The sequence below is a fragment of the Rodentibacter sp. JRC1 genome (assembly GCF_020521555.1).
In the GTDB taxonomy this organism is placed as follows: Bacteria; Pseudomonadota; Gammaproteobacteria; order Enterobacterales; family Pasteurellaceae; genus Rodentibacter; species Rodentibacter abscessus.
In genome coordinates, this window is sequence record NZ_BPWA01000001.1 from 346,030 (window position 1) to 576,715 (window position 230,686).

Below are 230,686 nucleotides of genomic sequence, written 5' to 3' on the forward strand. Positions count from 1 at the left end.
AACGAATTAATCGAAGAGTTTAATATCGGACATATCCGCGACAGCCTAGGGCAATCGCTTTCCGGTGGTGAACGCCGCCGTGTCGAAATTGCACGAGCACTTGCCGCTAATCCGAAATTTATTTTATTAGATGAGCCTTTTGCCGGCGTTGACCCGATTTCCGTTACCGACATAAAAAAAATCATTACCGATTTACGCAATCGTGGACTGGGCGTTCTCATTACAGACCACAATGTGCGTGAAACCTTAGACGTATGTGAACGCGCTTATATCGTAGGTGAAGGTAAAATTATTGCAACAGGCACACCGGAACAAGTAATGAACGATGAACACGTAAAACGTGTATATCTGGGTGAACAATTTAGATTATAGTTATGAAATTTTCAGAACTTCTACGCCCTGAGGATATTCGTCAAGGCGTCAGCTTCTCAAGTAAAAAACGTTTATTTGAATCCATTTCTGCCCTTATTATGGAGCGGCTACAATGTGATAAAGCGGAACAGGCCTGCTTTGAATGTTTATTTAATCGAGAGAAATTAGGCAATTCGGGTTTGGGAAACGGCGTGGCTATGCCAAAAGCGAAACTTCCGGAAGGCGCAATTACGAAAGCATTCGCGGTTTTTATGCAACTGGATATGCCGATTGAATACGATGCACCGGATGGAAAAGCGGTGGATTTGATTTTTGCCGTTTTTGTGCCTGACAATCAATGCCAAATTTATATTCCTATACTTTCTAAGCTAACAGAAAAATTAACGGATAAAAATTTCGTTAAGCAATTACGTTCTGCTCAAAGTGCGGGTGAAATTTGGCAAGTTTTTGAAATTGCCGATCAAGCTGAAGAAGCGGATTCTTCAGTCGAAAATGACATATAATAACTGCGCTTTTTATGGAAATCATTATTATCAGCGGCCGCTCCGGAGCAGGAAAATCTGTCGCATTACGTGTATTAGAAGATATGGGTTACTATTGTGTTGATAACCTTCCGCTCGATCTTTTGCCTCAACTGACTAAAATTTTAGCTCAAACACAAACGACAGTAGCAATCAGCCTTGATATTCGCAATTTGCCGGAATCTTCTCACTCATTGGAGCATATTCTTACGAATATCCAGCAACATTATTCCACTAAAATTATTTTTTTAGAGGCAGATCGCAGCACCCTCATTCGCCGTTATAGTGATTCACGCCGCTTACATCCCCTTTCCGTTAAAGATTTCTCTCTTGAAGCGGCGATTGATGCTGAATATCAACAGCTTGAACCGCTTATTCAGCACGCAAATTTCATTATTGATACGACAACGCTTTCAACTCACGCACTTGCCGAACGCTTACGTGAATTTTTACACGGCAATAGTGAAAGAGAATTAAAAATTATCGTTGAATCTTTCGGCTTTAAATATGGGATTCCTCTTGATGCCGACTATGTATTTGACGTGCGTTTCTTACCTAATCCGCACTGGAATCCTGAACTCCGCCCTATGACAGGATTAGATGAACCTGTTGCACGTTTTTTAAGTAGTTATAACGAAGTGAATGATTTTATTTACCGCACACGTAACTATATCGAAACTTGGTTGCCAATGTTGGAGCAGAATAACCGCAGCTATTTAACCATTGCCGTTGGTTGTACCGGTGGAAAACACCGTTCCGTTTATATTGCCCAACAGCTTGGTGAATACTTTCAAGCGAAAGGGAAAAATGTGAAAATTCAGCATAAATCCCTAGAAAAAAATAAGCACAAATAAGTCAAAAAGTGCGGTGAAAAAATACCGTTTTTTATCGGTATTATGCATCACTTGCACAAAAGGCTGTTTTTAATTCAAATGTAGGGTGCGTTAGGCTTGCCGTAACGCACCAAACTTGGGTCTAACGGTGCGTTACGCCTTTGGCTAACACACCCTACTCTGGTTTTGTGCAACTGATACATAATACCAGTTTTTATCACCGCACTTTTGCTACACCATAAATTGCTCAAAAATCTGTTCAAAATACGCTAATAAAACCTTTTTTCCACCGATTTCTTCTCCATTCCAAGCCTGCAATAAAATATCCGGTGAAAATTGATTACCCGCCTGCTCTGCTAAAGGAAGATAGCTAATATGCCAAGGCTCGCGACCAATTTTTTTATTTCCGGACATTTGCATAAATGGCAAAGCAAAATCAAAGTGTGGTAGGTATTCCGTAAGAAATTCGCTTAACTCGAAAAAATAGCCGCCCTTTTCATATTCCCAAGGTTCAAGTTGTAAGGACTGCCCTTGTGGTAATAAATCAGGATCAAAAATATCAATTTCCGTTCCCCAATGATGACGGCTCGCTCCCGGTAATGCCGACCAGCGCAAAATAGCTTGACATTTTTGCCAATCATTTAATTGTGTCAAATCTATTGGATTACCTTCATCATCATGAACTTTACGTAGTCCATTAAATTTGTTATTCCAAATAAACCGTTGGCGTTCAAAATCACGAAAACTACTTGCCGGTTGTAAATTAAAACCGTTTTTGACCGCACATTGTTGTAAAGCTTGAAAAGCATTCAATGCGGCTATTTGTAAGAAATGATTAGGTGAATGAGGTGCGGGCAAATGAACGAGATGCTCCCGAGACTTCCCACAAAGCATTTCCGCAGTTAATTTCATCTTATCTATCCAATAAATTGACTAACATTTGATGATAAATCTGACCGCACTTGCCTAAATCATCCAAGCTAACACACTCATTTACCTTATGAATCGTGGTATTCAACGGACCAAATTCCACCACCTCCGCCCCCATTAGAGCAATAAAACGTCCATCGGAAGTTCCACCGCCGGTATCCGGTTTTGGGCAAATATGAGCGATTTGTTCAATAGCTTGAGTAACGGCATTAAGTAATTTTCCCGGTTTGGTTAAAAACGGTTTGCCTGAAAGCCACCATTCAAGACGATATTTTAAGCCGTGCCGTTCAAGCATTTGTACAACTTTTTGCTTAATCATTTCATCCGTTAGCTCTGTGCTATAACGCAAATTAAATTGCACGTAAAGCTCACCGGGGATCACATTGTTGCTGCCCGTTCCTGCTTTTATATTAGCAATTTGTAAACCCGTCGGCGGGAAAAATTCGTTGCCTTGATCCCATTGATAACGAGTAAGTGCGGTCAAAAATTCAAGAGATTTATGCACCGGGTTTTCCGCCAAATGCGGATAAGCCACGTGTCCTTGTACGCCTTCAATATACAGATTACCGGTAATCGAACCGCGGCGGCCATTTTTTACCACATCCCCTAATTTTTTCGAGCTTGAAGGTTCACCCACCATACAATAGGTGATCTTCTCTCCACGCGCCATTAAGGTTTCCACCACGCGAACCGTACCGTCTTTTGCTGCCGCTTCTTCATCAGAAGTGATTAATAACGCAATCGTGCCTTGATGATCCGGGTTGGCTTTCACGTATTCCTCTGCCGCTACAATCATTGCCGCAAGCGATCCTTTCATATCCGCAGCACCGCGACCGTAAAGCATATCCTCAACAATACTAGCCTCAAATGGCGGGAACTTCCATTGACTTTCATCACCTATCGGCACAACGTCCGTATGCCCGGCAAAGGCAATGACAGGCTCACCATGCCCGTGTTTCGCCCATAAATTTAGCGTGTTATTAAAAGGCATCCATTCGATCTGAAAACCGAGCTTTTCCAAACGATCTGCAATCAATTGCTGACAACCTTCATCATTCGGACTAATTGATGGACGGCGAATTAAATCTTGTGCTAAAGAAATGACGTTTTCTTTCATAAAAACTCCTGAAAAAATCGGTATTATGTATCAGTCGCACAAAGAGAGTTTTATATTCAATATTTATTGAGGATAAGGTGCGTTGAAGCACCATTTCATCTATTGGTGCGTTACGGCTTCGCCTCCCCCTACACTGATTTGTGCAAATGCAACATAATATAGGAAAAATCACTGCATTTTATGCAAAAGCGGCTTGATATTCTTTTTCATTAAAACCGATCAATGCTTTGCCTTCTTGCAGAATAATCGGACGTTTGATTAAGGTCGGATTTTCTAAGAGTACCGAAAGTGCGGTCGATTTTGACAATGTTTTTTTGATTTCTTCGTCTAAATTTCGCCACGTTGTACTACGTTTATTAACCAAGTTTTCCCAACCGAATTGCGCTTCCGCTTGTTGTAAAAAAGTTTCTTCCAAACCATCAACACGATAATCGTGAAGTTTGTGTTCAATATTGTTATTCTCAAGCCATTTCAAGGCTTTTTTCACGGTGTCGCAGTTTTTAATGCCGTAAACGGTAATCATAAAATCTCCTAAATAAAAATCCTCCGCCTTCTCAGACAGAGGATTTTAACCATAACATTAAATCATCGCAATGAATTAGCCTAATAACTTGTTGATACGTTTAATAAAGGCAACAGGATTTTCTAAAGCTCCGCGTTCCGCAAGCATTGCCTGTTCAAGCAATAATTCGATCCAATCGGCAAATTGTGCTTCATCTGCAATATCCGCCGTTTTTTTCACTAAGTGATGTTCCGGGTTGAGTTCAAAAGTATATTTCACTTCCGGTACAGGCTGACCGGCTGCTGCGAAAAGTTTTGCCATTTGCGTGGTCATTTGATCATTATCGGTAGAAACCACTGCCGGTGTATCGGTTAAATTATGAGTTAAACGCACCTCTTTCACGCGATCACCCAGCAAGGTTTTTACACGTTCGATAAAGCTGCCAAAAGCCTCGTCTTGCTCTTTTTGAGCCTCGGATTCTTTATCTGCCAAATCTCCTAAGTCCAAATTCGCTTTTGTGATACTTTGTAAGGTTTTGCCGTCAAATTCGGTTAAATAGCTCAACATCCATTCATCAATACGGTCTGATAATAGCAGCACCTCAATATCTTTTTTATTAAACAATTCCAAATGCGGGCTATTTTTCGCCGCTACATAACTATCGGCGGTAATGTAATAAATCGCTTTTTGCCCTTCTTTCATACGGGAAACATAATCTTCCAGAGATACGGTTTGCTCACTGCTGTCGTTGTGGGTTGAAGCAAAACGTAATAATTTAGCAACCGTTTCTTTGTTACCGAAATCTTCGGCCGGGCCTTCTTTTAGCACTAAACCGAACTCTTTCCAGAACTGTTGATATTTTTCCGCATCGTCTTTTGCCAATTTTTCGAGCATTTGTAACGAACGTTTCGTTAATGCTTTGCGCAATGCCGCCGTTACTTTGTTATCTTGCAAAATTTCACGTGAGACATTTAACGGCAAATCATTGCTATCAATCAATCCGCGCATAAAACGTAAATAATTCGGCATAAATTGTTCCGCATCATCCATAATAAAGACACGCTGAACATAAAGTTTTAAGCCGTGTTTATGATCGCGATTGAATAAATCCCAAGGCGCTTTGCTCGGCACATAAAGCAGGCTGGTATATTCTTGATTGCCTTCCACTTTGTTGTGCGCCCATAATAACGGATCTGCAAAATCGTGGCTTAAATGTTTGTAAAATTCTTTGTATTCCTCATCGGAAATATCATTTTTACTACGTGTCCAAAGGGCTTCGGATTTATTAATTTTTTCCCATTTTTCACCGCTTTCTTTCCCTTCTTCATCATATTCTTTTGTGAGCATCTCCACAGGAAGCCCGATATGATCGGAATATTTACCGATAATCTCACGTAAACGCCATTCGTTTAAAAACTCTTTTTCATCTTCGCGTAAATGCAAAATTACATCGGTTCCGCGAGATTTTTTCTCAATATCCGCAACCGAGTAATCACCTTCCCCGACAGACTCCCAAATCACGGCGTTATCTGCGGCTTCTCCCGCTGCACGGGTTTTTACGGTAACTTTATCCGCCACAATAAAAGCGGAATAAAAACCGACACCGAATTGACCGATAAGCTGGCTATCTTTCGCTTGATCTTGTCCAAGTGCGGTCAAAAATTCTTTCGTTCCCGATTTTGCGATAGTCCCCAAGTGATCAATCACTTGCTCGCGAGTCATACCGATACCGTTATCGCTGATGGTTATCGTCCCTTTTTCGCTATCAAAACTGATACGCACACGCAGTTCACCGTCATTTTCATAAAGCGCCGGATTAGACAATGCTTTAAAACGAAGTTTATCCGCCGCATCGGAGGCGTTGGAGATCAGTTCGCGCAAGAAAATTTCTTTATTGGAATATAAAGAATGAATCATTAATTGGAGAAGCTGTTTCACTTCAGACTGAAAGCCACGGGTTTCTTGATTTTTTGACATAGTTTTTCCTTTATAAAATGAAATAAGTTAAAGTTGAACGCCACAAATATAAGAATAAAAACCGTATTTTCAAGGGGCAATTTCAATGTTCAAATTAATACGGGAGAAAAATTCAAAGTGCGGTTAAATTTCATGAAATTTCGGTATTATGCAGCAGTTGCACAAAAAGAATTTTTGTGAAATCTGATATGATGTATCAGTTGCTACTCAAATTAAATATTGGAGATAAAATTCTCTTTTTGCGAATGATACATAATAATGTGAAATTCGACCGCACTTTTAGAGATAAGTTATACCTCCCCCGTATAGCCTAACTCTTTTGATATCTCCAACGCCGTTTTTTTGATTTCATTGAGGAAAAAATCAATACCGATTTTTCTCAATTTATAAATCGACATAGAAACGGAAACAGCGTATTCCACCTGATGAAAAGAATCAAATATCGGGCAAGCGATACAAACTACCCCCATTTCATTCTCCTCTTTATCCATTGCAAATTTATTTTGTCGAATATTTTCTAATTCCACTTCCATTTCATCTAATTGCGTGATGGTATTTCTCGTCAGTTGTTGAATAATGTTTTGGTGGGTTTGCCAATAGTATGATAAATAGCCCTCTTTTTTAGGATAAGCCAAATAAAGTTTTCCCATTGCCGAACAATAAAGCGGTATGTGCTGGCCGATGTAAGCTCTTGTTTTAAGCATTCCGTGAGTAGGTTCTAACTTATAAATCATAATGGCTTTATCGTCTTCTCTTTGAGAAAAATTAATGGTTTCGCCTAAAGTCAGATTAAGTTGCTCCAAATAAGGGGATACCACATTAATAATATTCATTGAAGTCAATATTTTTTGCCCGATACTGAGACATTTTATACTTAACCGATAGCTTCCCGCCGTAGATGCAGGCTTTACATAGCCTTCACTTTGTAGTCCCTGTAAAAGGCGGTGAACGGTACTTTTGTTCAAGCCTGAAATCTCGGCTAATTTCGCTAACGGGCAACCGTTAGGAAAATCACTTAGCATATCTAATAATCGGAGCCCTCTGATAAGACTTTGATTACCGCTTGATTTTTCTTCTGCCATAGTTTTTCCTTTCTTATAAATCATTCTATTTCATAATATGAAATATTTTCTCATAAAAATGAGATATTAGTCACAAAAGTAAAAATTAATTTATATCATATTGATTTTAAATTAATTTTATCTTTTCTCTCAAATTGACTTAGCCTATAAACAACCGTATATTATGAAACAGAGTTTTATAATATGGAACAAGAGGTATTAGATGAGAGTTTCTTACAACGATTTAAAAGATGAGTTCAAACGGGTTTTACTTGCTCGTAATGTGCGTGAAGAGATTGCGGAAGAATGCGCTGCCGTATTTGCTGATACGACACAGGCTGGGGCGTATTCTCACGGCGTAAATCGCTTTCCACGTTTTATTCAGCAACTGGAAAACGGCGATATTGTGCCGGAAGCACAACCGACCAAAGTACTTTCCCTAGGTGCAATCGAGCAATGGGACGCACATCAAGCTATCGGAAATTTAACAGCGAAGAAAATGATGGATCGTGCGATGGAACTCGCCTCTCAAAATGGGATCGGTGTCGTGGCATTACGCAATGCCAATCACTGGATGCGTGGCGGCTCTTACGGTTGGCAAGCTGCGGAAAAAGGTTATATCGGTATTTGTTGGACAAATGCCCTTGCGGTTATGCCGCCTTGGGGTGCGAAAGAATGCCGTATCGGCACAAACCCGTTAATTATCGCTGTGCCGACTAATCCGATCACTATGGTAGATATGTCTTGCTCAATGTATTCCTACGGCATGTTGGAAGTACACCGTCTGCAAGGTCGCCAAACTTTTGTCGATGCCGGTTTTGATGACGAAGGAAAGCCAACCCGCGATCCGGCAACCGTAGAAAGAAACCGCCGTTTAATGCCAATGGGTTTCTGGAAAGGTTCCGGCTTGTCGATTGTATTAGATATGATTGCCACACTCCTTTCTAACGGTGAATCTACCGTTGCCGTTACGGAGGACAAAGATGATGAATACTGCGTTTCTCAAGTATTCATTGCCATTGAAGTTGATCGTTTAATTGATGGCAAAACCAAAGATGAAAAACTCAATCGCATTATGGAGTATGTGAAAACGGCAGAGCGTGCCGATCCCAATATAGAAGTGCGTTTACCGGGTCATGAATTTACTCAAATTCTTGCCGATAACAAAGCTAATGGCATTCCGGTGGATGATACCGTTTGGGCAAAACTCAAATCACTTTAAAGTGCGGTCTTTTTTCTAAAAGTTTTTTAGGAGGGGCTTATGATTTTCGGTCATATTTCTCATATCGTAGCAAATCGCTACCCAAAAACGATTTTCGCCGCTTTGGATTATCTGAAGCGGATGGATTTTAACCGAATGGAAGCAGGTCGTTATCCGTTCAAAGGTAAATCCTACGTGCAGGTTCTTAATCTAGAAACACTTCCCGAAGAGGTATCGCTCCCCGAAGTACATCGTCAATATATCGATGTGCAATATTGGCATTCAGGGACAGAAAGAATGGCGGTTGCAACGGATTTAGGTCATCATCAAATTGCCGAGCCTTATGATGTAACACGGGATATTCTATTTTATAAGGCTGTCGAGAATGAGCAAGAACTGATATGCCATGCAGGTAATTTTGCCATATTTTTTCCGGAAGATGCACATCGTAGTGCCTGTAAGCAAAATGAAATTTCCGCTATTCGCAAAGTGGTTGTCAAGGTGGCACTTGATGACTTGGAGGAGGAATGATGAAAGGTTTTGCTCAATTTGTTGGAAAAATACTGGAAATGCTGGTCGTTTTAATTTTATCCGTGATGGCGATTTTGGTTTTTCTGAATGTCGTGTTGCGATATGGATTTAACAGCAGCATTAATGTAACGGAAGAAGTTTCCCGTTATATGTTCGTATGGCTCACTTTTTTAGCAGCAGTATTGGCATTCGGTGATAACCAACACGTCAATGTCACCATTTTAACGAATAAGATATCTCAAAATGGGCGCAATTTATTAGGTATTTTTACAGATAGCTTAATGCTCTATTGCTGCTATTTAATCACTGACGGTAGCTGGATTCAGTACCAATTAAACCTTATCAATTTTGCCCCGATTTCAGGTTTACCTCAGGGCATTACCTACTTTGCCGGTGTCATTGCAGGTAGCTTAATCGGCATATTATTAATCGCTCGTGTTGTATCAAGAATCACCCTTATAACAAAAGGAGAGAAAGCATGATCGTTGTTATTTTCCTCTCTGTCCTACTTGGTGCCATTATCTTGGGTATTCCGGTGGCATTTTCACTGTTAATTTGCGGTATTGCATTAATGCTGCAACTTGACTTATTTGACTCTCAGATTTTAGCGCAACACTTAATTAGCGGTGCCGATAGCTTTTCATTGATGGCGATTCCTTTCTTTATTCTTGCCGGTGAAATTATGAATGAAGGCGGATTGTCAAAACGTATTATCGACTTACCGATGAAATTGGTAGGACATAAACGCGGCGGTTTAGGCTTTGTTGCGATTATCGCCGCAATGATTATGGCAAGCCTTTCAGGATCAGCGGTTGCCGATACGGCGGCGGTGGCGGCGATGTTATTACCGATGATGAAAACCACAGGTTATCCCGTTGATAAATCCGCCGGTTTAATTGGAACGGCGGGTATTATCGCCCCGATTATTCCTCCCTCTATTCCCTTTATCGTATTTGGCGTAGCAAGCGGTGTCTCTATAACAAAACTTTTCTTAGCCGGTATTTTTCCCGGTTTGATGATGGGGATTGCATTAGCTTCGCTTTGGTGGTGGCAAGCAAAACGCTTAAATTTAATGACATTCTCAAAAGCAACCAAAGAAGAATTGTGTGTTTCTTTTAAAAATAGCATTTGGGCATTACTGCTGCCGGTCATTATCATCGGGGGATTCCGTTCCGGAATATTTACTCCAACGGAAGCCGGCGTTGTTGCGGCATTTTATGCCTTGATTATTTCGTTGTTTGTTTATCGTGAGCTCAAAATTAAAGACTTATACAAAGTGATCCTTGCCGCAGGCAAAACAACGGCAGTCGTGATGTTTTTAGTAGCAGCGGCTAATGTAACCGGTTGGTTGATTACCATTGCGGAATTACCGCAAATGATGACGGAATTTTTAGAGCCGTTAATTGACAATCAAACCTTATTGTTAGCGGTGATTATGATTTCGGTGTTTATTATCGGTATGGTGATGGATTTAACGCCAACCGTGCTAATCCTTACTCCGGTATTAATGCCGTTAATTGAAGAAGCCGGAATCGATCCTGTTTATTTCGGTGTGTTATTCATCCTAAACACCTCAATCGGTTTAATTACGCCACCGGTGGGGAATGTATTAAATGTGATTACCGGTGTTTCAAAACTCCCCTTTGATCAGGCGGCAAAAGGCATTCTTCCTTATATGGGTATGATGCTTACCCTACTCGGTTTGTTCATCCTCTTTCCATCATTAATTTTAGTTCCACTTCAGTGGATGTTGTAAAGATCACTTATTTTTAATAACGCTTAATTCAGGAGCACATTATGAAATGTTTTAAAATGAAATGCTTAACCGCTTTAATTGCCGGTATGACAATGTTTAGTATCTCTACCGCTTCAGCGGAAATCAATCTACGATTTGGCTATGAAGCGCCTCGTAGTGATACTCAACATATCGCCGCCAAAAAATTTAATGAATTATTGGCAGACAAAACAAAAGGTGAAGTAAAACTAAAACTCTTCCCTGATAGTACGCTAGGCAATGCACAAACAATGATTGCCGGTGTTCGTGGTGGTACGATTGATCTCGAAATGTCTGGCTCACCTAACTTCACCGGATTGGTTCAAGAACTCAATGTAATTGACATTCCGTTTATTTTTAAAGATCGTGAACACGTTTATAAAGTATTAGACGGCGAAATCGGACAAGGCTTACTAAAATCGTTGGAAGAAAAAGGGCTTAAAGGATTAGCTTTTTGGGATGTGGGATTCCGTGCTTTCTCTAACTCTAAACACACGATGACAAAACCGGAAGATGTGAAAGGGCTAAAGGTTCGTACCAATCAAAATCCAATGTATATCGAAGCCTTCTCTCTTTTAGGGGCGAACCCGGTTCCAATGCCATTGGCAGAGCTTTACACCGCATTAGAAACACGGGCAGTTGATGCACAAGAACATCCGATTGGTATCTTTTGGTCTTCAAAATTATACGAAGTACAAAAATATCTCACGCTAAGCAATCACGGCTATACCCCGTTAATTGTTGTGATGAATAAAACAAAATTTGATTCGCTTTCCCCTACACTTCAGCAAGCTATTTTAGATGCAGCCAAAGAAGCCGGGAAATTTCAACGGGATCTCAACGTGAAAAACGAGCAAGAAATAATTACCAAGTTACGTAAAGAAGGCGTCGAAGTAATGGAAGCCATTGATTCTGAGCCATTTAAGGCGATTATCGAAGAAAAAGTACGCAAATCTTACATCGAAAAACATGGCGATACATTAGTCCGTAAAATTGATGAATTAGCCAAATAATATCGTAGCGGTCAACTGTGGTTGACTGCTTTCATTTTCATTCGAGGTTTTATGAATTATTACTTAGGCATTGATTGCGGTGGAACATTTATCAAAGCCGCATTATTTGATAATACCGGAAAATTGTATGGTATAGCCCGCCAAAATGTTCCCGTTATTAGTGAGCAATCCGGCTATGCCGAGCGGGATCCGGAAATGTTATGGCAAACCACTGCACAGGTAGTACGAGAAGCTATTGCGAAAAGTAATATTGCGTCAAAACACATCAAAGCGGTTGGAATTTCCGCACAAGGAAAAGGTGCGTTTTTTTTAGATAAACAAAACCGCCCTTTAGGACGGGCTATTTTATCTTCCGATCAACGTGCACTCGAAATCGTCAAAAAATGGCAGGCAGAGCATATTCCTGAACAACTTTATCCGATTACCCGACAAACCTTATGGACAGGGCATCCTGTGTCAATTCTCCGTTGGGTGAAAGAAAATGAGCCTCAACGCTATGATCGAATCGGTTCGGTTTTAATGTCTCACGACTACTTACGATTTTGTCTAACCGGACAGCTATTTTGTGAAGAAACCAATATCTCAGAATCAAATATCTACAACATTGAAACTGAAAAATATGATATTCATCTTGCAGAATTACTTGGAATAGCAGAAGTTTTCGATAAATTTCCACCGATAATAAAATCCGGAGAAATTGCGGGCTATATCACCAAACAAGCGGCGGAAATCACCGGATTAACCGAAGGAACTGCCGTTGTCGGCGGCTTATTTGATGTAGTTTCGACCGCACTTTGCGCTAATTTGGATGACGAAAAAAAATTGAATGTCGTACTTGGAACTTGGTCTGTGGTAAGCGGTATTACCGATCGTATTGATTCAAACCAATCAATCCCTTTTGTTTATGGTCGTTATGTCGAAAAAAACAAATTTATCGTTCACGAGGCCAGCCCTACTTCATCAGGCAATTTAGAATGGTTTTTAAATCGCTTTAAACATTTGGATTATGAGACGATTAATCAAGGTATTGATACTTTAGAACCTGCCAAAAGTTCTGTCTTGTTTGTTCCTTTTCTTTATGGCTCTAATGCCGGATTGGGTATGCAAGCGGGCTTTTACGGCTTGCAATCTTATCATACGGAAATCCATCTACTGCAAGCGGTTTATGAGGGCGTACTCTTCAGCCTTATGTATCATTTAGAGAAAATGAAACATCGTTTCCCCAATGCAAATATACTTAGAGTTACCGGCGGGCCAACCAAATCTAACGTATGGATGCAAATGCTGACAGATTTAACCGGTATGAAATTAGAAATTCCGGCGGTAGAAGAAACGGGGTGTTTAGGCGCAGCATTAGTTGCAATGGAGGCAATAGAAAAAAGTATAGATAAAAATACGATTTTAAATTCAGGTATGCGTACTATTATTCCTAATGAAAATAATTTCAATGCTTACCAAGAAAAATATCAACGCTATTTAAAATTTATTCAAGCCCTAAAAACTTTGATTTAGGATTTCAGCTGAAAAACCAACCGTATTTAGTTTAATCAATCAAATTCGGTTGGTTTCCCAATGAAAATCAGTTTTCCTTTACATTTTCGACATAAATATTCGGCTTTTTCCTTTAAAATGCGCTGATGACGGCGAACGGTTAATAAATGTGTTTGGCAAGAACAACGATATTCAAAGGTTTTTCCTTGCACATTTTGCACATCAAATTGATGGCAAGTATCTGCCGGTAAATGAAAAACCTGATTCATTAATGCTTTCCATTCCGCTCCGTGCGGTTTCACCCGTCCGAACATCTGATACACGATCAAATGTGCGAATTCGTGCGGTACAACCTGTCGAATAAATTCCTCGCTATTTTCCAACAACAAAGTGCGGTTAAATTTCACTTCATTTTTTTGTAGATAGGCAACGCCCGCTTTCACGCCTCGTAAATCATAACTCACCACGGGCATCAAAAATTCACGCTTAAAATAATCTTCCGCAAGACGTAATGATTCCGCAAGTTTTCGCTGAACCTGCATTTTTAAATGTCGAAACTGCGTCTGTGATGAAAGCATAAATTCCTAAAAAAACAAAAACCGCCAAAATAGCGGTTTTTATAGTGAATTAAATTAAGCTACAAGCCGAAGACGGTACAAACAGTACAGCGAGGCGCAACAATGCGGTAAACATTTTTAAATTTAATTCACTATAAGAAAATAATTACTTCAAACCTGCTGCGGCACGTAATTCTTCTGCACGATCCACTTTTTCCCATGGAAATTGTTCACGTCCGAAGTGTCCGTAAGCCGCCGTTTCACGGTAAATCGGTTGAATTAAATTCAACATTTTTATTAAACCGTAAGGGCGTAAATCAAAAAACTCACGAACTAAAGCCACCAACAATTCGTTGCTCACTTTACCTGTTCCGAAAGTTTCCACCATAATGGAAGTAGGTTCTGCCACACCGATTGCATAAGAAAGTTGGATTTCACAACGATCTGCCAAACCTGCCGCCACAATATTTTTCGCCACATAACGGGCTGCATAAGCGGCCGAACGGTCAACTTTTGACGGATCTTTACCTGAGAACGCGCCCCCACCGTGACGTGCGGCACCACCATAAGTATCAACAATAATTTTACGTCCGGTTAGACCGCAATCTCCCATTGGCCCGCCAATCACGAAACGACCTGTCGGATTAATAAAATATTTTGTTTCTTTTGAAAGCCATTCACTTGGCAAGATAGGTTTGATGATTTCTTCCATCACGCCTTCATGAAGATCTTTTTGATTAATTTCTTCCGAATGTTGGGTTGAAAGCACCACCGCATCCACACCGACAATTTTATTGTCTTCGTATTTTAATGTTACCTGACTTTTCGCATCAGGACGCAACCACGCCAATTTACCGCTTTTACGCACTTCCGCTTGTTTTTGCATTAAACGATGAGCATAGGTAATGGCAGCCGGCATTAATACATCGGTTTCATTGGTTGCGTAACCAAACATAATACCTTGGTCACCCGCACCTTGATCGAGCGGATTGTCACGATCCACACCTTGATTAATATCCGCAGACTGTTTGCCGATAGCATTTAACACGGCACAAGAATGTCCATCAAAGCCCATATCGGAATGTTCATAACCAATATCGCAAATCACTTTACGGGTTAAATTTTCAATATCCACCCAAGCCGATGTGGTGATTTCACCGCCCACCAAAGCCATACCGGTTTTCACATAAGTTTCACAGGCAACACGGGCTTTAGGATCTTGTTTTAGGATTTCATCAAGTACCGCATCGGAAATTTGATCGGCAATTTTATCCGGATGTCCTTCTGACACGGATTCTGAAGTAAATAAATAGCTTGACATAAATTCTCTCTTTCCATTTAGATGTATTGACGTATAGACGGCTATAATACGTATTTTCGCTCAATATGCAAGCACTATTATGAGGTAGTGTTTAACCAATTTTTTAAAATTTGCTCGCCATATTCCGACATATAAGATTCCGGGTGAAACTGCACGCCATAAATCGGCAAATATTTATGCTGCATTGCCATTACCACATTTTCATCACAAACGGCGGTAATTTCTAACACTTTGGGAAAATCTTCCGCTTGCACCGCCCAAGAATGGTATAACCCGATTTCAAATTGCATCGGCAATCCCAAAAATAGCGAAGAATTTGACCGCACTTTTAAACAATGTTTTTGTCCGTGACGAACTCCAGCCAAGTTATAAAGTGTGCCGCCGAAAAATTCACACAAGGTTTGATGCCCTAAACAAACACCGAGAATGGATTTTTGCCGATGATATTTTTCCAACATAGTAAATAATTGCGGATAAGCTCTTGGTACATCCGGGCCGGGAGAAATTAAAATATGCGTGAAAAATTCAGGCGTGCTTGCTTGCAAATCTTCAACATTCAACACCTCAAAAAGCACTTGAAGACGGCGAATAAGATCCACTAAATTGAAAGTAAAAGAATCGTGATTATTAATAATGAGTAATTTCATAACCGCTTGGCTTTCGTTATAATCGGGCAATTTTACGCTATAGTGAATTAAATTCAAATGGATATAACGTCGCGGCCGAAGACAATACAAACCGTACAACAAAGCAAAGCCACGCAATAAACATTTTTAAATTTAATCCACTATCAATTAGAAATAACACAATGCAACATTTTATTGAAAAAGCCAACCGCTACGGCGCACAACGCACACCTTTTTTCTTTTTGATTGATTTTGAACGGGAAAAACCACGCATTTTTCCTTTAGAAAAAGCCGCCTCACAAGGGATTTTTTTCAATATCTTAGGCAACACGAATACGGCGGAACAAAAAAACTTTCCGCAAAAATTTATTCATATCGACAAAAAACCGATTTCACTTGCAGATTATCAACAGGGATTTGAACTTGTTCAACAAGCATTGCAACAAGGTAATTCCTATTTATTAAACCTAACCTACCCGACTGAAATTTCAGGTAATTTCACGCTTGAGCGACTTTTTTATCAAACCCATGCGCCTTATAAATTATGGCTGAAAAATCAATTCGTATGCTTTTCTCCCGAATGCTTCGTGCATATTCACGCCAATAAAATTGCCACTTATCCAATGAAAGGGACAATTAACGCACGCTTACCCAATGCGGAAAATAGGTTATTGAATGATGAAAAGGAGAAACGTGAACATTACACGATTGTCGATCTAATGCGTAATGATCTCGCTATGGTGGCGAAAAACATTCAGGTAACAAAGTTTCGCTATGTGGATCGCATTCAAACACAAAAAAATACAATATTACAAACCAGTTCCGAGATCTACGGTGAATTAGAAGACAACTGGCAAGAAAAAGTGGGAGATATACTGGCGATATTATTACCGGCTGGCTCTATCAGCGGTGCGCCGAAAGAAAAAACCGTGCAAATTATTCAACAAGCGGAAAAGCAAGCACGTGGTTATTACACCGGCGTTTTTGGTCTTTTTGATGGAAAAACCCTACAAAGTGCGGTTGCAATTCGATTTATTTCTCAACGCAATGATAAATTTTATTTTCACAGTGGCGGCGGTATTACTATCCATAGCCGTTTAGAAGAGGAATATCAAGAGTTGCTCGAAAAAGTCTATTTACCTATTAAGGAAAATTAATGTTTCCGTTATTTGAAACCTTAGCCATCGAAAACGGCAAAATTCAAAATATCGACTACCACCAAACACGTTATGAACGCAGCCTACACCAATTTTATGGCAAAAGTGCGGTCAATATTTTTCCACTTTTTGATTTAATCCAACCGCCCGAACATTTGCGAAATAAACTGATACGTTGCCGTATTGATTACAATGACAAAGCCACCGTCGTTCAATATTTTGAATACGCACGAAAAATCTACCGCACTTTCCAACCCGTAATTTGTGATGAAATTGAATATGGCTTGAAATACGCTAATCGAGACTTACTCAATACACTATTTGCGCAACGAGGAGATTGTGATGAGATTATGATTATCAAAAACGGAAAAGTGACGGACTGTTCTATCGGAAATTTAGTTTTCCGCCAAAGTAATCAATGGTTTACACCTGATACTCCTTTATTACAAGGTACTCAGCGAGAAAAATTACTTCGTGAAGGAAAAATTCAACAAGCCACAATTTATGTGCGGGATATTAAAAAATTTGATGAAATCAGGCTGATTAACGCAATGAATGGTTTATAAAAATAATCCTATCACAAACCATCGTGGGGTGAGCAACCGATTGCCCACCGATGATTATAATCACCCCTTATAGGGTGACGTTAGGCGAAGCCGTAACGCACCATTAACAAGGTTTGGTGTAATGATGAAATGATACTTTACACAAAGCTCAACGCATCCTACCCAAATAAATATCGGATATAAAATTCTCTTTGTGCGGCTGATACATAATAATGTTTAATTCGCTGTGATAAACCAACAATTATGAATTTGCTTATTACGTTCAAAATCTAATGGCAAGGTTTTGTGAGAAATTTCAACCGCACTTAACCCCAATTCTTCCAATGCGGCAAAATCCATTTTGAATCCCCGTTTATTGTTGGAGAACACAATCGTTCCGTCTGTACGCAAAATACGTTTTAAATTACGCATTAGTTTGATGTGATCTCGTTGCACATCCCAGCTTTCTTCCATTCGTTTAGAATTGGAAAAGGTGGGCGGATCAACAAAAATTAAATCAAACTGACGATCACACTTTTCCAACCATTGCAAACAATCCGCTTGAATCAATTTATGTGCTTTACCTTCCACATCATTCAAAATAAGATTTTGTTCCGCCCAATTGAGATAGGTTTTCGACATATCAACCGTTGTGGTTGATTTCGCCCCGCCTAATGCTGCGTGAACGGTCGCCGAACCGGTGTAAGCAAACAGATTTAAAAAATCCTTACCTTTCGCTAACTCACCTACCATTTTTCTGGTGAGCCTGTGATCCAAAAATAATCCCGTATCTAAATAATCCGTCAGATTCACCCAAAGCTGTGCGCCATATTCATTCACATAGAAATACTCCCCTTTATTAGCGAGTTTTTCATATTGATTCGTGCCTTTTTGTTTTTGGCGAACTTTTAAAATTAATTTATTCGTCTCCACATTCGTTACCTGCAATGTGGCGGTAACGGCATCCAATAAACGCTGACGGGCTTTATTTTCATCAATATTTTTCGGCGCAGCATATTCTTGCACGACAATATGATCACCATAACGATCCACCGCCAAATTATATTCCGGCAAATCGGCATCATACAAACGGTAAGCATCTAAACCTTGCTGCTTCGCCCATTTTTCGATTTTCTTGATATTTTTCTGTAAACGATTGGCAAAATCCACTGCAACATCTAAAGTGCGGTTAAATTCAAGGGCATTTTCGACCGCACTTTCCTCTTTCTGACGTGCTGAAATTTGATAATTTTTCTGAACACAATCAAGCGGACCATTTTTCGCCTTGAACTGGCGGGCCGCACGCATTCGTAAGCAATCAAGCAATGTGGATTCGCTGCTGAAAATAGAGGCGTTCCAACCACCGAACTGTTTTTTCAAACGTTGCCCAAAAATAGAGTAAAGGGCAATCAATGCAGGTGTTGTGCCTAAACGTTCGCCATAAGGCGGATTACAAATCACCGTTCCCACTTCATTCGGAGCTGGGTTTTCTAGGGCTGCGACATCGCCTTGTTGCCATTTAATTAAATGGGCGACTCCGGCATTTTGAGCGTTTCGTTGCGCCTTTTTCAAGACACGATGCTCAAGATCGAAACCATAAAAGTGCGGTTGAATTTCCCTTTGTTTTTCCTTCGCAGTACTTATCGCTTCCTCTTTTACTTTTTCCCAAGCCGCTTGGTTATGCCCTTTCCAAAAATCAAAGCCCCAGTGTAAACGGTATAGTTGCGGTGCGATTTTCGCCTCCATTTGTGCCGCTTCAATTAACAATGTTCCGGAACCACACATTGGATCAACCAATGGCGTGCCCTGTTTCCACTCGGAACGCAAAACTATTGCGGCAGCCAACGTTTCCCGCAATGGCGCTTGACCGGTATCCTCACGATAACCGCGCATATGTAAGGCTTCACCGCTCAAATCTAAGGAAATCACTAATTCCTCACGATTTAAATAGGCGTGAATACGCACATCCGGCTGCATTTTATCAACACTTGGGCGCGCTTTTCCTTGACGTTCAAAGTAATCGACAATGCCGTCTTTCACCCGCATTGCGCCAAACTGAGTATGACGAATTTCTTGGTTCGTGCCGTTAAAATCCACAAAAAACGTTACTCGCTCATCAAATTGAGCCAACCAATTAAAGCCCGAAACCGCCGCATAAAGATCTAAATCGCTGTAAATTTTGGTTTCAATTAAAGGTAACAAAATACGTGAAGCCAAACGTGACCAAAGTAATGTTCGGTAAAGGGTCTCATCATCTGCGTGAAAATGCACGCCGCCTTGCACGACTTTTGCATCTTGCGCACCAAGTTCGGTCAGTTCAACTTTTAGCAGTTCCTCAAAGCCACGAGAGGTGGTGGCAAATAATTGTTTCATTGAAATTCTCGGTAGGAAAAAATTGGGCGGATTATAGCATAAAGGTGAAATATCAGTTTACATAAAAAATGGTGGGATCTCCCACCATTGTTGTTACTTTATAAATCACTTACTCAAACACTGTGCATAGCTATCTGCTGTTGCCTGTAAGAAGTTTACATAGGCGTTTTCGCCGAGCGTTACGCTATCGCCTATCGGATCTAATCGTCCGACATTCACTTTTGTACTTTGAGCAAGGGATTCAATCACTTTTGGCGTGAATTGCGGTTCTGCAAATAAGCAGTTTACCCGGTGTTCTTCAATTTCTTCTTTAATATGCGCAATGGTTTTCGCCCCCGGTGCAACCAGTGGGTTAATGGTGAAATAGCCGGTTTGTTTCAACCCGTATGCGTCATTAAAATAGCCGTAAGCATCGTGGAAAACAAAAAATCCTTTATCCGCAAATGGAGCAAGTTGAGCCTTAATTTTATCGCTTTGAATTTCTAAAGTGCGGTTGAAATTATCAAGATTTTTGGCTATGAGTTCTTTCTTATCAGGAAATTGTGTCGTGAGTTTATCCGCTACTTTTTGCGCGACAATTCGACTAATCGCCGGAGAATACCAAACGTGCCAGTTAGTCGTTAGCCCTTCGTGGTGATCATGGTCATGGTCGTGATCATGCTCCCCTTTATTCTCATCTTTATGGCTATGTTTATGATTGTGCTCTCCCTCTTCGTGCGAATGTTCGTGATGGGCTTTGCCAAGTAATGGTTCGATGCCTTCAAGATCTGCAATGGTGATCACTTTTTTACGATCAATTTGATTGATCGGTTTGTCCAAAAATGAATCCACATCTTCACCAATCCACAGCACTAAATCCGCCGATTTTACTTTTTGAATATCGGATAATTTTAAACTGTAATCGTGCGGGGAAGCACCGGGTGGAACAAGCACTTGAGTGTCGGTAACGCCATTCGCAATCGAAGAAGCAATAAAGCCAAGCGGTTTAACGGATGCCAATACATCAGCATTGGCAAACATTGGAAAAGCTAAAAGTGCGGTTGAAATCGCGCTAATTTTTAACGATATTTTCATTTTGTCTCCTTTGTTGTTAATAATAATTCTCAAATAGGCGGTAAATCCTACATTTTTTAAAGCAAATTGCAATCATTTTATGCAAAAAAAAAAAGCAACTTTCGTTGCCTTTATGGAAATCTTTATTTTTTCAGTAACTTATCAATGACACGAGAAACCGCAAAAAAGCCGAAGGTTGCTGTTATCATTGTTGCCGCACCAAATCCGTTTGCGCAATTCATCGTAGCAGAAACGGCACATCCTTCCTCCGTTTTAGGAAAAATCAACGGTTGGGTGGAAAAAACAGCCTCTACACCGAACTTACGCTGTGGGTTTTGGGTAAAATTAAAATTCTTACGCAAAATTGACCGCACTTTGGCAAGTAAAGGGTCTTGAATGGTTTTGCTCAAATCTGCAATTTGAATTTGAGTAGGATCCGTTTGCCCCCCTGCGCCTCCTACGGTGATAATTTTGGTTTTATTCCGTTTACAATAAGCAATCATCGCTGCTTTGGTTTTCACATTATCAATGGCATCAATTACGTAATCATAGCCACGGTTAAGATAATCCGCTTGGTTATCCGGTGAAATAAAATCATCAATAATATTGACGATACATTCCGGGTTAATCAATTTCACACGTTCTGCCATTACTTCCGTTTTGAGTTTACCGATATTGCCGCTTAATGCCGGTAGCTGGCGGTTGATATTGGTAACACAAATATCATCCATATCAATCAATGTGAGCTGTCCAACGCCTGAACGCGCTAAGGCTTCAACTACCCACGATCCCACACCGCCAATACCGATCACACAGATGTGCGCTTGGCGAAGTCGGTTCAGTCCCTCGGGCGTATAAAGCCGCCCGATACCGCCGAAACGTTGTTCGTAATTATCCACTCTCGCCATTAATTCAGCACCCAAACACGTCCATAATGTTTTGAAAGACCGGCAATATGCCCCGCTTGTTCACCAATACCGCGATATAAATCAAAATGGTGTCCGTTTACAGCGCCCCCTACATCTAATGCCACCATTAAATGTAATTTATGTGAACCTTTCCACTTGCCATCGTCATCAATATCCGGCACTTCAACCAACAAAACGGAGCCTGATGGAATCAGATTACGATCCGAAGCTACTGCCGCCATTGGTACTAATGGTACACCGGCAGAGCCTTTTACTTTTCCGCTCGGATCATTTTTAAAGAACACATAGGACGGATTACGTTCCAACAAACTTTGTACTCGCGACGGGTTCGCATTTCCCCAGTCGCGGATAGCTTGAATGGACATTTTCTCTTTCGGGATTTCACCGTCTTCAACAAGTAAACGCCCTACCGCTTGATATTTGAAACCGTTTTGTCCCGCATAAGCAAAATAATTCAAATTGCCACTACCTAAATCAACATAACCGCTCCCTTGTACACCAAGCAAGAAGTTATCAAGCATTGAATCACTATAAGCAAGCTCTAGCCCTTTCCCTTCCAATGCGCCCGCATAGATCTGCGCACGAGAGAAACGTTTATTTGCCGGCATTGCATAAATAGGGTGTTGGAATTTCCCTTGCGGAGAACGGCGTGCATGAATAACCGGTGAATAATACCCTGTCATCAACACGTTTTGATAACCGTCAAATCCTTTCATAATTTGTGGCGAAATACCATATTGCGCCAGCTCACTCATATTAGCACCGGAAAGTACCCAATTCGTGATTTTAGAATAGTTGTTATAAAAACGATCAGAAAGTCGGCTTGAATAGGTTTTTACATTAGAAAGTTGGGTTAAAAAATCGCCCTGATTAATGACCGCACTTTGATTTTCTACGAAAGAAACGGGAGATAAAAGACTTTGTTGATAGCTGCGACCGTCATATTTTGCACCAAATTTTTGGGGATCATCGCCTGTCGGAGTAAGAATAGATGAACCCGCTTTGTTTGGCGAAGTACCACAAGCAGTCAAAATTGAAGTCACCGCTAAAACTAAAAATACTTTGAAACCGAGATTGTGACAAAATTTCATTCCTTTAATTCCTGAATAAAACGAAGAGTTACAAAGGCGCATACGCTATCAAAAAATACTCAAAACCTCTAGCACTATTTCCTGATAACGTTTAATTTATGTGCGTTTTGTTCATTTTGTTGACAAATGAAAAGCAAAGTTTTGTTTAATACTTGCAAAAATTTTTTAAGCAGGTATATTGTGCACCATCAGACGCGGGGTGGAGCAGCTTGGTAGCTCGTCGGGCTCATAACCCGAAGGCCGTCGGTTCAAATCCGGCCCCCGCAACCAAATTCTAAAGCATCGATTTTTTATCGGTGCTTTTTCTTTATCCGGCACATTAAAAAGCATTCCCCCTAGTGGAAAATGCTTTTTTCTTATTTAATTGAAATATGTACGGTAATTTCTTCTCTATCGTGATACAGCTGTTTCGCTTGAATATCAAAATGAAGATTATTTTTCGCCAATTTATCCGATAGCATTTCCAGACATTGCGTAACCTCTTGATAACGTTTTTTCATCGGCAATTTTAAGTTGAAAATGGTCTCACGACACCAACCGTTGACTAGCCATTTTCCTATTAAATTCGCAATTCGGTTCGGTTGTTCCACCATATCACAGACAAGCCAATCAATACGCTTTCGCTTTGGCGGATGAAATTTAAATCCGTCTTCCGCACAATGTTCGATTCGTCCGGTATCATGCAGGCTCGCAGCCATTTTGCCATGATCTACCGCATACACAAACAAGCCTCGTTTAACCAGTTGATAAGTCCAACCTCCGGGGCAAGCGCCGAGATCAACCGCAACCATATTTTCATTTAGGCGTTTACTTTCTTCTTTACGCGGAATAAAAGTTAAAATCGCTTCTTCTAATTTAAGCGTAGAACGGCTTGGTGCTTCTGATGGAAACTTTAAACGAGGAATACCCATAAAATATTCGGAATGATTATTCGTATAAGAATAGCCGACATAGCAACAATTCGGTTTCACAAAAAAACAATGTAAAAATTGACCGCACTTTTGTGTCGGTTTGGCGGCAAGCCAGCCCTGCTTTTTCAGCGCTTGACGCAATGGTACGGTAAATTTTCGACAAAATGTAGAAAGTGATTTTGATTCGTTGGTATCTGCCGTTTCAACAAAAAGTTCGATGGATTGGTTAAAATTCACTTGGTGTGATAACTGTTCAAACGCTGCAATAATCGGGCTAATTCGATCGATTGGATCTAAATTCTCCAATAAATCGGATACCACCAGCATTTGACGGGCAAAGATCAGTTGGTTAAAGGGAATTTCGCGTGCTAAACGATCCGCTTCATCCGGTTGATAACATTCAAAAATCACATAACCCGAATTTTCTTGCACTCGTGCAAAACCAAATATGCCTAATGCCGTCGCACGATCAGTAATTTCGGCAACGACTTCTTTTTCAAACCCTGAACGACAATATAGTGCTAATTTATTCATCTTCTTTTTTTATTGCTGTAATAATCCAACGGCGAAATGCTTGAATTTGTTCATCATCAAGGCGATCAAGTTGATTCACCACATAAAAAGATTTAGGATCCGGCAGACCCGTTTCCAATACAATTTGTAATGTGCTTTGTTCAATTTCTTGTAACGCAAGTAAACGATTCGCAAGAACAATCCCTTGCCCGTGAATTGCCGCCTGTAATGCCATAAAAGTGTGGCTAAATAATGGACCCTGCTGAATATTTAATTCATCCAATGCCAAATAATCCGCCATTGCACGCCAATTATCACGGGTATGAGTATGAATCAGTATATGATGTTTTAAATCCTCTTTACTGCGAATCGGATTCTTAGCCAATAATTCCGGCGAAGCCAAAATCAGTAAATTCTCTTTTCCCAAGCAATCAACCTGCAAATTTTGCCAATCTCCTTTGCCATAATAAATGGCAAGATCAATTTCCTTATTCAGCAATCCCTCATCTTGATCAACGCCCTTTAAGCGAACTTCAACTTCGGGGTGAAGCCGATTAAACTCACTCAAATGAGGAACAAGCCATTGAATACCAAAGGTTTGCGGCACGCTAATGGTTAAATGCGGATCGTTTTTTAAAGTTAATAATCGATCTGTTGCTTCGTTTAATTTACGCAGAATTTTATTAATATCTGCGAAGTAGATTTTGCCGAACTCCGTTAATTCTAAAGCACGATTTTTACGCTTAAATAATTCTACGCCTAAAAAATCTTCTAATAGTTTAATTTGGTGACTCACTGCTGCCTGCGTAACAAAAAGTTCATCAGCCGCTTTTGTGAAGCTTAAATGTCGTGCGGCAGATTCAAAAGACTTCAGTGAATTCAAGGGAGGCAAACGTTTATACATAATTCTTCCCAAATGTAATTTTTTCATCTATAATACATAGGATTCTATTCGGATTAGTTTTTCTAATCTGTCAAATAAGAAAACATCATTTGTTCTTGTTTTCTCTACTCCCTATAATGCCCTCATACTTAACAGTTGGTAATTCCTTACTAGTTAATGAGTTTCGGACTTAAGTATGATGTTGTGTTTGCATATAGTTCGGGAAACCGAACTTGAGTAACAATTAGTTACTCGTTTACTTCCTGTATATTTAGACCTTTTTGGTTAAACGCCGCTCTTCTTGAGGGGCGTTTTTTTTGGCTTGATCTTAACATATCCCCTTTTTCTTTTCCTCTTTAACTTTAAAAACTTTTGAATAACTGCTGTTTTTTTCTAAGAAATCTCAAAAAATTTCCGCTTTAAGGTTTTAATGCTTCAAATAATGGTGTAGATTAAATCTCATTTTTATAGAACATTGCACTTAAGGGAAACAAGATGAAAGACTTAGATTGGAATAACCTCGGTTTTAGTTATATAAAAACAGACTATCGTTTTATCGCCCATTGGAAAGAGGGTAAATGGGATGAAGGCAAACTCACGACTGACAACACTCTACATATTCACGAAGGCTCAACCGCCCTTCATTACGGTCAACAATGTTTTGAAGGTTTAAAGGCCTATCGCTGTAAAGATGGCTCTATCAACCTATTCCGTCCGGATCAAAATGCCAAACGTATGCAACGTACTTCTGCCCGTCTTTTAATGCCACAAGTCCCCACCGAACTATTCGTGCGCGCTTGTAAAGAAGTGGTGAAAGCTAACGAAGAATGGTTAGGTCCCTATGGCTCCGGCGCTACCTTATATTTACGTCCGTTCTTAATCGGTGTCGGTGAAAATATCGGTGTGAAAACCGCACCGGAGTTTATTTTCTCTGTATTCTGTTGTCCGGTTGGTGCTTATTTCAAAGGCGGACTTGCCCCTTCTAACTTTATTACAACCGAATACGACCGCGCAGCACCAATGGGAACAGGCGGTGTAAAAGTAGGCGGTAACTATGCGGCAAGTCTTCTTCCACACGAGTTGGCCGCAGAGCAAGGCACTCCGGAACGTAAATTTGCCGATGCCATTTACCTTGATCCGAAAACCCACACTAAAATTGAAGAAGTGGGTGCGGCAAATTTCTTCGGTATAACCAAAGATAACAAATTTATCACACCGGTATCCGAATCAATTTTACCAAGTATTACAAAATACTCCTTACTTCATATTGCTAAAACACGCTTAGGAATGGAAGCTATTGAAGGAGATGTGTATATCGATCAATTAGATCAATTTGCAGAAGCAGGCGCATGCGGTACTGCGGCGGTTATTACTCCTGTTGGCGGTATTCAGCACAAGGGCAATTTCCACGTGTTCTATTCCGAAACTGAAGTCGGTCCGATCACCCGCAAACTTTATAATGAACTAACCGGTATTCAATTCGGTGATATTGAAGCACCGGAAGGTTGGATTGTTAAAGTAGAATAGTTTTTAAGTGTTAAAAAAGTGCGGTCGAAATGATCTGCCCCCAAAAGTTGGACAAAATAAACCAACTTAGTCAGGGGCAGATTTTATGACCAAATACAATCAAACATTCAAACAACAAGCCATCGATTTTTATCTTAAAAATCACTTAGATATTTCACTTACAAAAAAACAATTTCAACTTTCCGACACCACCTTAAGACGTTGGATTACCCAATATCAACATTCAGGCAATGCAGGGCTTGCCCTATTGCCCGGCAAACGCATTTATTCCGCTGAATTTAAATATCAAGTCATCCTTGCCGTTCAAAAAGGGGATTTCTCTGCAAGGCAAGCGACAATCCATTTCGGCATAAGTAATTCAGGTCTTATCAGCCAATGGTTGAAAGCCTTTGAAAAAGACGGTATAAACGGTTTACACCCCAAACCGAAAGGAAGACCGACAATGTCCCCGAAAAAACCAAAATACGCCAAAATGCCACCGCCGCCGAAGACCGAAGAAGACCGCTTACGGTTAAGGATTTTGGAGCTTGAAGCGGAGGTGGCATTTCTAAAAAAGTTGGACGAAGTGATGCGGGAGGAAGAAGCCGAACGGCGGCGATTATCCAAAGATTGAGAGGGACGTTTCCGCTTAACATCTTGCTTTCATTGGCAAATTTGTCTCGTAGTGTGTTTTTCTATCATTTAAAGCCGAAGGCGGATAAAAATACCGCACTTAAAGCGGAAATCAGGCGGATTAAAGCAGAAAATCCGGCGTATGGTTATCGCCGAGTAAGTGCGTTATTGAAAGGCGTTAATCACAAACGGGTACAACACTTAATCCAACAAATGGGGCTACAGGTGAAGGGCAAAAAAGCGAGAAAGTACGCCGCCTATCGCGGTGAAATCGGAAACATCGCCCCAAACCGCTTACAACGGGATTTCACCACAACCCGACCAAACGAAAAATGGCTTACCGACATCACGGAAATCAAAGCCAAAGACGGCAGTAAATGTTACGTCTCACCGATTTTAGACTGCTTCAACTCGGAAATCATCAGCGTTGCTATCAGTCGAAGCCCGAATTGGCAACAAGTGAAAGTAATGTTGCAACAAGCGGTCGAAAAATTACCCAAAGAGGCGAAGCCGATACTGCATTCGGACCAAGGTTGGCAATATCAAATGTGTGCGTATCAACGCATCTTACAAGAAAACGGCATAGTGCAGAGTATGTCAAGAAAGGGAAACTGCCTAGATAATGCGATGATGGAGAGCTTTTTCGGGCGGATGAAAACGGAATGTATCTATGGTAAGCATTTTGACAATGCCGAGGAGGTTGCACAAGCGGTGAGGGAGTATATACGGTATTACAATGAGGAACGAATACAATTAAAATTAAACGGCTTGAGCCCGATACAATATCGAACTCAAACCATTTGTTAAATGGTCTAACTTTTTGGGGTCAGATCAAAATTGACCGCTCTTAACACTATCTTTCGTTATGAATTTCCAAATTCGTTGCATCCTTTTCACGCTTTTTCTTTGCCGAATCATTACGTTGAAAAGCGATGTTATCAAGATATTCCGGTGTAATATCACCCGTAATATATTCTCCGGTGAAAACGGAACAATCAAAACCTTGAATTCTTGGGTTTTCTTCTTGTACCGATTCAGTGAGCGCACTGAGATCTTGGAAAATAAGTTTATCCACGCCGATTAATTTGGCAATTTCGTCCACATTTCGACCATGAGCAATGAGTTCATCCTTGGTTGGCATATCAATGCCATATACGTTCGGATAACGAATCTCCGGTGCGGCTGAGGCAAAATAAATTTTCTTCGCTCCGGCAGCACGTGCCATTTCTACAATTTGTTCCGAAGTCGTGCCTCGCACGATAGAATCGTCCACCAACAAGACATTTTTTCCTTTAAACTCCGCTTTAATGGTATTCAATTTACGGCGAACGGAACTAATACGCTGTGCTTGCCCCGGCATAATGAAGGTTCGTCCCACATAACGGTTTTTTACAAAACCTTGGCGATAAGGTTTGTTAAGCACATTGGCGATTTGCAATGCAATATCCGTTGAGGTTTCAGGTACGGGAATAACCACATCAATATTATCTAATTCATCTTGCCATTCACGGGCGATTTTTTGTCCTAAACGCTCCCCCATATGAACGCGTGCCGCATAAACGGAAACGCCGTCCATAATGGAATCCGGACGGGCAAAATAGACGTATTCAAAAATACAAGGATTTAAGACCGCACTTTCTGCACATTGCTGCGCATAAAGTCTGCCGCCAAATGTTACATAAACGGCTTCTCCCGGTGCGACATCTCTTACGAAATCAAAGCCTGCAACATCCAACGCCACCGTTTCTGAAGCAAACATATAATCGGTTTTGCCGTTTTCTTCACGCTTACCTAATACTAAAGGGCGTATGCCGAACGGATCCCGAAATGCGACCATACCATGCCCGATAATCATCGCTAAACAAGCATACGCACCACGCACATCTTTATGAGTTTTGCTTACAGCATAGAAAATATCTTGAGGATCAAGATGATCTTGTGGAATGTTATCAAGATGATTGGCAAAAATGTTGAGCAGTAATTCGGAATCAGAATTGGTGTTGACATGGCGACGTGCGGTTTTAAACACTTTTTCCTTTAATTCACCGGAATTGGTTAAGTTACCGTTATGCACCAAAGTAACTCCATAAGGCGAATTTACATAAAACGGTTGTGCTTCCGATACGCTTGAACTGCCTGCGGTAGGATAACGTACGTGCCCCATTCCCGCATTACCTTGTAAACGCAACATATGCTCTTGTCTAAAAATATCACTCACTAAACCATTGGCTTTGCGTAAGCGAAAACGATTTTCGTCATCCACCGTGACAATTCCTGCGGCATCCTGCCCTCGATGCTGTAATAACGTTAATGCTGCATAAATAGATTCATTAACCGGACTTTGGCTAACAATGCCGACAATACCACACATTTCATGATCCTTATTGATTAAGTGTTGAATTTAAGAAACTGGAACTCTCTTGAAGCTGTTGGAAAAACCATTCAATGATAAAGCCGAAATGTGGAATCAATTTTGATGTTTTCCACCAATCGGATTGCTCAAAATTCGTAAAGGTATCCAAGAAAAATAAGATCGCGGCAACAATCAATACACCGCGTAGTAAACCAAATGCCGCCCCCAATACACGATCGGTGCCGCTTAACCCTGTTTTATCCACTAACTGTGCGATAACAAAATTCACTATCCCTCCCACAATCAGTGTGAGAATAAACAAAATACCGATTGCCGTCCCGTTACGCACATATATGGAGTCAATTTGAGTTAAATAAGTTGCAAGATAAGGGTAAAATTGACTTGCCACAATAAAGGCAACGACCCAACTGGCAAGTGATAACACTTCGCGTACGAAGCCACGTAACAAACTGACAAGAATAGAAAAAGCGATAATGCCAATAATAATGTAATCGATCATTAAAAAATCTCTCAATAAAAAGAGCCGCATAAAGCAGCCGAAGGGTATTCTACAAAAATAAAGTAAAAAAGAAAACGTTTGCGTAAACTAAATTTCTTGCCAAAACGTGCGATCCAATCGCCGCTCCGCTTTCCTTAAGACTTCCGCCAAATGTTGATATGTCGGTTTGCCCTGTACGATTGGTAAGGGCTCATGAATTTCTTTTAGATATTCACAAATATCGTAAAACCAAACCGCACTTTGCGCACCTAAAGGCGATATTGCCCGCTTTCCCAGCCAATATAGACCTTGAAAAGGAATAAGCAAGGCAAAAAGTGCGGTCAAAACCGCAAGAGAAAATGCTACTACATCCTGCTTTGCATAAAGTTGCTGCCACACTACGGCAAATACCGCAATTAGCGGCATTGTTTTTTGTGCAAAACGTGTAACCTTTATAATTCGATTTTCAGGAAAAATAATCCCTAACTTTGCCTCTTTCGGCCAAGTATCAAGATAAATTTGACCTTTTTTAAAAATAGAAAAAACAGACATAAAAAACACTCCTAAAAAACTCGGCGCTTATCATACTCTTGTTCACCAAAAGTTTCTATCTCATTAAATTGATTAAATTTTAACCTCTTTCAATTGAGGTTTGATTTTTCTTTAACAAGTGAATTTATTTTATCGCATAAAAGGTGTATTCTATGCCCCACTTATTCAGTTTGTTCGCCAAGTTCATTACGGCGAACAAATTTCTATTAACTTCAATCTTACAATAGGTTTCTTATGTCAAAACTTGTTCTTATCCTTAATTGTGGTAGCTCATCACTAAAATTCTCAATCCTTGATCCTATTTCAGGCGATGAAAAATTATCGGGTTTAGCCGAGGCGTTCTATTTGCCTGAAGCCCGTATTAAATGGAAATTGCACGGTGAAAAAGGACAAGCTGACTTAGGTGCGGGTGCTGCTCACACAGAAGCATTAAACTTCATTGTTGAAAACATTTTTACTAAAGATCCTGAATTACAAAATAGTATTTCCGCTATTGGTCATCGTGTTGTGCACGGTGGTGAAAAATTCACAAAATCAGTGCTTATCACCGATGAAGTCTTAAAAGGCATTGAAGATGCAGTTCAATTTGCCCCGTTACACAACCCTGCTCACTTAATCGGTATTCGTGAAGCATTCAAATTATTCCCGGCATTAAAAGACAAAAATGTTGCCGTATTTGATACCGCTTTCCATCAAACGATGCCTGAAGAAGCTTTCTTATACGCACTACCGTACTCGTTTTATAAAGAACATGGCGTTCGTCGCTATGGCGCGCACGGAACCAGCCATTATTATGTAAGCCGTGAAGCGGCAAAACGCTTAAATGTAGCAGAAGATAAAGTAAATGTAATTACTTGCCACTTAGGTAACGGCGGTTCTATTTCTGCAATTCGTCATGGTGAGTGTATTGATACGTCAATGGGTTTAACGCCATTGGAAGGTTTGGTTATGGGTACGCGTTCCGGTGATATTGATCCGGCAATTATGTTCTATATGCATAAAACTTTAGGTATGTCCGTAGATGAAATCGAAACTACATTAACCAAAAAATCCGGTCTTTTAGGTTTAACCGAAGTAACCAGCGACTGTCGCTATGCGGAAGATAACTATGATAAGGAAGTTCCGGCAAAACGTGCCTTAGACGTATATTGTTACCGTTTAGCAAAATACATCGGTTCTTATATGGCGGTTATCGGTGAACGTTTAGATGCTATCGTATTTACCGGCGGTATCGGCGAAAATTCTGCTCACGTACGTGAAATCACATTAAATCACTTAAAACTTTTCGGTTATCAAATCGATGAAGAGCGTAATCTTGCCGCACGTTTCGGTAATGAAGGCGTAATCACTAAAGATGGTTCTCCGATTGCAATGGTAATCCCAACCAACGAAGAATTAGTGATCGCACAAGATACTGCAAAACTTTGTTTCTAATTTTATAAACAAACTGCCGAAAAGTTCGGCAGTTTTTCTTTTTTCATAACTCAATCAATTAAGGTTTATTATGTCCCGTACAATTATCCTTATCCCAGTTAGTGCCGGCGTTGGTTTAACCAGTGTAAGTCTTGGTCTCATTCAATCACTTGAACAAAAAGGCGCGAAAGTCGGTTTTATGAAACCTATTTCTCAACCCAATTCCGGTGAAGATCAATTAGATCGCACGACCTCTATTGTTCGCTCCAGTACCACACTTGAGACGGCGGAGCCGTTTATGTTAAGCGTGGCTGAATCATTAATCGGTCAGAACCAATCTGATGTATTGTTAGAAAAAATCGTTGAAAATCATCAACAACTTTCTAAAAATAACGAAATTGTTGTAGTAGAAGGATTAATTCCAACCCGCAAACACGGCTATGCAAACAGCATTAACTATGAAATCGCACAAGCATTAGATGCGGAAATTGTGTTAGTTGCCGCACCGTCAACAGAAACACCGGCAGAGTTAAAAGAACGAGTGGAAGCAGCTGCTTCATTATTTGGCGGTAAACATAACCCTAACCTACTCGGTGTTGTAGTCAATAAATTCAATGCACCGATTGATGAATCAGGTCGCACCCGTCCGGATTTAACGGAAATCTTCGATTCTTTCCAACACAGTCATAATAGTAAATCGGAATTAACCAAATTATTTTCAAATAGTGCTATTAAGCTGCTTGCCTGTGTGCCATGGTCAGCGGATCTCATCGCAACCCGAGCAATCGATTTAGTCAAACATTTAGGTGCAACAATTATTAATGAAGGCGATATCAACCGCCGTATTCGTGGAATCACTTTTTGTGCGAGAAGTCTGCCAAATATGGTAGAACACTTCCGTGCAGGGAGCTTATTAGTGGTATCGGCAGATCGTCCTGATGCGATTGTAGCTGCTGCACTGGCAGCCTCAAACGGTGTCGAAATCGGTGGTATGCTCTTAACCGGCGGCTATAAAATTGACGCACAAATCAACAAACTTTGCCAACACGTATTTGAAACGACTAAATTGCCAATCTTCCGTATTGAAGGTAATACATGGCAAACCGCATTAAATCTACAAAGTTTCAATCTTGAAGTACCGGTTGATGATAAAGAACGTATCGAAAATATTAAAGACTATATGAGCCAACAATTCGATACTCAATTTATTGAGGGCTTAGTTGCCGCTTCGACACGTTTACGCCGTTTATCGCCACCGGCGTTCCGTTTCCAATTAACCGAGTTGGCTCGTGCTGCGAAAAAACGTATCGTTTTACCTGAAGGTGATGAACCTCGCACAATCAAAGCAGCCGTGCTTTGTGCGGAACGTGGTATTGCCGAATGTGTCTTATTGGCCGATCCTGCCTCCGTTCAACGCGTTGCCGAAGCACAAGGCGTTCAGTTAGGTAAAGGTATCACTATCATCAATCCTGCTGATGTGCGTGAAAATTATGTCGATCGTTTAGTTGAACTCCGCAAAGCAAAAGGTATGACTGAAACGGCGGCACGTGAACAGCTGGAAGATACCGTTGTGCTTGGCACGATGATGTTGGAAGCAAATGAAGTGGATGGTTTAGTGTCCGGTGCAGTTCACACCACCGCCAATACGATTCGCCCACCAATGCAAATTATCAAAACTGCACCGGGTAGCTCCATTGTTTCTTCTATCTTCTTTATGTTGCTACCGGATCAAGTTCTTGTGTATGGCGACTGTGCGGTAAATCCTGATCCAACGGCAGAACAATTAGCTGAAATCGCTATTCAATCCGCCGATTCGGCAAAAGCATTCGGTATCGATCCGAAAGTTGCGATGATCTCTTACTCCACCGGTACATCAGGTAGCGGTGCAGATGTAGAAAAAGTCAAAGAAGCAACACGTCTTGCGAAAGAAAAACGCCCGGATTTACTCATTGACGGTCCTTTACAATACGATGCAGCCGTAATGGAAGATGTGGCTCGCTCTAAAGCACCAAACTCCCCTGTGGCGGGTAAGGCAACCGTATTCGTATTCCCTGATTTAAATACCGGTAACACTACTTACAAAGCGGTTCAACGTTCCGCTGACTTAGTGTCTATCGGTCCAATGTTGCAAGGTATGCGTAAACCGGTGAACGATTTATCCCGTGGTGCGCTGGTCGACGATATTGTGTACACGATTGCATTAACAGCAATTCAGGCGACACAAGCATAATTTAAAACTCATATGAAAACGACCGCTCTTCTTAAGTGCGGTCGTTTTTTATAATAATTTTTAAGCTTCAATCGATTTCAACAATGTTAAAAGTTGTAAACCTATCTCTCTACGCCAGCCAAGCAATAAATCCGGTAATTTATCTTGCGGTTCATTATGTAGCCAAACCCACTTTATAAGCTCCTCTAAACTCCGTTTGCTTGCTAAAATCTCTAATGTTAAACCTTGTGGTGTTAATTCATAAGCTTTTTCCTGCAACAAACGAATCGCTTTTTTATAACGAGAATCCTCCACCACACGTACAATTCGTTTCGGATAATCATAAGGAGAAACACGACGTGCCTGCGCTAAAAGTTGTAAAATTTTTTTACCACGCACACGCACTTCGTTATTTGTTAGTCCGATTTCAAGCATTTCCGATGTATTGCGGGGGTTGTATTTGGCGACTTTCCATAAATGCTCTGATTTCACCACATAAGACAGTGCTAAATCACGTGTTATTGCTACTTCTTGTCGCCATTGAGCAAGAATTTTCAAACGAGCAAGTTCTAATGGATTTAATTTCCAAGCATTTGGAATATCCAAATAAGCCTTGTCAGCCTCATTTTTTTGTAGCCTAGTTGCTTTTGCTAAGGCTAATTCACAATCAGAATGAACCGCATTCACCCAAGGTGTTTCTGCCAGTTCTTTCAGTAAACAATGGTAAAGCGGTAACAAATACCAAACATCACCGGCGGCATAATGTAGCTGTATATCAGACAAAGGGCGTTTAATCCAATTTGTTCTGGTTGCGCCTTTATCCACCTCAACATTCAAATATTGCAATGCCAGTTTTGCTAATCCGACTGAATTTCCCAATCCAAGAAAACGCGCCATAATTTGCGTATCCATCATAGGTTGAGGCAACTGATCAAATTCTTGTAAAAATACCTGTAAATCCTCGCTACAAGAATGAAGGATTTTTAACACATTAGAATCTGCCAATAATGCGACAAAAGGGGAAAAATCAGTGATATTTAAAGGATCAATAAGGGAAATATGTTCACCATCATAAAGCTGAATAAGACCGAGCTTTGGGAAATAGGTAGAAACTCGTACAAATTCAGTATCTAAAGCGACCGCACTTTGTTGACGAGCCAAACGACAAGTTTCCTCCAGTGCTTGGTCTGTCGTGATCAGTGAAAAGTGCGGTTGATTTTGGCTTTCTTTTATCATGATATTATCTCTTAAACTAAAGAACAAAAATGGGATATCACTATCCCATTATTTTTCAATGATAGATTTAATGCGCCGACCGCTTAGCCATTTCTTCATCGCGTAATACACGGCGTAAAATTTTACCTACATTTGTTTTTGGCAATTCATCACGAAATTCAATTTCTTTTGGTACTTTATAGCCGGTTAAATGCTGACGGCAATGTTGACGAAGCTCATCACGCGTTAGACTTTCATCTTTTTTTACGACAAAAATCTTAATTGTTTCACCTGAAACTTCGTTTGGCATACCGATTGCGACCGCTTCCGCTACTTTATAATTAAGCATAACTACATCTTCAATTTCATTCGGATAAACGTTAAAACCGGAAACCAAAATCATATCTTTTTTGCGATCTACAATGCGTAGGCTATAAGATTCATCCATAATGACAATATCGCCCGTCGCCATCCAACCGTCTTTCAAAACTTCACCGGTCGCCTCAGGACGTTGCCAATACCCTTGCATCACCTGCTCACCTTTTACCCATAATTCGCCCGGCTCACCGATTTGTGCTTCAGAACCATCATCTTTAATAATCTTAATATCCGTATTCGGTACAGGTACACCGATGGTGCCGTTATGCTTGACGACATTTATCGGGCAAGCTGCAATCAGAGGGGAGCATTCCGTCATACCATAACCTTCGATAATATTACAGCCGGTTAAATCATGCCAACGAGTCGCAACCGATTGTTGAATCGCCATTCCCCCGCCGACAGAAAGTTTTAATACGGAAAAATCCACTTCTTTGAAATTTTCATTATTCAATAAAGCATTAAACAACGTATTAACACCGGTAATTGCCTCAAATCGATATTTTTTCAACTCTTTCACAAAGCTATCAATATCACGCGGATTCGTAATTAAAATAGCAGTTACACCAAGTTCAAGGAAAAGTAAACAGTTCACCGTTAAAGCGAAAACGTGGTAAAGCGGCAAGGCTAAAACAGCGAAACGCATTCTTGAGTGATCACCAATAAAAGGTTCGGCAATCCATTTGGCTTGGAAAACATTAGTAATAATATTGCCATGAGAAAGCATTGCACCTTTGGCAACCCCGGTTGTCCCCCCCGTATATTGCAGAAATGCTAAGTCGTTACGCGAAACTTCAGGACGAACATATTGACGATATTTACCAATGCTTAACACTTCACGAAAAGTAACAGCGTGCGGTAATTTATACTTAGGTACTAATTTTTTAATGTATTTCACTATAAAATTAACCAAAGTACGTTTACCAAAAGACAGTTGATCGCCCATTCGGGTTAAAATAACGTGTTTAACATTCGTATTGAACACGATTTTTTCAAGCGTCGAAGCAAAATTAGAAACCACAACAATAGCTACCGCACCACTATCTTGCAATTGATGTTCAAGCTCACGCGGGGTGTAAAGCGGATTGACATTCACCGCGATCAGCCCGGCGCGTAAAATGCCAAAAAGTGCAATAGGATATTGCAATAAATTCGGCATCATTAATGCAACGCGATCACCACGTTTCAATTTAAATTCATTCTGCAAATAAGCCGCAAAAGCACGACTGCGTTCTTCTAATTTACGAAAAGTGAGGACTTGTCCCATATTGATATATGCCGGACGATCGGGGTGTTCACGCACCGCTTTGTCAAACATATCTAAAATTGATTCGTATTTTGACGTATCCAGAACTTTTTCCACACCTTCCGGATAATTTTGAAACCAAATTTTTTCCATTTGTTAGCCTTGTTATGTTGGAAAATCAGCAGCGGATTTTATCATTTAATTCAAATAATAGCGAATTTCAGGCTTATCATACCAACGATGACGCCATCGCCAAAATCCCCAATCGTCCCATTCATCTATCGGATAATAATAGCTTTTGGTTAGTCGCCAAAGACGATAGTTCTCAGTCTGAATAACAGGATAAATATACTCCGCTTGCTCAATTTTACCCCGTGCTTTTCCTGATAATTTACCACCCAATGTGATATAACGATCTTTAAGATTTTCAGGATCGATAAAGCCATCAAAATAAGCGATAAAACGCCCGTCAGACTGAGATTCTATTAAGGGCTGACCTGAATAATTAGAAATCGGTAAGCTTAATACTTCAATCTTTGTTTTATTCGGTAGAATTTCAGATTGAATAATTTTTCCACCTAAGCGCACCGTTTTACAATGGCAGTCTAAATCTTGAGAGGAAATATCCTTATAACTTGTAATAGAAAATCGTTCCTTCTCCAATCCTTTAGGCGGAGTAACGCAACCGATTAATAAGAATGAAAGTGCGGTCAAAAATAACATTATTTTTCCTTTCATTTTGATTCTCCTCTTTATATAAAAAACTATTCTCTCCCCGGAAGCTTCTTCCATGTCACTTCGTTACGTAAATAAGTCGGTTCAATTTCTAAAGCGGAAATAGTTTTATGTTGTAAATAATCTATTCTTGCCAGTTCTAACATATATAAAGCATTCGGCAATTCAATATCACTGCCGAGTAGCTGTTTTTCCATAAATTGGGAATAAGCATTCCAACCTGTGCCGACTCTAAAAATGCTTTTATCCGTCAATTGAGCAATCGCTCGCTCCGGCGTGCAGACCTGTTCAGCAATCACTTCCTGCCATTGAAAAAACTCACCGAAATCCGACCGCACTTTTTCCCGCATTAATAGAGAAAAATACACTTCATTCATTCTTGCATCAATCGCAGCAGCAACATTTTCTATATTATGTAATTCAAAAGCCGCTTGAGCCATAGCAGTTAAATTGGAAACAGGGATCACAGGTAAATCCGCCCCAAAAGCTAAACCTTGAGCAATTCCTGCCCCAACACGTACTCCGGTAAAACTCCCCGGGCCACGACCAAAAGCAAGCACATCCACCTGATTAAGCCGAATGCCGGAATTTACCAAAATTTCATCAATCATCGGCAAAATGCGTTTCGTATGGGTACGCTGTGCCAATTCATTTAGATGTGTTTTTTCACCATTATGTAATAAAGCAACGGAACAAGCTTCCGTTGAAGTATCTAAGGCGAGTAAAGTTAAATTTGTCATTTATTTTCTCAATCACTTGTTTTGTAAGAATTGTATCACTTTGTTGAGATCGCGAGTACGTTTGGAATTAGGCAAACTTTTTAAAAAAGTTTCGCCATAGCTTCTCATCACTAAACGATTATCACAAATAATCACAACACCACGATCGGTCACATCACGAATAAGCCGACCAACACCTTGTTTTAGCGCAATTACGGCTTCCGGAATTTGAATATCATTAAAAGGATCCCCTCCCTGTAAACGACAATCTTCAATACGTGCTTTCAGTAAAGGTTCATCCGGTGCGGTAAAGGGGAGTTTGTCAATAATGACGAGTGAAAGCGCATCGCCACGCACGTCTACGCCTTCCCAAAAACTTGAAGTCGCCACCAATACGCTGTGAGATTCTTGTGTAAACTGCTCTAATAATTTTCCTTTTGAAGTTTCACCTTGCAAAAGTACGGATAATTCACTGTTCTCCCGAAAATATTCGGCTAAACCACGCATCATTGAATAAGAAGTACAAAGTACGAAACATCGCCCTTGATTCGTTTCAATTACCGGCAAAAGCATTTTACCAAGAGATTTTAAAGTATGGCTCTGATTTGTATTTGGTAAATAACGTGGCACGCAAAGTAATGATTGCTCAGAATAATTAAAGGGACTCTGTAAAATTTTCTGTGTTGCATTTTTAATACCAAGGCGTTGGCAGAAATGGTTAAAACTACCTCCCACTTCTAGTGTTGCCGAAGTAAAAATCCAAGCTGCTTCTTTCGTTGATAATTGTTCCCCAAATTTATCCGCAACGGTCAATGGTGTAATGTGCAAACCGAATTGACGTCCATTCGCTTCAAACCAGTAACAGTAACCGACAATATTAGTATCTGCCAAGCGTTTTAATTGATTTTTAATTGATTCTACACGTTCAAAAATACTATCAAGCATTTGTGAACGACCGAGCGCCGATTTAATCACTTCAGAAAGAAAATCAATTTTTTCTTGCAACAATTCAAAGGCTTTTTTGACCGCACTTTGGGAATACAATTCTCGCCAATTTCCTCTCACATTATTTCCTTCTCCCAATAGAAGACGAAAATCTTGCACTACTTTTAATAAAGTATCAGAGATAGCGCCAAGTTGTTGTAAATCTTTTAATTCTGTACGGTAAACAATATTGATATCTTTACATAAATCAAAAAGTTGACGAGATGTAAGGGATTGACCAAAATACTGGCTGGCAATATCCGGTAGCTGATGTGCTTCATCAAAAATAATCACTTCAGCATTGGGAATCAATTCACCGAAACCGCTCTCTTTCACCGCCATATCTGCAAAGAATAAGTGGTGATTGACAACCACGAGATCGGCACTTAATGCCTTTTTACGGGCATTTGCCACATAGCATTCGCTATAATTAGGGCAATCTGTTCCTAAACAACTCTCTATCGTGCTGGTAAGTTGCGGAATAATGGGACTATCTTCGGCTAATTCAATACATTCGGTAAAATCACCGGTTTTCGTACTGTTATTCCATTTACGTATTTTACTTAAATCTGCCAAAACAGATTTATCGCCAAGCACACCTTGAGCAATAACTTGATCTAAACGTTCTAGGCAAAGATAATTTGCGCGCCCTTTTAATAAAGCGATTTTACCTGGGAAGTTAAGTGCTTTTTTAATTGCCGGCAAATCCCGATTAAATAATTGATCTTGAAGATTTTTAGAACCGGTAGAAATGATCGTTTTCTTACCGAATACCAATGCAGGTGCAAGATAAGCGAAAGTTTTTCCCGTGCCGGTTCCGGCTTCTACAACTAAAGTGGATTTCTGTGCAATCGTTTCACCCACAGCTAATGCCATTTCCAGCTGTTCTGCACGTGGTCGAAAACCGTTGATAGCCCGACTTAACGTTCCCTCATTGGAAAATATCACACTAATCTCATTTTGCATTTTGGTTTAATATTGAAACTAAAAATAGGTGAAAGTGTAACAAATTCTAGAGGACTATTGAATAAAATAACAGTAAAAATAAGGGGAAAATCAACCGCACTTTTATACGTTCGTTCGTGTTGATGTTTTAGAAGGGATTGATTAAAAATAAATAGGATAGATACATCAGAATTGGGCTTCACTCCCGGTCAGTAACTCAAAAAACCTGCAAAAGTAAGTAAGCCAAAATTTAGTCGTGAAATAACAAAACCCCTTGAACTCTACCAGTCCAAGGGGCTTGATATGTTTGAACCCGGCGGTGCCCTACTCTCACATGGGGAAACCCCACACTACCATCGGCATTACGGCTTTTCACTTCTGAGTTCGGTATGGGGTCAGGTGGAACCTCCGCACTATCGCCGCCGGGATAATCCTTCGATAACTGCTTCTTTCTCTTTAAACAATTGGTCACAAGCCGAAAAATCTTCTCCAAAATCTCTCTTATCTTTCTCATTCAGTCAGTTCGCTTCAAAAACACTTGAGCGTTGTATAGTTAAGCCTCTCGGGCAATTAGTATGGGTTAGCTCAATATCTCACAATACTTACACACCCCACCTATCTACGTCTTAGTCTTAAACAACCCTTACTCTCTTATAGAGTGGGAGAACTCATCTTAAGGCAAGTTTCGTGCTTAGATGCTTTCAGCACTTATCTCTTCCGCACTTAGCTACTCGGCAATGCATCTGGCGATACAACCGAAACACCAGTGGTGCGTCCACTCCGGTCCTCTCGTACTAGGAGCAGCCCCTCTCAATTCTCCTACGCCCACGGCAGATAGGGACCGAACTGTCTCACGACGTTCTAAACCCAGCTCGCGTACCACTTTAAATGGCGAACAGCCATACCCTTGGGACCTACTTCAGCCCCAGGATGTGATGAGCCGACATCGAGGTGCCAAACACCGCCGTCGATATGAACTCTTGGGCGGTATCAGCCTGTTATCCCCGGAGTACCTTTTATCCGTTGAGCGATGGCCCTTCCATGCAGAACCACCGGATCACTATGACCTACTTTCGTACCTGCTCGACTTGTCCGTCTCGCAGTTAAGCTTGCTTATACCATTGCACTAACCTGACGATGTCCGACCGTCATTAGCAAACCTTCGTGCTCCTCCGTTACTCTTTGGGAGGAGACCGCCCCAGTCAAACTACCCACCAGACACTGTCCGAGTACCCGTTACAGGCACTTCGTTAGAACATCAAACGTTAAAGGGTGGTATTTCAAGGATGGCTCCACGATAACTGGCGTTACCGCTTCAAAGCCTCCCACCTATCCTACACATCAAAATTCAAGGTTCAGTGTCAAGCTATAGTAAAGGTTCACGGGGTCTTTCCGTCTAGCCGCGGGTACACCGCATCTTCACGGCGATTTCAATTTCACTGAGTCTCGGGTGGAGACAGCCTGGCCATCATTATGCCATTCGTGCAGGTCGGAACTTACCCGACAAGGAATTTCGCTACCTTAGGACCGTTATAGTTACGGCCGCCGTTTACTGGGGCTTCGATCAGGTGCTTCTCAAACGATTACACCATCAATTAACCTTCCAGCACCGGGCAGGCATCACACCCTATACGTCCACTTTCGTGTTTGCAGAGTGCTGTGTTTTTAATAAACAGTTGCAGCCAGCTGGTATCTTCGACCGGTTCACCCTTCGTGAGTTAATCACTACAAGCTACGCCGGCGCACCTTCTCCCGAAGTTACGGTGCTATTTTGCCTAGTTCCTTCACCCGAGTTCTCTCAAGCGCCTGAGTATTCTCTACCTGACCACCTGTGTCGGTTTTCAGTACGGTTTAGTAAAGCCTGAAGCTTAGTGGCTTTTCCTGGAAGTGTGGTATCGGCAACTTCTTGTCCGTAGACAATCGTCATCACGCCTCAGTGTTATGGTGTTCCGGATTTGCCTAAAACACCCACCTATACGCTTAAACAGGCATATCCAACAGCCTGCTTGCCTAACCTGCTCCGTCCCCACATCGCAGCTTTACCAAGTACGGGAATATTAACCCGTTTCCCATCGACTACGCTTTTCAGCCTCGCCTTAGGGGCCGACTCACCCTGCCCCGATTAACGTTGGACAGGAAACCTTGGTCTTCCGGCGAACGGGTTTTTCACCCGTTTTATCGTTACTTATGTCAGCATTCGCACTTGTGATACGTCCAGCAAACCTCTCGATTCACCTTCATCCGCTTACACAACGCTCCCCTACCCAACAGAATTAATCCTGATGCCGCAGCTTCGGTGCTATATTTGAGCCCCGTTACATCTTCCGCGCAGGCCGACTCGACTAGTGAGCTATTACGCTTTCTTTAAATGATGGCTGCTTCTAAGCCAACATCCTAGCTGTCTAAGCCTTCCCACTTCGTTTCCCACTTAATATAAACTTTGGGACCTTAGCTGGCGGTCTGGGTTGTTTCCCTCTCCACGACGGACGTTAGCACCCGCCGTGTGTCTCCTGAGTATCACTCTTCGGTATTCGTAGTTTGCATCGGGTTGGTAAGCCGGGATGGCCCCCTAGCCGAAACAGTGCTCTACCCCCGAAGGTGTCCGCTCAAGGCTCTACCTAAATAGATTTCGGGGAGAACCAGCTATCTCCCGGTTTGATTGGCCTTTCACCCCCAGCCACAAGTCATCCGCTAATTTTTCAACATTAGTCGGTTCGGTCCTCCAGTTAGTGTTACCCAACCTTCAACCTGCCCATGGCTAGATCACCGGGTTTCGGGTCTATACCTTGCAACTAAAACGCCCAGTTAAGACTCGGTTTCCCTTCGGCTCCCCTATGCGGTTAACCTCGCTACAAAATATAAGTCGCTGACCCATTATACAAAAGGTACGCAGTCACCCTTTCAGGCTCCCACTGCTTGTACGTACAAGGTTTCAGGTTCTATTTCACTCCCCTCGCCGGGGTTCTTTTCGCCTTTCCTTCACAGTACTGGTTCACTATCGGTCAATCAGGAGTATTTAGCCTTGGAGGATGGTCCCCCCTTCTTCAGACAGGATATCACGTGTCCCGCCCTACTTGTTGTCAGCCTAGTACCACAATGCACCATTCGAATACGGGACTATCACCCTGTTTCGTTCAACTTCCCAGTCGATTCTTCTTAATACACTGCTATCACTGACGGCTACTCCGCTTTCGCTCGCCGCTACTCACGGAATCTCGGTTGATTTCTTTTCCTCGGGGTACTTAGATGTTTCAGTTCTCCCGGTTTGCCTTGCTTAACTATAGATTCATTAAGCAATAGTAGATTCTTCATCTACTGGGTTTCCCCATTCGGATATCTCGGGTTAAACGCTTCTTATCAACTCACCCAAGCTTTTCGCAGATTTGCACGTCCTTCTTCGCCTCTGATTGCCAAGGCATCCACCTTGTACGCTTAGTCACTTAACTATACAACCTCAAGTGCTTTCAATACCAAACACTTTAGCTGTTATTTAATCTAACTAAACACTCGATTGCTTTTGTTCAATCAAGATTTTTATTACTCAGACTTTCTTCTATCCGCTTTCGCAGACTTAAAAAAATCTCTCAGTTTTCAGCTTGTTTCCAATTTGTTAAAGAACAGTCAGATAATCTTTTTCAGTTATCATCGTTAAATAAACTTAAAGGAAAGATAATAAATATAAGACAGGATAAGATAAACTTAGGTAAAAACCTGTATCGCCTACTTATTTTTCTCTTTATCCTTATTATCCTTGCTCTCTTTTCTTTCGGATTTCCAGCAAAACAATTTACTTAACGATGATAAGTGGTGGAGATAAGCGGGATCGAACCGCTGACCTCCTGCGTGCAAGGCAGGCGCTCTCCCAGCTGAGCTATATCCCCTTTCATCATTTGCTCATAACGGTGTAGAGATACCACACCCGCTTATGAACCTTTTCCATTACACCTTTTCACTCACTCTCAGAGTGGTGGGTCTGAGTGGACTTGAACCACCGACCTCACCCTTATCAGGGGTGCGCTCTAACCACCTGAGCTACAGACCCAAGGGTAATGCGATTTTCTGTGCTCTCTTGTCTACAATCTATCAGCCAATCTGTGTGAACACTTGTTATCGCTCGTCTCTAACTAAGGAGGTGATCCAACCGCAGGTTCCCCTACGGTTACCTTGTTACGACTTCACCCCAGTCATGAATCATACCGTGGTAAACGCCCCCCTCGCGGTTAAGCTATCTACTTCTGGTACAACCCACTCCCATGGTGTGACGGGCGGTGTGTACAAGGCCCGGGAACGTATTCACCGCAACATTCTGATTTGCGATTACTAGCGATTCCGACTTCATGGAGTCGAGTTGCAGACTCCAATCCGGACTTAGACGTACTTTCTGAGATTCGCTCCGCATCGCTGCTTCGCTTCCCTCTGTATACGCCATTGTAGCACGTGTGTAGCCCTACTCGTAAGGGCCATGATGACTTGACGTCATCCCCACCTTCCTCCGGTTTATCACCGGCAGTCTCCTTTGAGTTCCCGTCCAAAACGCTGGCAACAAAGGATAAGGGTTGCGCTCGTTGCGGGACTTAACCCAACATTTCACAACACGAGCTGACGACAGCCATGCAGCACCTGTCTCTCAGTTCCCTAAGGCACTCCAATATCTCTATCGGATTCTGAGGATGTCAAGAGTAGGTAAGGTTCTTCGCGTTGCATCGAATTAAACCACATGCTCCACCGCTTGTGCGGGCCCCCGTCAATTCATTTGAGTTTTAACCTTGCGGCCGTACTCCCCAGGCGGTCGATTTATCACGTTAGCTACGGGCGCCAGAGTTAAACCCCAACCCCCAAATCGACAGCGTTTACAGCGTGGACTACCAGGGTATCTAATCCTGTTTGCTCCCCACGCTTTCGCACATGAGCGTCAGTACATCCCCAAGGGGCTGCCTTCGCCTTCGGTATTCCTCCACATCTCTACGCATTTCACCGCTACACGTGGAATTCTACCCCTCCCTAAAGTACTCTAGCTACCCAGTATGAAATGCAATTCCCAGGTTAAGCCCGGGGATTTCACACCTCACTTAAATAGCCGCCTGCGTGCCCTTTACGCCCAGTTATTCCGATTAACGCTCGCACCCCCCGTATTACCGCGGCTGCTGGCACGGAGTTAGCCGGTGCTTCTTCTGTGAATAACGTCAATTAATAAGGGTATTAACCTCATTACCTTCCTCATCACCGAAAGAACTTTACAACCCGAAGGCCTTCTTCATTCACGCGGCATGGCTGCGTCAGGGTTCCCCCCATTGCGCAATATTCCCCACTGCTGCCTCCCGTAGGAGTCCGGGCCGTGTCTCAGTCCCGGTGTGGCTGGCCATCCTCTCAGACCAGCTAGAGATCGACGGCTTGGTAGGCCTTTACCCCACCAACTACCTAATCCCACTTGGGCTCATCCCATGGCAAGAGCTTTACGCCCCCTTTTATCTCCCGATATTATGCGGTATTAGCTACCGTTTCCAGTAGTTATCCCCCTCCATAGGCCAGATTCCCAAGCATTACTCACCCGTCCGCCACTCTCTCGAAAAAAAGCAAGCTCTCTTCCGATACCGTTCGACTTGCATGTGTTAAGCCTGCCGCCAGCGTTCAATCTGAGCCATGATCAAACTCTTCAATTCAAAAGTTCAATCGCTCAATAAATACTGACTAAAAATTATTTACCTTTAAAAGTAAAGTAAAAATGAATCTCAAGTTAAGCACTTATTAAGACTTCAAAATTAAAATTTATTTTAAACAAGTCAATCAACAAGTGCCCACACAGATTGTCTGATACATTGTTAAAGAGCAATCCGCCAACCTTAAGCCGAACACTCAACTCAAAATAAGGCGAAAATAAAACGACGCACTGCAATTTTAAACATTTCACAACAGTGCGTCGTTGTGTGGTGCGCATTATAGGGATTTTACAATCCTTTGCAACTCTTTTTTGTAAAAAAATTTAATTTTTTTGTTATTTGTTTAAATATTAGGCAGGTCGATTTGTTTTTAGACAAAAATCAGGATAAATTTAAGTTGTCAGGCTATCAAAAATTAAGGAAATGATATGAATTTTAAAAAAATGATTGGTTTCGGTGTCGCAGGAAATTTTGCCGGACATTTAGAACAAGCGGGCGAAGCGAGCGATTTTATCGCTATAAAAACAGTAAATACCATTCAGCCTAAAGCGATTTTTCCATTCTATGTTCCTAGCGAAAACGCCGGCTTTCTTTCTGTTTATCCACTTAGCCATCAATATATCCGTTTTCCTGAAGGGGCTGATAACTTGCAGATTGAACCGGAAATTGCGCTTGTTTGTGATCTACAGTATAAGGAAGGAAAAGTTTCAACCCTCATTCCTCGTTACTTCTCTGCTTATAATGATTGCTCCATTCGCCGTCCTAATGCTAAAAAGATTTGTGAAAAGAAAAACTGGGGGAGAGAATCTAAAGGTATTTCAACCAATTTCTTGCCAATAACCTCCTTTAGTAAAGGGAGTGATATAGATCGTTACCACATTGCAAGTTTTCACAAGCGTGATGGAAAAATGAACACTTACGGTGTAGATAGCCCTGCTGCAGAGTACAGTTATTTTCATCAGGAATTACTGGATTGGATTATAGATCGTATGAATAATCAACCGGATGAAGGCCCGATGAATCATATTGCATCATTACTTGAAACAGCAAATTATCCAACCCAAGCAATCATCAGCATTGGTGCAACACGCTACACGCCATTCGGTGAAACACACTTTTTACAACCGGGCGATACCGCTATTGTTGTCGTGTATGACGGCACGAAATATCAAGCGAAACAAATTGAAGAAATGGCACGTACCGAGCGATTTCCGCAAGATATTTCAACATTAATTCAACAAGTTATTTAATTCAAGTGCGGTCAAAAAATGCAATGTTTTTTGACCGCACTATTTTTTCCGAAGTGAAACTTCTCCGCCATTGAAGGTTTTCAATACATTTTCAGAAAAGAGTAGCAAATAACCATTCGAATCAATACCCTGTTCAATCCCTGAAATCACGCCTTGCTCCGTAATAACATTTACCTCGTTGTTAAAGAAGGCATTACGCGCCTGCCACGCTTGTTGAAATTTGTCATCAATGCCCTCTTTCTCAAAACGTTCCAATCGTGCATAAAGATGCCGTATCAATTTTGGAAATAAGATTTGGCGATCAACATTAGGATCAACTTTGCACAATTCCGCGTAAGGTTGGTTAATTTCAGTTTGCGCCGGTAATGACACATTAATTCCTACACCAACCACCAAATTTAACAATCCGTTTTTATGATTAGAAATTTCGATCAAAATGCCACTCAGCTTTTTTCCGTCCAACAAAACATCATTCGGCCATTTTACTTGCGCACCAAGCGTTTCAGCAATTGCCAATCCTACAGCAAGGCTTAACCCTTCAATGGATTTTTGAGATTCTAAAGCCCAATAAAAGCTAAAAATCATTTGTCCGGCAAAGGGGGAAAGCCATTGACGTCCGCGCCGTCCCCGTCCCAATGTTTGATATTCTGCAAGACAAAGATCGCCTTTTTTTAACCGAGGAATATTTTGCAAAACCCATTCATTTGTCGAAGAAATAATGGGTTGATAATGCACTTGATACGGAAAAAGTGCGGTTGAAATTTGCATTGAATCCAATAAAGCTAATTGCGGCACTAAACGATAACACCCCGCACATTCTTCTATTTGTATTCCTTGAACGCGAAATTGTACCAAGTCATTTTCAATATTTTGTGAAAATATTGCCAATTCCGACCGCACTTTCGGCTGACAATCAGCCAAATAATTTAGTAGTGGTAAATTCATCTTTTTCTCCTGACGAAAACGTTTGCAAATATAGCATAAAATCGAAAATTTTCGTTTTCAAAACGAAGTTAAATCTGTATAATCCCGCCGCAATATTTTTTATCATAACTTTAACAGCGAGAATATTGCGATGCTTAGAATCAAACAAGAAGCCCTTACTTTTGACGACGTATTGCTCGTCCCTGCACATTCTACTGTGCTTCCGAATACAGCAGATCTTTCAACTCAACTTACTAAAGAAATTCGTTTAAATATTCCAATGCTTTCCGCTGCGATGGATACCGTAACGGAAGCCAAGTTAGCCATTTCTCTTGCGCAAGAAGGCGGAATCGGTTTTATTCACAAAAATATGACCATTGAACGCCAAGCGGATCGCGTTCGAAAAGTGAAAAAATTTGAAAGCGGTATTGTTTCTGAACCGGTTACCGTTTCACCGGATTTAACCCTTGCAGAACTGGCTGAATTAGTCAAGAAAAACGGCTTTGCCGGCTACCCTGTTGTCGATACCGAAAACAACTTAATAGGTATCATCACCGGTCGCGATACCCGCTTCGTAAGAGATTTAAACAAAACCGTTTCTCAAGTAATGACGAAAAAAGATCGCTTAGTTACCGTGAAAGAAAGCGCAAATCGTGAAACTATTTTAGGGCTAATGCATGAACACCGTGTAGAAAAAGTCCTTATGGTAGATGATAGCTTCAAGTTAAAAGGAATGATCACCGTTAAAGACTTCCAAAAAGCGGAACAAAAACCCAATGCTTGTAAAGATGAATTCGGTCGTTTACGTGTTGGTGCGGCTGTTGGAGCCGGCCCGGGTAACGAAGAGCGTATCGATGCACTGGTTAAAGCTGGTGTGGACGTTCTTCTAATCGACTCTTCTCACGGTCATTCCGAGGGGGTGTTACAACGCGTGCGTGAAACCCGTGCTAAATATCCTAACTTACCGATCGTGGCCGGCAATGTTGCAACGGCTGAAGGCGCGATAGCCCTTGCTGACGCAGGCGCAAGTGCGGTGAAAGTCGGTATCGGTCCCGGTTCAATTTGCACAACCCGTATCGTAACCGGTGTGGGTGTACCGCAAATCACTGCTATTGCAGATGCCGCAGAAGCATTAAAAGATCGTGGTATTCCTGTGATTGCTGATGGAGGAATCCGTTTCTCCGGAGATATAGCCAAAGCCATTGTCGCAGGCGCAAGCTGTGTGATGGTAGGTTCAATGTTCGCTGGAACAGAAGAAGCACCGGGCGAAATCGAACTCTATCAAGGGCGAGCATTCAAATCTTATCGTGGAATGGGTTCACTTGGCGCGATGGCCAAAGGCTCATCAGATCGCTATTTCCAATCCGATAACGCCGCCGATAAACTCGTACCGGAAGGCATTGAAGGACGTATTCCATATAAAGGCTATCTTAAAGAGATCATTCACCAACAAATGGGCGGATTGCGTTCTTGTATGGGCTTAACTGGCTGCCCAACCATTGAAGATTTACGCACCAAAGCAGAATTTGTGCGAATTTCGGGGGCAGGCATTAAAGAAAGCCACGTTCACGACGTAACCATCACCAAAGAAGCCCCGAATTATAGAATGGGTTAACAGTGGGAGTTTTCCAGTTTCTTAAAGTGCGGTTGAGTTTTACTATGTTGTTGAAGAAACCCAACTACTTTATTCAGGATAAATAATCTATGAAAAAATTAGCATTCCTCATAGTCTGCCTTTTCCTATCAGCTTGTGCTAATGACTGGTCTTCAAGTGGTGTACCTGATATATACGAAGGTCAATCACAAGAAAGTGTGCTAAAAGTATTGCAAAAAAATAACTGGATTATTAAAAAACAGCATACTGATGAAAACGGTGATCTATATTTAATTGCTCAGGGTAAACCAACAGAACAATTTGCAGAACTTTTTGGAGCAAACTGCCGTCAGGGTTCATTTGTGATTTTAAAAAAAGAAGGATTACAAGTTCTTGAAACATCAGCCTGCCAAGAAGTAAAAAAATAGTTTAAATTAATAGAGAATTTTATGAACAATATCCATAACCACAAAATCCTTATCCTCGACTTCGGTTCCCAATATACCCAACTTATCGCACGCCGAGTGCGTGAAATCGGGGTCTATTGCGAACTTTGGGCGTGGGACGTTACGGAAGAACAAATCCGTGAATTTAATCCAATAGGGATTATCCTTTCAGGTGGACCTGAAAGCACCACCGAAGAAAATAGCCCACGTGCGCCGGAATATGTCTTTAATGCGGGCGTGCCGGTGCTGGGTATCTGCTATGGTATGCAAACAATGGCAATGCAATTAGGTGGTTTAACAGAAACTTCGGATCACCGAGAATTCGGTTACGCTTCCGTTTCTTTAGAAAATTCGACCGCACTTTTTGCCAATCTTAACGATAATTTGACCGCTTGTGAGCCTAAATTAGACGTTTGGATGAGCCACGGCGATAAAGTAACCCGTTTGCCAGAAGGTTTTGCCATTACAGGCGTTACGCCAACTTGCCCGATTGCGGCAATGTCGGACGAAAGTCGCCATTTTTACGGCGTACAGTTCCACCCTGAAGTTACTCACACCAAGAGCGGTCTAGAATTGCTGAGAAATTTCGTGGTCGGCATTTGTGGCTGCGAAACCAAATGGACGGCAGAAAATATTATCGAAGATGCCGTGGCTCGCATCAAAGCACAGGTAGGCGATGATGAAGTGATTTTAGGCTTATCGGGCGGCGTAGATTCCTCCGTTGTCGCCCTCTTATTACACCGAGCGCTTGGCAAAAATTTACATTGTGTTTTTGTTGACAATGGTTTACTTCGCTTAAATGAAGGCGATCAGGTAATGGAAATGTTTGGCAATAAATTTGGCTTGAATATTACTCGAGTCAATGCGGAAGATCGTTTCCTATCCGAATTAGCAGGCGTGGACGAACCCGAAGCCAAACGCAAAATTATCGGCAAAGTATTTGTCGATGTATTCGATGACGAATCGAAAAAACATCCGAATGTTAAATGGTTGGCTCAGGGTACAATCTATCCTGATGTGATTGAATCTGCCGCCAGCAAAACCGGCAAAGCGCATGTAATAAAATCACACCATAATGTAGGCGGTCTCCCTGATTATATGAAACTCGGTTTAGTCGAGCCATTACGTGAATTATTCAAAGATGAGGTGCGTAAAATTGGTTTAGCCCTAGGATTACCAGCAGAAATGATCAATCGCCACCCATTCCCCGGTCCGGGCTTAGGCGTGAGAGTCTTAGGTGAGGTGAAAAAGGAATATTGTGATTTACTTCGCCGTGCCGATGCGATTTTTATGGAAGAACTTCACAATGCCGATTGGTATTACAAAGTCAGCCAAGCCTTCACTGTATTCCTACCCGTGAAATCCGTAGGGGTGATGGGAGATGGTCGTAAATATGACTGGGTAGTCTCACTTCGTGCAGTCGAAACCATTGATTTTATGACCGCTCACTGGGCTCACCTGCCTTATGATTTACTCGGCAAGATCTCCAACCGTATCATCAATGAAATCAATGGTATTTCTCGTGTGGTATATGATGTCTCAGGTAAGCCGCCAGCAACGATTGAGTGGGAATAAAAAACCCGCTTTTCAATGATGTTCAATTCATTTCAAAAATAGCCAAAAGCCCTGTGATGACAGGGCTTTTCTATTTCACTTCATATCAGTTCAATTTCGTCAGTTATTTTGACTGATATTATAAGATGTGATATTGAAAAAAGAGCGGTCAATAAAAAACATTATTTTTATCGACCGCTCTTTTTAACTAAACATTCACCGGTTTTACTATCTCGCTTGGGTAACAACCCAGAATTTTGAGATAGTTACTATAATTTTTGAGTTCATTTAGGGCATCTTGCGTATCCGGATGATGAATATTTGCCTCGATTTCAAGATAAAACATTTCCTCCCAAGGTTTTCCGTAAATCGGGCGAGATTCAAGTTTCGTCATATTGATTTGGTGTTTTTTGAATACGAGTAATGCATCAACCAAAGAACCGACTTGTTGTGATGTTGTCATCAACAAGAGGGTTTTCGTATGAATTTGCGGTGAAACTTCTCTCGGCTCTTTTGCTATAACGATAAAACGGGTGATATTATTTTCCTGATTAGCAATATCCGTTTTCAATACGCTTAAACCATATAGCTTTCCGCCATCTTCATTGCCTAATGCTGCGATATTTGGTTTATTCAAGCTTGAAACCAGTTGCATAGCATGGGAGCTACTTTCACAGTATTCAATATGAACTCGCTCTAACCCTTGAATAAATCGACTACATTGTTGAATTACCTGTGGATGACTATATAGGGTATCAATTTGGCTTAAATCCGTTTGTTCATTCACTAATACACAATGTTTAATCGGGTAGGCTAGCTCCCCCACCAGTGATAGCTCAGTGTGCTGTAGCAGATCATAAACCTCATTAATTGCACCTGAAGTCGTGTTTTCCAGCGGTAGAACACCAAAATCGGCTTCACCGTTCTGAACTTTGTCAAAGACCTGTTCAAAAGATTGACAACCCAGTTCTACAAATTGTTTTTGATAACGAGCCGCATAATTACGAGCCGCCAAATTAGAGTAGGAACCACGCTTACCCAAAAAGGCGATATGTAAATTACGACTGCGCGCTTCATTCAATTTATTTTGTAAATATACCTGTTGAGTCAGCACGGAATCTTCAATAATCTTTTGGAAAATTGACGTAATATATTGCGGTTCAAGCTGATAGTTTTCATTTTCAGAAAATTGTATTAACTCTTGCAGAAGTTGCTGTTCACGCACAGTATCACGCAAGGCTTTCCGGCTGACTTCTTTACTCCTTACAACATCAAAAGCCAAACGATGGCGCTCAGAAAGCAATTTCAATAAACTACGATCAATTTGTGTAATTTGTCGGCGAATTTCTGATAGTTCCAAAGCCATACCTATCCTTATTTGAAGATTACCGCATCTTTAGGATCATATTTAGAAGCATCAAGCGGTGCTTTTTGTGAATTTTTCCAAATGTATTTTGCTAATACTTCGGCATCAATAAAGCCGGTATTTAAGAATGTTGGATTTTTGGTCACCATAGGATAACCGTCTCCCCCCGCCGCATTATAGCTTGGTAAAGAAATACGATAAGTTTTATTTAAATCCAATGGCTTGCCTTGAATCTTAACATTTTCTATCTTCTTCGCTTGTTGATTTACAACCATTGAGATACCGGAATATTGGGCATAAGCACCTGAATCTACTTCCTTTAATGCCACGACATTTAAGTAATCCAGTAATTCTTTCCCGGTCAAATCCACATAACTCACAATATTACCAAATGGATGAACCTTTAAAATATCACGGTAAGTAACTTTCCCCGGCTGAATTGAATCACGGATACCGCCTGAATTCATAATTCCTACATCAGCGCCTGCACGCTCGCGTTGTGCTTCAGCAATCAAATGACCAAGATTCGTTTGTTTAAAACGAATAACCGTACGATCTCCTTCAAGTTTGCCTTTTAATTCACCCAATTCACGACCGAGTAGCTCATTCCCTTTATTTTGATAAACTTTTAAGAGTTTTTCAATTTCAGGATCTTGAGGAATCTCTTCACCATAAAGCACATACTCCGTTTTACCATCTTCTTTAGTGACTTTTTTCTTTAAGTTAACCGGAATAAGTTCATATTTAACGAGTGTTAATTCACTATTTTTAAATTCAAAATCTGCACGCCCTATATATTTACCCCATTCATAGGCTTGCATAATCCAAGTGCCATTTTGAAAATCCGGTTTACAAGATTGAGTAGGTTTGTAATCTTTTATCCAAACGCCTTTTTCGTCTACACAAACCGCATCATGACTATGACCGCCAATGATCATATCAAATGCGCCTTTGTCTAAATTACGGGCAAGAGAAACATCTCCCGGTGCATTAGAACCATGTTGAGCATCATAATAATAGCCCATATGGGTTAAAGCGATTTTTATATCAGGTTTCTCGTTTTCATTTAATAATTTTAGGGTTTCTTTTGCCGATTCTGTTGGATCTTTAAAGATGACATTATTGGTATATTCGGGATTACCTAGTTTTGCCGTATCTTCGGTAGTTAAACCTACAACCGCTATTTTCAAACCTTGCTTATCAAAAATAGTATAAGGTTTAACAAGCGGTTGATTCGTTTTCTTGTTAATCACATTAGCGGATAAAAATGGGAATTTCGCCCAAGATTCCTGCATCGCAAGCATTTGCAGAGGATTGTCAAATTCGTGATTCCCTAATACTGTTGCCTCATAACCCATTGCATTCATTGCTTGAATGTCCGGTTCGGCATTTTGCATATCAGATTCAGGTACACCGGTATTAAAATCTCCTGCATTTAATAAAAGTACCGCTCCGCCATTTTTTTCAACTTCCGTTTTTACTCTATTGATGATTGTTTTTTGTGCAGGGAAACCATATTCACCTTTATTATTCGGCCAAAAATGTCCGTGCGTATCATTGGTGTGAAGAACTGTAAAATAATAGGTTTTATCTTTCTCATACGCCATTGCTACAGAAGTCGCAAGAACTAAAGGTAAAATAGTAAATAATTTTTTCATAAAAAACTCATTCCAAATAAACCGCTCTTTTTAAGCGCTATTAACAAAATAAAAAAGCTATACTTCTTTTGGAAATATAGCTTTTTAACTGAAAGCAACTAAATCAGCACCTGAACAGGTGAAACATACCCTTGAGGTACTTGTTTCTTATCTTCAAAGGTAACAAATTCCCAAGCATTTTGATTTGCAAGTACCGCCCGAAGTAATTTATTATTTAAGCCGTGACCTGACTTATATGCTTTGAAATCACCGATAATGTTATAACCCGCCATATAAAGATCACCTATCGCATCCAACATTTTATGGCGAACCAACTCATCTTTAAAACGCAGCCCTTCTTCATTTAGAATACGATAATCATCCAATACGATAGCATTATCCAAGCTACCACCTAACGCCAATCCTTGAGATTGAAGATATTCAATATCCTTCATAAAACCAAAAGTTCTGGCACGACTAATTTGATGAACGAATGCTTGCGCAGAAAAATCCATCACATAATTACGCACATTTTTTCCAATTGCGGGATGTTCAAAGTCAATTGTGAAATCTAAACGAAAGCCGTTATAAGGTTTGAATTCCGCCCATTTGTCGCCATCTTCTACACGAACATTTTGCTTAATACGAATAAATTTCTTCGCTGCATTTTGTTCCTCAATACCGGCATCTAACAATAAATAGATGAATGGGCTGGCACTACCGTCCATAATCGGAATTTCAGGCGCATCAACTTCAACAATAATATTATCAATACCAAGACCTGCTAATGCGGCGTTTAAGTGTTCAACAGTTGAAACACGCACACCTTGCTCATTAACAAGTGCGGTACAAAGCATCGTATCACGAACAGATTCTGCATTAGCCGGGAAAGTAACCGGAGGATTCAAATCCGTACGACAATAAATCACACCGGTATTCGGCATAGCAGGGCGTAATGTTAAAGTTACTTTTTTACCGCTATGTAAACCAACACCCGTTACTTTAATACTTTGTTTTAATGTTCTTTGTTTAATCATAATTTTTGCCTTATTACAAAGTAACAAAATTAATTGTTATTTATCGTCTTTATTCATTGCGTTTGGATCGAATCTTTGAAAAGAAGATAAGCGATCCGTAATCGGTTTTTCCAATTCGCTACGATAAGCCTCTTTAGGTTGTTGTTCTTGAGGATACGAAGAACGAATCGGCTCACGTTTAAATTCTTGCGTTCTTAATGAAATCGTCTGTCCATTTTCATTCGTTGGTAAATGGGTCGGATGTAATTCTTCAACCTTCTTTTGCACTTGAATAGATTCATTTGCAGCTATCTCACCTAAACCTGTTGCAACAATTGTTACACGGATTTCATCGCTCATTTCAGGTACCAATGTCGTACCGACAACAATAGTTGCGTCCTCAGAAGCAAAACTGTGAATTGTTTCACCTACAACATTAAATTCCTCAAACCCAATATCAAAACCACCGGTAATATTAATCAAAATGCCTTTTGCATTACTCAGATCAACTTTTTCTAATAAATCATTACGAACCGCAATTCTGGCAGCCTCTTCCGCTCTACCCTCACCGGCTGCACCAATCGCAGAACCGAAACCAATCATAGCTTGCCCCATCTCAGACATTACGGTTCTTACATCAGCAAAGTCCACATTAATCATTCCCGGAGAGGTGATCATATCGGAAATCCCCATTACGGAGTTACGTAGCACATCGTTCGCAGCAGCAAAGGCATCAATTAATGTTGCATTTTTAGGGAGAACTTTTTGAATTTGCTGATTAGGAATAATGATCATCGAATCAACATATTGTGATAAATCCTTGATGCCTAACTCAGCGAACTGCATACGTTTTTTACCTTCGAAAGCGAACGGTTTTGTTACAACTGCAACAGTTAAAATACCCAATTCTTTTGCGACTTTAGCCACAACCGGAGCCGCGCCGGTACCCGTACCGCCACCCATGCCGGCAGCAATAAAGACCATATCTGCGCCTTCAAGCATTTTACGGATTTCTTCTTGATCATCTTCAGCCGCTTTACGACCTACGTTAGGATTCGCGCCAGCCCCAAGACCTTTTGTTGTTGCCCCACCAATTTGCACGGTTTGTTGAACTTGGCTTTTACGTAACGCTTGCGCATCCGTGTTCACCGCATAGAAAATGATCTTTCCATGCTCCTCGCTGCTAAGCGTATTCTCACTTAGAAAAGTACCGCCAAGATCTTGCTTAATCATATTGGCAACCATATGGTTAACGGCATTACCGCCACCACCGCCAACGCCGACGACCTTAATCAGCGCGCCTGACTGCTCTTCAAAATCACCGTAATCTGGGTATAACATTTGCTGTTCTCCGTTCTGCTAATACTCTGCTAGCACGTTAATAAAGATAAATTGCTCGTATTGTAGATGAAAATCCAAAATAATCAAAATTCCGACCGCACTTTATTCGCAATTTTTTTAATTCCCGACCAAATTGTGCCGAAAATACTTCCATCAGAATAATTATCACCGCCGATAAGTTCATCATCACTATTACTATGGCTGTACTGTAATAACCCGACCACCGTCGAATATTGCGGACGATTCACGTAATCTGTCAAACCGGTGATATTTAATGGGCTACCTACTCTCACTTGGCAACCGAATACATCCATTGCGCACTCTTTTAAATCTTCAATTTGCGCACCACCTCCGGTAATCACCACACCGGCAATTAATTCGAATTTAATATGCTTACTTTCTAAATCTGCCTTTAACTGATCTAATTCGTCTTTTACAACGCCAAGAAGTTCCGTATAACGGGCTGAAGTGATTAAAGATAAATCACTCTTTGTCAAAGAACGGGGTGCTCGCCCGCCAATGCCGGCAACTTCAATTTTTTTATCACCTTGTAAACGAGCCGGATAGACTGCACTGGCATAATTCACTTTAACCCGTTCGGCTTCTGCACGGGAAATAGTGCAAGCATGGGCGATATCGTTAGTCACAATATTTCCGGCGTAAGGAATAACTTTACTAAAACGCAATGCACCGTTGGTGAATACCATCACATTCATCGTGCCTGCGCCAAAATCAATCAAGCATACACCAAGATCTTTTTCATCTTCGGTTAATACGGAATGCGTTGCCGCAAAACCGGAAAACACCACTTTATCGACCTGTAAACCACAACGCTCAACTGCTTTTTTCAGGTTATTTTGCCAATCTTGATGACAAGCGATTAAATGCACGTGTGCATTTAAACGTACGCCCTGTAAACCGAGGGGATTTTTAATATTTAATTGGCGATCTACGGCATATTCTTGCGGTATCACATGCAATAAAGAAACGCCTTCCGGTAATTTAATCGTACTTGCGTTATGTAAGGCAGAATCAATTTCGTCTTGTGTCACTTCCGTCTCACCAATGGGTACAAATCCGCTTTCATTTAAACTTTGAATGTGTTCACCGGTAATCGCCAAAGTAACACTCATAATTTGACAATCCGCCATAGACTCGGCTGATTCAATGGCTCGCTGAATCGAATTGACAACCGCATCCAAATCCGTAATGCTTCCGCGATCAATACCTTTTGAAGGGCAACTCCCCACTCCAAGCACATTTACCACACCGTCAGGCAATACCTCACCAACAACGGCAACAACTTTTGATGTTCCGACTTCAAGCCCGACAATTGCTTTTGTTTCAACCAATTTTGCCATTTCTTTATTACGCCCCAAATTTATTTATCTGCCATTCCGACTGCCGCACCCGCCGCATATCGTAAATCTACATAATCAATTCGTTTACCTTCCGGCACTTCAATTTGCGGATAGATTATTGCAAAACGTTCGAGTTTAGACTTCCATTCTCCACGGCCCAGTTTCAGTACTATATCATTATCAAGTATAACTTGCCACGCACCGCGTTCATCAATTGTAATGCCTTTTACGCTTAAATTTTTCGCTTTAAAATCAGCATAAATTCGATTCCAAGCCTCAAGCACTTTTAAGCTTTGATAATCCGGCCCACCTAAATAAGGTAATACCTTATTTTTCAGACGCTCCATCGGTAATTGAAAAACCGTTCCGTCTTTGGTTACAAATTCCGTTTTATTCCAAATCGCCACCGGCATATATTCTGTCAACCAAATACTTAAACGGTTCGGCCAAACCTTACGAACCACTGCACCTTTAACCCAAGGTAAGGTTTCGAGCTGTTCTTGAATCGCCTTGACATCTTGTCCCCAAAATCCTTTCAGTGTTCCCATTTTTAACAGCACATCTTGTACATCGGTATAATCGGTAAATTCTGTTTTACCGACTAAGGCATAGGCACTTATAGGCTTCGTATCTAAACTTTCTAACCAATTTTGCCAATTTGAATAAACAAAATACCCTAATCCAACGCACAATAGCGCAACCGATAAGCGAAGAAAGAACTTAAACTTTGATTCACCATATCGAAGATTTTGCGTACCTTTGCGTTTCAGCACATTCATTACGCACTTAACTCCAGAATTTTAACCACGAGTTGTTCAAAAGAAATGCCGACTGTTGCCGCTGATTTAGGAAATAAACTGTGACCGGTCATTCCCGGATTGGTATTCACTTCAACTAAACGGAAATCACCTTTCGCATCACACATGACATCAATACGACTCCAGCCACGACACCCCACCGCATCATAAGCTCGTTTAACCAATAAGGCTAATTCTTGCTCACGTTCCAAAGTCAATCCGGCAGGGCAAAAATATTGCGTATTATCAGAAATATATTTTGCCTCATAGTCGTAAAATTCGCCTTCCGGTACGATACGGATTGCAGGTAACACTTGATTATCCAACACAGGTACGGTTAATTCATCGCCGGCAAGCCATTCTTCAATCAAAATCGTACGATCAAATTTAAGGGCAAATTCGACCGCACTTTTTAACTCTTCCACGGTCTTCACTTTCGTTAATCCCACGCTAGAACCTTCCAAAGAGGGTTTAACCATTAATGGTAAGCCTAATTTATCAACCACGGCTTGTGGATCTAACTCTGCAAATGTTTCACGCGTAACGACTTCCATCTCTGCAACAGGCAAGCCAAAAGCTTTCCATAGCATTTTAGTTCGCATTTTATCCATAGTTAACGCTGAAGCCATTACGCCGCAACCGGTATAAGGTAAGCCGATTTGTTCCAGTAATCCTTGCATTGTACCGTCTTCGCCACCACGCCCATGCAAGATATTGAATACCCGATCAAAGCCGTCTTTTTTCAAATTCGCCACATCATATACTTTCGGATCAATCGGGTGAGCGTTATATCCTTGATTGACCAATGCTTCTAATACGGCTTTACCGGAATTTAAAGAAACTTCACGTTCCGCCGAAGTTCCGCCTAATAACACAGCAATTTTTTCTTGTTTCAAATTCATTTTTATTTCTGTCTCTGATTTTTTACTATTTAATTTTTCCAAGATTCCGCTAAACCGCGAGAAATTTTGCTTACGCTACCCGCACCCTGTGCAAGAATTAAATCGCCGTCTTGGACAATTTGGTCAAGCACTTCGCCTAATTGTGCCGTATCCGATACTAAAATAGGATCAACTTTACCAAGATTACGAATCGAACGACATAAGGCTTTACTATCCGCCCCTACTATTGGCATTTCACCTGCGGCATAAACATCCAGCATAACAAGCGCATCCACTTGAGAAAGCACTTGAACAAAATCATCAAATAAATCTCTTGTACGTGAATAGCGATGGGGTTGGAAAATCATCACAATACGTTTATCCCTCCAGCCTTCACGTGCGGCTTTAATTGTCACACCCACTTCTGTCGGATGATGACCATAATCATCCACTAAACGCACTTTTCCGTTCGGACGAATAAATTCCCCGAGTTGATCAAAACGGCGACCGGCACCTTGGAAATCCGCAAGGGCTTCTAGAATAGCCTCATTGGCGATGCCCTCTTCTTTTGCCACCGCAAGTGCTGCCGTTGCGTTAAGCGCATTATGTCTACCCGGCACATTGAGCAACACATTGATTCGCTCACCATTCGGGCAAATCACCGTGTAATGACCTTGAAAACCGGTTTGTTCATAATCTTCAATACGATAATCCGCATTTTCACTGAAACCGTAAGTAATAACTTGACGTCCAACTTGAGGTATGAGTTCCATCAATACCGGATCATCTGCACACATTACAGCCAGTCCATAAAACGGCAAATTATGCAAAAACTTTACATAAGTCGCCTTCATTTTTTCAAAATCACCTTCATAGGTATCCATATGATCCGGTTCCATATTGGTTACCACAGAAACCATCGGTTGTAAATGAAGGAAAGACGCATCGCTTTCATCCGCTTCCGCAATAAGATAACGACTTGCCCCCAAATGCGCATTCTTACCGGCTGATTTGACCAACCCGCCATTAACAAAAGTAGGATCTAACTTCGCTTGGGTATAGATCATAGAAATCATTGCCGTTGTAGTCGTTTTGCCATGAGTTCCCGCCACAGCGATGCCATGACGAAAACGCATAATTTCAGCCAGCATTTGTGCACGTTGAATAACCGGAATGCGTTTTTGTTTTGCTGCGATTAATTCTTGATTATCCTTATGAATCGCACTGGAGACTACAACCACGCTAGCGCCTTCAATATTCTCCGCTGTGTGACCGATAAAAATCTTCGCTCCGGCTTGCGCAAGACGCTGTGTTACCACGCCATCGGCAATATCCGAACCTGAAATTTTATAACCTTCGTTTAAAAGAATTTCTGCGATGCCGCTCATACCGGCCCCACCGATACCGATAAAATGAATTTGTTGTACGCGGCGCATTTCAGGGATAATTTTTCTAATTTCTTCGTGAGAATGTTTCATTTTCTTTTCCTTTTGGGAAGACATTACCGCTCAAAGTGCGGTCAAAAAATCCAAAGAATTTCGGTATTATGTATCAGTCGCACAATAAGAGGATTCTATATCCAATATTTATTTGAGTAGGGTGCATTGAGCTTTGCGTAACTCATCATTTCATCTATTGGTGCGTTACGGCTTCGCCTAGCGACACCCTACAATGGTTTGTGCAATTGCTACATAATAATGAGGAGTTTTATCTTATTTTGCATTTTCAATAATCACGTCAGCGACACGTTGCGCCGCCAACGGCATCGACATTTCCTTAGCCTTTATTGCCATTTGCAACAGATCGTCACGTGTAAAATTCCGTAGATAATTAATTAAAATTTCCGGTGTTAAATCCGCTTGCTCAATAATTTTAGCCGCACCGACACTCTCTAAATATTTTGCATTAAGATACTGCTGTCGATCTTTATGTTGGAAGGGTACAAAAATTGCCGGTGTCCCCACTGCTGCAAGTTCACATACTGTTAATGCCCCTGAACGGCAAATCACAATATCCGCCCAAGCATAGGCTTCCGCCATATCATCAATAAATTCCGTAATTTTTACCTGTGAAGCCTTGTCTGCATAAAGTGCGGTTACATTTTCTACCGAACCTTTGCCTACTTGGTGGCGAACTTCCAACTTATCGGTTAATTGTGCGACAACCTTCGGTAAGGTTTGGTTCAATACTCTCGCACCTTGGCTCCCGCCCACAACCAATACACGTAATTTTTCGCCACGATTTGCAAACCGAGTTTCAGGCGGCTGTATTTGAAACAAATCTTGACGGACGGGATTTCCCACCACTTCGGCATCGGCAAAGGCATTCGGAAAGGCTTGCAACACGCGTGTTGCGATCTTTGCCAACCATTTATTGGTTAAACCGGCAATGGCATTTTGTTCATGCAAAATAATCGGAATGCCGCAAAGTTTTGCCGCGACACCGCCCGGACCGGAAACATAACCTCCCATACCAAGCACCGCATTAGGCTTTTCTTCTTGGATAATTTTTTTTGCTTGAAATATGGCGCGCAAAATCGCAAAAGGCGCGGCTAACAAGGTTTTAATCCCTTTACCGCGCAAACCCGAAATTTGAATAAAGCGGATCGGAATACCATGCTTAGGCACAAGTTGGGCTTCCATTCGATCTTTCGTCCCAAGCCAACAAATTTCCCAACCTTGCTTCTGTAAGGTTTGGGCAACGGCAATCGCAGGGAAAACGTGTCCACCGGTTCCCCCTGCCATCACTAATAATTTTTTCTGTTTATTCATTTTTATTCCTAATCATCACGCAAACGCGCTTGCCCACCACGTTGCAAACGGTTTTCATGGTCAATGCGTAATAAAATACCGATGGTAGCCGACATAATAATGATACTTGATCCACCATAACTGACGAGAGGAAAAGTCAGTCCTTTTGTCGGAAGCATTCCAAGCGCCATACCTAAATTGACAAAACCTTGGAAAAAAATCCAAAAACTAATGCCTAATGCAAAAAATCCACGGAAACGTTGTTCTAATAGTAAAGATTCACGTCCGATTTTTAAGGCTCGGAAAATCAATAATCCGAGCAATACGATAACCACAAAAATACCGATAAAACCGAACTCTTCACCAATGATTGCCATAATGAAGTCAGTATGCGCTTCCGGTAAATAATCTAACTTTTGAATAGAGTTTCCTAATCCTTCACCTGTGATTTCGCCACGTCCGAATGCCATCAATGAGTTAGTCAACTGGAAACCTGTGCCGTAAGGATCTTTGAAAGGCTCTAAAAAACCGGTAAAACGTTTTAAACGATAAGATGCCGAAAGCACCAACCAGACAAATAGCAGCGCACCGGTACCGATTAAACCGATAAATTGCCAAAAATTCGCCCCTACGATAAAAAGCATACCGAAGGTGATAACAAATAATACCACCGTACTTCCGAGATCCGGTTGATATAACAAAAATATCCCCATCGTCCCCATGACAATGAAAGGTTTAAACGCACTGAGTTTATTTGAGCGTACTTCATCATAGCGGCGGGTAAAATAGCTTGATAAAAAACAGGTAAGGGCCAATTTTGCAAATTCCGCCGGCTGAAAATTAAGCACACCGAGAGAAATCCAACGTTTTGCTCCGTTCACGGAAGAACCGATAATTAAGACGGTAAACAATAAAGCAATGGCTAAAAAGAAAATTTTAACGTGCCACTTTTCCCACTGTTGGGTGGGAATTTGCATGGTGAAATAGCAGGTTATCAGTGAAAAAAACACATAAACGGCATCACGCTTTGCGAAATAAAAAGGATCATTAAATAATCGCGAGCTGTAAGGAATTGAAGCTGAAGTAACAGCGATCAAGCCAACCATCAATAAGATTACGAAAAGCCAGAACAACGCGCGGTCGTACAATAATCCCTGCGGCGTGATTCTGGTCCAACTATCAAAGTTTTGTTTAATTTTCCGAATAAATTCCATTGCGCTATGTGATTAACTTAGTTTCGCTAAACGAGTAAATTCTTCCCCGCGTTTTTCAAAAGAAGTGAATTGATCAAGGCTTGCACAAGCAGGCGATAATAATACCATATCGCCGGATTTTAGCGTCGGGCGTAAAAACTCAACCGCCTGTTCCATTGTTTCAAATAAATGACTTTGTGTTGAAAGCTCGGCTAGTTGTACCCCATCACGACCAAAACAATAACAAATAATATGAGAATGATTAATAAGCTTGGCTAATTCAGAAAAATCAGCCCCTTTACCATCACCGCCAAGTAATAAATGAAGTTTACCTTCCACATATAATAATCCGGCAAGCGCTGCAACCGTACTCCCCACATTTGTCGCTTTAGAATCATTAATCCAACGCACTCCATTGGCTTGATGAGCTAATTGAAAGCGATGATCTAAACCTTTAAATTGACGAAGAACCTGACGAATCGCTTCTAAATTAACGCCAACCGCTTGCGCCAATGCGGTTGCCGCAAGAATATTCATATAATTATGACAACCTACAAGTGCCGCTTCATCACAAGGCAAGATCAGTTCATCTTTTGCCATTAAATACTGTTTATTGTTTTCTGTTTTAAGCCAATAATCCGTATTATGCTCGGCAAAAGAAAGGGATTGTTCGGCTTGATTTTCACCTTCACCGAAGGTGAATTTATCTTCATTATTTACAACGGCAATCTCCGCATTGTGATAAACACGCAATTTAGCTTGGCGATAAGCCTCCAAATCCGCATAGCGATCCATATGATCTTCCGTCACATTTAACACGGTTGCGGCAGCCGCTTTTAAACTGTAGGTGGTTTCAAGTTGAAAGCTGGAAAGCTCTAATACATAGAGATCACAATCCTCATTCAGCAAAGATAATGCCGGAATACCGATGTTTCCGCCGATCCCCACGTTAATTCCTGCCGCTTTTGCCATTTCATACACAAGTGTTGTCACCGTACTTTTACCATTAGAACCGGTAATTGCCACGATAGGTTTCGTTGCCGCCCGACAAAATAATTCAATATCGCCGATCACCTCGACACCGGCTGAAAGTGCGGTCTGAATTTCGGGTGTTTTGACGGCAAGCCCCGGACTAATCACGATAATGTCGCTTTCAAGTAACCATTGCTGATTGAGGTTGCCGGTGTGAAGTGGAATGTTTTTAGGAAGTTTATCTGCTCCACTAGGATTTTTACGGGTATCAATAACACGAAGCACTGCACCTTGGGATTGAAGATAATCAATACAAGATAACCCTGTTTTACCCAGTCCGATAATGGTGATAGATTTATTTTGATATAAGGTTTTCATTCTACTTCTTATTTTTAAATTTATTTATATTAAACTTCACCGATGAGGCGTTACCTGCTACGGGCTAAGCGGCTCACCTTCCGAAAAATGAAGCCGATTATCGGCATTAACGTAATTTCAGCGTGACTAATCCCATCAATACCAGCACTAGTGAAATAATCCAAAACCGAATAATCACTCTTGGTTCCGGCCACCCTTTTAATTCAAAATGGTGGTGAATGGGCGCCATACGGAAAATACGCTGCTTACGGAGCTTATAAGATCCTACCTGTAAAATTACCGATAAAGCCTCAATCACGAACACGCCGCCCATAATAACAAGTAAAAATTCTTGGCGAACCAAGATAGCAACAGTACCTAAAGCTCCTCCTAATGCCAATGAACCTACATCTCCCATAAATACCTGTGCCGGATAGGTATTAAACCATAAGAAACCTAACCCTGCGCCCACAATCGCAGTGCAGAATACGACAACTTCCGAACTGTATTTAATATAAGGAATATGTAAATATTCGGCAAAATTCACGTTACCTGTCGCCCAAGCAATCAAAGCGAATGCGGCGGCGACTAATGCCGTCGGCATAATCGCCAAACCGTCTAAACCATCAGTAAGATTTACCGCGTTGCCTGTTCCCACAATCACAAAATAGGCCAATACGATGTAGAACAAGCCTAATTGCGGCATAATGTCTTTGAAAAACGGTACAACTAAGCGGGTCGCATCAGTATCGTGACCGAGCCAATACAACCAAACAATCGCAATAAGTGCAACAACCGACATCCAGAAATATTTCCAACGCGCAATCAATCCATCCGTATTTTTACGGGTAATTTTGCGATAGTCATCGACAAAACCAATAGCTCCATAACCAAATAATACAAATAAGCACACCCAGATATAAGGGTTGGCTAAATTCGCCCACAATAATGTACTGATTCCAATAGCGAAAAGAATCATCACACCGCCCATTGTCGGCGTACCTTTTTTGGCAAAATGGCTTTCCGGACCATCGTTCCGTACTTCCTGACCGAATTTCAGGATTTGCAAACGTTTAATTACCTTCGGACCAATCCAAAGTGAAATCAGCAAAGCAGTCAATAACGCTAAGATTGCGCGAACAGTAATATAAGAAATCGCATTGAATACGGTTTCATAGCGAACAAGAAATTCAGCAAGCCAAACTAACATCTCATTTTATCCTTTAATGAATAAATCACATCTTCCATTTTCATCGAACGTGAGCCTTTTCCTAGTACCACGACCTGTTTATTTTGCTGTAATTGCGCTTCTATAACAGGGAGTAAAAAATCAACCATCTCATTTTTATCAGTGAAGTGTTTACCTGAAACAGCCTCGGAAATGACCGCACTTTCAGTGCCAAAGGAACATACCAAATCCAAATTAGCCGTTTTGGCATGCTGTCCTACTTTGCGATGTATATCCAAAGAATTTTCGCCCAGCTCTTTCATATCGCCCACGCAAAGAATACGATATGCCTGATAATCTTTTAGCACATCAATCGCTGCATTTAACGAATCCATATTGGCATTGTAAGTATCATCTAACAATAATAAATTGTCATTGATTTGAATTGGGAATAATCGACCTTTTACTAATGAAGGTTGTTCCAGTCCGGCTTTTACGTCAGCTAACGTTGCTCCCACATTCATTGCAAGTGCGGTCGCAGCCAAGGCATTTTTCACGTTATGTTCACCGAGATACGGCAAACTCATTTCAATTTCGCCTTGCGGTGAAACAAGCGTAAAATGTGATCCCTGTACGTAATATTGAATATTTTTGGCGAAATAATCTTTACCATTAAAGTATTGAATAGTATGTTCGCCGATTTCCTTTTGCCAAACATCAATATGATTATGCTCGGCATTAATAATTGCCACACCATTTGGCGTTAAACCACGATAGATCTCACCTTTTGCTCGAACAACGCCTTCTAAAGAACCGAAACCTTCCAAATGTGCCGGTGCAATATTATTAATTAAAGCGGTATCCGGTTGTGCTAATTTTGTTGTGTAATCAATTTCACCTTGATGGTTTGCTCCCAACTCAATCACCGCAAAACGATGTTTTTCATTCAAACGTAATAGAGTAAGCGGCACGCCGATGTCATTATTGAAATTTCCATTGGTAAAAAGTACGGCTTCGGCATTGCCTGCTGTTTGCTGTAAAATACCGGCGGTCATTTCTTTTACCGTGGTTTTACCTGAAGAACCGGTCATTGCCACAGTAAGAGGATTAATTCTTTCACGTAACCATTTAGCCAAATGCCCCAAAGCTAAGCGTGTATTCGCCACCACTAATTGCGGAACACGGATATTCATATCAGGTTGTTGAACGACTAAAGCAACCGCACCTTGTGCTACTGCTTGATGAAGATATTGGTGTGCATCAAATGTTTCGCCTTTTAAAGCAAAAAACAAATGATTCGGAATAGATTGACGTGTATCGGTATTGATATTTTTAGCAACAACCGCTCCATCTCCGATTAATTCGGCAGAGAGAATTTGAGCAAGTTGTTGCGTAGTTAAATTAATCATCGGTTAATCAAATTAAGTTTATTGTTCCAGGTATAATTCCGCAGTGACCAGATCGGAAAAATACTGGGTTTTATCACCGGTAATCTGATACTCTTCGTGACCTTTTCCGGCAATGAGAATCACATCGTTTTCCGATGCACCTTTGATCGCAAATCCAATAGCTTCGTCACGATCAGGAATTAACCCCACTTTATCCATATTGCTAAAACCTGCAACAATATCGGCTTCAATTTTGTCCGGATCTTCCGTACGCGGATTATCTTTGGTGACAATAATCATATCAGCAAATTGTTCCGCAACTTTTGCCATTAACGGACGTTTACCCGTATCTCGATCGCCACCACAGCCGAAAACACACCATAGTTTGCCGCTGCAATGCTCACGTGCGGCAACAAGGGCTTTTTCTAACGCATCCGGTGTATGTGCGTAATCAACAATAACGGAGGGTTTTCCATTTACTTTTATAATGTCCATTCTTCCTTTAACTCCTCTTAGTTGTGAAACACTATTGACTAATTTATTTAACGGATAACCTAATGCAAGTAATGTTGCAACTACCAACAATAGATTACTCACGTTAAATGCGCCGATCAACGGACTATTCAACACTCCATTTCCCCAACTTGACGCAAAATGAATAATAGCACCTTTGTCGATAAAATGAACTGAAATTGCTTTTATCCATCTTTCGGAATTCGATTGAAAATTTGCATTACAGCTTACGGCAATGCCGTTTGGTAGCGCTTCCAACCATTGCTGACCAATCGGATCATCCGCATTTAAAATTTTTAAATCAGTATTTAGCTCAAAGAAAAAACGTTTTTTGGCTTGAGCATATGCTTCCATCGTGCCGTGGTAATCCAAGTGATCGCGGCTTAAATTCGTAAAAATTGCCGCTTTGAAGTCTAAGGCTTCAACACGATGCTGCACTAAGCCGTGAGACGAAACCTCAATCGCTGCAAAATCCGCTCCGTTATGAACAAAATCGGCAAGTGAAGATTGAATCTCAATAGCCGAACCCGTCGTATTCTTCGCGTCTTTCATTTGTCCGAACAAACCGTTTCCAATGGTTCCCATCACAGCAGATTTATGCCCTAAATATTGCATCCATTGAGCAAGCAACTGAGAAACCGTTGTTTTTCCATTTGTACCCGTCACCCCAACAAGGGTTAATTTTTTAGAAGGTGAATCATAAAACTTATCTGCAATTTTTGATAAGTCGGCCGATAAATTATAGTAACGGATTACCGGTTTTTGTTGTCGATACTCTACATTTAAATGTTGATCAAACAAATCTGTTTCCGCAATAACCGCACTTGCACCGGATAAAATCGCTTGTTCAATAAAGCCTGTCGCATCAATTTGATGACCTTTTACTGCAATAAAAAGATCGCCCGCTTTCACTTTACGGCTATCAAGTACCAATTCATTAATCTTAAGATCCGCCGGAAGTGACGGTAAATTAAAAAGTGCGGTCAAAAAATCTTTAGATTTTGAACGTTGACTTTGCAAACGGTGTCGCAAGGCATAACAATCACCTTGAGCGATTGTGTATAATTTTTTCATTATTTTTCCTTAATTCACCTGTTCGGTTTTATTTTGTTTCAATTTATTCGGCGTAATACGCACAGTACGTCTTGCTGTTTTCTCCGTGGGTTCGGCATCCGGTGCAATGCCGTTCGCCCGTAGTGCGTAACCCATAATGCTGGAAAATACCGGTGCGGATACCGCTCCACCGTAATATTGTCCTGCCTTCGGATCATTAATCAAAATCACAAGAGCATAACGGGGATCACTAATCGGTGCGACACCCGCAGTGAACGCCACATATTTATTTACATAACGACCATTTTCGATTTTGCGTGCCGTACCGGTTTTCACCCCGACACGATAGCCTTCAACCATCGCCCGTTTATTTTTGATCGCCACTTTCTCCAATATATTCACAATTTCTTTTGTTGTTTTTTCTGAGAATACCCGCTGACCGATTACCGGTGGATCAACTTTCGTAATAGAAAGCGGACGATAGATCCCAAAACTCCCCAAGGTTGCATAAGCACGCGCCATTTGCAACGGTGTTGCCGTAATACCATAACCATAAGACACCGTTGCGCGATCAATATCCGCCCAGCGTTTACGGTTTGCATTTAAGATACCGGCTTGTTCGCCGACTAATCCGAGATCCGTTGCTTTGCCTAAACCCGCCGCTTGATAAGTATCCATGAGCGCGCTTGGCGGCATCCGTAACGCAAGACGGCTTACCCCACGGTTACTGGAATTAATCAAAATTTCATCTAAAGTTTGTTGCGGGCGTGGCGCAACATCCATAATTTCTTTGCCGCTCACGGTGAAAGAACCCGTATTGATAATTTCATTACGTTTGGCTACACCACGTTGAAGTGCGGTCAAAACGACAAAAGGTTTTACTGTAGAACCCGGCTCAAATACGTCGGTGATGGCGCGATTACGCATTAATTCTGCTTTTACACCCACACGATTATTAGGGTTATAAGAGGGTGCATTCGCCATAGCCAACACTTCGCCTGTACGAATATCGACAAGAACCGCCGTGCCTGATTCGGCTTTATTCTCCGTTACGGCTTTTTTAATTTCACGATACACCATAGATTGCAGTTTTTCATCAATACTCAAAGTAACATCTTGGGCATCATATTTTTTTTGATCGGCAATATGCTCAACAACATTTCCACGTTTATCTTTACGGACTAAACGTGCACCATCTCTCCCGACCAACATCGTATTAAAGCTTTTCTCAATACCTTCAATACCGTTCCCGTCAATATCCGTATAACCGATCAAATGTGCGGTTTCTTCCACACGAGGATAAAAACGGCGGGGCTCGTTTTCTAAACTAATTCCCTTAATTTTGAGTTCTTTCACATATTGTGCTTTGCCCGATTCAACTTGACGTGCCAAGTACAAGAAACCCGATTTTGGATTTTTCTCAATTTTTTTGACAAGTTCGCTATAGCTTAAATCCAACACCTCGGCAAGCGCTTTAATACGTTCTTTATCATTCAAAGAACCCTCTTTAAGAATACGTTTCGGATCAGCAACAACGGCACTCATCGGCACACTAACCGATAATAACTGACCATTCCGATCCAAAATAGAACCACGAACAGAAAGAATCTCGTCTTTTCGCAATGAGCGTTTATCCGCCTCACCGGATAAAACATCCGAATTTACAGACTGAACATAGGCTGCACGTGCCACCAATGCTCCTAAGCCCAAGAAAATCAAACTTGCGGCAATAATATAGCGTCCACGTAAGAAACATTTTTCAAACACCATTTTAGGTTTATTCGGTTTTACTGCCGCAACCGGTGTCGAAAGTTTTCTAATCGTCTTTTTCGCTTTATTTGATTTTTTGGGCGAATTGAACCTAACCATTTGTTCTATCTCAATTTATTTTCAACCTATTCCAAAATAACGACTTCTTGATCGCTATCTATTCTTTTCATTTTTAATGTACCAATCGCAATGGATTCTACCCTTGTGCTATCGCCTTCTGTGGCCTCTTGCAACTGGAGATTACGATATTCATCTTGTAATGCTTGGTACTGCAAAACCAACTGACCGTTCTCAGAAACCAACCCTCGGGTTTGATGCGTCACCCAAATTGTTGCCATAGCAGAAATTAAAATCAGTAATAGCAACAACACTACTAATTTATTTGATGAAAATAAATCTTCGACCAAAAGATGTTGTAAAGGATAACGCTCACTATTCTCTAACATTTTTCACCTTAACTTATTCTTTCCGCAATACGTAACACCGCACTTCTTGAACGAGGATTAGCTTGAATTTCCGCTTCTGACGGTTGAACCGCTTTGCCAATAGTTTTTAACTTTTGATTACGCTGAATTTGATCTTCACGCAATGGTAAACCTTTTGGAATCGTCTCACCTTTACTTTGTTTTTTCATAAAATGTTTTACCATTCTGTCTTCTAAAGAATGAAAACTAATAATGGATAGACGCCCTTCCGGCGCTAACATATCCAAAGCTGCATTCAATACGCTTTCCAATTCATCCAACTCCGAATTGATAAAAATGCGAATAGCTTGGAAACTACGGGTAGCAGGATGTTTATGTTTATCTTTGAAAGGCACGGACTGTGAAATCAGTTCGGCTAATTGCACGGTCCGTGATAAACATTCTTCACCATTTTTGACCGCACTTTTATTGTATTCTACAATCGCCGTTGCGATACGTTTAGCAAAACGCTCCTCACCAAACGTTTTTAACACCCAAGCCAAATCATCGACCGAAACTTGTTTTAGCCATTCCTCTGCAGAAATCCCCTGCGTTGTATCCATACGCATATCAAGCGGACCATCTTTCATAAAACTAAAGCCACGTTCAGCTTCATCAAGTTGTGGAGATGACACGCCGAGATCAAGCAAAATTCCATCAATTTTCCCAACTAAATCTAAATTTTCACAAATCTCAGGAATATGGGAAAAACTATTATGTTCAATTTGAAAACGAGGATCTTGAATTGTTTTTGCTTCGGCAATTGCCCGAGGATCACGATCGATGGCGATTAACCGACCATTTTGAGAGAGCTTTGAAAGAATAAGACGAGAATGACCACCACGCCCAAAAGTACCATCAATATAAATTCCATTTTCTTTCAACGCTAAACCGTTCACTGCTTCATTAAGTAAAACAGTAATGTGCTCCGGTGAAGAAAAAGAATTTTGCGTAGTCATAATCATTAATAGAAATAGGTCAAAGGGAAAGATAATGCGGTGCAAGCACCGCTTATCCTGCTAGTGCTGCTGTTCTTTTTCTAATTTTTAAGATTAGAATGACAGCATATTTAAGTTTGTATCCATCGCAAATTCAGCCGTTGCCGCAACTGCGATGTCTTCATCAATTTGAGCGCTCCATTCGGTATCGCTCCAAATTTCAAATTTATTTAATTGTCCAACCAACATTAATCCTTTTTCTAATTTTGCGTGTTGGCGTAATGGACCACTCAATAAGATACGTCCTTGCGCATCCATCTCACATTCAGTGGCATAACCAAGCATTACGCGTTGCAAACGGCGTTGGTTAGGATCAAAGTTAGAAAGCGAAAGAAGTTTTTCCTCAACTTTTTCCCATTCATCTAAAGGATAAAGCAATAAACAAGGCTGGCGAATATCAACAGTACAAACCATTTGTCCTTGATTTTTTTCAATGATTTCAGCGCGATAGCGGGTTGGAATCGCAACCCGCCCCTTAGAATCTAAATTTACCGCTGCTGCACCACGAAACATTTTATATTTTAATACCTTTAAAAATTAAAATTTTTGGAAAAATCACCACAAAAAACCACTTTTTACCACTTCAGGCTAGTTTATCGGTTGTAAGACAAAGTTGCAAGTTATTCCAATATAAAGTTTGGTAAATTTTAGGAAACAAAAAACCGTTCAAGCTTTCACTTAAACGGTTTAATTATTTTTGAATGAATTATGCGTTTGTGGTATTTACATAAGCTTCTTCATCACGATCACCTAAAGGTTTTAACAAAGTGAAGAATAACAGGATACAAACTATCGTTGTTGCGAAACCTAAATATACCGATAACTGATAATCCAAGCTAAATCCGATTTTATTGTAATATAGGTACGTTGCGCAAACCGTTGTAATAAACCATGCAGGGATAGATGCAACCCAGTGGAATTTACGATAGCGATATAAATATGCCGCTGCAGTCCATAACATCACCATTGCAGTCATTTGATTCGCCCAAGTGAAGTAACGCCATAACATACTAAAGTCAATAGTTGAAACAAAATAACCAAGTACGAACAATGGTACGGCGATCAACAAACGTTTTGAAAGCGAACGTTGATCAATATTGAAAATTTCCGCCAATTGCAAACGTGCCGCTCGGAATGCAGTATCGCCCGATGTAATAGGAAGAACAACCACACCTAACACTGCGAAAATACCGCCAATGAATCCTAAGAAGTGTAATGAGCTATCATATACCACCTTAGACGGAGAACCGGCTGAAATCGCATCTTGTAATGCTTGTGGATTTTCATAGAATGCCAATCCTACCATACACCATACTAAAGCGATTACCCCTTCGGTAATCATCGCACCGTAGAAAATAAAGCGACCTTCACTTTCATTTTCCGCACAACGTGCCATTAGTGGTGTTTGTGTTGCATGGAAACCGGATAACGCCCCACAAGAAATCGTTAAAAACAATAATGGCCAAATAGGTACATCGCCTTTAACTTGGAAATTCTGTGTAAACTTAGCCCAAGTTAAACCCTCACCGTCCGAATTGATCGTACGGAAAAATTCGATCGGGTCCGCAACATGTAAATGAGCCGAAACCAAACCGTACACCATACCGATAGACATAAAGAGCAATAATGCACCAAAGAGCGGATAAATTCGACCGATAATTTTATCAATCGGTAGCAAGGTCGCAAGAATGTAGTAGGCGAAGATAATAATTGTCCATACCGAAACAACCGTCGCTTTATCCATTCCCCACACTTTTACGCCGCCGGCTTCAACCGCTTGATGAACAGCTTCTGCATCACCAAGTTGTAATGCACCTTGAGAAGCCCCCAGTACATCCATTGTAATCGTCCCCATCAGCTGTGCCGGGCTTGCTACGAATACAACACCAACTAATAATAGAAGCACTAATGCAAGGACATTAATGAAAACTTTAACCGGACGACCTAAGAATTTACCGGCAAGATAAGGCATTGTCGCACCACCATGACGAATACTTAACATACCGCAGAAATAGTCGTGTACCGCACCGGCAAAAATACAACCGATCACAATCCAAAGCATCGCAACCGGTCCGTATAACGCACCAAGAATAGGGCCGAAAATCGGGCCCGTTCCCGCAATATTTAAGAGCTGAATTAACCAAATTTTGGTTTTGGACATCGGCATGTAATCTACGCCATCATTGATTTGATAAGCGGGAGTTTGGCGTTTAGGATTAATAACAAAAATTTTTTCGATAATTTTTCCATAAATAAAATAGCCTAAAATCAAAATGGCTACACAGAAGAAAAACCACAACATAAAGCACCTCAGGAATAGTAAGTTGTATTGCTTAAAAACACGCTAAAGTAAGCGCGCGCTATTTTATGCTAAGTTCCCATAAACAAAAAATTTAATTTATATAATTTTCACAATTTTGTGATGAATATCACATTTCCTATATATCGATTTTGAATACAATAGGAACTTATAAAAACTTCACTCAATAAGGATTAAAAATGGCACTCATCCGTTGTCCCGAATGCCGTAAAAAAGTGAGCAATCACGCGGAGCATTGTCCTAACTGTGGCTTTTCTTTTAAACAGGAAGATTTGGAAATCTACAAACAGAAATTAGAAGAACGGCGTTTACATAATGCAGAAATAAATCGAAAAAGCACAAAACTTCAATTAATTTGGTTTTGTATTTTTGCTTTGTTTATCGGTGTGGCTAGTTATATTACTCAGGGATAGAAAATGGGTTGCTCTCGCAACCCAAGTAAATTTTGACCGCACTTTATGCTTTTCTCATATCTAATCGCTCAAAAGCAAGCACCTTATTTTCAAGTTTACGCAATAATAAAGTGGCAATTCCGGTGATCACCAAATAAATACCGCCGGCAATACCATAAATTGTTAACGCATCATATTCTGTACCATAAAGCTGGCGCGCATAGCCCATAATATCCATAATCGTAATGGTTGATGCTAAGGCCGTACCTTTAAATACTAAAATAATTTCATTACTGTAAGAAGGTAAAGCACGTTTCAATGCATAAGGAATCAAAATTTTTAAGGTTTGTACACGACTTAAACCGAGTGCCGCACAACCTTCCCATTGACCTTTCGGAATTGCTTTCACCGCACCGTGAAATAATTGTGTGGAATACGCCGCACTATTTAAAGCTAAAGCAAGTGCCGCACAAAACCACGCATTAGAAAAAATATGCCAAAAAGGGCTATTTACTATCCATTCAAACTGTCCTGGACCGGCATAAATCAAGAAAAATTGCACAAGTAACGGGGTACCGGTAAATAAAGTAAGGTATAAATTGACCGCACTTTTCACCCACACATTTTCCATTGAAAGTAAAAATGTCAAAAATAGTGCTAAGAAAAAGGCAATCAATAATGAAACAACCGTAAGTAATAAACTGGTCGGAATACCTTGCGCAATCACTAATAAATAGTCTTGAAACATTATTTCACTCCTCTTTCAAAGCGAGTAAAACGCAACTCTAAACGACGAATACCGGCTTGGCTAATCAATGTAACGGCCAAATAAATTAATGCGGCAATTCCGTACCAAGTGAATGGTTGATGTGTATTGGTATTAATTAACTGTGCCTGACGCATTAAATCGTCCACACCAATAAGAGAAATCAATGCAGTATCTTTTAACAAAACTAACCATTGGTTACTTAACCCGGGTAAAGCATGACGCCAAACTTGCGGCATAATAATGTGTGTAAAAGTATAACCTCTGCTCAACCCTAAAGCCGCACCGGATTCCCATTGCCCTTTTGGAATTGCTTGGATCGCACCGCGCAATGTCTGTGAGGCATAAGCGGCGAAAATTAACGACAATGCAAATACACCACAGCCAAAAGCACCAAATTCAATATATTCACCGGTGAGCATTTCCACCACTTCGGTAGAACCGAAGTACACAAGTAGCACGACTAAAATTTCAGGTAATCCACGCAATAATGCAACAAATACTGCCACCGGTTTACCAACAAAACGGTTTGCTTCCAATAAAGCAAATAGCACGCTAAATAGCAAGCCTACGATTAAAGAACATACTGCAAGCCCTAAAGTCATTAGGGCTGCAGAAAACATCAAAGAAAGAAAATCAGCAAACATAGATTATTTAGTCATCCATTTATCATAGATTTTTTGATATTCACCATTTGCTTTGATGGCGGCCAAACCGCTATTGAAACTTACTGCCAAATCTTTTGCGGATTTATTCATTGCTATACCTAAACCGTTACCAAAATACTTTTTATTAGTCACTTTCTCACCGACAAATTGAATTTCCGGTTCTTTATTGATCATATCCGCAAGCACTGCCGTATCACCAAAAATAATATCAATACGACCATTTTTTAAATCTAAAATGGCATCCTGTAAACTAGCGTAAGGTTTAGGGGTATATTGCTTCGTTTCAGCCACGGTATATTGTTGGAAAGTCGTGCCGTTTTGCACACCGATATTTTTAGCAGTTTCTAAAGTCGCTTTACCTTTTAATGCAACATAACTTGCGGTACTGTCATAGTAAGCATCGGAGAACAACACTTGTTTTGCACGGGCTTCGGTAATATCCATTGCAGAAATTGCCGCATCAAAACGTTTTGCCTTTAAGCTTGGGATCAGTGAATCAAAAGATTCACCTTTAAACTTACAATCTGCCTGAATTTCTTTACAAATCGCTTTTGCGATATCAACATCAAAACCGACAATTTCACCTTTTTCATTGGTAAATTCAAAAGGCGGATAACTTGGTTCCATCGCAAAAGTAATATCCTGAGCGTTTGCGACGACGGTAGAGCCTAATAATACTGCGCTTAAAAGTAATTTTTTCATAGTATTTCCTTAATTCTTAGTGAGAGAGATATTGTTTAAATTGTTCGGTTTTCGGATGTTCAAAACATTCGGCCGATCCCATTTCCACGATCTTACCCTGTTCCATATACACCACTTTAGTCGCCACTTTTTGAGCCACATTCACCTCGTGGGTTACAATCACCTGCGTAATGCCGGTTTCTTGTAATTCTTTAATGATATCAACCACTTGAGCGGTAATTTCCGGATCTAACGCTGCCGTAGGTTCATCAAATAACAATACTTGCGGTTTCATCATTAACGCACGGGCAATTGCGACACGTTGTTGCTGACCACCGGATAAATGCAATGGGAAACGATCGGCATATTCTTCCAAACGTAAACGTTTTAGTAACTCCATTGCATCTTTCTTTGCTGTCGCTTCATTTGTACTAAATACTTTCATTGGCGCTTCAATAAGATTTTCGATTACTGTGAGATGAGGCCAAAGATTATATTGTTGAAACACCATTCCTACATCTTGGCGTAACTGGCGAATCGCTTTCGGGTTTGTTGTTGCTTTAGATAAATCAAATGCATTATTAGCGATGCTTAACTCACCGGAAGTAGGGACTTCCAATAAATTTAACGTGCGAATTAACGTACTTTTACCGGCTCCACTTGGACCAAGCAACACAACGGTATCCCCTTCTTCAGCTTCCAAATTGATATCAAATAATGCCTGGGAAGCACCATAAAAAAAATTCAAATTTTTAACACGAATAGCCATTTTCATTCTCTTATCTTACAAAGTGAAGAAATATTACGTTTTTATGCATATTTATGCAAGCATAAAAAATAAAAAATCCCAAATTTTTTTGGGATTTTCAAAAAACTTTACTAGAAATGACCGCACTTTATGCGTTTTTTGCCATTTCAAACTCAATTAACATCATTAAAATATGGATCACTTTAATGTGAATTTCTTGAATACGATCTGCATAACGAAAATGAGGTACACGAATTTCAACATCAGCTAAACCCGCCATTTTGCCACCGTCTTTACCGGTCATCGCAATCACTTTCATCCCTTTTGCTCTTGCCGCCTCAATCGCATTCAATACGTTTTTAGAATTGCCCGAAGTAGATAAACCGAACAATACATCACCTTTTTGTCCTACGGCTTCAACATAACGTGAAAACACATAATCGTAGCCGAAATCATTACTGACGCAACTTAAATGGCTCACATCAGAAATCGCAATTGCCGGATAACCGGGACGATTTTCACGATAACGTCCGGTCAATTCCTCTGCAAAATGCATCGCATCACAGTGAGACCCCCCATTTCCACAGGAAAGCACTTTGCCCCCTTGTTTAAAACTCTCCGAAATTAATAATGCCGCTTGCTGAATTAATTTAATGTTATTTTCATCTGAAATAAATTTATTTAATACATCTTGTGCTTCCACAAGCTCTGCTTTGATTTGATCCAAGTACATTTTTGCTCCTTTTAGAAATGAGAAAATCTTGCGGCATTGTATAGCAGATAGCCCGCTTTATCTAGCAATAATACAAATTCTAGGGTTTCCATATCTCAATCACTTTTTTTCGTGAGCAGGATCGCAAAATTTATCCGGAATATTTTGAAAACTGACCGCACTTTTCTAGACTTTCCGTGGTTTTTATTCGGAGAAATATGATGAAATTACGACATACCATTTTAACTTTATTTATCAGTCTAAGCACTTATGCCAACGTTGATGTTATGCTACTGCAAAATTATGACAATCAGTCTGTTGAAGGCTGGGTAATGTCGGAAAAATTAGACGGTGTACGAGGATATTGGGATGGAAAACAACTTTTAACCCGCCAAAATCAACGACTTTCCCCACCGGTTTATTTTATAAAAAACTTTCCCCCTTTTGCCATAGACGGTGAGCTTTTTAGCGAACGCAATCATTTTGAAGAAATCACCTCCATCGCAAAATCTTTCAAAGGTGAACGCTGGGAAAAGCTCAGACTTTATGTATTTGATGTTCCTAATGCAGAAGGAAATTTATTTGAACGACTAAATATATTGAAAACCTATTTAACCGAACACCCTACACCTTATATTCAAATTATCGAACAAATTCCCGTGCGAGATAAATCCCATTTATATGAATTTTTGGCTGAGGTAGAAAGCAAGCAAGGTGAAGGGGTCGTAGTTAGAAATCCGAATGCACCTTACGAACGAAAACGAAGTTCGCAAATACTCAAACTTAAAACCGCCCATGATGAAGAATGCATCGTCATCGCACACCATAAAGGCAAAGGGCAATTTGAAAACGTAATGGGTTCATTAACCTGTAAAAACGAGCGAGGCGAATTTAGGATCGGTTCAGGCTTTAATCTTAATGAGCGTGAAAACCCACCACCAATCGGCTCAACCATTACTTATAAATATCGTGGATTAACAAATTCCGGCAAACCACGTTTTGCGACTTATTGGCGGGAAAAAAGTAAGGGTGAAAATAAAGGCAGGTGATAAAACCCGCCTATTCATTATCCGCTCATTAGCCGTGGTAACGTCCCACGCCTAGTTCGTCTTCCTTTCTTGTGCGATTCATCACTTCCTGTGGTGATTGTGCAATACGGAGACCCATTTCATCTTCGGTGCGCACCACTTCTCCACGTAAAGAGTTCGTGTACACATCCGTGATTTTCACATCCACAAACTTACCAATCATTTCCGGTGAACCTTGAAAATTCACGATACGGTTCGTTTCCGTTCTACCGGTTAATTCCATCAGGTCTTTTTTAGACGGTCCCTCTACCAACACGCGTTGCTCCGTCCCCAACATACGGCGGCTGAATTGTGCCGCTTGTTGATTGATTCGTTCTTGCAACACATATAAGCGTTGTTTTTTCTCTTCTTCCGTTACGTCATCCGGCATATCTGCCGCCGGCGTGCCGGGACGCGCCGAGTAAACAAAACTAAAGCTCATATCGAAATTTACTTGAGCAATTAAATTCATCGTTTGCTCGAAATCTTCTGCGGTTTCCCCCGGAAAGCCCACGATAAAATCAGAGCTAATCTGAATATCAGGACGGGCTGCACGTAATTTACGAATAATCGATTTATATTCCAACGCGGTATGCCCTCGTTTCATCATCGTAAGAATACGATCAGACCCCGCTTGCACAGGTAAATGTAAGAAACTGACCAATTCCGGCGTATCGCGATATACGTCAATAATATCATCGGTAAATTCAATCGGATGACTGGTGGTGAAGCGTAAACGATCAATACCATCAATTGATGCCACTAAACGAAGTAATTCGGCAAAACTACAAATTTGCCCGTCATGAGTCGGTCCACGGTATGCGTTTACATTTTGACCAAGTAAATTGACTTCCCGCACGCCTTGTTCGGCAAGTTGTGCGATCTCAAATAACACATCATCCACCGGGCGGCTTACCTCTTCACCTCGGGTATAAGGCACGACACAGAAAGTACAATACTTGTTACAGCCTTCCATAATGGAGACAAATGCGGTAGGGCCTTCCGCTCGAGGTTCCGGTAAGCGGTCAAATTTTTCAATCTCAGGGAAACTAACATCCACCACCGAACTTTTACCGCCACGGATTTGATTAATCATCTCAGGCAAACGGTGTAAGGTTTGCGGCCCAAAGATAATATCGACATAAGGTGCACGACGGCGAATATGTTCGCCCTCCTGTGATGCCACACAACCACCCACGCCAATCACTAAATTCGGATTATTTTGCTTTAATTCTTTCCAACGACCTAATTGGTGGAATACTTTCTCTTGCGCTTTTTCACGAATGGAGCAGGTATTCAACAACAACACATCCGCCTCTTCCGGTGTTTCCGTTAATTCAAGTCCGTGAGTGCTCAATAATAAGTCCGCCATTTTTGATGAATCATATTCATTCATCTGGCAGCCCCAAGTTTTAATATGTAATTTCTGTGTCATCTTTTTACAATTATCAATTTATCCAATAAAAACGGTCGGCTATTGTACAGATTTCTCCCTATTCTTACCAGTCAAAAATTCAGAAGAAGCCGACTAACGCTCGTTTGGTGAGGTTTAAATAATATCAATGAAATAGCGATTTCTGATAGCGTAATTTCATATCGCCATTTTATTTTTAATCATCGCTTAACCTTACACTACTCTACTCACAATATTTCCATCCGCTACTTTTGTGGTGAGCAATTCGCCTTGTTGTATATCTTTTACGCTAGTGATTGCTTTTCCTTGGGAATTTTCTGTAACAGAATAACCACGAGCCATCACTTTTAATGGGCTTAATCCGTCTAGTTTTCCGCATAATCCCGCCAATTTATTTTGACGTTCGGTAAGTTGACGATTTGTACTGAAATTTAACCGCACTTTAAGTTGTTCCAACTGTTGTTGGTGACGTTGAATACGATAAGGCAGCGGATTTTGTCGTAATCGAATGGAAAGTGCGGTTAATTTTTGCTGCGTTTTTTCAAACTGACGTTGTATGGCAAATTGCAAACGTTGAGCGAGCCGCTCATTTTTTTCCCGTTGAATATGTAACTGATTTTGCGGATGTTGATTTTGTAAACGCAAAACAAGTTGTTTTAATCGCTGCTCTTTTTGTGTAAATAAACGATCAAATGCCATCGCTAAACGTTGCTGTTGATGGTTCAGTTGTTGTAACAGTTCATCTTGATTTCGACTAACTAACTCCGCAGCGGCAGAGGGTGTCGGCGCACGAAGGTCCGCAACAAAATCGGCAATGGTAACATCCGTTTCATGCCCAACGGCACTGATAATCGGTAAAACGGAACGAAAAATCGCCAGAGCCACCTCTTCTTCGTTAAAACACCAAAGATCCTCCAGTGATCCGCCGCCACGCCCGACAATAAGCACATCAACTTCTTGTCGTACATTTGCCAATTCAATCATTCGAACAATTTCTTGCACCGCTTCTTTGCCTTGTACGGCAGTGGGATAAATCACCACTTTTAAGCTCGGATCTCGGCGTGCCAAAATATGTAAAATATCTTGCAATGCCGCACCGGTCGAGGAGGTAACGATTCCCACGGCTTTACTAAAGTGCGGTAGCTTTTTCTTGAGATTTTGAGCAAATAAACCTTCAGCCGCAAGCTTCATTTTCAATGCTTCGAATTGCTGCTGTAATAAACCTTCACCGGCAGGGTGCATAGATTCAATAATTAATTGATAATCCCCCCGTGGCTCATACAAACTCACGTTCGCACGAACCAGCACTTGCATACCATTTTGCGGACGAAACGCCACACGCAAGTTTTTCATACGGAACATCGCACAGCGCACCTGTGCATTTTCATCTTTTAAAGTAAGATACCAATGCCCGGAAACAGGCTGTGTGAAATTAGAAATCTCACCGGTCAGCCAAATCTGCGAGAAATTGCCCTCTAAGATTTGACGGGCCGCGCTATTGAGTTGGGAAACGGAATAAATATTTTCTGACATAATTTGTTACGATTAAATACTTAGCAATCAATCTTCAGCATAAAGGAAGTTACTCCACCAACACCCAACCGTCATCAAGCCAGTTGCAAATGGAATCCAGCAACAACGCCATCACCGTTTCGGGATCTTCCGCGTCATTGACTAAATCGGTTAAAAATGCCCAGTCCAACGCCTCGCCATCGGCTAAACGTTTCAATATTTCCGTTTCAATAAGATTCAATTCATCCAACCATTCGCCATTGGCATAAATTCGGAGCGGATTTTCCGTGTAAAGCAATTTGCAGTTATTATCTTGGGAAAGCAATGCGCCTTCTTCTAAAACCGACCGCACTTCATCAGGCTCACTGATTTCGTCAGACACCAACAATTCATATCGGCGAGAACTCACCGCACTTGCCACTGCTTGTTTAAACAGAGTGTCAAAAGCCTCGGAATGAGCAAGTTTATCCAGTAATTGTTGTTTCATTGCGCGGATATCTTCATCGGCGAGTTTGCCGGTTCGTTGTTCCGATTGAGTTAAACGAAGCGGTAAATCAAACTCACTTAAATTTAAATCAGGATCTTGATAACAAAAACCTTTACTGATACCGTCAATCAACTGGCTCAAATTCGGATAACGCAAACCAAAAGAAAAAGTCAAACAATCATTTTCAGCTATGCCGTAATGCGCCATTCGAGCTGGAATATAGAGAATATCGCCCGGATTCATCACCTCATCAATGACTAATTCTCCCATATCATCAAAAATTCGGATCGGCTGATTCGGTTTAAATTCCGTGCTTGGATCACACCATTTGCCTAACTGCCAACGCCGTTGACCATAGCCCTGCACAAGAAAAACATCATACTCATCGTAATGCTTACCCACAGAACCGCCTTTTGGTGCGTAAGACACCATAATATCATCACGTTGCCACTGAGGGATAAAGCCAAACTTATTCCAAAGTAACCCTAATTCCGGCGACCACTGCTCCATATTTTGAACAAGTACCGACCATTTTTCCGGCAATTTTTGAAAATCTTTTTCTGTAAAAGGACTAAAAAAGACTTTCCAATCATCTTCCGTATAAGTTTTCACTAAACGTGCGGTAACATCTTCGTTTTGTGCCAATTCAATAATATCTTGAGGTTCAAATTGCCCGATAATTTCCGGTAAGCCATTACGAATAATCAGCGGCTTTTTCTGCCAATAATCACGCAGAAAAATTTCAGGTGTAATGTGTTCGGGTAAGCAAAAATCGCTATGTGAAAGTGCGGTCATTTTTTCTCTCCTTTTTCCTTGGCGGCTTGTTCTGCGGCACGCTTACGGCGAATTTCTTTCGGATCAGCCAGTAACGGACGATAAATTTCAATGCGATCGCCCTCTTTTAACACATCGGTTAATTTTGCCGGACGGCTGAAGATCCCCACTTTATTTTCTCGCAGATCAATGTCTATAAATTGTTGCAAAATGCCTGATTGTAAAATTGCCGTTTGCACCATTGTGCCTTCATCTACTTTGAAAGATTTTAAATAATAGCTTTCCGGCAGAGCATAGGCGATTTGAATATTAATCTGATTCATCATCATTTCTTCATACCAAAATTTTGGGCTATTATAGCGAAAAAATACGGTAAGTTTTAACGATAGTGAATTAAATTAAAAAACATCTGCTGTATTGCTACGCCTCGCCGTACTATTTGTACTGTCTTCGGTTTGCGGCTTTGTATCCGTTTTTTAATTTAATTCACTATAAATAAGGGAAACACAATGAATTGGGTATTTTTCGCCGTAGGTTCTGCCTTTTTTGCAGGCTTAACGGCAATTTTAGGGAAGCTCGGCGTGGAAGGTATGAACAGCAACCTTGCTACATTTATTCGTACGATTGTGGTTTTATTGGTTACCGCAGGTATTATTTCCGCCCGAAACGAATGGCAACTGCCTCAACATATTGCGGCAAAGCCCTTTACCTTTCTGATTTTATCAGGCATTGCCACGGGGCTATCTTGGCTTTGCTATTATCGCGCCCTGCAACTTGCCCCGGCATCTTGGGTTGCCCCCATTGATAAACTCAGCGTTGTTATCGCCATTATTTTAGGGGTTGCCATTTTAGGCGAGCCGTTGAGTTTGAAATTAGTGATAGGAAGTCTATTGATTCTATCCGGTGTATTGGTTTTGGCGTTATAGATTGAGAATTTATCGCTTTTTCGCTACAATACGCCACTATTTTTAACATCATCACGCACTATGTCAAAAATTAAACTCATCGTAGGATTAGGCAATCCCGGCGATAAATATGCGGAAACACGCCATAATGCCGGAGAATGGTTAGTCGAGCGTTTAGCACGTCGTTTCAATGTTTCATTAACTCCCGAAAATAAATTCTTCGGCAAAACCGCCCGCACTTCAGTAAACGGTAACGAAGTTCGTTTGCTTGTGCCGACAACATTTATGAATTTAAGCGGTAAAGCGGTGGCGGCGTTAGCCGGATTTTATCGTATTAAGCCGGAAGAAATTCTGGTGGTTCACGATGAATTGGATTTACCGCCCGGCACGGCAAAACTTAAACAAAGCGGTGGACATGGCGGGCATAACGGCTTGAAAGACATTGTGGCGCAACTCGGCAATAATAACAATTTCTACCGCTTACGCTTAGGTATCGGACATCCGGGGCATCGTGATTTGGTCTCAGGTTATGTATTAAATAAACCGTCTCCGACAGAGCGTGAAGCACTTGAAAAAGCCTTGGATGAAGCGGTCGATTGCGTAGAATTAATTTTCAAAGACGGTATGGTCAAAGCCACCAATCGTTTAAACGGTTTTAAAATTTAAAAGTGCGGTCATTCTTACGACCGTTTTATTCAAATATAAGGAAAAATTATGGGATTTAAATGTGGTATCGTGGGCCTACCGAATGTGGGCAAATCCACTCTCTTTAACGCACTCACCAAAGCCGGCATTGAGGCGGCAAACTATCCTTTCTGTACTATCGAACCCAATACCGGCGTTGTACCAATGCCAGATCCGCGTTTAGATGCCTTGGCTGAAATCGTAAAACCGGAGCGTGTATTACCGACAACGATGGAATTTGTGGATATCGCCGGTTTGGTCGCAGGGGCAAGTAAAGGTGAAGGTTTGGGCAACAAATTCCTCGCCAATATTCGTGAAACGGATGCAATCGGTCACGTTGTGCGTTGTTTTGAAAATGATGATATCGTACACGTTGCAGGCAAAATCGATCCTTTAAGCGACATTGAAACGATCAATACCGAATTGGCTCTTGCCGATTTAGACAGCTGCGAACGTGCAATCCAACGCTTACAAAAACGTGCTAAAGGTGGCGATAAAGAGGCAAAATTCGAGCTTTCGGTAATGGAAAAAATTTTACCGGTGCTTTCAGAAGCCGGAATGATTCGTTCGGTTCCGCTTGATAAAGAAGAATTGCTGGCGATTAAAAGCTATAACTTCTTAACGCTGAAACCAACAATGTATATCGCCAATGTGAACGAAGACGGTTTCGAAAACAATCCCTACCTTGATAAAGTACGTGAATTCGCCGAAAAAGAAGGTTCTGTTGTAGTGCCTGTCTGTGCCGCCATTGAAGCGGAAATCGCAGAATTAGACGATGAAGAAAAAACCGAATTTTTACAAGACTTAGGCATTGATGAACCGGGCTTAAACCGTGTAATTCGTGCAGGTTATGCCTTACTAAACCTGCAAACTTACTTTACCGCCGGTGTAAAAGAAGTTCGCGCGTGGACGGTTTCCGTCGGCGCCACCGCACCGAAAGCCGCAGCCGTCATTCACACCGACTTTGAAAAAGGCTTTATCCGTGCAGAAGTGATCGCTTATGAGGATTTCATCCAATTTAAAGGTGAAAACGGGGCAAAAGAAGCCGGCAAATGGCGTTTAGAGGGAAAAGATTATATCGTGCAAGACGGCGATGTGATGCACTTCCGTTTTAATGTATAAAACATCTCAAAAACCGACCGCACTTTTTAAGTGCGGTATTTTTTAAATAAGAGAAAGAAAATATGTCGAACATCACGATTTTAGACGGTGGTATGGGGCGTGAATTAGCTCGCCGTAAAGCCCCTTTTCAACAGCCGGAATGGTCTGCTCTCGCCCTGTACCAGAAACCGACTACCGTTCAGCAAGTGCATGAAGATTTTATAAAAAACGGCGCACGGGTGATTACCACCAACAGCTATGCCGTAGTCCCCTTTCATATTGGCGAGCAACGCTTTCAAGCCGATGGAAAAATGCTTGCCGAGCTTGCCGGTCGCTTAGCAAAAAGTGCGGTCGAAAATAGCGAAGTTTCCGATGTAAAAATTGCCGGCTCAATCCCTCCCTTATTCGGTTCTTATCGTTTTGATTTATATGAACCGAAACGTGTACAAGAAGTCGCACAGCCGATTATTAACGGGCTTTCGCCTTATGTAGATTTTTGGTTGTGCGAAACCCAAAGCTCGGCAACCGAACCGCAAGCCATTAAACCCTTATTACCCAAAGATAATCGCCCGTTGTGGGTTTCTTTCACCCTTGAAGATGATGAACCGATGGATGTGCCAAGTTTACGTTCCGGTGAAACGGTAAAAAGTGCGGTCGAAAAAATGATCGAATTAGGTGTAGAAGCCATCTTATTTAACTGCTGCCAACCTGAAGTGATTCAACAAGCATTGAAGGTTACGCTGGAAACCTTGAAAATAAATCAGGCGACAGAAATCCGTATAGGTGCTTACGCCAATGCTTTTCCTCCGCAACCTAAAGACGCAACGGCAAACGATGGGTTAGATGAAATTCGTGACGATCTCAATCCGCAGCAATACCTCTTTTGGGCTGAAAAATGGTTGGAAAATGGAGCGACTATTATAGGCGGTTGTTGTGGAATAGGCCCTGAGCATATTAAGGCTTTAGCAGAAAAATTTAACTAAAATGACAATCAAATGATGCAAACACTAGAACAAATCAAAACGGCGATCATCTCCGATCCTGAAAATGCTTCCTTCACTTCCCGTGGTATTAAACCGCTTTTTTCCGCGCCTCCCATCGCACGGATCAACATTGTCGGGCAAGCTCCCGGTTTAAAAGCGGAGCAAACCCGCCTTTATTGGAACGACAAAAGCGGGGATCGTTTGCGTGAATGGCTCGGAGTTGATCGTGAGACTTTCTATCATTCTGACTTATTCGCTGTTATTCCAATGGACTTTTACTATCCCGGAAAAGGAAAATCCGGCGATCTCCCGCCACGTAAGGGCTTTGCTGAAAAATGGCATCCGCAGATTTTAGCAAATTTACCGAATATTGAACTCACAATCTTAATCGGGCAATATGCACAAAAATATTACTTACCGCACAATACCTTGAATGTAACGGATACGGTAAAAAATTATCACGAATTTCTACCGCACTTTTTACCTCTCGTTCACCCTTCCCCACGTAATCAACTTTGGTTAAAGAAAAATCCATGGTTTGAAAAAGACGTTATACCCATACTACAACAACTCATAAAAGAAATCTTATAGTGAAGTAAACAGTTTTCAGGAAAGCATTATGTCAAACAAAAAAATCGGCTTACTATCATTAACTGCATTGGTATTAAGTTCTATGATTGGCTCCGGTATCTTTAGCTTGCCACAAAATATGGCTGAAGTTGCAGGTGCCGAAGCCTTGATTATCGGTTGGATCATTACCGGCGTAGGAATTATTTTTCTCGGTCTCTCGTTCTTTTTTATTTCCCGCTTGCGTCCTGAATTGGACGGTGGCATTTACACTTATGCACGTGAAGGCTTTGGTGAACTGATGGGCTTTATGTCCGCTTGGGGATATTGGTTATGCGCGACTATCGGTATCGTAGGGTATTTAGTGGTTGCCTTTGAAGGCTTAGGAATGTTTACGGATAGTGAAAGTGCGGTCATTTTCGGACAAGGAAATACGTTTTCCTCTTTTGTGGGTGCTTCCATTATTGTATGGCTCGTGCATATTTTAATTGCCAAAGGCGTAAAAGAAGCCGCCACGGTCAATCTTATCGCCACCTTTGTAAAAGTATTTCCTCTCATACTATTCATTTTGCTTGCTTTGTGGTATTTCAACCCCGAAACCTTTAATCACGATGTAAAAGCCACGGCATTAAACAATAGCGTGACGGATCAAGTAAAAAATACGATGTTAATTACCCTATGGGTATTTACCGGTGTGGAAGGTGCGGCAGTATTATCGGCACATGCGAAAAAACGCTCGGATGTAGGGCTTGCCACAGTATTAGGCATTTTAATCGCTTTAGCACTCTATGTCGCTATCACCGTACTTTCTCTGGGGATTTTACCCCGTGAAACCATCTCTGCGATGTCAAATCCGTCTATGGCAGGCTTATTGGAAACAATGATCGGTGGCAGCGGTAAAGTGATTATTACCGCCTGCTTAATTGTCTCCGTACTTGCCTCATACATTAGTTGGACGATGTTTTCAACCGAAGTGCCTTATCGCGGAGCAAAAAACGGTGCATTTCCCCAAATCTTCGACAAACTCAATAAAAACGGTACACCAATCAATTCCCTTTTCTTTACCGGTTTTGTGGTGCAATTTTGTTTAGTTTTAGTATTCCTCACAGGAAAAAGCTATAACGCATTATTGCTTATTTCCACCTCAATGATCCTAGTCCCTTACTTCCTCATTGGGGCTTATTTATTCAAACTGGCGATACGACAAAATGCGGCTTGGTATATCAAACTTACCGGCTTTATGGCATCAGTTTACGGCTTATGGATTTTATATGCGGCAGGATTGGGGTATTTGTTGCTTTCCGTATTGTTATATGTGCCGGGAATTATGCTTTTTCTTTACTCCCGCTATCAATATCAAGGCGGAAAACTTAATCTAACAGGTTGGGAAAAAATCATTTTATTTATCATTGCCTTGCTGTTTATTTGGGCAATCTATGATGTATTCGCAAGTGTAACTTTGGGATAATACTAAAAAGTGCGGTCAAAAATCCTTGTGTTTTTGACCGCTCATTCTTTTGATACGAATCAATTCTTCATCGTTTTTCCATTTTTGAAAACCTTGCCTATGCTATAATTCATCGCCTTATCAATGATCATTAAGGAATATTTATGCAACAAACACCGGTGACGATAAAATCGCCAAACCGTGATGTAATGAGTAAAAATACCATTATCTTTATTGCAGATGCGGCACTTTTCTTCATTTTACTTGCAATACTCCCTTTTGAATCGGCAGCCAATAAAGGCTTAGCACTGCTCGCTTTCGTTGCGATTTTATGGTTAACGGAAGCCGTAAACGTAACGATCACCGCACTTTTTGTCCCTATTCTATCCGTGCTACTTGGATTAGTGAATAGTCGCCAAGCCTTAGTTGCGTTTGCAGATCCTACGATATTTCTTTTCTTCGGTGGTTTTGCCATTGCAACCGCTTTGAATATACAAAAAATAGATCAAATGATTGCCAATAAGATTATGCAACTGGCAAAAGGTCGTTTATTTCTGGCGGTGCTTTATCTTTTTGTCGCAACGGCGTTTCTTTCAATGTGGATGAGTAATACGGCAACCGCCGCAATGATGATTCCGCTTTCAATGACTATCTTAAGCCAGCTTGATCGAAACAAAGAGCGTAATACCTATATTTTCGTGCTACTTGGTATTGCTTATAGCGCCACCATCGGAGGTATGGGAACGCTTGTAGGCAGCCCGCCAAATGCTATTGCCGCTTCTCAGCTACATTTAGATTTTGCCGATTGGTTGAAATACGGTACACCGGTGATGAGTCTCCTATTTCCATTTGTTATCGGTTGGCTCTATATCATCTTTAAACCAAAGTTAAACTTACATTTTGATGCGGAATTCGCCAAAATCAAAATGAATAAAAAACGCGTTCTAACTCTCATTATTTTCTTTATTACGGCATTTTTATGGGTTTTCGGCGGTTACATTAATCCGTTTCTCTCAACACTATTAGGGCTTCCAACTACTATCGGTAACTTTGACAGTATGGTCGCACTAACCGCAGCGATTGCTATTTGTGTTACCGGCATTGCCAGTTGGAAAGAAATCCAAGAAAACACGGAATGGGGCGTATTATTCCTATTCGGCGGCGGCTTAACATTAAGTGCCGTGTTGGAAAGCTCGGGTGCAAGTAAAATTATGGCTGAAGGGATCGTGTTTATCATTGAAGGCGGTCATTACTATGTAATGGCATTAATTGTTGCGGCGTTTATTGTGATTCTTACGGAATTTACCTCAAACACTGCAAGTGCCGCCCTCCTTGTACCGATTTTTATATCCATCGCTCACGCATTAAATATGCCGCCATTAGGTTTTGCTCTCACTATCGGTCTTGGCGCATCTTGTGCGTTTATGATGCCGGTAGGCACACCGCCGAATGCCATTGTGTATGCAACCGGAAATGTAAAACATTCGGATATGATCCGCGTGGGCAAATACATTGACTTAACCTGTATATTTATTATCGCAACAATTGCGTATATTTTCTGGATGTAAATCTTTTTTAAACGCAAAGTGCGGTCAAAAATCACGATATTATGCATCAGTTGCACAAAGAGAATGTTATCTCCAATATTTCTTGGTGTAGGGTGCGTTAGGCAAAGCTGTAACGCACCGTTTCGTCATTAAATCTTGTTACTTGGTGCGTTACTTTGCCTAACGCACCCTACGTATGGATTAAAAACAGCCTTTTGTGCGATTGCTACATAACACCGTTCTTTTTGACCGCACTTTCTTTTCGAGTCACTATGGCAAACGATTGCCTTTGTAGAAATTTTACGTATAATTCGCGCTTTCCTGCTAACTAAGGTTCCATTATGAATAATCAACTTCTTTACTCTGTTGAAGACAAACCGCCTTTTGGGCTCAGTTTGTTGCTTGCCGCACAACATTTGTTAGCGGCTCTTGGCGGTATTATTGCCGTGCCTTTAGTGATTGGTAATGTGTTAAAACTGCCAACCGAAGATACCATTACATTAGTCAATGCCGCCCTGTTAATTTCCGGCGTGGTGACCATAATTCAATGTCGTGGTTTGGGGCCGATTGGTATCCGTTTACCAAGCGTGATGGGTACAAGTTTCACCTTTGTCGCTGCGGCATTAGCCATCGGTTTTAGTGAGCACGGTGTCGCTGGGATTTTAGGCGCTTCGTTAGTGGGATCTTTGGTGATGATTATCGGTAGTTTCTTTATGCCGTATATTCGCAAACTTTTCCCACCTGTGGTAACCGGTACCGTAGTAATGATGATCGGTTTAAGCCTCATTCCCGTTGCCGTGGATTGGTTTGCAGGCGGGCAAAGAGGTGACGCCAATTATGCAACTCCTGAAAATTTAATGATGGCAAGTTTCGTATTAGTCATTGTTGTGGTACTGGTGCAATAGGGAAAAGGAATTTTCTCTGCTGCGGCGATTGTTATCGGAATGATGACAGGTTATTTGCTTTGTCTCCTTCTCGGTTGGGTAAATTTTGATGGCGTAACAAACGCACAAACTTTTGCTGTTCCACAACCATTACATTTCGGTCTAGCCTTCCCAATCTCCGGAATTATCGGAATGTCAATTGCTTACTTAGTAACCATTGTGGAATCAAGTGGTAATTTCCTTGCTTTAGGTAACGCAACCAATACCGAAATTACCGGTAAACATTTACGTGGCGGAGTGCTAGCAGACGGTTTGGGCTCTGCACTTGCCGCCATTATGTCCACAACACCATTCTCTTCTTTCTCGCAAAATATCGGTGTTATTTCCTTAACCGGTGTAGCAAGCCGCCACGTGGTTGCTCTCACGGGAGTATTACTCGCACTAGCTGGGTTATTCCCCGTATTCGGTGCATTAATCGTTTCCATTCCATTGCCGGTGCTTGGTGGAGCGGGTTTGATGATGTTTGCAATGATTATCGCGGCCGGTATTCAAATGCTGGATAAAGTTGAACGCAGTAAACGCAATGGCTTAATTATCGCCATTTCTATCGGTTGTGGCTTGGCAGTTACAACCCGTCCGGAACTCCTTGATAAATTACCGCACTTTTTTAAAGAAGTTCTCGGTTCCGGTATCACTGTCGGTTCATTATTTGCCTTAATTTTGAACCTCATCTTGCCGGAGGATAAAAACACGGCAAAAGAATAAACGAAAAAGAAAAACACGCTGTAATGCGTGTTTTTTAGTTTTATACCACCGGCTTTTGTCGATAAAAAATCAACCCCGGTAACGCAAGTCCAAAAACCAATGCACCAAGAATAAATGTGGTATTTAGAAAAGCATTCATCATTTGCTCCAATAATTCGTCGGAATAACCATAATGATGAATTTGCACAAGCGAAATCATCGCTTTATAAGCATGAACACCAGGGATCATTGGAATAATCGCAGCTACGGTAAATGCTTTAGGATGTGCTAAATAATAATGAGATAAGCGCACACCGATAAAACCGACAACACAAGAAGCAAAAAAGGTCGAAAATACAATCGGCACATCCATATGTAATAAGAGCGTACGTGTAACATGTCCTAGTGCGCCCAATATCGCACAGTATTTTAGGGCTTTTTGAGGAACATTAAACACCAAAGCGAATCCGACAGCCGGAATTGCAGCAAAAAACATATCATCAAGTAAACTCAGTAAGAATATCATCCTATTGCCCCCAAGTTGTAATATGTAATACCCCCAATGCCAGTACAATACCAAGACAAGCACCAAAGGTTAAAATAGTGGCAATAGTCCAACGTCCTACGCCCATATTGACATATCCCTTCAAAATATCCGCCAAAGAATTAATTAACGGAAATCCCGGTACGAGTAACAATACACTGGATGCCAATGCTATTTGAGGCTCGTTTCCCCAACTATATTTTAGGCTTATACCGGAAATTAGAGAGGCAACAAATGCAGTGATAGAAAACACGATAAACGGATTATAATGACGTTTTGAAAATTCCTGACGAACAAACATAGCCACAGCCGAAGCCACAAAAGTTATCAGGCAAATCAACCAATCACCTCCTGATAAATGCGCGAATGAAGCACAAGACAAACCAATCATAAAAATCACTAAAGTGCGGTCATATTTTAGAGGTTTTAAGTTATCCAGTTTCTTTTGGGCGATATCCAAATCGTATAATTTATGTTCTACGGCAATAACAATACGCTGAACATCCGTAACCATCTGCATATTAATACCTTTATCCGTATTTTTACGTGCCGTAGTAATACAGTGTTGATCCGATAATGTCGTGATCACGATCGCATTTGCCGAAAGTGCACATTCCACACTTTCTACACCAAGTGCGGTTCCCAAACGTTGTGCCATTTGCACGACCAGACTACTTTCTGCGCCATGCTGTAACAATAACAATGCCGTTTGCACACAAGCCCGTGTAACGGCACGTTGATACTCGTGTTCCATATTCTTATATCCGATTAAAAACTAGCGGTAAAATTTTACCTCTTCCATTTAAAAACATTTCAAAAACAAACCGCACTTATGATCCAAATCAAAAGTGCGGTTAAATTTTTTCGTGTTTTTTAGATTAAAGTTTCACGACTTTCGCTTGCTTAATCATATTATCTGCTACTTCTAAAATCGTAATTTGCAAACCTTCGATTTCGCAAACCGTGCCTTCATCGGGAATTTCTTCTAAATGTTCGAGAATCAAACCGTTAAAAGTTCGGGCATCTTCCGTATCTAATTCCCAACCGAACATTTTGTTTAGATCACGTAGATTTGCCGAACCATCAATAATGATTGAACCGTCAGATTGTTGCGTAACTTCTTCATCAATGGTTGGCGCAGTGGAAGTCGTAAACTCCCCCACGATTTCTTCCAAAATATCTTCTAATGTCACCAAACCTTTGATGTCACCGTATTCATCCACCACTAAGCCGATACGCTCTTTGTTGGAGCGGAAGTTCGCAAGCTGAGTTTTTAACGGCGTACCTTCCGGAATAAAATACACTTCATCCGCCGCTCGAATTAACGTTTCCTTAGTAAATTCATTTTTTTCCAACAATAAACGGAATGCTTCACGCACACGCAAGATACCGAGTACTTGTTCATCAAGGCTGCTTTTATAAAGCACCACACGATTATGAGCGGCGTGATTAAGCTGGCGCATAATCGCTTTCCAATCATCATCAATATCAATACCACCGATTTCATTGCGTGGAACCATAATATCATCTACCGTTACTGTTTCCATATCAAGAATAGAAAGCAACATTTGCGGGTGCTGTTCATCCGGTGTGGCTTCTCCGGCTTCCGTCACAATGCTTCTTAATTCTTCACGGCTAATCACTTGTTTTTGCATATCCGGCTTTAAACCGACAAGGCGCATAAGAGATTTGGTAAAAATATTCATTAGCCACACGACAGGATAGAAAACTTTTAACAAGATTGCCAAAATATGGCTTGAAAATAAGCTTACTTTTTCCGGATGCATTGCCGCGACGGTCTTTGGAAAGATCTCGGAAAATACCAACATAATAAAGGTAAGTAGTCCTGTTGCAATCGCCACACCGGCATCACCATATAAGCGCATACCTATCATCGTTGCAATGGCAGAGGCACTAATATTCACAAGGTTATTAAAAATAAGGATAAAACTTAGCAGGGTATCGGGGTTCTCAAGCAATTTTTCGGCTTTTTTAGCCCCTTTGTTACCTTGTGCGGAAAGAAAACGTAAGCGATATTTATTAAGAGAAAGCAGCCCTGTTTCCGAACCGGAAAAATATGCAGAGAGAATTAAACAAATGATGAGAGTAATAAATAAACTACTAAGGGGGATACTATCCAAGGGGAAATCCTTTTGTTGATTAATCATAACCCGTAGGACACGCTAAATATTTGTGCCTGAAACTTTGCTTCAATCAGCCTACGGAACATTTAGTGTCAGCGATTGATAACGGTATCTCCGCTACAATATAAAATCATCTGACGATAAAGGCGAACATATCGGTTCGCCCTTATTTTAAATCAATCGACTACCGAAATAAGCAATCGTGAGTAAGATAATACCTGAAATAGAGTAAATAATCATCCTTTTTCCGCGCCATCCGAGTTTCCAATGGCCGAAAAGAGCAATACCAAACACAAGCCAAGCCAGAAATGAAAAGATGCCTTTGTGAATATTTTCCACGGTTAATACATTCATAGAATGATAAATGCCTGAAATTAAGGTTAAAGTCAGCAACAATTCTCCCGTTGCAAATAAATGGGAAAAATGACGCTCCACGGTCATTAATGAGGGTATCACCGCTGAAAAGGCGGTTTTTTTGGCTTTGAGACTACGATCAATCCAAGCTATCTGAATCGCATAAAGGGTTGCGATAACACAAACGGAATAGGTAAAAATCGACAAACCGATGTGAAACAACATCGCCGAATCTTGATTTAACAATCGGATAAGATGGCTTGGCATAAATGTCGCCAAAATAAGATTAAGAACGGAAAAGGAAAATACAATCGGCAATAAAAACCAAATCGAATTAACGATCAACATTGCCAACACCGCCAACGCCGCAATGCTCACACTCATCAATGAACTGATTTCCACAAGGGTAAAGGTGTGTAATTCCGCCAGTTCCCGCAACGAAGGATAAAGACTTGCCGCGTGAAAAATAATACCTGTAAGTGCGGTCAAAAAAAACGGCATTTTTCTCGGACGGTATTGGGCTTTATCTGCGGAATTAAGTAACGGCAGAATCATTAAAACGCTCGCCAAATAAAAAAGTATCGAAAAAATAGCAAACCACATAATTCATTCTCGCTTATTAGGAATAATTCGTATTTTACCGTTCTCATCAATGATTCGCTATAAATTTATTTGAAATGATGAAAAACGCCCAAAATTCGGTATAATCACGACAATTTTTTTGAATAAAAAACAGGATTTTATTATGTTTGAGAATCTTTCCGATCGCCTCTCAAAAACACTACGCAATATTACAGGTAAAGGTCGCCTGACTGAAGATAATATTAAAGATACGCTGCGTGAAGTGCGTATGGCATTACTGGAAGCGGATGTGGCATTACCGGTGGTTCGCGAATTTATCGCTAAAGTGAAAGAAAGTGCCCTAGGCGAAGAAGTCAACAAAAGTTTAACACCGGGGCAAGAATTCTTAAAAATCGTTCAACGTGAACTTGAAAAAGCCATGGGCGAATCCAACGAAAGTTTAAACCTTGCCACTCAACCGCCGGCGGTGATCCTAATGGCCGGTTTACAAGGGGCGGGGAAAACGACCAGCGTTGGAAAGCTTGCAAAATTCTTACGCGAACGTCATAAAAAGAAAGTATTGGTCGTATCGGCGGACGTGTACCGCCCAGCCGCTATCAAACAACTTGAAACCTTAGCACAATCCGTGGGTGTCGATTTTTTCCCGTCTGATGTAAAACAAAATCCGGTAGATATTGCCAAAGCAGCCCTTGCCGATGCAAAACTTAAATTCTACGATGTACTCATTGTGGATACTGCCGGTCGCTTACATGTTGACAGCGAAATGATGGAGGAAATTAAACAAATCCATATGGCATTGACCCCGATTGAAACACTATTCACCGTAGATGCTATGACAGGTCAAGATGCGGCAAATACAGCCAAAGCCTTCAATGAAGCTTTACCACTAACCGGCGTTATTCTAACCAAAGTAGATGGTGATGCACGTGGCGGGGCGGCATTATCGATTCGTCAAATCACCGGTAAACCGATTAAATTCTTAGGGGTTGGCGAGAAAACCGAAGCCCTTGAGCCATTCCATCCGGATCGTGTAGCCTCCCGTATTCTTGGTATGGGTGATGTACTGTCGCTTATTGAAGATCTTGAGCGTTCAGTTGATCGCGAAAAAGCGGAAAAGATGGCACAAAAATTCAAAAAAGGGGATGCTTTTACTTTAGATGATTTCCGTGAACAACTTGTCGAAATGAAAAAAATGGGCGGTATGATGTCTATGTTGGAAAAACTGCCCGGCGCAAAAAATTTACCGGATCACGTAAAAAATCAAGTAGATGACAAAATGTTCATAAAAATGGAAGCCATTATAAATTCTATGACGCTAAGAGAGCGCGCCAATCCGGAGATCATCAAAGGCTCTCGCCGGCGCCGTATTGCATTAGGCTCCGGCACACAAGTGCAAGATGTGAACAAATTACTCAAACAATTTGATGAAATGCAAAGAATGATGAAAAAAATGCGTAAAGGCGGTATGTCAAAAATGATGCGTGGAATGCAAGGCTTAATGGGCGGCGGTATGGGCGGTCTCGGCAAACTAGGGGGAATGTTTAAACGCTAAAAACAATAAAGTGCGATCAGGAAAATCAAAATTTTTTCGGAATCATGTAACAGTAACACAATCTATTATTTTTGAATAACGTAAACCGTGTTCCTGCATCATGCAAGTGACGAATAATACCGAATTTTTGACCGCACTTTTTACTATTAGACGAAAGTCGAACTATAGTAAAAAAACTCTCATAAAAATTTTTAGTTGGCAGTAAAAAAGCACCTATTAGGTGCTTTTTTTGATTCTTATTTTTTACTGGAATGTAACCCTTTTTTCTCTAATCCACGGTAGATTAATTGCTGCTGTACGATAGTAATTAAGTTAGATACTAACCAATAAAGTACCAGTCCCGCCGGGAACCAAAGGAAGAAAAACATAAAGATCAACGGCATAAAATTCATCACTTTTTGTTGCATCGGATCAGCCACCGGTGTCGGCGACATTTTCTGCAACAAGTACATAGAAATCCCCATTAAGATCGGCAGAATATAATACGGATCTTGTGCGGATAAATCTTGAATCCAACCAAAGAACGGAGCATGGCGAAGTTCAACCGCTTCCATAAACGTCCAGTACAATGCGATGAAAATCGGCATTTGGAGAAGAATCGGTAGACAACCGCCTAATGGATTTACTTTTTCTTCTTTATAAAGTTTCATCATTTCTTGGCTCATACGTTGGCGATCGTCACCGAAACGTTCACGCATTTCCTGCATTTTCGGTTGCAACATGCGCATCTTCGCCATAGAAGTATATTGTGCTTTCGTCAATGGATATAAAATGGCTTTCACCACAATAGTCACACAGATAATCGCCAAGCCCCAGTTAGATACGATACCTTGAATAAAGGTCAATAACCAGAACAACGGCTTCGCAATAAACCAAGCCCAACCATAATCAACAGTTAAATCCAAGTGATTTGCCACTTTTGCCATTTCATTCTGAAGTTTTGGCCCTGTCCATAAAGTGCTGGAAATTGTTTCTTGTGCACCGGATGGAATTGTTACGACTGAACCACGATAACCTATGGAAGCAACATTATTTTTGCTATCTGTAATCGTATAAAATTGATTATCGACATCTTGATTCGGAATCCATGCAGACACAAAATAGTGTTGCAGCACAGCCACCCAACCTGCTTTGGTGTTAATTGAAAGATTTGCATCTTTCATATCGGAAAAGCTGTATTTTTTGTAGTTGGTTTCAGAGGAAGAATAGGCTCCACCGGTATAAGTCGGCATCGCTACGTTACCGGAGCTTTCTACAAGTGTATGTTTTAACTGACCATAAGGCTCGACTTCAATCGCTTCGCCACTTTGGTTATTGATTTTGTAATCCACTCCCACATCATAGCTACCACGTTTTAAAACAAATACTTTTTGATAGGTCACACCGTCTTTTTCAAAGATTAACGGCACGGAAAGCGAATCCTGACCTTCCGCCAGTTTAAAGCTATCGCCTTCAATTTGATATTGCGCACGACCTGATTTCGTATCAATACCATTTTTACCAATCAAACCGCTTTGCGCAATATATACGTGTTCCGGAGAATCTTTTAACAACACAAAAGGCGTTTTAGAATCTAATTCCGAATCATATTTTAACAATTCGGAACTCACCACATCACCGCCCAATGTATCCACTTTCAAGCGGAAAACATCATTTTCTAAGGTGATAAGGCGACCTTTAACTTGTGAATTAGTCGCAATTTGAGCGGATGAAGAAGAACTTGCAGGGACATCTGAAGTCATTGAAACCGTTTGTTCAGCTACCGGCGGTGGAGGATTTTTATCCATTTGCCATTGCTGATAAACAAGGAAAGAAATAAAAATTAGTGCTAACACTAACAGGCTACGTCTTGAGTCCATTATTTTTTCTCATCATTATTATTAATCTTCGGCGGAACGGGATCGAATCCACCGGCATTCAAAGGGTGACATTTTAATACACGTTTTAATGTAAGCCAACCACCTTTTAGCGCACCGTGTGTTTTTAACGCCTCAATGCCATAACACGAACAACTTGGTACAAATCGACAACGAGGACCAATTAGAGGACTAATGGTAACCTGATAAACACGAATTAAGCCAATTAAGATTTTTGCGCCAAACGAACGTGTCGCATCCATAATTTTTCCAGTGTCTGATAAAAAGTTGCATTATCGAGCCTACCAATTCCCCCTTTTGCCACAAAAACAAAATCATAAGCGGGAAGATGATGTTGCGATAAACGAAAACTTTCACGCACCAAACGCTTTATTCTATTGCGATCATGCGCACGTTTTAAATGTTTTTTGGCAACGGTCAAACCTAAGCGGGGGTGCTCAAGATTATTTTTTCGGGCTAGTATAGTGATTTCAGGGGTGCTGGCTCGAAGCGGCTGTTCGAAGACATATTTGAATTGGGAGGGAGTCAACAAACGCAACTCCCTAGGAAAGTTTAGCTTAACCACTGAGTACAGCGATTATGCAGATAAACTTTTACGACCTTTAGCACGACGACGAGCTAAAACTTGACGGCCGTTTTTTGTTGCCATACGGGCACGAAAACCGTGAGTACGGCTACGTTTTAATACAGAAGGTTGAAATGTACGTTTCATTGTAATCTACCTAAGTCAGAAATGTTTTAGTGTTTTGAATCCAAAACAAGAGTTATAAAAATAGAGCGCGATTTTACTTATAAATCAGGCTTACGTCAAACAAAGAAACGGATTTTTGTAAAACAAATTTCCATTCCTTTAAAAATCGGGGCGATTATACGGATTTCAGGCAAAATCTCAAGCCACCTTTTTTGTTTTGTGTTTTTTCTTTTTCGACGGAAGATTTTTTCCCGAGATTATTGTAAAATTCACGGAAATTTTTAACCGCACTTTAAACAACAATATTACAAGCAAAAATAACTAAGGATAATTTATCGTGAGCCTTTCCAATCTTTGGCAAGATTGCCTTTCTCAATTACAAGATCAAGTTTCCGCTACCGATTTAAGTACTTGGCTGCGCCCTTTACAGGCGGATATTATCTCTAACGATCAAATTATCCTTTATGCCTCCAATATGTTTGTAAAAGGATGGGTTGAAACCCATTATTTAGCGCAAATTCATCAAATTTGCCAAGCGCTTGCGCAAAACCCCAATTTACAGATTATTTTAAAAGAAGGGGTGAAGCCTACGCCTAAATCAGCTCCTATTTCACCGACAATATCTCAATCGATAGAAAGTGCGGTCAATTTTGAGCCTAAAATTGAAAAAGCGTTGAAATTTGAATCTCATCTCAACACCAAACATTTATTTGAAAATTTTGTAGAAGGTAAATCAAACCAACTTGCGCGTGCAGTAGGGCAAAAACTGGCGCAAGCGCCGGGTGAAGCCGCCGCAAACCCGTTCTTTTTATATGGTGGAACAGGCTTAGGTAAAACCCACTTATTGCATGCTATCGGTAACGGTATTTTAGCGAACAAACCCAATGCTCGCGTTCTTTATATTCACGCCAACAATTTTATGCAGCATATGGTAAAGGCGATGCGCGATAACAATATGGAACAATTTAAAAAATTTTACCGTTCCTTAGACGCATTGCTTGTCGATGACATTCAATTTTTTGCTGAGAAAGAAAAAACCCAAGAAGAATTTTTCCATATTTTCAATAACTTATTTGAGACCGGTCGGCAAATTATTTTAACTTCTGATCGCTATCCCAAAGAAATCGAAAAAATTGAAGAACGTTTAAAATCACGCTTCGGCTGGGGATTAACCACTGCCATTGAACCACCTGATTTAGAAACGCGCGTTGCTATTTTGTTGAAAAAAGCCGAAGAACATCAAATGTATTTACCGGAAGAAGTGGCATTTTTCATAGCACAGCGCTTACGCACCAATGTACGTGAGCTTGAAGGTGCGCTCAATCGGGTAAAAGCAATGCAGGATTTCAGAGGCGGTGAAATCAATATTGATTTTGTGCGTGAAACCTTAAAAGATATTCTTGCTTTACAAGAGCGCTTGGTCACTATTGACAACATTCAAAAAACCGTGGCGGAATATTATCGAATCAAGGTATCGGATTTAAAATCCAAAAGTCGTCAGCGTTCTGTTACACGTCCACGTCAAATCGCAATGGCGCTCGCCAAAGAACTGACAAACCGCAGTTTGCCTGAAATCGGACGGGCATTTGATCGGGATCACACAACAGTTCTCAACGCTTGCCGTGAAGTTCCCAAATTCCGTGAAAAAGATAACAGTATTCAAGAAGATTGGGCGAATTTAATTCGTACCTTATCTGCATAAGGAGCCATCATGCAATTTAATATTTCAAGAGAAAATCTATTAAAACCTTTACAGCAAGTTTGTGGCGTATTAAGCAGTCGCCCGAATATTCCTGTGCTAAACAACGTATTACTCCATATCGAAGACAATCAATTAACGATCACCGGCACGGATTTAGAAGTTGAACTTTCCAGCCAAACACAGCTTTCTTCTTCCTCTGCAAATGGCACTTTCACTATTCCGGCAAAAAAATTCCTTGATATTTGTCGCACCTTATCGGATGAATTTGAAATTACCGTTACTTTTGAAGAAGACCGTGCAATTATACAATCCGGAAGAAGTAAATTTAACCTCACAACCCTACCGGCGGAGGAATATCCGAATTTAACCGATTGGCAATCGGAAGTAGATTTTGCCTTACCGCAAAATACATTACGCCGTTTGATAGAAGCCACCCAATTTTCTATGGCTAACCAAGATGCGCGTTATTTCTTAAACGGTATGAAATTTGAAACGGAAGGCAACTTACTTCGCACCGTAGCGACTGATGGGCACCGTCTCGCCGTTTGTACTATTCCGCTGGAGCAAGAATTACAAAATCACGCCGTCATTTTGCCGCGGAAAGGGGTTTTGGAACTAAACCGTCTATTAGAAAGCAGTGATGAACCCGCACGTTTACAAATCGGCACAAATAACCTTCGTATTCACCTCAATCACATTGTTTTTACCTCAAAACTCATTGATGGTCGTTTCCCTGATTATCGCCGCGTACTACCACGTAATGCGACCAAAATCGTAGAAGGCAATTGGGAATCATTAAAACAAGCTTTTGTTCGAGCCTCAATTCTTTCTAATGAACGCGTTCGTAGCGTTCGCTTAAATTTAAGTGAAAACCAACTAAAAATAACCGCCTCGAACCCTGAGCACGAAGTCGCAGAAGAAATTGTCGATGTCGCCTACTCCGGTGAGGAATTAGAAGTCGGTTTCAACGTCACTTACATTTTAGATGTATTAAACGCATTAAAATGCCAACAAGTACGTATTCGCTTAACGGATGCCTCATCAAGCTGCTTAATTGAAAATTGTGAAGATAGCAGCAGCGAATACGTGATAATGCCAATGCGTCTGTAAGATGGCTATTACCCGCTTATTTGTTGAAAAATTTAGAAATCTAAATGCCGTGGATCTGGAATTGGATCACGGCTTTAACTTTTTGATGGGAAATAACGGCAGCGGAAAAACCAGCCTACTTGAAGCGATTTTTTATTTAGGCCACGGGCGCTCTTTTAAAAGTGCGGTCACAAATCGCATTATTTCTTACAATGAACCTCACTTTACGCTTTTCGGACAAATTCAAGAAGGGCAGCACCAATGGTCAGTCGGGTTACAGAAGCTACGACAAGGAAATACCCTCGTAAAAATCAATGGTGAAGACGGCAATAAAATCGCTGATCTTGCTCATTTGCTTCCTATGCAGCTCATCACCCCGGAAGGTTTAACATTATTAAACGGCGGCCCAAGTTATCGCCGAGCCTTTCTAGATTGGGGATTATTTCACCATCATACCCACTTCCATTCCGCTTGGAGCAACCTGAATCGTTTGTTAAAACAACGAAATGCAGCCCTGAATCAGCTTCAACCTTATGAAGCGATAAAAGTGTGGGATATTGAATTGGCAAAACTTGCACATCAAGTCAGTGATTGGCGGACCGAATATGCCGAAGCATTACGTCCGGAAATAGAACAAACTTGTCGGTTATTTTTACCCGAGTTAGAAATTAACGTAAGTTTTCATCAAGGTTGGGATAAAAATATCGAATACGGCGATTTACTTCTCCAAAATTTTGAACGTGATAAAGCCTTAGGTTATACCTTTTCCGGTCCCCAAAAATCCGATTTTCGTTTTAAAGCCAACGGATTGCCGGTCGAAGATGTCCTTTCACGCGGTCAATTAAAATTGCTAATGTGCGCCTTACGCCTTGCCCAAGGGGAGCATTTAATGAAAGAAAAACAGCGTTCTTGCATTTTCTTAATTGATGACTTCGCTTCCGAGTTGGATCAATTCAAACGCGCCCTACTTGCAGAACGCTTACAACAAAGTAATTCGCAAGTGTTTGTAACCGCCATCACCCAAAGACAACTAAAAGAAATGCAAATGAAAACATCGGGATTATTTGAGGTGAAAGAGGGCGTAATTAGTCCATTGGCAAAATGAAAATAATTTCATTATGCCGGTAGGGGCGGCCCCTGTGTCCGTCCCCACAACATTTTGTATAAGGCTGCATAATACTGGAAAAAATTGACCGCACTTTTTATTAAACATTTAGAAAGAACTTTCTTAATCCACTATTTCGTTAATCTCATTACAACAAAAGATCGTACAAATGAAAAAACCGCCAAGAAAATTCAAGGCGGTTTTATTTCAATGCTTTTAAACACTAATCTTCATACTCTTCCAACCATTTTAATAAAATGGCTTCAAGAATCGCTTCATTAGATTTTTGCGGATCATCATCAAAACCTTCCAATTCGCAAATCCATTGATGTAAATCCGTAAAACGAACCGTTTTCGGATCAAGTTCCGGATTACGATCATATAATTCTTCTGCGATAAGTTGTGCTTCGGTCCACTTCATTAATGTGCCGCCTCATTTGCATGGTTAAGATTATATTTTGGAATTTCCACGACCAGATCTTCATCGCCGACAACACATTGGCAAGAAAGGCGACTGTCCATTTCTAACCCCCAAGCCTTATCTAGCATATCTTCTTCTTGATCGCTTGTGTCATTTAAAGAATCAAAACCCTCGCGGATAATGACATGACAAGTGGTACAGGCGCAAGAACCGTCACAAGCGTGATGAATTTCTACACCGGCATTATGCGCCACCTCAAGTAGGTTATCACCTGCAGCGGCATCCACCACCATACCTTCCGGACAAAATTCTTCATTTGGTAAAAAAATAACTTTTGGCATAATACTTTCCTCAAAATAATTTAAAATTTGACCGCACTTTACGGTTTCTCAATTTCTGTGACATTCTTACCGGCAAGAGCTTTATTAATTGACGCATTCATTCTGCGTGCAGCAAATTCCTGTGTCGCCGCATCCAATGCTTTAATTCCTTGTGTAATCGCATCACGATCCGAACCTTGTTTTACTTCTATGAGTTGCTTTAATATCGCTTCAATATGATGAAATTCTTCCGTGCTAAGCAATTCTGCACCATCTGCTTGTAAGGCAACAATAACACTTTCAATCACTCTTTCGGCTTCTACACGCTGTTCTGCAAGTTCACGTGCTTGTAAATCTTCTTGCGCATTATCAAAAGAAGATTTAATCATTGCCGTCACTTCTTCGTCTGTCAAACCATAAGAAGGTTTAATTTGAATAGAAGCCTGCACTTTGGTTGATTTTTCCATTGCCGTAACACTTAACAAACCGTCTGCATCCACTTGATAAGTCACACGAATATGTGCCGCACCGGCTGCCATCGGTGGAATGCCGCGTAAAGTAAAACGACCTAAAGAGCGGCAATCCCCAACAAGCTCCCTTTCGCCCTGTACGACGTGAACGGTCATTGCGGTTTGACCGTCTTTGAAAGTAGTAAATTCTTGCGCGCGGGCAACAGGAATTGTGGTATTACGAGGAATAATTTTTTCCACTAATCCGCCCATCGTTTCAATACCTAAGGACAGCGGCACGACATCAAGCAATAGCATATCGGCTTCCGTTTTATTGCCCACCAAAATATCCGCCTGAATCGCCGCCCCAAGCGCAACCACTTTATCCGGATCAATGGAAGTCAATGGTGTCTTACCAAAAAACTCGCCCACCTGTTCACGGACATAAGGTACACGTGTCGAACCGCCAACCATTACGACTTCCTGCACTTCATCAGCCTCTACATTGGCATCTTTTAAAGCGCGACGACAAATCAGTAACGAGCGTTTCACAAGCCCGTGAATTAATTCATTGAATTGTTCGCGCGTAAGCACAAGCGAAAAATCTAACCAAGAAATGACCGCACTTTCCGCATTACTCAAGGCTATCTTGGCTTGATTCGCAAGCGTTAAAAGCTCACGCTGTTGATTCGCATTTTGTGGTTGAAATTGGGTTTGCTGCGACACCCAATCCGCAATTAAATGATCGAAATCATCACCGCCTAATGCGGTATCTCCGGCGGTTGCCAATACTTCAAATACACCTTTGGATAAACGTAAAATAGAAATATCAAAAGTACCGCCACCTAAATCATATACGGCGATCACCCCTTCTTGTCCGCTATCTAAGCCGTAAGCGACAGCGGCTGCCGTAGGTTCATTCAACAAGCGTAATACGTTTAAACCGGCTAAACGGGCTGCATCTTTGGTGCTTTGACGCTGTGCATCATCGAAATACGCCGGTACGGTGATCACCACACCGGAAAGTTCGCCCCCTAAACGCTGCTCGGCGATATGATTTAAACGTGTAAGAATGTCTGCAGAAACTTCTATCGGACTTTTTTTCCCCTGTGCAGTCACAACTAACGGTAAGCCGTTTTCACTTGCTCTAAATTCGTAGGGAAGTGATGAATAACGAGCCTGTACATCGGCAAGACTACGACCGATCAAACGCTTTACCGAGATAATCGTATTTTTTGGGTCGGAAGAGGCATAAGCAAAGGCTTCTGCGCCGACTTGTCTTTGATTTTCACCGTAATACACCACTGAAGGAACAAGGCTACGCTCCAGTTCATCATTTAAGATCATCGCTTGGCCGCTACGCACTGCCGCTACAAGGGAATTAGTTGTTCCTAAATCGATCCCTACCGCTAAACGGTGCTGATGCGGTGCGGCAGTTTGCCCGGGTTCTGCAATTTGTAATAATGCCATAATATTTCTTTTCTATTTCATTGGTTATGCGACAGAATATGCCATTTCAAATTTTTCTTTCTCTGCAAAAGAAGCGTTATAGTGGGTTTCAATATTCACTTCTCGTTTTTGTCGTTGGTCAATTGCCATGCTTTTATCTTCTGCTAAATCAGGTGTAAACACAAAAACCTGATTGCCATCTAGTTGTCTTACATCCTCTTGCCAACCTTGCCAAAATAGCCCTTGATAGAAGGCTTCAAGATCGCCGTTTAATGCCCAAGCCAAAAATTCCGTATAGGTGAAATTTAAGTTATGCCAATTTAAATCTTTCGGTGAAAAATAATAAATTTTTCCGAAATGTTCACCTAATGAGCCGCCATTCAATGCAAAATAACCACCGATGACATCATCGGCAACCAATAAATATTTTGGTTTTTCACCCGATTTACTGAAGGACTTACTAAAATTCCAATCCATTAAGCCACGAGGTAATTTAAAACTACCTGAACCTAAAATCCGCAGCCACCCATAATGAATTAAAATACCACCGGTTTCATAAATCACCGCCCCCATTGGAGAGGAAGTCGGCATTTGCATGGTAAAAAGTTCACGCTCGGCACTGGACTGATCTTTTTTGATGACCAGACAATCATTCCGCGCCAACTCAATCCATTGGGAAAGGGTTGGCCAGACGGAATGTTCGGAATCGGTTAGTTGTTCGAGAGTTTGCATAATTTATAAACTATATCGTAAAACATAGAAAATTTTCGCTACCATGGTATCAATCGCAAAAAGAGAATTTTATATCTAATATTTATTGGTGCGTTACGGCTTCGCCTAACAGCACCTATAATGATTTGTGCGACTGTTACATAATAATGAAAATTTTAACCGCACTTTAAAGCTCAAAAAAATGCTCTTCTATGCGTTCGATTTCTTCTGTTAGTTTACGTGTAAAACGTAATTTATCACATAATTGAGCAGCCAATCGCCATTGTTGCATTTGGAGATTTTCAGAAAGTGCGGTTAATAATTTCTGCGTTTCTAATTTGATTTCTTTTGCAAAAACAGTTAACGCCTGCTCATTTTTTTGCGTTTCAAATTCTTCTAATTGTTCCCGCCATTGTAACTGTTGCATTAAAAACGCCACATCTTGCGTGCTTTTTTGCTCAAGATCTTGTTGTTCTCCTATATTTAGCGCAATAATCGCTTCAGCACGCAAAATCGGATCTTTTAACGTTTTTAAGGCATCATTCACTTCAGTCGATTTCTGCATTGCAATACGTTGTTCCACAGCACTTGCAGAGGCAAAATTATCAGGGTGCAACGTCTTTTGCAGTTCAAGATAACGTGCATTTAAGGTTTGCGTATCGAGTTGAAAATCAACGGGTAAATCAAAAATTTCAAAAGGATTGAACATGATATATCACCTTAAACGTGAAAACTTTCACCGCAACCGCAAGATTCTTTAACATTCGGGTTATTATATTTAAAGCCTTCATTTAACCCTTCCTTTACATAATCCAGCTCAATGCCATTAAGATAAACCAAACTTTTGGGATCTACGATGACCTTTACACCATGTTGTTCAAACACTTGATCTTCATCATTTAGCACATCAACAAACTCCAAAACGTATGCTAAGCCCGAGCAACCCGAAGTTTTTACTCCTAGACGTAAACCAATGCCTTTACCACGATTATCCAAAAAAGCTTTTACACGCTGTGCGGCTTTTTCTGTTAATGTAATGCTCATACTTCCCCTACGATCAGTAAAAGTGCGGTCATTTTTACCGCACTTTTTGTTGTATTATTCGCCTTGTTTCGCTTTGTAATCCGCAATTGCCGCTTTGATTGCATCTTCCGCTAAAATTGAGCAATGCACTTTTACCGGCGGCAATTCTAATTCTTCGGCAATTTGGCTATTTTTGATTGCGCCCGCTTCTTCTAAGGATTTACCTTTTACCCATTCGGTAATCAGTGAACTTGAAGCGATAGCGGAGCCGCAACCGTAAGTCTTGAATTTAGCATCTTCGATGATGCCGCTATCGTTTACTTTGATTTGTAACTGCATTACGTCACCACAGGCCGGCGCCCCCACCATTCCAGTACCGACAGAACTATCTTTTTTATCCAACGATCCGACATTACGTGGATTTTCATAATGATCAATTACTTTTTCACTATAAGCCATTTTAACTTTCCTTTACTTAAATGATTAAAAATGCTGCCGATAATATCGGTATATCGGCGGCAATGAAACTCTTAATGTGCAGACCATTCAATGGTACTTAGATCTACACCTTCTTTAAACATATCCCATAACGGAGACAAAGCGCGTAATTTTTCTACCGCACCTTTCACCAAGCTGACGGTGTAATCGATTTCTTCTTCCGTAGTATAACGACCAAGGGTGAAACGAATCGAACTGTGTGCCAATTCATCATTTAAGCCTAGTGCGCGCAATACATAAGAGGGTTCAAGACTCGCTGACGTACAAGCCGAACCTGAAGATACGGCAATATCACGCAGTGCCATCATTAAGGATTCGCCCTCTACGTAGTTAAAACTGATGTTGAGATTGTTATCTAAGCGATGTTCCATCGAACCGTTAACATAGGTTTCTTCAATATCTTTTAAGCCGTTGTATAAACGGTCACGAAGTGCCTTTAAACGTGGCATTTCGGTTGCCATTTCTTCTTTTGCAATGCGATATGCTTCACCCATACCCACAATTTGATGCACCGGCAATGTGCCTGAACGCATACCACGTTCATGACCACCACCATGAATGATCGCTTCTAAACGTACACGTGGTTTACGACGAACATATAATGCGCCGATACCCTTCGGCCCATAAAGTTTGTGACTGGACATAGAAAGTAAATCTACCGGTAATTCCGCTAAATTAATTGCGATTTTACCCACCGCTTGTGTTGCATCAACGTGAAAAATCGTTTTGTTTGCACGACAAAGTTCACCAATGGCTTTAATGTCTTGCACCACGCCGATTTCATTATTAGCATGCATAATCGATGCCACAATAGTATCCGGACGAAGTGCCGCTTTGAATTTTTCCAAATCAATTAAACCGTCAGACTCCGGTTCTAAATAAGTTACTTCAAAACCTTCTCGTTCTAACTGACGACAAGTATCAAGCACCGCTTTATGTTCGGTTTTACAAGTGATGATATGCTTGCCTTTGGTTTGATAAAAATGCGCGGCGCCTTTAATTGCCAAGTTATCGGATTCTGTTGCGCCGGATGTGAATACGATTTCTCGGGAATCCGCACCAATTAAATCGGCAATTTGATTACGCGCAATATCCACAGCTTCTTCTGCTTGCCAACCAAATTTATGAGAACGGGATGCCGGATTACCGAATGTACCGTCAATGGTTAAAAATTCCATCATTTTTTTCGCAACACGTTCGTCCACCGGGCAGGTTGCCGCATAATCCAGATAAATAGGTAATTTCATTTTCACTCCTAACAAATCATTAAAAATTTAACCGCACTTTTTGTTGCACAGCTACTTTCCTTTATTGATTCAATAAATTTTCAAAATCACTATGAGATTCAAGCTTCACATTACGCTTATTAACTAACTCTGCTAACGTAATCTCATTTAAAAAACTTTCAATACGGTTGCTTAATTCTTCCCAAAGCGCATGGGTTAAGCACTCCGTGCCATTTTGGCAATTACCACGCCCTAAACACTTAGTCACGTGAATATTTTCGTTTACTGCCGAAATAACCATTCCGACAGAAATTTGGTCACAAGCTAAACCGAGCTGATAACCGCCACCCGGGCCACGAACACTTTTTACTAAACCGCATCGACGTAATTTAGCAAAAAGTTGTTCTAAATAAGATAGTGAAATATTTTGGCGCTCAGAAATATCTGCAAGACTCACCGGCCCATTAATCGCATTTAATGCGATATCTAAAATCGCGGTTACTGCATAACGCCCTTTTGAGGTAAGTTTCATAAAGTTTCCTTAAAAAAGTTGCGCCAATGTTTACATATCAGACTAAAATAGTCAACTATCCATATTGGGCAAATTAAGCTGTTTTTCAACCGAACTTAACATTCCACGTAAAATATTCAGCTCGTTTTTTTCAACATTCGAACGCAAATATAAACGCCTTAATTTCTGCATAACACCTTGATTTTGAATGAATCCAAGAGATTTATAAACCTGCTCCGTATGCGTAAAAAAATATTCCATTTCTTGCGATGTCGCATAATGATTTTCGGCATTATTAATTTCACCAATCAAAGAAAACGGTATTACATTATTTTCTTTCGTTAATAATCCCATTCTTAATTCATAACAAATTAATTGGACTGCCATCGCCAAATTTAATGATGAATAATCGGGATTTGCCGGAATCGTAAGGTGATAATGACATTTGAGCAATTCGTCATTATGTAATCCTACACGTTCACGTCCGAAAACAATTGCAACATTTCCTTTATGAGTCGCGACTTTTTCACCACATCTACGCGGTTCAATCAAAGTATTTTGCAGATGACGTAAACGTGCGCTCGTACCAATCACTAATGAACAATCGGCTATTGCTTCATCAAAGCTAGAAACGATATGTGCGGATCTCACAACATCTTCCGCTCCGGCAGAAAGCGCTATAGATTGCTCGTCTACCAATTTTGGTGAAACTAAATAGAGTTGGGAAAACCCCATCGTCTTCATCGCACGCGCAGCAGAACCAATATTCCCGCTGTGTGAAGTTTCCACAAGAACAACTCGGATATGCTCGAACATAAGTTTCATTATCTGACCTAAAATTGCGGGCATTTTATCATAATAGCCTTAATTTAAGGTCAAGAATTTTCTTATTTTAAAAATAAAGATTATTTATTGATAACAAGCAGCTACGGAAAAAATGAAATATTTGAATTTCAGACGATTACGTATTCAGAACACATCTATGAACAAAATAAACTAAGTTTAAAGCAGATATTTTGAAATAAATATTAAGAACTACCGGAATTGAATAACTGGATTGTACCTTGAAAGACTGGCGATAACTGCCACTAGAAAAACTGTTTAGAAAGAAGATTAGGAATATCTATGAAACCTTACCGCCACTCTACCGCCAGTTCGCTCTAAGTGGTGGGTCGTGAAGGATTCGAACCTTCGACCAACGGATTAAAAGTCCGCTGCTCTACCGACTGAGCTAACGACCCATATCGTTTTGATGATGGCGCGTATAATACTGATTTTATTTTCTGATGCAAGAAGAATTTACGTTTTTATTAATTAATTGAGCGAATTACAAACAATTTAATTACGCGACATTCGATAATAGTTCAAAAATAAAGCAGCATTCATCTCTAAACGCTGCTTTAGTAATAAAATCCAAAAAGTTTAAAATTAGTATGCTAATACCGCACGACGGTTTTTAGAGTATGCCGCTTCATCATGACCTAATACAGCTGGTTTTTCTTCTCCATAAGAAACGGTTGATACTTTGCTACCTTCTACACCTTTACCTGCTAAGAAAGATTTAACTGCATCAGCACGACGTTGACCTAAAGCGATGTTGTATTCCGGTGTACCACGTTCGTCAGTGTTACCTTCAACAACAACTTTAGATGCAGGCGTTGCATTTAAGTATGCTGCATGTGCATCTAAGATTTGCACATATTCACCTTCGATGTTGTATTTGTCAAAACCGAAATATACGGTGTTGTAACGTTGTTGAAGATCTTCAACAGAGTAACCACCGAAAGTTTGACCGTTATTATTTGCACCGTTACCGGCCGCATCGTTGCTAGAAGAACTACATGCTGCCAATGCAGCTACAGAACCTGCAACTAATAATGATTTAATAAATTTGTTCATTAGATTCTCCTAATTACATTTTTTACTTAGTTAAGTACGGCGACCAAGCCGGAAATTTAACTTGACCACTACTTCCTGGAAGACTCGCCTTAAAGCGACCATCTGCGGAAACCAATTGTAGCACCTTTCCTAAACCTTGGGTAGAACTATAAATAATCATAATACCGTTAGGTGAAATGCTCGGACTTTCACCAAGGAAAGAGGTACTTAAAACTTCAGAGGCTCCGGTTGAAAGATCTTGTTTTACTACGTTATTATTACCATTAATCATAACAAGCGTTCTCCCATCAGCACTAATTTGCGCGCTACCACGCCCACCAATCGGAGTTACATCACCTCCATTGGCACTCATACGATAAATTTGAGGTGAACCGTTTCTATCTGAAGTAAACAAAATTGAGTTTCCGTCAGGAGACCATGAAGGCTCGGTATTATTACCGGCTCCTCGGGTTAATTGTGTCGGTGTTCCGCCATTTGCACCCATCACATAAATATTCAATGTTCCATCTTGTGATGAAGCAAAAGCCAAACGCGAACCGTCCGGAGAAAAAGCCGGAGCGCCATTATGGCCAGGGAATGACGCAACAACTTTACGCGCACCGGAACCTAAATCTTGCACGACTAACTGCGATTTTCTATTTTCAAATGATACGTAAGCTAAACGTTTGCCATCCGGTGACCACGCCGGCGACATAATAGGTTGAGAACTACGATTCACTACAAATTGGTTATAACCGTCATAATCCGCAACACGAACTTCATAAGGTTGTGAACCACCGTTTTTTTGTACCACATAAGCAATACGAGTTCTAAAAGCACCACGAATACCGGTTAATTTTTCAAAAACCTCATCACTTACAGTATGAGCACCGTAGCGTAACCATTTGTTGGTTACTACATAGCTGTTCTGGGCCAATATCGCTCCTGCCGTACCTGATGCCCCAACCGTATCAACAAGCTGGTAAGAAATATTATAGCCGCTACCGGTTGCCGTTATCTGTCCCACGACAACAGCATCAATCCCCAATGCAGTCCAAGCCTCAGGATTGACTTCAGAGGCTGAAGTTGGTCTTTGAGGCATTTGACTTACTGAGATAGGGTTAAATTTACCGCTATTGCGTAAATCATCAGAAACTATCTTGGCAATATCTTCCGGTGCAGTACCGGCAAACGGCACGACAGCAATTGGGCGAGCACCGTCAACCCCTTCATCAATCACAATGCGAACCTCATCTTCCGCAGAGGCATAACTTACGACAGCAAATACAACCGCAAACACGCCTATAAGCTTTTTAATTAATTTCATTTTGTTCCCTTTGAGTAAACTCATTGATTATTTCAAACCCATTATTTAATATCAAAATCAATAATCGGGGCTTTATACTTATTGTACACAGCATCAGATGGCGCAGCAGGAACTTTTTTTGTTCTTGCAACCGCACTTAATGCAGCAGTACAAATATCTTCCGGTCCAGATATTTTCTGATAACCTAGAATCGTGCCATCACGACCTAACTGAATTTTAATATGACACACTTTACCGGCAAAGCTAGGATCTTTTAAGAAACGACGTTGAATTTCTTTTTTAATCACACCGGCATATTGATCACCGACTTTACCGCCATCACCGGCACCTAATCCGGCTCCACGACCTTGAGAGCCCCCCTTGTTAGTATTACCGCCTTTAGCGGCACTACCACCACCGATATCACCGCCATTCAAGAAATTATCCAATGCCGCTTGATCCGCTTTACGCTTTGCAGCAGCTTCCGCTTTGACTTTTGCCTCGGCTGCTGCCTTTGCTTCAGCGACCGCTTTAGCTTTGGCTGCGGCCTCTGCTTTAGCCTTCGCTTCCGCTTCTTTTGCTTTAACCTCAGCCGCTCTTGCTTTCGCTTCCGCCTCGGCTTTTACTTTTTCTTCAGCTTGTTTCTTCGCTTTCTGAGCGGCTTCTGCTGCTTTCGCTTTTGCTTCTTCCTCTGCTTTTTGGGCGGCAGCCGCCAAACGTTTAGCTTCCGCCTCGGCTTTCAACTTCGCCGCTTCAGCTTCTTGCTTCGCTTTGGCTTCTTCAGCACGTTTCTGCTTTTCCAACATTTCTTGGCGGGCAATCTCTTGCTGTTTTTGTTTTTCTGCGATCTCTTGTTTTTGACGCTCAATTTCTTTTTGTCGTTGAAGTTCCTGTTGGCGTTTTAATTCTTCTTGCCGGAGAATATCCTCTTGCTTCACCGGTTTTTCCTCGACAACAGGTTCCGGCATTTTCTGTTTATCCGTTTGACCTTTTTTCTGTTGCTGAATTCGTCCCCATTCTTGCGCCGCATTTCCGGTATCAACCATAACGGCCCCCAAGGCATCGCCATCGCCTTCACCACCGCCCATAATTTCAACGGTTTGATAGAAAGAACTCCAAATCAACAACCCAAACAGAGCAAGGTGCATAAAAATCGAAATGACAAACGCATTCACACCCTTTTTTTGTCGATTATTCTGCACGTTTTTCCTACTCCACTAAATCGGATTTGTCATTAAACCAACGGATTTAATGCCTGCCAAATGAAGTAAATTCAATGCTTTTATCACTTCTTCATAAGGCACTTCTTTTGCTCCTCCAACAAGGAACATCGTATTATTGTCTTTATCAAACGCTTGCTTTGACAACTGTGTCACCATTTCTTCCGTTAAACCATCTTGGCGTTCACCACCAATGGAAAGTGCATATTGCCCAACCCCGGAGACCTCTAAAATAACCGGCGTTTTATCCTCATTTGACACATTTTGACTTTGTACCGAATCAGGTAATTCAACTTGAACACTTTGACTGATGATAGGTGCCGTTGCCATAAAAATAAGTACAAGTACGAGCAATACATCTAAAAACGGTACAATATTGATTTCAGATTTAATTTCTTTACGTGAGCGACGAGCCATATTTTCCTCTAAAACTTCACTAAAAATGACCGCACTTTACATAAAGTGCGGTTAATTCTCCGGTTATTTTTAATGAGAATGCGGTGCTTTACCAAAGGCTTGACGATGTAAAATCGTGGTAAATTCATCAATAAAATTACCATAATTTTGTTCAATAGCATTCACTCGTAAACTTAAGCGGTTATAAGCCATTACTGCAGGAATCGCTGCAAACAAACCAATTGCCGTTGCAATTAACGCTTCTGCAATGCCCGGTGCAACCATCTGTAAAGTTGCTTGTTTCGCTCCACTTAATGCCATAAATGCGTGCATAATCCCCCACACCGTACCAAATAAACCGATATAGGGGCTTACCGAGGCAACGGTTGCCAAAAATGGAACTCGGTTTTCAAGACTTTCTATTTCACGGTTCATTGCAAGGTTCATCGCACGTGTCGTTCCTTTAATAATCGCTTCAGGCGCATCCGCATTCACTTGTTTTAAACGTGAAAATTCTTTAAATCCTACAAAGAAAATCTGTTCACTTCCGGTTAACACATCACGGCGATTTGATAAACCTTCATATAATTTATTGAGATCTTCACCGGACCAAAAACGATCTTCAAAAGTATTTGCTTCTTTTAAGGCAGCGGTTAACACGCGGCTACGTTGAATAATAATAGTCCAAGAAATAATTGAGAATAAAATTAAAATCACAATTACAAGTTGGACAACAATACTTGCTTTTAGAAAAAGATCTAAAAAGTTCAATTCTGCAGTCATTACCTACTCCGAGAAAGGTTACATATTGTTTGAAAAAGCGGCTTTTATTTCAGCCGGAATCGCTATCGGTTTCATTTTACCCAGATCAACATAGGCTACTTTAACAGTAGCCTTTGATAGAATTACTGTCTCTCGCAGTAGTCGTTGCTCAAAAAGAATCGTTGCCCCTTTTATTGCGCTGACTTCTGTTTCAACAATAAGGTAGTCATCCAGTTTTGCCGGAACGCAATAATCAATCGCCATCGTTTTGACAACAAATGCCGCTTGTTGTTCCTGCAATAATTTTTGTTGAGAAAACGCTTGTTTTCGCAGATATTCCGTTCTTGCCCGCTCATAAAAATGCAAGTAGCGCGCGTGATAAACCACTCCACCTGCATCCGTATCCTCGTAATAAACCCGTATCGGGAAACAAAAAATCTTTGAATCCACCTTGTTTTCCTTCTTCAACAGTCCGAAGTTGCGTATTCTAGAATCAGTTTTTACTCTACGCAAGCACTTTCAAATCAACGCAATTTACTAATTATAAATAATGCTCAACAATCGCAAATAAAAATGCTAAATAGCCTAAATAAGGAAAAAATATTAACTGCCAAAAAGTGCGGTTAATTTTAAAGCCGATTCCATGAATCCATAAAATAACCAATCCCCATAAAATGAAGAGTATGAGAAATGGATTTGCCGTTCTTAATTGAGTAGAAAACTGATTGAAATTAAAGAAAAAAACAAGCGTTAATACAATCGCCAGAATAAATGAAAGGGTTCTTAATGAACCCTTATTTACATATTGATAGAGAGACTGAATCATTATTCGTCAAATTTCCCTAAATTATCTTTGTTTGTTGTAACTTTTATGCTGGCAAAAATTGCAGCTAAAACACCCACTACCCAAATTGCGTATAACATATCATATCTCCTTTAGTATAATGAGTTTTTGTTTTCTTCCACAAAGTTTTCATCCAAACGACCAAACATTTTGATGTATGACCAAATGGTGTAAGCTAGAGAAATCGTTACGAATACAAGCGCTAACCCAAGCATTAAGGTTAAGGTTAATTCGCTTGATGTTGCATCCCACATTAACAAACTCTGTTCCGGATGTGAGCTTGAAGGCATCACGAATGGGAACATTGAAACCGCTGCGGTGATGATCACGCCCGCCATCGTCAATGATGAGAAGAGGAAGGCAAAACCACAACGATTTGCTTTTGATGCAGCTACATTTAACAATGCGCCAACCACAGCTAATGCCGGGAAAATCCATAAAATCGGCATTTCATTAAAGTTTCTGAACCATGCACCGATTTCAACCGCAACTTCTTTCCCCATTGGAGAAGAAGGTGCCAAATGATCAATCTCACTAGTTACAATATAACCTTCTTTGAAATATAACCATACGCCTGCTAGCACAAATGCAATCAAGGTAACAAATGCACCGATTTGAGTAATAGCGCGTGCGCGGTCTCTTAATTCGGCAGTAGTCTTCATTTGTAACCAGTTTGCACCGTGAGTAACAAGCATTGCTAGGCTAATCACACCACATAATAATGCAAATGGATTTAATAATGCGAAGAATGAACCGGTATAAGTGATTTGTGCAATCTCATTAAATTCAAACGGAACACCTTGCAATAAGTTACCAAAAGCGACCCCGAATACCAATGCAGGCACAAAACCACCGGCAAATAATCCCCAATCCCATACTGCTCGCCAAGTCGGGTTATCAATTTTCGCGCGATATTCAAAACCGATTGGACGGAAGAATAAAGCAGCTAAAACCAGCACTAAAGCAATATAGAAACCGGAGAAAGATACCGCATAAACAATCGGCCATGCGGCAAACACCGCACCACCTGCCGTTAACAACCAAACTTGGTTACCATCCCAGTGCGGTGCAATCGAGTTAATCATAATACGGCGTTCTACCTCTTTTTTACCGGCAACAGGTAAAAGTGCGGTCACCCCCATATCAAATCCGTCAGTTACAGAAAAACCGATCAGCAATACAATAACCAACACCCACCAAATAAAACGTAGAAATTCATAATCAATCATAATTCGTCTCCTGCTTATTTAGATGATTGTTCAAAATAGTATTTGCCGGTTTTCAATGAGCTTGGACCTAAACGCGCATACTTAAACATCAAATACATTTCAGCAATAATAAATGCTAAATAAAGCACACAAATTAAACCGATAGAGAACCAAAGATCACCTACACCTAAATTTGATGCGGACACTCCTACCGGTAATACCTCATAAATCGCCCATGGTTGACGACCGTATTCAGCCAGGAACCAACCGCATTCAATCGCAATCCAAGGTAACGGTAACCCCCATATTAGCGCTTTTAACAATAATGGACTTTGGGTTACTTTATCACGCAAGTTCTGAACAAAAGCGCCAAACGCTAATAATACGATTAAACCACCAGCCGCAACCATCGCACGGAATGCCCAGAAGTTAGGACCTACGTTTGGAATGGTATCACGTGCCGCCTGTTTGATTTGTTCTTCTGTCGCATCAACTACCTTATCGGTATAACGTTTTAACAATAAACCGAAACCTAAGTCTTTTTTCACTTCTTCAAATTTTGCTTTTGTTTCAGGGTTTACTTGACCTGATTCTTTTTTCTCTGCTTTTAATTGGGTGAAAAGATCGTAAGCAACAATACCGTTACGAACACGGGTTTCATTTACTGCTTGGAGATCTTTTAGACCGACAATTTCTTTATCAAAAGAACGGGTTGCAACAATACCACCAACCGCAGGAACTTGAATAGCGAACTCATTACGCATTTCGGCTGAATTCGGTAATGCAACAACATTAAATGCTGCCGGAGCAGGATGAGTTTCAAATTCAGCTTCCATTGCAGCCAATTTTACAGGTTGTGCTTTACCGATATCATAACCGGACTCATCACCAAGAATTAACACCGCAATAGATGCGATGAAACCCCAAGTTGCTGCAATCGAAAAAGAACGCTTTGCAAAACCAAGATCGCGACCTTTTAACAAATAGAATGAACTAATTGCTAATACGAAGAATGCACCGGTTACGTAACCCGCAGAAAGTGTATGTAAGAATTTACTTTGCGCAACCGGATTTAACCATAAATCCATAAAACTGGTCATTTCCATACGTACGGTTTCAAAGTTGAATTCTGATGCAACAGGATTTTGCATCCAACCGTTTGCGACTAAAATCCACATCGCAGAAAGGTTAGAACCAAATGCGACACAATAAGTTGCAAGTAAATGTTTACCCTTGGTTAAACGATCCCAACCAAAGAAGAACAAACCTACAAAAGTGGATTCTAAGAAGAATGCGAGTAACGCTTCAATGGCTAATGGCGCACCGAAAATATCACCTACATAATGAGAATAATAAGACCAGTTAGTACCGAATTGGAATTCCATAATAATACCGGTCGTCACACCAAGGGCAAAGTTAATACCAAATAACTTACCCCAAAATTTTGTCATATCTTTATAAACTTCTTTACCTGTCACGACATAGGTTGTTTCCATAATCACTAAAATAAAGGATAAACCTAATGTTAGAGGTACAAAAATGAAGTGATATAACGCAGTTAAAGCAAACTGCAAGCGAGAAAGTTCAACAACGTCTAACATCTCAACCTCTTGTAAAAATTACAAGTCATTCACTATGATTAATAAAGGTTTCCCTTAAATAACCACCCCCAAGTACCTAATCGGCTCATTTAAACAGATTAAGTAAACACTGAATCATCACACAACAAAAAATCCTTTTGAAATGATCAAAATGATGAATTATGAAGCTGATAACTCAAGAACGCCGCTATTTTACTACTAATCATAAGGATAAAAAATACAAAAAACGTTATCTGGATCACATTTTTGACATAAACTACCAAATAACTCACGTGAGTTATATAACTATAAATTGATACAGATCAATTTCATAAATTTTACCGATAAAATCACCCACTCAGAAAAATACAAGCAATGATCTCTAGACATTTAGAGTATATTTTGTTATCTTCCCTCAGATTTTATTTGGAGAATAATCACTAAAGGATTCCACAATGAAAAAAATTTCGCTTATTTTAACCGCACTTTTTTCTACGATATCGTTCTCCGTCATTGCTACACCGCAAACAAATAAAGAAATATTACCTGAGCAGTGTGCACAACTATTTAAAGAAACGGAAACATTGATTGCTCAAGCAGAAAAACAACCGGGAACTCACCCTCAAGTAAGTAAAATCAAAAACAAGCTTAATCAAAGTAAAAAGCAAATTCTTGAAATGGAACTCGCAACTCAGTTAAAAAGTTGTAATATCGGTCTAGCAAAACTAAACAATATGAAGAATTATCTAGAGGAAACTAACTAAAATTAGCTTTTAAAGATCAAATAAAAAAGAGTTATTTGAGGATATGATCTAATTTTATTGAGATTTGCAAACAAGCAAGATAGTCTTTGAGAACAATTGTTCAGAGTTTATCATCTTGAGTTTATATTAAGGGAAGCGTTTCTAGGCATAGGCGTTTCCCTTTTTTGAGGGGCTTATCGGATCAAATCTCTGAGGCGATACCTAGAGGTTTATCAATAAGTTAAAAACCTGTCAATTGACAGGTTTTCTTTTTTAAAATGCGCTAAAAACTAACCGCACTTTTTAATTTTTTAAGTGCATTCGTTTCAAGCTGGCGAATCCGTTCTGCAGACACATTATATTTTGCCGCTAATTCATGCAATGTCGCTTTGTTATCGTCTAACCAACGGGCTTTGATAATATCTTGGCTGCGGGCGTCCAAACTTTGCAATGCGATACCTAGTTGCTCGGTAGCCTGACTTTCAAAGTTTTCATCTTCAAGTTCTGCGGCAAAGTTAGAACTTTTATCTTCCAAATAAAGTGATGGGGAATAGCTTTCCGTTTCACTATTATCCGTTGGCAAATCAAAAGCAACATCAGCACCGGTCATACGGGATTCCATTTCAAGTACATCTTCTTTAGAAACCCCTAACTCATTTGCCACCATATCCACTTCGTTTTCATTAAACCAGCCCAAACGTTGTTTGGTTTTACGTAGATTAAAGAATAATTTACGTTGCGCCTTAGTTGTTGCAACTTTCACAATACGCCAGTTACGAAGTACATATTCGTGAATCTCTGCCTTAATCCAATGCACCGCAAATGAAACCAAACGCACACCCACTTCAGGGTTAAAACGTTTTACAGCTTTCATTAAACCGATATTACCTTCTTGAATTAAATCCGCTTGCGGCAAACCATAGCCGGAATAGCCACGAGCTACGTGAATCACAAAACGAAGATGAGATAGGACTAACTTTTTCGCAGCCTCAATATCACCCTGGTAATATAAACGCTCTGCCAATTCCTTTTCTTCCTCTGCAGTCAGCATCGGATACTCATTTGCCGCACGAATATAACCTTCGATACTACCTTGAGGAATCAACATCATTTGTGCTTCTTTATCCATTCTTTTCCTTCTTTTATTCCGGTGAATACCAATCAATAAACTTGGCTCAGTTATAACATAATAAGCCATTTTATTGAATCAATTTGTTTAATAAGACAGATTTTACCGATTAAAAGTTCGATTTTATTGATTATTTTTTAATACACTCAAGATTTAGCACCAGATCATCATTGATAACATTGAAAAGCAGATCAATATTCGGATGTTTACCCGGATTTACTTTTGCTTCCTCCACATATTCCGCAAACCATTCAAGCCCTTGCCGTGCCGAAGTGCGGTCTAATTTTCCGTTAAATTTTTGGGAAAGCGCATAGTAAAGGCGCAACGAGCCAAGTTTACCCGTAACAGCAGGAATATGATGAATGACTTCATCCCCTTGCTTTACATTTAAGCCGTTTAAATGATCAATGGTTGGTAAGGTTTCTAAAATTTCTTTGAAATTCATCTACTTTCCTTATATAGAATAGTTTTTATTTCAACAATTATAACATAGGTTTCCTGTATAGCCCGTTAGAAATAAAAAAGCGATCGCTTTTTCATTCGAAAAAAACGACCGCATTTTTTTATTATCGTGGATAGGCTAAATTACATCATTCCGCCCATACCACCCATGCCGCCCATTCCAGCGCCAAGGTCTGCTTTTTCATCTTTCGGAAGCTCCGTTACCATACATTCGGTGGTAATCATTAAGCCTGCTACAGAGGCTGCGAATTGTAATGCAGAGCGCGTTACTTTAGTTGGATCTAAAATACCCATTTCGATCATATCGCCATATTGCTCGGAACCTGCGTTATAACCGAAATTGCCTTCGCCATTTTTCACTGCACTTGCAACTACTGAAGCTTCTTCACCCGCATTAGCTACGATCTGACGAAGAGGGGCTTCCATTGCACGTAAAGCGAGCTTGATACCTACATTTTGCTCTTCATTATCGCCTTTTAATTCAGTAGCAACTTTAGTTGCAGCACGGATTAATGCCACACCACCACCAGCAACGATACCTTCTTCCACAGCCGCACGGGTTGCGTGTAAAGCATCATCTACACGGTCTTTTTTCTCTTTCATTTCAACTTCAGTTGCTGCACCTACTTTGATTACAGCAACGCCACCTGCCAATTTAGCTACGCGCTCTTGCAATTTTTCTTTGTCATAATCAGAAGTCGATTCTTCAATTTGTTGACGAATTTGTGTAACACGTCCTTTGATTTGTGCTTCATCACCAACACCGTCAATAATTGTGGTATTGTCTTTATTGATCACAACACGTTTTGCTTGCCCCAAATCTTCAAGGGTGGCTTTTTCTAATTCCATTCCGATTTCTTCGGAAATCACCGTACCTGCGGTTAAAATCGCAATATCTTGCAACATTGCTTTACGACGATCACCAAAGCCCGGTGCTTTAACGGCTGCCACTTTAACGATACCACGCATTGTATTAACCACTAAAGTCGCTAATGCTTCGCCTTCTACATCTTCTGCGATGATTAATAATGGTTTGCCCGCTTTCGCAACGCCTTCTAATACAGGTAATAATTCACGAATATTAGAGATTTTTTTGTCCACTAATAAAATAAATGGATTATCTAATTCAACTGTGCCGGTTTCTGGTTTATTGATGAAGTAAGGTGATAAATAGCCACGGTCAAACTGCATACCTTCAACCACATCAAGCTCATCGTCTAAACCTGTACCGTCTTCAACAGTAATCACACCTTCTTTGCCTACTTTTTCCATCGCTTGAGCAATTAATTTACCTACAACTTCATCGGAATTTGCAGAAATTGTTCCCACTTGTTCGATTTCTTTTGATGTTTCACAAGGTTTAGAAAGATTTTTAAGCTCAGAAACGACCGCACTTACCGCTTTATCAATACCACGTTTTAAATCCATCGGGTTCATACCGGCGGCAACGGCTTTTAAGCCTTCACTTACGATAGCTTGAGCTAACACGGTCGCAGTTGTTGTACCGTCACCTGCGGCATCATTGGCTTTAGAGGCAACCTCTTTCACCATTTGTGCGCCCATATTTTCAAATTTATCTTCTAACTCGATTTCACGTGCAACAGAGACCCCATCTTTAGTAATGGTTGGAGCCCCGAAAGATTTATCTAAAATTACATTACGCCCTTTTGGTCCCAAAGTAACTTTCACCGCATCCGCTAAAATATTTACGCCGTTTAACATTTTTGCACGTGCATCATTGCCAAATTTTACATCTTTTGCTGCCATTTTTATTTCCTTAATAATTATCTATCTAATGAAAAGTGCGGTCATTTTTTACCGCATTTTTAATAATGAACGAGGATTATTCCACAATAGCCAAAATATCAGACTCAGAAATAATCAACACTTCTTCACCGTCAATTTTCTCGGTTTTTGCGCCGTAACCTTCGTTGAAAATGACCATATCTCCCACCTTAACATCTAAAGGTTGTACCGTACCATTTTCAAGAATACGACCTTTACCCACCGCAAGCACTTTCGCACGGGTAGATTTAGTGGCAGCGGAACCTGTCAATACAATACCACCGGCTGATTTGGTTTCAACTTCTTCACGTTTAATGATCACACGATCATGTAATGGACGAATAGTCATTGTTAGTTTCCTTCTAAAAATTAAAATGCCCCCCTTATATAAGGCGAAAAATTTCACTTTCAAGGGAAAAATAAAAAAATTTTTGACCTAAAAAAACTAATCCGAAAAATGAAAATATGTCTTGATAGCAATCTTCAAAATGTGATCTTTATCATTTTTTTTATTTTTAAAATTTCTATAATGACCACAAGTTTATTAACCCAAATAGGTGACCAAAATGACTCAATTTAGAAAAGAAGTGGATTTACTTGGCGAACGTGATGTACCTGCTGATGCTTACTGGGGTATCCACACATTAAGAGCGGTTGAAAATTTCAATATTTCTAAAGTAACGATTTCTGATGTTCCGGAATTTGTACGTGGTATGGTGATGGTGAAAAAAGCAACCGCACTTGCAAATGGTGAATTAGGCGCAATTCCGACAGACATTGCCAAAGCAATTGTTTCAGCTTGTGATGAAATCCTAACGACCGGCAAATGCTTGGATCAATTCCCTTCCGATGTCTATCAAGGTGGTGCCGGCACTTCCGTAAATATGAATACGAATGAAGTCGTGGCTAATCTTGCGCTTGAAAAAATAGGCCATAAGAAAGGCGAATATGATGTTATTAATCCGATGGATCATGTAAACGCCAGTCAATCAACGAACGATGCCTACCCGACCGGTTTCCGCATTGCGGTTTATAACAGTATTTTAAAACTGATTGATAAAATCCGATATTTACGAGACGGCTTCGATACCAAAGCAACAGAATTTGCCAAAATCTTAAAAATGGGACGAACCCAATTACAAGATGCCGTACCGATGACTGTGGGGCAAGAATTTAAAGCCTTCGCCGTATTACTTGAGGAAGAAGAACGCAACTTAAAACGTACCGCCGAATTATTGCTTGAAGTAAACTTAGGCGCAACTGCAATCGGTACGGGCTTAAATACCCCGCAAGGTTATACCCAATTAGTGGTTAAACATCTTGCAGAGGTAACAGGTTTACCTTGCGTACCGGCGGAAAACTTAATTGAAGCGACTTCCGATTGCGGTGCTTATGTAATGGTTCACGGTGCATTAAAACGCACTGCGGTGAAACTTTCTAAAGTATGTAATGACTTACGCTTACTTTCTTCCGGCCCTCGTGCAGGTTTGAAAGAAATTAATCTTCCTGAATTACAAGCCGGTTCTTCCATTATGCCTGCAAAAGTTAACCCGGTTGTGCCGGAAGTGGTAAACCAAGTATGCTTTAAAGTAATAGGTAACGATACAACCATCACCTTTGCTTCTGAAGCGGGTCAACTACAATTAAACGTAATGGAGCCGGTGATCGGGCAAGCGATGTTCGAGTCTATCGAAATCTTAGCCAATGCCTGCGTAAACTTGCGTGATAAATGCGTGGACGGCATCACCGTAAACAAAGAAATCTGTGAAAATTACGTTTTCAATTCAATCGGAATCGTCACTTATTTAAATCCTTTCATCGGTCACCACAATGGCGACCTTGTCGGTAAAATTTGTGCTGAAACCGGTAAAGGCGTACGTGAAGTCGTGTTAGAAAAAGGCTTGCTCACGGCAGAACAGTTAGACGATATTCTTTCTGTGGAAAACCTAATGAACCCGACCTACAAAGCGAAATTAAATAAATAATTCGCTTAATTAACTTCCATTAAGTGCGGTTAAAATTCTCGGTATTTTATGTAGCACTTGCACAAAACATTGTAGGGTGTGTTGGGCGAAGATAGAAAGGTGCGTTACGCCTACGGCTAACGCACCCTACACCCAATAAATATTGGATATAAAATTTTCTCTGTGCAACTGCTACATAATACCGGAAATTCTTTATAAATTTTGACCGCACTTTTCTTATTATCCTCAAGAAATAGCATTTTCGCTATTCACTTCGCCGTTTTTTCCTATAAATCTAACTTCCGGTTGTAAATAGACCCCGAACTTTTCCGCAACGGTTTTACGAATATGATGAGCAAGTTTTATCACATCATTTCCTGTCGCATTTGCTTTATTGATGAGTACAAGGGCTTGATTTTCATGCACGGCGGCACCACCGATTTGAAAGCCTTTAAGATTACATTGGTCAATCAGCCAGCCTGCTGCAAGTTTTACCGAGCCGTCAGGTTGTGAAAAGTGCGGTAGATTTTCGACCTGTTTTTGAATCCCAGCAAATTGTGCGGCACTCACTACCGGATTTTTAAAAAAACTACCGGCATTACCAAATTCATCGGGATTAGGCAATTTACTTTGACGAATTTGACAAACTTCATCAAACACTTGTTTTGCCGTTACGCTTTGCGGATCAAAATTAACAAGCGAACCGTATTTCAACACCGGCCGCCAATTTTTCTTCAATTTCAACCCTACGGCTGTAATCACATATCCCTGCTGATAGCGATGTTTAAAAATACTTTCCCGATAACCGAATTCACATTCTTCCGCGTTTAATCGGAATAATGTAGAAGTGGTTAAATCCAACACTTCCACATAATCACACACATCCTTAAATTCCACACCGTATGCGCCGATATTTTGAATCGGAGCGGAACCCACACACCCCGGGATTAAAGCAAGATTTTCCAATCCATAAATACCTTGCGCTAAAGACCATTTCACGAGATTATGCCAATTTTCACCACCATTGATATGGAGATAGTGAAAATGCTCATCGTGCTTATGTTTGATACCGAATAGACGATTGAGAATCACCACACCGTCAAAATCTTCTAAAAACAGCATATTGCTGCCTTGCCCTAAAAAGAGGATAGGCAAATTTTTCGACTTAGCACACTGCCATACTTGTTGAATTTGTTCGATACTGTGCGCTTCAATAATTTCTCGTGCGTAAACGGGAATATGAAATGTATGAAAAGGTTGTAAACTTTGCATCTAATTGTCCTAAAATAAAGTGTGTGGCAGGGTGATTTTTACCTGTGTACCGCCTTGTTTAAGGGGTCTGATCGTTAGCTCGGCATTTAGCCGATTGCTGCGTTCAGTCATAATATTTAAGCCATAATGCCCTTCCGGCTCATCTAAACTTGGAATACCGATACCATCATCTTGGATCGAAATTTCATATTCACCTTCGGCATTTATTTTTGCATTAATTTCAATAAGACTTCCCTTTGAATGTTTAATCGCATTCAGTGTCGCCTCACGCACAATTTGCAGCACATGTACAAGTTGAGGCGGATTCAAACTTTGTGAGGGCAACCGACAATTTACCCGCATTTCCATTGTAGTTTGCGAGCGTAAGGAATCAATCACTTGCTCCAATGCCTGTTGCAAATTCGCTTCTTGCACGGTTAAACGGAAAGTGGCTAAAAGTTCCCGTAATTGTGCATATCCACCGGAAAGCGCTTGTTCAAAATCAGCAATAATAGTAAGACTTTTTTGTTTAGCCGATTCATCACTTTGCTTTAAATTATGCTTGAGTAAGGTAAGTTGAATTTGTAAAAATGACAATACTTGTGCCAAAGAATCATGCAATTCCCGTGCAATAATCGATCGCTCTTCCATTAATAAAAGCTGCTCTTGTTGTCGCTGATTTTTATAGAAATACAGCGCACGGGCTAACATTTGAGCTAAATTTTGCATCATTCGCGGATCGGGACAAGGTAAACCGGCTTGCCACGAAAGCACGCCTAAAGCTTCGTTTTCGATTTTCAGTTCTTCTATTTGTAAACTTTGGTAAGGTTGCTTTTCACCAAAGTTTACATTCCAATGTTCCGCACCTAAAATGCTAAGTTCGATATAACGCAAATGCTCGCTGACTCGTATGTGATTGAGTAGCTGACTGAGGGTTTTATCATTAATCTCGTTTATAGTTAGTAACTGAGAGCTTTGATAAAGGGTCGTTAAAGAGCGGTTGCTTTGACGTAACTTTTGAGTTTGTTCATTCACAGAATCTTCAAGACGAGAATAAAGTTTACCCAACTCTGTCGCCATTTGTGTGAACACACGTGCTAACGTACCAAGCTCGTTATCATTTTTGGTATCAAGGGGGATATGGTTAAATTGACGCATTTGCACTTGCATACTGGCGCGTGTAAGTAACTTCAACGGCTTTACCACTTCGCGTTGCGTAAACCAAATTACATAGGACACCATCCCTACAATAAGCAGCATAGAAAAACAAAGCACGGATAAAGCAAAAATCCACTTTTGTTCACTAAAACGTTGTAATTCAAAAACAAAATGATCTACTTCATTGACATAATCGGCAATATTTTCGCTGTATTGTTCAATGTTATTTTGCCGTACAAAATCAGCCATTACCGCCCAACGTTCGAGTAAAACCTGATAGGATTGCTTTACAACATCCGGTGTAAAAAATTGATACTGAATATCCATTAAACTTGAGGAATGAAGGCTTTTTTCATAAAACTGCAAATTTTTCTCGACCGTATCAGGATGGTTATCCATTAGATGTAACAAACGATAACTTTGCATACGCAGAGAACCGGAAATGTTAATGGCTTCCGCATCGGATTTATTACTTGCCATAATCGCCAAACTTAGCGAACTGATGATCCCTGCTGCTGCAATAATAAAAAAAAGATATTTTGCAATCTTGATAGAAACGGAATGTGTTGTTTGCACAACCTTGCCTCAATAAGAAAAGAACGGCGGTTAGTTTAACATGAAAGTGCGGTCGATTTTAAATAAGAAATCCGCCTTATTTCCACAAGACGGACTCAAAAATTACGCCAAAATCAACCGCACTTTATTCCACGGTTACCGCTTTTGCAAGGTTACGTGGTTGATCCACGTCAGTGCCTTTAATTAATGCAACATGATAAGCCAGTAATTGCATTGGTACCGTATAGAAGATCGGCGCAACGATTTCATTCACTTTCGGCATAGTGATGATTTTCATCCCTTCCGTTTCGCTAAAACCGGCATCGTTATCGGCAAATACATATAATTGACCGCCACGGGCGCGCACTTCTTCAATATTGGATTTGACTTTTTCCAACAAATCATTGGTCGGCGCAACTACGATAACCGGCATATCCGCATCAATTAATGCCAACGGACCGTGTTTTAATTCACCGGCGGCATAGGCTTCTGCGTGAATGTAGGAGATCTCTTTTAATTTTAAAGAGGCTTCCATCGCAATCGGATAGTATTCCCCTCGACCTAAAAATAAAGCGTGATGTTTTTCAGCAAAGTCTTCCGCAAGCGCTTCGATTTCTTTATCAAAAGCCAGTCCTTTTTCAACATCAGCCGGAAGAGAATGCAATGCTTTAACAATCTCTTTTTCTTTTTCATCCGAAATATTGCCGTTGAGTTTACCGATTGCCGTAACCAACATCAGCATTGCGGCTAACTGCGTGGTGAAGGCTTTTGTGGATGCTACGCCAATTTCAACGCCGGCACGTGTCATAAATGCGAGATCGGATTCACGAACAAGGGAAGAACCCGCCACGTTACAAATTGTCATTGCAGCCATATAGCCTTTTTCTTTCGCCAAACGAAGGGCGGCTAATGTGTCCGCCGTTTCACCGGATTGAGAAAGCGTAAGCAATAAACTATTCGGTCGGGTAACAAATTTACGATAACGAAATTCAGAAGCGATTTCCACATCACAGCTCACACCGGCAAGGGCTTCAAACCAATAACGAGCCGCCATTCCTGAATTATATGATGTACCGCAAGCGACAATTTGAACATGCTGTACTTTTTCTAAAATTTCTTTCGCCCCGTTGCCGATTGATTCGACAATCACATTATTGTGATTAATACGCCCTTCCATGGTATTGATCAGTGCGGTCGGTTGTTCATAAATTTCTTTTTGCATAAAGTGGCGGAATTTGCCTTTTTCAGCCGCATCATTTTCAAGATTTGACTCATGGGTTTCACGCTCTACTTTATTGCCATTGGTGTCATAAATATCCACCGTGCGGCGAGTTATTTCCGCAATATCCCCCTCTTCTAAGAAAATGAAACGGCGGGTAACGCTTAATAATGCAAGTTGATCCGAGGCTAAGAAATTTTCACCGATACCTAAACCTATCACCAGCGGACTGCCTGAACGCGCCGCCACAAGGTGTTCGGGATGATGGCGATCCATCACGACCATACCATATGCACCTGTAAGCTGTTTCACTACTTTTTGAACCGCCTCTAATAAAGAATCCGTGCTACGCATTTCCCATTCCACAAGATGAGCGATAACTTCCGTATCCGTTTGTGAAAGAAATACATAACCGCGGGATTTTAATAAATCACGTAATTCTTCGTGATTTTCGATAATCCCGTTGTGTACCACGGCAAAATTACCTGAAATGTGAGGATGCGCATTAGCTTCGGAAGGTTCACCATGGGTTGCCCAACGGGTGTGTGCGATACCCGTTCCGCCAATTAACGGTTTTTCAGCCACGGCTTCGTCCAATGCCTTAACTTTACCTAAACAACGCACACGCTGTAATTCATTTTGTTGATTTACCACAGCCACACCTGCAGAATCGTAACCACGATACTCTAAACGATGTAATCCGCTAATTAAAATTTCTGCTACATCACGCTGCGCGACTGCGCCAACAATACCACACATAAGTTTTCCTCGTTAATTTATAAATAAAAAATGATTGTCGTTTTGACCGCACTTTATACACAAAGCACTTCGACACCTTGCACCGAAATGGCTTGTTTATCTTGTTCCGACAGCCCTTTATCTGTTATCAATACATCAATTTGCTGCCAAGTTAATTCTAGATTCGGCATTTTTCTACCTATTTTCTGGGATTCAACCATAACGATAACCTCCCGCGATACTTCTGCCATCACTTGGCTTAAACCGACCAATTCATTGAAAGTTGTTGTACCTCGCGCCAAATCAATGCCATCCGCGCCAATAAAAAGTTGGTCAAAATCATAAGATCGCAGCACTTGCTCCGCCACTTTACCTTGAAAAGATTCTGAACGGGTATCCCACGTTCCTCCTGTCATTAACAGTGTAGGTTCATTCTCTAAAGCACGAAGCTCCGTTGCCACCGAAAGGGAATTCGTCATCACAATCAATCCCTGCTTACGATTAAGTTGTTTAATCAGTGCAGTAGTGGTACTGCCGCTATCCACAATGATTCGATTGTGATCACGAATACGCTCTGCCGCGGCCCTAGCTATGACTTGCTTTCGTTCCGAAAGTTCATCATTTTCGCTTTCATCAATAATTTCTTTCGGCATTAAAATGGCACCACCATATTTACGCAGCAAAAAACCGCTTGTTTCTAAGGCGGTAAGATCTTTACGAATAGTAACTTCTGAGGTTTCAAACAAATGAACAAGTTGTTCTACACTCACCTCCCCCTGTTGTTGAAGAAGTTGCATAATCGTGTGACGACGCTGTTGTGTATTGCGAGGGTGATGATTTCGTTTCATTTGGCTACCCTAGATAACTTACGATTTAAATTTCGGTTCGAAAGTTTATAAAAGTGCGGTTATTTTGTAAAGGGAATTTTAGACGACAAAAAAACCCTGCCACATAGCAGGGTTCATCATCAATAATAAATTAATTATTTGATCGCATCTTTTAATGCTTTACCTGATACGAATGCAGGTACTTTAGATGCCGCAATTTTGATCTCCGCACCGGTTTGTGGGTTACGACCGGTACGTGCTGCACGTTGATTTACTTTGAATGTACCGAAACCGATTAATTGTACCGGCTCGCCTTTTTTAAGGCTTGCAGTGATCGCCTCTAAAGTTGCTTCTAACGCTGCCTTAGCTTGTTTTTTATTTAGCTCTGCAGCCGTTGCAATTGCATCAATTAAATCTGTCTTGTTCATAACTTGTACCTTTTTGTTAATTTAATCCATTTCTTTGATCAAGCTCGCTGCCAAAGCATTTTCCTAGGCAACAGCTGGCGATGAGGATAATCCAACTTTTAATGAAATAAAAGCACGATTTTCAAATTTTGTGATAAATCTCACTTTATTGGTCGATTTTTACACCAATATTGGATATCCCCTCAGTCCTAATTTCGTTTTTTAGATCAAGAATCAGTTCAATATCACGTTTTTCACATTCCTTTAACAAACGATAAATTTGCCATTGCACGTCTAATTCCGTCTGAATATCCTCGCTTTCTTTTAGTTCGGCTTCGGAAAAATCACGGCAGTTTTCTGTTTCTAATAATGCAGTCACCGTTCCTAAAGAAATTCGACTAATTTCGACCGCTCTTTCTAAAGTTTCGCCTGCAATAATGGCATGTACCGTTTCGACTAAGGCTTTGCAAGCATCGAGCGCAGGAATTATGCCGAAAGTATCGTGTTCATTCACATTAGGAATAATGTTCTCTAATTTTTCCAACTGATTTTCAAAATTAATTTTCGCATCTTTTATCGTTAAATATTCCCAGACAAGATTAAGAACATTTTGATAAATTTTTGCCGCCGCTTCTTGCTTGGTGATTTGACAAAATAATTTAAAATTAGGCATCATACGTTCGCATAACGCAGTCATAAAAGTGAGATGTTGCCAACTTTCAAGATTTTCTAAACGCTTATGAATGGGATTTCTCATCGCCTTTCCTTATTTATGATAAGCTTTGGAATATTCGTGAATCGCATCAACAAAGATTTTCGGTGCGCTTTCCGGCACATCTTGATGAATACCATGACCAAGGTTAAATACGTGGCCGCTTCCTTCCCCAAAATCGGCTAAAATCGACCGCACTTCTTGTTGAATACGTTCTGTCGGTGCATAAAGCACGCTCGGATCCATATTGCCTTGTAAGGCAACCTTATCACCGACTCGAGCCTTCGCGTCAGCAAGGTTTACCGTCCAATCTAAACCAATGGCATCACAGCCCGTATTGGCGATGGCTTCCAACCACAAACCGCCACCTTTGGTAAATAAAGTGATCGGCACCGGGCGACCTTCATTCTCACGAATCAATCCCTCTACGATTTTATGCATATACTGAAGGGAAAAATCCAAATATTCACGATGTCCCAATACACCGCCCCAAGTATCAAAAATCATCACCGATTGCGCACCGGCTTTGATTTGCGCATTAAGATAGAGAGTGACAGCCTCAGCCAACTTATTAAGCAATAAATGAAGTGTTTGCGGCTCCGCATACATCATTTTTTTGATTTTGCCGAAAGTTTTACTTGAACCGCCTTCCACCATATAGGTAGCCAATGTCCACGGGCTACCGGAAAAACCGATAAGCGGTACTTCACCTTTCAATTCTTGACGAATCGTACGTACGGCATTCATCACGTATTGCAATTCTTGTTCCGGATCCGGAATGGGTAAATTTTCTACCGCACTTTTATTTTCAATCGGACGGGCAAATTTCGGCCCCTCGCCGACACCAAAACTCAAGCCTAATCCCATCGCATCAGGAATCGTTAAAATATCAGAAAATAAAATTGCCGCATCCAACTCATAGCGGCGCAAAGGTTGTAAGGTAACTTCGCAAGCCAGTTCTGCGTTACGACAAAGCGACATAAAATCGCCGGCTTGTGCACGGGTTGCTTTATATTCCGGCAAGTAACGCCCTGCTTGACGCATCATCCACACCGGTGTGTAATCAACCGGTTGACGTAATAAGGCTTTTAAATAACGATCATTTTTCAACACTGACATTTGGGCTTCCTTTTTGGTTATTTTCCACTTGTTTTGTTTTACTTTCTGCCTCGCAGAGTTCAAGCGTAGCATGAATTAATTTGCGTGCGATAGTACCCGTTGGGGGTAATTCTGGCAAGGGTTGTTTGTAAGAAAACCACTGTGCATCGTGAATTTCCGCTTCTTGTAAACGGATTTCACCGCTTTCGTAATCTGCTAAAAAACCTACCATTTGAGAATTAGGAAACGCCCAAGGCTGACTGCCGAAATAACGAATATTTTTGACCTGAACCCCCGTCTCTTCCAATACCTCTCGGCGAACGGTTTGTTCAAAGGTTTCGCCCGCTTCCACAAAACCGGCAAGGGTAGTATACATTCCACCGTTCGGGTGATAATGGCGTTTGTGATTGGCAAGTAAAATTTCCGTCCCTCGGCGCACTGCAACAATAATCGAAGGACAAATCACAGGATAGCTGCGATAACCGCAATTCGTACACTGCACGGCAAGTTCGTCTTCCGTTTGCTTGGTTTGATGACCGCACTTTCCACAGAATTTGTGTGTTTTAAAAAAATGATTGATTTCTACGCCACGATTCAATAAATAAAATTTTTCTTCAGGTAATGAAAGTTGATCGCGTAACCCGACATAATCCCGTTGATCATTATCCTGTTCTTCCACAAGCCATAGTTTTTGCCCCTCCCACTCGCCAATCACCATACCTTTTAAATCCTCAATACCTAAGGATTGTGCCGTCCCCAAAGGTAATTCTCCATTTATTAGATGAAGGTTGGAAGCCTTAGTAAATAACCAATAACCGATATCCGAGGCGTTAATCATCTTCATAAAATCTTCTCCAAAAACGACCGCACTTTACGATCTGTATTCACACAAAGGACTATTATAGACCGATTACTCCAATGGCTTTCAAAAAGTTTAGAATAATTAAACATAAAGTGCGGTTAAAAATAGAAATTGTTCCGAATGTTTTGCTATCTTTTCTAATGAGGCGTAAATTAGTGTGAGTTAAAATCAATAAGGATAATCTGATTATGAAAATACATTCCCCGCCCTCACTTTATCATCGCGCGATTATCTTTATGATTTCCGCTTATTTCAGCATTACCCTAATGAATGTGTTTGTGAAAACGGCATCCGATACTATTCCCGCCAGTGAAACGCTCTTTTCACGCTTTCTAATCGGTTTGTTGTTCTTACTGCCTTTTATGATTAAAGACCGAGATTTCAAAGTGGAAATAAGTCAGTGGAAGTTCTTGGTGTTACGAAATTTGGCAGGTGTAGTCAGTATGTTGATTAATTTCTATGTGGTAAAATTTTTACCGCTCTCGATCGCCGTTTTGCTGATGAATACTTCCGCGCTGTTTATTCCGGTTTTACTCCTCTTTTTCCATCAAAAAACACCGCTTAATGTGTTAGCACTTAGTTTGATGGGGTTTGTAGGCGTATCCATTATTTTACTTACCAATCAAAATGATTCTTTTGAGCCGATCTACGTATTAATCGGTTTAAGCGGTGCTATATTGGCGGCGATGGCGTTTATTAGTTTGCAAGAGCTGAATAAACATAATTCCCCCAAAAATATTGTGTTTTACTTCCATTTAATCGGTACTTTATTGCTCCCCTTATTCTTTTTCCCGCAGTGGAAAATGCCGAATCTATATGAATTAGGGCTTCTTCTCTTTGTCGGTGGATTCGGGCTCATATTCCAACTGCTTTTGACCCGTGCATTCAAATACGCACCGGCAAATGTGATTACACCTTTTGCGTTTACAGGCGTAATTTTCTCCAGTCTATTTGACTGGCTTATTTGGAAACACATTCCAAACCTTTATTTTTGGATTGGAGCTGTGGTGATTATCCTTTCAGTCAGTTTATTGGCAAAAGTGCGGTCAAAAAAATGTTAGTTTTTCGATATTAGTACCCTACGCCCGATAAAAATTCTCCTTATGCAGCTGCCACATAATACTGTCGTTTTTTGCATATTGGCTTTCCAACCCCTGTTGTTAAACATAACTATCCCTTTGGGTAATTGCTTATAGAAATTAAGGTTATAGGACTGATAACAGCCTCATCATTCACAAAAAAACCACCCTTTCGGGTGGTTTTGCTTTTTGTTTATTTTAATCTAGGCGACCGAATCGTCCGTTGCGAACATCATTGAAGGCATCAATAATTTGCTCTTTGGTATTCATCACAAAGGGACCATAACCTACAACAGGTTCATTAAGGGGTTCACCGGTTAACATCAACAATTTTGCTTCATTGTTTGCTTCAATCAACACATCCGCCTCACCACGCTCGAAAGTAACTAACTCACCTCGGCGGGCAATGGCATTTTCCCCCACTTGGATCGTGCCGTCCAATACCAAAATAATCACATTATGGCTTGCCGGAACACGGAATTTGTGAGTGGTATTGGTATTCATTGTGATATCCCACATATTAATCGGGCTGAAAGTGCTTGCTGCACCTTTGACATCAAGCAATTCCCCTGCAATCACCCGTACAGAACCCGCATTATTCGGTAACGCCACCACCGGAATATCTGCCGATTTGATCGCTTGATATTTTGGCGTTGTCATTTTATCTTTCGCCGGTAAATTCACCCAGAGTTGCACCATTTCAAATAAACCGCCCTCTTTTGCGAATTTTTCAGAGTGCATTTCTTCGTGCATAACACCGGAACCTGCGGTCATCCATTGCACATCGCCCGCGCAGATTGTTCCGCCACCGCCATGCGAATCACGGTGCGAGACTTCACCTTGATACGCAATGGTAACGGTTTCAAAACCACGATGCGGATGCTCTTCCACACCACGCAAATCAAATTCGGAATTATCACGGCGACCACCTTGGAAAAATTTCGGCGGGTTGTAATCCATTAAAAGGAACGGATCTAAATTTTTGTCTTTGTCATGATAGCTAAACATTGAAGATACGTGGAAGCCATTACCTACCCAGTGTTTTTCCGGTGAAGTGAAAACATTTGCAACTTTTTTCATATAAAACTCTTTAATTTATTGTTAGAACCTATCATTCCGTTGATGGAAGGCATTATACTCTTGCTAAAATGTAGATAAATAACAGATTAATTAAAAAATATTTTACTTATAGTAAACAATAAACTTATCTCATAGATGTTTTATAACTAAAACATCTAACTCATAAATAAATCGTCTTGTTTTTTCTTGGAATTGATTTTTATAATCCAACCATTGCAAAACAACAGCTTACTTAGGAATTCTAACAATGAAAAAATCATTTTTTTCGACCGCACTTTTAGCCACAGGGTTAGCACTTTCAACGCTTGCCAATGCTGGGGAAATAACCGATCGCGTGGAAAAAACCAAAACATTATTAGTGGGAACGGAAGGGACTTATGCTCCGTTCACATTCCACGATAAAGACGGTAGACTGACCGGCTTTGATGTAGAAATCATTGAAAAAGTCGCACAAAAATTAGATTGGAAAGTAGAATTTAAAGAAACAGCGTGGGATGGAATGTACGCCGGTTTAAATGCAAAACGTTTTGATGTCATCGCAAACCAAACCAATCCTAGCCCGGAGCGTTTAAAAAAATATGATTATTCCGCACCTTATAACTATTCCGCCGGCGTTATCGTTACGAAAGCAGACAATAACGGTATTAACCGTTTTTCGGATTTAAAAGGTAAAAAATCAGCTCAATCCGCAACCAGTAACTGGAGCAAAGAAGCCCGAGAAAATGGAGCGATCATTGTAACAGTCGATAGCCTTGCACAAAACCTTGAGGCGGTGAAACAAGGGCGAGTTGATGCCACGGTAAACGATAAATTAGCCGTGCTTGATTATTTCAAAAAACAACCGAATGCCGGTTTAAAAATTGCCGTAGAAAGTGATAAAAAAATCCCTACCGGCTTTGCATTTTTAAAGGGTGAAGAACCGTTGATTGCAAAAGTAAATCAAGCTCTTGAGGAATTGCGCCAAGAGGGTACATTAAAACAACTTTCAATTAAATGGTTCGGCGATGACATTACTCAATAACTTGTTAGCCAATCTTCCCTTTATGACCACAGAACGGGCTGATTATGTTATCAGCTCGTTTTGGCCTATGTTGGAAGCGGCAATTTTATATACCATTCCCCTTGCGGTCATTTCCTTTTCTTTCGGCTTACTGATTGCTGTCATTGTTGCGGTGATCTGTACTTTGCCACAACCTAGCCTTCCCACAAAAATATTGCAAACCATTTGTCGCGCCTACATTTCCCTTATTCGCGGCACGCCAATGTTGGTGCAAATTTTTATTATCTTTTATGGCTTACCTGAAGTCGGCATTACACTTGATCCTTTCCCAACCGCCATCATTGCTTTTTCTATCAACATCGGCGCCTATGCGGCGGAAACCGTGCGTGCTGCGATTCTCGCTATTCCAAAAGGACAATGGGAAGCCTCTTATGCTATCGGAATGAACTATCGACAAGCTTTCGTGCGTACCATTATGCCGCAAGCTTTACGTATTTCCGTGCCTTCTTTATCTAACACCTTTATCAGTACGGTAAAAGATACTTCCCTCGCCTCATTGGTTTGGATTGCAGAATTGTTCCGCGTAGCGCAAAACATTACCGCCGAAAACTATGAGTTTATTCTAATTTATAGTGAAGCCGCACTGATTTATTGGGCGTTCTGTTTCATTCTAGCGATTGCGCAAACACGTTTGGAAAAGCGTCTTTCCCGCCATTTATAAGGAATCGTCTATGTTAAAAGTGACTAATATTCATAAGAATTTCAGCGGAAATCAGATACTGAAAGGGATTGATTTTGAAATCAATAAAGGAGAAGTTGTCGCAATTTTAGGTCCTTCCGGTTCAGGAAAAACGACCTTTTTACGTTGTTTAAATCTATTAGAACGACCTGAACAAGGCATATTGGAATTTACCGATGGGAGTTTACACATTGATTTTAGTAAGAAAATCACTAAAACCAGTGAACTTAAATTACGCCGCCGTTCTTCTATGGTTTTCCAACAATATAATTTATTTCCCCACCGTACCGCCCTTGAAAATGTGATGGAAGGAATGGTGACAGTGCAAAAACAACCTAAAGCGCAAGCTCGTGAAAAGAGTCTCACACTATTAGAAAAAGTCGGGCTAAAAACCAAAGCGGAATTATTTCCGTCTCAACTCTCAGGTGGTCAACAGCAACGCATAGGCATTGCGCGTGCGCTTGCGGTTCAACCCGATTTAATTTTGTTGGATGAACCTACTTCGGCACTTGATCCGGAATTAGTAGGAGAAGTTCTACAAGCACTCAAATTGCTCGCACAAGAAGGTTGGACGATGATTATCGTTACCCATGAATTGAATTTTGCCAAAGAGGTGGCGGATCGTGTAATTTTGATGGCGGATGGCAATATTGTAGAACAAAACAGCGCAGAACAATTTTTTACCAATCCTCAAAAAGAACGTACCAAACAGTTTTTATTACAAGCAAAAATCCCCATAGATTTGGATTATTGTATTTAGCAAAAAACACAATAAAAAGTGCGGTCAATTTTATTGATTTTCTATCAATAGGTTAAGCTCCCAAATATGGCTTTATCTTGGTAGAATAAACCGATAGTAAGGAAAAAACTTAATGCAAATATTAAATAAAATTGACCGGTTCTTGATCTACCCGCCTAAATGGAAAGGATCAAAATCACTAGGCTATATGCTTGAATTTCTTTTTTTCGGTATTAAAGAAGCAAGAGCTTGTTTATTCGCAGGGTTATTTTTCATTGCGATGTTTTGTGTTCCGAAAGCCGGTATTTTCGGTATACCACGCTATGATGTTCTACTCATTTTTGCAGTTTTAGTACAAGCTTTAATGTTTTATTTCAAACTGGAAACTTTAAATGAAATCAAATCTATCACGCTTTTTCATCTAATCGGTTTTCTATTAGAAATATTTAAAACATCAGCTGCAATAAAATCTTGGGCATATCCTGATTTTGCCTATACTAAAATTCTCAATGTACCTCTATTCACCGGTTTTATGTATGCGGCTGTCGGAAGCTATATTATTCAAGCTTGGCGATTGTTTGATATTAAAATACACAGCCACCCTCCTTATTGGCTTGCTACACTAACGGCAACCCTTATCTATATTAATTTCTTTACCCATCACTATATCGGTGATTATCGTTGGTATATTGCCGCTTTCGCACTCGGTCTTTATGCACGTACCAGCGTCTCTTTTGTTCCTTACTATACTCGCAGGAAAATGCCTTTATTACTTGCTTTTTTCTTGATCGGTTTTTTCATTTGGTTGGCTGAAAATTTAGGAACGATAGCAGGCATTTGGCAATACCCGAATCAAATCGGTGCTTGGTCGATGGTGCATATCAGTAAATGGAGTGCTTGGTCTTTATTAGTGATGATGACCTTTGTTATCGTAGCAAATCTTAAGCACATAAAAAATACTATTGCTGTTTCAAAAGATTAAGACTTGCTCATCAAACCTTATAGTGAATTAAATTAAAGTCATAGCAGACAAAATGATTGATATTTTCGGTATTATGTAGCAGCTGTATAAGACTAAAAAACATACAATAATGCCACTTTTAAAACGATAAAAGGATAGTAAACGCTATCCTTTTGTTCAAACTACATTATTTACTTTTGAAAAATATCCTGAATTAAATATAGAAAAGGCGATAAATAGATTAGAAGGGTTATTTAAAGAACTCAAATAAAAACTGAGCACTCATCAAGGTTTAACAAAGCGACATAAGATAATGTTTATAAACGATTTTCTTAATAAAAAGAGTTGGTGATTATTAAAAAATAATAAGAAACAATACTTTTGTTTACTATACCTTCAACGTTCATTTTCACTCTCAGTCAGTAACTCAAAAAACCTGCAAAAGTAAGTAAGCCAAAATTTAGTCGTGAAATAACAAAACCCCTTGAACTCTACCAGTCCAAGGGGCTTGATATGTTTGAACCCGGCGGTGCCCTACTCTCACATGGGGAAACCCCACACTACCATCGGCATTACGGCTTTTCACTTCTGAGTTCGGTATGGGGTCAGGTGGAACCTCCGCACTATCGCCGCCGGGATAATCCTTCGATAACTGCTTCTTTCTCTTTAAACAATTGGTCACAAGCCGAAAAATCTTCTCCAAAATCTCTCTTATCTTTCTCATTCAGTCAGTTCGCTTCAAAAACACTTGAGCGTTGTATAGTTAAGCCTCTCGGGCAATTAGTATGGGTTAGCTCAATATCTCACAATACTTACACACCCCACCTATCTACGTCTTAGTCTTAAACAACCCTTACTCTCTTATAGAGTGGGAGAACTCATCTTAAGGCAAGTTTCGTGCTTAGATGCTTTCAGCACTTATCTCTTCCGCACTTAGCTACTCGGCAATGCATCTGGCGATACAACCGAAACACCAGTGGTGCGTCCACTCCGGTCCTCTCGTACTAGGAGCAGCCCCTCTCAATTCTCCTACGCCCACGGCAGATAGGGACCGAACTGTCTCACGACGTTCTAAACCCAGCTCGCGTACCACTTTAAATGGCGAACAGCCATACCCTTGGGACCTACTTCAGCCCCAGGATGTGATGAGCCGACATCGAGGTGCCAAACACCGCCGTCGATATGAACTCTTGGGCGGTATCAGCCTGTTATCCCCGGAGTACCTTTTATCCGTTGAGCGATGGCCCTTCCATGCAGAACCACCGGATCACTATGACCTACTTTCGTACCTGCTCGACTTGTCCGTCTCGCAGTTAAGCTTGCTTATACCATTGCACTAACCTGACGATGTCCGACCGTCATTAGCAAACCTTCGTGCTCCTCCGTTACTCTTTGGGAGGAGACCGCCCCAGTCAAACTACCCACCAGACACTGTCCGAGTACCCGTTACAGGCACTTCGTTAGAACATCAAACGTTAAAGGGTGGTATTTCAAGGATGGCTCCACGATAACTGGCGTTACCGCTTCAAAGCCTCCCACCTATCCTACACATCAAAATTCAAGGTTCAGTGTCAAGCTATAGTAAAGGTTCACGGGGTCTTTCCGTCTAGCCGCGGGTACACCGCATCTTCACGGCGATTTCAATTTCACTGAGTCTCGGGTGGAGACAGCCTGGCCATCATTATGCCATTCGTGCAGGTCGGAACTTACCCGACAAGGAATTTCGCTACCTTAGGACCGTTATAGTTACGGCCGCCGTTTACTGGGGCTTCGATCAGGTGCTTCTCAAACGATTACACCATCAATTAACCTTCCAGCACCGGGCAGGCATCACACCCTATACGTCCACTTTCGTGTTTGCAGAGTGCTGTGTTTTTAATAAACAGTTGCAGCCAGCTGGTATCTTCGACCGGTTCACCCTTCGTGAGTTAATCACTACAAGCTACGCCGGCGCACCTTCTCCCGAAGTTACGGTGCTATTTTGCCTAGTTCCTTCACCCGAGTTCTCTCAAGCGCCTGAGTATTCTCTACCTGACCACCTGTGTCGGTTTTCAGTACGGTTTAGTAAAGCCTGAAGCTTAGTGGCTTTTCCTGGAAGTGTGGTATCGGCAACTTCTTGTCCGTAGACAATCGTCATCACGCCTCAGTGTTATGGTGTTCCGGATTTGCCTAAAACACCCACCTATACGCTTAAACAGGCATATCCAACAGCCTGCTTGCCTAACCTGCTCCGTCCCCACATCGCAGCTTTACCAAGTACGGGAATATTAACCCGTTTCCCATCGACTACGCTTTTCAGCCTCGCCTTAGGGGCCGACTCACCCTGCCCCGATTAACGTTGGACAGGAAACCTTGGTCTTCCGGCGAACGGGTTTTTCACCCGTTTTATCGTTACTTATGTCAGCATTCGCACTTGTGATACGTCCAGCAAACCTCTCGATTCACCTTCATCCGCTTACACAACGCTCCCCTACCCAACAGAATTAATCCTGATGCCGCAGCTTCGGTGCTATATTTGAGCCCCGTTACATCTTCCGCGCAGGCCGACTCGACTAGTGAGCTATTACGCTTTCTTTAAATGATGGCTGCTTCTAAGCCAACATCCTAGCTGTCTAAGCCTTCCCACTTCGTTTCCCACTTAATATAAACTTTGGGACCTTAGCTGGCGGTCTGGGTTGTTTCCCTCTCCACGACGGACGTTAGCACCCGCCGTGTGTCTCCTGAGTATCACTCTTCGGTATTCGTAGTTTGCATCGGGTTGGTAAGCCGGGATGGCCCCCTAGCCGAAACAGTGCTCTACCCCCGAAGGTGTCCGCTCAAGGCTCTACCTAAATAGATTTCGGGGAGAACCAGCTATCTCCCGGTTTGATTGGCCTTTCACCCCCAGCCACAAGTCATCCGCTAATTTTTCAACATTAGTCGGTTCGGTCCTCCAGTTAGTGTTACCCAACCTTCAACCTGCCCATGGCTAGATCACCGGGTTTCGGGTCTATACCTTGCAACTAAAACGCCCAGTTAAGACTCGGTTTCCCTTCGGCTCCCCTATGCGGTTAACCTCGCTACAAAATATAAGTCGCTGACCCATTATACAAAAGGTACGCAGTCACCCTTTCAGGCTCCCACTGCTTGTACGTACAAGGTTTCAGGTTCTATTTCACTCCCCTCGCCGGGGTTCTTTTCGCCTTTCCTTCACAGTACTGGTTCACTATCGGTCAATCAGGAGTATTTAGCCTTGGAGGATGGTCCCCCCTTCTTCAGACAGGATATCACGTGTCCCGCCCTACTTATTGTCAGCCTAGTACCACAATGCACCATTCGAATACGGGACTATCACCCTGTTTCGTTCAACTTCCCAGTCGATTCTTCTTAATACACTGCTATCACTGACGGCTACTCCGCTTTCGCTCGCCGCTACTCACGGAATCTCGGTTGATTTCTTTTCCTCGGGGTACTTAGATGTTTCAGTTCTCCCGGTTTGCCTTGCTTAACTATAGATTCATTAAGCAATAGTAGATTCTTCATCTACTGGGTTTCCCCATTCGGATATCTCGGGTTAAACGCTTCTTATCAACTCACCCAAGCTTTTCGCAGATTTGCACGTCCTTCTTCGCCTCTGATTGCCAAGGCATCCACCTTGTACGCTTAGTCACTTAACTATACAACCTCAAGTGCTTTCAATACCAAACACTTTAGCTGTTATTTAATCTAACTAAACACTCGATTGCTTTTGTTCAATCAAGATTTTTATTACTCAGACTTTCTTCTATCCGCTTTCGCAGACTTAAAAAAATCTCTCAGTTTTCAGCTTGTTTCCAATTTGTTAAAGAACAGTCAGATAATCTTTTTCAGTTATCATCGTTAAATAAACTTAAAGGAAAGATAATAAATATAAGACAGGATAAGATAAACTTAGGTAAAAACCTGTATCGCCTACTTATTTTTCTCTTTATCCTTATTATCCTTGCTCTCTTTTCTTTCGGATTTCCAGCAAAACAATTTACTTAACGATGATAAGTGGTGGAGATAAGCGGGATCGAACCGCTGACCTCCTGCGTGCAAGGCAGGCGCTCTCCCAGCTGAGCTATATCCCCTTTCATCATTTGCTCATAACGGTGTAGAGATACCACACCCGCTTATGAACCTTTTCCATTACACCTTTTCACTCACTCTCAGAGTGGTGGGTCTGAGTGGACTTGAACCACCGACCTCACCCTTATCAGGGGTGCGCTCTAACCACCTGAGCTACAGACCCAAGGGTAATGCGATTTTCTGTGCTCTCTTGTCTACAATCTATCAGCCAATCTGTGTGAACACTTGTTATCGCTCGTCTCTAACTAAGGAGGTGATCCAACCGCAGGTTCCCCTACGGTTACCTTGTTACGACTTCACCCCAGTCATGAATCATACCGTGGTAAACGCCCCCCTCGCGGTTAAGCTATCTACTTCTGGTACAACCCACTCCCATGGTGTGACGGGCGGTGTGTACAAGGCCCGGGAACGTATTCACCGCAACATTCTGATTTGCGATTACTAGCGATTCCGACTTCATGGAGTCGAGTTGCAGACTCCAATCCGGACTTAGACGTACTTTCTGAGATTCGCTCCGCATCGCTGCTTCGCTTCCCTCTGTATACGCCATTGTAGCACGTGTGTAGCCCTACTCGTAAGGGCCATGATGACTTGACGTCATCCCCACCTTCCTCCGGTTTATCACCGGCAGTCTCCTTTGAGTTCCCGTCCAAAACGCTGGCAACAAAGGATAAGGGTTGCGCTCGTTGCGGGACTTAACCCAACATTTCACAACACGAGCTGACGACAGCCATGCAGCACCTGTCTCTCAGTTCCCTAAGGCACTCCAATATCTCTATCGGATTCTGAGGATGTCAAGAGTAGGTAAGGTTCTTCGCGTTGCATCGAATTAAACCACATGCTCCACCGCTTGTGCGGGCCCCCGTCAATTCATTTGAGTTTTAACCTTGCGGCCGTACTCCCCAGGCGGTCGATTTATCACGTTAGCTACGGGCGCCAGAGTTAAACCCCAACCCCCAAATCGACAGCGTTTACAGCGTGGACTACCAGGGTATCTAATCCTGTTTGCTCCCCACGCTTTCGCACATGAGCGTCAGTACATCCCCAAGGGGCTGCCTTCGCCTTCGGTATTCCTCCACATCTCTACGCATTTCACCGCTACACGTGGAATTCTACCCCTCCCTAAAGTACTCTAGCTACCCAGTATGAAATGCAATTCCCAGGTTAAGCCCGGGGATTTCACACCTCACTTAAATAGCCGCCTGCGTGCCCTTTACGCCCAGTTATTCCGATTAACGCTCGCACCCCCCGTATTACCGCGGCTGCTGGCACGGAGTTAGCCGGTGCTTCTTCTGTGAATAACGTCAATTAATAAGGGTATTAACCTCATTACCTTCCTCATCACCGAAAGAACTTTACAACCCGAAGGCCTTCTTCATTCACGCGGCATGGCTGCGTCAGGGTTCCCCCCATTGCGCAATATTCCCCACTGCTGCCTCCCGTAGGAGTCCGGGCCGTGTCTCAGTCCCGGTGTGGCTGGCCATCCTCTCAGACCAGCTAGAGATCGACGGCTTGGTAGGCCTTTACCCCACCAACTACCTAATCCCACTTGGGCTCATCCCATGGCAAGAGCTTTACGCCCCCTTTTATCTCCCGATATTATGCGGTATTAGCTACCGTTTCCAGTAGTTATCCCCCTCCATAGGCCAGATTCCCAAGCATTACTCACCCGTCCGCCACTCTCTCGAAAAAAAGCAAGCTCTCTTCCGATACCGTTCGACTTGCATGTGTTAAGCCTGCCGCCAGCGTTCAATCTGAGCCATGATCAAACTCTTCAATTCAAAAGTTCAATCGCTCAATAAATACTGACTAAAAATTATTTACCTTTAAAAGTAAAGTAAAAATGAATCTCAAGTTAAGCACTTATTAAGACTTCAAAATTAAAATTTATTTTAAACAAGTCAATCAACAAGTGCCCACACAGATTGTCTGATACATTGTTAAAGAGCAAAAAATTGGTCGGCGAGATAGGATTTGAACCTACGACCCACTGGTCCCAAACCAGTTGCGCTACCAAGCTGCGCTACTCGCCGATATAACATCACAAAAGATGGGGTGGCTAATGGGATTCGAACCCACGACAACTGGAATCACAATCCAGGGCTCTACCAACTGAGCTATAGCCACCATAAATTTCGTTTTCATTTTGCACTGACCTGGCGCGCTCGACAAGATTCGAACTTGCGACCTTTGGCTCCGGAGGCCAACGCTCTATCCAACTGAGCTACGAACGCGTTGCTGCGTCGTTGCGGGGCGTATATTAATGATTTCAAAATATCTTGTCTAGCACTTTTTTGTAATTTTTTTTTAAGAGATAATTTTTTGCTCAATTTGTATAGATTTTATAAATATTCTAGATTTGATAAAAAGAAAAAGGAGAACCTTATTCCCCCTTTTCACTACCTTTTATCACTTTGTGCGTTTTGCTCTTCTTCTTACACGCCTTACCCAACGAGTAATTCGCCACGCTCTTGTAATAGAATAAACATAAAGGAAGAAAAGAATGAAGAACCCAATAAACATCGCCCATTCATTTACATAATAAACCTCACCGAGAATACCAATCATCGCACAAACGGCTGAAACAAAAGTGATCAAAACAAACGCCTGACGAGAAGTCAAACCCGCACGCACCATTAGGTGATGAACATGCAAACGATCCGGACGGAACGGACTTTTACCTTTACGTAAACGGCGATAAATAATCGCCACCATATCAATCAAAGGGATTGCAATAATCCAAAGTGCAGTCACAGGGTTCATAGGATGCCCTTTCCCTTGTGTACTCAGTAACAAAATCCAAATAATGGTAAAACCAATCAACGTACTACCTGCATCCCCCATAAATACTTTATATTTCGGTCCGAACGGAATCCCCAAATTCAACATTAAATAAGGCAACATTGCGGCAATCAATGCGAAACTCCAATACGCCATATCCATTTGGCCGTCACGAAACATCAAAAGACCAATTGCAGCAAAAGAGACGCAGGATAAGCCGCCCAGCAGCCCATCGATTCCATCAATCATATTGAAGGCGTTAATAATCGCAATAGTTGCAAATACGGTGATGATCAAACCGATCGATCCTAATGTTAATTGAAACGGCCCCAGAATTTGCCCTAAATGATCAAGATAAACGTTTCCCAGATCGATCATCAAAATCGCCAATACCGCTTGAATCCCCGCACGTAAAAACGGGCTGATATCAAAACGATCATCCAAAATACCGATAGCAAGTAATACGAAAATACTAAACAAATATAAATAAGGAAGACGAAGTTGATCCCATTCCATTAGGTAATAGCAAAAATTTCCCATAAAAAGCGATACGCCTCCAATAAGAGGTATCGCCCCTGAATGACGTTTACGATAATTCGGTTTATCCACCAAACCGATTCGGTTTGCAATCGGGCGCATAACAATCAATGTGAGAAATGCGCCTAGAAAAGTAACAATAAGACTTAATAACATATGTTGACCTTCAACTTTTTTGCAAAGCATAGCATAAGGAAAATTTAGCAAGAAAGATATTTTTAACAAAGCCTGCATTTTTCAGTACAATAACCGCATTTTTTACACTTAAGGAAAAACAATGACAAATTCAACCGCACTTTTTTCCCGTGCTCAAGAAATTATCCCCGGTGGTGTAAACTCTCCGGTTCGCGCTTTCAAAGGTGTAGGCGGCACGCCTGTTTTCATTCAAAAAGCACAAGGTGCTTATATCTATGATGCCGATAACAAAAAGTACATTGATTATGTCGGCTCTTGGGGGCCAATGATTCTAGGACACAATCACCCGGCTATTCTAAACGCCGTACTTAAAACCGCAGAAAACGGTTTAAGTTTCGGTGCACCTACTCCATTAGAAATTGAGCTCGCAGAACTTGTATGCGAGCTTGTTCCTTCCATTGAAATGGTGCGAATGGTAAGTTCCGGCACGGAAGCGACAATGACGGCAATTCGTTTGGCAAGAGGTTATACCCAACGGGATAAAATCCTCAAATTTGAAGGCTGTTACCACGGACATTCGGATTCACTTTTAGTAAAAGCCGGTTCCGGAGCATTAACCCTTGGGCAACCTAGCTCTCCGGGTGTACCGGAAGATTTTGCCAAACACACCCTTACCGCAGAATACAATAATTTAGATTCCGTCAAAGCCTTGTTTGAACAGTTTCCGAATGACATCGCCTGTGTGATCATCGAACCCGTTGCCGGTAATATGAACTGCATTCCGCCTAAAGAAGGCTTTTTGCAAGGATTGCGTGAACTTTGCGATCAATACGGTGCACTTTTTATTATTGATGAAGTTATGACAGGTTTCCGTGTAGCCCTTGCAGGCGCACAGTCTTATTATGGCGTTACTCCGGATCTGACAACCCTTGGCAAAGTGATCGGAGGCGGTATGCCTGTGGGAGCGGTGGGCGGAAAAAAATCCGTGATGGAATACCTTGCTCCGACCGGTCCGGTTTACCAAGCCGGAACGCTTTCAGGCAACCCTATCGCAATGGCAGCCGGTATCGCCTGTTTAACCGAACTCAAACAAGCCGGTAACGAACAACAATTATCAGCCAAAACCGCCAAGCTTGCCGAAGGCCTTAAATCCCTCGCAAAAAAACACGATATTCCGTTGTGCGTACAATATGTAGGTGGAATGTTCGGGATATTCTTCACCGAACAGGAAAAAGTGGAAACCTACCAAGATGTGATGAAATGTGATGTACAAGCCTTCAATCTATTCTTCCATAAAATGCTGGAAAAGGGTGTGTATCTCGCTCCAAGTGCTTTTGAGGCAGGTTTTATGTCCCTCGCTCATTCCGATGAAGATATTGACCGCACTTTAGCGGTAGCCGATATCGTGTTTGGTGAGATGAAATAATATGATGCGTAAGGACGCTATACCGGCGTCCTATAATTTTATCTCATTGATATTGTTGCAATTCTTATCAGTGAATGCCAATTATAGTATCTCTACCCTCATTAAAATAATACCTTGCGCAACAGCGACATAATTCCCCAAAAATTAACCGCACTTTTTATCGTTTAACAGAACCTAAATAAATAGCAAACAAGGTTAAAGCCGCCCCCAGCCATTGCCAAGTGTTGATAGCTTTATGCAAATAAAAATAATCAATCAGCAATGCCGCTACAGGCTCAGTCAACAACAATAACCCTGTTAATCCCAAAGAGAGCAAGGGAATGGCATAAGCTATCATTCCCCAAGCGACACATTGCATCACCGCACCATAAATCACAATCAATCCCCAATCAGCCCAAGTTGTCGGGTAAAGACTCATTGGGTTAAAGATTAACGAAGGAACAATCAAAACCACCGCACCGCTCAAGCTAATAATTAGCATTAAAGGAAATAAAGCGGTGGGTTCTTCTTGGTGGACATTTTTTATCATTACCATTGAGCCCGCCAACATTACAGCTGAGGCAAAACCAATCACAATGCCGTAAATGCCATCAATATTGTGTTGCAATTCCTCACCGGCAATTAAGCCTACGCCCACCACAGCAAGAAGCAAGCTTAATAACTGTAATTTACTTTGTCGTTCTGAAAAGAACACAAATCCTATCGTGGCAAGACAAAAAATTTGTAAGCTATTCAGTAGTGTTGAAATGCCCGGTCCTACTGCATAAATACTTTCGTGCCAAAAGGCAAGATCAAAAGCAAGAAAAATACCGGAAAGTGCGGCATAAAAAATCGCTTTTTTACTTTTAGGAAACTGCTGGCTTTTTAATTTCATCAAAAACCAGAAAATTCCCGCAGCAATAAATAACCGCCAAAAAGCAATTGCATAACCGCCAACCGGTACGAACTTAACAATCAGACTACCTAAACCGAATAAAACACAGCCTACTACTAAAATTGAGGCGGCATAAGATTGTCGTTCCATTAAATAAACTCCATCCATAAAGGTAGGCAGACCGTAATAAATAGCAGAATAAATAAGCTATTAATACTTAATGCCCATTTTTTAATGCTATGCAACACTAAAATTGCGGCAATCATAAAATGACAAATAAAATAGATCCCATAAGCAAAAAGACTTTCAAAATCGACCGCACTTTCTAAATCGTTTATGAGTAAGAAAACAAAAATCACCAAAGCATTTACAGCAAGCAATGTAATCATTGCCAAAGGCAGTAATGCGATAAATCCTTGCAAACGACTGCACGCAATAACCAGCATTAAATTAGCAAGTATCACACCGGCTAAAATAAGAGCAGCAGGGTTATATGCAGCAAATGAGGGCAACGGTAACAAACTCAATGAAAGGAAATAACTCAACATCCCCAATCCTGTTACTAAAGTTGCCATCAATAAAAAACTATTACGGATCTTTTCTTCCTTCGGCTGTTTGCAAATAAAATAGACTACTGATAAACCGCACACGCTCATTACAGTCTCAAACATATCCTTATAATTCGGCAAAAGACTGATAATGAGCCATATGACCCAATATAAAGCAAAGGCTGAATTTACCTTTATCAACCGTCCACGTTGCCCCGGACAAATCTCGCCTTTATAAAATACGAGTAAGGCAATCAACTGTGCCGTTAATACGCCAAAACTTAAATGAGAAATCGCTTTAGATTGCGATGATAAAGAAAACATAAAAATATCGACAGTAAGTACCATTCCAACTGAAAACAGCGAAAGCAGTATTGCAAGAGATTTTGAAGATTGTTCTGACATAATGATGAAAGTCGGAAAAAAATAATGCGTCATTATGCTAAAAATCCGCCTGCTTTTGAAGTAGAATGAGTGCAATTTCAACCGCACTTTATATATAGGAACATCAATGTTACTCAGCATCTTATACATTATAGGTATAACTGCCGAAGGAATGACCGGTGCATTAGCCGCCGGTAGGGAAAAAATGGATATTTTCGGCGTGATAATCATCGCTTCCGTCACGGCTATCGGGGGCGGTTCTGTGCGTGATGTATTATTGGGGCATTACCCCCTTGGCTGGGTAAAACACCCTGAATATTTCTTAATTGTCGCAAGTGCCGCAGTCATCACCGTTTACGTTGCCCCTTTCATTAATCACTTTATGCGCTACTTCCGTACGATTTTCTTAGTGTTAGATGCCATGGGGTTGGTGGTTTTTTCCATCATTGGAGCGCAAATCGCCTTAGATATGGGACATGGTATCACCATCGTTTGCATAGCCGGTTGTATCACCGGTGCGTTCGGTGGCGTATTACGCGACATGCTCTGCAATCGTATTCCACTCGTATTCCAGAAAGAACTTTATGCAAGTGTTTCCTTATTCGCCACACTCACTTATTTAGGTTTAACCTCACTTCAAATAGAGCATACGCTTTCCGTATTAATTACCTTAATCAGCAGCTTCACCCTACGATTGCTCGCCATCCGCTTTGAATGGGGTTTACCGGTATTTAACTACCAAGAACTCAGCCCGGATCAACAGGATAAATTACCGAAGAAAACGAAATAAAAAAGACAATGTACCATAGCACAAAGATTGAAAACGTATTTTTGGTAAAACCTCTCCCAATATCGTCTTTACCTGCTATTTGACTAACCGCTCAATAGCAGATTGAACAATCGGGATTCCTTGTTTGTAGCGTTCAATAAACTGCTGATAGCCTTCCGTTATTGCTTTTTCAGGGTAAACCAGCTTCATTTCCACTTGGTTAAAAATACATTTATCTAAATATTCTTCTAAAGAATAATGGTTGGTTTTCATCAAAAAATTGGCTAACAATGCAATCCCCCACGCCCCACCATTTGAAGCCGTATTCATCGTAGCAAGGGGAATATTCAGCGCAGAAGATAAAATTTGCTGAGCAATATTTTCTGTTTTAAAGATACCGCCATGTCCTAAAATGCGTGTAATACTCACTTTTTCCTGCTGTAATAAAATATCCATTCCTAATTTCATTGCACCAAATGCAGTGTAAAGATGAACCCGCATAAAATTTGCCAAATTAAATTTAGCATTGGTCGGGTGTAAAAATATCGGACAACCTTCAGATAATCCCACATTATGTTCACCGGAATAGAAACCGTAAGAAAGTAAACCGCCACATTCAGAATCCCCTTGTAATGCTTGTAAGAAAAGCGTTTCATAAAGTTCTTCGGTACAAATTCTTACGCCAAACGTCTGCAAACATTCTCCTAAGAGACTCACCCAAGCATTAATATCGGACGTGCAGTTTTGTGCATGTGCCATTGCGACCAATTTTCCTGAAGGTGTCGTAACAATATCCAGTTCAGGATAAACCTTTGACAATGCCTTTTCTAACACGATCATTGCAAAAGCTGAGGTACCGGCAGAAATATTACCGGTTTTTTCTCTTAAACAATTTGTTGCAACCATTCCCGTTCCGGCATCACCCTCAGGCGGACAAAATATAACACCGGATTGTAAATTGCCGGTAGGATCAAGTAATGCTGCACCAAGTGCGGTCAATTTTCCTGCCGGTTTTCCTGCAATTTTAACTTGAGGCAAAATGTCTTGTATTTTCCAAGCATAGTTTTTATGTCGAATTAATTGATTAAACCGATTTATCATTTCTTGATCATACCGGTTTTCTTCCACATTAATCGGAAACATTCCTGAGACATCACCAATCCCTAAAACTTTTTCTCCTGTTAATTTCCAATGAACATAACCTGCCAAAGTGGTTAAATAATCCAGCTTTTCCAAATGAGGCTCTTGATTTAATACTGCTTGATACAAATGAGCGATACTCCAACGTTGTGGAATCGGATATTGAAAAAGATTTGTTAATGTTTGTGCCGCCAACGAAGTAATATTATTACGCCAAGTTCTAAACGGAACCAGTTGATTTCCTTGCGAATCAAATGCTAAATAGCCATGCATCATTCCGCTAATCCCAATCGCTTGAGCCTGCTTGATTAGCGTGCGATATTTTTCTTTTACCGTCATTTGCAGATCATAAAAAGCGGCTTGAAGCGTTGACCAAATTTCTTGTTGATGATACGTCCAAATATTATTGATTAAGCGATTTTCCCAATCTGCACCGCCTGTCGCCAAAATTGCCCCTTCTTGATCAATCAATACAGCCTTCACCCGAGTAGAACCCAATTCAATACCAATGATAATATTTCCCGATTCGATTAAAATTTTTTCATTTTGCATTTTCTAACTTCCTATTTTAATAAACGATATTTTTGTAAAAAGATAAATAAAATCAATAAACCGCCCCATAGTATCATTGTCATATAGCTACTGACGCCTAGCATATTTAAGCCGCTTTCAATAATCTGTAACAATACCAATGCGATTAATATACCAACTAATTTACCTTTACCTCCATCAGGATCTACCCCGCCAAGTACCGCCGCTAAAATAGAAATAAGTAAATAAGAATCGCCATAAGATGCTTTTGCCGAATTGAGTTTTGACATCATTAAAATAGCGGCAAAAATACATAATAATGAGGAAATAATATAAACACTCATAATCACTTTTGAAGTATTGATACCGGAATAAAATGTCGCTTTTTCATTATTTCCAATAAAATAAACCGCTTTACCTAAAGTTGTTTTTTCCAATATAAACCAAATAAATAATGCTAATATCAAAAAGATAATCAATGGAATCGGTATAAAAAACAAATTACCAGAACTAATCTCAAGAAAACCGCTAGGAAAATTGGCAATAGTTGTTCCATTCGTTAATAAAATATTTAAACCGTTAATTAATGTCATTGTTCCCAATGTCGCAAGTATCGGCGAAACACGAATTATCGAAATAAGTCCGCCATTAACCAATCCGATAAAGACCGCACATAAAATACTTAACCCAATGCCTATTACCCAATAACTCAGACTATCTTGTTTCATAAAATAAGCAATAATTAAAGCACAGGCATTCATTGTTGCAATAATGGATAAATTAATCCCCCCGGTTAACATCGTTATCGCCATTGCTAATGTTAAAATACCTAAGATAGCAATTTGTGATGCCATAGACTGGAAATTATCAATTGACCAGAACACATCGGGAATTAAGAGGCTAAATATTGAAATAGCCAATAAAAATAATGAGCAGAGATATTTTATTGTATTATTAGAATGTTGTTTCATCTATTCCCCCTATTTATTCCGATACTGAGAAAATGCGGTAATACTAATACTCCAAATGATAATACAGCCGGTAACAACCATTTGCCAATAAGAAGATATATTCAATAAATTAAGCCCATTCTGAATTAACGCTAATAATATTACACCCATGATTGTGCCGGATAACGTTCCCTTTCCGCCGGATAAATTAGTTCCCCCTAATACTACAGCAGCTAAAACCGTTAATTCATAGCCCAATAAAGAATCCGGGGCAACCGATTGTACCGTATAAGATTGCACGACACCGGCAAGTCCCGACATTAATCCCATATATCCATATACAAAAAGATGTAAACGAAATAGATTAAATCCGATTCTTGATGCGGCCTCTTTATTTCCTCCCAATGCATAAATTTTTCTTCCAATAGTGAGTTTATTCGTAATTATTGCTGTTAATAACACTGCCACTAATGCGACCATTACCTGAAAAGACAAACCGTATTCCACACCGTCAGAACTAAGTTGTTTAAAAATGATGAGTTCTTGTTGAAACCAGTCCGGAAAATCATATAACCAAGTTCCTTTTGTAATATATAATAATCCGCCATAGAAAATATTTAATGTTGAAATTGTGATAATAATAGACGGAACATTTAGCTTATAAACAATCACAGCATTAATCATTCCTAACAATATGCCGACAATAATTGAGATAGTGAATACACCTATTAAACCCACATCATATTGTTGAATAATAGAAATCATGACATATTGTGCAATAATCGTCATTGCCGGAAAGGAGATATCAATCCCTCCGGAAATTAATACCACAAATAACCCACAAGCTAAAATCATTAATAGGGAATAGTTATTGAGCACATCATAAATATTTTCGATAGATAAAAAATGTTGTGTGAATATACTTAAAAACACGCCTAAAATAATGAGTGTTATAAATAATATTCGGTTATTCTGATTTTTCATACACAAGCTCCTCAATTTCCTGTTCGGTACAACTTGAAGGTATAAACTCAGCGGCAATAGTGCCTTTTTTCATCACTAATATTCGATGGCTATAATAATAGGCTTCTTCAATTTCATCGGTTACAAAAATGACAGAAATACCTTTCTTGGCAAGTGAATGAACTATTTGGAAAATTCCTTCTTTATTTGCAATATCAACACCAATGGTGGGAGAATCCAGAATCATAATTTGTGGATCGCCGGCTAACCACTTAGCAATCGAAACCCGTTGTGCATTACCACCTGATAATGTATTAACAGGTAAATCAAGATCCGCTGCTTTTATTTTTAAGGCATCGATCAATGTAGAACTCAACTGTCGTGCTTTTTTCCCCGACATAACCCCGGCAGAATTTGCAATATTCTTAAATACCGTTGAAATCATATTGTGGTGAATAGATTCCTGCATAATCAGCCCGATATTCATTCGATCTTCAGAAACATAGGCAATTCCCTTTCCTATTGCCTCCCGATTTGAATGGAGTGTAATCTTCTTTCCGTTTAAATAAATTTCACCGCTTGTCGGTTGAGTAATGCCGAATAAACTTAAGCATAATTCTGTTCTCCCTGCGCCCAATAAACCCACTAATGAGAGAATTTCACCTTTTCTAAGGGCAAAATTGATATGTTGATATTGCTGATTCAAACAGAGGTCTTTCACTTCAAGCACCGTCGGGATTTGTGAAAAATCCGCCAAATTTAACCGCTCTTTATTAATTTCTATTCCCGTCATAAGAAAAGCTAAGTGTTTTTCAGTCATTCCTTTAATAGGATATTTCCCGATCATATTGCCGTCTTTGAGTACCAATACCGTGTCAGAGACCTTCATCACTTCTTTCAACCGATGGCTCACAAAAATAATGCTAATCCCCTTACTTTTTAAGTGAACGACAATATTTAGTAGATGATTTACCTCCTTTGCCGTCAAAGATGCTGTGGGTTCATCCATAATGAGTAGTTTTGCGTTTTGAGCCAATGCCCGACAAATCGCAACCAACTGCTGTTTAGCGACTGATAAATTTTCGACTATATCGTCCAAATTTAGATCTGCATTGATACGGTCAATCGCTTGTTTCGCAATCAGATAAACCCTTTTTTGATCTACCCAACCAAAGCGGCGATAATCCCCCATTGCAATATTTTCGGCAACGGTCAAATTTGGAAATAATGATAAATCCTGATAAATGACTTGAATGCCCCTAGCAACGGATTCTTCGGGCGTTAGTTTTTGATAAGGGATTGCACCAATGATAATTTCCGCCCCGCTATCCGGTTGGTAAACACCGGATAAAATTTTAATCAAGGTGGATTTACCACAGCCATTTTGACCGGCGATACAAAGCGCTTCGCCATAATTGAGAGAAAGCTCCACCTGATTTAAGGCTTTGACACCATTGAAGGTTTTATTGATATTTCGCATTGAAATAAAAGGCATAGCACCTCCGAAAATAGAATAGTGGCATATGGGTTCATACAGAACCCATATTGATGAGTATTAATAGAGGCTATCAATATTTTCTTTAGTAACTTTAAGCACGTTATGGAATTGGAGTAATTTTTTCTCCCTATCTACTTTCGCTTTACCGATATTCGGAATCACTAAACCTTCTTCAATTTTTTCGTCGTTTAACACTTTTGCAGCAACGCTAGCCAAAGCATAGCCTGCATTGGCAGGATCATAGGTAATACCCATTGTAATATTACCGCTTTTAATTAAAGAAGCAGCCTGTGAAGGAATCATCATTCCGAATACATTCAATTTACCTTTTAAACGTTTTTCCTTAACCGCCAAACCGGCACCAATAGGGCCTTGAGAGCCAAAAGAGACCACCGCTTTCAAATCTGAATGAGCTTTAACTAAATCAATCGTAGTTCTTCGGGCATCATTAATATTTTCGGCGACAGGCATTCGACTGGTAACTTCAAACATATCGGGATAGTGTTCTTTTTGGTATTTCACAAAAAGATCCGCCCATAAATTATGTTGAGGAACCGTCAAACTCCCGACATAAATCACATAACCGCCCTTTCCTCCCAAGGCTTTTGCCACTTCTTCCACATAATCTGCAGCAAACCGAGCATTATCAATGATTTCTATATCCCAATCTGCACTAGGTTGCCCTACCGACTCATTGGTTAAAACAACAATGCCATTTTGCTTAGCTTTTTTTAACACGGGTTCTAAAGCACTCGCATCATTAGGTACAATCGAAATGGCACTCACTTTTTTGGCGATTAAATCCTCAATTAATTTAACCTGCTGCGGCGCATCCGTATTCGACGGCCCAACCTGATAGGCATTGATATTATTGTCTTTGCCTGCTTGAATAACACCTTCCGCCATACGATTAAACCAAGGCATACCGTCAATCTTAGAAATATTGACAATATCTCCGGCGAGTGCCGAACCGCAGAAAATCAAACTAAAAAGACCGGAAAGTAAAAAACCTTTAACTTTTTGCGTTTTCATAAGATTATCCTCATAAAAAATAGATGATAGTTCTCACCTTAATTTAATTCACTATAATTAAGGCTGAAGAAATCTTAACGCTTTCATCATAAAAAAATAGGTAACTTTCCGTTAAGGATATGGAAAAATCCGCTATGAAAAATGAAATGAGATCCCGATCACATTTCGGATTTACGATTTTGTTCGCTTGCTCTGAATTGAGAAGGAGAAAGAGCGGTATGTTTTTTGAAAATTTTTGAAAAGTAGAGAGAATCCTCATAACCTAAGGATTTAGCGATTTTATGTATCGGTAAATTAGAAAAATAAAGGAGTTTTTTCGCTTCACTGATGCGCTGTTGTTCCCGCCATTGAATTAAACCGATCCCCAGAGAAGATTTAAATAAATGTGAAAGACGCGATTCGGATAAAAATACTTTTTGAGCAAAAAAACCTACACTCCTATCCTGAGATAAATCTTCTAAGATTAAATCACAAACCATTAATATTCTGCTATCAATAGGGGATAGCTCTTTCAGGTTTTCCATTGCGACACATTTCATCAACAAATATTCCAATAATCCGGAAGCAATTTCTTGTTTTAATATGTCATTAAATTCCAGTTCATGGGCGATCTTCGTGAAAAGTTGGCTGATTTCTTGAAAATGTCTCATTTCATCAACAAAGAGGTGACCTATATTTTCACGCTTATTTGCCCAATTAAGCCATTTCAACCACGTGGGTTTAGGATGAAAATAAATCCATTTAAAATGCCAATATTGTGATTCCGGCTGCCGATAATAATGGTGTAGGGTATTAGGTTGAAAAAGTAGTATTTGCCCTCGTTGCACAGAGAAAAAATGCTTACCATCAAACACACAGCCTTTACCAAAAGTGGTTAATTGAAGCATATAGCCTTTCATTCCTTCCGGAAATTCAACGGCAAAGTCCAAGTAATTTCCTTTTTCAATTTGAGTAATACCCGACAACACACCTAATTCGGCTAAATCAATCTCATTGATTCTCATGCTCCAACCTTTTACATATTGGCTATATATCAAAAGCGTTATTGTACCGATAACATTGGATAAGCCTTGATGAAATCAGGGAGGCGATAGGCTTTGTTGAAAATTAACGTGTAATTGCTGCGATCATTATTTACCGAAACGGTTTCCGGAATGGGTTCATCTAATCCAAAACGCCACGGATAATTACCTATACGGGTGATTAAATACTCATTACTCACTTCAAAAGGCCCTTCGTAAGTTTTGCCGTCAATCGTGACGATTTTATACTCTATCGGTAAATTTACCGAACCATAAACGGTTTTCCAAAAGAAATAAGGCGAAGCGGTCGGATTCAAAATTGAGCGATTTGTCCCCTCTTTTTGTTCAAGTTCAATTATCTTGCCATCTGCAAGTTGTAATTTGTGATTCCCCGGTTCTAGTATTACTTTTTGCGTTTGATGGGCTGCAAGGGTAATTTCTTTATCATCTAGTTTGAAGCTAATCGCCTGATCGGTCGGATTATCCGCATACACAATATTTTTGTCATACCAAGCAACCAAATCTTCCGCTTCAAAAGGAAAATATTTTGCAACTATATCGACCACAAAATTTCGTTTGCCATCATCCGCATTATCAGCCGTTGCTGACGTTTGCATAAAAGCAATCCCCACTAAAGCAGCAATAATGATAAATAAAGAAAGTAGTTTTTTCATAAAATTCTCCTAAAAGTAACCGCATTTTATTACATTATTATGTAGGGTGTCGTTAGGCGAAGCCGTAACGCACCAATAGAGGGTTTAATGAATGGTGCGTTACGCAAAGCTCAACGCTCCCTCCCCAAATAAATTATGCACTCACCAATATTATATCGTTATTTTCTTACGGTATAATCGCCCTCACACACCCATTTATAGGTGGTAAGCGCTTCCAATCCCATCGGGCCGCGTGCATGAAGTTTTTGCGTACTCACCGCAACTTCAGCACCTAAACCGAATTGTCCGCCATCGGTAAAGCGCGTACTGGCGTTTACATAAATCGCTGCCGCATCCACTTGATTTACAAATTGACGGGCTAAGGTTTGCGAAGCGGTTAAAATACTTTCGGAATGCTGAGTACCATATTCACGAATGTGCGCAATCGCTGCGTGAATATCTTCCACAATCACCACATTCAAATCAAGCGATCCCCATTCCTCGCCTAATTGCCGTTCGGTTACCTCGCTCACCACCGCCCCTGCTTGTTTTAAGATGTCAAGTGCGGTTGATTTTGCGTGATATTTCACGTTTTTCGGCGCAAGGTGCGCAGCCAATTTAGGCAGGAATGTTTCCGCAATCGTTCGTTGCACTAATAAGGTTTCCAATGTATTACAAGTGCTTGGGCGTTGGGTTTTCGCATTGTCGATCACCAAAAGCGCCTGATTTTGATCCGCACTTTGTTCTACAAAGGTATGACAAACACCTACTCCGCCGATAATCACCGGAATAGTGGAATGTTGTTTACAAAGTTCATGCAAACCTGCACCACCACGCGGAATTATCATATCCACATAGCGATCCAGTTTTAATAATTGCATAACAAGATCCCTATTCGGATCGGTAATGGCTTGTACGGCAAATTTTGGTAAGCCCGCCAGCTCCAAGGCATTTTGCACCACATCTACTAAAATTTTATTAGAACATCGGGTTTCTTTACCGCCACGTAAAATCACCGCATTACCGGTTTTTAAACAAAGGCTCGCCACATCAATGGTCACATTCGGACGTGCTTCATAAATCGTGCCGATCACTCCAATCGGTGTACGTACACGCTCAATTTTCAACCCGCTATCCAACGTACCACCGTCCATAATCTTACCTACGGGATCAGCAAGAGAAATTACATGACGAACATCATCAGCAATACCTTGCAAACGTTCAGGCGTAAGCAAAAGGCGATCAATCAACGCCTCAGATAAGCCGTTTTGCTTTGCAAGTGCAATGTCTTTGGCATTTTCCTGCAAAATACGCTCTGCTTGTTGCTCCAACTGCTCCGCAATAATGTCCAAAGCACGGTTTTTTTGCGCCGTATTTAATTGTGCCAGAATAAATGCTGCTGCTTTGGCCTGTTTCCCTATTTGTTCTAACATACCTTTTTATCCGCCTTTATTTGTGAAAAAGAAATGCCACGTAGCTTATCGTAAAAATAAGGAAGGTGGAATGGTTAAGATCAAGGATTTAGAAAATCCTTTTAAAATGAAATGCGGTTATTTGCCTTAATAAGCAAAAGTGCGGTCAAAATCAAGGGTGTTTTAATAAGAATTTCAGGTCAGTGCCTCTGTTTTCAATGAGCTCTCTCGATGTTTTCTTGCGAAGAATAATATTATCTAAGGATAAAAACTTTTACACCGGACAAATGCTATCTATATCTAATTTCGCATCAAATTCTTTTTGTAAACGCTGCAATTTTTTATCTTGTTGTAAAGCGTTGCGTGCTTGTTCGCGTAATTCTTGGTAAACCTGTTTGCGAAGATCTATTGGTGTGATGATATTCCGATCATCCAATTGGATTTCAATGTTAATCGGGGTTTCATAAAGACGCTCAAGAGAGTCTGCCAATTCTTTTATGCTGCGGCTTTGGTGTAAATGATTTTTTTCAGAATGCAGCCCTAGGGTGATTTTATTTTCCGTTTTATCAAGTAAGAAGCTATTTAACGCCAATTCTTTAGAAAAACCGCTAATGCCGGAACGTTCAATAATATCCGTCCATTCATCACGTTCTTGTGTGATCGCAATAATGCGTGCGTTCAGCTCCGGTGTCATTTCATTTAAGATGGCTTGTTTAATGTCGGAAGGGCGAACCGCTTGTTCTACTTTTGCAAGTTCAGGATTACTCCATTCCCAGCGATAGGTTTCCGCATCTAAGATTTCCTGATCTTCTTGTTCCCGTTCAGAATTGTCCTCCATTGTATTCTCTAGGGTTTGGATATTTTGCGATTCCAGCGATGCTATTTGCGTTGCGGTTGAAGCGGTTTTCTTCGGTGGAGTCATTTCACGCACGGGAAGTGCGGTCATTTTTCGCTGAGTTTTTTGTTCGTCTAATTCTTGTACCCGATGCAATGCCTCCGCCACTGCATTATTTACTTCTTGTTGATGGGCTTGACGTTCGCTCGCTTCAATTTGATTAAGCTGTTTTAAGGCATCTAAAGCTGCGAACCCGGCAAGATTGAGATCTTGATTTTTGGAAGAAATAGAGTGAGCAGACTTCGCCCCGTAAGTGGATTTGATATTTTGCGACAACACCGGCACATCAACATAATTGCCTTGATTTTCGACCGCACTTTTTTCCGTGCGTGATGGATTTTCAGCGATATTCGTCTTTGGTGCTGCCGTAAGGAACTTTGGGTGAAACGCCAATGCCCTCAATAATGTCATTTCTGCGCCCGTACGGTAATTTGGTGCGGCACTCAATTCTTTTCTGCCGGCAACAATCACCTGATAGAAGAATTGCACATCTTCCGGTGCGATATGTTTTGCAAGAAATGTTAAATGTTCATTTTCACTGCCGGTATTTTTCGGCAACAATTGCATTAAGGCGATTTGATGGAGTTTTTCCGCGACTTCCGATAGTAATTCGTCCCAATCACCGGCTTTTTCAGATACGTTTTGAAGAGTTTTCATCAAGCGTTCACCGTTGCCTTGATGTAGTGCATAGATGATCTCAATGGCATGACTATCATCCAGTAAACCTAACATTGCATTGACAACATTCATTGTGACTTGACGATCCCCCATCGCAATGGCTTGATCCGTTAAACTTAAACTATCACGAAGACTGCCTTGTGCCGCTTTGGCTAATTTATCTAACGCCAAAGGTTCAAAATCAATGTTTTCTTGGGTGAGAATATGGGCAAGATGTTGTGAAATTTGCGCTTCATCTAGGGCTTTAAGATGAAATTGCATACAACGGGATAAAATCGTAACCGGCAATTTTTGCGGATCAGTGGTGGCAAGCAAAAATTTGACGTATTCCGGCGGTTCTTCCAAGGTTTTAAGTAACGCATTAAAAGAATGGCGCGATAACATATGCACTTCATCAATTAAATACACTTTAAAACGCCCTACTACCGGCTTGTACTGTACGTTATCCAACAGCTCGCGCGTATCTTCCACTTTTGTGCGTGAAGCCGCATCAATCTCAATGAGATCAATAAACGAACCTTGCTCAATAGCTTTACAGTTTTCACACTCACCGCAAGGATGATCCGTAATGCCGTTTTTAATACAATTCAAACCTTTGGCAAATAAGCGTGCAATGGAGGTTTTCCCCACACCGCGCGTACCGGAAAATAGATAAGCGTGATGCAACCGTTGTGCTTTTAAGCCATTAGAAAGTGCGGCGAGAATATGTCCTTGCCCCACCACATTTTCAAAGGTTTGAGGTCGCCATTTTCGGGCTAAAACTTGGTAGCTCATTTACTGTTATTAATGACCTTCAAAATTAACTAAAGTATAACAATTCACACCGAGATCGGTTAAACGTTTTTCTCCACCGAGTTCAGGCAAATTAATCACAAATGCGGCATGATTCACTTTTCCGCCTAAACGTTCAACCAATTTTACGGTTGCTTCAACCGTGCCGCCGGTTGCCAATAAATCATCAATGATTAAGACATTATCACCGGAAGAAATTGCATCTGTATGCATTTCCAGCGTGTCTTCACCGTATTCTAATTGATACGATTGAGAAATGGTTTCACGTGGTAATTTTTTCGGTTTACGCACTAATTCAAAAGGCAATCCCAAAGCAAGGGCAACCGGTGCGCCAAAAATAAAACCGCGAGATTCCGTGCCAAGCACTTTGGTGATATTTTTATCACGGTGCTGCTCCACAATCAAATCAACCGCCGCTTTAAACGCCGCCGGCACTTCTAACAAGGTGGTGATATCTCGGAAAATAATCCCTTCTTTCGGGTAATTAGGAATAGATTTAATAGAAGATTTAATAAGTTCAAGTTGTGTATTCATAAATTAGCTCAACAACCAAAGGCAAAATCAAGATTTTTTAGAGTGGCATTCTATCACAAAATAAGAGGGAAAATGGAAGATTCTGAGGGGGAAAATTGTGATGGGGATTTTTGCTGATCCCTATAACTTGAAAAAAGAATCAAAAGCTATACGGGGACCCCTTGCTAAGCATCTTTATAGACCAAAAAACTTAACAAATTGACCGCACTTTAAGTAAAAAAATCCCCTAAGGAGAACCTTAGGGGATTTGGTTTAACAAATATTAAGTGAAAAATTAGATAATGCTTATACCTTGTTGGATATAAACGATTTCATCATTTACTTCGCCAGTTTTACCGTAGTAAGTATATTTATCATACACTACACCGTCTTTTACGATATCGGTTCCGGTTTTTTGCCATACGTTCCAGTTTGCTTGTGCTGGAAGTCCACTATCTTTAAACTCGGTAAGACCATTGCTACCAACCTTGGCTGTATTGCCGTTATTCCCGAAGTCAACGGTATCACCGGCATCACCTTTAATATAAAGCTCAGTAATGTTATCACCGGTACGTTGTAAATCCGCTAACGTCAAGGCAACTTTCTGATTACCTGTACCGCCGGTGACTGCACGCATATCAATGGTTTCAAAGTTCAATACTTGGCTCATATCAAGTTTGAGATCAGCACCTTGTAAGAAGAAAGTATCATTACCCTCACCACCATCAATCGCACCATAACCGGTATTGATCTGTTTACCAGTTACAGTAACGCTGTCATCACCGCCCCCCATGTTAATCTTGACATTGTCAGCTGCTGATTTCGCAATAGTGTTAACGATTAAGTCGTCATTTCCATCACCAAAATTGAAGGTTCCGCCTTTCAACCAAGATTTAATACTGACAGTATCTCGCCCACTTCCGAAAGTAAACGTTCCATCAGTATCAATATCTCTACCAACTTCTACAAGGTTGTCACCATCACCTAAATTAAAGGTTTGTTTTTGACCTGCAATAGTACTAATACTTCCTTTAACAGAAATAATGTCATCTCCGGCTCCTGAGGTGAAAGTGGTTGCTTTTACAAGATCTGTTCCACCGGATGCACCGAAACCGACACGCAATTCGTTGTTACCCTCACCTAAATCAATAGTTTTAGCACCATCATAAGTACCGTCAACTTGAACGGAGTCATTACCTGCACCACCATAGATTTTAGAAGTAGAAGCATTAACGACATTGCCACCAACGTAAAGAATGTTAGTATCTCCGGCTTTATCATCAGCTTGACCTAAATCAAAGGTATAACCACCAATCACTAAGCCATTAGCAATAGAGATTCGGTCATTACCAGCCCCCATTGTAATTTTACCATTATGCATTGATTGAGCAGTACCACGGAATTGCACGCTATCATCTCCCGTACCGGTATCAAGATTAAATTGATCATTACCAACAGCACCAAATGATCCGTTATATATGCCCATATTTCCAAATGGCTTATAGTCTAAACCAACAATAATCGTATCATTGCCATCTGTGGTGACGAATCCTCCATTATCTCCTGTTGTGGTAAGTTGTCTTAGATTACCTAATCCTGATGATGTAGAATCATCAAAACCACCATCCTGTGCTATCGCATATTTCTTACTTGGATCTGGACCAATTTCCTTATTCATATTGGTAAATAAATTACGCAATACACTTACTTTACTTTCAGAAATGTTACCTGCCGCATCCGTAACACGCAATTCTAATGCACCCGCTTTAAAACGGTTGAAATTAGTTAATTGCAATGCGTATTTACCATCTCCATTAGCAGTTACTTTTTCCCAATTGCTAGTGCCTGAACCCGTTGCATAGCGATACTCAACGGTGGCCCCCACTTCGGATAAGCCGGTCGGTGCAAAAACAACTTCACCGCTAGTAATGTCAAATTTTTCAACAGACATTTGCTCGACTAAAGAGTCCAAACGGAAATCAAATGTACCTTTGCCACCCGTTGATAGTTCATCACCGTTTTTATCTTCAACGACGACTTTGTAGCGATAGCCTTGGCTATAAGTATCCGTTAGAACGTTGTCGCCTTTCGGTGTCATGGTATAAGTTAATCCATCTGAAGATACCGTCATATCACCGGTTACATCGGTTTTACCAAATTCGGTTTGAGCTGCATTAACATCAGAACTATCAGATAAAGTATAACGATAAACTTTCACAGTTTGTCCTGAAGTTGGAGCTTTATCAAGCGTAAATTCCAACACTGCGGCTTTATCATTGGTTAAGCCTGTGGCCAAGCTGGTCGCTTGAGATAAATCTGCTGCATTAGCCACATCACCAACATATTTCGCATCACCATCTTGGTAAAAATCACTATACTGATAAGTACCATCCACAAGCGGTTCATCGGTTAAATTATCTTTCAATTTAATTGATGTTACTTGAGGAGTTGATGCAGTGTAATCAATATCTTCTGCCGCAACGTTCGCTGCCGAAGAACCGGCTGCTTTTACTTCATATTCTTTAGTTGAAGAATAATTCGTAACTTCACCCGCACCAACATTAACAGACCAACTACCATCAGCCCCAACAGCAACTGTTTTCGTTACTATCGCAGCAGCCCCCTTTTCAGCGATTGTAACAGTAATATCACCGCTGATATCTTTACTTGTACCGCGGATAATAAAGCCTGCGGCTGCTTCTGCAGGGCTAATTTGCGCATAAACATCTCCAGCCCCTGTGCCATCATCAGTAACATTAGCACCTTGACTATCGCCTGCAATTTCAGTGATGTCGATGGTTGGTTTATTTTCTACCGGATTATTTTCTGCAGTAGCTGTATCTTCCGCCGTATTACCCGCCGGATCTTTCGCTGTTGCCGTTACTTCCGAACCGTCTTTCACTTCTGTCGCCGGAATCGTGACTTTACCCGTAGCTGGGTCAACTACAACATTCGCCGGTTTATCATCCGATACCCAGTTGCCGTTGTCATCTTTCTTCACTGTGAATTCTTTCTCCGGACTACCATCTTCCGGTTGGTATTTAATGGTTACCGGGTCGTCACCTTTCGGCTCTACCGTGACCGAACCATCCGTTTGCGCTTCCGCATCCGGCGCTGTCGGGGCGGTTTGATCTACCTTGAATGGGACTTCCGCACTTTCTTTACTGGATTGCCCTTCCGGCGTCGTCACTTTTGCAGTCACTTTGTAATCACCATCTGTTGCAACCTCGGCTGTAGGGATTGTTACCGATACTTTACCTGCGGTTTCTTCATCAGAGGTTACTGTATGGGTTACCGGTGTTGTTGAACCGTCCGGTTTCGTTACCGTGACTGTAACCGTATCACCTGCTTTGGTATTTTTCGGTAAGGTCACTTCCGCCGGTACGCCGCCATCAGACTCCGCTTCACCTTTGTTAATGAAACCATCTGTCGCTTCCGGAACCGTTACTTTCGGTGCACCTTTTTCTGTAGTGTTGTCGTTGTCATCATCGTCCGCATCACCGTCTCCGTCTACATCGCCCGGTACTCGTGGAGTGCTTGGGTTGTTGCCTGCGTTCGCCGTATCTTTCGACTCATTACCCGCCGGATCTTTCGCCGTTGCCGTTACTTCCGAACCGTCTTTCACTTCCGTTGCCGGAATCGTGACTTTACCCGTAGCCGGGTCAATCACAACATTTTCAGGTTTATCCTCTGATACCCAGTTGTCACCATCTTTCTTCACTGTGAATTCTTTCTCCGGACTACCATCTTCCGGTTGGTATTTAATGGTTACCGGGTCGTCACCTTTCGGCTCTACCGTGACCGAACCATCCGTTTGTGCTTCCGCATCCGGCGCTGTCGGGGCGGTTTGATCTACCTTGAATGGAACTTCCGCACTTTCTTTGCTGGATTGCCCTTCCGGTGTCGTCACTTTTGCAGTCACTTTGTAATCACCATCTGTTGCAACATCGGCTGTAGGGATTGTCACCGATACTTTACCTGCGGTTTCTTCATCAGGCGTTACTACATGTGGGATTTCAACTGTTGTGTTATCCGGTTTCGTTACCGTGACTGTAACCGTATCACCTGCTTTGGTATTTTTCGGTAAGGTCACTTCCGCCGGTACGCCGCCATCAGACTCCGCTTCACCTTTGTTAATGAAACCATCTGTCGCTTCCGGAACCGTTACTTTCGGTGCACCTTTTTCTGTAGTGTTGTCGTTGTCATCATCGTCCGCATCACCGTCTCCGTCTACATCGCCCGGTACGCGTGGAGTGCTTGGGTTGTTGCCTGCGTTCGCCGTATCTTTCGACTCATTACCCGCCGGATCTTTCGCTGTTGCCGTCACTTCCGAACCGTCTTTCACTTCCGTTGCCGGAATCGTAACTTTACCCGTAGCCGGGTCAATCACAACATTTTCAGGTTTATCCTCTGATACCCAGTTGTCACCATCTTTCTTCACGGTGAACTCTTTTTCTTCACCTGTCGTTTCATCCGTGTATTTAATGGTAACCGGGTTCTCATCTTTCGGTACTACCGTGACCGAACCATCCGCTTGCGCTTCCGCATCCGGCGCTGTCGGGGCGGTTTGATCTACCTTGAATGGGACTTCCGCACTTTCTTTGCTGGATTGCCCTTCCGGTGTCGTCACTTTTGCAGTCACTTTGTAATCACCATCTGTTGCAACATCGGCCGTAGGGATTGTCACCGATACTTTACCTGCGGTTTCTTCATCAGGCGTTACTACATGTGGTATTTCAACTGTTGTGTTATCCGGTTTCGTTACCGTGACTGTAACCGTATCACCTGCTTTGGTATTTTTCGGTAAGGTCACTTCCGCCGGTACGCCGCCATCAGACTCTGCTTCATCTTTGTTAATGAAACCATCTGCCGCTTCCGGAACCGTTACTTTCGGTGCACCTTTTTCTGTAGTGTTGTCGTTGTCATCATCGTCCGCATCACCGTCTCCGTCTACATCGCCCGGTACGCGTGGAGTGCTTGGGTTGTTACCTGCGTTCGCCGTATCTTTCGACTCATTACCTGCCGGATCTTTCGCCGTTGCCGTTACTTCCGAACCGTCTTTCACTTCTGTCGCCGGAATCGTAACTTTACCCGTAGCCGGGTCAACTACAACATTCGCCGGTTTATCATCCGATACCCAGTTGCCGTTGTCATCTTTCTTCACGGTGAACTCTTTTTCTTCACCTGTCGTTTCATCCGTGTATTTAATGGTAACCGGATTCTCATCTTTCGGTACTACCGTGACCGAACCATCCGCTTGCGCTTCCGCATCCGGCGCTGTCGGGGCGGTTTGATCTACCTTGAATGGGACTTCCGCACTTTCTTTGCTGGATTGCCCTTCCGGTGTCGTCACTTTTGACGTCACTTTGTAATCGCCATCTGTTACAACATCGGCTGTCGGGATTGTCACCGACACTTTACCTGCGGTTTCTTCATCAGGGGTTACTGTATGGGTTACCGGTGTTGTTGAACCGTCCGGTTTCGTTACCGTGACTGTAACCGTATCACCTGCTTTGGTATTTTTCGGTAAGGTCACTTCCGCCGGTACGCCGCCATCAGACTCCGCTTCACCTTTGTTAATGAAACCATCTGCCGCTTCCGGAACCGTTACTTTCGGTGCACCTTTTTCTGTGGTGTTGTCGTTGTCATCATCGTCCGCATCACCGTCTCCGTCTACATCGCCCGGTACGCGTGGAGTGCTTGGGTTGTTACCTGCGTTCGCCGTATCTTTCGACTCATTACCCGCCGGATCTTTCGCCGTTGCCGTTACTTCCGAACCGTCTTTCACTTCCGTTGCCGGAATCGTGACTTTACCCGTAGCCGGGTCAACTACAACATTCGCCGGTTTATCATCCGATACCCAGTTGCCGTTGTCATCTTTCTTCACTGTGAATTCTTTCTCCGGACTACCATCTTCCGGTTGGTATTTAATGGTTACCGGGTCGTCACCTTTCGGCTCCACCGTGACCGAACCATCCGCTTGCGCTTCCGCATCCGGCGCTGTCGGGGCGGTTTGATCTACCTTGAATGGAACTTCCGCACTTTCTTTGCTGGATTGCCCTTCCGGTGTCGTCACTTTTGCAGTCACTTTGTAATCACCATCTGTTGCAACATCGGCTGTAGGGATTGTCACCGACACTTTACCTGCTCTTTCTTCATCAGGCGTTACTACATGTGGGATTTCAACTGTTGTGTTATCCGGTTTCGTTACCGTGACTGTAACCGTATCACCTGCTTTGGTATTTTTCGGTAAGGTCACTTCCGCCGGTACGCCGCCATCAGACTCCGCTTCACCTTTGTTAATGAAACCATCTGTCGCTTCCGGAACCGTTACTTTCGGTGCACCTTTTTCTGTGGTGTTGTCGTTGTCATCATCGTCTGCATCACCGTCTCCGTCTACATCGCCCGGTACGCGTGGAGTGCTTGGGTTGTTGCCTGCGTTCGCCGTATCTTTCGACTCATTACCCGCCGGATCTTTCGCTGTTGCCGTCACTTCCGAACCGTCTTTCACTTCTGTCGCCGGAATCGTAACTTTACCCGTAGCCGGGTCAACTACAACATTCGCCGGTTTATCATCCGATACCCAGTTGCCGTTGTCATCTTTCTTCACTGTGAATTCTTTCTCCGGACTACCATCTTCCGGTTGGTATTTAATGGTTACCGGGTCGTCACCTTTCGGCTCTACCGTGACCGAACCATCCGTTTGCGCTTCCGCATCCGGCGCTGTCGGGGCGGTTTGATCTACCTTGAATGGGACTTCCGCACTTTCTTTGCTGGATTGCCCTTCCGGCGTCGTCACTTTTGCAGTCACTTTGTAATCACCATCTGTTGCAACATCGGCTGTAGGGATTGTCACCGACACTTTACCTGCGGTTTCTTCATCAGGGGTTACTACATGTGAGACCTCAACTGTTGTGTTATCCGGTTTCGTTACCGTGACTGTAACCGTATCACCTGCTTTGGTATTTTTCGGTAAGGTCACTTCCGCCGGTACGCCGCCATCAGACTCCGCTTCACCTTTGTTAATGAAACCATCTGTCGCTTCCGGAATCGTCACTTTCGGTGCACCTTTTTCTGTGGTGTTGTCGTTGTCATCATCGTCCGCATCACCGTCTCCGTCTACATCGCCCGGTACGCGTGGAGTGCTTGGGTTGTTGCCTGCGTTCGCCGTATCTTTCGACTCATTACCCGCCGGATCTTTCGCTGTTGCCGTCACTTCCGAACCGTCTTTCACTTCTGTCGCCGGAATCGTAACTTTACCCGTAGCCGGGTCAACTACAACATTCGCCGGTTTATCATCCGATACCCAGTTGCCGTTGTCATCTTTCTTCACTGTGAATTCTTTCTCCGGACTACCATCTTCCGGTTGGTATTTAATGGTTACCGGGTCGTCACCTTTCGGCTCTACCGTGACCGAACCATCCGTTTGCGCTTCCGCATCCGGCGCTGTCGGGGCGGTTTGATCTACCTTGAATGGGACTTCCGCACTTTCTTTGCTGGATTGCCCTTCCGGCGTCGTCACTTTTGCAGTCACTTTGTAATCACCATCTGTTGCAACATCGGCTGTAGGGATTGTCACCGACACTTTACCTGCGGTTTCTTCATCAGGGGTTACTACATGTGAGACCTCAACTGTTGTGTTATCCGGTTTCGTTACCGTGACTGTAACCGTATCACCTGCTTTGGTATTTTTCGGTAAGGTCACTTCCGCCGGTACGCCGCCATCAGACTCCGCTTCACCTTTGTTAATGAAACCATCTGTCGCTTCCGGAATCGTCACTTTCGGTGCACCTTTTTCTGTGGTGTTGTCGTTGTCATCATCGTCCGCATCACCGTCTCCGTCTACATCGCCCGGTACGCGTGGAGTGCTTGGGTTGTTGCCTGCGTTCGCCGTATCTTTCGACTCATTACCCGCCGGATCTTTCGCTGTTGCCGTCACTTCCGAACCGTCTTTCACTTCTGTCGCCGGAATCGTAACTTTACCCGTAGCCGGGTCAACTACAACATTCGCCGGTTTATCATCCGATACCCAGTTGCCGTTGTCATCTTTCTTCACTGTGAATTCTTTCTCCGGACTACCATCTTCCGGTTGGTATTTAATGGTTACCGGGTCGTCACCTTTCGGCTCTACCGTGACCGAACCATCCGTTTGCGCTTCCGCATCCGGCGCTGTCGGGGCGGTTTGATCTACCTTGAATGGGACTTCCGCACTTTCTTTGCTGGATTGCCCTTCCGGCGTCGTCACTTTTGCAGTCACTTTGTAATCACCATCTGTTGCAACATCGGCTGTAGGGATTGTCACCGACACTTTACCTGCGGTTTCTTCATCAGGGGTTACTACATGTGAGACCTCAACTGTTGTGTTATCCGGTTTCGTTACCGTGACTGTAACCGTATCACCTGCTTTGGTATTTTTCGGTAAGGTCACTTCCGCCGGTACGCCGCCATCAGACTCCGCTTCACCTTTGTTAATGAAACCATCTGTCGCTTCCGGAAGCGTCACTTTCGGTGCACCTTTTTCTGTGGTGTTATCGTTGTCATCATCGTCCGTATCACCGTCTCCGTCTACATCGCCCGGTACGCGTGGAGTGCTTGGGTTATTACCTGCCGTTACCGTATCCGCATCCGCTTTGTTACCTTTTTCATCGGTACCCGTCGCTTCAACTTTCGAGTTATCTTTTACTTTATCAGCCGGAATAGTAAAGGTGCCATCCGGATTTACAACAACATTAGGATCAGTTGATGTCCAATTACCATCGCTATCTTTTTCAACTGTCGCGGTTTTCTCATTGCCGTCTTCATCAATGTATTTGATGTCAACTTTGGTATTGTCCGCTCCCGGTGTGACTTTTACCGAACCATCATCTTCTGCTTTTAATACAGGTTTATCTGCTTTTGTATCCTGCGGTTGTGGTTGTGGCTCCGGCTGCGGTTGTGGCTCCGGCTGCGGTTGTGGCTCCGGCTGCGGTTCGACAGGATTTGAACCGGCTGTTACTTCATCGCTTGCTTTATTTCCGGCATTGTCCGTCCCTTCAGCGGTGACTTTTGAACCATCTTTCACTTTATCTGCAGGAATAGTGAAAGTATCATCATTGACAATCACATTCGGATCATCCGATGTCCATTTACCATCGCTATCTTTTTTCACGATAGCGGTATGCTCCTTACCAGCTTCATCAGTATATTTAATCTCAACTGTGGTATTGTCCGCTCCCGGTGTGACTTTTACCGAACCGTCATTTTCCGCTTTTAATTTCGGGCTATCCGCTGTGGTGTCTTTATTTTCATTATTTTTGCTACCGCTTCCGCCACCATTGTTCGCCGCAATCGCAATGCCTGCTGCAAGGGGAACAAGCGCAAGTAACCACCATGGGTTAAATGCCCAAAATGCACCGGCTAAATCTTCACCGCCTAATGCTTGTGGTGCGGCAACTTCTTCCGCCAACATACTGACCGCTTCCGATTTTAAGCCCGATTCCGGTACGTAAGCGTAGATACCACCGTTTTCGTGTTGTCCGACAACTAGGTTCGTGGTCTCTTCGCTGTTTTCATCACCATAATAGTTTTTGATGATGACATCTTCGCTCATATCACCGTCTTCTAGGAAAATTTTCAGATCTTTTCCTTCACGTTTGGCTATGATATTTTGCGGTGCAAGACCGGTTTGATCGTTAATTAATTGGTAATTTGATTTATCTCTGGCTTCGATGATCAGTGCCTCACCCTGATTAATTTGATGGCTGGCAATCACTTTTTTCGCACTTAATACTTTTAATGTAGTTGACATAAGCTATTCTCTCTTCAATTATTTTTCACCGTAAACGGTAATCTCTACACGACGGTTAGGTAAATTACATTGATTTTTTGCCGCACCGGTTAATGCCGAACAATTCGTTACCACCGGTTCTTTTTTACCAAAGCCGATAGCTTTGACAGGTGCGCTAATACCGGCTTGTTGTAACTGTTGTTTCACGCTATTTGCACGTTTTTCAGATAGGGTTTGGTTGTAGCTGTCAGAACCTAAATTATCGGTGTGACCGCCAACCATAATGTGAGAAACCTTTAAGGTTTTTACTTGTTCTATAAAGTTTTCTAATTTTTCTCTGCCGGCCGGAAGAATATCGTTGTAACCGAATTTGTTGAAAGCAAATAAGGCGTTGCTATCTACTGCTATCGCTGCAATCACGACCGGTGGTTGGCAATTATTCGCCATTGGAACACGTGATAAGGTTTGGTTTTCTTTCGGTAAGTTTGCAATTTCTTGCTCGGCAACCGAAGGCTCTACTCGTTCTAAGTAAGGTTGTCCGTTAGCACTTTGCGACACTCTTACGTAAGCGATGTCGCCCACCGGTAAGGTGTAGCTTGCACCTTGGCTTCGATTTCCGAATTTTTGATTTGAACTAAAAGATGTACTAAATAAATGTTTATCCGCGCAAACAGCCACCGCACTATATGCTTTTGGAAGCAATGATGCTTGATAATCGCCATCAACATAGATATTGGTTGCCGCACCTTGAAAATCATCTTGACGATAAAAGACCGCTAAGGCTTGATTTTCCCCGAGTTGGGTTTCCAATTTCGTTTGACTAAAATTGCTCCATACTTCTAATGGTTGATTAGCATCACGGGCACAACCGCTTAGCGCTAATACAATACCGACTCCTAATAATGTTTTTTTCATACATAAACCTCTTTATTTTATGATTCAATCCGATACCGACTTCCCTTGTTATGTGAATAAAACCCGATAATAAGGAAAATTCGTATGTAAAAGATCTAATAAATATCAGTCACTTGAGTTTAATGAAAAACAAAAAAACCCAAGGTTAACGGTTTTTAATAAATAAAAACCGTTAACCTTGGGTTTTAGCTGATAAGAAGAAAGATTTACGCTATAACTGTGCTGTGCTGTGCTGTGCTGTGCTGTGCTGTGCTGTGCTGTGCTGTGCTGTGCTGTGCTGTGCTGTGCTGTGCTGTGCTGTGCTGTGCTGTGCTGTGCTGTGCTGTGCTGTGCTGTGCTGTGCTGTGCTGTGCTGTGCTGTGCTGTGCTGTGCTGTGCTGTGCTGTGCTGTGCTGTGCTGTGCTGTGCTGTGCTGTGCTGTGCTGTGCTGTGCTGTGCTGTGCTGTGCTGTGCTGTGCTGTGCTGTGCTGTGCTGTGCTGTGCTGTGCTGTGCTGTGCTGTGCTGTGCTGTGCTGTGCTGTGCTGTGCTCATCAGTGTATGTTTCATGTTCCTAAAATAAAAGCTTTTTTTAATATAACCGATAAGTAAAAAATACTTTCTTTTTAATAAACCTGAAAATAAGCTTTTCAGCTTTTTCAGTATCAAAATTTTTATAAAAAATGACCGCACTTTACATAATGCGACGGGATTGAGTATAGGTCCTTGCCCAATAGTTTTCGTTTAAAGAGCTAATGGTTACCCCTTGGCTTGAGCTGGCGTGCATAAATCGGTTGTTACCAATATAAACCCCCACATGGTTATTACCACGGAAGAACACCAAATCACCTTTCTTTAATTCTTGTTTGCCGATTTTACGTCCTAAATGCCGTTGTTCTGCTGTAGAACGCGGCAATTCAATACCATACGCCGACCAAAAGGCAGTTTGCATAAATGCCGAACAATCAATACCACGTTTATTGGTTCCGCCCATTCGATAACGCGTACCAACCCATTCATTGTAAACTCCGGCAAGTGCCTTATCACCGATTAAACCGCTTTGAGGGCGATTTGTCCGGAGTTTATGATGGTGATTAGGCTCCCCTCTTTCTAATTTGCTGCGGAATTCAACATCATCACTCTCTGAAATTCTGCCGTTTTGAGCATAATTCATATTACTTGAACAAGCAGTTGCGAGAGTTACCAATCCAACAATCATTAAAATTCGTTTTAACATATTGAAAATAAAAAAATACCAAAAAGAAAAAGCAGAGGATTAAGTCTTTTGAAGACTATCAAATATAAGAACAAATTGCTAATTAAAATTGAACTTTTATGAAAATTTGTGATAAACCTCTCAAAAAAGAAGGCAACACAGAATGCGTTACCTTTTTAATCATTAAAACTTTATTATTTTTTCTTTGCTTTCGCATTCGGAAGATCTGTCACCGAACCTTCAAAGACTTCCGCAGCCAAACCAACAGATTCATGTAAAGTTGGGTGAGCATGGATAGTTAATGCAATGTCTTCCGCATCACATCCCATTTCAATCGCAAGACCGATTTCACCTAATAATTCACCGCCGTTTGCACCGACAATTGCTCCACCGAGAATACGATGAGTATCTTTGTCGAAGATTAATTTGGTCATACCTTCTGAACATTCGGAGGCAATCGCACGACCGGAAGCCGCCCATGGGAATTTGGCAACTTCATAATTTAATCCTTCTTGTTTACATTCTTTTTCGGTTTTACCCACCCATGCTACTTCCGGCTCGGTATAAGCGATTGATGGAATGACTTTCGGATCAAAATAGTGTTTTTGTCCTGCAATCACTTCTGCCGCAACGTGACCTTCGTGAACCCCTTTATGTGCTAACATCGGCTGACCGACAATATCGCCGATGGCGAAAATATGCGGCACGTTAGTACGCATTTGTTTATCAACGTGAATAAAACCGCGTTCGTCCACTTCTACACCTGCTTTGCCCGCATCAATTAATTTTCCGTTCGGTACACGACCGATCGCTACTAATACCGCATCATAACGTTTGGTATCGTTACAGGCTTTGCCTTCCATTGAAACATAGATACCATCGTCTTTTGCTTCAACCGCAGTAACTTTCGTTTCAAGCATGAGTTTGAATTTTTTCTCGATTTGTTTAGTGTAGATTGCCACCATATCTTTATCCGCCGCCGGAATAACTTGGTCAAACATTTCTACAACCTCAATCTCAGAACCTAATGCGTGGTAAACCGTTCCCATTTCTAACCCAATGATACCGCCGCCCATAATGAGGAGTTTCTTCGGCACTTCTTTTAATTTAAGGGCATCGGTTGAATTCCAAATGCGAGGGTCTTCATGTGGAATAAAGGGTAATTCGATCGGGCGGGAACCCGCTGCAATAATTGCATTATCAAATTTAATAGTGGTCGGGTTGCCATCACGATCACGTGCAACCAATGTGTTTGGATCGGCAAATGTCGCTAAACCTTCAACAACGGTAACTTTACGTTGTTTCGCCATACCGGCGAGACCGCCCGTTAATTTTGCAACAACCGCATCTTTACCTGCACGCACTTGGTCTAAATCAATTTTAGGCTCACTAAAATAAATCCCGTTTTTCTCAGCGTGTTTTGCTTCTTCGATCACTTTTGCAACATGTAATAATGCTTTAGACGGAATACAACCTACATTCAAGCACACACCACCAAGCGTTGAATAACGTTCAACAAGAACCGTTTCCAATCCTAAATCCGCACAACGAAATGCTGCTGAATAACCTGCCGGGCCTGCACCAAGTACAACGACTTGGGTTTTAATTTCTTTGCTCATTTTTACCTCGTAAAAACGTTGAAATTATTGACCGCTCTTTGAGCGATCAGGAGAAAGTGAAAAACGCCCCTCAATCGAGAGGCGTTACGATTACATAATTAAACGGCGTAAATCAGCCAATACAGAACCGATATAGCTAATGAAACGTGCGCCATCCGCCCCATCAATAACTCGGTGGTCGAAAGATAATGACATTGGGAGAATTAAGCGAGGCGTAAATTCTTTACCGTTCCACACCGGTTCCATCGCAGATTTAGATACACCTAAAATAGCGACTTCAGGCGCATTGACGATTGGCGCAAAGTGAGTCGTACCAATACCGCCAAGGCTGGAAATCGTGAAACAACCGCCTTGCATATCGGATGCCGTTAGCTTACCTTCACGTGCTTTTTTCGATACTTCCATTAATTCGCGAGAAAGCTCGATAATGCCTTTTTTATTCACATTTTTGAATACCGGTACGACTAAGCCGTTTGGCGTATCCACCGCCACGCCGATATTAATGTATTTTTTCAGAATTAAACGTTGCGCATCTTCTGTAATCGAACTATTGAAACGTGGGTACGCTTCTAATGCCTTAGCTACCGCTTTCATAATAAACACAACCGGTGTGATTTTCACGCCAAGTTTTTGTTTTTCCGCTAATACGTTTTGTTCTTTACGGAATGCTTCTAAATCCGTAATGTCGGCTTTATCAAAATGCGTTACGTGTGGAATCATCACCCAGTTACGATGTAAATTCGCACCGGAAATTTTATTGATACGGCTTAATTCAACTTCTTCAATTTCACCGAATTTACTGAAGTCGACTTTCGGCCATGGTAATAAACCTAAGCCTGCGCCATTCGCCACACCACTACCGGCAGCTGCAACCGTTGCGCCGCTTTCGTAAGCTTTCACTGCGGTTTTAACGTAAGCCTCAAGATCTTCTTTAACGATACGACCCTTGCGCCCCGTACCTTTTACTCTGTCTAAATTCACACCGAATTCACGGGCTAAGCGACGAATCACCGGGGTTGCGTGCGCATAACCCGCACTTGCCACAACCTGTTCTTGGCTTAAACCGGAAACATTACCGCTTTGTGCCGGTTGTGCTGCCGAAGTAGGCTCAGCTTGTACAGGTGCAGCCGCTTGAGCAACCGGAGCGGCAGGTGCAGAACCTGCGACTTCAAAACGCATAATTAATGAACCTGTTGATACTTTATCACCTGATTTCACTAAGATTTCTTTTACCACGCCGGCAAACGGTGCAGGTACTTCCATTGAAGCTTTATCACCTTCAACGGTGATTAAAGATTGTTCTTCCGAAACCGTATCCCCCACCGCAACCATAATATCGGTTACGTTAACTTCGTCTCCACCGATATCCGGTACATTCACATCTTTAATCGCAGTAACCGTAGAAGCCGGAGCCGCTGTTGTTTCTTGAGCCGGAGCTGAAGCTGTAGATGCTGAGCCTGCAACTTCAAATTTCATGATTAATTTACCGGTGGTGACTTTATCACCGACATTAATTAAAATTTCCTTCACCACACCTGCGATTGGAGCCGGTACTTCCATGGAAGCTTTGTCACCTTCCACATTGATGATAGATTGATCCACTTCAACAGAATCACCAACTTTCACCATAATTTCCGTTACGTTGACTTCGTCAGAACCGATATCCGGTACATTGACTTCAACAACACTTGCAACCGTTGGTGCAGCTGTCGATTCAGTTTTTGGCTCAGCCTGAACCGGTGCTTCGGCCGCCGCTGAATCTAAAACGAGCATTGGAGTGCCGGTAGTAACTTTATCACCTACTTTAACTAATACTTCTTTCACAACACCTGCTTCCGGTGCTGGAACTTCCATAGAAGCCTTGTCACCTTCTACATTGATAATGCTTTGATCCACAGAAATGGTATCACCCACTTTTACCATTACTTCTGTTACGGTAACTTCATCGCTACCGATATCAGGAATTTGAATTTGTTTTGACATTTTTTGTTCCTTAATAAAGTGCGGTCAAATTTACAGGCGTTTTTGACCGCAGTTTCCATCAATTACGCATAAAGCGGATTGATTCGATCGATATTCAAACCGAATTTTGCAATGGCATCCGCCACAACCTGATTTGTTACCGTACCTTCTTTTGCCAATTGAGAAAGTGCGGCAACCACAACATAACGAGCATCCACTTCAAAATGTTCACGTAAGTTTGCGCGGCTGTCCGAACGACCGAAACCATCCGTACCAAGCACGTGGTAGTGTTTGGTCGGTACAAATGCACGGATTTGATCCGCATAAGATTTGATATAGTCGGTTGCAGCAACTGTCGGTAAATCAGCTAAGATTTGCGCAACATAAGGGATTCGTTGTTCTGTTGTTGGGTGTAATAAGTTCCAACGTGCAACATCATGACCTTCACGTGCTAATTCATTAAATGACGGAGCAGAGAATACATCGGAAGTAACGCCGTAATCATTTGCAAGAATTTGTGCCGCTTCACGAACGTGGCGCATAATCGCCCCTGAACTTAACAATTGAACGTGACCTTTGCCTTTTCCTTCAACCGTTTCAAATTTGTATAGACCTTTACGGATACCTTCTTCCGCACCCTCCGGCATTGCCGGTTGATCCATGACTTCGTTCAATGTGGTCATATAGTAGAACACATCTTCTTGTTTTTCACCGTACATACGGTTGATACCGTCTTGCATAATCACTGCAACTTCAAATGCAAATGCCGGATCGTAAGTGATACAGTTTGGAATCACGCCCGCTTGAATATGGCTGTGACCGTCTTCGTGTTGTAAACCCTCACCATTTAATGTTGTACGACCTGAAGTACCGCCAATCATAAAGCCACGTGCCAGTTGATCACCTGCCGCCCACATCATATCGCCTACACGTTGAAAACCGAACATTGAGTAATAGATAAAGAATGGGATCATCGGTTGGTTATTAACGGAATAGGAATTAGCCGCAGCCAACCAAGAAGCGGTTGCCCCCAACTCATTGATACCTTCCTGTAATACTTGACCGTCTTTTGCTTCACGATAGTAAGCCACTAAATCACGATCCGAAGGTACATAGTTTTGACCATACGGGTTATAAATACCGATTTGACGGAATAATCCTTCCATACCGAAAGTACGGGCTTCATCGGCAATGATTGGCACGATCGTTTTACCTATATCTTTATTTTTCAATAAAACATTTAATGCACGGGTAAATGCCATCGTCGTTGAAATACCACGCGGTTGCTCTTCAAGTAAGGCTTTAAATTCCTCTAATGCAGGGACTTTGTACTCTACGTCAAATTTAGCTTTACGGGCAGGAACATAGCCGTTTAATGCTTGACGGTGACCGTGCAAATAATTGTACTCTTCAGAACCTTCAGGGAATTTAATATATTCAAGGTTTTCAACTTGCTCATCGGTTAATGGCAATTGGAAATAATCACGGAAACCTTTAAGGCTGTCATAAGACATTTTTTTAGATTGGTGAGCGGTATTTTTACTTTCCGCCTCAGGGATTTTATAGCCTTTCACTTGTTGCGCTAAAATAACAACCGGTTTAGTTGCTTTCTGTGCTTTTGCGTATGCGGCATAAAGTTTTTCGGCATCATGCGCACCACGGCGTAACGCCCAAATTTCATCATCCGTCATATCGGCAACTAATGCGGCAGTTTCAGGATAACGACCGAAGAAATGTTCACGCACATAAGCACCGTCTTTTGATTTGAAAGTTAAATAGTCGCCATCAACCACTTCCATCATCAATTGTGTCAATTTACCGGACGTATCTTTGGCGAATAACTTATCCCAGTTACCGCCCCACAATACTTTAATCACTTCCCAACCGGCACCGGTGAATAAACCTTCTAATTCTTGAACGATCTTACCGTTACCATTTACCGGACCGTCTAAACGTTGAAGATTACAGCTTACCGTAAAGATTAAATTGTCCAACCCTTCACGTGCAGCAAAGGTTAATGCGCCTTTGGATTCGATCTCATCCATTTCACCGTCACCAAGGAAAGCGTAAACTTTTTGATCTTTGGTATCTTTTAAGCCGCGATTATCTAAATATTTTAAGAAACGGGCTTGATAAATCGCATTAACCGGGCCTAAACCCATTGAAACCGTTGAGAATTGCCAAAACTCAGGCATTAATTTAGGGTGAGGATAAGAAGACAAACCATCGACAAAGGCTTCTTGACGGAAATTATCCAATTGTTCTTCCGTTAAACGACCTTCCAAAAATGCACGTGCATACATACCCGGTGCAGCATGACCTTGGAAGAAAATTAAATCGCCGCCGTTTTTCTCAGTCGCCGCTTTAAAAAAGTGGTTGTAGCACACTTCATACATCGTTGCCGCAGATTGGAAAGTAGAAATGTGACCACCTAAGTCAAGATCTTTCTTCTGACTACGTAAAACCATCGCAATCGCATTCCAACGAACGGCAGAACGAATACGGCGTTCAATCGCGTGATCACCGGGGTAAGCCGGTTGTTCGGAGACCGGAATGGTATTCACATAATCTGTAGTTACGCCTGTTGGTAACGAAACACCGTTGGTACGCGCCTGACCGATTACCTGTTCAATAATGTATTGCGCACGTTCAACGCCTTCTTCACGAATCAAAGAATCCAATGATTGTAACCAATCTTGAGTTTCGATTGGATCCACGTCATTTTTTAAAATCTCAGACATAGGTTTTCCTTATCTGTTATCAAGTGAAAGTTAGTTTAGCCGAAAGCCAAACGCGAATATTAGAAATGCTTGCCTTAATTTTACAAACATTTAACAAATCTTGTAAATTTTAGAAGATTTTTTTAAATAAAGATAGTGAATTTTCGTCAAACAACGTTTTTTCTCCGTTTTCTTTTTATGCAATTTGAAGGAAAGTGCGGTCGTTTTTCAAAAAGTTTTCATCGGGTAATCTGAGTAATAAGTAAAAGATTGCATTCATATAAGGATTACTCTAAAGTCTACTCATTATTTCTTTAATAAAAGGACAGATAAATGAACTCCACTTTTCGAACCCTTTCTCAACATAAACGCATTGCGCTTGTCGCCCATGACAATTGCAAACAAAGCCTGATTCAATGGACACAAAAACACGAAGCTACTCTTGCTCCTCATCAACTTTATGCTACGGGTACTACCGGACATTTACTGGCTCGTAAAACAAACCTAACCATTCACCCATTATTAAGCGGACCAATGGGAGGAGACCAACAACTTGGCGGACTTATTGCAGAAAAGAAAATCGATATGATGATTTTCTTCTGGGATCCAATGAATGCCGCCCCACACGATCCCGATGTGAAAGCATTAATGCGTATTGCAACCGTGTGGAATATTCCCGTTGCCATCAATCAAACTTCTGCGGATTTTTTACTTACCTCCGCTTTGTTTGCACAAAACGTAGAAATTGAAATTCCCGATTATGAAGGGTATTTAAAAGAACGCTTGGGCTAAAATTTCAGTAAATAATTCACTATTTTTTGACCGCACTTAAACTTAAAAAGTAAAAGGAGATAAATCACTTTATCTCCCTCTTTTACTGAAAATAACGAACCGAATCAATGTGGCATTGCGGCACTCATTAACAACATAAAAATAATACCTTGAACCTGTTCTTCCGGTACGACATTACCATTTAATTTCAATTCACCATTTTCAAGTACAAGTTTCATACTCACTGATTTTTCACTATTCACAACAACGCCGTTATTTGCCCCTTCTGCGGCAAACTCTTCTATTTTCGCATTAAGATTTGCTTTCTCTTGCTCCGGTACAAACTTCGCAAGAAGATTTTCAGCCGTGGCTTTATTCAACCAAACTTCTACCGCAAAATCTTTAAATTGTTTGTAAAGATTGCCACGCATTAAATCAAAGGTTGGTTTTTGCGCAAGGGCAATATTTAAGTCTAAAGATAATTTACCTTGCTCATCGGAAATTGAAATCGGATTGAACTTCACCTGCGGTTGATTATCAAAAATCGCCTTGCCATGCTCTGCAAACCAAGTTTCTAAAATTTGATTAACGGCATTTGCATTATTGTCTTTCACTGTTTTCAAAATGTTCACAAATGCGTCCATAAGTGCATTCAAAGCATTGCCTTCAATATGATTAAGCTCAAAATTATAAACCACCTTACCTAACGATTTATCATTAATCATCATTGAATCCGTTGAACGAGCCTCTTTTATACTAACGAAATCACCGTCAAGGCTGACGTCCAATTCATCTTTTACACCTTTCTCAACGAAAGAAAAAGGAACACCCTGTTGATCTAAAATGTTCATAACTATACTTTCAATGGAGGAGGTTCCTTTTCCGGTATAAATGTATGCCCATTTAGTCGGCTCAAAAGTGCTATTAGATTGGATGCCTTTCCATTGAATTTGCACTGATTTTGAGTTATTTTGACTTGATCTGATTTTACTATCATCAACAAAATTCACACTAAGTTCATCAGCAGTTAAATAAGAAGAACCCGAAAGATCTTTATTCACATCAAAATCAACGTTCATTTTTGACCACGTCAATTTATTGTTTGATTCTTGTTCGGATACTTCCCCTGCCGCCAATGACACACTTCCTTTCGTGCTTAAACCATAACCGGTAGAAGCCTGATATTGAATCGGCTTATCGGATTTTGTTACATCAAACAATGGTTGTGTTGTTTCATTTTTTGCAATAGCCCCCTCCGCTGAAAACATTACCGGTACAAGATTAAATTTAGCCAGTTGGTTAAGTGGCAAAGGCCCGTGGTAAAGTTTGGTTGAAAATGGAATCGTCCATTGTTTTTGTTCTTGCGGAAGTGAAATGACAATTTCATCTTCTATTTGAGAGCTAAACAAACCGCGTTCAAATTGTTTATTTTTAAATGTGACATGAAAAAAATCCGACACATTTAATGGTTTGAAACGTTGGTTTGTCAGGTCAATTTGGCGTTTATATTCAGTTTCTGCCGTTTGACCGGTAAACCACGCCCCACCAATCCAAGCAGCGCCAAGCACGGCAACCACGCTAATCACGACTTTTGATTTTTTCATAACTTATCCTTTTACCTATAAAAATTGCTCACAATTCTACCGCACTTTTCAGATTTCACCATCTTTTATCAAAATTTTTACAGACTACTCTTGAAGTTTATCGGTTCGTACTTATCTTGCAAAAGCAAGGACGGAAATGACCGCACTTTAAAGAAAGAAAATAAAATTTTTTAAAACTTTCTCTTGAAATGCAAAAGAATATCCACATCTTACAGTTCGTAGCGAATTACACTGATTTTTAAAATTTTACTTAGGAGTAACAAAATGGGAAAAATTATTGGTATTGACTTAGGTACAACCAACTCTTGTGTAGCGGTAATGGACGGTGATAAACCTCGCGTTATTGAAAATGCGGAAGGTGATCGCACAACTCCATCAATTATTGCTTATACAAACGATAACGAAACTTTAGTCGGTCAACCGGCAAAACGCCAAGCGGTAACCAATCCGAAAAATACATTATTTGCGATTAAACGTTTAATCGGTCGTCGTTTTGAAGATGAAGAAGTAAAACGTGATATCGACATTATGCCGTTTGAAATCGCACGTGCAGACAATGGTGATGCCTGGGTAAACGTAAAAGGCGACAAACTTGCCCCACCTCAAATTTCTGCCGAAGTGTTGAAAAAAATGAAGAAAACCGCAGAAGATTTCTTAGGTGAACCGGTTACCGAAGCTGTCATCACCGTGCCGGCGTACTTCAATGATGCGCAACGTCAGGCAACTAAAGATGCCGGTCGTATCGCAGGCTTAGAGGTAAAACGTATCATCAACGAACCGACCGCTGCCGCATTGGCTTACGGCTTGGATAAAGGTCAAGGCAATAAAACTATCGCTGTATATGACTTAGGGGGCGGTACGTTCGACTTATCTATTATCGAAATTGATGAAGTGGGCGGAGAAAAAACCTTTGAAGTATTAGCAACCAATGGTGATACCCACTTAGGTGGTGAAGACTTCGATACCCGCGTAATCAATTACTTAGTAGATGAGTTCAAAAAAGAGCAAGGCGTAGATTTACGTAACGATCCGTTAGCAATGCAACGCTTAAAAGAAGCAGCGGAAAAAGCGAAAATCGAGCTTTCTTCTTCACAACAAACCGATGTGAATCTTCCTTACATCACCGCCGATGCAACAGGGCCTAAACACTTAAATATCAAATTAACCCGTGCAAAATTAGAATCGTTAGTTGAAGATTTAGTAGCGAAATCACTTGAGCCGGTTCGCATCGCATTAAAAGATGCAGGTTTAAGCCCGTCCGAAATTGATGATGTCATCTTAGTGGGCGGTCAAACCCGTATGCCTCTTGTACAACAAGAAGTAGAAAAATTCTTCGGCAAAGCACCTCGTAAAGATGTAAACCCTGATGAAGCGGTCGCTATCGGTGCTGCGGTACAAGGCGGTGTATTAGCCGGTGATGTAAAAGACGTATTATTGTTAGACGTAACGCCATTATCACTTGGTATCGAAACCATGGGCGGTGTGATGACCACCTTAATTGAGAAAAACACCACGATTCCGACCAAAAAATCGCAAGTGTTCTCAACCGCGGAAGATAACCAAAGTGCCGTAACTATTCACGTGTTACAAGGTGAGCGTAAACAAGCATCCGCTAACAAATCTTTGGGTCAATTCAATCTTGAAGGTATTAACCCAGCTCCACGCGGTATGCCGCAAATTGAAGTTACCTTTGATATTGATGCGGACGGTATTATCCACGTATCTGCGAAAGATAAAGGTACAGGCAAAGAGCAACAAATCACCATCAAAGCTTCTTCCGGTTTAAGCGATGATGAAATTCAACAAATGGTACGTGATGCAGAAGCGAATGCTGAAGCGGATCGTAAATTTGAAGAATTAGTCCAAGCTCGTAACCAAGCGGATCACTTGGTACACAGCACTCGTAAACAACTAGAAGAAGCCGGTGATAAAGTGCCTGCGGCAGATCGCAGTGCTATCGAAAGTGCATTAAGCGATTTAGAAACGGCTGCAAAAGGCGAAGATAAAGCGGTAATCGAAACGAAAATCCAAGCCCTTGCAGAAGCAGCACAAAAACTCCTTCAAACGGCACAACCACAAGGAGAACAAACTCAAAGCAACAACAAACCGAATGATGATGTTGTTGATGCAGAGTTTGAAGAAGTGAAAGATAAATAATCTTTCTAAAAAGTGCGGTCATTTTTAACCGCACTTTTAGCTAAAGGGCGGTAACGCCCTTTTAGCGTATATAAGGAAAAATGATGATTTTAATCAATAAAAAGTGGGAGAAGTGTGTTCTTACTCCTTTTGCCGTATTATCTATGTCTGGTTTTATGTCTTTTGTAATGATGTGGATAATGAAAGGCTTTTTCGACGGTTTTATAGAGACTTGGTTGCATAATTGGGCAACTGCTTTTCTAGTCGCTCTACCGTCTGCATTTATCATTCCGAAATATGCAATAAAACTTGCAGTAAAAGTATTCAAAATAAAATTTATAGATGATAAGAATTAGTTATGGCAAAACAAGATTACTATGAACTTCTCTGTCTCTCAAAAGGTGCGGACGAAAAAGAAATCAAACGTGCTTATAAAAAGCTCGCGATGAAATATCACCCGGATCGCACCCAAGGTGATAAAGAGAAAGAAGAAAAATTTAAAGAAATTCAGGAAGCCTATGAAGTCCTAAGCGATAAAGAAAAACGAGCAGCTTACGATCAATACGGTCATGCCGCCTTTGAACAAGGTGGCTTTGGCGGTGGAGGGTTCGGTGGCGGATTTGGCGGCGCAGATTTCGGTGATATGTTCGGTGATATCTTCGGTGATATTTTCGGAGGTGGCGGTCGTTCACGCCAACGTGTCGTTCGTGGCGAAGATTTACGTTATGACATTGAAATCACTTTAGAAGAGGCGGTAAAAGGCACAACCAAAGATATCCAAATTAACACCCTTGCCCATTGCGATAGCTGTGACGGTACAGGTGCAGAAAAAGGTTCTAAAGTAGAAACCTGCCCGACTTGTCATGGAGCCGGTAGAGTTCGCCGTCAACAAGGTTTCTTTGTTTCTGAAACAGTGTGTCCAACTTGTCAAGGTTCCGGCAAAAAAATTGAAAAACCTTGTCATAGCTGCCATGGTGAAGGACGGGTTCATAAGAAAGAAAGCCTTTCTGTCAAAATCCCTGCCGGTGTAGATACCGGTAATCAGCTTCGTTTGGCCGGTAAAGGGGCTGCTGGTGAAAATGGCGCGCCGGCAGGTGATTTATATGTCGTTATTCATGTAAAAGATCACCATATTTTTGAACGTGACGGGAATAATCTTTACTGTGAAGTGCCGATTAGCTTTGCAACCGCTGCATTAGGTGGCGAAATCGAAGTACCGACCTTAGACGGTAGAGTAAAACTCAAAATCCCTGCCGAAACACAAACCGGAAAATTATTCCGTATGCGTGGTAAAGGCGTTCATTCCGCACGCAGCGGTTATGCCGGCGACTTAATTTGTCGCATTGTAGTAGAAACACCGGTGAATTTAAATTCGGAACAAAAAGAATTACTGAAAAAACTTGAAGAAAGTCTACAAGAAAAAGGGTTAAACAAGCATAGCCCAAAATCTTCCGGCTTTTTAGATGGCGTGAAGAAATTCTTTGACAATTTAGGTAAATCCGATAAATAAATTAAAGACAGAAAGAAACCTAAAATTTTAACCGTCCTATAAAAAGTAAAAAGACTATTTCCAATATAATTATCGGTAATAGTCTTTTTTATCTGTTCTTCACTATTGAAAATCAATGTCGCCAATAATAGCTTATCTTGCCGACCTAAATCATAAACCGGAGTGTCCCCTATCTTTGGAAAACATTTGACGTAAATTTGATTATACAGAAGAATGAGCAAGTCAAAACAACTGATCTCCAAATACAATTTACAAAAAATTATTTCAGTAACTTTTTTTAAATAAAAAATTTATTTTATAAGTATATAATTTATTGAGAATGAAACTATTTTTTTGAAAAGAAAAACCCAATGCGTAAACATCGGGTTCTGTTATTTGGTGCTCTGGGCGAGACTTGAACTCGCACGACCTTCGGTCACTACCCCCTCAAGATAGCGTGTCTACCAATTCCACCACCAGAGCGTTAATTCATTAATTATCTTACTATTGCGGGATATCGCTATTTTTGTTATCTGCTACAGGGGCAACCTGTTGTTGCTGGATTTCTTCCGCCGCTTGAGATAAATCATCAAACGCACCTTTTTCAACGTTATTACGATGAGAATTCATATTACCTAATACAAGTGCGATAACAAAAAAAATCGTCGCTAAAATTGCGCTTGTGCGGGTTAAAAAATTACCTGCACCGGCTGAGCCGAACATTGTGCCTGATGCGCCACCGCCAAAAGATGCACCGGCATTCGCACCTTTACCTTGCTGAACGAGAATGAATCCGATTAAGGCAATCGCAACAACAACGTAAATAAATAAAAGAATTTGATACATTTTTTCTACTCTAAATTGCGAATCACGCAAGAAAACTGGGGACGGATATTATAAGTTTTTCACCATTTCCGCAAGTTTTTTTTCTTATTTGTTATTCAACTGTATCAACTTTAATCAACTGCACTTTTAGGCGAGAATTCTTTTGTTTTTTTGACCGCACTTTTACGTGGTTTCGTTGTTGTTTTTGAAGCTCGGTTCACTTGGCTTAATTGACGTAGTGCCTTGAAATCAACAAAACGTACCAAATCCGGTAGCATTTGATTCAATCCGTACATAAACTGTTGGTAAGTTGTCTTTTTTTGGCTAATGTCTGTGAGCTGAGCCTCCCAATGTGCGGTCATATCGGGTTGAGTAGCAATTTCAGGCAATGCTTGAATCAAAATTCGCCCGGTTTCCGTACTATGGATATTACGTCCTTTTTTAGTGAGAAAGCCACGTTTAAAAAGCAATTCGATAATACCGGCACGAGTAGCTTCCGTCCCAAGCCCATCAGTTTCACGCAGAATTTTTTTCAATTCTTTATCTTGCACAAAACGGGCAATTCCCGTCATAGCGGAAAGCAATGTCGCATCGGTAAAAGGTTTCGGCGGTTGTGTTTTTTTACTCACCACTTCCCCACGTTCGCAATGAAGAATTTGTCCTTTCTTTACGATCGGCAAAAGCGGTTCTTGGTTCTCCGTGTCATCTTCTTTCCCTAACAAAGCTTTCCAACCTGCCGTCTGCAAATTGCGCGCTTGTGCGATAAAAGTTCCGCCAGCGATCTTCAGTGTAATTTTACTTTTACGATATTCCGCCTCAGGACAAAACTGCATTAAATATTGACGTGCGATTAAGCCATAAATATTGCGCTCATCATTGGTTAAATCCACGGCTCGATTTTTAGCTGTCGGAATAATTGCGTGATGCGCTTCTACTTTTTTATCATTCCAACTGCGATTCCGTTGATTGACATTCACCACATTCGGTAAGGTTTGATAAGCCTCGCAATGTACGGAAATAGCATTTAATACATTATGGCGTTCGGCAAAGTGTTCTTCCGGCAAATAGCGACAATCCGATCGAGGATAGGTGATCAAACGGTGCGTTTCGTATAAACGTTGGCAAGTATCCAGTACGGCTTGTGCCGACATGCCAAAACGCTTCGCCGCATCAATTTGTAAAGCAGATAATGAATAGGGCAAAGGCGCAGTCTCTTTCTCACGAACGTCTTTGTAATCCGTCACTTCCGCCGGCTGCCCCGTGATGCGTTTTACGACATTTTCTGCCAAACCTTTGGAGAGGATTCTTCCATCATCGTCTTGATAATCTTCGCAAGCCTTACTTGGCTGCCATAATGCACTAAAAAGTGCGGTCGGTTTTTCATTTGTTTTTTCGGTTTGATGTTCAGGATTAATCCACGCCAAGACTTCAAAAAAATCTTTTGGTTGAAAATGTTCAATATCCAAATCACGACGTACAATGAGTCCCAACACCGGCGTTTGCACCCGCCCCACAGAAAGTACGCCGTCATAGCCTGCTTGTCGCCCTCGAATAGTATAGGCTCTGGTCATATTGATGCCGTAAAGCCAATCGGCACGCGCACGTGCTAGTGCAGAAGTGGCAAGAGGAATAAAATGACGATTCGGTTGTAATTTTTTAACGGCTTTTTCCACCGCACTCGGGTTGAGATCACTAATGAGACAACGTTGAATTTGATCCCGTTTTTCCGCACTCAAATTCACATAGCTAAACACTTCATCCACCAGCAATTGCCCTTCGCGATCCGGGTCGCCGGCATTCACTAATTCATCGGCTTGATGAATTAGTTTTTCCACCACGAAAAGTTGTTTTTTTACTTCTTTTCGTGGCAAAAGCTGCCATTTTTCAGGAATTATCGGTAAATGTTCCAAGCGCCATTGTTTAAATTTAGGATCGTAAGCATCCGGTTCGGCTTGTTCGAGCAAATGCCCCACACACCAAGTAACGACATCTTTATCGCCGCATTTGATAAATCCCTCACCACGCAGATGGGGTTTTGGCAATACATCGGCAATGGCGCGAGCCAAGCTTGGTTTTTCCGCGATAAATAAGCGCATAGGAATACTAAGAAAAAATTAGTCGAGCTGACGACGTCCAAGGAAAGAATGGGTCAATGTCGTACCGTCCACCGTTTCAAGTTCCCCCCCCACAGGAATGCCGTGTGCAATACGGCTTACTTTGATATTGTGCAGGCGACAAATTTCCGCAATATAATTTGCCGTTGCATCACCTTCCACAGTGGGATTGGTGGCAAGAATGACCTCGTGAAAAGATTCTTCAACCAAACGTTTTTGCAATAAATCAAGGCCGATTTCACGAGGTCCAATACCATCAAGCGGCGATAAATGCCCCATCAAGACAAAATAACGTCCGGAAAATTGACCGGTTTGTTCAATAGCTTGAATATCTGCCGGCATTTCCACCACACAAAGCAAACCGGAATTTTGACGGCGTGGATTGTTGCAAATATTACAAACCTCTTCCTCAGTAAAATCGCGACATTGTGAGCAATGTCCTATTTTAGACATCGCTTCCGTAAGTGCACGTGCCAAATTCATTCCGCCGCTACGATTGCGTTGCAGAAGATGATATGCCATACGCTGCGCTGATTTCGGACCTACACCCGGTAAACAACGGAGATTTTCAATAAGATGTTCTAAAAGTGGACTGCTTTGCATAATGAAAACGATGGGGAAAATATGAAATGAACAGTGTGTGAATGCTACCACTCACACATCCTATAAATTAAAACGGAAACTTCATTCCGGGAGGCAACGGCATACCGGCGGTTACTGATGCCATTTTTTCCTTTTGTAATTCTTCAGCACGGCGTACGGCATCATTAAATGCAGCGGCAATTAAATCTTCCAACATTTCTTTATCGTCTTCCATTAAAGAGGGATCAATGTCGATACGGCGACAGTTGTGCGCCCCATTAATCGTAACTTTTACCAACCCCGCTCCCGATTCACCGGTTACTTCAAGTTGTGCGATTTCTTCCTGCATTTTTTGCATTTTTTCTTGCATTTGTTGCGCTTGTTTCATCAAGCCGCCCAAACCGCCTTTTCCAAACATAATATTATCCTTATCAAGTCAAAAAATCGGGTGCATTCTAGCGAAAAAATTTGCCTTTGGAAACAGAGAAATTTATTATTCGCCCTTTTGAACAAAACCGCAAAACGACTTATTTTATGGAAACACGCTACTACATCATCTTCGCCTCCGTGATTATCGGCTTGCAATTATTCATCTTTATTTTTAACCGCACTTTGTATTGGTTATTCGCAGAAAAAATATCTTCACGCAACAAAAAATACTTAGCATTACTCACCTTTGGTATCCCTAATCTCCTTTGGTTGGTTCAAGCGTTACAACTTTTCGCAACGGCACGTGTAATCGCCTTTGTTTTAGCTTTATTGCTATTTTCCGCTTTTATAAGTTTTGGAATTGCAACTATCCATTTTTTCTTTAGAAGAACCAAATTCATTGCCCAAATTGACCGCACTTTACGCCTCGCCTATCCTTTTTTATTATCGGGGTTAATTGGCTTAAGCGTTTATAACGCCTACACACCGAAGGTAACGCATTACGATATTACTTTTAATAAGCCGATGAAATCCCTACGCATCGGCGTGGCAAGTGATCTGCATTTGGGTAAATTCTTTGGTGGAAAAGAGCTGGATAAACTTGCACAAATTATGAATGAACAAAAAGTCGATCTGATTTTACTCCCCGGCGATATTATGGATGATAACGTCAATGCCTATTTAGCGGAAAATATGCGCCCTCACTTAGAAAAATTGCGTGCGCCTCTCGGTGTTTACGCAACACTGGGAAACCACGATTTCTTTGGCTATCAAAATGAAATCACAGAAGAAATTCACAGAGCGGGAATTTTTGTTCTCAAAGATCAAATCGCTACCATCAATAATGAGCTTGTTCTAATCGGTCGAAATGATGATTTGGATAAATCCCGTCCGACTACGGCGGAATTATTAAAACAGGCTGATTTGAATTTACCGATTATCGTATTGGATCATCGTCCGTCAGAAGTCGAAATTCATTCGTCATTGCCTTTTGATTTGCAAGTTTCAGGGCATACCCATAAAGGGCAAATTTTTCCTGCTAATTTTATTACCGCCTTAACTTATCGAATTGATTACGGTTTGGAAAAAATCGGCAATCCGTATTTTATGGTAACTTCCGGCTACGGATTTTGGGGAATCCCAATGCGCTTAGGCTCACAATCCGAAATAGTAATTATTGATGTGAAAGGAAATCAATAAAAAAGTGCGGTTAAAAATGGGGATGTTTTTATCCCCATTTTATCATCTAGTAAAATTCAACACCTTCAATAGAACGGGTAACACGCGTGCCGGCTTCACCTTTTACGATACGTTCAATATCGTTTAATGAGCCGATAACGGCATCTTTACCGGTGGCGTTCACAAAATTGATAACCGCTTTCACTTTCGGAGCCATTGAACCCGGAGCAAATTCGCAGGCTAGGGCTTCTAACGCCGCCGGATTCGCTTTTGCAATTCGTTTTTGATCCGGTTTGTTGAAGTTTACACAGGCTGCCGGTACGTCTGTTGCAATAATAAACAAATCCGCCTCCAATTCTTGAGAAATCACCGCAGTGCATAAATCTTTATCTACCACAGCCTCAACGCCTTGCAATTCACCTTGAGCGTTGTAATAGCTAGGAATGCCACCGCCGCCGCCACAAACTACAATATTGCCGTTCATTAATAAGGCTTTCACCGAATCAATCCCTGTTACGCCTTTTGGTAACGGGCTTGATACGGCACGGCGATAATATTGCCCGTCTTGCATAACCGTCCAACCTTTTTCGGCAGCCAGTTTTTCCGCTTCTTCTTTAGCATAAACCTGACCGATCGGTTTACTTGGTTTTTCAAATGCAGGATCACTAGGATCAACAATCACTTGGTTTAATACGGTGATGGTCGGCGTTTTCGGCACTAAATTAGTGAGTTCTTGTTGCAACATGTAACCTATCATTCCAACTGTTTGTGAAACCAACACATCTAAAGGATAAGGCTCGATATTAGGATCTTGCACATAATAAGCCGCGTGTTGTAATGCCAATAACCCCACTTGCGGTCCGTTTCCGTGTGAAATGACTAATTCATTCTCCTGCTTAATCTTTGCCAACTGTTCCGCTGCAATACGAATATTTGCAGATTGGTTTTGAGCCGTCATTGGCTCTCCTCTTTTTAACAAGGCGTTTCCGCCAAGAGCTACCACAATTCTCATTTTCGTTCCTCTTATTTCCGACAAAAAAATAGCACCGCAATATTGGCGATGCTATCCTTAACTACCTATGCAAGACTTGCGACCATCACAGCCTTAATCGTATGCATTCTATTTTCGGCTTGTTCGAATGCAACATTGGCAGGTGATTCAAACACCTCTTCCGTTACCTCAATACCATTGGCGAGTTGCGGATATTTTTCAGCAATTTCTTTACCCACTTTCGTCTCGGTGTTGTGAAACGCCGGTAAGCAGTGCATAAACTTCACTTTTGGGTTACCGGTACGTTTCATCAATTCCGATGTTACTTGATAAGGCATTAACAACTCAATACGATCCGCCCACGTTTCTAAAGGTTCTCCCATTGATACCCATACATCCGTATGAACAAAATCAACACCTTTTACTGCCGTGTCAATATCTTCCGTAACAGTGAGACGTGCACCGGATTGTTCAGCAAACGCTTGACACATTTTCACCAATGAATCTTCCGGTAACAGTGCCTTCGGTGCGCAAATACGCACGTCCATTCCCAATTTTGCACCGATTAACAATAACGAATTCCCCATATTGTTACGTGCATCACCAATATACACGTAGCTGATTTGACTTAACGGTTTTTCACAATTTTCAATCATTGTGAGCACATCAGCCAGCATCTGGGTTGGGTGAAATTCGTCGGTTAAACCGTTAAATACCGGTACACCTGCATATTGTGCCAGTTCATTGACGATAGATTGTTTAAAACCGCGGTATTCAATGGCATCATACATTCTGCCAAGAACACGCGCGGTATCTTTCATCGATTCTTTATGCCCGATTTGGGAAGAAACCGGATCAATATAGGTAACATGTGCACCTTGATCATAAGCGGCAACTTCAAAAGCACATCGGGTACGGGTTGACGTTTTCTCAAAAATAAGGGCAATGTTTTTACCGGTCAGACGAGGCTGTTCTGTTCCTGCATATTTTGCTCTTTTCAAATCTCTAGCAAGATCCAATAAAAAACGAATTTCACGTTCGGTATGATTGACTAAACTGAGTAAATGTCTATTTTTAAGATTAAACGCCATGCTTGCTCCTTACTGTGTTGCATAAATATGCAAATATTCTAGCAAAGTATTCAATTGCATTCAATCCGGTGAAGAAAGAAATTTTGATAAGAAAAAGTGCGGTCAAAAAATTCATTATTATGTAGCAGTTGCACAAATATTGTTAAATAACGATTTTGTAGAGCGGATAAATTTTGCCCATCAATTCAAAAAAGGAGTTTCAATGGTGGGCAACAACGACATAATGGTGAAAAAATTAAAAGAAGTTCACGATGTCTCACCGCAGCAAATCTATTGGCACGGACGAACAATTGCAGGAACAGCATTAAAAAGCAAAATAATTTTAATGTGAGAAGAGAATTAGGACGCCAATTATGACGCCTATTATTACTATTATTAAGAACAAACCACTTTCACCGCCAAACCGCCTTGCGAGGTTTCACGATATTTCGCATTCATATCTTTGCCGGTTTCATACATGGTTTCAATAACTTTGTCGAGAGTAACACGAGGGTTAGTGGTTCGGCGCAATGCCATACGTGAAGCATTAATGGCTTTTACCGAAGCAATGGCATTACGCTCAATACAAGGCACTTGCACTTGTCCGCCTACAGGATCACAGGTTAATCCAAGATTATGTTCCATCGCAATTTCGGCAGCGATACACACTTGCATTGGGTTACCACCGAGAATTTCCGCCAACCCTGCCGCTGCCATTGAACAGGCTACACCGACCTCTCCCTGACAACCAACTTCCGCACCGGAAATAGAGGCATTCATTTTATAAAGCGATCCAATCATACCTGCCGCCAACAAATACCGTTCAACGATTTCCTGTGTTAAAGGAGAAATAAATTTGTCGTAATAAGAAAGCACGGCAGGAATAATACCACACGCCCCGTTAGTCGGCGCGGTAACGACACGCCCACCGGCTGCATTTTCTTCATTGACGGCAAGTGCGTACATATTCACCCAATCAATCACTTTCATCGGATCATTTGACAAATTCGTATTGGCTTGCAACATTCGATACAAAGAAGCGGCACGACGTGATACACGCAAAGGTCCCGGTAAAATTCCTTCTGTGTGCAAACCATGATCGATACAATCTTGCATCGTTTTCCACACGTTCTCTAAATGAGCCTTAACCGCTTCTTTACCATGCAGAGCAATCTCATTTTCAAGCATTACGGTGGAAAGCATTAGCCCGTTTTCACTACAATGGTGCAAAATATCTTCCGCATTTTTATAAGGATAAGGCACTTCAATGTTAAGCTTTTCCTCTTCCCCAAAATGTGCTTCATCAACAATAAAGCCACCACCGATAGAATAATAAGTTTGGCGATAAAGCTCCGTGCGGTTTACATCTAATGCGGTGACGGTCATACCATTTTCATGTAACTTCAAAAAAGTGCGGTGGAAAATAAGATTGTTTTCAAAATTAAATTTCACCGTTTTTCTACCTTGATCAATAGCCAGTTCTGCGGTTTCCTTCACTTTTTCGATAAAACCCGGAATCAGATCAATATCCACGTTATGAGGCAAATACCCTGCTAATCCCATAATGATGGCGATATCCGTATTATGTCCTCTCCCTGTCATAGAAAGCGAACCGTATACATCTACATGAATTTCGGCAACCTGTTCAAACTGACCTCGCTCGATCAGATCATCCACAAATTGTTTGCCGGCTTTCATCGGCCCAACAGTATGGGAACTGGAAGGCCCGATTCCCACTTTAAACATATCAAATACGCTAATCATATATTTCTCTCAATAGGCTAAATTAAAAACCGCCTATAATAATCCATATATTACTGCAGAGATAGCGATTAATCCCATTACCGTAACAAATACATTGCTGAAGCGACCTTGGTAACGTTTCATAGCCGGTATTTTACGGATAGCGTACATTGGCATAATAAATAAAATCATAGCAATGATCGGGCCTCCTAAGGATTCGATCAAACCAAGGATACTCGGGTTAATAATTGCGACGCCCCACAAGGTTAATAAAAAGAACAATGCCGTACCATAATTTAATTTTTTACGATCTACGGCTTCCCCTTTCATTTTCACGTAAAGCCCTTCCAATCCTTCACGTGCGCCCATGTAATGGCCAAAGAAAGAACTCGTAATCGCCAAGAAAGCCACTAAAGGACCAAAGTAAGAGATGTAAGGATTATCAAATTTATTCGCTAAGAATGACAAAATACTGATATTTTGTTCTTTTGCAGCAAGTAATTCTTCCGGTGTTAATGTCAATACGCAGCTGAACACAAAGAACATTACAAAGAAAAGTAAAATCGCCGAAGTACCTTTTTCTGTTTGCCCGATATGACGTTCGGTGTGTTCAAATTCTTTGTATTCACGATATTGTGAACAAGTAAAAGAGGAAATTGCCGGTGAATGGTTAAAGGAAAAAACCAATACGGGAATCGTTACCCATAATGTGGTGATAAAACCACTTGCTGTCGGAAATTCATTTAGCATTGAACCATTCCATTCCGGAATGAGATAAATTGACATTGCAAATAAAATAAAGACCAAAGGATACACAAGCCATTCCGTAATTTTCAACATCACTTTTTCATTGAAAAGCATGACGGAAATCAATACTGCAATAAGAATGAAAGAAAGCAATGCACGGTTTGGAGATGCCATACCAAGTTGATTTACAATAAAAGAATCAACCGTGTTGGTAATGCCGTTTCCATAAATCAATAGAATCGGGAAAATCGCAAAGAAATAGAGTAACGTAATCAATTTACCTGCCGTCTTGCCGAAATGTTCTTCCACAACTTCGGTAATATCACTACCCGGTTTTTTAGAGGAAAGCACGAAATAAGCTAAACCACGGTGAGCAAAATAGGTCATAGGGCCTACAAGTATCGCCATCACCACTAACGGCCAAAAACCGCCCATACCGGCATTAATTGGTAAAAATAATACGCCCGCTCCAACTGCCGTACCAAATAAATTAAGCATCCAAACGGCATCAAATTTATTCAATTTTGTATTTTTCATAACGAAAATCCTAAAATAAGTAATAGATTAAATATCAATCAGTCAGGTAATCACCTGATAAATTTGGCGCGAATGATATGCTTGAAGAGGCATAATTTCAAAGAGGTATTTTTAGAAATGTGATCTATATAACATTTTGTACTATTTAATTGCATAAATATTTATCTAGATCAAAGTGCGGTCAAAAAACACCTTATTTTCTGACCGCACTTTTAGACGATTAGGCATTTTCGATGGAAAAGGAAATAACTTCTTTAATGCTTGAGGCATTCAATGCAATCATAATCAAACGATCTACACCTAACGCCACGCCCGATGTATTTGGAATCCCTGCCTGTAATGCTGCAAGGAAGCGTTTATCAATATCCTGAATCGGCAAACCGACCCTTTCACGTTGACGATTATCTTGTTCAAAACGTCGCTCTTGTTCACGTGCATCAGTGAGTTCATGGAAACCATTGGCAAGTTCCAACCCTTTATAATAAAACTCAAAGCGTTCTGCAACGCGTTGATCTTCCGGGCTTAATTGCGCAAGTGCCGCTTGGGAAGAGGGGAAATGATAAATCGCCACAGGCGCATCTTGCCCGATTTGCGGTTCAACGACTTCACTAAATAAAAATTGCAACAAGGTGTCCCGATCTTCATCTTCTTTTGCCATAAAATGATATTTATGAGCGGCTTCCACCAATTCTTTACGCTCTGCAGAAAGCGGATCAAGCCCCACGTATTCTTGAAAGGCAAATTGATAACTCATACTCTCCGCCGGTTTACAATCCAAAACTTGTTGTAATAAATCATCCACTTCGTTAATCAAACGATACATATCAAAGTGCGGTCGATACCATTCCAGCATCGTAAATTCCGGATTATGGCGATTACCGGCTTCTTCATTGCGAAATACTTTACTAATTTGGAAAATCGGTCCGCTGCCCGCTGCCAATAACCGTTTCATATGATATTCAGGACTGGTTGAAAGCCACAAGGTTTTTGATAGTTCGTTAAGGGGAGCGACAAATTCCGTGTTGAAAGTTGAAAGATGAAGATCCGTTACACCGAATTCACTTAAAACCGGCGTTTCAACTTCAAGCAAACCACGATCCGTAAAAAAACGGCGAATTTCAGCAATAATCTTTGCTCTTTCAAGTAAATTTTCGATGGAAGCGGTAGGCTGCCAAGTAGGAATTTCAAAAGTAAGTGCGGTCATTTTTCTCTTTATTTTTTAGGCTGAACTATTCTTAATCTCCGCATTGTAAACGAGCCAATTTTTCAACTCAACTTCCCAGTAAATAATAGCCGAACATTTGAGCTAAATAATAACTTATCTCATTTGATTTACTTGGACAAATTAACTTTTTTGAGGTAGATCACAAAATTGCAAATTTCTCCTAAATTCCCCTCAAAAAAAGGTTATTAATTTGTAAAAAAATGGCACAATGCTGCCACCAGCCCCTTTCGGGGTTATTATTTTACTTTCTATTAATCGGAGGATATCGTGCAAACAGTTAATGTCGATATTGCAATTGTTGGTGCCGGCGGTGGCGGTTTACGTGCAGCGATTGCCGCAGCAGAAGCAAATCCTAACTTAAAAATTGCGTTAGTTTCAAAGGTGTACCCAATGCGCAGCCACACAGTGGCGGCAGAAGGTGGGGCGGCAGCCGTTATCAAAGAGGAAGACTCTTATGATAAACACTTCCAAGATACCGTTGCCGGCGGTGACTGGCTATGTGAACAAGATGTAGTGGAATATTTTGTTCAACATTCCCCGGTAGAAATGACCCAACTTGAACGTTGGGGTTGTCCTTGGAGTCGTAAAGCCGATGGCGATGTGAATGTGCGCCGTTTCGGTGGTATGAAAATCGAACGTACTTGGTTTGCTGCGGATAAAACCGGTTTCCATTTATTACATACGCTTTTCCAAACTTCAATCCAATACCCTCAGATCCAACGCTTTGATGAGCATTTCGTACTAGATATTTTAGTCGATGACGGCCATGCACGCGGTATGGTTGCAATGAATATGATGGAAGGAACGCTTGTTCAAATTAATGCAAATGCCGTTGTCATTGCAACAGGTGGCGGTTGTCGTGCGTTTAAATTTAATACCAACGGCGGTATCGTAACAGGTGACGGTTTATCAATGGCGTATCGCCACGGCGTACCGTTGCGTGATATGGAATTTGTTCAATATCACCCTACCGGCTTACCAAATACCGGTATTTTGATGACGGAAGGTTGTCGTGGTGAAGGCGGTATCTTAGTTAATAAAGACGGCTATCGTTACCTTCAAGATTATGGCCTAGGTCCTGAAACGCCAATCGGCAAACCGGAAAACAAGTATATGGAACTTGGTCCGCGTGATAAAGTTTCTCAAGCATTCTGGCAAGAGTGGAAAAAAGGCAATACCTTAAAAACAGCAAAAGGCGTTGATGTGGTTCATCTTGATTTACGTCATTTGGGTGAAAAATATTTACACGAACGTCTTCCGTTTATTTGCGAATTAGCAAGTGCTTATGAAGGTGTAAACCCGGTAAATGAGCCGATCCCTGTACGTCCTGTCGTTCACTACACTATGGGTGGTATTGAGGTGGACTTCAACAGCGAAACACGTATTAAAGGTTTATTCGCTGTGGGTGAATGTGCCTCCTCTGGTTTACACGGAGCAAACCGTTTAGGTTCTAACTCTTTGGCGGAGCTTGTTGTGCTTGGTCGTGTAGCGGGTGAATATGCGGCACAACGTGCGGTTGAAGCACAACCGGCTAACCAAACTGCCGTTGATGCGCAAGCAAAAGACATTGTCGCCCGTTTAGAAGCCCTTCAAAAACAAGAAGGTAATGAATCTTGGTCTGAAATTCGTGATGAAATGGGGACGGTAATGGAAGAAGGTTGCGGTATTTACCGTGACCAAGCAAGTATGCAAAAAGCCGTTGATAAAATTGCGGAATTAAAAGAACGTTATAAGCGCATTCGTGTGGCGGATAACTCAAGCGTATTTAATACTGATGTACTTTACACCGTAGAATTAGGTTACATTCTTGATGTTGCACAATCTATTGCAAACTCAGCAATCGAACGTAAAGAATCTCGCGGTGCACACCAACGCTTAGACTACACTGAACGTGATGATGTAAATTACTTAAAACACACCCTTGCTTTCTACAATGAGAATGGCGCACCGCGCATTGAATATAGTCCGGTGAAAATCACTAAATCTCAACCTGCAAAACGTGTTTACGGTGCGGAAGCAGAAGCTCAAGAAGCTGCTGCAAAAGCTAAGGAGCAAGCAAATGGCTAATTCACCAGTAATGAATGTGGAAGTATTACGCTACAATCCAGAAAGCGATCAAGAGCCACATTTAAGCACTTACCAAGTGCCTTATGACAACCAAACATCCCTACTTGATGCGTTAGGTTATATTAAAGATAAACTTGAACCTTCCCTTTCTTACCGTTGGTCATGCCGTATGGCGATCTGCGGTTCTTGTGGGATGATGGTAAATAACAAACCTAAATTGGCTTGTAAAACGTTCTTACGTGATTACAGCGGGCATATGCGAATTGAACCGTTGGCAAATTTCCCGATTGAACGTGACTTAGTGGTTGATTTAAGCCATTTCATCGAAAGTTTAGAAGCGATCAAGCCTTATATTATTGGTAATGAAGCACCTGCGTTAGATGGTAAACCGCATCCATCGGCAGAACTTGCCAAAAGCCGTACTAAACAAACACCGGCGCAACTTGAGAAATATCGTACTTTCTCAATGTGTATTAACTGCGGATTATGTTATGCCGCTTGCCCACAATTCGGTTTAAATCCTGAGTTCTTAGGTCCTGCTGCGATTACGATGGCTCACCGTTATAACCTTGATAACCGTGACCACGGTAAAGCGAAACGTATGCCATTATTAAACGGAAAAAATGGTGTATGGAGCTGTACTTTCGTGGGGTATTGTTCTGAAGTTTGTCCAAAACATGTGGATCCAGCTTCAGCAATTAACCAAGGCAAAGTGGAAAGTGCCAAAGATTATGTTATCTCTATGCTCAAACCAAAAGGCTAAGGGGGAAAGAATGCCATTAGTTAGTAAACGTAAAAAATATGTTCGCCCAATGACGGCTACTTGGTGGCAAAAATTGGACTTCTACAAGGCTTATATGCTTCGTGAAGCTACTTCAATTTTTGCGGTATGGTTCTGTATCGTATTACTTTACGGCGTACTTTGCCTTGCAAGTAATCCCGTACCGGGCTTAGGCATTTTGAGTTTTATTGAATTTTTAAGAAACCCAATTGTGGTTGTGCTTAATATCATTACGCTCATCGCAACACTTTATCACACCGCAACCTATTTCTTAATGACACCAAAAGTGATGAACATCATTGTGAAAAATGAACGCTTACCACACGCATTGGTAAGAAATTCACTTTGGGCGGTAACCGCACTTATCAGCGTGGTTGCATTAGTTTTAGTTTATATTTAAGAGGGCGAAAAAATGATTGATAAAAATCCAAAACGCTCCGGCGAACCACCGGTATGGCTTCTATTCGGTGCAGGCGGTACAGTAAGTGCAATTTTCTTCCCTGTGGTCATTTTAATCTTAGGTTTACTCTTACCATTCGGTTTAATCGACCCATCAAATTTAGTTACGTTTGCCTATTCTTGGATCGGTAAACTCGTCATTCTCGTGCTAACGATTTTCCCAATGTGGTGTGGTTTACACCGCATTCACCACGGAATGCACGATCTTAAAATCCACGTACCTGCAGGCGGCTTTATCTTCTACGGTTTAGCTACTATTTATACCATCTGGGTATTATTTGCAGTGATTGGTTTATAAGAAAATCAAACAAAAATAGCGAGTTTTTACTCGCTATTTTTTTACGTGTGGTTTAAGTAAAACTTTCCGGATCAAGCTATCTCTTCTATCATAAATTCCCAAGATACTTTTCAATTCTATTAACGTTCATAAATTTCCGAATCAGCAAAGAAATAAGCGATTTCACGATTAGCACTTTCTACACTATCAGAACCATGTACCGAATTTTCACGTTGACTTAATGCAAAATCTTTACGAATTGTTCCCACTTCCGCCATTTCAGGATTTGTTGCGCCAATCAAAGTGCGGTAATCTTTCACTGCATTTTCTTTTTCAAGCACAGAAACCACAATAGGTGCCGACATCATATAATTTACTAACGGTTCAAAAAATGGCTTACCTTGATGTTCGGCATAGAACCCCTCAGCTTGCGCCTGCGTTAAACGCACCATTTTAGTCGCAATAATCTTGAAACCATCTTTTTCAAATCTCGTTAAAATTGCTCCGATCAAATTGCGTTTTACCGCATCCGGCTTAATAATTGAAAGTGTTTTTTCCATCATCTTCTATCCTCGCTTCTATGATTTTGAAATCAGTAAATTTGCAAGTGTTTGCACACCAATACCTGTCGCACCAACCGCCCATAAATCGCAGGCTGATTTACGATAAGTTGCCGAACAATCAATATGCAACCAGTTTTGTTGATAATTCTTCACAAAATAGGATAAGAATGCAGTTGCCGTACTCGCACCTGCTCCCATAGGAACAGTGCCGATATTAGCAATATCTGCAAAAGAAGAACCGATTTGCGAACGATGAAATTCCTCAAAAGGTAAACGCCAAAAAGGTTCATTTTCCTCTTTTGCTGATTGGAAAAGATCTACAACCAACTCGTCATCCATAGATAGAACCGAATGGTAGTCATTTCCCACCGCCACTTTCGCAGCACCGGTCAAAGTTGCACAATCAATAATAAATTCAGGATGTTGACCATCCGCCTCAATCAATCCGTCTGCCAATACCAAACGTCCTTCCGCATCGGTATTTAGCACTTCTGCCGTCACACCGTTTTTATAGGTTATAATATCCCCTAATTTAAACGCATTGCTACTCACTAAATTTTCTGCACAACATAAATAAAGTTTCACCCGTTGATTTAATCCACGGGCTATAGCCAAACCTAAAGCACCGGTTAATAAAGCTGCTCCGCCCATATCCGTACGCATCGTACTCATACCTTCGCTTGGCTTAATGCTATATCCGCCACTATCAAAAGTAATCCCTTTACCGACTAAACAAGCCAGCACCGGTGCATTTAAATCCCCGGTCGGATTAAAATCTAACTGTAACATAGCCGGTGGGTTAGCAGAACCTTTTCCTACCGTCCAAATACCTTGATAACCTTGCTGGTCTAGCTCCTCACTTGAAACAATCTGAAAACTGACCGCACTTTTTTCCGCATACTTTTCAGCTTGTGTCATTATAAATTCTGCTGCACGTTCTGCCAGTTTAATTGGTGTTAAACTTTGTGCGGGCTCATTAATTACACCCCGCACAAAATCACCACACTCAATACGCGCCAATAATTCGTGTTGTGCTTCATCATCTAAATGAGGAAACTCAATCGCATAGTCTTGTTTTGCCGTGTAAAACCCTTGATAGAACGCCCAGCAAAAATTCAAATCCCATTCTTCCCCTACAAGTTCGACATCTTTAATGCCTTGTCCGCGTAATTTACGAGCTGCACGTTGTACCAAAGTGCGGTCGATTTTTTCATTATTTTTTAAGTGAATAATCGCTTCATCGCCATTAAAACTTAAAATCGCATTATTGCCCCAGCTACCTAATGCCGGACGAGTTGAAAGAATAATCTCCATTTTTTATTCTCCATATAAACTATATTAGCTTTCTATTTACTTTACAAAGTTTCGATGATTTAAAATGTTGTTTGTTTATTACTCGAATTCCAATAATAAAGCTTAATAATATACGATTAGATTATATATTAAATAATCCTATATTTTCCTTCATTGATAGCAAATGAATAAAAAAGTCCCATTAGGAAAAAATAGAATATGTTTCCAGAATTATGAGTCAGGAAAGATTGTGTTAAGCTATAACTCATTGTAGATAAGATATGAATAATACCTAAAGTTGTAATAAATCTTACCCTTTGATTAGCCTGAGTATTTTTTTGCTTTTTATAAAAAATATATAGAGGAACAACAAAAATACCCAAGATAGCAAATCCTCCCAAAACGCCTTTTTTAGTTAAATCATCTATAAACTGATTATGCAAATGTATATATGGAATAGATTTTCGGCTAACAATCCCTTCTTCAGCCAATTTCTCTTTATAATCTGACAATGCGTTTAAGCTCCAACCAGAAATAGGATGTTTTAAAAAAGCATTATAACCAATTTTCCACATATCTAAACGTTCTCCAACTGAACTAACTTCATCGTTACCGTTAAAATAACTGTCAAATTGTTGTTTAGCCTCCGAAATGCGACCAATAAACCGCTCATTCATAGAAAGTGATGAAATACTAATAACTAAAATTGCTAAAATTGCAAATAACCATTTTTTAGATAATAAATGTTTATATAACAAAATAATGACTAAAAATAGAATTGGAAATCCAATCCATCCACCACGAGTAAAAGATAATGCACTTGCAAAAATACCAAAGAATCCTGCAATAACAGCTAATAAAGCGAAATTATGTTTTTTTATATCGTATAAATAAAGTGCAGTAATAAAACTAAATACTCCTAGGGACATAGCAATATCACCTGATTGAATCTTCATTTGCTCATCGAATGCACTTGGTAAATGTAAAACATAATACTGATAAATTGCCACTCCACCCGCAATAAAAGAACCCAATAGTATACTATATGGCAATATATCAAATTTCATTTCACTATAGATGATAAAAATAATTACAGAAAGAAACAAAAATGCTCTAAAGGGATTATCTATCAGTTTAATCTTTTCACCATGTAAAAAAATAAAGAAAAGTGATACAACAAAATACCCTGATACAACAAGAAAAATAATTTTATTTTGCTTAATAATTTCTTTAATACTAATTCTCTTAAAAAGAGCATAAAATAGAAACACTATACTGATAACGAGTAATATAGTTGAGCCATAGTTATATCCTTTTGGGAAAATCAAAAGCAAGGTAAAAAATAGAAATACCGAGATACTAATAAATAGTTGGTAATATTTTTTGGCATTAATCATAAATTTTACCTTTTCTTTTATATAATACATCAACTATTTCTGTTGTGGGTTTAAAACCTGTTGGAGCAGTGAGTAATATATGACGGATAGTGACATAATCTGCACAACTACAAGCTTTATCTAATTCTGCTAACACATTAGATAATTGTTCAAATGGTAAATACGACTCTTCTGCAGCCATAATACGAGGATGATCCGTTTTACGGATATTATCACCACCAATCAATAGTTCTTCATAAAGTTTTTCACCTGGGCGTAAGCCTGTATAGGTAATCTCAATATCACCTTTTGGATTACTTTCATCTTTGACAGAAAGGCCTGATAATTGAATTAAGTTTTTAGCTAAATCGACAATTCGAACAGCTTCACCCATATCTAAAATAAAAACATCTCCCCCCTTTGCCATTGCCCCAGCTTGGATAACAAGCTGAGCGGCTTCAGGAATAGTCATAAAATAGCGAATAATATCCGGATGCGTGACAGTAATTGGCCCACCTCTTAGGATTTGCTTTCTAAATAGAGGGATTACTGAGCCAGATGAACCAAGAACGTTACCAAAACGAACCATGCTAAAGCAGGTATGAGAATCTTTTAATTGCCCTGATAATGCTTGTAAACAAATCTCAGCCATACGTTTACTTGCCCCCATTACATTTGTAGGGCGAACAGCTTTATCTGTTGAAATTAAAACGAAAGATTTAACGCTATGCTCTGTAGCACATTTTGCAACATTATAAGTTCCAAAAATATTATTTCTTACCCCTTCGATCATATTATATTCAACTAAAGGTACATGCTTATAAGCCGCCGCATGATAAATCGTATCAATATTAAAATTGGAGAGTACTTGATCTAATCGTTCAATATCTTGCACATTTCCCAAAATAGGATAAATGTTAGTGTTCTGAATATTATTTTTTTTCACTATTTCCAATAATTCTTGGTGAATAGAGTAAAGAGAAAATTCAGATAACTCAAATAAAACCAACTCTTTTGGATGATTTAATATGATTTGACGACATAATTCAGATCCAATAGAACCGCCCGCACCAGTCACCATCACAGATTTATCAAGAATATTTTCTTGCAACAATGCTTGGTTAGGTAAAACAGGTTCTCGCCCTAATAAATCTTCAATTTTTACTTCACGCAATTCATCAATTTTAGCATTTCCTTGTAAAATCTCTTCCATATCTGGAATTGTTTGAACTTTAATTTTTAAAGGAATAAGGCTATCAATAATAGCTTTACGTTCAGCACGAGAAGCACTTGGGATTGCCAATAGGATCACTTTAATATTATATTTCTGAACTAATTTTGAAATATCTTTAAATGAAAAGATTTTATTTCCTAAAAGATAAGTACCATGCAATTTAACATTATCATCAATAAAACCACGAATACGATAGCGATAAGCATGTTTAAGCATTACCGCTAATTGCCGTCCATTAGATCCTGCCCCATAAATTAAAACTGATTCGTTGTCTTTGTCCAAAATTAAACTAACATAGTAGCGAACTAACATCCTTACACTACCACATAGTAAAAATACATAAGAAAAGTAAATAATAGGTACTGTTCTTGGAATATCAGAACCTATAAAAAAAGAGAAAAAAATAAGACTTACAGATGAAACACAAGCTCCGCCTGCAACCATTGCTAACGCTTTAAAAGATATATACCGTAACACTGCACGATAAAGCCCTAATTTAACAAACGTGAACAACGTAATTACAATGGTGCAAAACAAGGTTGTCCAAATTTTAGTATTATCAAAAGCAACTATCCCCCAAGCCTTGTCCAATAGGCAAGAAAAAAGGAGGATATAAGTAAAACGGCATCAGTAAAAAGACTTATAATTCTTTTTTTAGGTCTAGAAATTTCAAATATAAGTGAATAGATCATAATAATATCCTTCGAAATGAGCTTACTAAATTATCTAACGGATAATTTTTAGCATTGTTAGGAAAATGATTTTAAAATACTCAAATAAATTCTTATTTTGAATATATTTCATATTATATTTTATTTTTTCCGGCATAATCTTTTCAATATAAATCTTTTCTGGATCATTAGATTTCCCTAATATCTCATTCTCATCCATATATTCAATAGATGCGTAATCAGTAATACCAGGCTTAATCGAAAGAACTTTTCTTTGTTCATTATTGTAAAGTTCCACATATTTTCTCACTTCTGGTCGGGGACCAACTAGACTCATATCTCCAACCAATACATTGATAAGTTGAGGTAGTTCATCCAATTTATATTTTCGAATAAAATAACCAGAACGAGTAACACGTGGATCACATCCCCCTACAGTAATTAATCCTTTTTTATCAGCATCCATTACCATAGAACGAAATTTAAACAGTTCAAATTCTTTTCCATACAGTCCAATACGAATTTGCTTATAAAAAATAGGACCTTTTGAATCTAATTTAATCCAAATTACTAAAATAATAAAAATAGGGCTAAAAATAATTAGCCCGATCAAACTTAAAATAAAATCAAAAAAACGAATCATTTTATTTAACCTTATTATAAGCATTAACAACTGAATCAATAATAAAACTTACTTGCTCATTTGTTAATTGAGGATAAATTGGAAGAGATATTTCACATTTATAATTATTATATGATTGTGGATAATCTCCAATTTTATATCCTAGATTCTTAAATAAAGTAAGCATTGGCATTGGAATAAAATGAACATTCACCGCAACTTCATTTTTTGCAATTTCATCAATCATGGTATCACGCTGTGCTTCAGTGAACCCCTTAACGCGTAGTGCGTATAAGTGATAGGAAGTTTCTTTTTCTCCTTGCTTTGATGGCGGTAAAATTGCCCAATCAAACTGTTTAAACACATTATCATAAGTATCAAACACCCTTTTTCGTTCTTTTAGTAAATCTTCATAAATACGAATTTGGGCTAAACCAATGGCGGCATTTACATCTGCCATATTAATTTTCATTCCTAATCCCGTAATGTCATAACGCCACCCACCGGCTTTACTCTTAGAAAAAGCATCTTTTGTTTGACAGTTTAATGCCATTTGTCTAAGTTCTGTATAAAGCTTCGTGTTATCAAAAGGTTCAGGCAAATTAATACAAATTGCCCCACCTTCTGCGGTAGTAACATTTTTCACTGCATGTAATGAAAAAATAGCAATATCTGTCTCACTGCCTGTTCTGACATCTTTTTTATACCAAGCACCTAAAGAGTGAGCAGCATCATTTAACACCAAAATACGACCAAGTTTTTTTTGGTTATCGCTTTCTGCCTTAAAGAGCGGTTGAATTTCGGAGGATTTTACCAAATCCATAATTTCATCATAATCACAAGGAAAACCTGCAATATCAACGGGGATAATTGCTTTCGTTCTTGGAGTAATTGCTTTTTTTATCCCCGCTAAAGAAATATTAAAATCTTCTGAAGTATCCACCATTATAGGTTTTGCTCCAGCATGAAGTACCGCTAACGCTGTTGCACTATAAGTATAAGCGGGGACAATCACTTCATCTCCCTCTTTCACACCAAACCAACGAAGCATCATAATTGCTGCTGAAGTCCAAGAGTTGACACAAAGCACTTCCTTTGCTCCCGAAAAATGTCTAATTTCCTCTTCTAGAGCTTTTACTTTAGGGCCTGTTGTAATCCAACCTGAGTGTAGCGAATCAACCACTTCATTAATGATATCTTCATTAATATATGGGGGGGAAAATGGAATTTTCATTTTATTAATCCTTCTATCTAAATAATTTATATAGTAACCTTTTCACAAAACTAGGGGAAATTGACATCATAAAATATGCGATTGCATAAAAATCAGCTTTAATACCATAATTTAAATCTCGATTAATATGGAATAGTCGGAATTTTAATAATCCAATGTTTTTTTTCCAATTTGCTCTACGCTTATAAAAATCAGAACTTCGTCTAAACTTTAAACCTACATAATTTATATTCGCAAATTTACAATTATTTAAGAACCCCTGATACCATAGCAAAGTATCTTCTGCCATAGTTAAATCTGAAAGGTATTTAACACCTTTCTCAAAAAAACTTCTTCTAAACATACAGGTGGGGTGGGCGATAGGATCCCGTTTAGAAAAGAAATTATATAATTCTTTATGTGATAACGGATATGAAACGACATCCTTAATTATTTCATTCTTCTCATTAATTTCTTCGATAAAACAACCAACTACATCAATGCTAGGATTATTTTTTAAAAAGGCAATTTGTTTTTCAAAACGTTCAGGCATAGCAATGTCATCAGTATCCATTCGAGCAATAAAATCACCGCTACATTCCTTTAATCCAACACTTAATGCATTACCTAAACCAACATTTTTCTCTAATGGAATAGTTTTTAATTTATCTTTTAAGGTTGATTTCCACTCTGAAATAGCAAACTCTAGTTCTGTTGTTAAAGGACCATCTTGTACCAAGACAATTTCATCGGGTTTTAAAGTTTGATTAGTCCAAATACTTTCCATAGCCTGGTTAAAATACTCTGATTTTTCTTTGTGATAAATGGACATTAACACTGATAACATAATCACTCCTATAATTCAAAAGAAGCCTTTTCAGAAAATCTTTTATCTAAAAATTCTATCATTTTATCTTTGATAACTTGATAATCCGAATCAGATAAAGCGGGTGAATCATTAAAGCATATGAATTTAGGTTGTTGTTCATCACATTTCCTAATCATTTTATCTAAATAATCAACGGAAAAAATATTATCTTCAATGCCATCATTATACTTAAATGGAAAAAAATCACCTTTTGCTAAATGCCAATAGCGATATAGATATGGAGTTATATCTGTATTGGATCTAAAACGATTTTTTGAGCAATTTTTCATTTCCATATAAAAATTCTCTTTTACCTCAAGTAGAGTTCTTTTCAAATATGGCTGAGGAAGGTGCCAATGTTCAAACCAGAAATACTTTTTGTATATTTTTTTCAGTAAAAAATTACTAAATTTATTTAACATTGAATAACTTTTATGGTAAAGAAATTTATTATTAAGTTCTGATGGTTTAAAAAATTTATTTATTAGGGATATATTATTATTAAGTGAATGAATCCAAGAATCAATATTTTTAACCATTGCAAAAGCTTTATTACGAGGAATCCAGCCATGACATAAAAAATCAACAGGTATTCCATCTACAAAAAAACGTTCAACATTTGTTTGGGAGAAAATAATCATATCATCGTTTAAATAAACAAAATGTTCTGATAAATCTTGGATATTAGATAAATTCATTTCTATTGAATTTGAGTTAAAGACTGGTAAGTGTTCCTTATACTCATAAATATCATTATGTGTTACTAACTTAATTTTAGGAGAATGAATATCTAACCAATTCGGATAATGTCCACTGGTAATCAAATAAATCTTATTATACCAAGGGCAATTTTTCTCTATTGAGCGTAATACATATTTTAATGTGCCTGAATCTCTAAACCTTGCATTAGAATTGGCATCTGAAGATGATTCATTTACTGAATACTTCTGTCTTAGTTTTTGCCAATCCAGATCTTGATTATCGACCCAAGGCAATACAAAATCAATTTTAATAGGCATCTCCCCCTCCTAATTAGTTATTATTCTTTTTAATGTTAATAGTTAATTCGGCTATATGCCAAATAATAATAAAAAGCATAAACTCATAAAATAATTCAAATAGCTCTCCTCTTGGAAGAAAAAATAAAGTTGATAAGAACAAATAGGATAAATATTTAAATTTTGGACTATTTTTATTTAATTCAAAGTGCAAAACTATAAAACCTAATAGGAAAATACCTAAAAATACCGATATTTTAGAATCACCAATACTATATAATTCTGTTATATATGATGCTCCTGTACCTTCTCCTCCTAAAAAAGCATCAAGATCTAGAACAGCAGTTAGCTCATGACTTAAATAATTTGTCTTCTTTAATAAATTTAAAGATTGCCCTTCTCTATTTATTCTATCTACAATAGGTGAAATCAGGTAAGGGTACTCTTTAGATAAATTATTTTTGTATTCTATATAATAAGGTAATACCAACCCAGAAATACCTTGTTGAGCAAAGAAATCACTTAATGCTGCAGTAAGAGCTAATTCACGATCATTGCCCTGAGATCTAGATAAATTAATCATTTGAGAAATAAAAGCAAATGGTATAAGGATTAAAAAAGCAATCGCAAATAGTTTTTTCAAGGAAACTTTATATACTCTTATAAAAGAAAACCAATACCATATAAGAAATAAAATAGTAATACCAAATTCTGCACGTTTTCCTGAAATTAAATATACCAAAGTAACCGGCACAGTAAATACAGATAATTTAATAAAATCTTTTTTACTTAAATTTGATGAAATATAAAAAGACACACCAATTAAATACAATTTATAACTAACAAACTCAATAATACGCTCTATACCAGAAATAGAATTATCAAGATATAAAGAAAGATACCCAGAAGACATAACATTTTTGAGTATCATCATAAGTTTAAAAGTAACACCAGGTAAAGATAATAATATTATGTAATAACCTAACCTTTTAAAAAAGTTGGTATTGATGTTATTGTCTTGAATATTATTCTTTTTATCAAAAAAACAAATAAAAGAATAAGAAAATGCTAATGATATTATGGATAAAATATATGTAAGGATACTCTCCTTCATAGTCGATTGTTCAAATAAATTTCCAATAAATCTTGTTGCTAAACTCACTGGATATGGAAGTAGTCCTAAAAAATCTAATATAAACCTAGAATAAATAAATAGTCCAAAAACAATAGAAACAAGTAAAAGCAAGGGATATTTATTGAAGTTTAGAACAGCCCAACCTAAATTTATAAAATAAAATAAGAATAAGATAAATTCTAGATATATTAACCCAATATCTATATCTAACACTTCTATAGTAAAGGATAATAGTAAGAAAGAAATTATTGAGAATATATTATAAAGAAAATAAAACATATTACACCCAATATAACAATTTATACTTCTTACATAAATATACTCTATGGCACAACTCAATAAACACTGAAGAATTATAAGCCAAAACTAAAGCAAGTATAGATATCTCTGAGAAATAATATATCCCAGAACATATAAGAAAGTATGAAACCAATGAAATCATCATATTTTTAAAGAAACTCTTACTATAACCGTTAGGTATAAGTAAAAAATATCCTATAGAAGAACTTACAGACGCTAAAATCACATATACAGCCATTACCCATAAAAATTCCTTGATAACTAACATATTAGAACTGGATAATAATATAATAATGAAATCCGAGAACTCAATAATGAATATATAACTTAATAAGCTAAGGATAAAAATACTAATTAAAATAGGCTTCACTTGCTTTGATCGTTTATTTTTTGAAAAATACGGAAAGAAAGCCGTGTTAATATTGACAAAAATACTTCTAAATGCCCAAACAATTTTCTCTGCTAAATCATAATATGCAACAGCATGCATTCCAATAAAGTTCCCTAGCAGCATAATATTAGTTTTATCTTTCAATATAGCCATAATATCTGAGAAAAAAAAGACAACACTATTTTTCATATAGAAAATAAGTGTTGTTATATTAGGTAACTTAAAATTAATTACCTTACTTCTGATTAGAATAGATATAGAGATCAAAAAAACAATCAATGAACCAAATAAATAACATAAAGGAACAAGCAAATAGTCTGAATCATTCTTCACGAATAAGAGAATACAAAGTAATGAAACAACTTTAGCACTAAGGTTAATTAGTGTAATATATTTCATTCTTTCTATACCTTGAAAATACCAAATAGGCAATAAAATTTCTAGAAAAGCGGCTAATAAAGAATAAATATATATTTTAGATTCAACTATCTCTATTAAAGAAAAATAACTAAAAAATAGCCCAATAGAAATCATAAATAATATTATTTCTAAAAATACAACATTTATAAAAATTTCACTTAACTTTCCCTTGTCATTTCTAAAATAGCTTATCTGCTGAGTTGCATATGTACTGAATCCAAACCGAATAAATACAGCAAAATAAGAGGCTATTGATTGAGAAAAGATAACTAAACCATATTTATCAATTCCTAATCTATTTAATAATAAAGGCAATATTACTAATGGCAGCACCATATTTCCGAATTGCACTACAGATAAATATAAAAAATTATTTATCTGAACTTTATATTGATTAAAATAACTAGACATTATCTATTCTTAAAGATCATTTTATAAAAAGCTTGGATTAAGATGTAGAAAACGGAAATTAACATACCAAAAATAAAGCCAATTATAAGAATTAATACTTTATTTGGCTTATCCCTAACCACAGGATAATCCGGCGATGCCTGATAAGTAAAGGTATTCGCTTTCACTGATTTCGCTTTTTCATATAAAGGTTCGAGTTCCTTTAATTGTTCTTGAATTTGATAATATCTCGGTGGATAAATAATTTCTTTTGCTGAAATCGTATCAATTTGTGCTTTTAGATATTTTTCGCCTAGCATAAATAAATATGAGCTATCATTTAATTTCGAATCGGATAAAGGTACTTTAGTATCCGTTAAAGCCAAAGTTGGAATTGCAATGCCATTTCCTGTCGGTTGAGAAAACTGATGAATACCTGCTTGCTTAGCAATATCATAAGCTTGAGTTAGATTTTCTAAAGAAATATCCTTCTGAATAGTTAAATTCTGGCTAATTTTTTGTGCCTCATATCTAAGCGCGGCAATTTTTTGTTCAAAGTTTATAAGAAAATTCTCTTTTTCCAATTTAAATGCAGCTTCGTTGATATTATGAATAAAGCCTTGCAATGTATTTTGTGCCAGATCTGCTGTTGGAGCTGATGACAAAGATAAACGATGTGCTATCGCATTCGGCTCTTTTTTCGTATCAGGTTTGCTGATGACTGTTTCTTCATTAACTAATTTAGCTAATGTTTGACGAGCGCCCCTTTCATCTTGCTCAGAGGATAATTGCTTATACAACTCAGATTCTAAAAAAAACCTCTGTTTAACATCAGCAGAAGCTGCAAGACGAACAAATTGATCAAATAAGTTTGTTTTTAAATCACTCGCTTTTAGTTCCTCACCCACAATTCGGCCATATTCCTTTCTGATTGAGAAATAATCGCCAAAATCAACTAATTGAGGCGCAATCACTTCAGCTTTTGAAGTCCACTTTTCCTGAGCAGTAAAAGCATAAACACCGGCAATAGCCGTAAAAATAAATGCCGATAAAATGATCCAAATTTTTTTATTCCATAAAACTTTTATTAATTCAATAAGATCGATCTCATCATTTGTAGTCGTGCCGGTATGATTCATTATAAAGCCCTCAATAATTTATGCTCATAAAATCTTCTTGTGTATTTTACCTGATATAACCTTTCATCACAAATCAGGAATTGAAAATTAATGTAAAGCCTAACAAAAAATGCGACCAAAACTGACCGCACTTTTCTTGTTAAGACTATAATTTCCTATTGCAAATTAGGCATAATACATCTCAAATTCTACCGGGTGGGGGGTCATATTCAAACGTTCCACTTCTTTGCGCTTAATAGCGATAAAGGCTTCTACAAACTCCTTACTGAACACGTTACCCTGTGTTAAAAATTCGTAATCTTTTTCTAACGAATCTAAAGCTTCTTCAAGTGAGCCGGCGACGGCAGGAATATCCTTTAATTCCTCCGGTGGTAAATCGTAGAGGTTTTTATCCATCGCATCACCCGGGTGAATTTTATTTACCACACCGTCTAACCCTGCCATCAATAAGGCGGCAAAGGCTAAATACGGGTTTGCCATCGGATCAGGGAAGCGTGCTTCAACACGAATTGCTTTCGGGCTGGTTACTGCCGGAATACGAATTGAAGCAGAGCGGTTACTGGCTGAATAAGCTAATAATACAGGTGCTTCATAGCCCGGCACTAAGCGTTTGTATGAATTGGTAGTCGGGTTGGTGAACGCATTTAAGGCTTTTGCGTGCTTGATAATGCCGCCGATATAATAAAGTGCGGTTTCAGAAAGACCGGCATATTTATCACCTTGGAAAATATTTTTGCCGTCTTTGCTTAATGACATATTACAGTGCATACCCGAGCCGTTATCGCCGGTAATTGGCTTCGGCATAAAACAAGCGGTTTTACCCTGTTCAAGTGCAACATTTTGTACAACATATTTATAGATTTGAGTTTCATCCGCTTTTAAGGTTAAAGTATTGAATTTTGTTGCAATTTCGTTTTGACCTGCAGTGGCAACTTCGTGATGATGGGCTTCAATCACTAATCCCATTTCTTCTAAAATCAAACACATTTCGGAACGAATATCATGGGCAGTATCAATCGGTGCTACGGCGCAATATCCTCCCTTTTTCAACGGGCGATAAGCATTATTTCCATCTTCATATTTTTTGTTAGTATTCCAAGCAGCTTCTACATCATCAATAGAAAATGAAGCTCGGTTCATCGAAACATCAAAACGCACGTCATCAAAGAGGAAAAATTCGGGTTCAGGCCCGAAAAACGCCTGATCGGCAATACCGGTTGAACGCATATAATTTTCGGCACGAATTGCAATTGAACGAGGATCGCGGTCATAACTTTGCATTGTTGCCGGCTCATAAACACTACAACGTAAAGAAAGTGTCGGGATCTGTGCAAAAGGATCTACCACGGCGGTTTCCGCCATCGGCATTAAAAGCATATCCGCCTTATTAATCGTTTTCCAACCTTCTACCGATGAACCGTCAAACATTTTACCGTCTTCAAACATTTCTTCATCGACAAGGCTAACCGGAATAGATACACCGTGTTCCTTACCTTTAATATCGGTGAATCGGAGAAGAACAAATTTAATCTCGTTTTCTTCAATGAGTTTAAACACGTTGGCGATTGCATTTGACATAGGAATCCTCTATTTTGCGATATGGTCTCAATAAAATAAGCGCGCATTGTAGCTTAATCACCCAATTTTTTCACTAGATTTATTTTTTCAATTGTCATAGCAGGTAACGTAAAAGTCGTGTATAATTTTTGCCCTTTCGTGCCAAGATAAATGCAATTTAGTGCATAGTGTAAATTGCCTACGATTCCCACACGAAATAATAAACTTTTTATACACGAGCGTGAAACCTTGTTTCACTCCCTACATAATCAATTCAATATAAACAATGAAAAACGAAATCGATATTAACAAATTGCGCAATATTGCTATTATCGCGCACGTTGACCACGGTAAAACCACCCTTGTAGATAAACTCCTTCAACAATCCGGTACTTTTGACTCCATACGTGGTGACGCTGATGAACGCGTGATGGACTCTAATGATCTTGAAAAAGAACGTGGCATTACCATTCTTGCCAAAAACACTGCTATTAACTGGAACGATTACCGTATCAATATCGTAGATACCCCGGGACACGCAGACTTCGGCGGTGAAGTAGAACGCGTACTCTCAATGGTAGATTCTGTACTTTTAGTCGTTGATGCGTTTGACGGCCCGATGCCGCAAACCCGTTTCGTTACCCAAAAAGCTTTTGCTCACGGTTTAAAACCCATCGTAGTGATCAACAAAGTGGATCGCCCCGGTGCACGCCCTGATTGGGTTGTAGATCAAGTATTCGATTTATTCGTAAACCTTGGCGCAACAGATGAACAATTAGACTTCCCGATTATTTACGCTTCAGCGCTAAACGGGGTGGCAGGTCTTGAACACGAAGAATTAGCGGAAGATATGACTCCGTTATTTGAAGCCATCGTCAAACACGTTGAACCGCCGAAAGTGGAATTAGATGCCCCGTTCCAAATGCAAATTTCCCAATTAGACTATAACAACTATGTAGGAGTGATTGGAATCGGACGTATTAAGCGCGGCTCAGTCAAACCGAATCAACCGGTTACCATTATTAATAGCGAAGGGAAAACCCGTCAAGGTCGTATAGGTCAAGTGCTTGGTCACCTTGGCTTACAACGTTATGAAGAAGATGTGGCTTACGCCGGAGACATCGTTGCCATTACCGGTTTAGGTGAACTCAACATTTCCGACACCATTTGTGATATCAACGCCGTTGAAGCATTGCCTTCACTCACCGTTGATGAACCGACCGTAACGATGTTCTTCTGCGTAAATACTTCACCGTTTGCCGGTCAAGAAGGGAAATACGTTACTTCACGCCAAATCCTTGAACGCTTAAATAAAGAACTCGTTCACAACGTGGCACTGCGTGTAGAAGAAACCCCTAATCCTGATGAGTTCCGCGTATCCGGTCGCGGTGAGTTACATCTTTCCGTCTTAATTGAAAATATGCGCCGTGAAGGCTATGAATTAGCCGTATCCCGTCCGAAAGTTATTTATCGTGAAATTGACGGCAAAAAACAAGAACCATACGAACAAGTTACCATTGATGTGGAAGAACAACACCAAGGCTCCGTAATGGAAGCGCTAGGTATCCGCAAAGGTGAGGTGCGTGATATGTTGCCTGACGGAAAAGGGCGCGTACGTTTAGAATACATTATTCCGAGCCGAGGATTAATCGGTTTCCGCGGTGAATTTATGACAATGACTTCCGGCACAGGCTTGCTTTACTCCAGCTTCAGTCACTATGATGAAATCAAAGGCGGAGAAATCGGTCAGCGTAAAAACGGCGTGTTAATTTCTAACGCCACCGGCAAAGCGTTGGCTTACGCATTATTCGGTTTACAGGAACGCGGTAAATTAATGATTGATGCCAATGTTGATGTGTATGAAGGTCAAATCATCGGTATTCACAGCCGCTCAAACGATCTCACGGTCAACTGCTTACAAGGTAAAAAACTCACCAATATGCGTGCTTCAGGCAAAGATGACGCTATCGTGTTAACCACACCGGTGAAGTTCTCCCTTGAACAAGCGATTGAGTTTATTGATGATGATGAACTCGTAGAAGTAACACCGGAATCGATCCGTATCCGCAAAAAACTTTTAACGGAAAACGATCGTAAACGTGCTAATCGCACCACAACCAGCACAAGTACTCAGTAATAAAAAATGGGATCACTGTTGATCCCGTTTTTATCTCCCAAGTGCGGTCAGAAAATCTTTAGATTTTGAACGTTGGCTTGCCAACTGTGTCGTAAGGCATAACAATCGCTTTGAGCGATTGCGTATAAATTTTCCGGTATTATGTATCAGTTGCACGAAGAGAATTTTATATCCAATATTTATCGGGGGTAGGGGCGTATTGCATACGCCCCTACCATTTTATTGATGATAATTTTCCAAGAAACGCCCCAGTTTGGTAATCGCTTCTTCCAATTGATTCACATAAGGCAAGGTTACAATACGGAAATGATCCGGCGAATGCCAATTAAAGCCTTTGCCGTGCACAAGCAATACTTTTTCTTGACGAAGTAAATCAAGCACCATTTTTTCATCACTGTGAATATTGAATTTTTTAACATCCATTTTAGGGAACATATACATCGCCCCCATCGGTTTTACGCAAGTAATCCCCGGAATCTGAGTGATTAATTCGTAGGCTTTATTGCGTTGCTCCAATAAACGCCCGCCCGGTAAAATAAATTCATTGATACTTTGATAGCCGCCCAACGCCGTTTGAATGGCGTGTTGCATTGGCACATTTGCACACAAACGCATCGAAGCCAACATATCCAAGCCTTCAATATAGCCTTTCGCCTGATGTTTCGGGCCATTTAAAATCATCCAGCCTTGACGAAAACCCGCAACACGGTAGGCTTTAGATAAACCGTTGAAGGTAACCGTTAATAAATCCGGTGCAAGCGAAGCAATATGATGATGAACCGCACCATCGTATAAAATCTTGTCATAGATTTCATCTGCAAAAATAATCAAATTATTTTGACGCGCTATTTCCACAACCTCTTCCAGTAACGCTTTGCTATATACCGAACCGGTCGGATTATTCGGATTAATGATTACAATCGCTTTCGTTTTTGCATTCACCTTGGCTTTAATATCATCAATCGCCGGAAACCAATTCGCCTCTTCATCACATAAATAATGTACGGCTTTACCGCCGGAAAGGGTTACCGCCGCCGTCCATAACGGATAATCGGGCATTGGCACAAGCACTTCATCACCGTCATTTAACAAGGCTTGCATTGCCATTGTGATGAGTTCCGACACCCCATTACCGATATACACATCATTTACTGTCGCACCTTGAATACCTTTGGATTGATAATATTGCACAATGGCTTTACGTGCGGAATATAGTCCTTTGGAATCACAATAGCCTTGCGCAGAGGGTAAATTGCGCAACACATCCACCAAAATTTCATCCGGTGCTTCAAAACCAAAAGGTGCGGGATTGCCGATATTAAGCTTTAAAATTTTATTACCTTCTTCTTCCAAACGCAGCGCTTCCTTGTGCACAGGCCCTCGAATGTCATAACAAACGTGTTCCAATTTGTCGGATTTTGGGAATAATCGCATAATGAAATCCTCTTATTTTTTAAAGAAAAGTGCGGTTAATTTACGGCTTAATTTTCAATCTTGCAAAGATTTTATAAAAAAATTTTTTGTAACAAATAAACTGCGGTAGAATACGGACTAATTTTTTGTTTATTTTGAACAATTTCTTAATGGATATTTTAGAACAAGCGGCAAGCCGAATAAGTCAGCAAATTGAAGATTATTTGCAACAAAAACAAACGGATATCGTGCGTTTTCAAGTAGAAATCGCCAATGTCGATTTATTGGCGTGGCTAAAAGCACAAAGGGTTTATCCACAGTTCTATTTACGCTTTCGTGATGAAGAACAAAAATTTGCTGCGCTTGGAGAAGTGCGGTCATTTTCCGAGCTAAATTTAGCGCAAGAGTTTATTGAACAATACAATTTGCCATTAATCGGCGGTTTACAATTTCAAGGTTACGAACAATTTATTTTGCCGCAAATGTTGTTAGAACAACGGGCATACGCCACCACAGTGAGCGTTTTTGTCGAAGGCGAAACCTCCGCACAATCTGCTTTAGCACTTATTAAAACTCTGCCGAAAACAACCGCACTTTGCGCATTACCTAAACAAGTTCCTTTGCTGATCGAACGACGTGCGGATGAGCGAACTTGGAATGACTGGGTAAATCAGGCGCTTTTTGAAATCAAACAAGGCGAATTAACCAAGCTCGTGTTGGCAAATGAAACGATCTTTCACTTAAAACAGCGCATTAATCCCTATGATTTTCTTGCCGAAAGCGAAAAGCAAAATCAAGGTTGCTATCATTTTTTGTGGGCGGAAACTCCTTATTCGACTTTTGTCGGCTCAACCCCCGAACGTTTGTTTGCGCGCGAATACAACCTTTTTTTAACCGAAGCCCTCGCAGGCACTGCGCCCATTACGGAAAATCAGAAAGAAAACAGACAACAAGCCGATTGGTTGTTAAAAGATGAAAAAAATCTGAACGAGAATTGGCTGGTGGTTCAAGATATTTCTCAAAATATTAGCGCAATGGTGGAATCCTTTGATGTAGGCGAAGTCGAACTCAAACCTTTACGCAAAGTACAACATTTGTTACGAAAAATTCGCGCAAATCTGACCGCACATTACCGAGATTCCGCATTACTAAAAGCGATTCACCCTACTGCGGCGGTTTCGGGCTTGCCACAGCAACAAGCCAGAATGATTTTATCGGAAATCGAAACTTTTGAACGTGGCTGGTATGCCGGGACATTAGGCATTATGAGCGAGGCATATTCTGAATTTTGTGTAGCGATTCGTTCCGCCTTTATTGAAGGCCACCGAATCCGCATATTTGCCGGTGCGGGCATTGTTGAAGGCTCGCAACCTTTGATTGAATGGAAAGAAATTGAACGTAAGGCAGCAGGGCTCATTTCCCTGTTTGCAGAAAATCATAACGGAGAAAAAGAATGTCTGTAAACGTGTTTAATCGTTGTTGGTCAAAAGTGATTTTAGAAACCTTGGTACGCCAAGGTGTTACTCACTTCTGCATTGCACCCGGCTCACGTTCTACCCCATTAACACTTGAAGCGGTGCGCTTACAAAATGCAGAGCGGGCCGTTTGCCATAGTCATTTTGACGAACGGGGCTTGGGCTTTTTTGCCCTTGGTATCGCAAAATCCACACAATCTCCGGTTGCCATAATCGTTACCTCCGGTACGGCGGCGGCCAATCTTTATCCGGCAATTATTGAAGCACGTCAAACGGGCGTTGATCTCGTCATATTAACGGCGGATCGCCCGCCTGAATTATGGGAATGCGGTGCAAATCAAGCGATATTGCAACAAAATATGTTCGGCGATTACCCGATTGCCAATGTGAATTTACCCAAGCCCAATGCGGATTATTCTGCGCAATGGCTTATCTCTTTATTGGAACAAGCAACGTTCCAACAAAATCAACAGCATGGTGTCGTGCATATTAACGTTCCCTTTGCCGAACCGCTTTATGAAGCCAATGACAGTGCCGTAGATAACCACCCTTGGTTACAACCGTTACAGCGTTGGCTTTCACAGGTAAAACCTTGGATAAAATATGAAACATTACAACAAGAAGTAATTCCTCACGAAAACTGGGATCACTGGCGTACCAAACGCGGTGTGATTGTAGTCGGGCAACTGCCGGCGGAACAAGCTATGGGCATCAATACTTGGGCGACCACAATGGGTTGGGTATTATTAACCGATATTCAATCCGGTGTCGAACCGATGACGCCTTATGCCGATATTTGGCTTGCCAACCAAACGGTGCGGGAAAAACTGCTCGAAGCGGATATTGTGATTCAATTCGGATCCCGTTTTATCAGCAAACGTATTAATCAATTTTTACAAGCTTTTAATCGTGAATTTTGGATTATCGAACAAACGCAAAAAGCGGTTGATCCTTATCATCACACACATACTCGCTTTAATGCGAAAGTGCATAATTGGCTTCGTGTGCACCCTCCGCTTCGCCAAAAACCATGGCTATTAGAACCCCTTGCTTTATCAAAATTCTGTGCCGGTTTTATTGAACAACAAGTGGGCGGTAATTTAAATGAGGCTTCTCTCGCCCATCATATTGAACGCGTACTGCCTTATGACGGCATTTTATTCCTTGGCAACAGCCTGTTTGTGCGTCTTGTTGATGCGCTTACAAAATTGCCGGAAGGCTACCCGATTTATACTAATCGCGGAGCAAGCGGCATCGACGGCTTACTGGCGACTGCAGCCGGCATCGGCGTAGGTTCGAATCAACCGGTTGTCGCAATGATTGGCGATACCTCAACACTCTATGATCTCAATTCGCTCGCCTTATTTAAAAATGTTACGCAGCCGACTATCATTTTCGTGATTAACAATAACGGGGGCGCAATTTTTGATATGTTACCGGTGGATGAAACGGTGAAAGAGCGTTTTTACCGTTTACCTCACAATGGCGATTTTTCACAAATCGCCGCAATGTTTGATATAAAATACGCCCACCCTTACACTTGGGCGGATTTAAGCAGCGTATTAAAACAAGCCTACACACGCCGTAAAACAACATTGATTGAAATTAAGACCAATCCGAATGACGGCAGCAACATCTATAAACGTTTAATTGAACAAATCAGTTATGCCGTTATCGGCGCATAGAGATTAGGGCGTGTAACAGCGCCCTTTATTTTATTATGATGAATATTATTTTCCTTCATGGTCTCCTCGGCACCGGTGACGACTGGCAAAAAGTCATCGAAAATCTACTGCACTTTCGCTGTATCCCGCTTGATTTACCTTTCCATGGAAAAGCAAAAAAAATTGAAGCCGTTGATTTTGAAGACACAACGCAATATCTTGCCGAAGAAATCCAAAGTGCGGTCAAAAATGAACCTTATTTTCTTGTCGGATACTCACTCGGGGGACGCATTGCCTTACACTATGCGTTACAATCCAATGTGAAGAAATCACAATTGCAAGGAATGATTTTGGAAGGCGTAAATTTAGGTTTAAAAACCGAGAAAGAAAAACAAGCCCGTTGGCAAAATGATATCTATTGGGCAAAACGGTTTATTAATGAATCGCCTGAAAAGGTATTGGAAGATTGGTATCAACAAGCGGTATTTGCCCATTTAACTTCTGCCCAAAGACAACAATTGATCCAAAAACGAAAAACCAATTGTGGTGACAATATCGGCAAAATGTTGCTTGCCACCAGCCTTGCCAAACAAGCTGATTTTCGCGAAAAAGTGCGGTCGAATTCTTTGCCGTTTTTCTATTTTTGCGGCGAGCGGGATCAAAAATTCCAAGCTCTTGCGCATGAAGAACAACTTCCCTTAACCACCATTCCAAATGCAGGCCACAATGCTCACTCGGAAAATCCGATATTTTTCGCTAAAAAACTTAAAAATCTCATATTAAAAATTGCTCAAGCCTAAGGGAAATGCTAGGATTCAGCCCTTTCCATTTATAAAATTCTTATTCACATTTCCTAAGGAAAGCAATATGACAACACAACTTCGTAATAATCCGATGAAAGTGGCACTTGCCTCTATGGTCGGAACTGCAATCGAATTTTTCGATTACTATATCTATGCGGCGGCGGCCGTGTTAGTGTTCAACACACAGTTCTTTAGCAGCGATGACCCTCTTTCAAATGATCTTCTTTCTCTTTCCACTTTGGCCCTCGCCTTTTTTGCACGTCCGATAGGATCGGCATTATTCGGTCATTTTGGCGACAAAATCGGACGTAAAAAGACACTCGTGGCTTCTCTCTTATTAATGGGAGGCTCAACCGTCATCATCGGTTTATTGCCTAACTATTCACAAATCGGCATTTGGGCACCTATTTTGCTTTGTATTTGCCGAGTCGGACAAGGGATCGGGCTTGGCGGAGAATGGGGCGGTGCGGCATTGGTTGCAACCGAAAATGCGCCGGAAGGTAAACGGGCTTGGTATGGCACTTTTCCCCAATTAGGTGCACCTATCGGTTTATTTGTAGCAAACGGCACATTCTTCTTAGTCAGCTATTTCTGGGGGCATGAAGCCTTAGTAGAATGGGCGTGGCGTATCCCTTTCGTCTCGTCTATATTATTGGTTTTTGTCGGTTTATATGTTCGTTTAACCCTACATGAAAGCCATGTTTTCGTTGAAGCGGAGCAGAAAGGCAAAAAATTAAATGCACCTGTCAGTGTCGTATTCACCAAGCATTTAAAGCCTATGATTATCGGCACATTTATTATGGTTGCGACCTATTCCCTTTTCTATATTATGACCGCTTTCGCACAAGCCTATTCACGTACTGCCCCAACACTTTCAGAAGCAGGCCACCCGCTTGGTTTAGGCATTCCGGCAAACACATTCACCGGTTTGCTATTAATTAGTGCGATCATATTCGGTATTTTCATCAGTATTTCAGGTATTTATGCCGATAAGATCGGTCGCCGCAAATGGTTAATTTGGGTAACGGTTGCCATTGGACTGTTAGGTTTATCTATGCCGCTATTCTTCGAAAACGGCACACCAATCGGTGTTTTTGCATTTCTCGTAGTCGGTATGGCAATTATGGGAATGACCTTCGGTCCTATGGCGGCATTGCTGCCGGAATTATTTCCTACCGAAGTACGTTACTCGGGTGCTTCGCTTGCTTATAACTTAGCTTCCATTATCGGCGCAACCATTGCGGCAATGATTTCCTTAAAAATCAATGCTTCATTCGGCATCATAGGTGTAGGGGTTTATTTGGCTATTAACGCATTAATGACATTACTTGCCTTATTAGCCTCAAAAGAAACAAAGAATGTGGACTTAACAAAAATCTAATTCTAATAAACGCTATAAGAACAAAAAATACCAAGGTTGTTTACCTTGGTATTTTTAGAGTTAAAACCTGTCGCTTGATTTACTAACGCAAACTAAACCGAATCGGAACAGAAACACTACTTGAAAATCCTTGTGGTTTCGGTCCCACCGGTTTTGCATTTCTAACCGCTTTCAATGCCGCATTATCAAGACTTTCATCACCTGATGACTTCACAATACTTCCATTACTTAATACACCGTCATTGCTCACATTAAATGAAATATGCACGATACCTTGTTTACGCATCATTTTAGCACGTGTCGGATATTCTTTACGGCGTTCAATCTCGCGATACAGTGCTGCTTTATAAGCCGCAATTTCATTGGTACTTGAACCGCTACCTACCGTATTTGTATTGGCATTAACAGAAGCCGTTGTTGTCGCTTTTGAATTAACATTGGCGGAAGCATTTACATTACGCTCACCTACAGGTAAATTCTTCGATAAAGGCGTTTTTTCAGCCGGTTTTATCTCTTTTTTAGTTTTTTCTTTAGGTGGCTTCGGTTTTTCTTTTGGTTTTTCCGGCTTTTTGTCCGGCTCTTTTTTCTTCGGTTCCGCTTTCTTTGTCGGATCTGCGACAACTTCTTTCTTTTCCGGCTCCGGTTCTGCTTTTTCCGGTTCCGGAACGGGTTCCTCAATGCGCATGCCTTGCAACATTTCCATTGAAATCGCTGTCGCTAATTCCCCGCTATGACTGTTGACGCTATCATCCGATTTATTCCAATTCCATAGTAAAGTACCGACAATGACACCGTGAACAAGAATAGAAGTAAGCAAACCTAAGAACGAACGTTTAGCTTGTTGCATAACTTTCCCTACTCGGTTGCCGATGCTGCTGTCGCAGACTTGGCACTACTGCTTTTATCTTTCATTGAGACGATGGCGACATTTTTAATTTCATTTTTTGCAAGTAAATCAGTGATTGTTACGAAATCTTGAAAACTGGCCTGAGCATCAATTTTTAATGTCACTTTTTGTTCTTTATTCCACTGATTAATTTCAGTTTCCAATGCTTCTTGAGAGATCGGTTTATCATTGAAATAAAGCTCACCTTTTGCATTAACCGTTAATAATTTTGCAAGTTCGTCAGATTTAAAAGCAACCGCCGTACTCGCTTTAGGCACATTCACCTGAATTTTACCTTGCGAAATAAATGAAGCGGTGATCAACACAATCGCCAGCAATACCAGCATAATGTCAATAAAAGGAATAATGTTGATTTCATCAAATTTCTTCACGATTATTCCTTATCTTTTTGTGAATTTAATACTTTCCATTTCAAACGATTTACTTCAATTTTACGGTTTAAACCGTTGTAGAAAACCATTGAAGGAATTGCCACGAGAATACCGAGTGCGGTCGCTTTCAACGCTAAAGAAAGGTGCAACATAATTTCACCGGCATCTACATCGCCGCCACCTTGGCCGATTTGATAAAACGTTAATAGAATACCGATTACCGTACCGAGCAACCCTACGTAAGGTGCATTCGCCCCTACTGTGGAAATGATCGTCATATTGCGATTTAAATCAATATCTAACGCATGAATATTAGAATATCTGCCGACATTAATCTTGGTTAGAAAAATAAAACGCTCAATCACCATCGCGAGCATAATAACACTCATCAAAAGTAAAAGTCCGATAATGATGTAATCGCTGTATTGTTGTAAAAATCCGAAAAGTTGAGGCATTTTTTTATCCTTATAATTATCCTTAAATCAAAAAACCAATTGAGAATTATTTTCAATTGAGAGAAAATTCTAACAAAAGAAAAGGGGGCTGTAAATATGAATTATCAAAACGGAAAGGCCTCCAACCGCACATTAAGAGAAAGTCAAAAGTGCGGTTGATTTGTTAGAAGAATTATAAAGATTGTAAATAATCCAACACGACCTGATGATGTTCACCGGTTTTGAATTTATCGAAAATATGTTGAATTTTACCTTGTTCATCAATCAGGAAACTAATGCGATGAATGCCATCATAAGTTCTTCCCATAAATTTTTTCTCTCCCCACACGCCAAACTGTTCGGCAACTTGGTGATCTTCATCGGAAAGCAAAGTGAAATTGAGTGCTTTTTTCTCTGCAAATTGAGCCAACTTTTTCGGTGAATCGGGACTAATACCCAAAATCACCACACCTAAATTTTCTAATTCCGTTTTGGTATCACGAAGTCCGCAAGCCTGAGTCGTACAACCCGGCGTAAGCGCCTTAGGATAAAAGTAAACAAGCACTTTCTTTCCTTTAAAATCAGAAAGTGAAACCGAATGATTATTTTGATCGGATAATGTAAATTGCGGAGCGTCCCCAACTTGTAATGTTTTCATAGAAAATTCCTCAAAATGAAAAAATGATTTGCAAATTTTAGTCATTTTAGCGATCCTAGCCAGCAGTTTTCAAATATTTGATCATACTTTAACGAACGGAGGTTCTATGTCTACGCAAAACCCTTTATTTTTCGGCAGCATTGTTGCTTTAGTTAGCCCGATGGATAACCACGGTAGCATTGATTTTAACACCTTGGAAAAACTCGTTGAATTTCATATCGACGCCGGTACTGATGCCATTGTTTCGGTGGGAACAACAGGTGAATCCGCAACATTAAGCATTGAAGAAAATGTGAAGGTAATTGAAAAGACCGTAGAACTGGCAAAAGGCCGCATTCCTATTATTGCCGGTACAGGAGCGAACGCTACCAGTGAAGCGATTGTGATGACCAAATTATTACGCGATAGTGGTGTTGCAGGCTGCCTTTCCGTTGTACCTTATTACAATAAGCCGACTCAAGAAGGCATGTATCAGCATTTTAAAGCCATCGCAGAATGTACCGATTTGCCACAAATTCTTTATAACGTACCGGGGCGTACCGGCAGTGATATGAAACCGGAAACCGTGGCTCGTTTAGCCCAAATTAGCAATATTGTGGGTATTAAAGAGGCAACCGGAGATGTAAGCCGAGTCACCGCAATTAAGCAATTAGCCGGTGAAGATTTCATTGTATTAAGCGGCGATGATGCAACCGGTTTGGAAGCGATGAAATTAGGTGCGGAAGGGGTTATCTCTGTAACTAATAACTTAGCGGCAAAAGATATGGCGGAAATGTGCCGTCTAGCACGCACTGGCGATTTTAGCAAAGCGGAAGAAATTAATGCACGTTTAATGGCATTGCATCAAAATTTATTTGTAGAATCTAACCCGATTCCGGTGAAATGGGCGGCTTATCGTTTAGGTTTGATTAAATCACCCTTCCTTCGTTTACCATTAACCGAACTCAGCGAAACCGCAAAATCAAAAGTAGAAACTGC

The 230,686-nt window shown here is 40.7% G+C and carries 194 protein-coding genes, 10 tRNA genes, 6 rRNA genes and 3 pseudogenes (2 of these 213 running past the window's edge); 60 read left to right on the forward strand and 153 right to left on the reverse strand.

Features of this window, described 5'->3' with window-relative positions; all coding sequences use genetic code 11:
* The 3 genes in view from lptB to rapZ are tightly spaced (at most 14 nt apart) and all read left to right on the forward strand, a layout consistent with a single transcriptional unit that may run on beyond the window.
* Nucleotides 1–372, forward strand: the 3' portion of a protein-coding gene (lptB, locus tag HEMROJRC1_RS01510; RefSeq protein ID WP_226691309.1) for an LPS export ABC transporter ATP-binding protein. The gene continues 354 nt to the left of window position 1, outside the view; only the last 372 of its 726 coding nucleotides appear in the window; its start codon lies beyond the left edge, outside the window; it ends in the stop codon at nucleotides 370–372.
* A 2-nt stretch (nucleotides 373–374) separates the two neighbouring features.
* Entirely contained in the window at nucleotides 375–875 is a 501-nt protein-coding gene (ptsN, locus tag HEMROJRC1_RS01515) for a PTS IIA-like nitrogen regulatory protein PtsN (RefSeq protein WP_226691310.1), read from the forward strand.
* Between the two features lie 14 nt (nucleotides 876–889).
* Nucleotides 890–1,747, forward strand: a complete 858-nt coding sequence (rapZ, locus tag HEMROJRC1_RS01520; protein ID WP_226691311.1) for an RNase adapter RapZ — start codon at nucleotides 890–892, stop codon at nucleotides 1,745–1,747.
* Nucleotides 1,748–1,957: 210 nt separating this feature from the next.
* On the opposite strand, the gene HEMROJRC1_RS01525 is transcribed toward rapZ, so the two are convergent.
* From HEMROJRC1_RS01525 to HEMROJRC1_RS01545, 5 genes are all read right to left on the reverse strand, one after another.
* Nucleotides 1,958–2,638 (reverse strand): M15 family metallopeptidase, encoded by a 681-nt coding sequence (locus tag HEMROJRC1_RS01525; protein WP_226691312.1) that lies wholly within the window; start codon nucleotides 2,636–2,638, stop codon nucleotides 1,958–1,960.
* A 1-nt stretch (nucleotide 2,639) separates the two neighbouring features.
* Nucleotides 2,640–3,773 (reverse strand): succinyl-diaminopimelate desuccinylase, encoded by a 1,134-nt coding sequence (gene dapE / locus HEMROJRC1_RS01530; RefSeq protein ID WP_226691313.1) that lies wholly within the window; start codon nucleotides 3,771–3,773, stop codon nucleotides 2,640–2,642.
* Nucleotides 3,774–3,951: 178 nt separating this feature from the next.
* Complete coding sequence (locus tag HEMROJRC1_RS01535) at nucleotides 3,952–4,296, reverse strand: ArsC family reductase (RefSeq protein ID WP_226691314.1); 345 nt, start codon at nucleotides 4,294–4,296, stop codon at nucleotides 3,952–3,954.
* Between the two features lie 75 nt (nucleotides 4,297–4,371).
* A complete protein-coding gene (htpG, locus tag HEMROJRC1_RS01540; RefSeq protein WP_226691315.1) occupies nucleotides 4,372–6,252 on the reverse strand; it encodes a molecular chaperone HtpG in 1,881 nt (626 codons plus the stop codon).
* A gap of 290 nt (nucleotides 6,253–6,542) precedes the next feature.
* The gene (locus HEMROJRC1_RS01545) at nucleotides 6,543–7,334 is read right to left on the reverse strand and encodes an IclR family transcriptional regulator (RefSeq protein WP_226691316.1); all 792 of its coding nucleotides are present in this window, start codon (nucleotides 7,332–7,334) and stop codon (nucleotides 6,543–6,545) included.
* Between the two features lie 202 nt (nucleotides 7,335–7,536).
* Here HEMROJRC1_RS01545 and yiaK point away from each other — a divergent pair, with 202 nt between their 5' ends.
* From yiaK to HEMROJRC1_RS01575, 6 genes are read left to right on the forward strand one after another with little or no spacing between them, the layout of a single operon-like run.
* On the forward strand, nucleotides 7,537–8,535 hold the full coding sequence (yiaK, locus tag HEMROJRC1_RS01550; protein WP_226691317.1) for a 3-dehydro-L-gulonate 2-dehydrogenase: 999 nt from the start codon (nucleotides 7,537–7,539) through the stop codon (nucleotides 8,533–8,535).
* Nucleotides 8,536–8,574: 39 nt separating this feature from the next.
* On the forward strand, nucleotides 8,575–9,045 hold the full coding sequence (locus HEMROJRC1_RS01555) for a YhcH/YjgK/YiaL family protein (protein WP_226691318.1): 471 nt from the start codon (nucleotides 8,575–8,577) through the stop codon (nucleotides 9,043–9,045).
* Complete coding sequence (locus HEMROJRC1_RS01560; protein WP_226692904.1) at nucleotides 9,045–9,527, forward strand: TRAP transporter small permease; 483 nt, start codon at nucleotides 9,045–9,047, stop codon at nucleotides 9,525–9,527. The genes HEMROJRC1_RS01555 and HEMROJRC1_RS01560 overlap by 1 nt, the downstream gene beginning before the upstream one ends.
* A complete protein-coding gene (locus HEMROJRC1_RS01565) occupies nucleotides 9,524–10,801 on the forward strand; it encodes a TRAP transporter large permease subunit (RefSeq protein WP_226691319.1) in 1,278 nt (425 codons plus the stop codon). Before HEMROJRC1_RS01560 ends, HEMROJRC1_RS01565 begins: the two co-directional genes overlap by 4 nt.
* 41 nt (nucleotides 10,802–10,842) lie before the next feature.
* A complete protein-coding gene (locus tag HEMROJRC1_RS01570) occupies nucleotides 10,843–11,832 on the forward strand; it encodes a TRAP transporter substrate-binding protein (RefSeq protein WP_226691320.1) in 990 nt (329 codons plus the stop codon).
* A gap of 51 nt (nucleotides 11,833–11,883) precedes the next feature.
* Nucleotides 11,884–13,344 carry an FGGY-family carbohydrate kinase gene (locus tag HEMROJRC1_RS01575; RefSeq protein WP_226691321.1) on the forward strand — a complete coding sequence of 487 codons (1,461 nt, stop codon included), beginning with the start codon at nucleotides 11,884–11,886 and terminating at the stop codon, nucleotides 13,342–13,344.
* Between the two features lie 35 nt (nucleotides 13,345–13,379).
* Here the strand turns inward: HEMROJRC1_RS01575 and HEMROJRC1_RS01580 are convergent, their stop codons facing one another.
* From HEMROJRC1_RS01580 to HEMROJRC1_RS01590, 3 genes are all read right to left on the reverse strand, one after another.
* Nucleotides 13,380–13,901, reverse strand: a complete 522-nt coding sequence (locus tag HEMROJRC1_RS01580; protein ID WP_226691322.1) for a SprT family zinc-dependent metalloprotease — start codon at nucleotides 13,899–13,901, stop codon at nucleotides 13,380–13,382.
* A gap of 145 nt (nucleotides 13,902–14,046) precedes the next feature.
* Nucleotides 14,047–15,201: a methionine adenosyltransferase gene (gene metK, locus HEMROJRC1_RS01585; protein ID WP_226691323.1), complete on the reverse strand. Its 1,155-nt coding sequence runs from the start codon at nucleotides 15,199–15,201 to the stop codon at nucleotides 14,047–14,049.
* A 77-nt stretch (nucleotides 15,202–15,278) separates the two neighbouring features.
* Entirely contained in the window at nucleotides 15,279–15,848 is a 570-nt protein-coding gene (locus tag HEMROJRC1_RS01590; RefSeq protein WP_226691324.1) for an anthranilate synthase component II, read from the reverse strand.
* Between the two features lie 161 nt (nucleotides 15,849–16,009).
* Here HEMROJRC1_RS01590 and HEMROJRC1_RS01595 point away from each other — a divergent pair, with 161 nt between their 5' ends.
* On the forward strand, nucleotides 16,010–16,984 hold the full coding sequence (locus HEMROJRC1_RS01595; protein WP_226691325.1) for an aminodeoxychorismate synthase component I: 975 nt from the start codon (nucleotides 16,010–16,012) through the stop codon (nucleotides 16,982–16,984).
* Nucleotides 16,984–17,550, forward strand: a complete 567-nt coding sequence (locus tag HEMROJRC1_RS01600; RefSeq protein ID WP_226691326.1) for an aminotransferase class IV family protein — start codon at nucleotides 16,984–16,986, stop codon at nucleotides 17,548–17,550. Before HEMROJRC1_RS01595 ends, HEMROJRC1_RS01600 begins: the two co-directional genes overlap by 1 nt.
* Nucleotides 17,551–17,766: 216 nt before the next feature.
* Here the strand turns inward: HEMROJRC1_RS01600 and rlmKL are convergent, their stop codons facing one another.
* From rlmKL to mltA, 4 genes are all read right to left on the reverse strand, one after another.
* Entirely contained in the window at nucleotides 17,767–19,902 is a 2,136-nt protein-coding gene (gene rlmKL, locus HEMROJRC1_RS01605) for a bifunctional 23S rRNA (guanine(2069)-N(7))-methyltransferase RlmK/23S rRNA (guanine(2445)-N(2))-methyltransferase RlmL (RefSeq protein WP_226691327.1), read from the reverse strand.
* A 105-nt stretch (nucleotides 19,903–20,007) separates the two neighbouring features.
* Nucleotides 20,008–20,976: a zinc ABC transporter substrate-binding protein ZnuA gene (znuA, locus tag HEMROJRC1_RS01610; protein WP_226691328.1), complete on the reverse strand. Its 969-nt coding sequence runs from the start codon at nucleotides 20,974–20,976 to the stop codon at nucleotides 20,008–20,010.
* 122 nt (nucleotides 20,977–21,098) lie between these two features.
* Nucleotides 21,099–21,863 carry a tRNA cyclic N6-threonylcarbamoyladenosine(37) synthase TcdA gene (gene tcdA / locus HEMROJRC1_RS01615; protein WP_226691329.1) on the reverse strand — a complete coding sequence of 255 codons (765 nt, stop codon included), beginning with the start codon at nucleotides 21,861–21,863 and terminating at the stop codon, nucleotides 21,099–21,101.
* The gene (gene mltA / locus HEMROJRC1_RS01620; protein ID WP_226691330.1) at nucleotides 21,863–22,975 is read right to left on the reverse strand and encodes a murein transglycosylase A; all 1,113 of its coding nucleotides are present in this window, start codon (nucleotides 22,973–22,975) and stop codon (nucleotides 21,863–21,865) included. The genes tcdA and mltA overlap by 1 nt, the downstream gene beginning before the upstream one ends.
* A 193-nt stretch (nucleotides 22,976–23,168) precedes the next feature.
* On the opposite strand from mltA, the gene HEMROJRC1_RS01625 reads away from it, so the two are divergent.
* A tRNA-Met gene (locus HEMROJRC1_RS01625) sits at nucleotides 23,169–23,245 on the forward strand.
* Between the two features lie 86 nt (nucleotides 23,246–23,331).
* Here HEMROJRC1_RS01625 and rlmM read toward each other — a convergent pair.
* A complete protein-coding gene (gene rlmM, locus HEMROJRC1_RS01630; RefSeq protein ID WP_226691331.1) occupies nucleotides 23,332–24,420 on the reverse strand; it encodes a 23S rRNA (cytidine(2498)-2'-O)-methyltransferase RlmM in 1,089 nt (362 codons plus the stop codon).
* On the reverse strand, nucleotides 24,413–25,303 hold the full coding sequence (locus HEMROJRC1_RS01635; RefSeq protein WP_226692905.1) for a transcriptional regulator GcvA: 891 nt from the start codon (nucleotides 25,301–25,303) through the stop codon (nucleotides 24,413–24,415). Before HEMROJRC1_RS01635 ends, rlmM begins: the two co-directional genes overlap by 8 nt.
* Before the next feature lie 474 nt (nucleotides 25,304–25,777).
* Between HEMROJRC1_RS01635 and HEMROJRC1_RS01640 the strand changes: the two genes are divergently transcribed.
* Entirely contained in the window at nucleotides 25,778–26,809 is a 1,032-nt protein-coding gene (locus HEMROJRC1_RS01640; protein ID WP_226691332.1) for a branched-chain amino acid aminotransferase, read from the forward strand.
* Between the two features lie 85 nt (nucleotides 26,810–26,894).
* Nucleotides 26,895–28,228, forward strand: a protein-coding gene (locus HEMROJRC1_RS01645; RefSeq protein WP_226691333.1) for an IS3 family transposase whose coding sequence is annotated in 2 segments (ribosomal slippage) — nucleotides 26,895–27,399 and nucleotides 27,399–28,228 — 1,335 coding nt in all. Because the reading frame shifts where the segments join, the coding sequence is not laid out codon by codon here.
* Between the two features lie 46 nt (nucleotides 28,229–28,274).
* Here HEMROJRC1_RS01645 and purF read toward each other — a convergent pair.
* The 3 genes from purF to yfbV form a co-directional block, all read right to left on the reverse strand.
* Nucleotides 28,275–29,792, reverse strand: coding sequence for an amidophosphoribosyltransferase (gene purF / locus HEMROJRC1_RS01650; protein ID WP_226691334.1), 1,518 nt, complete (start codon nucleotides 29,790–29,792; stop codon nucleotides 28,275–28,277).
* Between the two features lie 10 nt (nucleotides 29,793–29,802).
* Nucleotides 29,803–30,294, reverse strand: a complete 492-nt coding sequence (locus HEMROJRC1_RS01655) for a CvpA family protein (RefSeq protein ID WP_226691335.1) — start codon at nucleotides 30,292–30,294, stop codon at nucleotides 29,803–29,805.
* Between the two features lie 87 nt (nucleotides 30,295–30,381).
* Complete coding sequence (gene yfbV / locus HEMROJRC1_RS01660; protein ID WP_226691336.1) at nucleotides 30,382–30,825, reverse strand: terminus macrodomain insulation protein YfbV; 444 nt, start codon at nucleotides 30,823–30,825, stop codon at nucleotides 30,382–30,384.
* A gap of 234 nt (nucleotides 30,826–31,059) precedes the next feature.
* Here yfbV and HEMROJRC1_RS01665 point away from each other — a divergent pair, with 234 nt between their 5' ends.
* On the forward strand, nucleotides 31,060–32,259 hold the full coding sequence (locus HEMROJRC1_RS01665) for an acetate kinase (RefSeq protein ID WP_226691337.1): 1,200 nt from the start codon (nucleotides 31,060–31,062) through the stop codon (nucleotides 32,257–32,259).
* A 70-nt stretch (nucleotides 32,260–32,329) separates the two neighbouring features.
* Nucleotides 32,330–34,468: a phosphate acetyltransferase gene (pta, locus tag HEMROJRC1_RS01670; protein ID WP_226691338.1), complete on the forward strand. Its 2,139-nt coding sequence runs from the start codon at nucleotides 32,330–32,332 to the stop codon at nucleotides 34,466–34,468.
* 60 nt (nucleotides 34,469–34,528) lie between these two features.
* Here the strand turns inward: pta and rnd are convergent, their stop codons facing one another.
* The 10 genes from rnd to HEMROJRC1_RS01720 all read right to left on the reverse strand — a co-directional run bounded on the left by rnd (nucleotide 34,529) and on the right by HEMROJRC1_RS01720 (nucleotide 46,329).
* The gene (gene rnd / locus HEMROJRC1_RS01675) at nucleotides 34,529–35,683 is read right to left on the reverse strand and encodes a ribonuclease D (RefSeq protein WP_226691339.1); all 1,155 of its coding nucleotides are present in this window, start codon (nucleotides 35,681–35,683) and stop codon (nucleotides 34,529–34,531) included.
* 67 nt (nucleotides 35,684–35,750) lie between these two features.
* Nucleotides 35,751–37,439 (reverse strand): long-chain-fatty-acid--CoA ligase FadD, encoded by a 1,689-nt coding sequence (gene fadD, locus HEMROJRC1_RS01680; protein ID WP_226691340.1) that lies wholly within the window; start codon nucleotides 37,437–37,439, stop codon nucleotides 35,751–35,753.
* A gap of 45 nt (nucleotides 37,440–37,484) precedes the next feature.
* The gene (locus tag HEMROJRC1_RS01685) at nucleotides 37,485–38,024 is read right to left on the reverse strand and encodes a Slp family lipoprotein (protein ID WP_226691341.1); all 540 of its coding nucleotides are present in this window, start codon (nucleotides 38,022–38,024) and stop codon (nucleotides 37,485–37,487) included.
* A 26-nt stretch (nucleotides 38,025–38,050) separates the two neighbouring features.
* Nucleotides 38,051–38,761, reverse strand: coding sequence for a tRNA (adenosine(37)-N6)-threonylcarbamoyltransferase complex dimerization subunit type 1 TsaB (gene tsaB / locus HEMROJRC1_RS01690; protein ID WP_226691342.1), 711 nt, complete (start codon nucleotides 38,759–38,761; stop codon nucleotides 38,051–38,053).
* 12 nt (nucleotides 38,762–38,773) lie between these two features.
* Complete coding sequence (locus tag HEMROJRC1_RS01695) at nucleotides 38,774–40,690, reverse strand: ATP-dependent DNA helicase (protein WP_226691343.1); 1,917 nt, start codon at nucleotides 40,688–40,690, stop codon at nucleotides 38,774–38,776.
* 290 nt (nucleotides 40,691–40,980) lie between these two features.
* Nucleotides 40,981–41,096, reverse strand: a 5S ribosomal RNA gene (rrf, locus tag HEMROJRC1_RS01700).
* A gap of 122 nt (nucleotides 41,097–41,218) precedes the next feature.
* Nucleotides 41,219–44,115: ribosomal RNA gene (locus tag HEMROJRC1_RS01705) — 23S ribosomal RNA — on the reverse strand.
* Nucleotides 44,116–44,474: 359 nt separating this feature from the next.
* Nucleotides 44,475–44,550: transfer RNA gene (locus tag HEMROJRC1_RS01710), tRNA-Ala, on the reverse strand.
* A gap of 84 nt (nucleotides 44,551–44,634) precedes the next feature.
* Nucleotides 44,635–44,711: transfer RNA gene (locus HEMROJRC1_RS01715), tRNA-Ile, on the reverse strand.
* 83 nt (nucleotides 44,712–44,794) lie between these two features.
* Nucleotides 44,795–46,329 (reverse strand): 16S ribosomal RNA (locus HEMROJRC1_RS01720).
* The 16S, 23S and 5S rRNA genes sit together here with 2 tRNA genes alongside, the layout of an rRNA operon.
* A gap of 425 nt (nucleotides 46,330–46,754) precedes the next feature.
* Between HEMROJRC1_RS01720 and HEMROJRC1_RS01725 the strand changes: the two genes are divergently transcribed.
* Nucleotides 46,755–47,576 carry a DUF5718 family protein gene (locus HEMROJRC1_RS01725; RefSeq protein ID WP_226691344.1) on the forward strand — a complete coding sequence of 274 codons (822 nt, stop codon included), beginning with the start codon at nucleotides 46,755–46,757 and terminating at the stop codon, nucleotides 47,574–47,576.
* Nucleotides 47,577–47,615: 39 nt separating this feature from the next.
* Here the strand turns inward: HEMROJRC1_RS01725 and birA are convergent, their stop codons facing one another.
* A complete protein-coding gene (gene birA, locus HEMROJRC1_RS01730) occupies nucleotides 47,616–48,521 on the reverse strand; it encodes a bifunctional biotin--[acetyl-CoA-carboxylase] ligase/biotin operon repressor BirA (RefSeq protein ID WP_226691345.1) in 906 nt (301 codons plus the stop codon).
* 130 nt (nucleotides 48,522–48,651) lie between these two features.
* Between birA and guaB the strand changes: the two genes are divergently transcribed.
* The 3 genes from guaB (at nucleotide 48,652) to guaA (ending at nucleotide 52,115) form a co-directional block, all read left to right on the forward strand.
* Nucleotides 48,652–50,115: an IMP dehydrogenase gene (gene guaB / locus HEMROJRC1_RS01735; RefSeq protein WP_226691346.1), complete on the forward strand. Its 1,464-nt coding sequence runs from the start codon at nucleotides 48,652–48,654 to the stop codon at nucleotides 50,113–50,115.
* An 89-nt stretch (nucleotides 50,116–50,204) separates the two neighbouring features.
* A complete protein-coding gene (locus HEMROJRC1_RS01740) occupies nucleotides 50,205–50,522 on the forward strand; it encodes a hypothetical protein (RefSeq protein WP_226691347.1) in 318 nt (105 codons plus the stop codon).
* 21 nt (nucleotides 50,523–50,543) lie between these two features.
* Nucleotides 50,544–52,115: a glutamine-hydrolyzing GMP synthase gene (gene guaA / locus HEMROJRC1_RS01745; RefSeq protein ID WP_226691348.1), complete on the forward strand. Its 1,572-nt coding sequence runs from the start codon at nucleotides 50,544–50,546 to the stop codon at nucleotides 52,113–52,115.
* A gap of 187 nt (nucleotides 52,116–52,302) precedes the next feature.
* On the opposite strand, the gene HEMROJRC1_RS01750 is transcribed toward guaA, so the two are convergent.
* From HEMROJRC1_RS01750 to HEMROJRC1_RS01840, 19 genes are all read right to left on the reverse strand, one after another.
* Nucleotides 52,303–53,460, reverse strand: coding sequence for a chorismate mutase (locus tag HEMROJRC1_RS01750; protein WP_226691349.1), 1,158 nt, complete (start codon nucleotides 53,458–53,460; stop codon nucleotides 52,303–52,305).
* 8 nt (nucleotides 53,461–53,468) lie between these two features.
* Nucleotides 53,469–55,118, reverse strand: coding sequence for a bifunctional UDP-sugar hydrolase/5'-nucleotidase UshA (ushA, locus tag HEMROJRC1_RS01755; RefSeq protein ID WP_226691350.1), 1,650 nt, complete (start codon nucleotides 55,116–55,118; stop codon nucleotides 53,469–53,471).
* A 98-nt stretch (nucleotides 55,119–55,216) separates the two neighbouring features.
* Nucleotides 55,217–56,134, reverse strand: a complete 918-nt coding sequence (gene lpxC, locus HEMROJRC1_RS01760; protein WP_194811750.1) for a UDP-3-O-acyl-N-acetylglucosamine deacetylase — start codon at nucleotides 56,132–56,134, stop codon at nucleotides 55,217–55,219.
* 36 nt (nucleotides 56,135–56,170) lie between these two features.
* Entirely contained in the window at nucleotides 56,171–57,454 is a 1,284-nt protein-coding gene (gene ftsZ, locus HEMROJRC1_RS01765; protein WP_226691351.1) for a cell division protein FtsZ, read from the reverse strand.
* 83 nt (nucleotides 57,455–57,537) lie between these two features.
* Nucleotides 57,538–58,815: a cell division protein FtsA gene (gene ftsA, locus HEMROJRC1_RS01770; RefSeq protein ID WP_226691352.1), complete on the reverse strand. Its 1,278-nt coding sequence runs from the start codon at nucleotides 58,813–58,815 to the stop codon at nucleotides 57,538–57,540.
* Nucleotides 58,816–58,835: 20 nt separating this feature from the next.
* Nucleotides 58,836–59,594, reverse strand: coding sequence for a cell division protein FtsQ/DivIB (locus HEMROJRC1_RS01775; protein WP_226691353.1), 759 nt, complete (start codon nucleotides 59,592–59,594; stop codon nucleotides 58,836–58,838).
* A complete protein-coding gene (locus HEMROJRC1_RS01780; RefSeq protein WP_226691354.1) occupies nucleotides 59,594–60,514 on the reverse strand; it encodes a D-alanine--D-alanine ligase in 921 nt (306 codons plus the stop codon). The genes HEMROJRC1_RS01775 and HEMROJRC1_RS01780 overlap by 1 nt, the downstream gene beginning before the upstream one ends.
* A gap of 29 nt (nucleotides 60,515–60,543) precedes the next feature.
* Nucleotides 60,544–61,971, reverse strand: coding sequence for a UDP-N-acetylmuramate--L-alanine ligase (murC, locus tag HEMROJRC1_RS01785; RefSeq protein WP_226691355.1), 1,428 nt, complete (start codon nucleotides 61,969–61,971; stop codon nucleotides 60,544–60,546).
* A gap of 234 nt (nucleotides 61,972–62,205) precedes the next feature.
* Nucleotides 62,206–63,264 carry an undecaprenyldiphospho-muramoylpentapeptide beta-N-acetylglucosaminyltransferase gene (gene murG / locus HEMROJRC1_RS01790; protein WP_226691356.1) on the reverse strand — a complete coding sequence of 353 codons (1,059 nt, stop codon included), beginning with the start codon at nucleotides 63,262–63,264 and terminating at the stop codon, nucleotides 62,206–62,208.
* Nucleotides 63,265–63,272: 8 nt separating this feature from the next.
* Nucleotides 63,273–64,457 (reverse strand): putative lipid II flippase FtsW, encoded by a 1,185-nt coding sequence (gene ftsW, locus HEMROJRC1_RS01795; RefSeq protein ID WP_226691357.1) that lies wholly within the window; start codon nucleotides 64,455–64,457, stop codon nucleotides 63,273–63,275.
* Nucleotides 64,458–64,469: 12 nt separating this feature from the next.
* Nucleotides 64,470–65,786 (reverse strand): UDP-N-acetylmuramoyl-L-alanine--D-glutamate ligase, encoded by a 1,317-nt coding sequence (gene murD / locus HEMROJRC1_RS01800; RefSeq protein ID WP_226691358.1) that lies wholly within the window; start codon nucleotides 65,784–65,786, stop codon nucleotides 64,470–64,472.
* 106 nt (nucleotides 65,787–65,892) lie between these two features.
* Nucleotides 65,893–66,975 carry a phospho-N-acetylmuramoyl-pentapeptide-transferase gene (mraY, locus tag HEMROJRC1_RS01805; protein WP_226691359.1) on the reverse strand — a complete coding sequence of 361 codons (1,083 nt, stop codon included), beginning with the start codon at nucleotides 66,973–66,975 and terminating at the stop codon, nucleotides 65,893–65,895.
* Nucleotides 66,969–68,342: a UDP-N-acetylmuramoyl-tripeptide--D-alanyl-D-alanine ligase gene (gene murF, locus HEMROJRC1_RS01810; RefSeq protein WP_226691360.1), complete on the reverse strand. Its 1,374-nt coding sequence runs from the start codon at nucleotides 68,340–68,342 to the stop codon at nucleotides 66,969–66,971. The genes mraY and murF overlap by 7 nt, the downstream gene beginning before the upstream one ends.
* Before the next feature lie 18 nt (nucleotides 68,343–68,360).
* The gene (gene murE, locus HEMROJRC1_RS01815) at nucleotides 68,361–69,908 is read right to left on the reverse strand and encodes a UDP-N-acetylmuramoyl-L-alanyl-D-glutamate--2,6-diaminopimelate ligase (RefSeq protein WP_226691361.1); all 1,548 of its coding nucleotides are present in this window, start codon (nucleotides 69,906–69,908) and stop codon (nucleotides 68,361–68,363) included.
* Between the two features lie 9 nt (nucleotides 69,909–69,917).
* Nucleotides 69,918–71,756, reverse strand: coding sequence for a penicillin-binding transpeptidase domain-containing protein (locus tag HEMROJRC1_RS01820; RefSeq protein ID WP_226691362.1), 1,839 nt, complete (start codon nucleotides 71,754–71,756; stop codon nucleotides 69,918–69,920).
* Between the two features lie 26 nt (nucleotides 71,757–71,782).
* Nucleotides 71,783–72,103 carry a cell division protein FtsL gene (ftsL, locus tag HEMROJRC1_RS01825; protein ID WP_226691363.1) on the reverse strand — a complete coding sequence of 107 codons (321 nt, stop codon included), beginning with the start codon at nucleotides 72,101–72,103 and terminating at the stop codon, nucleotides 71,783–71,785.
* Between the two features lie 8 nt (nucleotides 72,104–72,111).
* A complete protein-coding gene (rsmH, locus tag HEMROJRC1_RS01830) occupies nucleotides 72,112–73,080 on the reverse strand; it encodes a 16S rRNA (cytosine(1402)-N(4))-methyltransferase RsmH (RefSeq protein ID WP_226691364.1) in 969 nt (322 codons plus the stop codon).
* 93 nt (nucleotides 73,081–73,173) lie between these two features.
* Complete coding sequence (mraZ, locus tag HEMROJRC1_RS01835; RefSeq protein WP_226691365.1) at nucleotides 73,174–73,632, reverse strand: division/cell wall cluster transcriptional repressor MraZ; 459 nt, start codon at nucleotides 73,630–73,632, stop codon at nucleotides 73,174–73,176.
* Nucleotides 73,633–73,825: 193 nt separating this feature from the next.
* The gene (locus HEMROJRC1_RS01840) at nucleotides 73,826–75,421 is read right to left on the reverse strand and encodes a carbon starvation protein A (RefSeq protein WP_226691366.1); all 1,596 of its coding nucleotides are present in this window, start codon (nucleotides 75,419–75,421) and stop codon (nucleotides 73,826–73,828) included.
* A gap of 197 nt (nucleotides 75,422–75,618) precedes the next feature.
* Between HEMROJRC1_RS01840 and HEMROJRC1_RS01845 the strand changes: the two genes are divergently transcribed.
* On the forward strand, nucleotides 75,619–75,852 hold the full coding sequence (locus tag HEMROJRC1_RS01845) for a zinc ribbon domain-containing protein (RefSeq protein WP_226691367.1): 234 nt from the start codon (nucleotides 75,619–75,621) through the stop codon (nucleotides 75,850–75,852).
* A gap of 43 nt (nucleotides 75,853–75,895) precedes the next feature.
* Here HEMROJRC1_RS01845 and artM read toward each other — a convergent pair whose 3' ends face one another.
* From artM to lpcA, 5 genes are all read right to left on the reverse strand, one after another.
* Nucleotides 75,896–76,579 carry an arginine ABC transporter permease ArtM gene (artM, locus tag HEMROJRC1_RS01850; RefSeq protein WP_226691368.1) on the reverse strand — a complete coding sequence of 228 codons (684 nt, stop codon included), beginning with the start codon at nucleotides 76,577–76,579 and terminating at the stop codon, nucleotides 75,896–75,898.
* Complete coding sequence (gene artQ / locus HEMROJRC1_RS01855) at nucleotides 76,579–77,244, reverse strand: arginine ABC transporter permease ArtQ (RefSeq protein ID WP_226691369.1); 666 nt, start codon at nucleotides 77,242–77,244, stop codon at nucleotides 76,579–76,581. The genes artM and artQ overlap by 1 nt, the downstream gene beginning before the upstream one ends.
* A 3-nt stretch (nucleotides 77,245–77,247) precedes the next feature.
* On the reverse strand, nucleotides 77,248–77,967 hold the full coding sequence (locus tag HEMROJRC1_RS01860) for a lysine/arginine/ornithine ABC transporter substrate-binding protein (RefSeq protein WP_226691370.1): 720 nt from the start codon (nucleotides 77,965–77,967) through the stop codon (nucleotides 77,248–77,250).
* Between the two features lie 16 nt (nucleotides 77,968–77,983).
* Nucleotides 77,984–78,715, reverse strand: coding sequence for an arginine ABC transporter ATP-binding protein ArtP (gene artP / locus HEMROJRC1_RS01865; RefSeq protein WP_226691371.1), 732 nt, complete (start codon nucleotides 78,713–78,715; stop codon nucleotides 77,984–77,986).
* 127 nt (nucleotides 78,716–78,842) lie between these two features.
* Nucleotides 78,843–79,427: a D-sedoheptulose 7-phosphate isomerase gene (gene lpcA / locus HEMROJRC1_RS01870; RefSeq protein WP_226691372.1), complete on the reverse strand. Its 585-nt coding sequence runs from the start codon at nucleotides 79,425–79,427 to the stop codon at nucleotides 78,843–78,845.
* Nucleotides 79,428–79,627: 200 nt separating this feature from the next.
* Here lpcA and HEMROJRC1_RS01875 point away from each other — a divergent pair, with 200 nt between their 5' ends.
* Nucleotides 79,628–80,455, forward strand: a complete 828-nt coding sequence (locus tag HEMROJRC1_RS01875) for a DNA ligase (protein WP_226692906.1) — start codon at nucleotides 79,628–79,630, stop codon at nucleotides 80,453–80,455.
* Nucleotides 80,456–80,483: 28 nt separating this feature from the next.
* On the opposite strand, the gene miaB is transcribed toward HEMROJRC1_RS01875, so the two are convergent.
* From miaB to HEMROJRC1_RS01895, 4 genes are all read right to left on the reverse strand, one after another.
* Nucleotides 80,484–81,908 (reverse strand): tRNA (N6-isopentenyl adenosine(37)-C2)-methylthiotransferase MiaB, encoded by a 1,425-nt coding sequence (gene miaB / locus HEMROJRC1_RS01880; protein ID WP_226691373.1) that lies wholly within the window; start codon nucleotides 81,906–81,908, stop codon nucleotides 80,484–80,486.
* Between the two features lie 192 nt (nucleotides 81,909–82,100).
* Entirely contained in the window at nucleotides 82,101–83,420 is a 1,320-nt protein-coding gene (xseA, locus tag HEMROJRC1_RS01885) for an exodeoxyribonuclease VII large subunit (protein ID WP_226691374.1), read from the reverse strand.
* 49 nt (nucleotides 83,421–83,469) lie between these two features.
* Nucleotides 83,470–84,681 carry a cupin domain-containing protein gene (locus HEMROJRC1_RS01890; protein WP_226691375.1) on the reverse strand — a complete coding sequence of 404 codons (1,212 nt, stop codon included), beginning with the start codon at nucleotides 84,679–84,681 and terminating at the stop codon, nucleotides 83,470–83,472.
* Nucleotides 84,678–84,983, reverse strand: a complete 306-nt coding sequence (locus HEMROJRC1_RS01895) for an RnfH family protein (protein ID WP_226692907.1) — start codon at nucleotides 84,981–84,983, stop codon at nucleotides 84,678–84,680. Before HEMROJRC1_RS01895 ends, HEMROJRC1_RS01890 begins: the two co-directional genes overlap by 4 nt.
* 186 nt (nucleotides 84,984–85,169) lie before the next feature.
* Between HEMROJRC1_RS01895 and HEMROJRC1_RS01900 the strand changes: the two genes are divergently transcribed.
* The 8 genes and pseudogenes from HEMROJRC1_RS01900 (at nucleotide 85,170) to HEMROJRC1_RS01935 (ending at nucleotide 93,543) form a co-directional block, all read left to right on the forward strand.
* A complete protein-coding gene (locus HEMROJRC1_RS01900; RefSeq protein WP_226691376.1) occupies nucleotides 85,170–85,586 on the forward strand; it encodes an EamA family transporter in 417 nt (138 codons plus the stop codon).
* 60 nt (nucleotides 85,587–85,646) lie between these two features.
* Nucleotides 85,647–86,231 (forward strand): aminoacyl-tRNA hydrolase, encoded by a 585-nt coding sequence (gene pth / locus HEMROJRC1_RS01905; RefSeq protein ID WP_226691377.1) that lies wholly within the window; start codon nucleotides 85,647–85,649, stop codon nucleotides 86,229–86,231.
* Between the two features lie 48 nt (nucleotides 86,232–86,279).
* Nucleotides 86,280–87,371, forward strand: a complete 1,092-nt coding sequence (ychF, locus tag HEMROJRC1_RS01910) for a redox-regulated ATPase YchF (RefSeq protein WP_077425204.1) — start codon at nucleotides 86,280–86,282, stop codon at nucleotides 87,369–87,371.
* Nucleotides 87,372–87,433: 62 nt separating this feature from the next.
* Nucleotides 87,434–88,333 carry a homocysteine S-methyltransferase family protein gene (locus HEMROJRC1_RS01915; RefSeq protein ID WP_226691378.1) on the forward strand — a complete coding sequence of 300 codons (900 nt, stop codon included), beginning with the start codon at nucleotides 87,434–87,436 and terminating at the stop codon, nucleotides 88,331–88,333.
* Between the two features lie 15 nt (nucleotides 88,334–88,348).
* The gene (locus tag HEMROJRC1_RS01920) at nucleotides 88,349–88,924 is read left to right on the forward strand and encodes a uracil-DNA glycosylase family protein (RefSeq protein ID WP_226692908.1); all 576 of its coding nucleotides are present in this window, start codon (nucleotides 88,349–88,351) and stop codon (nucleotides 88,922–88,924) included.
* Nucleotides 88,925–88,952: 28 nt separating this feature from the next.
* Complete coding sequence (locus HEMROJRC1_RS01925; RefSeq protein WP_226691379.1) at nucleotides 88,953–90,368, forward strand: basic amino acid/polyamine antiporter; 1,416 nt, start codon at nucleotides 88,953–88,955, stop codon at nucleotides 90,366–90,368.
* Nucleotides 90,369–90,556: 188 nt separating this feature from the next.
* Nucleotides 90,557–91,915 (forward strand): DASS family sodium-coupled anion symporter, encoded by a 1,359-nt coding sequence (locus HEMROJRC1_RS01930; RefSeq protein ID WP_374707299.1) that lies wholly within the window; start codon nucleotides 90,557–90,559, stop codon nucleotides 91,913–91,915.
* Nucleotides 91,916–92,235: 320 nt separating this feature from the next.
* Nucleotides 92,236–93,543: pseudogene (locus HEMROJRC1_RS01935) on the forward strand (nucleobase:cation symporter-2 family protein).
* Between the two features lie 40 nt (nucleotides 93,544–93,583).
* Here HEMROJRC1_RS01935 and HEMROJRC1_RS01940 read toward each other — a convergent pair.
* From HEMROJRC1_RS01940 to HEMROJRC1_RS01955, 4 genes are all read right to left on the reverse strand, one after another.
* On the reverse strand, nucleotides 93,584–94,048 hold the full coding sequence (locus HEMROJRC1_RS01940; protein ID WP_226691381.1) for a threonine/serine exporter family protein: 465 nt from the start codon (nucleotides 94,046–94,048) through the stop codon (nucleotides 93,584–93,586).
* A gap of 1 nt (nucleotide 94,049) precedes the next feature.
* Complete coding sequence (locus HEMROJRC1_RS01945) at nucleotides 94,050–94,820, reverse strand: threonine/serine exporter ThrE family protein (RefSeq protein WP_226691382.1); 771 nt, start codon at nucleotides 94,818–94,820, stop codon at nucleotides 94,050–94,052.
* Nucleotides 94,821–94,944: 124 nt separating this feature from the next.
* Entirely contained in the window at nucleotides 94,945–96,207 is a 1,263-nt protein-coding gene (locus HEMROJRC1_RS01950; protein ID WP_226692909.1) for an HlyC/CorC family transporter, read from the reverse strand.
* Nucleotides 96,208–96,381: 174 nt separating this feature from the next.
* Nucleotides 96,382–97,167: an inner membrane protein YpjD gene (locus HEMROJRC1_RS01955; protein WP_226691383.1), complete on the reverse strand. Its 786-nt coding sequence runs from the start codon at nucleotides 97,165–97,167 to the stop codon at nucleotides 96,382–96,384.
* A 142-nt stretch (nucleotides 97,168–97,309) separates the two neighbouring features.
* Between HEMROJRC1_RS01955 and ffh the strand changes: the two genes are divergently transcribed.
* Nucleotides 97,310–98,698 (forward strand): signal recognition particle protein, encoded by a 1,389-nt coding sequence (gene ffh, locus HEMROJRC1_RS01960; RefSeq protein ID WP_226691384.1) that lies wholly within the window; start codon nucleotides 97,310–97,312, stop codon nucleotides 98,696–98,698.
* Between the two features lie 236 nt (nucleotides 98,699–98,934).
* Here ffh and yidC read toward each other — a convergent pair whose 3' ends face one another.
* The 4 genes from yidC to rpmH are packed head-to-tail and all read right to left on the reverse strand — an operon-like array spanning nucleotide 98,935 to nucleotide 101,287.
* Entirely contained in the window at nucleotides 98,935–100,557 is a 1,623-nt protein-coding gene (gene yidC / locus HEMROJRC1_RS01965; RefSeq protein WP_226691385.1) for a membrane protein insertase YidC, read from the reverse strand.
* On the reverse strand, nucleotides 100,557–100,817 hold the full coding sequence (yidD, locus tag HEMROJRC1_RS01970; protein ID WP_194812595.1) for a membrane protein insertion efficiency factor YidD: 261 nt from the start codon (nucleotides 100,815–100,817) through the stop codon (nucleotides 100,557–100,559). Before yidD ends, yidC begins: the two co-directional genes overlap by 1 nt.
* Nucleotides 100,781–101,140 carry a ribonuclease P protein component gene (gene rnpA, locus HEMROJRC1_RS01975; RefSeq protein WP_226691386.1) on the reverse strand — a complete coding sequence of 120 codons (360 nt, stop codon included), beginning with the start codon at nucleotides 101,138–101,140 and terminating at the stop codon, nucleotides 100,781–100,783. Before rnpA ends, yidD begins: the two co-directional genes overlap by 37 nt.
* A 12-nt stretch (nucleotides 101,141–101,152) precedes the next feature.
* Nucleotides 101,153–101,287, reverse strand: coding sequence for a 50S ribosomal protein L34 (gene rpmH, locus HEMROJRC1_RS01980; RefSeq protein ID WP_005539760.1), 135 nt, complete (start codon nucleotides 101,285–101,287; stop codon nucleotides 101,153–101,155).
* 316 nt (nucleotides 101,288–101,603) lie between these two features.
* On the opposite strand from rpmH, the gene dnaA reads away from it, so the two are divergent.
* The 3 genes from dnaA to recF are packed head-to-tail and all read left to right on the forward strand — an operon-like array spanning nucleotide 101,604 to nucleotide 105,162.
* Nucleotides 101,604–102,968: a chromosomal replication initiator protein DnaA gene (gene dnaA / locus HEMROJRC1_RS01985; RefSeq protein ID WP_226691387.1), complete on the forward strand. Its 1,365-nt coding sequence runs from the start codon at nucleotides 101,604–101,606 to the stop codon at nucleotides 102,966–102,968.
* Between the two features lie 9 nt (nucleotides 102,969–102,977).
* Nucleotides 102,978–104,078 carry a DNA polymerase III subunit beta gene (dnaN, locus tag HEMROJRC1_RS01990; RefSeq protein ID WP_226691388.1) on the forward strand — a complete coding sequence of 367 codons (1,101 nt, stop codon included), beginning with the start codon at nucleotides 102,978–102,980 and terminating at the stop codon, nucleotides 104,076–104,078.
* A 1-nt stretch (nucleotide 104,079) separates the two neighbouring features.
* Nucleotides 104,080–105,162: a DNA replication/repair protein RecF gene (gene recF, locus HEMROJRC1_RS01995; protein WP_226691389.1), complete on the forward strand. Its 1,083-nt coding sequence runs from the start codon at nucleotides 104,080–104,082 to the stop codon at nucleotides 105,160–105,162.
* A 223-nt stretch (nucleotides 105,163–105,385) separates the two neighbouring features.
* On the opposite strand, the gene iscX is transcribed toward recF, so the two are convergent.
* The 20 genes from iscX to HEMROJRC1_RS02095 all read right to left on the reverse strand — a co-directional run bounded on the left by iscX (nucleotide 105,386) and on the right by HEMROJRC1_RS02095 (nucleotide 120,985).
* On the reverse strand, nucleotides 105,386–105,583 hold the full coding sequence (gene iscX / locus HEMROJRC1_RS02000) for a Fe-S cluster assembly protein IscX (RefSeq protein WP_226691390.1): 198 nt from the start codon (nucleotides 105,581–105,583) through the stop codon (nucleotides 105,386–105,388).
* Entirely contained in the window at nucleotides 105,583–105,924 is a 342-nt protein-coding gene (fdx, locus tag HEMROJRC1_RS02005) for an ISC system 2Fe-2S type ferredoxin (RefSeq protein ID WP_226691391.1), read from the reverse strand. Before fdx ends, iscX begins: the two co-directional genes overlap by 1 nt.
* A 38-nt stretch (nucleotides 105,925–105,962) precedes the next feature.
* Complete coding sequence (gene hscA / locus HEMROJRC1_RS02010; RefSeq protein ID WP_226691392.1) at nucleotides 105,963–107,822, reverse strand: Fe-S protein assembly chaperone HscA; 1,860 nt, start codon at nucleotides 107,820–107,822, stop codon at nucleotides 105,963–105,965.
* A gap of 24 nt (nucleotides 107,823–107,846) precedes the next feature.
* Nucleotides 107,847–108,533 (reverse strand): DUF2625 domain-containing protein, encoded by a 687-nt coding sequence (locus tag HEMROJRC1_RS02015; RefSeq protein ID WP_226691393.1) that lies wholly within the window; start codon nucleotides 108,531–108,533, stop codon nucleotides 107,847–107,849.
* Nucleotides 108,534–108,699: 166 nt separating this feature from the next.
* The gene (hscB, locus tag HEMROJRC1_RS02020; RefSeq protein WP_226691394.1) at nucleotides 108,700–109,221 is read right to left on the reverse strand and encodes a Fe-S protein assembly co-chaperone HscB; all 522 of its coding nucleotides are present in this window, start codon (nucleotides 109,219–109,221) and stop codon (nucleotides 108,700–108,702) included.
* Between the two features lie 11 nt (nucleotides 109,222–109,232).
* Nucleotides 109,233–109,556, reverse strand: a complete 324-nt coding sequence (iscA, locus tag HEMROJRC1_RS02025; RefSeq protein ID WP_226691395.1) for an iron-sulfur cluster assembly protein IscA — start codon at nucleotides 109,554–109,556, stop codon at nucleotides 109,233–109,235.
* 54 nt (nucleotides 109,557–109,610) lie between these two features.
* The gene (iscU, locus tag HEMROJRC1_RS02030; protein ID WP_226691396.1) at nucleotides 109,611–109,994 is read right to left on the reverse strand and encodes a Fe-S cluster assembly scaffold IscU; all 384 of its coding nucleotides are present in this window, start codon (nucleotides 109,992–109,994) and stop codon (nucleotides 109,611–109,613) included.
* Between the two features lie 71 nt (nucleotides 109,995–110,065).
* A complete protein-coding gene (locus HEMROJRC1_RS02035) occupies nucleotides 110,066–111,280 on the reverse strand; it encodes an IscS subfamily cysteine desulfurase (protein ID WP_226691397.1) in 1,215 nt (404 codons plus the stop codon).
* Nucleotides 111,281–111,341: 61 nt separating this feature from the next.
* The gene (gene iscR / locus HEMROJRC1_RS02040) at nucleotides 111,342–111,791 is read right to left on the reverse strand and encodes a Fe-S cluster assembly transcriptional regulator IscR (protein ID WP_226691398.1); all 450 of its coding nucleotides are present in this window, start codon (nucleotides 111,789–111,791) and stop codon (nucleotides 111,342–111,344) included.
* Between the two features lie 51 nt (nucleotides 111,792–111,842).
* Nucleotides 111,843–112,586: a tRNA (cytosine(32)/uridine(32)-2'-O)-methyltransferase TrmJ gene (gene trmJ / locus HEMROJRC1_RS02045; RefSeq protein ID WP_226692910.1), complete on the reverse strand. Its 744-nt coding sequence runs from the start codon at nucleotides 112,584–112,586 to the stop codon at nucleotides 111,843–111,845.
* A 349-nt stretch (nucleotides 112,587–112,935) separates the two neighbouring features.
* A tRNA-Lys gene (locus HEMROJRC1_RS02050) sits at nucleotides 112,936–113,011 on the reverse strand.
* A 187-nt stretch (nucleotides 113,012–113,198) separates the two neighbouring features.
* The gene (gene pal, locus HEMROJRC1_RS02055; RefSeq protein ID WP_226691399.1) at nucleotides 113,199–113,669 is read right to left on the reverse strand and encodes a peptidoglycan-associated lipoprotein Pal; all 471 of its coding nucleotides are present in this window, start codon (nucleotides 113,667–113,669) and stop codon (nucleotides 113,199–113,201) included.
* A gap of 22 nt (nucleotides 113,670–113,691) precedes the next feature.
* Entirely contained in the window at nucleotides 113,692–114,975 is a 1,284-nt protein-coding gene (gene tolB / locus HEMROJRC1_RS02060) for a Tol-Pal system beta propeller repeat protein TolB (protein ID WP_226691400.1), read from the reverse strand.
* Between the two features lie 41 nt (nucleotides 114,976–115,016).
* Nucleotides 115,017–116,156: a cell envelope integrity protein TolA gene (tolA, locus tag HEMROJRC1_RS02065; RefSeq protein ID WP_226691401.1), complete on the reverse strand. Its 1,140-nt coding sequence runs from the start codon at nucleotides 116,154–116,156 to the stop codon at nucleotides 115,017–115,019.
* Nucleotides 116,157–116,171: 15 nt separating this feature from the next.
* Nucleotides 116,172–116,591 (reverse strand): colicin uptake protein TolR, encoded by a 420-nt coding sequence (gene tolR / locus HEMROJRC1_RS02070; RefSeq protein ID WP_226691402.1) that lies wholly within the window; start codon nucleotides 116,589–116,591, stop codon nucleotides 116,172–116,174.
* Nucleotides 116,592–116,660: 69 nt separating this feature from the next.
* Entirely contained in the window at nucleotides 116,661–117,353 is a 693-nt protein-coding gene (gene tolQ, locus HEMROJRC1_RS02075) for a protein TolQ (protein WP_226691403.1), read from the reverse strand.
* Nucleotides 117,354–117,371: 18 nt separating this feature from the next.
* Nucleotides 117,372–117,782 (reverse strand): tol-pal system-associated acyl-CoA thioesterase, encoded by a 411-nt coding sequence (ybgC, locus tag HEMROJRC1_RS02080; RefSeq protein ID WP_226691404.1) that lies wholly within the window; start codon nucleotides 117,780–117,782, stop codon nucleotides 117,372–117,374.
* A gap of 91 nt (nucleotides 117,783–117,873) precedes the next feature.
* Nucleotides 117,874–118,158, reverse strand: a complete 285-nt coding sequence (gene ybgE / locus HEMROJRC1_RS02085; protein WP_226691405.1) for a cyd operon protein YbgE — start codon at nucleotides 118,156–118,158, stop codon at nucleotides 117,874–117,876.
* Between the two features lie 110 nt (nucleotides 118,159–118,268).
* On the reverse strand, nucleotides 118,269–119,405 hold the full coding sequence (gene cydB, locus HEMROJRC1_RS02090) for a cytochrome d ubiquinol oxidase subunit II (protein WP_226691406.1): 1,137 nt from the start codon (nucleotides 119,403–119,405) through the stop codon (nucleotides 118,269–118,271).
* A 14-nt stretch (nucleotides 119,406–119,419) separates the two neighbouring features.
* Nucleotides 119,420–120,985, reverse strand: a complete 1,566-nt coding sequence (locus tag HEMROJRC1_RS02095) for a cytochrome ubiquinol oxidase subunit I (protein WP_226691407.1) — start codon at nucleotides 120,983–120,985, stop codon at nucleotides 119,420–119,422.
* A gap of 434 nt (nucleotides 120,986–121,419) precedes the next feature.
* Here HEMROJRC1_RS02095 and HEMROJRC1_RS02100 point away from each other — a divergent pair, with 434 nt between their 5' ends.
* Nucleotides 121,420–121,728, forward strand: coding sequence for a DUF5339 domain-containing protein (locus HEMROJRC1_RS02100; RefSeq protein WP_226691408.1), 309 nt, complete (start codon nucleotides 121,420–121,422; stop codon nucleotides 121,726–121,728).
* A gap of 262 nt (nucleotides 121,729–121,990) precedes the next feature.
* On the opposite strand, the gene rpoH is transcribed toward HEMROJRC1_RS02100, so the two are convergent.
* From rpoH to HEMROJRC1_RS02120, 4 genes are all read right to left on the reverse strand, one after another.
* Nucleotides 121,991–122,836, reverse strand: a complete 846-nt coding sequence (gene rpoH, locus HEMROJRC1_RS02105) for an RNA polymerase sigma factor RpoH (protein ID WP_226691409.1) — start codon at nucleotides 122,834–122,836, stop codon at nucleotides 121,991–121,993.
* 130 nt (nucleotides 122,837–122,966) lie between these two features.
* Nucleotides 122,967–123,281 (reverse strand): DUF2322 family protein, encoded by a 315-nt coding sequence (locus tag HEMROJRC1_RS02110; RefSeq protein ID WP_226691410.1) that lies wholly within the window; start codon nucleotides 123,279–123,281, stop codon nucleotides 122,967–122,969.
* 140 nt (nucleotides 123,282–123,421) lie between these two features.
* Nucleotides 123,422–125,065, reverse strand: a complete 1,644-nt coding sequence (gene groL, locus HEMROJRC1_RS02115) for a chaperonin GroEL (RefSeq protein WP_226691411.1) — start codon at nucleotides 125,063–125,065, stop codon at nucleotides 123,422–123,424.
* Between the two features lie 76 nt (nucleotides 125,066–125,141).
* Entirely contained in the window at nucleotides 125,142–125,432 is a 291-nt protein-coding gene (locus HEMROJRC1_RS02120) for a co-chaperone GroES (RefSeq protein WP_226691412.1), read from the reverse strand.
* A gap of 217 nt (nucleotides 125,433–125,649) precedes the next feature.
* Here HEMROJRC1_RS02120 and aspA point away from each other — a divergent pair, with 217 nt between their 5' ends.
* Nucleotides 125,650–127,068 (forward strand): aspartate ammonia-lyase, encoded by a 1,419-nt coding sequence (gene aspA / locus HEMROJRC1_RS02125; protein ID WP_226691413.1) that lies wholly within the window; start codon nucleotides 125,650–125,652, stop codon nucleotides 127,066–127,068.
* A gap of 225 nt (nucleotides 127,069–127,293) precedes the next feature.
* Here aspA and murB read toward each other — a convergent pair whose 3' ends face one another.
* From murB to nudC, 8 genes are all read right to left on the reverse strand, one after another.
* A complete protein-coding gene (gene murB, locus HEMROJRC1_RS02130) occupies nucleotides 127,294–128,319 on the reverse strand; it encodes a UDP-N-acetylmuramate dehydrogenase (protein WP_226691414.1) in 1,026 nt (341 codons plus the stop codon).
* A 9-nt stretch (nucleotides 128,320–128,328) separates the two neighbouring features.
* Nucleotides 128,329–130,032 carry a nitrate/nitrite two-component system sensor histidine kinase NarQ gene (gene narQ / locus HEMROJRC1_RS02135; protein ID WP_226691415.1) on the reverse strand — a complete coding sequence of 568 codons (1,704 nt, stop codon included), beginning with the start codon at nucleotides 130,030–130,032 and terminating at the stop codon, nucleotides 128,329–128,331.
* 124 nt (nucleotides 130,033–130,156) lie between these two features.
* A complete protein-coding gene (gene glmS, locus HEMROJRC1_RS02140) occupies nucleotides 130,157–131,989 on the reverse strand; it encodes a glutamine--fructose-6-phosphate transaminase (isomerizing) (protein ID WP_226691416.1) in 1,833 nt (610 codons plus the stop codon).
* Nucleotides 131,990–132,042: 53 nt separating this feature from the next.
* The gene (locus HEMROJRC1_RS02145) at nucleotides 132,043–132,816 is read right to left on the reverse strand and encodes a DeoR/GlpR family DNA-binding transcription regulator (RefSeq protein ID WP_226691417.1); all 774 of its coding nucleotides are present in this window, start codon (nucleotides 132,814–132,816) and stop codon (nucleotides 132,043–132,045) included.
* A 134-nt stretch (nucleotides 132,817–132,950) separates the two neighbouring features.
* A complete protein-coding gene (locus HEMROJRC1_RS02150) occupies nucleotides 132,951–133,223 on the reverse strand; it encodes an HU family DNA-binding protein (protein ID WP_194811676.1) in 273 nt (90 codons plus the stop codon).
* A gap of 145 nt (nucleotides 133,224–133,368) precedes the next feature.
* Nucleotides 133,369–133,959 carry a YjaG family protein gene (locus HEMROJRC1_RS02155; RefSeq protein ID WP_226691418.1) on the reverse strand — a complete coding sequence of 197 codons (591 nt, stop codon included), beginning with the start codon at nucleotides 133,957–133,959 and terminating at the stop codon, nucleotides 133,369–133,371.
* Nucleotides 133,960–133,968: 9 nt separating this feature from the next.
* Entirely contained in the window at nucleotides 133,969–135,033 is a 1,065-nt protein-coding gene (gene hemE / locus HEMROJRC1_RS02160) for a uroporphyrinogen decarboxylase (RefSeq protein WP_226691419.1), read from the reverse strand.
* On the reverse strand, nucleotides 135,014–135,856 hold the full coding sequence (gene nudC, locus HEMROJRC1_RS02165) for an NAD(+) diphosphatase (protein WP_226691420.1): 843 nt from the start codon (nucleotides 135,854–135,856) through the stop codon (nucleotides 135,014–135,016). The genes hemE and nudC overlap by 20 nt, the downstream gene beginning before the upstream one ends.
* A 206-nt stretch (nucleotides 135,857–136,062) precedes the next feature.
* Between nudC and HEMROJRC1_RS02170 the strand changes: the two genes are divergently transcribed.
* Nucleotides 136,063–136,935 carry a DMT family transporter gene (locus HEMROJRC1_RS02170; protein ID WP_226691421.1) on the forward strand — a complete coding sequence of 291 codons (873 nt, stop codon included), beginning with the start codon at nucleotides 136,063–136,065 and terminating at the stop codon, nucleotides 136,933–136,935.
* A gap of 216 nt (nucleotides 136,936–137,151) precedes the next feature.
* Here the strand turns inward: HEMROJRC1_RS02170 and HEMROJRC1_RS02175 are convergent, their stop codons facing one another.
* Nucleotides 137,152–138,033 carry a pirin family protein gene (locus HEMROJRC1_RS02175; RefSeq protein ID WP_226691422.1) on the reverse strand — a complete coding sequence of 294 codons (882 nt, stop codon included), beginning with the start codon at nucleotides 138,031–138,033 and terminating at the stop codon, nucleotides 137,152–137,154.
* Nucleotides 138,034–138,280: 247 nt separating this feature from the next.
* Between HEMROJRC1_RS02175 and HEMROJRC1_RS02180 the strand changes: the two genes are divergently transcribed.
* The 5 genes and pseudogenes from HEMROJRC1_RS02180 to HEMROJRC1_RS02200 form a co-directional block, all read left to right on the forward strand.
* Nucleotides 138,281–139,054 (forward strand): amino acid ABC transporter substrate-binding protein, encoded by a 774-nt coding sequence (locus HEMROJRC1_RS02180; RefSeq protein WP_226691423.1) that lies wholly within the window; start codon nucleotides 138,281–138,283, stop codon nucleotides 139,052–139,054.
* Nucleotides 139,038–139,754 carry an amino acid ABC transporter permease gene (locus tag HEMROJRC1_RS02185; protein ID WP_226691424.1) on the forward strand — a complete coding sequence of 239 codons (717 nt, stop codon included), beginning with the start codon at nucleotides 139,038–139,040 and terminating at the stop codon, nucleotides 139,752–139,754. The genes HEMROJRC1_RS02180 and HEMROJRC1_RS02185 overlap by 17 nt, the downstream gene beginning before the upstream one ends.
* A gap of 10 nt (nucleotides 139,755–139,764) precedes the next feature.
* On the forward strand, nucleotides 139,765–140,532 hold the full coding sequence (locus tag HEMROJRC1_RS02190) for an amino acid ABC transporter ATP-binding protein (RefSeq protein WP_226691425.1): 768 nt from the start codon (nucleotides 139,765–139,767) through the stop codon (nucleotides 140,530–140,532).
* A gap of 118 nt (nucleotides 140,533–140,650) precedes the next feature.
* Complete coding sequence (locus HEMROJRC1_RS02195; RefSeq protein ID WP_226692911.1) at nucleotides 140,651–141,493, forward strand: DUF817 domain-containing protein; 843 nt, start codon at nucleotides 140,651–140,653, stop codon at nucleotides 141,491–141,493.
* Nucleotides 141,494–141,659: 166 nt separating this feature from the next.
* Nucleotides 141,660–141,824: pseudogene (locus HEMROJRC1_RS02200) on the forward strand (transposase); the annotation flags it as partial.
* Nucleotides 141,825–141,993: 169 nt separating this feature from the next.
* Here HEMROJRC1_RS02200 and rrf (HEMROJRC1_RS02205) read toward each other — a convergent pair.
* The 9 genes from rrf (HEMROJRC1_RS02205) to wecA form a co-directional block, all read right to left on the reverse strand.
* Nucleotides 141,994–142,109: ribosomal RNA gene (gene rrf / locus HEMROJRC1_RS02205) — 5S ribosomal RNA — on the reverse strand.
* A 122-nt stretch (nucleotides 142,110–142,231) separates the two neighbouring features.
* A 23S ribosomal RNA gene (locus tag HEMROJRC1_RS02210) occupies nucleotides 142,232–145,128 on the reverse strand.
* Between the two features lie 359 nt (nucleotides 145,129–145,487).
* A tRNA-Ala gene (locus HEMROJRC1_RS02215) sits at nucleotides 145,488–145,563 on the reverse strand.
* Nucleotides 145,564–145,647: 84 nt separating this feature from the next.
* Nucleotides 145,648–145,724, reverse strand: a tRNA-Ile gene (locus HEMROJRC1_RS02220).
* Between the two features lie 83 nt (nucleotides 145,725–145,807).
* Nucleotides 145,808–147,342 (reverse strand): 16S ribosomal RNA (locus HEMROJRC1_RS02225).
* Between the two features lie 175 nt (nucleotides 147,343–147,517).
* Nucleotides 147,518–147,594 (reverse strand) — tRNA-Pro (locus tag HEMROJRC1_RS02230).
* Between the two features lie 18 nt (nucleotides 147,595–147,612).
* Nucleotides 147,613–147,688: transfer RNA gene (locus tag HEMROJRC1_RS02235), tRNA-His, on the reverse strand.
* 30 nt (nucleotides 147,689–147,718) lie between these two features.
* Nucleotides 147,719–147,795 (reverse strand) — tRNA-Arg (locus tag HEMROJRC1_RS02240).
* A 175-nt stretch (nucleotides 147,796–147,970) separates the two neighbouring features.
* Entirely contained in the window at nucleotides 147,971–149,035 is a 1,065-nt protein-coding gene (wecA, locus tag HEMROJRC1_RS02245) for a UDP-N-acetylglucosamine--undecaprenyl-phosphate N-acetylglucosaminephosphotransferase (protein ID WP_226691426.1), read from the reverse strand.
* 121 nt (nucleotides 149,036–149,156) lie between these two features.
* Here wecA and hemL point away from each other — a divergent pair, with 121 nt between their 5' ends.
* Nucleotides 149,157–150,440, forward strand: coding sequence for a glutamate-1-semialdehyde 2,1-aminomutase (hemL, locus tag HEMROJRC1_RS02250; RefSeq protein ID WP_226691427.1), 1,284 nt, complete (start codon nucleotides 149,157–149,159; stop codon nucleotides 150,438–150,440).
* Nucleotides 150,441–150,597: 157 nt separating this feature from the next.
* Here the strand turns inward: hemL and HEMROJRC1_RS02255 are convergent, their stop codons facing one another.
* Together HEMROJRC1_RS02255 and HEMROJRC1_RS02260 are read right to left on the reverse strand one after the other, a co-directional pair.
* Nucleotides 150,598–151,464, reverse strand: coding sequence for a DMT family transporter (locus tag HEMROJRC1_RS02255; RefSeq protein WP_226691428.1), 867 nt, complete (start codon nucleotides 151,462–151,464; stop codon nucleotides 150,598–150,600).
* Entirely contained in the window at nucleotides 151,464–152,267 is an 804-nt protein-coding gene (locus HEMROJRC1_RS02260) for a hypothetical protein (protein ID WP_226691429.1), read from the reverse strand. Before HEMROJRC1_RS02260 ends, HEMROJRC1_RS02255 begins: the two co-directional genes overlap by 1 nt.
* A gap of 106 nt (nucleotides 152,268–152,373) precedes the next feature.
* Here HEMROJRC1_RS02260 and HEMROJRC1_RS02265 point away from each other — a divergent pair, with 106 nt between their 5' ends.
* Complete coding sequence (locus HEMROJRC1_RS02265) at nucleotides 152,374–153,036, forward strand: trimeric intracellular cation channel family protein (RefSeq protein WP_226691430.1); 663 nt, start codon at nucleotides 152,374–152,376, stop codon at nucleotides 153,034–153,036.
* Between the two features lie 75 nt (nucleotides 153,037–153,111).
* Here the strand turns inward: HEMROJRC1_RS02265 and HEMROJRC1_RS02270 are convergent, their stop codons facing one another.
* From HEMROJRC1_RS02270 to aceE, 17 genes are all read right to left on the reverse strand, one after another.
* Nucleotides 153,112–154,707, reverse strand: a complete 1,596-nt coding sequence (locus HEMROJRC1_RS02270) for a xylulokinase (protein WP_226691431.1) — start codon at nucleotides 154,705–154,707, stop codon at nucleotides 153,112–153,114.
* 11 nt (nucleotides 154,708–154,718) lie between these two features.
* Nucleotides 154,719–155,657: an ABC transporter permease gene (locus tag HEMROJRC1_RS02275; protein ID WP_226691432.1), complete on the reverse strand. Its 939-nt coding sequence runs from the start codon at nucleotides 155,655–155,657 to the stop codon at nucleotides 154,719–154,721.
* Between the two features lie 9 nt (nucleotides 155,658–155,666).
* Complete coding sequence (locus tag HEMROJRC1_RS02280; RefSeq protein WP_226691433.1) at nucleotides 155,667–156,620, reverse strand: ABC transporter permease; 954 nt, start codon at nucleotides 156,618–156,620, stop codon at nucleotides 155,667–155,669.
* Nucleotides 156,604–158,094 carry a sugar ABC transporter ATP-binding protein gene (locus tag HEMROJRC1_RS02285; RefSeq protein WP_226691434.1) on the reverse strand — a complete coding sequence of 497 codons (1,491 nt, stop codon included), beginning with the start codon at nucleotides 158,092–158,094 and terminating at the stop codon, nucleotides 156,604–156,606. The genes HEMROJRC1_RS02280 and HEMROJRC1_RS02285 overlap by 17 nt, the downstream gene beginning before the upstream one ends.
* 60 nt (nucleotides 158,095–158,154) lie before the next feature.
* The gene (locus HEMROJRC1_RS02290; protein WP_226691435.1) at nucleotides 158,155–159,129 is read right to left on the reverse strand and encodes a substrate-binding domain-containing protein; all 975 of its coding nucleotides are present in this window, start codon (nucleotides 159,127–159,129) and stop codon (nucleotides 158,155–158,157) included.
* Nucleotides 159,130–159,287: 158 nt separating this feature from the next.
* Complete coding sequence (gene araC / locus HEMROJRC1_RS02295; protein WP_226691436.1) at nucleotides 159,288–160,133, reverse strand: arabinose operon transcriptional regulator AraC; 846 nt, start codon at nucleotides 160,131–160,133, stop codon at nucleotides 159,288–159,290.
* A 38-nt stretch (nucleotides 160,134–160,171) separates the two neighbouring features.
* The gene (locus HEMROJRC1_RS02300; RefSeq protein ID WP_226691437.1) at nucleotides 160,172–160,825 is read right to left on the reverse strand and encodes a hypothetical protein; all 654 of its coding nucleotides are present in this window, start codon (nucleotides 160,823–160,825) and stop codon (nucleotides 160,172–160,174) included.
* 158 nt (nucleotides 160,826–160,983) lie between these two features.
* Entirely contained in the window at nucleotides 160,984–162,237 is a 1,254-nt protein-coding gene (proA, locus tag HEMROJRC1_RS02305; protein ID WP_226691438.1) for a glutamate-5-semialdehyde dehydrogenase, read from the reverse strand.
* Nucleotides 162,238–162,490: 253 nt separating this feature from the next.
* Nucleotides 162,491–164,563 carry a DNA polymerase III subunit gamma/tau gene (gene dnaX / locus HEMROJRC1_RS02310; RefSeq protein WP_226691439.1) on the reverse strand — a complete coding sequence of 691 codons (2,073 nt, stop codon included), beginning with the start codon at nucleotides 164,561–164,563 and terminating at the stop codon, nucleotides 162,491–162,493.
* Nucleotides 164,564–164,572: 9 nt separating this feature from the next.
* A complete protein-coding gene (apt, locus tag HEMROJRC1_RS02315; RefSeq protein ID WP_226691440.1) occupies nucleotides 164,573–165,115 on the reverse strand; it encodes an adenine phosphoribosyltransferase in 543 nt (180 codons plus the stop codon).
* Between the two features lie 274 nt (nucleotides 165,116–165,389).
* A complete protein-coding gene (locus HEMROJRC1_RS02320; protein WP_226691441.1) occupies nucleotides 165,390–174,881 on the reverse strand; it encodes a calcium-binding protein in 9,492 nt (3,163 codons plus the stop codon).
* A gap of 18 nt (nucleotides 174,882–174,899) precedes the next feature.
* Nucleotides 174,900–175,775, reverse strand: coding sequence for an OmpA family protein (locus HEMROJRC1_RS02325; protein ID WP_226691442.1), 876 nt, complete (start codon nucleotides 175,773–175,775; stop codon nucleotides 174,900–174,902).
* 211 nt (nucleotides 175,776–175,986) lie between these two features.
* Entirely contained in the window at nucleotides 175,987–176,322 is a 336-nt protein-coding gene (locus HEMROJRC1_RS02330; RefSeq protein ID WP_226691443.1) for a hypothetical protein, read from the reverse strand.
* Nucleotides 176,323–176,446: 124 nt separating this feature from the next.
* Nucleotides 176,447–176,989 carry an NlpC/P60 family protein gene (locus HEMROJRC1_RS02335; protein WP_226691444.1) on the reverse strand — a complete coding sequence of 181 codons (543 nt, stop codon included), beginning with the start codon at nucleotides 176,987–176,989 and terminating at the stop codon, nucleotides 176,447–176,449.
* A gap of 173 nt (nucleotides 176,990–177,162) precedes the next feature.
* Nucleotides 177,163–178,587: a dihydrolipoyl dehydrogenase gene (gene lpdA, locus HEMROJRC1_RS02340; RefSeq protein ID WP_226691445.1), complete on the reverse strand. Its 1,425-nt coding sequence runs from the start codon at nucleotides 178,585–178,587 to the stop codon at nucleotides 177,163–177,165.
* Nucleotides 178,588–178,677: 90 nt separating this feature from the next.
* Complete coding sequence (gene aceF, locus HEMROJRC1_RS02345; RefSeq protein WP_226691446.1) at nucleotides 178,678–180,570, reverse strand: pyruvate dehydrogenase complex dihydrolipoyllysine-residue acetyltransferase; 1,893 nt, start codon at nucleotides 180,568–180,570, stop codon at nucleotides 178,678–178,680.
* A 62-nt stretch (nucleotides 180,571–180,632) separates the two neighbouring features.
* Entirely contained in the window at nucleotides 180,633–183,290 is a 2,658-nt protein-coding gene (aceE, locus tag HEMROJRC1_RS02350) for a pyruvate dehydrogenase (acetyl-transferring), homodimeric type (RefSeq protein ID WP_226691447.1), read from the reverse strand.
* Between the two features lie 312 nt (nucleotides 183,291–183,602).
* Between aceE and mgsA the strand changes: the two genes are divergently transcribed.
* Nucleotides 183,603–184,061: a methylglyoxal synthase gene (gene mgsA / locus HEMROJRC1_RS02355; RefSeq protein WP_226691448.1), complete on the forward strand. Its 459-nt coding sequence runs from the start codon at nucleotides 183,603–183,605 to the stop codon at nucleotides 184,059–184,061.
* Between the two features lie 104 nt (nucleotides 184,062–184,165).
* Here the strand turns inward: mgsA and HEMROJRC1_RS02360 are convergent, their stop codons facing one another.
* The gene (locus HEMROJRC1_RS02360; RefSeq protein ID WP_226691449.1) at nucleotides 184,166–185,644 is read right to left on the reverse strand and encodes a YdgA family protein; all 1,479 of its coding nucleotides are present in this window, start codon (nucleotides 185,642–185,644) and stop codon (nucleotides 184,166–184,168) included.
* Between the two features lie 264 nt (nucleotides 185,645–185,908).
* On the opposite strand from HEMROJRC1_RS02360, the gene dnaK reads away from it, so the two are divergent.
* The 3 genes from dnaK to dnaJ all read left to right on the forward strand — a co-directional run bounded on the left by dnaK (nucleotide 185,909) and on the right by dnaJ (nucleotide 189,290).
* Complete coding sequence (gene dnaK, locus HEMROJRC1_RS02365; RefSeq protein ID WP_226691450.1) at nucleotides 185,909–187,801, forward strand: molecular chaperone DnaK; 1,893 nt, start codon at nucleotides 185,909–185,911, stop codon at nucleotides 187,799–187,801.
* A gap of 80 nt (nucleotides 187,802–187,881) precedes the next feature.
* On the forward strand, nucleotides 187,882–188,136 hold the full coding sequence (locus tag HEMROJRC1_RS02370; protein ID WP_226691451.1) for a DUF2798 domain-containing protein: 255 nt from the start codon (nucleotides 187,882–187,884) through the stop codon (nucleotides 188,134–188,136).
* 2 nt (nucleotides 188,137–188,138) lie between these two features.
* On the forward strand, nucleotides 188,139–189,290 hold the full coding sequence (gene dnaJ, locus HEMROJRC1_RS02375) for a molecular chaperone DnaJ (protein ID WP_226691452.1): 1,152 nt from the start codon (nucleotides 188,139–188,141) through the stop codon (nucleotides 189,288–189,290).
* Between the two features lie 376 nt (nucleotides 189,291–189,666).
* Here dnaJ and HEMROJRC1_RS02380 read toward each other — a convergent pair.
* The 5 genes from HEMROJRC1_RS02380 to HEMROJRC1_RS02400 all read right to left on the reverse strand — a co-directional run bounded on the left by HEMROJRC1_RS02380 (nucleotide 189,667) and on the right by HEMROJRC1_RS02400 (nucleotide 193,208).
* Nucleotides 189,667–189,752, reverse strand: a tRNA-Leu gene (locus tag HEMROJRC1_RS02380).
* Nucleotides 189,753–189,773: 21 nt separating this feature from the next.
* Nucleotides 189,774–190,115, reverse strand: coding sequence for a preprotein translocase subunit SecG (gene secG, locus HEMROJRC1_RS02385; RefSeq protein WP_226691453.1), 342 nt, complete (start codon nucleotides 190,113–190,115; stop codon nucleotides 189,774–189,776).
* A gap of 110 nt (nucleotides 190,116–190,225) precedes the next feature.
* Nucleotides 190,226–192,190 carry a DNA topoisomerase III gene (locus tag HEMROJRC1_RS02390; protein ID WP_226691454.1) on the reverse strand — a complete coding sequence of 655 codons (1,965 nt, stop codon included), beginning with the start codon at nucleotides 192,188–192,190 and terminating at the stop codon, nucleotides 190,226–190,228.
* Between the two features lie 18 nt (nucleotides 192,191–192,208).
* Complete coding sequence (gene recR, locus HEMROJRC1_RS02395; RefSeq protein WP_226691455.1) at nucleotides 192,209–192,811, reverse strand: recombination mediator RecR; 603 nt, start codon at nucleotides 192,809–192,811, stop codon at nucleotides 192,209–192,211.
* A gap of 67 nt (nucleotides 192,812–192,878) precedes the next feature.
* Entirely contained in the window at nucleotides 192,879–193,208 is a 330-nt protein-coding gene (locus HEMROJRC1_RS02400; protein WP_226691456.1) for a YbaB/EbfC family nucleoid-associated protein, read from the reverse strand.
* Between the two features lie 116 nt (nucleotides 193,209–193,324).
* On the opposite strand from HEMROJRC1_RS02400, the gene HEMROJRC1_RS02405 reads away from it, so the two are divergent.
* A complete protein-coding gene (locus HEMROJRC1_RS02405) occupies nucleotides 193,325–194,419 on the forward strand; it encodes a metallophosphoesterase (protein WP_226692912.1) in 1,095 nt (364 codons plus the stop codon).
* 46 nt (nucleotides 194,420–194,465) lie between these two features.
* Here HEMROJRC1_RS02405 and arcC read toward each other — a convergent pair whose 3' ends face one another.
* Entirely contained in the window at nucleotides 194,466–195,410 is a 945-nt protein-coding gene (gene arcC / locus HEMROJRC1_RS02410) for a carbamate kinase (RefSeq protein ID WP_226691457.1), read from the reverse strand.
* 65 nt (nucleotides 195,411–195,475) lie between these two features.
* Nucleotides 195,476–196,480 carry an ornithine carbamoyltransferase gene (locus HEMROJRC1_RS02415; protein ID WP_226691458.1) on the reverse strand — a complete coding sequence of 335 codons (1,005 nt, stop codon included), beginning with the start codon at nucleotides 196,478–196,480 and terminating at the stop codon, nucleotides 195,476–195,478.
* Between the two features lie 202 nt (nucleotides 196,481–196,682).
* Between HEMROJRC1_RS02415 and HEMROJRC1_RS10875 the strand changes: the two genes are divergently transcribed.
* A complete protein-coding gene (locus HEMROJRC1_RS10875) occupies nucleotides 196,683–196,811 on the forward strand; it encodes a hypothetical protein (RefSeq protein WP_255618251.1) in 129 nt (42 codons plus the stop codon).
* Between the two features lie 44 nt (nucleotides 196,812–196,855).
* Here HEMROJRC1_RS10875 and HEMROJRC1_RS02420 read toward each other — a convergent pair whose 3' ends face one another.
* The 3 genes from HEMROJRC1_RS02420 to epmA all read right to left on the reverse strand — a co-directional run bounded on the left by HEMROJRC1_RS02420 (nucleotide 196,856) and on the right by epmA (nucleotide 200,690).
* Nucleotides 196,856–198,223, reverse strand: coding sequence for an L-serine ammonia-lyase (locus HEMROJRC1_RS02420; protein ID WP_226691459.1), 1,368 nt, complete (start codon nucleotides 198,221–198,223; stop codon nucleotides 196,856–196,858).
* Between the two features lie 33 nt (nucleotides 198,224–198,256).
* Nucleotides 198,257–199,486 carry an HAAAP family serine/threonine permease gene (locus HEMROJRC1_RS02425; RefSeq protein ID WP_226691460.1) on the reverse strand — a complete coding sequence of 410 codons (1,230 nt, stop codon included), beginning with the start codon at nucleotides 199,484–199,486 and terminating at the stop codon, nucleotides 198,257–198,259.
* Between the two features lie 220 nt (nucleotides 199,487–199,706).
* A complete protein-coding gene (gene epmA / locus HEMROJRC1_RS02430) occupies nucleotides 199,707–200,690 on the reverse strand; it encodes an elongation factor P--(R)-beta-lysine ligase (protein ID WP_226691461.1) in 984 nt (327 codons plus the stop codon).
* A gap of 288 nt (nucleotides 200,691–200,978) precedes the next feature.
* On the opposite strand from epmA, the gene frdA reads away from it, so the two are divergent.
* From frdA to frdD, 4 genes are read left to right on the forward strand one after another with little or no spacing between them, the layout of a single operon-like run.
* Nucleotides 200,979–202,778, forward strand: coding sequence for a fumarate reductase (quinol) flavoprotein subunit (frdA, locus tag HEMROJRC1_RS02435; protein WP_226691462.1), 1,800 nt, complete (start codon nucleotides 200,979–200,981; stop codon nucleotides 202,776–202,778).
* Complete coding sequence (locus tag HEMROJRC1_RS02440; RefSeq protein ID WP_226691463.1) at nucleotides 202,771–203,541, forward strand: succinate dehydrogenase/fumarate reductase iron-sulfur subunit; 771 nt, start codon at nucleotides 202,771–202,773, stop codon at nucleotides 203,539–203,541. Before frdA ends, HEMROJRC1_RS02440 begins: the two co-directional genes overlap by 8 nt.
* Before the next feature lie 10 nt (nucleotides 203,542–203,551).
* A complete protein-coding gene (frdC, locus tag HEMROJRC1_RS02445) occupies nucleotides 203,552–203,959 on the forward strand; it encodes a fumarate reductase subunit FrdC (RefSeq protein ID WP_226691464.1) in 408 nt (135 codons plus the stop codon).
* Nucleotides 203,960–203,971: 12 nt separating this feature from the next.
* Nucleotides 203,972–204,316: a fumarate reductase subunit FrdD gene (frdD, locus tag HEMROJRC1_RS02450; RefSeq protein WP_226691465.1), complete on the forward strand. Its 345-nt coding sequence runs from the start codon at nucleotides 203,972–203,974 to the stop codon at nucleotides 204,314–204,316.
* A gap of 119 nt (nucleotides 204,317–204,435) precedes the next feature.
* Here frdD and ndk read toward each other — a convergent pair whose 3' ends face one another.
* The 12 genes and pseudogenes from ndk to glnA all read right to left on the reverse strand — a co-directional run bounded on the left by ndk (nucleotide 204,436) and on the right by glnA (nucleotide 218,492).
* The gene (gene ndk, locus HEMROJRC1_RS02455) at nucleotides 204,436–204,858 is read right to left on the reverse strand and encodes a nucleoside-diphosphate kinase (RefSeq protein ID WP_226691466.1); all 423 of its coding nucleotides are present in this window, start codon (nucleotides 204,856–204,858) and stop codon (nucleotides 204,436–204,438) included.
* A gap of 15 nt (nucleotides 204,859–204,873) precedes the next feature.
* Nucleotides 204,874–206,172: an aminopeptidase PepB gene (gene pepB / locus HEMROJRC1_RS02460; RefSeq protein WP_226691467.1), complete on the reverse strand. Its 1,299-nt coding sequence runs from the start codon at nucleotides 206,170–206,172 to the stop codon at nucleotides 204,874–204,876.
* A 128-nt stretch (nucleotides 206,173–206,300) separates the two neighbouring features.
* A complete protein-coding gene (locus tag HEMROJRC1_RS02465) occupies nucleotides 206,301–207,548 on the reverse strand; it encodes an O-antigen ligase (protein ID WP_226691468.1) in 1,248 nt (415 codons plus the stop codon).
* A pseudogene (locus tag HEMROJRC1_RS02470) lies at nucleotides 207,541–209,453 on the reverse strand (polysaccharide biosynthesis protein). The gene HEMROJRC1_RS02465 and the pseudogene HEMROJRC1_RS02470 overlap by 8 nt, the downstream one beginning before the upstream one ends.
* Before the next feature lie 34 nt (nucleotides 209,454–209,487).
* A complete protein-coding gene (locus tag HEMROJRC1_RS02475; protein ID WP_226691470.1) occupies nucleotides 209,488–210,075 on the reverse strand; it encodes a sugar transferase in 588 nt (195 codons plus the stop codon).
* A gap of 1 nt (nucleotide 210,076) precedes the next feature.
* Nucleotides 210,077–211,288 carry a DegT/DnrJ/EryC1/StrS aminotransferase family protein gene (locus HEMROJRC1_RS02480; protein WP_226691471.1) on the reverse strand — a complete coding sequence of 404 codons (1,212 nt, stop codon included), beginning with the start codon at nucleotides 211,286–211,288 and terminating at the stop codon, nucleotides 210,077–210,079.
* A 13-nt stretch (nucleotides 211,289–211,301) separates the two neighbouring features.
* Nucleotides 211,302–212,114 carry a glycosyltransferase gene (locus tag HEMROJRC1_RS02485; RefSeq protein ID WP_226691472.1) on the reverse strand — a complete coding sequence of 271 codons (813 nt, stop codon included), beginning with the start codon at nucleotides 212,112–212,114 and terminating at the stop codon, nucleotides 211,302–211,304.
* 8 nt (nucleotides 212,115–212,122) lie between these two features.
* Nucleotides 212,123–213,154: a Stealth CR1 domain-containing protein gene (locus HEMROJRC1_RS02490; RefSeq protein WP_226691473.1), complete on the reverse strand. Its 1,032-nt coding sequence runs from the start codon at nucleotides 213,152–213,154 to the stop codon at nucleotides 212,123–212,125.
* A 13-nt stretch (nucleotides 213,155–213,167) separates the two neighbouring features.
* Entirely contained in the window at nucleotides 213,168–214,547 is a 1,380-nt protein-coding gene (gene wzy / locus HEMROJRC1_RS02495) for an O-antigen polysaccharide polymerase Wzy (RefSeq protein WP_226691474.1), read from the reverse strand.
* Between the two features lies 1 nt (nucleotide 214,548).
* Nucleotides 214,549–215,790, reverse strand: coding sequence for an oligosaccharide flippase family protein (locus HEMROJRC1_RS02500; protein WP_226691475.1), 1,242 nt, complete (start codon nucleotides 215,788–215,790; stop codon nucleotides 214,549–214,551).
* The gene (locus HEMROJRC1_RS02505) at nucleotides 215,790–216,908 is read right to left on the reverse strand and encodes an LPS O-antigen chain length determinant protein WzzB (RefSeq protein ID WP_226691476.1); all 1,119 of its coding nucleotides are present in this window, start codon (nucleotides 216,906–216,908) and stop codon (nucleotides 215,790–215,792) included. Before HEMROJRC1_RS02505 ends, HEMROJRC1_RS02500 begins: the two co-directional genes overlap by 1 nt.
* 165 nt (nucleotides 216,909–217,073) lie before the next feature.
* Nucleotides 217,074–218,492, reverse strand: a complete 1,419-nt coding sequence (gene glnA / locus HEMROJRC1_RS02510) for a glutamate--ammonia ligase (RefSeq protein WP_304621904.1) — start codon at nucleotides 218,490–218,492, stop codon at nucleotides 217,074–217,076.
* Between the two features lie 259 nt (nucleotides 218,493–218,751).
* Here glnA and typA point away from each other — a divergent pair, with 259 nt between their 5' ends.
* Complete coding sequence (gene typA / locus HEMROJRC1_RS02515; protein WP_226691478.1) at nucleotides 218,752–220,602, forward strand: translational GTPase TypA; 1,851 nt, start codon at nucleotides 218,752–218,754, stop codon at nucleotides 220,600–220,602.
* A 219-nt stretch (nucleotides 220,603–220,821) separates the two neighbouring features.
* On the opposite strand, the gene HEMROJRC1_RS02520 is transcribed toward typA, so the two are convergent.
* Nucleotides 220,822–222,036 carry a pyridoxal phosphate-dependent aminotransferase gene (locus HEMROJRC1_RS02520; protein WP_226691479.1) on the reverse strand — a complete coding sequence of 405 codons (1,215 nt, stop codon included), beginning with the start codon at nucleotides 222,034–222,036 and terminating at the stop codon, nucleotides 220,822–220,824.
* 149 nt (nucleotides 222,037–222,185) lie between these two features.
* Between HEMROJRC1_RS02520 and HEMROJRC1_RS02525 the strand changes: the two genes are divergently transcribed.
* The 4 genes from HEMROJRC1_RS02525 to HEMROJRC1_RS02540 all read left to right on the forward strand — a co-directional run bounded on the left by HEMROJRC1_RS02525 (nucleotide 222,186) and on the right by HEMROJRC1_RS02540 (nucleotide 227,338).
* Nucleotides 222,186–223,478, forward strand: a complete 1,293-nt coding sequence (locus tag HEMROJRC1_RS02525) for an isochorismate synthase MenF (RefSeq protein WP_226691480.1) — start codon at nucleotides 222,186–222,188, stop codon at nucleotides 223,476–223,478.
* The gene (gene menD, locus HEMROJRC1_RS02530) at nucleotides 223,469–225,175 is read left to right on the forward strand and encodes a 2-succinyl-5-enolpyruvyl-6-hydroxy-3-cyclohexene-1-carboxylic-acid synthase (RefSeq protein WP_226691481.1); all 1,707 of its coding nucleotides are present in this window, start codon (nucleotides 223,469–223,471) and stop codon (nucleotides 225,173–225,175) included. Before HEMROJRC1_RS02525 ends, menD begins: the two co-directional genes overlap by 10 nt.
* A 35-nt stretch (nucleotides 225,176–225,210) precedes the next feature.
* Nucleotides 225,211–225,954: a 2-succinyl-6-hydroxy-2,4-cyclohexadiene-1-carboxylate synthase gene (gene menH, locus HEMROJRC1_RS02535; protein WP_226691482.1), complete on the forward strand. Its 744-nt coding sequence runs from the start codon at nucleotides 225,211–225,213 to the stop codon at nucleotides 225,952–225,954.
* 67 nt (nucleotides 225,955–226,021) lie between these two features.
* A complete protein-coding gene (locus tag HEMROJRC1_RS02540) occupies nucleotides 226,022–227,338 on the forward strand; it encodes an MFS transporter (protein WP_226691483.1) in 1,317 nt (438 codons plus the stop codon).
* 82 nt (nucleotides 227,339–227,420) lie between these two features.
* On the opposite strand, the gene HEMROJRC1_RS02545 is transcribed toward HEMROJRC1_RS02540, so the two are convergent.
* From HEMROJRC1_RS02545 to bcp, 4 genes are all read right to left on the reverse strand, one after another.
* Nucleotides 227,421–228,185: an energy transducer TonB gene (locus HEMROJRC1_RS02545; RefSeq protein WP_226691484.1), complete on the reverse strand. Its 765-nt coding sequence runs from the start codon at nucleotides 228,183–228,185 to the stop codon at nucleotides 227,421–227,423.
* A gap of 8 nt (nucleotides 228,186–228,193) precedes the next feature.
* Nucleotides 228,194–228,616, reverse strand: coding sequence for a TonB system transport protein ExbD (gene exbD, locus HEMROJRC1_RS02550; RefSeq protein WP_226691485.1), 423 nt, complete (start codon nucleotides 228,614–228,616; stop codon nucleotides 228,194–228,196).
* Nucleotides 228,617–228,618: 2 nt separating this feature from the next.
* A complete protein-coding gene (gene exbB / locus HEMROJRC1_RS02555; RefSeq protein WP_226691486.1) occupies nucleotides 228,619–229,071 on the reverse strand; it encodes a TonB-system energizer ExbB in 453 nt (150 codons plus the stop codon).
* A 172-nt stretch (nucleotides 229,072–229,243) separates the two neighbouring features.
* On the reverse strand, nucleotides 229,244–229,708 hold the full coding sequence (bcp, locus tag HEMROJRC1_RS02560; protein WP_226691487.1) for a thioredoxin-dependent thiol peroxidase: 465 nt from the start codon (nucleotides 229,706–229,708) through the stop codon (nucleotides 229,244–229,246).
* Between the two features lie 106 nt (nucleotides 229,709–229,814).
* Here bcp and dapA point away from each other — a divergent pair, with 106 nt between their 5' ends.
* Nucleotides 229,815–230,686 carry the 5' portion of a 4-hydroxy-tetrahydrodipicolinate synthase gene (dapA, locus tag HEMROJRC1_RS02565; RefSeq protein ID WP_226691488.1) on the forward strand. 25 nt of this gene lie beyond the right edge of the window, so 872 of the gene's 897 nt are visible here — the first part of the coding sequence; it begins with the start codon at nucleotides 229,815–229,817; its stop codon lies off the right edge, out of view.

Excerpts from the sequence above, each read along its gene's own strand:
- ptsN (WP_226691310.1), top strand. The coding sequence starts at position 375 with ATGAAATTTTCAGAACTTCTACGCCCTGAGGATATTCGTCAAGGCGTC.
- rapZ (WP_226691311.1), top strand. The coding sequence starts at position 890 with ATGGAAATCATTATTATCAGCGGCCGCTCCGGAGCAGGAAAATCTGTC.
- HEMROJRC1_RS01525 (WP_226691312.1), bottom strand. The coding sequence starts at position 2,638 with ATGAAATTAACTGCGGAAATGCTTTGTGGGAAGTCTCGGGAGCATCTC.
- dapE (WP_226691313.1), bottom strand. The coding sequence starts at position 3,773 with ATGAAAGAAAACGTCATTTCTTTAGCACAAGATTTAATTCGCCGTCCA.
- HEMROJRC1_RS01535 (WP_226691314.1), bottom strand. The coding sequence starts at position 4,296 with ATGATTACCGTTTACGGCATTAAAAACTGCGACACCGTGAAAAAAGCC.
- htpG (WP_226691315.1), bottom strand. The coding sequence starts at position 6,252 with ATGTCAAAAAATCAAGAAACCCGTGGCTTTCAGTCTGAAGTGAAACAG.
- HEMROJRC1_RS01545 (WP_226691316.1), bottom strand. The coding sequence starts at position 7,334 with ATGGCAGAAGAAAAATCAAGCGGTAATCAAAGTCTTATCAGAGGGCTC.
- yiaK (WP_226691317.1), top strand. The coding sequence starts at position 7,537 with ATGAGAGTTTCTTACAACGATTTAAAAGATGAGTTCAAACGGGTTTTA.
- HEMROJRC1_RS01555 (WP_226691318.1), top strand. The coding sequence starts at position 8,575 with ATGATTTTCGGTCATATTTCTCATATCGTAGCAAATCGCTACCCAAAA.
- HEMROJRC1_RS01560 (WP_226692904.1), top strand. The coding sequence starts at position 9,045 with ATGAAAGGTTTTGCTCAATTTGTTGGAAAAATACTGGAAATGCTGGTC.
- HEMROJRC1_RS01565 (WP_226691319.1), top strand. The coding sequence starts at position 9,524 with ATGATCGTTGTTATTTTCCTCTCTGTCCTACTTGGTGCCATTATCTTG.
- HEMROJRC1_RS01570 (WP_226691320.1), top strand. The coding sequence starts at position 10,843 with ATGAAATGTTTTAAAATGAAATGCTTAACCGCTTTAATTGCCGGTATG.
- HEMROJRC1_RS01575 (WP_226691321.1), top strand. The coding sequence starts at position 11,884 with ATGAATTATTACTTAGGCATTGATTGCGGTGGAACATTTATCAAAGCC.
- HEMROJRC1_RS01580 (WP_226691322.1), bottom strand. The coding sequence starts at position 13,901 with ATGCTTTCATCACAGACGCAGTTTCGACATTTAAAAATGCAGGTTCAG.
- metK (WP_226691323.1), bottom strand. The coding sequence starts at position 15,201 with ATGTCAAGCTATTTATTTACTTCAGAATCCGTGTCAGAAGGACATCCG.
- HEMROJRC1_RS01590 (WP_226691324.1), bottom strand. The coding sequence starts at position 15,848 with ATGAAATTACTCATTATTAATAATCACGATTCTTTTACTTTCAATTTA.
- HEMROJRC1_RS01595 (WP_226691325.1), top strand. The coding sequence starts at position 16,010 with ATGCAACATTTTATTGAAAAAGCCAACCGCTACGGCGCACAACGCACA.
- HEMROJRC1_RS01600 (WP_226691326.1), top strand. The coding sequence starts at position 16,984 with ATGTTTCCGTTATTTGAAACCTTAGCCATCGAAAACGGCAAAATTCAA.
- rlmKL (WP_226691327.1), bottom strand. The coding sequence starts at position 19,902 with ATGAAACAATTATTTGCCACCACCTCTCGTGGCTTTGAGGAACTGCTA.
- znuA (WP_226691328.1), bottom strand. The coding sequence starts at position 20,976 with ATGAAAATATCGTTAAAAATTAGCGCGATTTCAACCGCACTTTTAGCT.
- tcdA (WP_226691329.1), bottom strand. The coding sequence starts at position 21,863 with ATGGCGAGAGTGGATAATTACGAACAACGTTTCGGCGGTATCGGGCGG.
- mltA (WP_226691330.1), bottom strand. The coding sequence starts at position 22,975 with ATGAAATTTTGTCACAATCTCGGTTTCAAAGTATTTTTAGTTTTAGCG.
- rlmM (WP_226691331.1), bottom strand. The coding sequence starts at position 24,420 with ATGAATAAATTAGCACTATATTGTCGTTCAGGGTTTGAAAAAGAAGTC.
- HEMROJRC1_RS01635 (WP_226692905.1), bottom strand. The coding sequence starts at position 25,303 with ATGTATAAACGTTTGCCTCCCTTGAATTCACTGAAGTCTTTTGAATCT.
- HEMROJRC1_RS01640 (WP_226691332.1), top strand. The coding sequence starts at position 25,778 with ATGAAAGACTTAGATTGGAATAACCTCGGTTTTAGTTATATAAAAACA.
- purF (WP_226691334.1), bottom strand. The coding sequence starts at position 29,792 with ATGTGTGGTATTGTCGGCATTGTTAGCCAAAGTCCGGTTAATGAATCT.
- HEMROJRC1_RS01655 (WP_226691335.1), bottom strand. The coding sequence starts at position 30,294 with ATGATCGATTACATTATTATTGGCATTATCGCTTTTTCTATTCTTGTC.
- yfbV (WP_226691336.1), bottom strand. The coding sequence starts at position 30,825 with ATGTCTGTTTTTTCTATTTTTAAAAAAGGTCAAATTTATCTTGATACT.
- HEMROJRC1_RS01665 (WP_226691337.1), top strand. The coding sequence starts at position 31,060 with ATGTCAAAACTTGTTCTTATCCTTAATTGTGGTAGCTCATCACTAAAA.
- pta (WP_226691338.1), top strand. The coding sequence starts at position 32,330 with ATGTCCCGTACAATTATCCTTATCCCAGTTAGTGCCGGCGTTGGTTTA.
- rnd (WP_226691339.1), bottom strand. The coding sequence starts at position 35,683 with ATGATAAAAGAAAGCCAAAATCAACCGCACTTTTCACTGATCACGACA.
- fadD (WP_226691340.1), bottom strand. The coding sequence starts at position 37,439 with ATGGAAAAAATTTGGTTTCAAAATTATCCGGAAGGTGTGGAAAAAGTT.
- HEMROJRC1_RS01685 (WP_226691341.1), bottom strand. The coding sequence starts at position 38,024 with ATGAAAGGAAAAATAATGTTATTTTTGACCGCACTTTCATTCTTATTA.
- tsaB (WP_226691342.1), bottom strand. The coding sequence starts at position 38,761 with ATGACAAATTTAACTTTACTCGCCTTAGATACTTCAACGGAAGCTTGT.
- HEMROJRC1_RS01695 (WP_226691343.1), bottom strand. The coding sequence starts at position 40,690 with ATGCAAAATGAGATTAGTGTGATATTTTCCAATGAGGGAACGTTAAGT.
- HEMROJRC1_RS01725 (WP_226691344.1), top strand. The coding sequence starts at position 46,755 with ATGAATTTTAAAAAAATGATTGGTTTCGGTGTCGCAGGAAATTTTGCC.
- birA (WP_226691345.1), bottom strand. The coding sequence starts at position 48,521 with ATGAATTTACCACTACTAAATTATTTGGCTGATTGTCAGCCGAAAGTG.
- guaB (WP_226691346.1), top strand. The coding sequence starts at position 48,652 with ATGCTTAGAATCAAACAAGAAGCCCTTACTTTTGACGACGTATTGCTC.
- HEMROJRC1_RS01740 (WP_226691347.1), top strand. The coding sequence starts at position 50,205 with ATGAAAAAATTAGCATTCCTCATAGTCTGCCTTTTCCTATCAGCTTGT.
- guaA (WP_226691348.1), top strand. The coding sequence starts at position 50,544 with ATGAACAATATCCATAACCACAAAATCCTTATCCTCGACTTCGGTTCC.
- HEMROJRC1_RS01750 (WP_226691349.1), bottom strand. The coding sequence starts at position 53,460 with ATGGCTTTGGAACTATCAGAAATTCGCCGACAAATTACACAAATTGAT.
- ushA (WP_226691350.1), bottom strand. The coding sequence starts at position 55,118 with ATGAAAAAATTATTTACTATTTTACCTTTAGTTCTTGCGACTTCTGTA.
- lpxC (WP_194811750.1), bottom strand. The coding sequence starts at position 56,134 with ATGATTAAACAAAGAACATTAAAACAAAGTATTAAAGTAACGGGTGTT.
- ftsZ (WP_226691351.1), bottom strand. The coding sequence starts at position 57,454 with ATGTTATACCCAGATTACGGTGATTTTGAAGAGCAGTCAGGCGCGCTG.
- ftsA (WP_226691352.1), bottom strand. The coding sequence starts at position 58,815 with ATGGCAAAATTGGTTGAAACAAAAGCAATTGTCGGGCTTGAAGTCGGA.
- HEMROJRC1_RS01775 (WP_226691353.1), bottom strand. The coding sequence starts at position 59,594 with ATGAATGTGCTGAAACGCAAAGGTACGCAAAATCTTCGATATGGTGAA.
- HEMROJRC1_RS01780 (WP_226691354.1), bottom strand. The coding sequence starts at position 60,514 with ATGAATTTGAAACAAGAAAAAATTGCTGTGTTATTAGGCGGAACTTCG.
- murC (WP_226691355.1), bottom strand. The coding sequence starts at position 61,971 with ATGAAACATTCTCACGAAGAAATTAGAAAAATTATCCCTGAAATGCGC.
- murG (WP_226691356.1), bottom strand. The coding sequence starts at position 63,264 with ATGAATAAACAGAAAAAATTATTAGTGATGGCAGGGGGAACCGGTGGA.
- ftsW (WP_226691357.1), bottom strand. The coding sequence starts at position 64,457 with ATGGAATTTATTCGGAAAATTAAACAAAACTTTGATAGTTGGACCAGA.
- murD (WP_226691358.1), bottom strand. The coding sequence starts at position 65,786 with ATGAAAACCTTATATCAAAATAAATCTATCACCATTATCGGACTGGGT.
- mraY (WP_226691359.1), bottom strand. The coding sequence starts at position 66,975 with ATGTTAGTTTGGCTTGCTGAATTTCTTGTTCGCTATGAAACCGTATTC.
- murF (WP_226691360.1), bottom strand. The coding sequence starts at position 68,342 with ATGATTAATTTAACTACGCAACAACTTGCTCAAATTCTCTCTGCCGAA.
- murE (WP_226691361.1), bottom strand. The coding sequence starts at position 69,908 with ATGAAAAAATTATACACAATCGCTCAAGGTGATTGTTATGCCTTGCGA.
- HEMROJRC1_RS01820 (WP_226691362.1), bottom strand. The coding sequence starts at position 71,756 with ATGGTTAGGTTCAATTCGCCCAAAAAATCAAATAAAGCGAAAAAGACG.
- ftsL (WP_226691363.1), bottom strand. The coding sequence starts at position 72,103 with ATGTTAGAGAATAGTGAGCGTTATCCTTTACAACATCTTTTGGTCGAA.
- rsmH (WP_226691364.1), bottom strand. The coding sequence starts at position 73,080 with ATGACTACGCAAAATTCTTTTTCTTCACCGGAGCACATTACTGTTTTA.
- mraZ (WP_226691365.1), bottom strand. The coding sequence starts at position 73,632 with ATGTTTCGTGGTGCAGCAGCGGTAAATTTAGATTCTAAGGGGCGGGTT.
- HEMROJRC1_RS01840 (WP_226691366.1), bottom strand. The coding sequence starts at position 75,421 with ATGTTGTGGTTTTTCTTCTGTGTAGCCATTTTGATTTTAGGCTATTTT.
- HEMROJRC1_RS01845 (WP_226691367.1), top strand. The coding sequence starts at position 75,619 with ATGGCACTCATCCGTTGTCCCGAATGCCGTAAAAAAGTGAGCAATCAC.
- artM (WP_226691368.1), bottom strand. The coding sequence starts at position 76,579 with ATGTTTCAAGACTATTTATTAGTGATTGCGCAAGGTATTCCGACCAGT.
- artQ (WP_226691369.1), bottom strand. The coding sequence starts at position 77,244 with ATGTTTGCTGATTTTCTTTCTTTGATGTTTTCTGCAGCCCTAATGACT.
- HEMROJRC1_RS01860 (WP_226691370.1), bottom strand. The coding sequence starts at position 77,967 with ATGAAAAAATTACTTTTAAGCGCAGTATTATTAGGCTCTACCGTCGTC.
- artP (WP_226691371.1), bottom strand. The coding sequence starts at position 78,715 with ATGGCTATTCGTGTTAAAAATTTGAATTTTTTTTATGGTGCTTCCCAG.
- lpcA (WP_226691372.1), bottom strand. The coding sequence starts at position 79,427 with ATGTACTTGGATCAAATCAAAGCAGAGCTTGTGGAAGCACAAGATGTA.
- HEMROJRC1_RS01875 (WP_226692906.1), top strand. The coding sequence starts at position 79,628 with ATGAAATTACGACATACCATTTTAACTTTATTTATCAGTCTAAGCACT.
- miaB (WP_226691373.1), bottom strand. The coding sequence starts at position 81,908 with ATGACACAGAAATTACATATTAAAACTTGGGGCTGCCAGATGAATGAA.
- xseA (WP_226691374.1), bottom strand. The coding sequence starts at position 83,420 with ATGTCAGAAAATATTTATTCCGTTTCCCAACTCAATAGCGCGGCCCGT.
- HEMROJRC1_RS01890 (WP_226691375.1), bottom strand. The coding sequence starts at position 84,681 with ATGACCGCACTTTCACATAGCGATTTTTGCTTACCCGAACACATTACA.
- HEMROJRC1_RS01895 (WP_226692907.1), bottom strand. The coding sequence starts at position 84,983 with ATGAATCAGATTAATATTCAAATCGCCTATGCTCTGCCGGAAAGCTAT.
- HEMROJRC1_RS01900 (WP_226691376.1), top strand. The coding sequence starts at position 85,170 with ATGAATTGGGTATTTTTCGCCGTAGGTTCTGCCTTTTTTGCAGGCTTA.
- pth (WP_226691377.1), top strand. The coding sequence starts at position 85,647 with ATGTCAAAAATTAAACTCATCGTAGGATTAGGCAATCCCGGCGATAAA.
- ychF (WP_077425204.1), top strand. The coding sequence starts at position 86,280 with ATGGGATTTAAATGTGGTATCGTGGGCCTACCGAATGTGGGCAAATCC.
- HEMROJRC1_RS01915 (WP_226691378.1), top strand. The coding sequence starts at position 87,434 with ATGTCGAACATCACGATTTTAGACGGTGGTATGGGGCGTGAATTAGCT.
- HEMROJRC1_RS01920 (WP_226692908.1), top strand. The coding sequence starts at position 88,349 with ATGCAAACACTAGAACAAATCAAAACGGCGATCATCTCCGATCCTGAA.
- HEMROJRC1_RS01925 (WP_226691379.1), top strand. The coding sequence starts at position 88,953 with ATGTCAAACAAAAAAATCGGCTTACTATCATTAACTGCATTGGTATTA.
- HEMROJRC1_RS01930 (WP_374707299.1), top strand. The coding sequence starts at position 90,557 with ATGAGTAAAAATACCATTATCTTTATTGCAGATGCGGCACTTTTCTTC.
- HEMROJRC1_RS01940 (WP_226691381.1), bottom strand. The coding sequence starts at position 94,048 with ATGATATTCTTACTGAGTTTACTTGATGATATGTTTTTTGCTGCAATT.
- HEMROJRC1_RS01945 (WP_226691382.1), bottom strand. The coding sequence starts at position 94,820 with ATGGAACACGAGTATCAACGTGCCGTTACACGGGCTTGTGTGCAAACG.
- HEMROJRC1_RS01955 (WP_226691383.1), bottom strand. The coding sequence starts at position 97,167 with ATGTGGTTTGCTATTTTTTCGATACTTTTTTATTTGGCGAGCGTTTTA.
- ffh (WP_226691384.1), top strand. The coding sequence starts at position 97,310 with ATGTTTGAGAATCTTTCCGATCGCCTCTCAAAAACACTACGCAATATT.
- yidC (WP_226691385.1), bottom strand. The coding sequence starts at position 100,557 with ATGGACTCAAGACGTAGCCTGTTAGTGTTAGCACTAATTTTTATTTCT.
- yidD (WP_194812595.1), bottom strand. The coding sequence starts at position 100,817 with ATGGATGCGACACGTTCGTTTGGCGCAAAAATCTTAATTGGCTTAATT.
- rpmH (WP_005539760.1), bottom strand. The coding sequence starts at position 101,287 with ATGAAACGTACATTTCAACCTTCTGTATTAAAACGTAGCCGTACTCAC.
- dnaN (WP_226691388.1), top strand. The coding sequence starts at position 102,978 with ATGCAATTTAATATTTCAAGAGAAAATCTATTAAAACCTTTACAGCAA.
- recF (WP_226691389.1), top strand. The coding sequence starts at position 104,080 with ATGGCTATTACCCGCTTATTTGTTGAAAAATTTAGAAATCTAAATGCC.
- iscX (WP_226691390.1), bottom strand. The coding sequence starts at position 105,583 with ATGAAGTGGACCGAAGCACAACTTATCGCAGAAGAATTATATGATCGT.
- fdx (WP_226691391.1), bottom strand. The coding sequence starts at position 105,924 with ATGCCAAAAGTTATTTTTTTACCAAATGAAGAATTTTGTCCGGAAGGT.
- hscA (WP_226691392.1), bottom strand. The coding sequence starts at position 107,822 with ATGGCATTATTACAAATTGCAGAACCCGGGCAAACTGCCGCACCGCAT.
- HEMROJRC1_RS02015 (WP_226691393.1), bottom strand. The coding sequence starts at position 108,533 with ATGCAAACTCTCGAACAACTAACCGATTCCGAACATTCCGTCTGGCCA.
- hscB (WP_226691394.1), bottom strand. The coding sequence starts at position 109,221 with ATGTTCAATCCTTTTGAAATTTTTGATTTACCCGTTGATTTTCAACTC.
- iscA (WP_226691395.1), bottom strand. The coding sequence starts at position 109,556 with ATGAGCATTACATTAACAGAAAAAGCCGCACAGCGTGTAAAAGCTTTT.
- iscU (WP_226691396.1), bottom strand. The coding sequence starts at position 109,994 with ATGGCTTATAGTGAAAAAGTAATTGATCATTATGAAAATCCACGTAAT.
- HEMROJRC1_RS02035 (WP_226691397.1), bottom strand. The coding sequence starts at position 111,280 with ATGAAATTACCTATTTATCTGGATTATGCGGCAACCTGCCCGGTGGAC.
- iscR (WP_226691398.1), bottom strand. The coding sequence starts at position 111,791 with ATGAAACTTACCTCAAAAGGGCGTTATGCAGTAACCGCGATTTTAGAT.
- trmJ (WP_226692910.1), bottom strand. The coding sequence starts at position 112,586 with ATGTTCGAGCATATCCGAGTTGTTCTTGTGGAAACTTCACACAGCGGG.
- pal (WP_226691399.1), bottom strand. The coding sequence starts at position 113,669 with ATGAACAAATTTATTAAATCATTATTAGTTGCAGGTTCTGTAGCTGCA.
- tolB (WP_226691400.1), bottom strand. The coding sequence starts at position 114,975 with ATGAAATTAATTAAAAAGCTTATAGGCGTGTTTGCGGTTGTATTTGCT.
- tolR (WP_226691402.1), bottom strand. The coding sequence starts at position 116,591 with ATGGCTCGTCGCTCACGTAAAGAAATTAAATCTGAAATCAATATTGTA.
- tolQ (WP_226691403.1), bottom strand. The coding sequence starts at position 117,353 with ATGACTGCAGAATTGAACTTTTTAGATCTTTTTCTAAAAGCAAGTATT.
- ybgE (WP_226691405.1), bottom strand. The coding sequence starts at position 118,158 with ATGATTCAGTCTCTCTATCAATATGTAAATAAGGGTTCATTAAGAACC.
- cydB (WP_226691406.1), bottom strand. The coding sequence starts at position 119,405 with ATGATTGATTATGAATTTCTACGTTTTATTTGGTGGGTGTTGGTTATT.
- HEMROJRC1_RS02095 (WP_226691407.1), bottom strand. The coding sequence starts at position 120,985 with ATGTTAGACGTTGTTGAACTTTCTCGCTTGCAGTTTGCTTTAACTGCG.
- HEMROJRC1_RS02100 (WP_226691408.1), top strand. The coding sequence starts at position 121,420 with ATGAAAAAAATTTCGCTTATTTTAACCGCACTTTTTTCTACGATATCG.
- rpoH (WP_226691409.1), bottom strand. The coding sequence starts at position 122,836 with ATGGATAAAGAAGCACAAATGATGTTGATTCCTCAAGGTAGTATCGAA.
- HEMROJRC1_RS02110 (WP_226691410.1), bottom strand. The coding sequence starts at position 123,281 with ATGAATTTCAAAGAAATTTTAGAAACCTTACCAACCATTGATCATTTA.
- groL (WP_226691411.1), bottom strand. The coding sequence starts at position 125,065 with ATGGCAGCAAAAGATGTAAAATTTGGCAATGATGCACGTGCAAAAATG.
- HEMROJRC1_RS02120 (WP_226691412.1), bottom strand. The coding sequence starts at position 125,432 with ATGACTATTCGTCCATTACATGATCGTGTGATCATTAAACGTGAAGAA.
- aspA (WP_226691413.1), top strand. The coding sequence starts at position 125,650 with ATGACTCAATTTAGAAAAGAAGTGGATTTACTTGGCGAACGTGATGTA.
- murB (WP_226691414.1), bottom strand. The coding sequence starts at position 128,319 with ATGCAAAGTTTACAACCTTTTCATACATTTCATATTCCCGTTTACGCA.
- glmS (WP_226691416.1), bottom strand. The coding sequence starts at position 131,989 with ATGTGTGGTATTGTTGGCGCAGTCGCGCAGCGTGATGTAGCAGAAATT.
- HEMROJRC1_RS02145 (WP_226691417.1), bottom strand. The coding sequence starts at position 132,816 with ATGAAACGAAATCATCACCCTCGCAATACACAACAGCGTCGTCACACG.
- HEMROJRC1_RS02150 (WP_194811676.1), bottom strand. The coding sequence starts at position 133,223 with ATGAACAAGACAGATTTAATTGATGCAATTGCAACGGCTGCAGAGCTA.
- HEMROJRC1_RS02155 (WP_226691418.1), bottom strand. The coding sequence starts at position 133,959 with ATGAGAAATCCCATTCATAAGCGTTTAGAAAATCTTGAAAGTTGGCAA.
- hemE (WP_226691419.1), bottom strand. The coding sequence starts at position 135,033 with ATGTCAGTGTTGAAAAATGATCGTTATTTAAAAGCCTTATTACGTCAA.
- nudC (WP_226691420.1), bottom strand. The coding sequence starts at position 135,856 with ATGAAGATGATTAACGCCTCGGATATCGGTTATTGGTTATTTACTAAG.
- HEMROJRC1_RS02170 (WP_226691421.1), top strand. The coding sequence starts at position 136,063 with ATGAAAATACATTCCCCGCCCTCACTTTATCATCGCGCGATTATCTTT.
- HEMROJRC1_RS02175 (WP_226691422.1), bottom strand. The coding sequence starts at position 138,033 with ATGAAAAAAGTTGCAAATGTTTTCACTTCACCGGAAAAACACTGGGTA.
- HEMROJRC1_RS02180 (WP_226691423.1), top strand. The coding sequence starts at position 138,281 with ATGAAAAAATCATTTTTTTCGACCGCACTTTTAGCCACAGGGTTAGCA.
- HEMROJRC1_RS02185 (WP_226691424.1), top strand. The coding sequence starts at position 139,038 with ATGACATTACTCAATAACTTGTTAGCCAATCTTCCCTTTATGACCACA.
- HEMROJRC1_RS02190 (WP_226691425.1), top strand. The coding sequence starts at position 139,765 with ATGTTAAAAGTGACTAATATTCATAAGAATTTCAGCGGAAATCAGATA.
- wecA (WP_226691426.1), bottom strand. The coding sequence starts at position 149,035 with ATGTTATTAAGTCTTATTGTTACTTTTCTAGGCGCATTTCTCACATTG.
- hemL (WP_226691427.1), top strand. The coding sequence starts at position 149,157 with ATGACAAATTCAACCGCACTTTTTTCCCGTGCTCAAGAAATTATCCCC.
- HEMROJRC1_RS02255 (WP_226691428.1), bottom strand. The coding sequence starts at position 151,464 with ATGGAACGACAATCTTATGCCGCCTCAATTTTAGTAGTAGGCTGTGTT.
- HEMROJRC1_RS02260 (WP_226691429.1), bottom strand. The coding sequence starts at position 152,267 with ATGTCAGAACAATCTTCAAAATCTCTTGCAATACTGCTTTCGCTGTTT.
- HEMROJRC1_RS02265 (WP_226691430.1), top strand. The coding sequence starts at position 152,374 with ATGTTACTCAGCATCTTATACATTATAGGTATAACTGCCGAAGGAATG.
- HEMROJRC1_RS02270 (WP_226691431.1), bottom strand. The coding sequence starts at position 154,707 with ATGCAAAATGAAAAAATTTTAATCGAATCGGGAAATATTATCATTGGT.
- HEMROJRC1_RS02275 (WP_226691432.1), bottom strand. The coding sequence starts at position 155,657 with ATGAAACAACATTCTAATAATACAATAAAATATCTCTGCTCATTATTT.
- HEMROJRC1_RS02280 (WP_226691433.1), bottom strand. The coding sequence starts at position 156,620 with ATGAAAAATCAGAATAACCGAATATTATTTATAACACTCATTATTTTA.
- HEMROJRC1_RS02285 (WP_226691434.1), bottom strand. The coding sequence starts at position 158,094 with ATGCCTTTTATTTCAATGCGAAATATCAATAAAACCTTCAATGGTGTC.
- HEMROJRC1_RS02290 (WP_226691435.1), bottom strand. The coding sequence starts at position 159,129 with ATGAAAACGCAAAAAGTTAAAGGTTTTTTACTTTCCGGTCTTTTTAGT.
- araC (WP_226691436.1), bottom strand. The coding sequence starts at position 160,133 with ATGAGAATCAATGAGATTGATTTAGCCGAATTAGGTGTGTTGTCGGGT.
- HEMROJRC1_RS02300 (WP_226691437.1), bottom strand. The coding sequence starts at position 160,825 with ATGAAAAAACTACTTTCTTTATTTATCATTATTGCTGCTTTAGTGGGG.
- proA (WP_226691438.1), bottom strand. The coding sequence starts at position 162,237 with ATGTTAGAACAAATAGGGAAACAGGCCAAAGCAGCAGCATTTATTCTG.
- dnaX (WP_226691439.1), bottom strand. The coding sequence starts at position 164,563 with ATGAGCTACCAAGTTTTAGCCCGAAAATGGCGACCTCAAACCTTTGAA.
- apt (WP_226691440.1), bottom strand. The coding sequence starts at position 165,115 with ATGAATACACAACTTGAACTTATTAAATCTTCTATTAAATCTATTCCT.
- HEMROJRC1_RS02320 (WP_226691441.1), bottom strand. The coding sequence starts at position 174,881 with ATGTCAACTACATTAAAAGTATTAAGTGCGAAAAAAGTGATTGCCAGC.
- HEMROJRC1_RS02325 (WP_226691442.1), bottom strand. The coding sequence starts at position 175,775 with ATGAAAAAAACATTATTAGGAGTCGGTATTGTATTAGCGCTAAGCGGT.
- HEMROJRC1_RS02330 (WP_226691443.1), bottom strand. The coding sequence starts at position 176,322 with ATGAAACATACACTGATGAGCACAGCACAGCACAGCACAGCACAGCAC.
- HEMROJRC1_RS02335 (WP_226691444.1), bottom strand. The coding sequence starts at position 176,989 with ATGTTAAAACGAATTTTAATGATTGTTGGATTGGTAACTCTCGCAACT.
- lpdA (WP_226691445.1), bottom strand. The coding sequence starts at position 178,587 with ATGAGCAAAGAAATTAAAACCCAAGTCGTTGTACTTGGTGCAGGCCCG.
- aceF (WP_226691446.1), bottom strand. The coding sequence starts at position 180,570 with ATGTCAAAACAAATTCAAATTCCTGATATCGGTAGCGATGAAGTTACC.
- aceE (WP_226691447.1), bottom strand. The coding sequence starts at position 183,290 with ATGTCTGAGATTTTAAAAAATGACGTGGATCCAATCGAAACTCAAGAT.
- mgsA (WP_226691448.1), top strand. The coding sequence starts at position 183,603 with ATGAACTCCACTTTTCGAACCCTTTCTCAACATAAACGCATTGCGCTT.
- HEMROJRC1_RS02360 (WP_226691449.1), bottom strand. The coding sequence starts at position 185,644 with ATGAAAAAATCAAAAGTCGTGATTAGCGTGGTTGCCGTGCTTGGCGCT.
- dnaK (WP_226691450.1), top strand. The coding sequence starts at position 185,909 with ATGGGAAAAATTATTGGTATTGACTTAGGTACAACCAACTCTTGTGTA.
- HEMROJRC1_RS02370 (WP_226691451.1), top strand. The coding sequence starts at position 187,882 with ATGATGATTTTAATCAATAAAAAGTGGGAGAAGTGTGTTCTTACTCCT.
- dnaJ (WP_226691452.1), top strand. The coding sequence starts at position 188,139 with ATGGCAAAACAAGATTACTATGAACTTCTCTGTCTCTCAAAAGGTGCG.
- secG (WP_226691453.1), bottom strand. The coding sequence starts at position 190,115 with ATGTATCAAATTCTTTTATTTATTTACGTTGTTGTTGCGATTGCCTTA.
- HEMROJRC1_RS02390 (WP_226691454.1), bottom strand. The coding sequence starts at position 192,190 with ATGCGCTTATTTATCGCGGAAAAACCAAGCTTGGCTCGCGCCATTGCC.
- recR (WP_226691455.1), bottom strand. The coding sequence starts at position 192,811 with ATGCAAAGCAGTCCACTTTTAGAACATCTTATTGAAAATCTCCGTTGT.
- HEMROJRC1_RS02400 (WP_226691456.1), bottom strand. The coding sequence starts at position 193,208 with ATGTTTGGAAAAGGCGGTTTGGGCGGCTTGATGAAACAAGCGCAACAA.
- HEMROJRC1_RS02405 (WP_226692912.1), top strand. The coding sequence starts at position 193,325 with ATGGAAACACGCTACTACATCATCTTCGCCTCCGTGATTATCGGCTTG.
- arcC (WP_226691457.1), bottom strand. The coding sequence starts at position 195,410 with ATGAGAATTGTGGTAGCTCTTGGCGGAAACGCCTTGTTAAAAAGAGGA.
- HEMROJRC1_RS02415 (WP_226691458.1), bottom strand. The coding sequence starts at position 196,480 with ATGGCGTTTAATCTTAAAAATAGACATTTACTCAGTTTAGTCAATCAT.
- HEMROJRC1_RS10875 (WP_255618251.1), top strand. The coding sequence starts at position 196,683 with ATGGTGGGCAACAACGACATAATGGTGAAAAAATTAAAAGAAGTTCAC.
- HEMROJRC1_RS02420 (WP_226691459.1), bottom strand. The coding sequence starts at position 198,223 with ATGATTAGCGTATTTGATATGTTTAAAGTGGGAATCGGGCCTTCCAGT.
- HEMROJRC1_RS02425 (WP_226691460.1), bottom strand. The coding sequence starts at position 199,486 with ATGAAAAATACAAAATTGAATAAATTTGATGCCGTTTGGATGCTTAAT.
- epmA (WP_226691461.1), bottom strand. The coding sequence starts at position 200,690 with ATGACCGCACTTACTTTTGAAATTCCTACTTGGCAGCCTACCGCTTCC.
- HEMROJRC1_RS02440 (WP_226691463.1), top strand. The coding sequence starts at position 202,771 with ATGGCTAATTCACCAGTAATGAATGTGGAAGTATTACGCTACAATCCA.
- frdC (WP_226691464.1), top strand. The coding sequence starts at position 203,552 with ATGCCATTAGTTAGTAAACGTAAAAAATATGTTCGCCCAATGACGGCT.
- frdD (WP_226691465.1), top strand. The coding sequence starts at position 203,972 with ATGATTGATAAAAATCCAAAACGCTCCGGCGAACCACCGGTATGGCTT.
- ndk (WP_226691466.1), bottom strand. The coding sequence starts at position 204,858 with ATGATGGAAAAAACACTTTCAATTATTAAGCCGGATGCGGTAAAACGC.
- pepB (WP_226691467.1), bottom strand. The coding sequence starts at position 206,172 with ATGGAGATTATTCTTTCAACTCGTCCGGCATTAGGTAGCTGGGGCAAT.
- HEMROJRC1_RS02465 (WP_226691468.1), bottom strand. The coding sequence starts at position 207,548 with ATGATTAATGCCAAAAAATATTACCAACTATTTATTAGTATCTCGGTA.
- HEMROJRC1_RS02475 (WP_226691470.1), bottom strand. The coding sequence starts at position 210,075 with ATGATTCGTTTTTTTGATTTTATTTTAAGTTTGATCGGGCTAATTATT.
- HEMROJRC1_RS02480 (WP_226691471.1), bottom strand. The coding sequence starts at position 211,288 with ATGAAAATTCCATTTTCCCCCCCATATATTAATGAAGATATCATTAAT.
- HEMROJRC1_RS02485 (WP_226691472.1), bottom strand. The coding sequence starts at position 212,114 with ATGTTATCAGTGTTAATGTCCATTTATCACAAAGAAAAATCAGAGTAT.
- HEMROJRC1_RS02490 (WP_226691473.1), bottom strand. The coding sequence starts at position 213,154 with ATGCCTATTAAAATTGATTTTGTATTGCCTTGGGTCGATAATCAAGAT.
- wzy (WP_226691474.1), bottom strand. The coding sequence starts at position 214,547 with ATGTTTTATTTTCTTTATAATATATTCTCAATAATTTCTTTCTTACTA.
- HEMROJRC1_RS02500 (WP_226691475.1), bottom strand. The coding sequence starts at position 215,790 with ATGTCTAGTTATTTTAATCAATATAAAGTTCAGATAAATAATTTTTTA.
- HEMROJRC1_RS02505 (WP_226691476.1), bottom strand. The coding sequence starts at position 216,908 with ATGAATCATACCGGCACGACTACAAATGATGAGATCGATCTTATTGAA.
- typA (WP_226691478.1), top strand. The coding sequence starts at position 218,752 with ATGAAAAACGAAATCGATATTAACAAATTGCGCAATATTGCTATTATC.
- HEMROJRC1_RS02520 (WP_226691479.1), bottom strand. The coding sequence starts at position 222,036 with ATGCGATTATTCCCAAAATCCGACAAATTGGAACACGTTTGTTATGAC.
- HEMROJRC1_RS02525 (WP_226691480.1), top strand. The coding sequence starts at position 222,186 with ATGGATATTTTAGAACAAGCGGCAAGCCGAATAAGTCAGCAAATTGAA.
- menD (WP_226691481.1), top strand. The coding sequence starts at position 223,469 with ATGTCTGTAAACGTGTTTAATCGTTGTTGGTCAAAAGTGATTTTAGAA.
- menH (WP_226691482.1), top strand. The coding sequence starts at position 225,211 with ATGATGAATATTATTTTCCTTCATGGTCTCCTCGGCACCGGTGACGAC.
- HEMROJRC1_RS02540 (WP_226691483.1), top strand. The coding sequence starts at position 226,022 with ATGACAACACAACTTCGTAATAATCCGATGAAAGTGGCACTTGCCTCT.
- HEMROJRC1_RS02545 (WP_226691484.1), bottom strand. The coding sequence starts at position 228,185 with ATGCAACAAGCTAAACGTTCGTTCTTAGGTTTGCTTACTTCTATTCTT.
- exbB (WP_226691486.1), bottom strand. The coding sequence starts at position 229,071 with ATGCCTCAACTTTTCGGATTTTTACAACAATACAGCGATTACATCATT.
- bcp (WP_226691487.1), bottom strand. The coding sequence starts at position 229,708 with ATGAAAACATTACAAGTTGGGGACGCTCCGCAATTTACATTATCCGAT.